The following is a 230,686-nucleotide window of genomic DNA, read 5'->3' as shown; positions in this document are numbered from 1 at the left end:
AGCGGTATAACACCCAAACTCAGCTTTATCGTCAACAGAGTTTACTTGAATCAATGAGTAAGCAAGGAAAAATTGGCGCATGGGAAGTGGATTTAACGCTACAAACTATTTATTGGTCAGATGAAGTTAAAGCAATTCATGATGTTGAGAATAACTACGAACCGGTGCTTAGTGAAGCCCTCGATTTTTATAAACAAGGTGAAAACCGCGATAAAATTATTGAACTGTTTGATTTGGCAGTAAGTGAGGGGAAGGCATGGGAAGCAGAGCTTGTTATTGTAACTGCAAAAGGGAAAGAGTTATGGGTTAAATCGATGGGCCAAGCTGACTTTCAAGATGGTAAGTGCGTACGCATTTATGGCTCTTTTCAGGACATAAATGATTATAAAGCAATGCAACTTGAGCGTGAAAAAGCCAGTCGTTATAACAAGCATTTGGCTAGTTTAACGGTTTCTCCTGAAGTGCTTTCGGGGGATTTTGAGCAAGTAAAAGATATTATTGCGCAATCGATGACTGAGTTGTTAGGTGTTGATCGTGCATCAGTATGGATTTTTGATGCAGCAGCGCAAGAAATGCATTGCTATAGCTTATACGTTAAAGAGCAAGGCTACATTAAGCAACCAGTAGTGCTTAAAATTGTTGATTATCCAAATTACTATCGTTATATGTTTGAGCAAGGCGTTATTGCGGCGGTTGATGTTAATAAGCATCCCGCTATATATGAGATGATTGAAGGCTATACAAAACCCCTTGGTATAACCTCAATGTTGGATGCAGTTATATCAACAGGTGAAGGGATTTTAGGGGTACTTTGTGCTGAGCAAGTCGGCACTCATCGGGTTTGGAGTCAACAAGAAGAAACCTATTTACGCTCTTTGGCAACATTAGTTGGTAGTGTGATTATAGCCCAGCGCCGTAAAAAAACCGCAGAAGAGTTAAAATTTGCGCTGATAAAATCTAACGATGCAGCAACGGCAAAAAGTCAGTTTTTAGCTACTATGAGTCATGAGATACGTACTCCGATGAATGGCGTGCTTGGCATGCTTGAGTTGATCCAACTAGAGCCGCTGAGTAAACCTGTTGAAACCAAAGTGGGTATTGCAAAAAATAGCGCCCATTCATTATTGTCAGTTATTAACGATATTCTTGACTTTTCAAAGATTGAAGCCGGTAAAATTGAGCTGGAAACTATTAACTTTAATGCTCGTGACTTAATTGGTGAAATTGCTGAATCACAAGCGTTAAAAGCACAAGAGAAGGATTTAGAAATAATTCTCGACCTTGTAGCTATTAATCCATCAGAGCTTAAAGGTGATCCTGGGCGAATTCGTCAAGTGCTAACTAATTTACTCAGTAATGCAGTTAAGTTTACAGCTCACGGCGATATTATTATTAGTGCAAATATGAGTGAGACTGCTGATAACTTTCTACTTTCATTAAAAGTAAAAGATTCTGGCATCGGCATAGATAAAACCAAGCAAAGCCAATTGTTTAGCCCTTTTTCGCAAGTTGATGCGTCTACAACCCGCGAGTACGGAGGCTCAGGTTTAGGGTTAGCCATTTCTAAGCAGCTATGTGAAATTATGGGGGGAACAGTCACACTTCAAAGTGAAGTGGGCGTTGGTAGTGAGTTTACAGCCACCTTTATGCTCGAAGCAGGAAGTGAGCAAGAGCGTAGTATTCCTAAGGCCGATATGAGTAAACTAACGGTGTTGGTGGTTGATGATAATGAAACGAATCGTATTGTGATTAGTCAACAATTACAACATTGGGGGGCAAAAGTTGAGCTTGCCTGTGATGGCTATACAGCTATTAGTTTATGTAATGCACGAGTTGCGGCGGGGCAGCCGCTTTATGATATTGCGGTGCTAGATATGCAAATGCCACAAATGGATGGCATAACTTTATGTAGAAAACTTAAAAGTAACCCGCAGCTACATGCAATGCCTTTAGTTATGATGACCAGTATCGCTGGCATGGAAGGCGCGCAGCGATATAGCGATGCAGGTTTTCAAGCTTACTTTGCAAAACCAATAACGACAGCCGATCTTATTTCAGCTTTAGCTGTTATTACAGCTAAAAGTGAGAAAGATGAACTGCCCCTTGTTACATCAAGTTATATCTCGTCACTGCGTTCGAATAATAAAAATAAAAAACTATTGTTAGTGGAAGATAACCCGATAAATCAGCAGGTTTCAACGCTTATGTTAGCTAAATTGGACTACCAAGTGACGCTTGCAGAAAATGGTCAGCGAGCAATTGAAATATTAAAAGAAAGTGAAAAGGGTGAGTTTTATTTAGTCTTGATGGATTGTCAAATGCCTATTATGGATGGTTTTGATGCGACCCGTGCAATTCGTCAAGGTCGAGCGGGCGCTGAACATCAAGATATTACTATTATTGCATTAACGGCCAATGCAATGGATGAAGATAAAGAGCAGTGTTTAGCGGCTGGTATGAACGATTACCTATCTAAACCTATTCAACTACAAATACTTAAAGATAAATTAGAACAATATTAGGATAAAACCAAGACATTATGACTCATAACACCTTAACCATAAGAGATGCATGCCCATCGGACGCTGCTACTATTTTGCATTTTATTACCGAACTTGCGATTTATGAAAAACAGCCCGATGCTGTTAAAACTAACGAACAAGCCATTTTAAAAACCCTCTTTAGTGAAGGGGCAACCGCTCATAGTTTGCTTTGTTTAGAAGGTGACAAGCCTGTTGGTTTTGCAGTTTACTTTTATAACTATTCCACTTGGCTGGGTAAAAATGGGCTGTACTTAGAAGATTTATATGTTAGCCCAGACAGCCGTGGTAAAGGGGCGGGTAAAGCAATTATGACTCACCTTGCGCAGCAAGCAATAGCTAAAGACTGCGGTCGTTTTGAATGGGTGGTACTTGATTGGAACCAGACTGCTATCGATTTTTACAACAGTATGGGCGCTGAACCACAAGATGAGTGGATTATCTATCGGTTAACCGGGCAGGCATTGGTAGATTTATCCAAAAGGTAGTATAAATAAAAATCATTTTCATTTAAGTTGTATGGAGTGTAAGTTTAATACTCTCATTTTCAGTGCAGGTGGTTTGATGATGTCTACTCAAGTAAAAGAATTCATGCCTATAATGGTTGAGCAGGCATTAAGCCCGTGGCAATCTAATATCATAGCGGGTAACTATGCATTCGAGCGCGGTGCGTTACTTGAAGCGCGTGATAAGTACACTACGGCATATACTCATGCTGCCCATTTACTAAATCAATTTAGGCAAACAAAAGCCAGCCAATCTACACTCAAAGCAATTGAGTATTGCTGTCCGGCACTAGTTGTCGCAGCTCATAACTTAGCTGATACTTACCGAGCAATGAGGCAAGCAGATCATGCTTGCCAGTGGTTATGTGATATCCATGTCACATTTAGCCAGCTTCTTCTGCATCCTAGTAATAATGTGCGAGCCGTGGTGATCCACCATCATCATAGAACCTATTCTGAATTGGTGCAGTTTGCGAAATTACATAACCATAATCCAAAACTGATAGAACAGATTAACCATACATTGAGTTATACCCCTGACTGCAGTGCAACTTTACACTGAGAATCCAATAGCTAGAAGGAGCAACTATGGCTTTTACCTTACCTGCGTTATCGTATGAATACGATGCGCTGGAACCACACATTGATACTAAAACGATGCAAATTCATCATACTCTACATCACCAAACGTATGTTAATAAAGCAAATGCAGCTTTAAAGAATACGGAGTATGAAAATACCGATGTGCATGAATTACTTGCCAATATTGCATCATTGCCAGAGGCGCTACAAAAAGCAGTGCAAGAACACGGCGGAGGACATGCGAACCATTCATTATTTTGGACGATTATGGGTCCAGAGGGAGGTTGTCAACCAAAAGGCGTTCTGCTTAGTGCAATTACTGAACAGCTCGGTGGTTTTGAATCTTTTAAAGATGCTTTTACGGCCGCCGCCTTAAGCCGCTTTGGTAGTGGGTGGGCATGGCTGAGTGTGACTAAAGATAATAAGTTAGTGGTTGAAAGCAGTTTAAATCAAGATAGTCCATTAATGCACGGGAATACCCCTATTCTTGGGTTGGATGTGTGGGAGCATGCTTATTATTTAAAGTACCAAAATCGTCGCCCAGAATATATAGCGGCTTTTTATAATGTTATAAACTGGGATGAAGTTGAGCGTCGATATTTACAGGTACTCACTGAATAATTGTTGAGTGCCGAATATGGCTAGTAAAATAACTTTTTTCACGTAATCTTATGCATAGTTATTCTAATTATGAGTAAGTTATGGATATTAGTCTTTGGCAACACGCCCGCCAAAGCAGGGATTATCGCTTTGATGGGCTGTTCTTTGTTGGAGTAAAAAGTACCGGTATTTATTGCCGGCCCATTTGCCCTGCGGTCACAGCCAAAGAGCACAATGTAACCTATTATCAATATGCACATAGTGCAGCCCAAGCAGGGTTTAGGCCTTGTATTCGTTGTCGTCCAGATAGTGCGCCGGGAAGTAGCGCCTGGCAAGGTGTTAAAACGACCGCTCTTCGTGCAAAGCAACTTATAGACAGCAATTTAACCGAGCCGCAAAGTGCTTCGCAGTTAGCGCAGCGCCTTGGTATTAGTAGTCGTTATTTACGCCGCTTGTTTAGTCAGCATTTTGGAATTTCAGTTACCCAGTATCGGCTATTTTCGCAGTGCCATTTTGCTAAAAAACTATTACAAGAAACAACGTTACCGATATCGCAAATTGCTTTTTCATCAGGTTTCAAAAGTATCCGCCGCTTTAACGATGCCTTTTTACAGCAACTTCATATTTGCCCAACTAAAATGCGTTTGATGCATAAAAGTGACACTTCAACATTAACGCTTAAACTGCCTTTTAGGCCGCCATATAACTGGCATGCACTACATCAGTTTTTAGCGCGTAGGCTTATTTCTCCTATGGAATGGTTAACGGAAAGTAGCTACGGTCGCAGCTTTAATAATGATTACTGCAAAGGGCAGTTTACCGCGACATTTATTGAAGATAAGCATCACTTTTTAGTTTCCATTAATATTGATGACCCACTTTTTTTACAGCCTATTTTAGTACAAATACGACGAGTACTTGATTTAGATGCAGATACCAACTTAATAGAGCAACACTTAGAACAGTCTACGCAAAAAGCTATTATATTAACTAAAGGTTTGCGCCTACCGGGGATTTGGTCAAGTTTTGAAGCGGGGGTTCGTGCTGTTCTTGGTCAGCAAGTCAGCGTCACTGCGGCACATAACCTAGTGGGGCAATTAGTTAACGAATTAGGAGAATGCGATAAAGGACGGGTCTATTTTCCCACTCCACAAATTATTGCTAAGAACGAGCTTACCTTTTTTAAAATGCCCCAAGCGCGTAAAAATGCACTACGAAACCTGTCCCAATATGTTATGGACAACCCAGGTTGCGAGCAGCTTGATAACTGGCTTGAACTAAAAGGCATTGGCCCTTGGACGGTAAATTATGCAAAGCTTCGCGGGCAAAGTCAGCCAGATATATTACTTGCAGGCGACTTGGGGGTGAAAAAAGCACAAATGCAGGCAGCCCAGTTCAACAGTGATAGCTGCAGGCCTTTTCGTTCATACTTAACATTTCAATTATGGCAGCAATTATTATGAAGGTACTACAAACCCAGCTCTCAAGTCCGATTGGTAATATTATTATTCAAGCGAACGATGAAGGTATTAGTTATGTCGGTTTTTATCCACCGAAAAACTATCCAGAATTTCCATTAACACAGATTAAAAATAAGCATGTTCTTACCTGTGTTAAGCAATTAAGTGAGTATTTTGTAGGTACACGGCAAGTATTTTCTATAACTTTAGCAACCCAAGGTACACCATTTCAACACGCTGTATGGCAAGCATTATTAAGTGTTCCTTTTGGGATCACTAAAACTTATGGTGATATTGCTACGTCCTTAAGTAACCCTAAAGCAGTGCGTGCCGTTGGGGCCGCCAATGGCAAAAATCCAATTAGTATTATTGTGCCATGCCATCGTATTATTGGTGCTGATGGCAAGCTAACTGGATATGCCGGAGGTTTAGAGCGCAAACACTGGTTACTTGAGCATGAAGGGATCATCTAAAAGTTTTGGTGGTGCCTAAAAAATTTATTTTTAAGTCTACACTTTACAGTCCCGCACTTAAGGATTGAGGCTAAATTAAAAAAATAAAAGCGTTAGTCAAACGGGCGCCGAGCAGTGATATTCGTTACTTGGTGTAATTTGCTATCTACAGTAGTCATTGCTAAGCCAACAAGTTTGGAAAACTTTAAGTAAGTAAGATAATGCTAAATTGCATGCTGAACACCTTAATAAAATGAATCAAGTAGCCAGTATTGGTGGTTATTAAGGTACACTCTCAAGGAAGGATATTTATTGCGGGTAAAAGGGTGATGTTCAATCAAGATTGAGGTAGCATTAGCGCACTTTTTCAGGGTAGGCACTTTCATGGCTCAGCTGTATTTTTATTATTCTGCGATGAATGCAGGAAAATCAACCACTTTGTTGCAATCTGCATTTAATTACCGCGAACGCGGCATGGAACCTATTATATTAACTGCTGCTATCGACGATAGATCTGGTATAGGTACGGTTTCATCGCGAATTGGCTTGCAGGCTCAAGCGCATATTTTCGATGCCGACAAAGATGTATTTGAGCTTGTTAAGACGCTAAATCAGGAGCAAAAGCGACATTGTGTACTCGTTGATGAATGTCAGTTTTTGTCCAAAAAACAAGTAATGCAATTAACCGATGTGGTGGATGAACTGCGTATTCCGGTATTATGCTATGGCTTGCGTAATGACTTTAGAGGCGAACTGTTTAGCGGCTCACACTACTTATTAGCTTGGGCTGATAAGCTGATTGAGCTTAAAACAGTGTGTCATTGCGGTCGTAAAGCCAACCATGTACTGCGTACAGATGAGCTAGGCAATGCTATTTCCGATGGTAATCAAGTTGAGATTGGCGGCAATGATCGCTATGTGTCAGTTTGCCGCAAACATTATAAAGCCGCGTTAAACCTCTGTCGCTAATGCTTTTATAAAGCTATTTATGTCTTCTTTAGTAATATCTAAATGGGTTACTAAACGAAGTGGTTTGTCCGGTGAAAGCAGTATGTTTTGTTTTATTAAATTGTTACAAATAGTTTTTAAATCAATGCATTGATCTACATCCGCGAACACAATATTGGTTTCTACGCGAGCTAGGTCAACATTAAACCCCGCTATGGTATTTAACTGACTTGCAAGGTACGAGGCGTTGCGATGATCATCGTTTAAGCGGCTTACATTATGTTCCAGCGCAAATTGTCCTGCAGCGGCTAACATGCCGGCTTGGCGCATACCGCCACCAAGCACTTTACGCCAACGCCGGGCTTTATTTATAAGTGCTTCACTACCAAGTAACACAGAGCCAACCGGTGCACCAAGCCCTTTTGATAAGCAGATCGAAACAGAGTCAAAGCAATTAGTGATTTGAGTTATATCAACCTTTAACTTTACTGCTGCGTTATATGCACGTGCGCCGTCAAGGTGCAGTGCTAACTGATGTTCATCAACAAACTTTCGTGCTGCTTTTAAATAGCTCAGAGGAAGCACTTGGCCGCCAATAGTATTTTCAAGGCTTAGCAGTTTAGTTTTAGCAAAGTGGAAGTCATCTGATTTAATCGCTGCTTTTACTTTTTCTAAGCACAGCGTGCCGTCAGTTTCGTTTTCAATTGGCTGAGGCTGAATTGAACCAAGCACCGCCGCTCCACCGCCTTCAAACTTATAGTTGTGGGCGCGTTGCCCACAAATATACTCATCGCCTCGTTCGCAATGAGCCATTAAAGCAAGTAAGTTAGCTTGTGTGCCGGAACTGCAAAATAATGCAGCCGCAAAACCGTGTCGCTTGGCTGCAAACTGTTCTAGGGCATTAACACTTGTATCGTCGCCGTAAACATCGTCTCCAACAGGGGCACTAAACATAATATTACGCATTTGTGTTGAAGGTTGAGTAACAGTATCCGAGCGAAAATCAATCATTATTACCTCTTATTCAAATCTCTTATAAATTTATCATACAAAATCTTGGCTAATTTCCTGACGAGTGGCTTCATCAAAGTAACTCCAGGCAATAAAGCGACTCACTTTAACGCCTTGCGCCATTTCAATCACTTTTACTGTTGCCACAGGGAGCTTTTTGAGTGCTACTCGTAGTGCATTAATAGTTTCTTTTTTTGATACTAACGAGGTAAACCAGATGCATTGCTCAGAAAATTGCTCGCTTTGCTCAATCATATTAGTAATAAACTGTTGCTCACCACCTTCGCACCAAAGCTCATTATGTTGGCCACCAAAATTAAGTGTTGATTTTGGCTTAACACCCAGCTTGTGCCATTTTCTTTCGCTACTCTGTGTTGCTGCTGCTGCACTGGCGTGAAAAGGCGGGTTACATAAAGTTAGATGAAATAAGTCTTTATCGTTAATTATACCCGTGAAAATATGTTCAGGATTTTTTTGCTGCCTGATGGTTATTTTACGTTGGTTAAGTTGCGCTAGCTGTTTTGCCATTTTGATAGATACGGGGTCTATATCAGAGCCAGCAAATTGCCACTGGTATTCAAAGCTTCCAGTGAGCGGATAAACTAAGTTTGCACCAGTGCCAATATCGAGTACTTTTATCTGTTTACCGGTAGGGATAACGCCATTGTTATCATCAGCTAACAGATCGGCTAAGTAGTGAATGTAGTCAACACGCCCTGGAATAGGTGGGCATAAATAGCCTTCAGGGATATCCCAAAAATCAACATTATAGTAGCTTTTTAGCAGTGCTTGATTAAGCATTTTAACTGCTTTGGCATCACTAAAATCAATACTAGTATCGCCTGCTTTATTAACGAGTAACCACTTCGCTAGCTCGGGAAGCTGTTTAACTAAATAAGAAAAATCATAGCCATTTAAATGGCGATTTCGAGGATGCATTGCAGGCGCTGATGAGGTCATTGACGTAACACTGAAAAATAAAAAACAATGATAGCAAAAAATAGTCGTTGGTATGTAGGGTTCTTTTCCAATAAAGTTAAATGAATCTACCGTGCGTAGGTAGTTTCTTGCTTATTATCAATTTTACTTATGCAAAATAAAGCGTATGTAAAAATAGCCCAACACTGGTAGGATGAGATTGATCTGACAATAATAAGGTGGTTTATGACTGTTTCTCAGCAATCTGTATTTATCAGGCTCGATGAAGGGCAAACGTTACATTTACGACGGATAGTTGGTGATAACACAAGTGGCCCTGCGGTACTTTTTTTACATGGTGCGGTGGAAAACGGGAAAATATTCTACACCGAGAGTAATAAAGGCTTAGCCCCATTTTTAGCTGAGCACGGTTATATTTGCTACGTGGCGGACTTACGTGGCCGCGGGCAGAGTAAACCCGCTATTTCAAAACATACTAAATAACCTGAGATCTGTTTAAGCGATAACTAATGCATTGAGCTCTACGTCAGTTAAATTAAGGTGTGGCTTATTTTCTTTTAAGCAATAAGCCACCAATCCAGCCACTAAATTCAACATAAAACCGTTCATACTCCGATGTCTCGAATGTTCAATGAAGGATATGTTCTTGAGTTGGTCATTAATTGTCTCGATTATAAAGCGCTTTGAAAGCATCGCTCTATCCCATAGTGACATCGCTTTTGCCTTCATATTTTTGCGAACAGTCGTAATAAGCTTTACACCTTTATCAAGTAAGTCCGTTTCTAAAGCTTTACTTAAATATCCTTTGTCACCATACAGTTTATCTGTCAGGCAGCTCGCTAATTCACGCACTGGCTGCGTATCATGCACATTACCTGTTGTCACTTTTGCAGCAACAATCTCACCATGATGATTAACAATTAAATGCAGTTTGAAGCCATAAAACCAACCCATCGTTCCTTTGCCTCGCTGGGCTATTCCATCAAAGGTTTTATGCCTAGGAATACGAATATTATGGCACACCTTGATACATGTAGAGTCAATGAATTCAACACCTGTGGGTTTACCTTTAAGTGAAGTAAAATAGGCACACATCGGCACAAGTACCCTCGGCATAACGGCTAAAAATCGCGTGTAACTGAGCAAGTTAGGAAATTCACTTTTGTACATAAGTGAAACATAGCCAAGATAGTAATTTTTAAAATCACGGTGATGCGACATATGGAAACTAATGACAATAGTCATAATTTCACTGGTCGTCATACGTCCTGCTCGCTGACGTTTTTGGGTACCATCTTCGAGTAATTGTTTTTCCCATTGAGGTATAAATACTTTGCAAAAATCATCGACATCGCAAAACAATTCAACTAATTTAATCATGCCTGTTCCTTGTCTATCCAATCGTTCTTGGTCGAAAGATCGGATCTCGGAACAGGCATTTAGTTCAATTTCTTAAACGAGATTCAGGTTAAATACGGGCAAACAGAATCGATAGTTGAAGATATACCTGCTTTCATTAACAAGATTACCGAGTTGGAAAATAGGCCTGCTAAGTACTGGGTTGCTCATTCGTGGGGCGGTGTGTTGATGAATAGCGCGTTCGCGCGTTTTCCACAGTATATTGATGATGTTAATGCGTGTGTTTACTTTGGTAGCAAACGTTCTTTGTATAACCACCATCCTAAAAAGTACCTGCAAGGCAATCTCATTTGGTACATGCTTGCACCGCTGTTAGCTAAAAAATATGGGTTTCTACCGGCAAAGAAGCTTAAGTGGGGCAGTGATGATGAAAGTATAAAGTCGCATTTTCAAAGTATGCAATGGGCTAAACGAAAACCTTGGGTGGATAGCGATGATGGTTTTAATTACACCAAAGCACTTAGTCAACTTACGTTACCGCCCACTTTACATATTGCCGGTGTGCGCGATAAAGCCTTAGCGCAGCCTATTGATATTGAAAAGTTTATGAATGAATCAGGGCAAGGTATACAAACCATGAATATTTATGGTCGAAAACAAGGCCATAAATTTGATTACGACCACATAAATATGCTGACCCATCCAAAAGCAAGGGATGACCAATTTATAGATTTGCTTAATTGGTTTGAGACTCATTCAGCAATGAATTAATGGTTGCTCCAAAGCGCTTCCATTTATCTACCGCTTTATTATTAATAGGCTCACGTACAGCTGCTTTACTTAATGTGCTAACCCCTTTTTTTGAATTATAAAAATTGAGCATTTCAGCATTGTACTCAGCCCCTAAGAACGTAAGTAGCTTGGTTAGTTCATCTTTTGGGGCGTCTACCAGCTGCTCATACTGTAGTGTGAAAATGCTTTTATCTAGATGCGTACGCCAGTGCGCCATCAGCATTTGTGCTAAGTCGTAATAATATTTAAATTCACTTATTGAGCAAAAATAAGGCTCATTTTCAGCAAAATAATTACTATATACTGACCAAGCGATGGCCTTGAATTCGCGATCCATATAAATAAATTTTGCATCAGGAAATAATACGTAAATTAACCCTAGAGTTTGATAATTAGCGGGTAGCTTATTAATCATATAAGGGCGAATAGTGGTTGGTTTTGTTAGTTGCTGTATATAAATATCTCGGGCTTTTTTGATCAGCGGTTGCGTTAATTTTGCCAAGCATGCAGGGTATGGTATTTGTGTTTGTTGCTCTATAAATGCCACTACCTTACTGCTAATACTGTTATCTTCTCCAAGGCTGGCAAAATCATCGTGGTTTAACAGCATTTGTTCGATGAGGGTGGAACCACTACGCGGCATACCGATAATAAAAACGGGGGTAATTGTTTCTTTAATGCGAGGGGTTGCTTGGTTTAAAAAGTCGCTACCGTTAGTATCAATAATTTTCTGATAAAAAGGAGCAAGTTCTGCAGTATTTAATTGGCTGAGTTGTAGCTGTAATTTATTGGCCAGTTTATAATAATTTTCCGCTTGGTCAATATCGTTAAGTTGGTCATAGCTTTTTGCTAAGGCGTAATAGCAAACCATTTTTAAATGTAAGTTATTAGTTTGGGTTAATAGGTGGTGCAAGTCGCTTATGTAGTTATGTTCTTTATCAAATCGACCAAGCTGTACAAGTTCAAATAAAAGGTACGCAGTGACCGGGTATAATCCCAAGGTAAGCGCATGCGAAAAAGTGGCTTGGGCTTTGTCTAACTCACCATATGTTAAATAATGTTGAGCTAAATAGTAATGAGGCTCGGGATTATGTTTGGCAAGGCTTTTGGCATATTTTAAAACAGTTAATGCATCCGTGGGGGAGTCAACACCATTAAACGCATCCGCTAAGGCATATAGTGGCTCCAGCATTTGCGGGAGTCGTTCACAAGCTCGTTGAAGTAAATAAACCGCAGCATCAAAGCGCTCCACCCTAAGTGCTATCCGCCCTAAACCAAATAGTGCTTCACCACTTTGTGGATTGGCATCAAGTAAGGCTTTAAAATTGAACTCTGCTTCTTTTAGTTTGTTATCAGCAAGCAGTTGATTGGCTTTTTTTAGTAGCATACGTCACTGTATTTTATTATTTTAATTACTTTTACTATAAAACGAAAAAAGCGAAATGTGAAAGTGTTACTTTCTACATTTCGCTTAGTTTTCGAATTTACGATTGTTTAAAGTTATTTAAAACGAGTAGGTTGCTTTTACGTAGTAGAAACCACCGTTAATACCATAAGGTGAAGTTTCGTAGTATTTACCACCGAAGCTGTCGCTTGGGATGCCTGCTGAATCTTCAAAATCAAGTGGTTCTGCATCTTGATCCAGTAGATTTTGTGCACCAACAGAAAAGCTAATTGAATCGTTTAAGAAATATGTCACTTCTGCGTCTAATGTTACAGCAGCATCAGCCATTTTAGCCGTATCATCAAAATCAACGTGCACACCTTGATATTCGCCAAAGTAGTTTAAGCGGGTAAATGCAGAAAAGCTATCCCATTGTTGTGCCCAACTCAGCGTACCACGATGATTAGGTAAGTCATTTTCTAAACGACTTACTTTAAACGGGCCGGTAATATCGGTTGAGCGAGTAACTTCGGTTTCATTCCAGTTATAAGCAAAGCTAAAGGTTGAGCTACCACCGAGTAAATCGGTTGCGTAGTTAGCTACAAAATCAACACCTTGAGTGGTGGTATCAAAATCATTAGTAAAAAAGCTTACTTGCGCTAAGTTTTGTACATTGGATACACCTGAGTCTTCAAGGGTGTCTTTATCATCTTGGCTTAGTGTAATTTTTTCTGATTGACTAATACGATCATCAACCTGAATATTATAATAATCAAGAGTTAAGAATATATCGCCAAGCGTATATACAGCACCAAAGGTATAGCTTTGTGATTCTTCTGGTTCAAGCTCTGTGCCACCTAGTTGGATCGCAATTGGGTTAGTAGGTGGTAATAGTGCTGAATCAACCAAAATACCACTACTTAAGTTAGTTTGTACGTTACTTACATTAGCTTGGCCAACAGTTGGTGCACGGAAACCCGTACTAATTGAGCCGCGTACATTTAGGTCTTCAGTTAAATAGTATTGACCCATAAGCTTGTAGTTAACAGTTGAACCAAATGTATCGTAATCTTCATAGCGAAGTGCAAGGCCCATTAAGAAGTCTTCAGTAAAGGGCGCTTCAATATCGACATAGGCCGCGTAGTTACGACGAGTATATTCACCAGCATCTGACGGTTTAAAGCCAGGGAAGCCGTTTGAGCCAATGCTAAAACCTTGATCTGTTAATGGCCCGGCTATAAATGCTGATTCATCACCTGAGGTTACAGTAAACGTTTCTTCATGCCATTCAAGACCACCGGCTACGTTTACTTCATAAGCGAGACCAAAGTCATAGGCTTTACTTAGGTCAAAGTTAAAGTTTTTCTCAAGTTGTGAGTATTTACCTGGGCTAAAGTCACGAGGGCTTTCAGGCCCAAGTGATGAATTTAAAGTGTCATAAATGAAATAGCGTGATTCATTAAGCCCAACGGTACCGCTTAAGTCGTAGTAAACGCCTTCCAGGAAGCCACCGGTGAATTCACCTTTAGTTCCCATAGTAAGTGATGTATCAGTAATGTTACCACCAAAGTTAGGAGTAAAGCCGCCTGGTAGAGTCTCATTAAATGCAAAGCAATCTGGATTATTAGCAACTTGGTTAATATAATCGGGGTTTTCTAAAACGTTGTCACCAATAGCAATATTGGTCGGGCAGTTGCCACTCATATCACCAGTTAAATCACCAACTAACAGTGTCTCGCCGCCATCATTTGAATATACACCTGGGCGAGTGTGCGGATTACGGTAATAGAAACCACCGCGAACGTCTCGCTCTGAGTAGTTACCAAACATATAAAACTCAGAGTCATCAGTTAATGCTAAACCGACATTACCAAAAATTGAGATGTCGTCATCAACATCAGGTGCGCCCCATACTTGAGCAATGGGTGCAATATCTGGAACACCTGCGGTTTCAAGTGCTGCAGCGTCTGAGCGCTGTACTGAGCGACTTGTTGCATCTGCTGTTTTGTATTGAAAGCTTAAGTTAGCAAAGCCGTTATCTGTAAAAGGTAAACCGATGTTACCTGAAATCTGTGTAGTATCGCCGTCGCCCTCGTAGTATTCACCTTGACGTACTTCTAATGTACCGCCCTCGGAGGCGTCTTTAAGTACAAAGTTCATAACACCCGCAATCGCGTCAGAGCCATATTGTGCGGCTGCACCATCACGCAGAACTTCAACTTGCTTAAGGGCGATACTTGGAATAACCGAGATATCAGCACCTTGTGCACCATCATTAATCCCGCCACCTAAAAAGGCAATAACCGATGCACGGTGACGGCGCTTGCCATTTAAAAGCACTAATGTATTGTCTGATGGTAAACCACGCAAATTTGCAGGGCGCACAAGAGAGGCCGCATCACTAATGGGCATTTGGTGCACATTTAAAGATGGAATAGCACCTTTTAATAGTTCTAGCATATCGGTGTTGCCCGATTTAGCCAGCTCCTCGCCGCCTATGATATCAATAGGTACGGGTGAATCCCCAATTGAGCGAGGTGCAGAGCGCGTACCAACAACGGCTATTTTTTCTACATTTTTGTTAACTGTTGTGGTTTCGCTTTCTTCGTCTGCTGCAAATACTGAGCCTGACATAAATAAGCCGGCGGTGGTGCTTGCCAACGCAAATTTAATTGCTTGGTTGAGCTTGTTGCTTTGTAGTTTCATTCTGACTTTCCCCAGTTAGAATTAATATATTTTTGCTTGTATATGACGCGACAACTGATGTAAAAGGTTGTCACGTTAATCTTTTACATCAGCTTGTTAAAATAATATGCAAATTGTTAATGAGCGGTGTTTTTTTTGAAATTAATATAGAGGAAAATCAAATTTGCTAGTACACAACTGATGACTAGCGTTTTTTTATAAGAGAACATTAAATAAAATAAAAGTCAGGCTATTTAGATGTTTAAGAAGAGAATATTTTAGTTAAAAAAATTTAAATTGGATGGTTATATGAGCTTAATACGAGCATATTAGATATATACTCAAGCGACTTATATAAATTTACTTTAACTCATTTATTGGTCGGTATGATAATTACTAATGCTGCAAATTTTCGCGGGTTTGTCTCATATATATGGGCAGCAATTTCATTCGCGCATAGAGATTAAATTTTAGCGGGCAGAGTAAGTATATTGAGGATAAGGTAAATTCTGCTTTGTGAACCTAGATGGCTGTGTGAAAATAGTATTATGCGATTATATAAAGTGATACATAGAGCGCCTTTTCGGGTTGCAAAGATCAGTAGCAAGCGCCAACAATTGCGCTTTAAGCGTGCTATGGTCGCATTAAAAATCGCCCTTGCTCAAGAGAAGAAAGAAACCCGAGAAATGCTGTCAATTTATCGCCGCTATACGCAAGGCACTTCATCTAAGCAAGAGTTACAGATTGCGAATGAACAATTTGTTGATATTTTAAAAGGCTTAGGTCTGGGTGTCTTTGCCGTTTTACCGTTTGCACCAGTAACCATTCCTTTAGTTGTAAAATTGGGTAAATGGGTAGGGGTGGATGTATTACCCAGTTCGTTCAATATTAATAAACCACTTAAAGAAATTGACCGTCAAGTTGCAGAGGAAGATAAAAAAGACAACTCCTCAGATCAGTAAACTATAATCTAAACTATCTTAAGCAGGACCTAAACAAAGCCAAACTATACCTTTTAGTAATGGTTATTGTTATGCTAGTGACTCATTCTACTTTAATAAGAGTCATTTAATGAGTGCATTGATCTGTAATACATCTGCTGGAATTCCATTATCTTTTATCGTTAAGAGTGAGCAAGCTCAGTGGCAAGCGCAGCAGAGTGATTTTTTACGAAACTGGCTGGACAATACTGATTTTAAAACGTCAGGTTTATCATTAGTTGCGAACTCTCAAACTGGAGAGCTTGAACACGTATACTGTTTAGTTAATAGTTTGGACGATTTTTGGTTAGCAGGCGATTTAGCCACAAAACTACCTGCTGGGTGTTATCAAGTTCAAGAGTGCGAGCAGCAGCTTGAACAAATCGCGCTGGGCTTTATGCTCGGTGGTTATGAATTCAGTGAATATAAAGCAACAGTTGCTGGTAAAGCACAGCTTGCAATTAGTGATAAAACCTTATTTAACAAGCTAACGCAGCAAGCGAATGCGATTAACCTAGTTCGTGACTTAGTTAATACGCCGGCAGCTGACATGATGCCTCAACATTTATCGCAAGTCATGAGTGACTTAGCAGACACGTTTGATGGTGAGTTTAGTGAATGGGTTGGCGATGAGCTGTTAGAGCAAAATTACCCTACGATTCATATGGTCGGTCGTGCCAGTGAAAATAAGCCACGTTTACTCGATTTACGTTGGGGCGCACCAGATGCTCCGCAAATAACTTTAGTGGGTAAAGGTGTTTGTTTTGACTCAGGTGGTCTTGATTTAAAACCAAGTTCTGGCATGCGTAATATGAAAAAAGACATGGGCGGCGCGGCGCACGTGATTGGTTTAGCACAGCTCATTATGGCTGCTAATTTACCTATTCGCCTGCGAGTACTCGTTCCTGCGGTTGAAAACGCGGTTTCACGCAACGCATTTCGTCCAGGGGATGTGATAAAAACTCGTAAAGGCATTATGGTCGAAATAGACAATACCGATGCTGAAGGGCGTTTAGTATTGTGTGATGCACTAAGCGAAGCACAAAACGATGATCCACAACTTATTATTGATTTTGCGACGCTCACTGGAGCTTGCCGTGTGGCATTAGGAACTGAACTACCTGGGTTTTTCTCAACCGACCGTAATGTGGCTAATGGTATTTTTGATGCAGGTAATCAAGTAAGCGACCCTGTATGGCAGTTACCGTTATTTGAGCAATATAAAAACTTATTAAAAAGTGATGTGGCTGATATGGCAAACTGTGCAAGCACCCCTTTAGGCGGTGCAATTACTGCAGCACTTTACTTAAAAGAGTTTGTCGAGCCAACAACACCATGGGTACATTTTGATGTTATGGCTTGGAATACGCGTGCTTTACCTGGGCGCCCTGTTGGTGGTGAAGCGCTAGGTATTCGAGCGGTATTTGACTATTTACAAAATCGTTTTTAATTAACGGCTTTAGTTTTAAGCCCAAGTTATTTAAAAAGGCTTTATGAATATGTAGTAAATCATCGGGAGCGGCGAAAAAACGTTTCCCGATGATTTTATCTTCTTATATTCTGATTTATTCCACCTTCAGCCATTTACTTTATAAGTGCGCTTTAGGAGATAAATAACCAGTAATAGTATTGCTATTGTTATATAAATAAGTAATAAAAGGTGCTTAACCTGTACCTTTACACGCCGCCACAGCTGGTGCAACAAGCTCAAGGCCCGTTTTATCACAAGGCGGTAAGACGGCATCACTTGTATTAATAGGAGTAATACGCTCCCCCCATTTAATATAGCTGGCAGCCCATGTTAAACCTGCACCAAATGCAGCTGACATAATGTTCGCATGGGGCTTTATTAAGCCTTGCTCTACGGCTTCACAAAGTGCAATAGCGATAGTGGCCGCTGAGGTATTACCATAATCAGCAATATTAACCATCACTTTTTCATCTGGCACTTTTAAGCGTTGTTGAATCGCTTGAATAATACGTAAGTTAGCTTGATGAGGAACTAGTACATCGATTTCATCTAAACTTAAATTTGCTTGTTTTAGTACATCATCAGAGGCTTCGCTCATACCTTTAACGGCTCGTTTAAATATCTCACGACCCTCAAATAATAAATCAGAGGGCCCTGCTGGTGCGTATTTGTCGATATCACTGCCAAAGTTAGTAATATGCAGAATATCACGTTCTTCGCTATCACAGCCCGTTTTAGTCGCCAATAAACCCGCTGGTGTATCTGCGGCTTCAAGTACCACAGCGCCACCGCCATCACCAAATAAAACGGCGCTGTCGCGGCGGTCCCAATTGATATACCAAGTCATTCTTTCTGCTGCAATAACAACTGCTTTTTTTATCATGCCTGCGTTAATTTGTGCGGTGGCTGCTTGTAGTGCGTATAAAAAACCAGAGCACGCAGCGTTAGTATCCATTGCAGCCGCGCCTGTTGCGCCGATATTTTTTTGCACCAGTGATGCGGTATTTGCCACCATGGTCGAAGGTGAACAAGTAGCAAGCAATACTAAGTCTATGTCTTTGCCCTCAATACCCGCACAAGCTAGCGCGTGTTTTGCAGCGACTGTGGCAAGTTCTGCGGTACTTACATGGCTAACTCTTCGAGCTTTGATCCCTGTGCGAGAGGTGATCCATTCGTCATTAGTGTCTACTAACTGGCTGATCTCATCGTTGGTAATACGAGCTGGTGGAATGCATTTACCCCAACCTGTTATGTGTGCGTATGACATAGTGTGTTCTCTTTAAAGTGGTCTGACATCTGTCGCTAATATGTTGAGTTATACCAAAAATAGCCAACAAAAACTAGTTTGTAGAAACGCTTACATCGTAATTAATGGTAATTACCTGCAAGTTGTTTAGTCAATGGTAGTAGATAAAAGGGCTGAGCATGAAGCTTAATGTAATTATAATCGTATTATTAATTGGCATATTACGCGCAGCTCAATTAGCTAAGGCCGATCAAACTTGAGTTATTTCTGTCGGTAAGTTGCTTACGGGTAAATACTTAACTTTTAAAAAAAACAACAGACAATTATATCTACAATCTATACTAGATGCGGGGTTACTTAAGTGCGTGATCTTGGCTTTTGCTACAGCATGAGATGATATTGCGTTTGGCACTGATTCTGGGGCACCTCCGCATGGTTTAAATGCAGATGAATTTTTGTTTCTAAGAAAATATGGTAAAAGTACTAACCAAGCAGATATTATCAGCGTTAATGGCTTCTCACTTGGTAATATCAACGAACTAAAAAATGTGCCGTTTGTAATGAAAACAGGGCAAGTCTATAAGCGTTAAACCCGGAGATACTATGAGTAGCAAAATAAAGGCATCGTTATTTAATCACCTTGTCGATGCGCAAAGGCAATTGCTTGAGCCTGAGGTAAGACAATCCACCCAAGCACTGGATGATTTACTTGATGATGATTTTATTGAGATTACAGCAAATGGTACATCGTTTAATAAGTTTCAAGTACTGACCCGTTTACCGACCGAAGTTGTCCCCCAGTTTTATAATCAGCATTTTAAAGGGCGAATGCTTAGCGAAACGATTGCTCAGTTAAGTTATCAAGCGGCTTTTAGGCGTTCTGCATGGGCCGAATTTAATTATTCAGTACGTATGTCGCTTTGGCGATTTGATGGAAAAAAGTGGAAAGTGGTATTTCATCAAGGCACGATATGCGAACAGTTTGCCATTTCAATGGATGATGATTAAGCGTTCAATATAGCGTATTATAACGTCACTTATGAACTTTTTATAATTTAGCTATGGCGTTTTTAATGCAGGCCGACCCTGCGATCAGTCGTTTATTGATGCTTAGAAGTGGCGCGATAGCCGTGCAATTTTTCGCGGTACTTGCGGTGTATTTGTTACTTGACCGGCAAATTCATCTATTACCCTTATTAGGTGTGATTGGTGTTGAGTCATTATTTCAGGTCGGTAGTATTTTTGCATATCGAAATGTTAGCCAAGCAAAGCCAATAGGCATGTTGTTACAACTGAGTGCCGATGTACTTTTTTTAGCCTTGTTGTTGTCACTAAGTGGCGGGGCTACGAATGCATTCGTGTCATTATTGTTATTGCCGATTATGATTGCAGCAGTTACGGTTAACAGCAAAGGCCTAGCTTATATAGCGATACTTGCTATTGTAGCTTACACTTTATTGTTATTTAAAATGCCGCATCATGCTATGCATCAAACGGACATGGCGAGTCATTTTGTGGGTATGTGGGTTAATTTTGTGGTTAGTGCCATTGTAATCGCGCTGGTTATTGGCACCATGAACCGCGCGTTATATCACCGTGAACGCGCTATTTCAAAAGCCCGTGAGGCTCAATTACGTAATGAACAGTTAGTTACCTTAGATGGCGCCGCAGCACAAATTACTCATCAATTAGCAACGCCAATTGCAAACTTACAATTACTATTTGAAGAATTAGTAGAAGACGCCCCTGATAACCTGACAGTAAAAGAAATGGCTCAACCACTTAAGCAATGTGCAGCTCAACTAGCTGGCTTTAGAAAGCTGTCTGAAAGTCTGCGGGTACAAAGTGACATTGCATCTATGAGCTTACATGAACTACAGCAACAAATTAGCGACAGCATGTTGTTACAGTATCCAAGCCAAACACTAACGTGGCTAACTGAAGCCCCTCATTATAAAGTGTATAGCGATCCTATGTTGCTGCCTGCTATTTTGAACTTGCTGCAAAATGCCGCGATGGCCAACAAAAAAGCGGATAAAAATTCTATTGAGTTAAGTTGGGACAGTATTTCTGAAAAGTCATCCAATATTCCTTCAACAGTGAGTTTATTAATTCGCGATTTTGGAATGGGATTTTCTGAGCAGCAACTGAGCCAGTTAGGTGGTCAGCTAATGCCCAGTGATAATGGGATGGGGCTTGCTGTTCTTTTATCAAATGTGACTTTTGAGCGTCTAAAAGGATCGCTTACTTTATTTAACCATAAAGAAGTTGGGGCGCTTGCTAAAGTGAAATTAGTAATTGTAGAGGACGATAATTCGTAATGAATGAAATGAAGTTACTTTTCATCGAAGATGACATCAATCTTGCTGCTACCTTATCTCGGCGTTTAACCAAGTTAGGGTATGAATGTAAAGTGGCTCATAATTGCACTGATGCGCTTGATATAGCGAATGCATTTTTACCCTCACATGTACTGTTGGATATGAAACTTGATCAAGATAATGGTTTAACGCTTATCGCACCTTTACGCCGCTGTCTTTTTGGGGCGCAAATAGTATTACTTACAGGCTTTGCAAGTATTGCTAGTGCAGTCGAGGCAATGCGCTTAGGAGCAGATGACTATCTTACTAAACCTGTTGATATGGCGTCATTGAGCCAAGCTTTGACGGGCGTCAAAAGTAGTTCAGTACCGACTCAAATGATACAAAATAAAGTAATGTCGCCAGAACGATTAGAGTGGGAACATATCCAGCAGGTACTACAAAGTAACCACGGTAATATTTCTGTTACTGCTCGGAAATTAAATATGCATCGACGTACGCTACAACGTAAATTGCAAAAAAAGCCAGTGCAGCAATAACGCCTGTTATTAGTTTTCCTTCGGCTTTTGTAGTCAAACGCACAAGTAGGGCACCTTAAAGCGCTATCGGTTAGTTTATCTAAGTAAACCTATAAGGGTCATTTACAGTGACTTCGAGAATCTAATTTATTATGTAGAATCGTACTTATTGATTCATCTACGCTTGATCTTTTAGCAGTATTTTTTGCAGCTCTTTCTTTTTTTGCTTGGTTTATGTTGGGTAGCAACTGCATTTAGGAGCGTTACGTTTTTGAGCACCCGCAATTGAACCTGTTTTTAGTCAACGCGGGTAATCATATTTTATAATTTACGCTAATGGGGCTGGTATTGGGGTTGTGGCCTTAAGTTTGTTACCATAATAAGTGTTTTAAACTTTTAAGTGGTTATATTTTATGGCAAAACCCAATAAAAAGGGGCCAACTAAAACTGTTGATATATTTTGCGGGCAATGCAAAACTCAACTTTTTAAATATCGTAAAGGTGGCAAAGGTGCCTTGGTAAAATGCTTTATTGAGCGAATTAGCCAAGACTTTACAACTGAAATAGGCATATGCCCAAAGTGTACACGCCCTTTTGCTCGCCAAACTATGATCCGCGGTACCCCGGCTCTTAAAATTATCGGTGGTAAAGTAACTCATAAGTAGCGGACATTTATCCTCGTTTTGCCTTCCTAAATTGCTAGAATCTGCGGCTTGCTGTTTCAATGATTGAAAACAACCCTCCCCATGGAGTGGGCCAGTATTGTGGGTTTACAAATACAATTGAAATAAATGGATAAGGGAACCCTTCGTGATTGCACTTTTGTTTGATATTATTGGTATGACTGGTACTTTTTTAGTGGTTGGCGCATTTTTTATGCTGCAACTAGGTAAAGCTAATGCCACCAGTTTGCTATACAACATGATGAATTTAATTGGTGCCATACTATTGCTTATTAGCCTTTGTTACAATTTTAACTTAGCAAGCTTTGTAATTGAAATATTTTGGATTGCAGCGTCAATTATTGGGCTCTTCAACTATATTCAAAATAAGCGCCGAGCGGCAGCGTTACAGGTTTAATGCTCACTATTTTTTATAATATAAAAAATAGTGACGTGAATTTAATCATGGCGGCAAAATGTGCCGTCATTTAATTTAGTTACATCATCCCCCAAATCTCAATTCCACTTTTATGCGAGTTTAAAGCTTCGCAAGCACTATTATATAACGATAAAATAAATCAACAGAGACTAGTTATGCTCTTTAAGTGGTAACAGATGTACTCAGACAAAGCTTAATAGTTTAAGTTAGTCCTTTTATTGCTGCCTTTAAAAAACAAAGTTATAGTGGTATTACTTTCATTTATTTATGAGCTTACCTTTGTCATCTACATTCTTACCAGATATTACCGTTACGCAGCTAGGTTCTGAGTTCGAGGCATTGCAGCAACGTTTTATGGCCGAACCTTATTTGCCAATTTCAGAACGCATTGCGTTGTTAACATTACTTAAGCGTAAGTTATTGGTATTAGAAACTGAGCTTGTGGCTGCCAGCTCAAAAGATTTTGGCTACCGAACTGAGTTTGACACAGTGATGGGGGACTTATTACCGACCATAAAAGCTATTTCACATACCCTAAAACATTTAGACAAATGGGCTAAAGACTCGCCACGTCGTGCGGGGTTTAGTTTGGCACCTTCAAAAGTCTCGGTTAGTTATCAACCCAAGGGGGTGGTAGGTATTATTGCCCCATGGAACTATCCTATTCAACTTGCACTTGTGCCACTTATTACTGCACTAGCTGCCGGTAATCGTATTATGCTAAAACTCAGTGAGTTCACCCATTATACCAATCAAGTACTTAAGCGTATTTTTACTGACGAGTTAGATGAGCATTGCAGCATCATTGAAGGTGGGGCTCATACAGCAGAGCAATTTAGTCAATTACCATTCGGTCATTTATTTTTTACTGGTTCTACGGTAGTGGGCCGCCATGTAATGGCCGCGGCAAGTTCAAACTTAACCCCTGTCACGCTTGAGCTTGGTGGAAAATCACCTGTTATTGTTACTAAAGATGCAGATATAAACCAAGCTGCGAAAGCTATTTTGTTCGGCAAAATGGCAAACGCAGGACAAATATGCGTCGCGCCTGATTATGTATTAGTTGATGAAGCGATGTACCAGCCACTGCTGGATGCGTTGATTAGCCTTTATAAAAAATATTATGGTCAAGGTGTAGAAGGAAAAAACCTCAGCTCGATATTAAATGATAAACACTTTAAACGACTACAAAACTTGCTTGATGATGCTAAAGAGCAAGGTGCAGAAATTATCAATCCGCTGTTAACTAATCAACAAGATACGGACAAGCATCGCTTGGGCTTACATTTGGTGACACAATGTAGCGAGCAAATGAAAATAATGCATGAAGAAATTTTTGGTCCATTATTGGTGATTAAGCAATACCAAGCACTGACTCAAGCAATTGATTATATAAAAGCCAAGCCGCATCCTTTAGCGCTTTATGTAATGAGTCATGATGAAAAAACCAATCAACTTATTAAACAGCAAACCCAAAGCGGCACACTAACTGTTAATGATGTTTTGATGCAGGTAACTGCCGAAGATGTCCCTTTTGGTGGAATTGGCGAGTCAGGTATGGGTAATTACCACGGTAAAGAGGGTTTTATAACTTTTAGTCATGCGCGAAACATGCTTACTTCGGGGCGCTTCAACCCACGATTAACTTTACTATTAAAAAAAAGCAAACTATTAATGCGTGTTTTAAAGTGGTTATATTTAAAGTAAGGTTGCACACATTTTTTATAGGCTTTATGCTTAAATCGTTTCAGGATACGAGTGTCGTTGGAATTAAAGCGGTTTAGGCAAGACATTGATAACCAGTAATAACAGTCCTATTGTTTAAAAAATAACACATTATAAGTCGCTTTAAATCAACTCGTTGGTCATTCTAGGGGCACACTTACTCTCTGGGCTGTTACTTCTTAACAGGGGGCTTTCATCGTGGCAAGCAAAGTAACGCCTTGATATTAAATTAAGCCCCTGCGAAGTGCTGAATTCTGCACTTGAGGTGGTTTGGCTATAATACTAAAACATGCGGTTTTCACCTGCGTATAAGCCAGCTTGAATTTTTTCGTATAGGGCATCGGCTTTTTCTTTGGCGGCTACGACTTCAGCTGGCATTAATTTTTGCTCATCAAGTTTGCGACTGTGGCTTGCTTGCATATTGCCGTTATATTCAGCGATGGTATTCCAAATATATGATTTTTCGATATTCTTTTGAACGCCTTGGCCTTCAAAGTACATCAGTGCCATATTAAATTGGGCAAGGGTGTAGTTATTGCCTGCAGCTTTTTCGTACCATTGCATCGCTTCTTTGTAATCTTGTGTTACGCCAGTACCATTGGCGTACATTACACCTAAATTAAATTGTGCAGCTGGTAAATTTTTTGCAGCCGCTTTTTTATAAAGTGATACGGCCATTTGTTTATCAAGTTTAACGCCTTTACCTTCTTCATAAAGCACAGCAAGGGCAAACATTGAATCAGGGTGGTTTTTTTTAACTGCTTGCTGATAAAGCGCCGCAGCCTTTTTGTAATTACGAGTGACACCATGCCCTCCTTCATACATCTGTGCTAGTTCGTAAATACCTGGTGCAAAACCATTATCTGCAAGGTAATTAAACTCTGTAAGAGCTTCTTCAAAGCGACCTTCGTTGGCGGCTAATATGCCTTCTTCTAGGCCTGCGTGAGCGACACCTGAGAAACTTAGTGCGCTAAGCATTAAAATAATTGGTAATTTAGGCTGCCACATGACACTGCCTCCAGATAATTTATAACAGTTTAATTCTAGCTCTAAGTAAGGAAAGTTCCAACTTACAGCTAAGAATAAGAATAATACGAATAAGATACAGATATTGAAGAATAATTTAAAGCAATAAAAAAAGCCCCAGCGGGGCTTTTTGGTTCATATCAACCGTCACCGATATGAGCAATGTAGCAAGTAGCGTGATTTTATATAAAAACTGAGTCGAATAAGCTTTTATTCAAGCATCACGTGCTTGATCAAAACGAGATTAAAAGTCCAGCATCCTTACTGGCATTCTTCCCTAGGGTACTGAGGTCGGTTTACTGTATTGGCAATGCAATAAGTGTTTAACTATCTCGCTTTGATACGAACGATTATCACTTAAGTTTATTTATGTGTCAACAAGTAAATGATAATTATTATTGTTTATGTGTTTTATTTTTACTTAATGATTTACAGTATTAGCTAAGTTGATTATCTTAAAGATTATCTTAATCACATAAGCTTTAAAAATGTTATTTAAAAATAGTAAGTTAAATATAAAAAAATATGTGGTAGGCAGCTTGCTCTTATTACTCAGCGGGTGCTCTGCAAGTTTTACTTACAATAACGTTGGCTGGCTGTCATCGTTTTGGATTGATGATTATGTTGATTTGAATAAACAGCAAAGTAAAACGGTTAAAGCGGTTATTAAAAAAACGCGTAACTGGCATCGAAAAACACAGTTACCACTTTATAAACAAGATCTTATAAATCTACAGCAGTTGTTATTAAAAGGCCCGGAACAGGGAGAATTAATTACTCATTTTGAACAAGCTAAGCAGCACTGGCAGGTATTGGTCGCGCATGTAAATGATGATCTAATCGACATTGCGATAACCCTTGATGAGTCACAAAAAAATACATTTACTCAAGCCATTGCAGAGCAAATGGACGAACAACTTGAAGAGTTTAACGAACAAACCACCCAACAGCGCCGCGAAGAGCGTTTAAAAGAACAACTTGAAAGATATGAAGATTGGCTTGGCAAACTGACAAGCGCGCAAGTTGAACTAATCACTAATGCTAATGCGCAATTTAACTCTACTTTTTTACTATGGCATAGCTACAAGCAAGCACGGCTTGATAAACTCAAACAAGTTTTTACCAAATCAGCTATTGATGATGACAAGTTTTATAAACAGCTTGCACATATCATCCTTGAGCGTGAGGCATTCATGAGTCCAAAATTAGTTGAGCTTGATAAACAAAACTTAGCTCGTTACGCTGGTTTGCTGGTTGCATTAAGATCAACCCTGAGTGATAAGCAGATTAATCAGGCAAATGAAAAATTTGCTGAAATGATTAAAGAAATAGATGACTTGATGAATAACTAAGCGAATATTTAATCGTGTAACTTGTAGTACTAAAGTGTTTGTGTATAAAATGCTCTGGTTTTTTCTTATTAAGTAAAAAGATGGATATTACAGCGTTAAACAGCACCTTTATTTTACGTGGTAAAGTACTCAAATGGATGTGTATATGCTTAGGTACGCTTGGGTTCACTTTTGCCGTTTTCAATTTATTTTATAATAACTTTATATTGCTAGGAAATTTAGAGCTACTTTTTGCAAGCTATTGTTTTTATATATATTTGTATAGCCGTAAGTCAGTTTATAAAGTGTGGCAGCCACTCAGTATCTGCATATTTATTACTTTACTTATTGTCATTGGCTGCTACTTTTCCAGTATAGCAAATGGGTTGTTTGTGTGGACCCTCGCATTACCTATTTTATATTACTTATTGTTAGGTAGGTGTTTAGGCTTTGCTCTGTCTTTGTTACTTATTGTTATACAAGGCATCATTTTTGCCGCTAAAGCAGAATGGTCTTTATACCAGGTGCTTAACCTCACCCTTAATATGACACTGTGTTACATTAGCATTTGGGCCGTTGCTCATGTTTTTGAAGCAACCCGCGCTGAGTACTCAAAACGCTTAGAAAGCCTTGCTATGCTTGATCCTCTTACCAATATTGGTAATCGCTTAGCAATGAATTATTATTTTGCTACGCAGCTTGATGATAAAAGTAAATTATATACCTTATTAATGGATTTAGATTACTTTAAGAGTGTTAACGACGAGTATGGTCACGAAGTTGGTGATAAGGTATTGATTGAAGTAGCCAATAGATTACAAGGTTTAATAAATAAAGGGAGAATATTTCGTATTGGTGGGGAGGAATTTGCTCTGCTTATTAATGCGAAAAGTGACACTCAAGCTCACGAGATAGCACAAAAAATCAGGTGTTCTTTTGCGAATGAAGCAATCAATATTGCAGATAAAAAAATTACAGTAACAACCAGTATTGGAATGGTAAGTTACCAATATGGGCAAACCTTAGCGCAAACAATTAAAGCTGCAGATGGGCTACTTTATCAAGCAAAAAACAATGGTAGAAACCAAGTTGTAAATTCGTCAATCTAAAAGCCTTTAGTTAGCTTCATTTAAGTACTCAGCAGTTCGCAGGTTAATCGCTTGCCAGTTTAATGACAGCGTAGTAACTAGTCCTTCGTACCCATCCTCAACGAGTGGTGTTGTCTCATTAAAATAATGAAGTGTTTGTAAAGAGCGGCCTTGCTCTGGTGTTGTTTGGTAAAGCCGCCATAAACCTGCAATTATTGCATTGCCTTTATTATCACCATTAAACTGATGTAGTTCATACTCTAACTCGTAATAGCTTTGTTGTTCTTTATCAGTAACAACGGGTAACCCTTTAACTACCATCCAATCGGGCAGGGCTGTAAATAAACTATAGTGGGCACTGGCGCTAAGCATTTTATCAGGCGCTTCACTCCATAAATGGTAGTTAGCTGCGTTGACTTGATTATTTTCCATTTTAATAGCAATACCACGGTTATTGAGCGCACCTCGTAAGTCGACGGTACTGAGTCGTAGTTGGTAACGTGTATCTTCAGCGCTGCGGCTCGCTGTACTAATAGGTTGTTCGAATTGGTAATACTCAATCGGGGCATTAAGTGATTGACTACACGCCGTTAATAAAACTAAGCTACTTATGATAACGAGCTTGATACTTGAAAATATAGCCATTATTGTTTCCTCGGGGTTGGATCAGCAGGCAGCGATTTGTCAAAAATAAACATGTTAGGTTGCTCGTTTAAGCCGCGACTAAGCGGTTGTAGCTCTTCACTCAAGCGTTTAAATTCAGAAAGCGTTTGTTGTAATTGGTGGTGAAACTGCGAACCTTGTTGGTAACTTGCCATGGTTTTTTCAAATTGCTTCATGGTGACATCAAATTGCTGCATGCTTTTTGTCATTTCAGCAAAGTTACGATTAATATCGCCGGGTAAGTTTTGAGTATCTTGTTGACTAAGGAGCTCTCGCATTTCGTTTGCCAAAGCTTGGTAGTCGGTGAAGGTGTCTTGCATCTGCGATAAGCTATCTTCAACTTTTAAATTATTCACTTTATTTAATACATCAGAAACTTGGTCGGCAAGTACGGTAATACCACTTGAAACACTAGGAAATACGTCATATTTCGCAAGTGTTGATATGCGAGCAGGCTTTGCATCGGGATAAATATCAAGATCAACATACACAGCGCCGGTTAATAGATTACCGGGTTTGAGTGATGCGCGCAGACCATTTTTAACCCTACCGTCAATGCTGTTTTGCCAAAATTCACGAGCTGATTCACTATCGTGATAAATACGGCCATATTCTATTTTAATTAACGCAGGCACAGCGGTGTTGTCAGTGCGAAAATGCGCTGGTTTACCATCAATGATCACATTCGCCGGGGCTTCAACTACAGTGCCGACTCGCATGCCACGATACTCAACCGGTGCTCCGGGGCGCAGGCCACGAATTGACTGTTCAAACTCAACAATATAGTGATCAAAATCCAAGAACCGCTCTTCTAGGGCATCTTTATAGCTACTGCTAAGTGAAAAGCTATGGCCGTCTTCAGCGATATCGCCGGGAGCTTGTTGTTTAGGAAGTCCTACCGAAATTCCACCTTTAAGTAATTGGCTTAACGAACCAGTATTGACGTTAATACCATCTGCAGATAAGTCAATTTCAACACCTTCATTGACCCAAAATATAGAGTTTAATGTAATCAAGTTTTGATACGGCTCTTTAATAAAAACACCGTATTTCATTGCTTGGTTTTTCCAGTCAAATGTTGAAGTTTCAATTTGACCAATTTTATAATTCTTAAAGTAAATACCGGTACTTACATCCATTACTTCAGCATTATAGCTAAGCAAACTAAAACGACCGCCTTTAACGTCTTTAGCAATTAAAGCAGGTTCATCTTGTAACTCAAATTTTTCGGTTGTTTTTTTGCTTTCACCAGGTGAAAACTCTAAGTATACCCCTGATAAAAGTGTACTCATGCCGCTGATGCCGGTTTCGTCAATACGAGGTTTAACGACCCAAATTTTGGCATCACTGGTTAGTAAATCATCGTAGTTTTTATCTATTTGTGCGCGAGCTATAACACTGTTATTTTTATCGGATAAGCGCACAAGATCAACTTGACCTATTTTAACACTACGCACTTTTATCTCAGTTTTACCCGCTACAATTCCATCAGCATGAGGCATTTTGATATAGATAGTAGCCCCTTTATTTATTTGATGTTGGTATAGCATCCAAGCACCAACAAGTAGGGCAATAAATGGAATGAGCCAAATTGCAGAAATGGAGGCTTCTTTTTTTACTTGAGCTGTTGCAGTCATGCGAGTGTCTCTGTTTGTTTTTTCTTTGGTGAATCCCACAATAAGCGAGGATCAAATGCATGGGCTGCCATCATTTGACATAAAACCATTGCTGTAAAAAATAATGTGCCGATACCAGGGGTTATCGACATTAAGTTACCTAGTTGCACTAAGGCTACTAAAATTGCCACCACAAATACATCGATCATTGACCATTTACCTATAAACTCGGTTAATTGATATACCCGAGTGTAGATTTTACTTTGCTGTGAAGCTGGTTTTGATACCACCGCGCATAAAAAGCTTAATACTAATGCTTTAGCTAAAGGCACCACAACGCTTGCTAAAAAGATAATTATTGCAATAGGGTACGAACCTGAATGCCAAAGCATAATAACTCCCCCTATTAAAGTAGACGCAGATTCATCACCTAAATTAGTGGTATGCATAATAGGAAATATATTGGCAGGGATATAACAGGCAACAGAGGTAATAAGCCAAGCCGTCGCTTTTTGTATGCTGTGAGGGTTGCGTACATGAGTTTGGCTATGACAGCGTGAACATTTAGTGCCTTCACACAGCTGATGGCAAACATGGCAAGCGCGCAAGTAACAGTCTATAGCACGATAAAGACCAGATGTATTCTGTATTTTTTTTATCGGTTCAATCTGCTCCCATAACCTAGGCCGGTTTAAATGGGCTAGTGCGGCAATATAAAATATTACAAAAGCAACATATGCCCAAAAGCTAATGCCAAAGCTAATATCAGCTAAAGACATAACTTTAACCATGCTGACTAATACACCGATCAGAAAAATTTCCGACATGATCCAAGGTTCAAGCGCCAGAGTGAACTTTAATAACCTGCGTGAAACAGGCCGAGGGAGTGTTTTTAACATGCCTAAATGCAGTGGTAATATTAATAGAAGCAGTGTCATAGGTAGACCAATAATACTGATGTCGATAAATAAACCAAGTAAGTCACTATCGTAATTAAAAAGAATTTTTGCTGCATCAGGCAAGGTAATTGTTTGTGTTATGCCATTACTACTAAATGAAATAAACGGGTAAAACATACTGCTGACAAGCATCAGTAATGCGCTTAGGCTAAACGCTACAATACGTTGATCGTAATCGACATCTGCAGAGCAAACTTTGCTATGACAATGAGGGCAGACAGCCATTTTTTTTGCCAAAATACGCGGTATATCGATAATTAAATCGCAACTAGGGCAGGCAGTTTGCAAACGGTATTCCCAGTAAGAAACAATAGTAAATGAAGTTTGCATCAAATATTATATAAATACAAATATGAAATGGACATTCCTGAAGCGGTTAGTTCTTTATTGCCTCTTTATCTATTGAACGATAGCGGCACTGGGCTTGTAGTTTTGAATATTTAAACCACCGCTATTTTTTCTAAAGATTCGAGCGCTGTTTTTTTAACCGTAAGGTGCTATCAGAAGAGTTTGATCTCGGTTTAACACACATTATCAATAATGGTGAATACACCAAAGCTATGGCATTTGGCGAGAGTGAATTGAAGCTTAAACCTGTAATAAACAAACCTTTAATAAAAAGTTCCGTAAAACAATCACGTTAACTAAACACAGCCACAGTCTGGCGGGTAAGTGCAATAAGTTGTCCTGATTGTGACCAAATAGCGCCATCTTCTAAACCATATCCACCTTGGCTGTGATGGGTAATTGCTTCAAAACCTAGCCATTGCTTTGACTCAAGCGTAGGTAACTGTACAAACTCTAAGTACCACGACATGCTACTGGCAGGCGCAGGTTGTTTAAACATTTGTAATAAAGTAGGAGGCCAAGCATCTGTTAATGCAATGATATGTGCTTCAGTGATTGCCGCTGGTTGATGATTAAACTTCATCCAACCACCAAGGTGAGAGGTCTCAGCTCCAGTAAATGGCATCGAGCCTTGCTCTGGGCACAGTGATACGTGCTGAAAAAACGCAGGCATAATGCCTTCTTTATAAGGTAGTGTATGACTTTCATCTACAGGTTTTAGGGTCATTTTCTTAGTCACTGGAACTGAAATATTCGATTCTCTTTGCTTACCAAAGCAGGCTTGAACAATCACACAGACTTGATCATTTTGGATCGCTTTGACTAATACTTGAGTGCTATTTTCACCTTCTCGTAACACTTCAACATTAATAGTAAAGTCAGTATCTGCTAATAAAGGCCCGACAAAGTTAGTGCTTATAGAAAGTAAACGACGGCTTTGATCTACCTGTTGACGAACCGCTTGATACAATAATGCAGCTGATAACCCCCCAAAAGCTGTTCTGCCCTGGCACCAATTAGCTGGAAATTGCATAGACGTTGATGACGATTCTGGTGATAATTTGCCTATTTGTGCTGCTCGTTCTAGTAATTGTTCAAAGTGCATAACACTTCCTTTTAAAGTATTTGTGTTTTTATAGCACACAAAATCTTGTCAGACCAGTTGTCGGCGGAGACAAAAACAGGCTAAAAACTGGCAATCCACATACTTTGTAAGGCTATTTGCAAAATAAATTACAAAAAATGCCTTTTTTTTTATTTTTACAGTTGAATTCAGTATCTGGCATCCCTATTAACTAGTCATCGAACGTAATAATGAATTTGAAGTTGGAGAATATTCATGGGTAGAATTATTGGAATTGACTTAGGTACTACTAACTCTTGTGTAGCAGTACTAGACGGTGATAAAGCACGCGTAATTGAAAACGCGGAAGGCGATCGCACAACACCATCGATCATTGCGTATACGCAAGACGGTGAAACCTTAGTTGGTCAGCCGGCTAAACGACAAGCAGTGACAAACCCAACTAATACAGTATATGCAATTAAGCGTTTAATTGGTCGTCGTTTTGAGGACGAAGAAGTACAACGCGATATCGGCATCATGCCATTTCAAATTATCAAAGCTGACAATGGTGATGCTTGGGTAGAAGCCGGCGGTGAAAAACGCGCAGCTCCTCAAGTTTCAGCTGAAATTTTGAAAAAAATGAAAAAGACTGCCGAAGATTTCTTAGGCGAAGAAGTAACAGCAGCAGTAATCACTGTTCCTGCTTACTTTAATGATTCACAACGTCAAGCAACTAAAGATGCTGGCCGTATTGCAGGTCTTGAAGTTAAACGTATCATCAATGAGCCTACTGCCGCTGCACTTGCTTACGGTATGGACAAAAACAAAGGTGAAAACGTTGTTGCAGTATACGACTTAGGTGGCGGTACTTTCGATTTATCAATCATTGAAATTGATGAAGTAGAAGGCGAGCATACATTTGAAGTACTTGCGACTAACGGTGATACACACTTAGGTGGTGAAGATTTCGATAACCGCGTTATCAACTACCTAGTAGCTGAATTCAAAAAAGACCAAGGAATTGATTTAAAAACTGATCCTTTGGCGATGCAGCGTGTTAAAGAAGCTGCTGAAAAAGCTAAAATTGAATTATCATCAGCGCAATCTACAGAAGTTAATCTTCCATATGTAACGGCTGATGCTAGTGGTCCTAAGCACATGAACGTGAAACTAACACGTGCCAAGCTAGAGTCGCTAGTTGAAGACTTAGTAACTAAGTCAATTGAACCACTTAAGCGTGCACTTGCTGATGCTGATTTATCAGTAAATGATATCAACGACATTATTCTAGTGGGTGGTCAAACACGTATGCCACTAGTACAGAAAACGGTTGCTGATTTCTTTGGTAAAGACCCACGTAAAGACGTTAACCCTGATGAAGCTGTTGCAGTAGGCGCGGCAATTCAAGGTGGTGTATTAGCTGGTGACGTAAATGATGTATTATTACTAGACGTTTCTCCGTTATCACTAGGTATCGAGACTATGGGCTCGGTAATGACAGCACTAATTGAGAAGAATACGACGATTCCTACTAAGAAATCGCAAACTTTCTCAACAGCAGAAGATAACCAATCTGCAGTAACAATTCATGTGTTACAAGGTGAGCGTAAACGTTCAAGCGATAACAAGTCTCTAGGTCAATTTAACCTAGAAGGCATTCGTCCTGCACAACGTGGTACTCCACAAATCGAAGTAACATTTGATGTTGATGCGGATGGTATCTTACATGTATCTGCTAAAGATAAAGATACAGGTAAAGAGCAAAAAATCACGATTCAAGCATCTTCAGGTCTAAGCGATGATGAAGTTGAAAAAATGGTTCGTGACGCAGAAGCACATGCTGAAGACGATAAGAAATTTGAAGAGCTAGTAGCTGCTCGTAACCAAGGTGATGCAATGGTTCACGGCACGCGTAAGCAAATCGAAGAAGCGGGCGATGCGTTACCAAGTGAAGACAAAGAAGCGATTGAAGCGGCTGTTGTTGACCTAGAAGCAGCAATTAAAGACGGCGATAAAGAAGAAATCGAAGCGAAAACACAAGCGCTTGCTGAGAAATCTCAAAAGCTAATGGAAATTGCGCAAGCGAAAGCCCAACAAAGCGAAGGCGACGCGGGTGCAGAGCAACAAGAATCAGCTAAGCAAGATGATGATGTTGTAGATGCAGAGTTCGAAGAAGTAAAAGACGACAAGTAATTGTTGTTACCGCTTCTGCCTAGCTTAAATTATGGTGCGAGCCACGGATTTAAGTTAGGATGAATGATTGAGGCGCGTAAGCTAATAGCTTGACGCGCCTTTTGCATGTATATAGATGGTAAATTGGTATAAGTCGATATCATTTATCGGTTTATCAAACAGCGATATGAATGAGTAAAATCAATCATGCTGTAGCAAGAAAAGAGTAGTGTGATAGATATGTCAAAAAGCGATTATTATGAAGTTCTCGGCGTAAGCAAAGATGCGAGTGAACGAGACATCAAAAAAGCGTATAAACGCTTAGCGATGAAATATCATCCAGACCGTACCGCGGGTGATAAAGATCTTGAAACAAAATTCAAGGAAGTAAAAGACGCATACGAAGTACTTACCGATCCGCAAAAACGCCAAATGTATGACCAATACGGCCATGCAGCATTTGATCAAAATGGCGGTGGCGGCCATGGTGGTTTTGGCGGCGGTGGCCAAGGTGACTTTGGTGACATCTTTGGTGACGTGTTCGGTGATATATTTGGCGGCGGTGGTGGTCGACGTCAGTCTCGACAACAACGTGGTGCTGATTTACGCTACAACATGGACTTAAGCTTAGAAGATGCTGTTCGTGGTAAAGAGACTGAAATTAAAGTACCTACTTGGGTTGGTTGTGAACCATGTGATGGTAGCGGTGCTAAAGCAGGCTCTAAACCTAAAACATGTACTACGTGTCACGGTGCTGGCCAAGTGCAAATGCGCCAAGGTTTTTTTGCTGTACAACAAACTTGTCCAACCTGTCAGGGGACCGGTCAAATTATCTCTGATCCATGTAATAATTGCCATGGTCAAGGGCGTGTTGAGAAAACTAAAATTCTATCGGTTAAAATTCCAGCTGGAGTTGATACTGGTGACCGTATTCGTTTATCGGGTGAAGGTGAAGCCGGTATGCATGGCGCACCGGCTGGAGATTTGTACGTGCAAGTCTCTGTGCGCGAGCATCGTATCTTTGAGCGAGATGGTAATAACTTATATTGTGAAGTACCGATTGGCTTTACTACCGCAGCGTTAGGGGGAGAAATTGAAGTACCAACCCTTGATGGCCGTGCTAAGTTAAAGATCCCAACTGAAAGTCAAACCGGTAAAATGTTCCGTATGCGTGGTAAAGGCGTTAAGTCTGTACGCAGTGGTGCCGTTGGTGATTTGATTTGTAAAGTGGTGATTGAAACACCGGTTAACTTAAATGAGCGCCAGCGTGAGCTACTTGAAGAGCTTGAAGTTAGCATGGGTAAGGATGGCTCTAAAAACCGTCCAAAAGAAAAAGGCTTTTTTGATGGTGTAAAAAAGTTCTTTGATGACCTAACTAAGTAACGTTTTAGTTATGTTCAAAAAATGGTGCCAATTGGCACCATTTTTTATATTTAGTGCTGTTTTAGTGATCAAAGAACAATGAGTATTGTCAGCTTTGTATGACACAAATATGCTCAAAGTTTCTGAATATACAGATTACTTCTGCTCAGGTTATTTAAAACCTGATACTAATCTTATTAAATGGCAGTGGTGCATTAGCTCAAATATTTCGCTAATTGTTAAACATTTATCAATTTGGCTCTGCGTAATTGTTAATATCAAAGCGAATACTGTGGCTTGGTTATTTTCTTTTACATACTTATCGATATGATAATTAGTCTCACTTGCATGATTGAATAATCGGCGTAAAATCAGTGCCATTGATGTATTTAATAAATGAGATGGCATGTTAACGCTCGACAAATTAGTAATTGGCCAACATGGCTCTGTGGTAAGTATTGATCCCGATGCGAGTTTGTTACGTCAAAAGTTACTTGCTATGGGTTTAACGCCGGGTGCCCCGGTACATGTATTACGCTTTTCTCCTTTTGGCGATCCTATGATTGTTAAAGTTCGTGGCACTGTCCTGAGTCTTCGCAAAGCTGAAGCAAAATCAATTAATTTGGAACTCGCAGTATGAATCCAAACATTGCCGTAATCGGCAACCCCAACTGTGGTAAAACAACACTCTTCAATGCTTTAACTGGTAGCAAACAAAAAGTAGGTAATTGGTCAGGTGTGACTATCGACAAAAAAATTGGTCAATTTAAAGTGGGCGATCAAAGTGTTGATTTAGTGGATTTACCAGGCACTTATTCTTTGGATGTTAATGCACAAACACCTTTAGATGAAAAAATTGCCCGTGATTATGCACTTAGTGGTGAATCACAACTGATCATTAATATTATTGACGCATCAAATCTAGAGCGTAACTTATATCTCACAGCGCAGTTACTGGAGATGAAAGTACCACTGGTAGTCGTATTAAACATGGTAGATGTGGCAAAGCGAAATGGTTTAACAACCGATCCTAAAGCACTTGAAAAACGCCTTGGATGCCCTGTAGTTGCACTCAGTGCGAATAATAAAAAAGACATTAGCGCCTTAAAAGATTGTATTGCGCAAGGCCTAAAATTTAAGAAAATATCATCACAGCAACCTAACTATGATAAAAAAATAACCCAAGCGGTAGATAACATCACTGCCAGCTTAGCAGAGCATAGCGAACCTTTAAATAACGTTGATAGTCAGTGGCTTGCACTGAGGTTACTAGAGCAAGACGAAAGCTGTTTTGGTTATGCTGATCAACATACGTTATTAGTGGCAAAAACAGAGTTTTCACAATTTGCGGATCAACATGAACTCGATGTATTGTTTGCAAATGGCCGTTATGAATTTGCCAACCAACTTGCCGAGTTGACTCAAAACAGCAAAGGGATCGCCAGTGAAACCATTAGCGATAAAATTGATGCTATAGTGATCAACCGCTTTTTAGGCATTCCAATTTTCCTTGGTATTATGTATTTAATGTTCACCATTGCGGTCAATGTTGGTGGTGCGTTTATAGATTTTTTTGATATCGGTGTAGGCGCCATTTTAGTTGACGGCTTTGGCCAGTTATTAACATCATTAGGCTCTCCTGATTGGCTACGCGCCTTACTTGCCGACGGTTTAGGCGGTGGTATTCAACTTGTAGCTACCTTTATTCCTGTTATTGGATTTTTATACTTCTGTTTAGCTTTTATTGAAGACTCAGGCTACATGGCGCGAGCAGCATTTATTATGGATAGGTTAATGCGCGCCATTGGCTTACCGGGTAAAGCGTTTGTGCCTTTAATTGTTGGTTTTGGTTGTAATGTACCGTCAGTAATGGCAACGCGCACCTTAGAAACTCATAAAGACCGTTTACTGACTATTGCTATGTCACCATTTATGTCATGTGGCGCACGTTTGAGCGTGTATGCGTTGTTTGTGGCGGCATTTTTTACAACCAATGGCCAAAACTTAGTATTCGCCTTGTATATCTTGGGTATCGTAATGGCGGTATTAACAGGCTTAGTGCTGAAAAATACTTTGTTTACACCTACTTTAACACCGTTTATTTTAGAGTTACCTGCTTATCATATGCCAACTGCAAAAGGTGTACTCTATAAAGCCTGGGAGCGATTAAAAAGCTTTTGTTTACGCGCGGGTAAAACAATTATTATGGTGTTTGTAATTTTAAAAATATTAAGCTCAATTGGTACCGATTTTACCTTTGGCAATGATAATACAGATAAATCAATGCTCAGCGAAATTTCTAAAATTGCAACGCCCGCTTTTTCGCCAATTGGGGTAGAGCAAGACAACTGGCCTGCAACCGTGGGTATCTTTACGGGTGTATTTGCTAAAGAAGCAGTGGTGGGTACATTAGACAGCTTATATTCAAATCTAGATGGTGCAACCTCTGCGAATAATGAGAAGGTTAATGTACTCAACAAAGTCGGTGAAGCATTTGCTAGTGTGCCTGCTAATCTAACCGATGTGTTTACTAATTTACTTGATCCCCTAGGTTTAAATGTTACTAATGTGAGTGACCAAACTAGTGCTGCGGCTGATCAAGAAGTCAATATTTCTACCTTTACTACCATGGAAAACCTATTTAGTAGTCAGTTGGCTGCCTTTAGTTATTTAGTCTTTGTTCTATTATACACACCGTGCGTGGCGGTAATGGGTGCAATGTACCGTGAAGCAGGGATGAAATGGATGCTATTCGTGGCTACGTGGTCAACAGGCCTTGCTTATATTACCGCTTCAGTGGTTTATCAAGTTGGTAACTTTAAGCAATCACCTATGTTCTCAGCATTTTGGCTACTTGGTTGTGCTGTGGTGGTTGCCTTAGCAATTAGCACAATGCGCATTTATGGCAAAAAAATGGCTGCAAAGAGTCGTTTGATCCCTGTTGTTAATATTATTTAGCGAATACCTTTAATTGTTAAAAAGAGTACTCTGGTACTCTTTTTTTTGTTTGCCCAGCGAAGCTGGCAAACCCGATAGGCTGAAAGATGCCTTATCACCCTGACTAAGGGGAAGATAATCTGAATGGCAAGGGCGTCACTGGCCAACGGTGGGGTCTGAAGGAAGCCATAAGAAGTTAGAGGTACACAACTAACCGTAACCTGTTTCGGCAGTATTGGTGGGTCAGCGTGCAAAATAGCGCAACGCCCTATACTTAGTCAGACCAATACTGTGCTTGAGGGTGGGATTTCTAACAGGGAGCCAGTGCAGTAACTGGGGAAGCCTGGCATCTAAACTTAATGAGAGTAAGTGGCCTAAATTCAAGGTGAAAGCCAAGATTTAGTGTCGGTGTGAGGTGGCAGATGAACCCGTAGTAGTGAGTAAGGCTAGGCCGATGAAAGCCAGTAATGGTGTGGAGGGGAAAACCAAGCCGACCATCAACATTATGTTTGATGGGGTCAACTTTAGCCAAAAGCTTTAATTGATTGCGAAGGGGGGAAGTATTCTTTAAGCGTATGAAAGACGGGAACTTTTGTTTATCGGCTCACAAGTATTTCGACGGAAATAGCCAAAATATGACGGCCAAACAGGAATGTAGACGCTGAGAATTGAAGGGCGAGCAATGGAGTAATGACTGACCACTTAGGCAGATTGCCAAAAAAGGCTAGCACACCTAATGTCATCATGAAGAATCAGCGATAAGTAGAGTGACACGAGCAGACATACCGCAAGCAAAGGCAGAAAATGACAGTTTACTACAGCTTGTACGGACAATTATTAGACATTAATAACCTGTACAAGGGATTCAAAAAAGTGAAAGCAGCTAAAGGAGCGGCCGGAATAGATAGGCAGACCGTAGGCGCATTCGCCCTGAATTTAGAAGCAAACTTAAAACAACTGCAACTTGAGCTGCAAACCAAGCAATATAGGGCACAACCTGTCAAACGGGTGGAAATACCCAAAGATGATGGCGGTGTCAGAATGCTAGGTATCCCCGCAGTTCGAGACCGAATAGTGCAACAAACACTATTGAACATACTCCAACCGATATTCGACATCGACTTTCACCCATCGAGTTATGGGTATAGGCCGAAACGAAGCTGTCATGACGCTATCAGTAAAGCAAGTGTATTTATCCGTAAATACCATCGCGACTGGGTCGTAGACATGGATTTGTCGAAGTGTTTTGACCTGCTTGATCATGCTTTGATAATTAGGAGTGTTAGACGCAAAGTGACGGACGGTAGTATTTTAAAACTGATTAATCAGTTCTTAAAAAGCGGAGTAATGATAGGTGAACACTGGGAGGCTAGTACGATAGGAAGCCCACAAGGTGGCGTAATTAGCCCGTTATTGGCCAATATCTACCTAGATGCTTTCGATCAAGAAATGAAAAAGCGTAATCACCGAATAGTGAGGTATGCAGATGATATCTTGATTTTGTGCAGCACAGAAAAAGCAGCGCAAGAAGCACTTAAGGCATCCACCCAGATACTAGAGCGAGACTTGAAATTAACCGTGAACCAAAATAAAACCCATATTGCTCATAGCAGCAAAGGAGTGAAGTTTTTGGGAGTAGAGATAGGTAGCCAGTGGACACGGATACAAGCATCAAAACTCATCGGGTTTAAACAAAAAGTGAAGCAATTAACAAAACGTAACGGCGGCATAAATTTAGCAGAAGTAATAAAACGGCTAAATCCAGTTGTGCGCGGTTTTGTAAATTATTTTAGTATAGCCAATTGTAAACGAGAGCTAAAAGCCTTGGCAGGTTGGATCAGACGAAGACTAAGGGCAATACAGCTGAGGTTGTGGAAGAAGCCATCAAGGCTACATCGACGACTAAAGCAGTTAGGAAAAAAGCCACCGTTTAAGTTCATTAAGATGAACTCGTGGCGTAACTCACTAAGCCCTTTATCTTGTGTATCGATGCCAAACCAATGGTTTGAGGAGCTTGGTTTATATCCAATAGAAAAAGTGAATACGGGATGGCTTGCTTTATCGGCGTTTAGGAAATAAGTTGATAAAATGTGAAGGGTACAGGAGCCGTATACGAGGTCCGTACGTACGGTTCTGTGAGAGGGATGAGGCATAAGCCTCACCCTACTCGATGCTAGTTTAAAACTGCTAATAATTAATTGGGGAGCGCTAAGTATGACACCGGCAACACAGCTTTTAAAAAAACATCAAGCGAGCTTTGAATTACTCAGCTATGAGCATGACGCCAATGCGAAAAGTTTTGGTTTAGAGGCTGTTGAGAAACTGGATTTGCCCGCAGAGCAAGTGTTTAAAACCTTAGTGCTTGAAACGAACGCGCAGCAGTTAATAGTGGCAGTCATTCCGGTGACAAGGCAAGTTAATATGAAGTTATTAGCAAAAGCGTGCGGCGCTAAGAAAGTACAAATGGCAGCAGCACAAAAAGTAGAAAATAGCACCGGTTATATTCTCGGTGGTGTGAGCCCGCTTGGACAAAAAAAGCGTCTAACGACTTATCTTCATAAAAGTGCGGCAGAATTTACGACAATTTACGTCAGTGCGGGCAAGCGTGGTCTCGAAATATCCTTGCGTCCTACGGATCTCGTTTCGTTGTGTAATGCTAAACTCGCTGAGTTTTAGGCGAAAAAATACCTCTTTAGATTAAATTTCATGCTTTATACGCTAATTCAGCGTACATATGTAATCTTTTTTATTCAATGGCTTAACTATCCCAACAAAAAGTAAATTGAAAAAATGTTAAAAAAACTGGTTGGACCAATTGATCTATTGTTCATTTTATGACGTAATGTAGGTATTATTGTCTGGTCGGATGAGTTGATTATGAGTTTACGTACAAAATTAAAAAAAGTTTTACCAAGTATTTCTATCACTGAACAAGAAGCCCTTGATGCGGGTGATGTGTGGTTAGAAGGCTCTATTTACCAAGGTAAGCCTGATTTCAACGCACTTCGCGCAGTCCCTGCTGCTGTATTAAGCGCAGATGAACAAGCATTTATCGACGGCCCATTACAAGAGCTATTGGGTATGATAGACGAAACTGAAATTCAAAACGGTATTCACTTACCTGAATACATTTTAGATTTTCTGAAAAAAGAACGTTTTTTTTCATTGATTATCCCTAAATCGTTTGGTGGTCTAGAATTTAGCCCATATGCAAATTCAACTATTGTTGGCACAATCGCAACTAAAAGTTCTGCGGTTGCGGTAACTGTAATGGTGCCTAACTCATTAGGTCCGGGTGAGTTACTACTGCACTTTGGTACTAAAGAGCAGCAAGCACATTATTTACCACGCCTAGCCAATGGCCGTGACATTCCATGTTTTGCACTCACTAGCCCAGAAGCAGGCTCTGATGCAGGTGGCATTCCAGATTTAGGCACAGTGACTAAAGGCATGTACAACGGCGAAGAAGTACTTGGTCTTGAGATCACTTGGGACAAGCGTTATATCACCCTTGCGCCAATTGCCACCGTGCTTGGTTTAGCATTTAAAGTGGTGGATCCAAATGGCTTGCTAGGTGGTAAAGAAAACCTCGGTATTACGTGTGCACTTATTCCAAAAGAGCACCCAGGTGTTGAACTTGGTAATCGCCATGATCCAATGGGTATTCGTTTTTACAACGGTACTACGCGTGGCAACAAAGTATTTGTACCAATGGACTTCATTATTGGTGGTCAAAAGAACATCGGTCGTGGCTGGCAAATGCTGGTTAGCTGTTTAGGCGCTGGCCGTGGTATTTCATTACCTGCATTAGGTGTTAGTTCATCGCAAGTGGCATTTAAAAGCGCTGCTGAATATGCAGCAGTTCGTGAACAATTTGGTTTGGCTATAGGTCAGTTTGAAGGTATTCAAGAAAAACTCGCTGATATTGCAGGTAAAACATACCTACAAGAAGCAATGCGTGTACTTACAACCGAAGGTTTAGGCATGGGCTTAAAGCCATCGGTTGTGACTGCAATTGCAAAATATCACATGACTGAAATTGGTCGCGACGTGCTTGACTCAGCAATGGATATTCAAGCTGGTAAAGCAATTCAGAACGGCCCGCAAAATACGTTAGCAAGCGGCTATGTTGCACAGCCAATTGCCATCACCGTTGAAGGTGCCAACATTCTTACACGTAACTTGATGATCTTTGGCCAAGGTGTAATGCGTTGTCACCCGTATTTACAATCGATGGTTGAATCTATCCATAGTGAAGATAAAAATGCGGATAAAGAATTTAACCGTATTTTACGCAAAACAGTCGGTTATAGCGTAGCAAATAGCTTACGCGCATTTCGCTTAGGCGTTCTACCATTTACCGCAGGCGCAGAATCATCATTTCCAGAAGTACGCGAGTATGAAAAAGCAGCACACAAACTATCTGCAAAATTAGCAGTATACGCTGACTTCTCTTTACTGGTACTAGGCGGCAAACTTAAGCAAGCAGAAATGCTATCAGCCCGTTTAGGCGATGTAATGAGCTTTTTATATGCTGCTATGGCATCAATTAAATATTATGAGCAAAAAGTGGCAAGCAGTGAACGCGAGCAAGCCGCGCCGTATTTCCATTACGCAACCCGTTTTGCACTTCAAAGCGCTGAAGAAGCATTACATAAGTTTTTAGATAATTTCCCAGCTAGTGGCACACGTAAGTTTATGCGTTTTATTACTATGAACTACTCAACTAAAATGCCAAAAATTAGCGATGACTTAATTCGCGAATTAGCTACACAAGCGCAACTTGATACGGCATTTAAAAAGCAAATTACCCATTTAGTTAAACCTATTGAGGGGGATGGCCATTACATTAACGAACAAGCATATAAAGCAAAAATGGAGTGTTTAGATTTACTTGCGAAGGTTAAAAAAGCCTTGCGTAGTAAAGCTATCAAACCAGGTGTACGTTTTGCTACTACGCTAGATAATGCTTTGGTTGGTAATATTATTACCGAAAAAGAGTACGCAAAACTAATTGATTACAACATCAAACGTGAACGCGCTATTCGTGTAGATGAGTTTGATTTTGATATGAACTTACTTGACGAAAACGCACAGCCAGTGAATCCACTGAAGAGTGTTGTTAATCAGTAATATTTAACTTAATTCAACAATGTAAGCGCCCAGCAGTTCGGGCGCTTTTTTCTTGTCAATAAAAGGCGTGTATCACTTACTTTTGGAAAGCTCGTGACGATTAACAGTTTGTATAGCAACCGATGTATTTTTGGTTTACCTAGGAATTTCGTGCCCTAATAATGCTACGCGTTTGAACTTATAGGCACTCATAACATGCTTTTATGAGATGCTGCATACGTTTGCCACAAATGCTTCTATCATGCTTATCTGGTCGATGAAAACTTTCAGTAACATAAGCAAACGAAAGTTTGTTGTCGGGATCTGAAAAACCAACAGATCCGCCCATCCCCATATGGCCAAAATTGTTTTTATTTGGACCAAATGAGCAAAACTCAGGTGAATTAAGCATAAAGCCAGCCGCCATCCTCCAATGAGTTTTTGATGCTTTTTCAATACCAGAAAAAATGCATTCTTTAAGCGTATTAACCTGGCACTTAGGTAGCAAGGTTTGGTTTTTTAATTGTCCATCATTGGCCAAAAAGGCATAAAGTTTCGCCATCCCTTGAGCCGTAGAGTAACCATTTACTGCTGGGATGCTAGACGTAGCCCAAGCATGTGAGTTGGGGTGGTAATCTTTATTACAGGGGCGGAAAAATTGGCATTGCCAAAATGGCAGTTTGGGCAACCACTTACTAAAAAAAGTTAATTTCGAAGGAGTAAAGTCAGGGTAATCCCGTATAGTTCTGTATATTATCCCTTGGCGTTGAGCTAAACCTGATTCTATACCAAATGGTTCTGCAATGTTTTCATAAAAAAACTGTGATGGTGATATACCGCTTACTCTATAAACCAACTCTCCTAATATATGGCCATAGGTTAAGGCATGGTAGGCAATTTCTTGCCCAGGCTTAAAAATAGACTGCGCGTTTTGTATGTTTTTTATGCTTTGTTGCCAATTGAATATATCCCCATCTTTACCATTAAAATGACACGGTAAACCTGCTGTGTGCGCTAATACCATTTTAATGGTGATAGTTTCCTTACTATTTTTAGCAAATTCAGGCCAATATTGGGAAACAGGCGCATCAATATCTAGTTGTTTACGCGCAGCAAGAATATGAATACACGTTGCTAGAAAAGCTTTTGAACATGACATAATAGGTACGTAATCATTTTTGTTCCAGTCAGGAGAGTTCATTTGTTTGGCATTTGCGTATAGGTGAGCAACTTTGTTTCCTCTATGATAAACACAAACAGCTGCTCCAGTCTCATTCAGTTGATTGAAAATATCTAAAAAAGCACTTTTTAAAGAGTTAAACTGTGGCGAAGTAAAACCTTGTAAGTTAATAGTATTACCCATGAGTAACTCCATTTAAAATTGGAAGCTAAGTGTTAGACCGAGCTGCTTAGGTTTAATATAGCTGGCGAGCTGTCCACCAGGCATACTGATCATGAATTGTTGAGCACGTTTATCAGTAATATTTTTACCCCATAATGAAAGCTTCCAATTCTGCTCATAACTAAATGTCAGGTTGGCATCATATTGATTATAACTGGGTTGGTGATAATTCCCGGCAAAATCTAGTGGCATTTCCCCTACATGTAACCATACAAAGGAAATATCAAATAGCATTGAATCAGATATCACCTGTGTAAAATTAAGGGTGTTGTTTATATTTTGAGTTGGGGTATAAGGTACAGAGTCGTTTACTTGAATACCAGTTTTATTGGAACCGCAAGCATCGCAATCTTGTATGTGTGCATTATGCTTACCCGCGGTAATTTGCCAAGTTAATTGCTCTGTTAAATTACTAAACCAAATAAAATCAAATCCTTGGCTTTGAACTTTATCGACTTCTATGACTTCACTAATACCATAAGGTGAAAGTTCAAAATGTTGGTAGCCATCTACGGTTGTATTAAACCAGGTGATTTCAAAATGTGAATTTAATGAATGTAAGTCTGCTTTATAACCAAACTCGTAATTTGAACTTAACTCTGGTTGGTAGTTAGTTCCAGTGCCGGTACGAGATAATGTCGTTACATCGATGCTTTCATTAAGCCAGCTACTACCCGCGCTTAAATATCCTTCACCATAACTAAAATAGATATGTTGATGATCAGTGAGTTGGTAATTAAGCGCGGCTTTAGATAAAAAACGAGAGTCTGATTGACTGTGTAAACCTTGAGTTTTGACACTGGGAGTGGCTATCGCAGGGTTTTCATATTCGGTTATGGCAGTAATATCCTCTTTAAAGTAACGTGTACCAAATTGTAGAACAGTATGATCGAATAACTGCCAGTTAACATCAAAGTAGGCTAGTGATGTCGTTCTTTCAATATCCGCCAACACAGATGTTATTAGTAAAGGGTATTTATTTTGTCCTTTTTGAATATTATTATTAAAACTTAACCCAAAAATCCAATTTTGTTTTTCAGAGAGTATACTTGCAGTTATCTCTTGATAAGCATCTTTTTCATTTATGTTTGTTAAATATTTTCCGTATGGTAACGATGAAAAATCAGCATCAAATTGCGCAGCTGATTCTGTTTGCGTGTAACTGGATATGCTTTTTACAGAATAGTTATCTTGTTCCCAGCCAATTGTTAAAGCCCATTGTTTTTGTTGTTGTTCGAAGCTGTTTTCTTCATCTAGCTCAATAGTCAGATCACTACCATCTTTTAAAGGGCGCTCACTACTAATGTACGGGGCTAAGCCATTATTCTTTTCTAGTTGTGAATAAATCAGCGAAGCAGATAGTTCATCATTAATAAAATTTAGTTTTGCATAAGCTTCATATTCGTCGATTGGATCAACATAGTTATCTAATAATGAGTTATAGACAGTGCCTTCTTGTTGTGTAGCAACCCCACCAAAACTGACAGATAGATATTTATCAGATATTAAAGTATCGAGATTAAATTTAAGCTGTTTATGATCTAACTCTGCTTGACTAAGTGATATATTTAATTGCGTGTCGTCAATAAGTTGTTTAGTGTTTATGAGTATGATGCCATCACGGGTGTTTTTGCCAAAATAATTACCTTGAGGGCCTTTTATAAATTCAACAGTATCAATGTTATATAGAGGAATGTTTAGTCCATATAAGCTCGAATGTGGCACGCCATCAATGTAAACATTTAACGTTGGTTGTTCGTAATTTCTAGGTAAACCTCTTACTTGAAAATAACTGTAGTCACCTGTTAATGCTTGCATATTAAAATTAGGCACTAGCTTTATTAACTCGTCAAGAGAGTCTACATTTAGTTTTGATATGTCATCAGCGTTGAATACATGTACATTTGAAGAAACATCCAATGAACCTTTAACTATTCTTTCTGCACGAACTTCGATCTTTTCAATGGTTTTTCCTTGGGCAAAATTACCAATAACTAGTGTACAAAATGTAAACTTTACGAACGCTTGCATGGGGAGTTTATACATAACTATCCTTATAATTTAAATACCCACATATTAAATACGAATACTTATTGTTTTCATATGTCAGCTAGATCTAAAATGGGACTTTTGTTATCAAAATATGGATTTTAAGCAGGGTTTAAATGCAATATACACAGATTGACATAAATGAATTGCTCAGTAGCTTTGAACCAGTACAAATCGCTGAGCAGCAATTAACTAATGAAAGTGACTACCAATTCCCTCTAGCAGCTTCTTTAGGGGAAGGGGTCAGCTATGGTTTTGATTTTGGTGAAGGTAATACACTACAAATTGGCAGTTTTAATTTTCTAAAGGCAACACATTTTAGTAATGGCAAGGGACCACTATGCGGTGCTATATTTATACTTGAAGGGGAAATAGAAATAGAAATTACGGGTTATAAAAAAGTAAAGCTCATACAAAACCAAGCATGCTTATTTTTTTTGAATGAAACTACCTGCCATTGCTACTATCCAAAGGGGAAAGTTAAACTGATTAATTACTCACTTAACTTTACTGTTATGATGGAGCTTGCAAATCAGTATGAAAATGAGCTTTTTCCAAGTAAGCTTATCAGTAAACCTAAGAATGCTAGTAATTGTTTGATACCTATATCAATTACACCATCAATGTCTGCCAATTTAACTCAAATCTACCAATGCCAGTTGCCAAAAGCCTCTAGGCATCTGTTAATAAATGCGAAAATGCTGGAGTTGATTACGTTACTGTTCTCGAGTATCGATCAATTAACAAAGCAGTGGCCAGATATAAAAAAAGCAGATCTGAATGCTATTTTTTTAAGCGCCAATATATTGAACAAGAGTTTAGCCAATGCGCCGACAATCATTGAGTTATCAAGAATAGTAGGCATTAATGATAATAAGTTAAAGCGCTTATTTAAACGTGTTTATGGAAAAACAATATATAGTTATTTACAAGAGCAGAGATTGAATAAGGCACATCAACTTCTTGGTTCTGCAGATATTACGGTTGGAGATGTTGCTGATAAAGTAGGAATTAAACATAAAGGAAGTTTTGCAAAACAATTCAAAGAGAAATTTGGTGTGAATCCCAGTACTATTAAAATAGATTATAACGGTACTAGTAGCTAGAGTTAGTCACTGCACAATTTATATTATGCAGTGTTTAAAGTAACTTTAAGCTACATGCTCTTTTTGTTCAGAGTCAACTAGCTCATCATTTTGTGATATTTGCGTGGTACTGTCAGCGGCAGTAGGTGTGATTTTGGGTAATGGATTACGCGAGCCAACGGCCTCACTAATTGAGTTGAATCCATCTGCTTTTAACAAGGATACTAAGCCACGATTGATCTCATTAATATTTTGCGGGCCATCGAAAATTAGGGTTGAAATCATGTGTAGAAGACTCGCACCTGAAGTGATTTTCTCGTAAGCATCATGGGCTGTGGTTAGACACCCACAACTTAGTTGGTGTTATCAGTTTACCTTTTCATTTCATAATCGCATGGAGTGTCATTGTATTTGCATTTCATGATGTGTTGTACGATGGGCTAAGCCTTGTGTATAGCGACCAACCTATGTTTAATCGTGGTGCAAACTCTGCAGTAGAATACAAGCTAGATCAACTGCCTTCTGTCCAGTCACACCTTAATAAAATAGAGCAACTGGCTGATGGTTATCGGGTTGAATCCATTGAATATTCAGGCTTAACATCTTCACGTCCTTCATTGGGTGTAACCCTAATGAACGAACATACCATGATGCGTAATAATTCAGGTGATTATATATACATGAACCCCTATACATTTGAAGTAAGGGCCAGCAGCTTAGCAATGAACGACGAGCAGTATTATGTGCCTTATGTTGCTAGTTTTTTCTCCTTGCATTTTGGCGGCATTGGAGGCGATTTAGGTCGCTGGATTTATTTTATAATGGGTTTGTTAGGAGCGTTTTTATTTTATAGTGGTAATTTACTCTGGCTAGAAAAAAGAAGACAGAAACAAGGAGAGCAAACTAAAGCAAATAAATTCATGGCAAACCTAACTGTTGGAGTCTGTTTAGGGTCTATCTTTGGTGTTGTGGTGGCTATTTTATCCAGTAAATGGCTATATCTTATTAATATATCAATTAACGAGAGTTACCTGACGTGTTATTACATCGTTTTTTTTGGTTCGCTAATTTATAGTTTTGTGCGAGGTGCAGCTAAAAGTGCCATTGACTTACAAAAAGCATTATTTGCAGCTTGTATATGTATTCCTGTCACATCTTTACTGTTGTTAGTAATACCGAACGAACAAGATTGGGCTTACCGTCACTTTAGCAATTTTAGCTTAGACATTGTTGCATTTATATTTGCAATGATTTTTTTATTCGGCGCAGTTAAAACTAAACACCGTGCTTATTTTGGGGAGCGAAATAGTATCTGGGCATTATAAGTCAGTTATAGCATACGCAAAATAATTGTTGCAATCTCAACTTTTATAGGGGGTTATGTTAAATAACCCCTTCTTCGGGCATTTGTTATGAGACTACTTAAGCTATTTTTAAATATAGCTATTAAAACAATAGGTTGTGGCGATTTGTAGTTGCACTTAAAGAAGTGAAGTGTTAATCTAAGTGCAAATTGTTTTTATTTAACTTGAGAGTCCATGTTTAATCCAACCATTTCAAGCATATCTATTGCGATTACATTAGCAATATCAAATGTAACGTATGCAAGTGAGCAAGACGCAGAAGAAGCAAATATCGAAAAAATTTCGGTGTTAGGGCAACGATTAGAATACAACACCAGCGCTACAGGCTTAATGCTTTCAGTGCAACAAACTCCTCAGTCTATCTCTGTAATTGATGCGCAAGCAATTCAAGACTTTGCACTAGATAATGTTGCAGATGTCGTGGGAATGGCTGCGGGGATCAATGTTCAAAAAGCAGAAACCAGCCGTTTTTTCTTTAGCGCACGTGGTAATCCCGTTACCAATTTTCAGTAACGAATAAACAAGACACCCATCATAAATTTTGCACTTTTCGAAGTTAATGGCTAGCCTTTGTTTAGTGCAAAAAATAAGCAGGGTGTCTTATGGCAATCGCAAGAAAGCGTCAAGTAAGTTTGGTTGATACAAAGTATTATCACTGTATTTCACGTTGCGTGCGTCGTGCTTTTTTGTGTGGTGAAGACCACTTTACAGGTCAATCTTATGAGCACCGACGAGGCTGGGTTGAAGATAGGTTGCTCGCATTAGCAAAAATATTTTGTATTGATGTATGTGCTTATGCTGTAATGAGTAATCATACCCATTTAGTACTCTATGTTGATGATAAAAAAGCAAATAGGCTAAATGATAAAGCGATTATTATCCGTTGGCATAAACTCTGTAAAGGCACCGTATTTACGCAAAAATACATACAGGGTGAAAAGCTAAGTAAAGTTGAACTTATCTTTTTTAATCAAACAGTAAAGCAATACCGAGAGCGCCTATCAAGTATCAGCTGGTTTATGCGGCTATTAAATGAAGACATTGCCCGCAAAGCAAATAAAGAAGATAACTGTACAGGACGCTTCTGGGAAGGACGATTTAAGTCTCAAGCGCTTTTGGATGAAGCCGCACTTGCAGCCTGCATGGCGTATGTAGATTTAAATCCCATTAGAGCTAAAATAGCTAAAACGCCTGAGGGATCAGACCATACCAGCATCAAACAACGCTTAACACACGCAAAAAAAGGCAAGCAACCAAAACAATTACTGCGCTTTGCAGGCATGCCACGTCAGATAATGCCAAAAGGATTACCGTTTGAGCTTAGCACGTACCTTGAACTTGTTGAATTAACAGGACGTTGTATACGAGAAGACAAGCGCGGGTATATTGAAAGTACGCACTTGCCTTTACTAGAAAGGGTGAATATATCTCCAGAAAACTGGTTAAAACTTACCACACAATTTACACGCATGTTTCATGGTGCAGTAGGCAGGCCGAACTCACAAGCAAGTTACTGTGAAAACTTAAACCTAAAACGGCGAGCGAATATCAGTAACTGCGAAAAGCTACTGGCATAAAATTTAAACTACTCAGTAAACATTAAAACTGCATAATGCCGCTATTTTCATGGCTGTTATTTGAGTTTTATTATGAAATGCCTTTTTAAAACTTAATTTAGCTTTACAGTATTAAGAAAGGATATGTTCAAGGGCTAAATTTAATTTTATGTAATACAAGCCCGATAGATAAATTAAAATGGGTGTCATTAAAAAAAGAAAGGTATTTTATTAAAGGCGCCTGCTAATGTTAAACTACAAAAAATTTAATCACTTAGTATAGCTATGGCATTTTACCTTCCTTTATTACAACCTCATTTTAAGCAAATTGACGTTGGCGATACGCTAACATCGGTTTGGAGTGGGTGTGGCAGTATTGTCGAGTGTATACTTGATGATGAGCCATGTGTTGTTAAGGCTATTAAAATACCAAGCTACATAAACCATCCTAAAATAAAGCAAAGCGAATTTGCGCTAAAAAGAAAGCAGTATTCTTATAGCGTTGAATATAACTTTTATAAACGTTACAGCACGTTTTTACCCAGTACAGCAAAAAGTATTGAATGTATAAGTGCAATTAATAAAGACGATGAATATGCATTGGTGTTTAAAAACTTTAGCCAACATGGATTTACTCAAGCTAGCAATTACCATTTAAAAGCAATATTAGAGTGGCTGGCAAATTTTCATGCATATAATTTAAATAAGCCCGCTGATGGCTTATGGCAACAGGGTAACTATTGGCATTTAAGCACTCGCCCAGATGAGTTTAATAAACTAAATGAAAACCCTGATAAAAAGTCCGATATTAAAAGCGCTGCACATAAAATAGATAAAATGTTACAAACATCACACTACAAAACGCTGATTCATGGCGATGCTAAACTTGCCAATTTTGCTGCAAGTGAGCAAAGCGAAATATTAGGGTATGACTTTCAATATGTAGGTGCTGGGGTAGGGGTTATAGATGTAATGTACTTTATGACCAGTTGCTTTAATGATGACCAGCTGCATGATCACGCAGATGAATATTTAGCTTATTATTTTACGCATTTAAAAAGTGCGCTGACAATTTATCAGCCAACTATTAATGCTGATGATGTTACTACTCAGTGGCAAAAATTATGGCCTTTAGCATGGGCTGACTTTTACCGTTTTTTGGCGGGGTGGAGCCCTACACATAAAAAAATAAATACCTATATGCTTAACCTTTACAATGAGTCGCTAAATAATTTAGGTGCTAAGGAAGAATAATGGAAAAGAAAATTCGGTTTGGTATGATCGGCTGCGGCGCCGTAACAGAAATCAAAAGTGGGCCTGCTTATCAAAATACGCAAGGTATTGAGCTTGTTGGCGTGACTCGGCGTGACTTAACCAAAGCTCATGAATATGCCCACCGCCACAATGTAAAGCAGGTTTTTGCAAGCGCCAGCGATTTAATAAATAGCGCAGATATAGACGCTGTTTATATTGCCACGCCACCTGATAGTCATTTAGCGCTTGCACTACAAGTCGCTGCTGCCGGCAAGCCATGTTGTATTGAAAAGCCGCTTGCACCAACTTTATTAGAGTCTCAACAGATAGTGGATGCTTTTAAAGCCGCTAGTGTGCCGTTGTTTGTTGCTTATTATCGGCGCTCATTACCCCGGTTTAATAAAATAAAGCAGCTGATCGATAAAGGAGCGATAGGGCAAGTTAGGCATGTCAGTTGGCACTTAAGTAAACCGCCTAGCGAGCTTGATTTGTCAGAGGAATATAACTGGCGTACCGATAGTAACATTGCCCGTGGCGGTTACTTTGATGATTTAGCCAGCCATGGCTTAGATTTAATAGCATACTTGTTGGGTGAATATAAGTATGTGCAAGGATTTGCCACAAACCAACAGGGACTGTACACGGCTTTTGATGCTGTAACAGCTAGCTGGCTTCATCACAATGGTGTAACAGGCAGCGCAAGTTGGAATTTTGCAAGTCGAAGTCGTCATGATCACGTTACGGTTTATGGTAGCAAAGGTGAGCTTAGCTTTAGTATTTTTGACGAGCAGGCTATTACACTTAACAATGAGCAAGGAAAGGAACAATTTATTATTGAAAACCCTAAACATATTCAGCAATATCATGTTGAAAATATGGCGCATAGTTTATTGAATGTAAGCGAGCATCCTTCAACGGGTGAGTCGGCATTACATACTAGTTGGGTTATGGAACAAATTTTAATCGATACAGTAGCTAGTCATCAGAAAACTTAGCTAAAGATAAGGTTAAGTATGCGATTTTCAGCTAAAATAAGCGCAGTTTATTTTTAGTAGGTTCTTTTTATGTCTATACATGTGATTACTCATCCTTTGGTTCAACACAAACTAGCTTTAATGCGCGAGCATGGTATTAGTACTAAAAGCTTTCGCGAGCTATCTTCAGAAGTAGGCACTTTGCTTACTTATGAAGCCACTAAAAACTTACCACTAGAAAATGTACCAATTACTGGTTGGGATGGCGCAGACTTAACGGTTGAGCATATTAAAGGTAAAAAAATTACTGTAGTTCCTATTCTTCGCGCAGGGTTAGGAATGATGGATGGCGTAATGCAATTATTACCTGCGGCTAAAGTGAGTGTTGTTGGTCTGCAACGCAACGAAGAAACATTAGAGCCAATCCCCTATTTTGAAAAGCTGGTAGGTAAAATAGACGAGCGTTTAAGTCTAGTTATTGACCCAATGCTGGCAACCGGTGGGTCGATGATTGCTACAATCGATATGCTAAAAAAAGCAGGCTGTAAAGAGATTAAAATTATTGTGTTAGTTGCTGCGCCAGAAGGAGTGGAAAAAACGCTCAAGGCTCATCCTGATGTCGAAATATTCACCGCTTCACTCGATAGCCATCTTGATGAAAAGGGTTATATTATTCCGGGCCTCGGCGACGCTGGTGACAAAATATTTGGTACAGTGTAGATACCCTGTGAGTGAACCAACCTTTTCAATCAAAACCGTATTAACCGGGGCACAAATGTTATTTGTAGCCTTTGGTGCGCTAGTATTAGTTCCTTTATTGACTGGCCTCGACCCTAATGTTGCACTGTTTACCGCTGGTGTCGGTACGCTTTTATTTCATATAGTGACCAAAGGCCAAGTACCCATATTTTTAGCATCTTCATTTGCCTTTATTGCCCCTATTACCGCCTCAGTACAGCTTTTTGGTGTGCCAGCGACGATGGGTGGTTTAATGGTGGCAGGTGGAGCGTATGTCTTATTAAGCATACTGGTTAAAGTGAAGGGGGTTGCAATACTGCATAAGATACTACCGCCTATAGTAGTAGGCCCTGTGATCATGGTGATTGGCCTCGCACTTGCACCCGTTGCAGTTAATATGGCAATGGGTAAAAGTGGCGATGGTGCCATTCAGTTAATTCCTTATGGGCAAGCGATTGGTGTTTCTATATTTTCTTTATTGGTGACGCTTATTTTTGCCGTATGGGGGAAGGGGGTATTCAAGCTTATCCCTATTTTAGCGGGGGTTGTTGCAGGTTACAGTGCGTCATTATTTTTAGGAATTGTAGATTTTACTGTCGTTAATAATAGCCGTTGGCTTGCCGTGCCAGCGTTTACGTGGCCTGAATTTAAATGGCAAGCTGTGCTATTTATGCTCCCCGTTGCGATAGCGCCGGCCATTGAACACATTGGCGACATGATGGCGATAAGCCAAGTAACCGGTAAAGATTACCTTAAAAAGCCGGGCTTACATCGGACTTTGTTGGGTGATGGTTTAGCAACTACCACTGCGTCTTTATTTGGTGGGCCGCCCAATACTACGTATTCAGAGGTTACTGGTGCGGTCATGCTAACACGTAATTTTAATCCTAAAGTGATGATTTGGACTGCCATTATTGCGATTACTTTAGCCTTTGTAGCTAAAATGGGCGCTGGCTTACAAACCATTCCTGTACCCGTGATGGGCGGAATTATGATTTTGCTGTTTGGTTCTATTGCAGTCGTTGGGTTAAATGCATTGGTAAAGTCAGGTGACGATTTAACCGAACCACGTAACTTAAGTATCGTGGCACTTATTTTAGTGTGTGGTATTGGTGGTATGCATATTGGTGGCGGTGAGTTTAGCCTGCAAGGCGTAAGTTTATGTGCAGTTTTAGGGATTGTACTAAATTTAGTGTTGCCTAAGGTTGAACAAGAACCAACATAGTGCACTGAACTGTTAATCCATTGCACCAAATTAGCGCATTTAACATGCGCTTTTTTGTTTGCCCAGCGAAGCTGGCAAACCCGATAGGCTGAAAGATGCCTTATCACCCTGACTAAGGGGAAGATAATCTGAATGGCAAGGGCGTCACTGGCCAACGGTGGGGTCTGAAGGAAGCCATAAGAAGTTAGAGGTACACAACTAACCGTAACCTGTTTCGGCAGTATTGGTGGGTCAGCGTGCAAAATAGCGCAACGCCCTATACTTAGTCAGACCAATACTGTGCTTGAGGGTGGGATTTCTAACAGGGAGCCAGTGCAGTAACTGGGGAAGCCTGGCATCTAAACTTAATGAGAGTAAGTGGCCTAAATTCAAGGTGAAAGCCAAGATTTAGTGTCGGTGTGAGGTGGCAGATGAACCCGTAGTAGTGAGTAAGGCTAGGCCGATGAAAGCCAGTAATGGTGTGGAGGGGAAAACCAAGCCGACCATCAACATTATGTTTGATGGGGTCAACTTTAGCCAAAAGCTTTAATTGATTGCGAAGGGGGGAAGTATTCTTTAAGCGTATGAAAGACGGGAACTTTTGTTTATCGGCTCACAAGTATTTCGACGGAAATAGCCAAAATATGACGGCCAAACAGGAATGTAGACGCTGAGAATTGAAGGGCGAGCAATGGAGTAATGACTGACCACTTAGGCAGATTGCCAAAAAAGGCTAGCACACCTAATGTCATCATGAAGAATCAGCGATAAGTAGAGTGACACGAGCAGACATACCGCAAGCAAAGGCAGAAAATGACAGTTTACTACAGCTTGTACGGACAATTATTAGACATTAATAACCTGTACAAGGGATTCAAAAAAGTGAAAGCAGCTAAAGGAGCGGCCGGAATAGATAGGCAGACCGTAGGCGCATTCGCCCTGAATTTAGAAGCAAACTTAAAACAACTGCAACTTGAGCTGCAAACCAAGCAATATAGGGCACAACCTGTCAAACGGGTGGAAATACCCAAAGATGATGGCGGTGTCAGAATGCTAGGTATCCCCGCAGTTCGAGACCGAATAGTGCAACAAACACTATTGAACATACTCCAACCGATATTCGACATCGACTTTCACCCATCGAGTTATGGGTATAGGCCGAAACGAAGCTGTCATGACGCTATCAGTAAAGCAAGTGTATTTATCCGTAAATACCATCGCGACTGGGTCGTAGACATGGATTTGTCGAAGTGTTTTGACCTGCTTGATCATGCTTTGATAATTAGGAGTGTTAGACGCAAAGTGACGGACGGTAGTATTTTAAAACTGATTAATCAGTTCTTAAAAAGCGGAGTAATGATAGGTGAACACTGGGAGGCTAGTACGATAGGAAGCCCACAAGGTGGCGTAATTAGCCCGTTATTGGCCAATATCTACCTAGATGCTTTCGATCAAGAAATGAAAAAGCGTAATCACCGAATAGTGAGGTATGCAGATGATATCTTGATTTTGTGCAGCACAGAAAAAGCAGCGCAAGAAGCACTTAAGGCATCCACCCAGATACTAGAGCGAGACTTGAAATTAACCGTGAACCAAAATAAAACCCATATTGCTCATAGCAGCAAAGGAGTGAAGTTTTTGGGAGTAGAGATAGGTAGCCAGTGGACACGGATACAAGCATCAAAACTCATCGGGTTTAAACAAAAAGTGAAGCAATTAACAAAACGTAACGGCGGCATAAATTTAGCAGAAGTAATAAAACGGCTAAATCCAGTTGTGCGCGGTTTTGTAAATTATTTTAGTATAGCCAATTGTAAACGAGAGCTAAAAGCCTTGGCAGGTTGGATCAGACGAAGACTAAGGGCAATACAGCTGAGGTTGTGGAAGAAGCCATCAAGGCTACATCGACGACTAAAACAGTTAGGAAAAAAGCCACCGTTTAAGTTCATTAAGATGAACTCGTGGCGTAACTCACTAAGCCCTTTATCTTGTGTATCGATGCCAAACCAATGGTTTGAGGAGCTTGGTTTATATCCAATAGAAAAAGTGAATACGGGATGGCTTGCTTTATCGGCGTTTAGGAAATAAGTTGATAAAATGTGAAGGGTACAGGAGCCGTATACGAGGTCCGTACGTACGGTTCTGTGAGAGGGATGAGGCATAAGCCTCACCCTACTCGATTTTAACTTAATAAAAAATAAAGAAAATAAAAGTTGGCTTAGTAACTGCACTATATTTAACCATAGCGTGTCATTCTTTTTGCAAGAGGTCCAACATTGTGGATATTACCCCATTTTTAGCAAAACATAATTTACCGCTTAAATATCAGTACTTAAGTGAGCAATATTTCATTCCTTTAGGGTATGATATTTTGGCAGCAAAAGTTCCCGGCAAAGCCATGTTAGTTGCTGTAAATGGCACTCAGGGATCAGGTAAAACCACCCTTGCTGATTTTTTAATGACATGGGTGAACGAAAATACAGAATTTAATAGTATTGCACTGTCAATTGATGACTTTTACTTACCTGCGATTAAACGCCAGCAATTAGCAAAAGATGTTCACCCGTTGTTTGCAACAAGGGGCGTTCCAGGCACCCACGATACATCATTAATGCAGCAAACTTTAAGCGATTTATTAGCAGGAAAAACACAGGTACCGTTACCTAAGTTTAATAAGCAAACTGATGATCCATTTGCACTTAGTGATTGGGATAATAACCAAGCGCCAGTTGATATTATTTTTTTTGAAGGCTGGTGCGTAGGCAGTAAGCCACAGCAGCCTTATCAGTTACAACAACCTATTAATCAGTTAGAGCAGGAAGAAGACAATCAAGGTATTTGGCGACGTTGTGTAAATAGTTGTTTAGCGAATGAATATCAAACTGTATTTGCTCTTATTGATTACACCGTAATGCTTAAAGCCCCATCGTTTGAAAGTGTCTTCGCATGGCGTTTAGAGCAAGAACAAAAGTTAATAGCTAAAAACGGGGTAGGCAAGGGGACATTTACAGAACCGCAATTAGCACGATTTATTGCCCACTTTGAGCGTATAACTCGAGAAAATCTAGAAACCGTTAGCCAACATGCTGAAGCGCTGCTCATACTTGATGAACAACGTGATATTACTAATATGCGGTTTTTGGCAGGTGAAATAAGCCAACCGCTTATATTTACCGATTTAGATGGCACTTTACTTGATCATGACAGCTACCAATGTGAAGTAATAAAGCCCTTTTTAGCTGAGCTTAGTTTACATGGTATTAATGTTATTTTTAATACTAGTAAAACATTTGCAGAGGTTAAATCAATTCAGCAGTTTTTATCTCATCAGCAACCTTTTATTGTTGAAAATGGCGCCGCAGTTTACATTCCAAAAAATTACTTTGCTGTTAAGCCTATTGGTTGTGACGAATATGAAGGATATTGGCGCTATGCTTTAGCCCCAAATAATCAGCGTTTGCATACTGATTTGACTCAATACGGCGCTAAATTTAAAGACTGTTACCAGCTTTTTAGTCAGCTAGATACCGCAGAAGTGAGCGCCTTAACCGGACTTAATATAGAACAAAGTGAATTGGCGTTGTTACGTCAATATTCTGACCCAATTCATTTTATTGGCTCAGCTTTGCAGCAACAGGCTTTTGTAGATTTACTTAAATCTTTAAGTTATGACGTTCTTATCGGTGGGCGCTTTATCCATGCAACAAAAGGAAATAATAAAGGTAAAGCACAGTGCTGGTTACTTAACCAGTTTAAACAAGCGTTTAGTCATTCATTTACAGTAATTGCATTAGGCGACAGCCACAATGATGTGGCGATGCTAAAAAAGGCTGATATTGCAATTCTTATCAATAATCCTAGTAGTAAAGTGCAATCTAAAATAAAACAAAAAACATGGAAAATAAGTGATAAACCAGCCCCTGCAGGCTGGGTTCAAGAGGTAGCGGCATTAACCGTGATCAAATCGTATTTAGCAGCTAAACAGGAGCAACCTCATGGCTGACTTTTATCAAAATGGCATTATAACTACACTACATAATATCGCGGACAGACCTGTAGAAGAACTTGAGCGGGAGTTACAGGCATTTTCAAAAGAACGTCCTATGGGGCTGATTTTGCCATCTTTATATAGTGAGCTTGAAGGGCCAGCACTTAAAAATATTATTAGCGAATTACAGCATGTGCCTTATCTATCACAAATAACTATTGGTCTAGACCGTGCTGATGAAAGTCAATATCGCAATGCATTAGCGTTTTTTAAAGAACTTGGCCAACACCACAGAGTACTTTGGAATGACGGGCCACGGCTACAAGCCCTAGATAGAGAACTACAAAAATTGGGTGTTGCGCCTTGTGAGCTTGGTAAAGGGCGTAATGTTTGGTATTGCATGGGTTATAAGCTCGCAACAGCAAAGGTTGAATCCATAGCGCTGCATGATTGTGATATCTTAACCTACGATCGTGGTTTATTAGCACGACTTATTTACCCGGTAGCGCATCCGCGTTTTAACTATGAGTTTTGTAAAGGGTTCTACCCACGTACTGCCGAAGGGAAAATTAATGGCCGAGTTTCACGCTTACTCGTTACGCCTTTATTGCGCTCATTTAAAACCATATTGGGTAGCAGTGACTACCTTGAATATATGGATTCATTTCGTTACCCGCTGGCAGGAGAGTTTTCATTTCGTCGTGATGTACTCAATGATATTCGTATTCCTAGTGATTGGGGGTTAGAAATTGGTGTGTTATCAGAAATGTATAGAAACTATTCTCATAACCGCTTATGCCAGGTCGATATTGCAGATAACTACGACCATAAACACCAAGTGCTATCGCTTGATAATCAAGCTGCGGGGCTTTCAAAAATGTCGATTGATATCACCAAAGCATTGTTTAGGAAGTTAGCCACTCAAGGGGTGACTTTTACCAGCGAAACGATTCGTTCACTTAAAGCAACATACTATCGTATTGCTCTGGACTTTATTGAAACGTACCACAACGATGCTGTGATGAATGGTCTAACTTTGGATATTCACCATGAAGAAAAAGCGGTGGAAATGTTTGCACAAAACATTATGAATGCGGGAGAGCATTTTTTACAACACCCTATGGAAGCACCTTTTGTTCCTAGTTGGAATCGTGTTGCCTCAGCTATGCCCGATGTATTCTCACGGTTAGAAGAAGCAGTAGAGCTTGATAATAAAGAATTTTCATAAGAAATAAGAGGTAGGGCAATGAGTAAAGCGCTATTTGAACAACGGGTTGAACAACATTTACAAAGCATATACGAAGGTGTTGATCTGTGTATGAGCATCGATGCTCTAGCAAGTATGTTGATCACTACAATGGTCAAAGATGATCCTGTGCGAGACCCGACACCTCATAAAAATAGATGGGATCAGCAAGATGTAATTCTTATAGCTTACGGTGATTCAATCATGCGCTATACTGAAGCAGCGCAAGCCGTGGCCGTTCCCAGTGAGCCCCCGTTACATACATTACATCGATTCATAAAAAATCAATGTGCGGGAACGATCAACTCACTACATATCTTACCGTTCTATCCATACAGCTCTGATGAGGGCTTTTCGGTGATGAACTACGTGCAAGTCAACGAAGCATTAGGAAGTTGGGAAGACATTCAAGGTATTGCTAAAGATGTGAATTTAATGGCTGATTTAGTGATTAATCATTGCTCTAGCCGCAGTCAGTGGTTTGAAAACTTTATTCATGGCAAGGAACCTGGGGTAAGCTATTTTAAAACAGCCAGTTTGACTGATGATGTATCTGCTGTCGTGCGGCCAAGGACATCTCCTTTATTGAATACAGTGCAAACCGCACTGGGGGAGCGGCATGTTTGGTGTACTTTCAGCCCCGATCAAGTAGATTTAGATTTTGCTAACCCATTAGTACTTAACGAGTTTGTAGGTATTATCCGACATTATTTAGATAATGGGGTGAAAATATTTCGTCTTGATGCTGTGGCTTTTTTATGGAAGGAGCTAACCACTTCTTGTATAAATTTACCGCAAACTCATGAAGTAATTAGATTATTACGTACCTTAATAGAGCATGTTGAGCCAAGTGTAATCATTATCACAGAAACAAATATCCCTAACCGTGAAAATTTATCATACTTTGGTAACGCTAACGAAGCACATTGTATTTATAACTTTTCACTGCCCCCACTGCTTTTACATACCTTACTTAGTGGTGATGCTACCGCGTTAAAGCATTGGATGATGAGTATGCCTCCGGCGCAAAATGGCACTGCCTACTTTAATTTCATTGCTTCACACGATGGTATTGGCTTGCGGCCTGTGGAAGGGTTACTTGACCAGATTCAGATTGGTAAAATGGTCGAAACTACAGCAGGTTTTGGTGGCAAAGTATCAATGCGCACCGCGCCTGATGGTACTAATAGCCCTTATGAGCTTAATATTGCACTTTATGATGCGCTACAAGGCACTCATAAAGGAGTTGATAAATGGGGGCATGCTCGTTTTATATGTGCTCATGCGATTATGTTTGCGCTAGAAGGGATCCCGGGCTTATATATTCATAGTTTACTTGGCACAACAAATGATTATGCTCGATTTGACAATAGCCAACATAACCGGGCAATTAACCGACACCGCTGGCAAGAGTCAGAAATATTAGCAAAGCTTGCTGATGAAAAAAGCCATCATAATCAAGTGTGTCATGATATTAAAAACCTAATAGCAATACGTAAAAAGCAGCCTGCTTTTCACCCCAATGCAACTCAATATACCTTACAGCTTGGTACACACTTGTTTGGTTTTTGGCGACAAAGTATTAATCGAGAACAAAGTATTTTTTGTATTTATAATATTAGTGACCAGCAACAAGTCATTGCATTAGCAGATTTAAACTTGATAGAAACAGAGTGTTGGATGAATTTACTGACAAACACCCCTATTGACGAACAAAACCTAAATATTGAACTTAGTCCCTACCAAGTTATTTGGTTGAGTAACAGATAGATGTTAGCTGTTGCGTTATTTGACTTTAAAGCCGCTGTAAAGCCCCTTTACAGCTTTGTGGGTAACTGCTTATTGATGAGAGATACAAATTTGTTTAGATAAGGTATAATCTGCGCTCATTTTCAGTAGGGTATATTATGAGATTGTTGTTATTTATTAGTTTACTAGTTTTTAGTAGCGCTGCGTTTTCAAATCAACCTCTTGACTTAGAAGTCAACATGAAAAATATGGGCCTTGCCTATAAGCAAAGTGTAGAAGCGACTAATATTGAGGATTTTAACCGCGCTATTGATGAATTTATTCATTTGGTAGAACGTAGTAAAACAGCAAAGTTTAGTCGCTATGAAACCGAGTCATTACAAGGGTTAGATAAGGTTATTAATAAGGCACAGCTAGCGAAGGAGTTAGCAAACGACAAAGGACCTAGCGCCGCAAAAGGCGTGCTAAAGTCGATTGATGGCTTAAGAAAAAAATACCACAAACTTCATGAACCACCAGGTTTTTGGGAGCTATTGTTTGGTGGTTAAATTAGTACAGTATAGCGTGCAACTATCTTATAGAAGCACGCTTGATATATAAAATTACCTTCCTTTCTTTTTCATACCTTGTACTGCTTTAAAACGTGGGTTGTCTTTACAAATTACAAAAATACGACCTTTACGCTTGACTGTTTGACAGCCAGGGCGTCTTTTAGCACTTTTAAGTGAGCTCAATACCTTCATTATTTGCTAGCAAGGTTTTTAAAGCGGCGGTTAAAGGCTGCAACACGGCCATCACTTGCCACTGTTTTTTGTTTTCCGGTATAAAATGGGTGTGAATCGCTTGACACATCTATTGGAACATATGGGTAGGTTTTACCTTCAAACTCAACAGTTCTGTTTGTTTTAATGGTTGAACCAATAATAAAGTAACTGTCGGCAGCGGTGTCGTGAAAAGCAACGGTTTGGTAATCAGGGTGAATATTGGGTTTCATGTTAGACTCTTTGCTATGTGATAGTATAACTTTAATTTATAGTAAATAAGAATTGTTTGCAAATGGTTTAGGTTAAAAAATTCATCATTGAGTGTAATTTGTACTAATCAATCAAAAGATAAGCAGTCAGTTTAAAAAAACTAGCTATTGGCATTTAGCCTGTTATAAATAAGAGAGAGTTGTATAAAAGGAGCTAAGTTTGAGATGAGCGAACAGACACAAGAAACTATTGATGAGCAAATAGACCAAGATGTTATGGATACTTTACGTAGTAAAGATCACAGCACACTAGCGAAACAAATCGACCCACTTAGTTGTACTCATAATGACATTGTTGAACTGCTCGCACATTACATCGCATTAAGTGAACAAGATAATGATGAATTATTTGATAATTGGTTCGATAACTTGAGTAAAGAACAACACACCGTATTAAAAACTTTTGAAGTTTATCGCGGCCAATATGAACATCTAGATTAATGACTTTAGCTTATTAAGCGATTATTTATTTGTGCTGACTTGAATCTCAAAGATTTGACCACAGACAATAGATACACACCTTAATTAAGGAGAAGTTATGCCACAACATGTTATTGAAATGCCAGATTTGGGTATAGGTACGTTTCGCTTAGAAGGTAAATCAGCTTATAATTCCGTGAGTATGGCTTTAGATGTTGGTTTTCGACATATCGATACTGCGCAAATTTACGGTAATGAAAAGCAAGTTGGTCAAGCAATTAAAGACAGTAATGTTCCCCGTAGCGAGCTTTTTATCACCACCAAAGTGTGGAATGATAAATTAAATGAATCAAGCTTTATTGATAGTGTTAAAGAAAGTCTTGATAAGCTGCAAGTTGAACAGGTTGATTTACTATTGATCCACTGGCCTTCTCCAGCAAACGGTGAGCCAATGAGTGAATACCTAACCCAGTTGAAAAAGGCCAAAGAGCTCGGCTTAACCAAACATATTGGTGTATCAAACTTTACTATTGCTAACTTAACTGAGGCGATGCAAACACTTGATAGCCGAGAAATATTCACAAACCAAATTGAAGTTCACCCATATTTAACTAATACCAAGCTACGTGCTTTTTGCCAGCAGCATGATATTCATGTCACAGCTTATATGCCATTTGTAGTTGGAAAAGTATTAAACGATGAGGTGATACTCGATATAGCCAAAAAGCATAATGCTTCAGCTGCGCAAGTGACGCTGGCTTGGATTAATGCTAACGGCATGACCACAATTCCATCATCCACAAAGCGTAAAAACCTAGAAGATAACTTTGATGATTCAGTAAAACTCGATGCTGATGATATCGATCGCATTAATGGCCTTGATTGTGGCGATAGACAAGCAACGCCTGACTTTGCACCGCAGTGGGATGAATAGCCCCTGCATGATGCAACCCTTATAGACTCGAAGCGCAAGTTGATCTTGCGCTTTTTTGTATATATTACAATAGCAGCCTAGAAAACATGATTCTGCGATTTTTTATTTCTATTTTATATTGGTCGACGCTTAATAAGCATAATTTGCGTTAAGCTAGAGTGATGAGGTGTAAATTTAGTTTTTATTTAAATTCTGCATTCGGATAATAAGTGGGTTGGGTACAGTTATATAATATTGATATACAAAAAGCAGCTGACTTTTACCACGTTGGCTTTTGATTACATTATTAAACCTCTTTCAGGCAATGCAAAGCATTAGTACATCAACTTTATATACGTTGGTTTGTTGATATCTTTTATCTAAGAGTCAAGAGGGGGATGTCTATGAATAACTTCGTACGGTTAACAATTAAGCCGCAAGTAGGGCTTTGTTAATCATTAAAACGTTATATTTATTGTATTAGTTACTGACTCATTATGTTGTGATATTTGCAATAAAATCTTAAAAGGCATTTACATGGAAGAACCAAACTATACTTCAGGCAAAGGAAAGAACTCAGTTGTTCCACCGCAAATTAAAGGGTGGAATTGGGGGGCCTGTTTATTAAATTGGATTTGGGGGTTAGGTAACAATACGTTTATTGCATTACTTATGTTTGTTCCTATTGTTAACGTGGTGATGTTCTTTATGCTGGGCGCTAAAGGTAATGAATGGGCATGGAAAAATAATATATGGAGAGATGTTGAGCATTTTAAAAAGGTGCAAAAAAAATGGCGTAACGCAAGTTTTGCATTATTAATAATTGTCGCTCTACCGCTTATTACGACATTGTCATACAACTATATTTCTAATATGTACAAGATGGATGCTTTTAAGCAATCTTATAATGTTCTTGGAAAGAATCCAAATGTAATTAAAATCACAGGGCCAAGGCTTGAAGTTGCATTAACTCATATTCTTGATGACTATCAACATACTGATACGCCTGGTGAAAGGGCATTTTTTTATTATGCCTCTGGCTTTAAAGGTAGTGTGCAGGTACAAGTTATTGTGAGGAACGAGTTTTTTGGTTGGTCATTACAGCGAGTTATAGTCAAAGATAGTGACTCACCAACCGTTATAAATGTACTAGACAAAAGTGAGTAAAGGGCATTTTGGTAAAGTAGCCGTTCAATATGTCTAACGTCACGGGTGAATACTTATTTGGGTTTTATAGGGTTTATAAGCATATATTTAGTCGTTAGTGTTGCTCCTAATAACGCATTGATATTATAGCAATTGTTAACTATTAAGCTGACATTGGACGGTACTTACTATGCAGCAAAAAAATTACATTTCTGAGCAAGGAAAAACTCTGCAGTCCCACCATTAAAGAAATTTTTGTTCAAGGCAGGGGCCTTTAGATATTATTATTGTCTTAAATACAAAAGAATGAAACTTGGGTGTGCTTATTTTTTGAGATTGAACAGGTTTTAACCTTAAAAAGTCAATACGCTCTAAGCTATCTAATTGATTAAGCGCTAAAAATAGATCAGCAATTAAATTTAAAAGTGCATTAAGTAAAATAACGTAATTATTTTTTTAGCTACAGCTATTAAGTGAAGAATCGTATCGTAAGTTAAGTGGCTTCTTTATACAGTTTACGGACAATTCTTTATTCGCTACTATTGGCCCATATTAGAATACAAAGTCTTTTAGGTCTTTTTTATATGGAAGAACAACACTATATTTCAGGTGAAGGTAAAAATTCAACAATACCACCGCAAATTAAAGGGTGGAACTGGGGAGCATGTTTATTAAATTGGATTTGGGGAGTGGGTAACAACACATATATCGCGTTACTTATACTTATACCCTTTGTAAATTTAGTGATGTTTTTTATACTTGGTTTTAAAGGAAATGAATGGGCGTGGCGAAATAACAAATGGCAAAGTGTCGAACATTTTCAAAGAATCCAAAAAATGTGGCGTAATACAGGATTAATTCTATTTGTTGTTATCATGCCTTTACTTTTTGTTGGGGTTTTTAGTATTGTTGGTAGCGCGCTCAAAGGAGAGGCGTTTGATCAATCGGTGGCTATTGTATCTAAAAATGAACAGGTTATTGAGCTTGTAGGTCAGCCAATTGAAGTCGATTTCTTCGTTACTGGTGATATTCAAACATCAGGCTCACAAGGTGATATCGCGCTGCAGTACTCAATTAGCGGCCCAAAGGGTGACGCTGACATCTACTTAGAAGCTTACAAAGATCACACTTGGAAAATATACAGTCTCTATGCTTATAGTAAAGACAACAACAAAGAGATAAATCTTTTAAGGTCAGCACAATAGCTTTAGATTATACAAAGCGATATTGTTGAATGATTTTTAAATCTTTATTTAGAAAATGAGGCTAATCTAGCCTCATTTTTATATAGGTATCGCTGCTTCTTATTCCTATGTCTCTTCTTAATTGGTACTACTTAATCGATAAGTCATACTTTAGTAAAGCCGCATTAATACAGCGGGCACGCAATGTCTGTTTTTTCATGGTCTGCGCCATAGCTTAGCGCTGTTAAGTAGTTCCATTGCTTGGGGCAAGGTGGTGCGCTTATCTTGGCTCAAATGAGTTTTGGTTATAAGTTCAGTTATATAGTCAACAATAAGGCATGCAATATCAACGTTTGTGGCACAAATAGCGCATGTTTTTAAATAATTATTTTTATACGCAGCCTAGAATAAGTTAAACAAGTAAGTCTTATTACCACAATTTAAACTCCTCTTATTTATCAATTTTTAAGTTGAACTTTAAAAAGTGCCTTTTTAGTCGAGCAATAAGCGTAAAATCACTGTCAGTAATATTCCGTGTAGCGCGCTTTTAGCACACCCCCCATAGATTGCAACGACAGATAAGCCACGTTTTATTAAAGCCTAAATTGGAGTGTTAATTAAGCAATTATTTTTCGGGGGGATTACCATTTGATTTCTAAAAGGCGAAGTTTCCCCTCACCGTTACATTTACAAAGCATTGAAAAATTTATCTCAAATCTAGACAGACAGTCACCGATTAAAAAATGGGGAACTGTCAGATCAAGTCTGAACTAGTACATTTATATACAACTAGATGTTGATTAAAATCACTTTACGGATAAATCATATTTACTGACTACGTCGTCAATATAGCGATGCCGTAGGGTGTTCTTTCCTTCGTGGCCGGTGCCATGGCTTAGTGCGCGGTTAATCAGTTTTAATGCTTTATGTAGTGCTTGACGCTCTTCTTGGTCGAGCCCGATTTTGGTTCTTAGTTCTGTGATGTCGTCAATGAGAAGTTTGGCTATATCAAGTTGGACTATCTCTTCTATTAAGCCATTTTGGGTCAATACGCCATACTTGCTACACAAAAATTGTTGCCACACTTGTTGTAAGTGCTCCTCAATCTCACTGCCAAATAGATCTTCACTTATGGCAAAGCCTTGTTGTGTTAGCTTCGTAAGCTGAGAGCTATAGTGCTGAGCAAAATAGTTAAATGCTTGGCTTGAAGAGTCAACTTTATGCTTAAGTAGGTGCTGCCCCCAATTAACGCTGCCTCGTGGGTAATAATCATCATACTCTTCACACTGATATATGCCTGAGTAAGAGCTGCACTCAAGCTGACTTTGAATACAATAACTGGGTTTTGGAAATAAACTACTTTGTTGCCAGTGTAAAAGCGTTTCCTCATCTATAGCTAATGCATGGCAAAGCTCTTCTGCGGTGTAAAAGTAGGTAGCTAAAAATTTAGATAAACGCATAATGACTCAACTCACATAAAGCACTGTTAATTTATACAGTTGTTTATTTTGGACTAAGTATACTTTTTTCTCAAGTTTTTTATTTATTGCGTGTCAATACTCCCAAAATATCAACGTTTGTGGTACAAATAACGCATGTTTTTTAAAGAATAATTTTTTTATGCGCAGCCTAGAACAAATTAAACAAGCAAGTCTTATTACCGCAATTAAAACCCCTTACTTATCAACGGGTGAAATTGACCTTGCAACCTATGACTTTTTAGTCGAGCAGCAAATAGCCAGTGGTGTTGACGGTATTGTCGTGGGCGGAACCACAGGCGAAGGCCAGTTAATGAGCTGGGAAGAACACCTAATGCTGATAGCGCACAGTGTTAATAAATATTCAGATAAATTAGTGATTGTTGGCAATACTGGTAGTAACAACACGCGTGAAGCGATTAAAGCTACCGAGTATGGTTTTGCCAGTGGTATGGATGCAGCGTTGCAAATCAACCCTTATTATGGACGTACATCTATTGCTGGCGTGAAAGAGCACTTTAAGCGCCTATTAGCAATTGGCCCAGCATTTATCTACAATGTAGCAGGGCGTACAGGGCAAGATTTAACCCCTGATATTATTGAGCCGCTAGCAGAGCACGAAAATTTCATTGGCGTTAAAGAGTGCGGTGATAATGAACGTATCAAACATTATGAGCAGCAGGGTATTGCTTGCTGGTCAGGCAATGACGACGAAGCGCATGATGCACGTCATAAATACAATGCGCATGGCGTTATCTCGGTCACTTCTAACTTAATTCCTGGGTTATATCGTCAATTAATGGACACCCAAAATGATCAGCTAAACGCGTCATTACAGCCATTAATGAACTGGTTATTTTGCGAGCCTAACCCGATAGCAATTAATACCGCGTTAATAATGACCGGCGCTGTTAAATCGGTATTTAGGCTCCCTTATGTACCGCTTAGCGACGAGCAACAAGCGAAAGGCTTAGAATTAATTAATGAGCTGTCGTTAACAGACATAGTAGGTGGCACAGCGAGTGTGCTAAATAATGACTATGAACTTATCAGCTAGCTGATAATATCTAGCAGATAATCTTATACTGATAAAGTCACCGGTGGGTGACTTTTTTGTTTGGCAGATCCAAATTGTTAAACGATAGCCGCTTGTAATAACTTACTAAGTTTGGCTTCTTGCTCTGCAACCTCTTCAAGCTTGGTAGCTATATCGTCAAGGGTGACATCGCTTCGCTTTTTACAGTATTTAACGGCTTGCATAGCAAACTCACGCCATAAATCACCTACTTGCGTTGTATGCTGCGCACACTCTTTCAAAGCCGGTGTGTTAGTTTCCTCGCTTGCTTGCTCTAAAAAACTGGCATACATAAACCTAAACCCAGCACCACCCGTGCCTATTTCTTCTTGCATGCGGACAATATGGGCTAAGTAAAGGCGTGCATACTTAGGTGATTTTTTATCAAGTTGGCGTATTTGCTTTGCCATATGGCGGATGCCTTTTAAACCAAAATAAGGCAATACTAAACCATTCATCATTTTAGCTGTTTTTTTAATCGCAGGCTTAATTACTTGCGCTAAGTTTGTTTGTGGTGGTACTGAGCGAATAACGTACATTAAGCCTTTTGCTGCTAAGGCGCCTTTTGCAAAACGAGCATTTTTTAAATCATCGTACGGACAAGTAACAGGGTGTTCAAATACTGGATCGCTAATTAAGTAATCCCCTTGTGCCGTTTTACCGTAAACAATGAGGTTATGGGCATTAAAATGAAAACGCATATCTTCAGGAAAATACGGTAACCAATACACAGAGCTTTGCAAGCCAACCAAATTACCTTTGGCAAGTTCGTCATCAAGCGCGCGCATACCGGCATCTGGATTTGAAAATTTACGGCTTTGCAGTTCAATATTGAGCTTTTTGCAGACCTTTTTAATAATGGTTTTTGGTGGCATACGGTAAGCGATTAATGGCATTCCATTTATTTTTACAAACGGTAAATAAGCAAAAGTAAGGGCTGAGGCAAGGCCGAATGCCATCGGCTCACTCATCGGGATACCTTTACTTTGTAATAAAGTGGCTATTACACCAGTTTCACAATGTGAAGATTGTTGATGGTTTATGGCTAAAATAATGTCTGGCATGAAAGGTTCGTTATTTTGAAGGCAATGAAAAAAGTGCGTCACGACTCATTTTGAGTGCGTCGCAATATCGGTTAATTTTTTTATCGGATAATCTATTAAAGATCGCTGGACGTAAATGGCGTTTGACTTGCCACTGAAAAAAGCCACTGGCACCAGCAAGTGTGGGAATATCAAAACGCCGAGCTAACATATGGTAGGCCAATGGTGATACTTCACCAAGTAGTGCTTGTTCAAGCGCCTCGTTGGCTTGTTGGTTTAAATCGTCAACAGCTAACTGGGTTGCAAAACTTTCGACATCCCATCCTGATGACTTTACGCCTTGGTAATGGCCGCTGTCATCAACGGCATACACAAGCTTGTTTTGGCCTTGGTAACTTTTACTATTATCTTGCGGTACTTCTTGTTTTTTCATAGCGTACTCAGGCTATTTGCCAACGACAGATAACTGCATAAAGGCACTTGAAAATCGTCCGCTTTCGGGTACGTAACACAGTAATTTTTGGCCATCGGTTAATTTCCCCGATTTAAATAACTCATCAAGCATAATGAAGATAGAAGCGGAGCCGGTATTGCCTTTTTCAGTTAAGTTGGTAAACCATCTCTCAAATGGTATTTCAAAGTCGATGTTACTTAAACCTTCAAATAACCGTTCCCGAAAATACCCAGACGAATAATGAGGTAAAAAGAAATCATAATCGCTGGGGGTAATGTCACGTTTTTTTATTATTTTACTCAGAGCATCTTCAACTGTGTATTTAACAATATTCTCGTTAAGCAGCTTTACGTCTTGCTTTACTGATAAGATTGATTGTTGTTCGCGCGTTTGTGAGTCATAGCGTGTCCAACTTTTTAGCTCGCCATCAATTTTTTCAGCGCCAGCATACATACAGGCTTCTAGTTGATCAGCATAGGAAGTAATGTCTATCCAATCAATGCTTAAAGACAGGCCCGTTTCATTGGCTTTATTACTTAATAACGCAGCGCCAGCACCATCTGAAAGCATCCAACGTAGGAAGTCTTTCTCAAAAGCAATCTCGGGTTTTTGGTTTAGCATTTCTACTTTGTGTTCGCTTTCAGCACTAAAGTTGCGTGAATGCATAACGTTTGACGCAAGCTCACTGGCAACCACCGCGCTGTGCTGACTTTCGCCTGCTTTAACATTTAAGTAAGCGTACTTAAGCGCGGTCATACCGCATAAGCAAATACCTGCGGTTGATATTACTTCAAGGCTGGGGTTTTTAAGTTCGCCATGAACCATTACACCGTGATTAGGCATAATTTGATCAGCCATAGATGTGCTTGCCACCAAACAGTCTAATTGACTTAGCTGCGTGCTATTTGCAGTAAATAAGCCACGCACAGCATCAGCAGCTAATGAAGCGTTCGTGTAATTATACTCGCCAGTCTGTGGATCAATTGCGTAGTAACGGTTCTTAATTTGGTTACTACGCAATATGACAGGCTTTGCTCGAGAGCGTTGCCCACCAACTTCACCTAGTACGACTTCCATTTCTTTATTACTTACAGGGTTGTTAGGTAGCACAGCATGTAAGTTGTTTATGTATACAGCATTTTCCATAACGTAAAACTACTCTCCAGATGGCTCAGCAAAATAAGCTTTTTGCTTAGCTATTCTTTTTTTAGTTAAGGGGGCAATCAATTTTTTTATTATCGCAGTAATAGGTACCACGGTAATAATTAAGGTCAGCAAAAATAGCACATAGAGCAATAGCCCACAACTACGGCGTGTAGAATGTATTGGGCCAAGTGTGGTGAGGATTTTACTCCAAATCCTAAAGCTATGTTGGCCAACCCGTTCGCTTGCAATAAACTTTTCATTTATCTTCACAGCCCCTAGTCCCTTCAATACAGATTGCTGTAAGGTTTGTGACGGCTGTAAATCCATGAGTGCTTTTTTTATTGCAATACCAAAGCGACTGGCTGCTTTTATTTCATGATCTGCGACACCCGCTGCAGGCACCCATGAGACGGGTTTCTTTTTACCAGAAAACATCCAAAGCGGAGTCGCTAAAAAGCTGAAACCGGTACCACATTCATCACTGAGTACCACATTATCAATCAATTTAGCATTAACGTTTTTCAGCAATCGTTTCATTTTTTCTTGCGCGCTTAGCCACATACCACGACAACCTATGACAGTAATAACAGGTTTATTATTGAGTAGCTTAGTTGCTTGTTCAGATTGCATGAACGAAGATATGGGTAATGAAGGAGATAAAAACCAAACTTGATAAGTTAAGATGATTAAGTCGTAATCGTCATGGGTTGTTTTTACAAGATCCATTGGTTGCGGCGTCATTTTTACGCATTCGGGGAAAATATGGAAAAAGGTTAAAAACGGCCACGGAAATGGGTATGGTTCACTCGGTTTTAAATTTAGATAATCAACCGTAATATCACCCTGCGCTTGCAGCGGCGCAACAATTGAATTTGCAATTTTAGTGAGTTGACCCGTTTGTGAATAATGAATAACCAGGACTTTGCGCATCCTTTACCTTTTCTAACTTCCTAAAAGTCCGCTATTATACCTCTATTTCAGCACTCAAACCATTAACGAAGGAGTAGATTATGAAAAAAAGAGTGATACTTACAGCAGTACTGTTATTTCACAGCTGTCTAAGCGCTGCGGGGGCTACTGAAACGCTAAATATATCGTTTGCTAAATTTAAACAGGTTGAAGGCGTTTTACACTTTCAGGTACTTGATTGTGCAAATGCTCAGCTGAAGTGGGAACAATTACCAGTACTGACAGTTAAGCAAGTTGATATAACAGAAAATGTGGTACGTCAGAGTGTGAGCAATCTATCTCAAGGAACTTATTGTGTACGTTTTTTTCAAGACTTAAATGGTAATGGAGCATTAGATTTAGCTGCTAATACAGTACCTAAAGAGCCCGTTGGCTTTTCAAATAACCCTAACTTAATGTTTGGTCAACCAGCGCCAGAAGATAGTGTGTTTGAGTTGGTTGATAGTATGGATATTAAAATAAAAGTGAATAATAAAAAACGCCGTTGATAAGTTTATACCTGATAAATATAACGGCGCTATGAATTTTTATAGTTTTATAAAAACTGTTTTTTAACTTTTGCTAGATCAACATTACCTGACTGGTAATAAGGACCCTTACCGTCTATTTCATCTGGGCAATGTTTACGCACTGCACGAATGGGGCTATTTTCTTCGGCATCTTCAATTAATGTTTTATAACGGCCGTTTTTATCTGTTGCTAGCCCCTTACAAATCCAAGCCAAGGTGTCATATTTATGCTGTTCTTTGGTTTTGTAATTTTGCGCAAAATATTCGGCAAGTGTATCGCCAATTTGCTGAGTTGGGATTCCACTTGATGTTGTTTTTTGCGCAATTAATTTGATTTCAATTAAGTTGCCACTCGCAATATCATATAAGTCTTTATCGTTACCGCTAAGTGCTGGTGCATTAGATGAATTAGTGCCTTTTAGGCTTACTAAATCAATTGCTCCAGGGACGTATTGGGCTTGTTGTGTTGAAGGAAGTTGTTTTAATGATTTTTTAGCATACTTACGAATTTTTTTATGGGCATCACTTTCTACAATTGTTGATAATAACTCGCGATAGCGAGCGCTGCCAGTTTCTCCTAATGCACGACATGCCCAAGCAATCGTGTCTAGCTTATAATCAGGTGCATTTTGGTAATTTTGAACAACATACTCAGCAACAAGATCTAATACTTCTGAGTTTGATGTGTTATTTGCCACAATAGATTGAGCCGCTTTTTTTATTTCACTGATGTTGCCCGATGCAAGTCGGTCGTAATCACGTTGTTCAGGTGTAGTAAGTGCAAATGCAGAACTTGAAAGAGCCATTAGGCTGATGCCTAGAATTAATGGTTTGAGTGAGTACATAATCATTCCTTGTATAATTTTAAAAGTAGCGAATATTTTTAATTAAAACATTTTGTTATCAAATATTTCACTAATCATAGTACCGTGCCGGTTAGACAACAAGCACAAATTGTTTAACTTTGTTCATAAGAAAAGCTAAATGCGCATATCATGCAAAAGCCCCGCTAAAAACGCACGGTAAGCTTTGCAGTCATAATTAAAGCTTGCTACTCTAGCGCGGTTTTGTTCACTGTTTTGTTGCTTGTATGTCATTTAGTCGGTTGTTTACCTCTTTTAATCTAGGCTCTACTACACTTAAAAACCGTGTGGTGATGGGTTCTATGCATACAAACTTAGAAGAGTTACCCCAAGGTTTTGAGCGTTTAGCCGCATTTTATGGCGAGCGCGCAAAAGGTCAAGTGGGGTTGATTATTACCGGCGGAATATCGCCAAACGCAGAAGGTATTTTGGCACCTAACCGAAGTGTTCTTGATTCTCAGCGTGGTGTAGAACAACATAAACTTATTACTGGTGAAGTAAAAAAACACGGCGCTAAAATTTGCATGCAAATATTGCATGCAGGGCGTTATGGTTTTCATCGTGATCAAGTCGCCCCCTCTGCTATACAAGCGCCAATCAGCCCTTATACACCAAAAGAGTTAACCGCAGAGCAAATTGAAAAACAAATTACTGATTTTGTTAAGTGTGCCCGCCTTGCTAAGCAAGCAGGGTACGATGGTGTTGAAATTATGGGGTCAGAAGGTTATTTAATAAACCAGTTTATAGTCAAAGCCACCAATAAACGCGCTGATGAGTGGGGGGGATGCTATGAAAACCGTATCCGTTTTGCAATAGAAATTGTGAAGCAGGTACGTCTGGCTCTTGGCGTTGATTTTATTTTAATATTTAGATTATCGTTACTCGATTTAGTCGCTGATGGCAGTACCTTTGATGAAGTACTTCAATTGGCACATGGCCTTGAAAAAGCGGGCGTGGATATGCTTAATTCAGGTATTGGCTGGCATGAGTCGCGTATTCCTACAATTGCTACCAGTGTGCCAAGAGCCTTGTTTTCATCATTAAGTCAACGCTTAAAAGCGGCAGTTTCGGTGCCTGTTATAACGAGTAATCGCATAAATACACCTGAGGTTGCTGAGCAGCTATTAAAAGATGAGCATGCTGACTTTATTTCTATGGCTCGGCCATTTTTAGCTGATAGTCAATTTGCTGCTAAAGCACTATCAAATAGCAGCGAGCAAATAAATACGTGTATCGCTTGTAACCAAGCCTGCTTAGACAATATTTTTGTAAATCTACCGGCCTCGTGTATCGTTAATCCGCGGGCTTGCAATGAAACATTAATGCCAAGGCTTAGCGCAAACAGTGTAAAAAACATCGCGATAGTTGGCGGTGGCGCAGCAGGTATGGCATGTGCAATTTATGCCGCTGAGCGAGGCCACTTAGTTACTTTGTTTGAAAAGAGTGGTCAATTAGGCGGGCAGTTGTTGTTAGCTGCAAATGTACCGGGTAAGGAAGAGTTTAAAGAAACACTGCGTTATTTTAATAGCCGGTTGGTAAGTCTTGATGTATGTATAAAGCTGCAAACAAATACAAATATAGCTGCGTTAACTCAATTTGATCACTGCATTATTGCCACAGGCGTGAAAGGCATAACCCCTGATATAAATGGTGTTGAACGGACGAATGTAGTTGGTTATCAACAAGTATTAAATGGTGACGTATCAATTGATGGTACAGTTGCCATAATTGGCGCTGGTGGTATTGGTTTTGATGTTGCAACATTTATAACGAATGACAAAGCACAACAAAATCAGCAACAAAAAAGAAACAGTGTGAATGATACTTTTACAGACCAGTGGGGAATCGACTTAAGCGCGTCAGTCCCTGGTGGGGTGAAAGCTAAAGCTGTGAAAGCTGTTACAAACGAAGTCTATTTGTTACAACGCAAGCTGCGTAAACACGGCGCTGATTTGGGTAAAACTACAGGTTGGATACACCGCGAACATTTAAAACATCAAGCGGTGAAAATGTTGTCTGCTGTCAACTATCAAAAAATAGACGAGCAAGGTTTACATATAAAGGTGCGAGATAGACCTAAGCTGCTAGATGTAAATCATATTGTTATTTGTAGTGGCCAACAGTCAGTAATGCCAGATTATCATCAGCAAATTACTGAATTATCAATACCTGTGAGTTATATTGGTGGCGCGTTGAATGCAGAAAAGCTAAATTTACAGCGTGCTATAGGTGAGGCATTTACCCTTGCTCAGAACTTATAGGCTAACGATGACTATAACAAGGAAGATATCAATGAGGCAGGCAGTATTATGGCGACAGTAGCTTCAGTTATGCTGGCACTTGAGCAAGTCTGTTTTGGCTATAAAAATAGCCAAAACTTGAATATAGATACAGTGTCGCTAACTTTGAAAAAAGGCAGCTGTACAGCTATTTTAGGGCCTAATGGTGCAGGTAAATCAACACTTATTTCTTTAATGACAGGTTTACTTGAGCCACAAGCAGGGCGCCTAGCCTACCCTTCTTACCCATTACTTACGACAAAACAAGCTATCGCACAAAAAGTGGCGTTAGTGCCGCAAGACTTCGCTTTTTATAATGAACTGAGTGTTTACGATAATTTAGCTTTTTTTGTGTCAATTAGTGAAAAAAATCGCCGATTGCATAGCCAGTATATTGATTCTGCAATAAGTTCATGCAGCCTTGAAACGGTAGCGAATAAAAGGGCTGGAACGTTATCGGGTGGCTTTAAACGTCGTTTAAATATTGCAATAGCGCTGAGTAAACAGCCTGACATTATCTTTTTAGATGAACCTACGGTTGGCATTGATCCCCTTTCAAGGGATGCTATTATCGCCTTATTACTTGAGCTTAAATGCCAAGGTAAAACCTTAGTGTATACCTCTCACTTATTACACGAAGTTGGGCAGTTATGTGACGATGTATTATTTTTACGTAATGGTAAAGTCGTTGCCAATGAACAAATTAAAAAAACGTCCTTATCGCTAAGTTTCATCACGTTTAATAAGTTATCAGCAAATCAAACGGCACTTTTTGGTGAGCAACTTGATAGCTTGTCAATTAACGCCTTGGCACAGAATCAGTATCAAATAACTGTCAGTGATAGCATGCAACTGAGCGTTCTGTTTTCAGCACTTAGTCAACTAAGCCATGAAATTAAAGAACTTAGGTTTTCAGACAGCCATATTGAGCAACTTTATCGCTCGTTGTTTCTGGAGCTGGAATGTTAATTCACACCCTTAAAAAAGAAGCACGTTTAATTGCCAATGACCTGCATAGCTTAGCTGTACTGTTATTGATGCCAGTAGTATTTATGGTGATCATGACGATGGCAAGTAGCCAATCACAGCAAACTATCCAGGAAAATTTACAGCTTACAATTAAAGGGATGAATCATAGTGAGCACAGCCAAGTTATTGCTAAATTACTGCAGGCTCAAGGCTTTAGTATAAGCAACCAAACGCACCTTGATGAGCCAACCAGCAGCTTAACGATCACCCCACATTTTGATCAGCAAGTTTTAATGCGACAAGGCACTAGTCAGTTACAGCTTATTATTAATGATGAACTTGCCCCGCAAACACGACTACTGATGCGTGAAAAAATAAAAGCTAGTTTGGCGCAACTAAAGTTGTATTTATACATGCTAGATACCGGAGATTTAGATGCCGATTTAGTACTGGATGAACAAATAAAATTAGTTACTGCGGCATCCGATGTTGATTATTTACTTGCCAAAGCACCTGAAAAAGCATTACACAATCCTGCGCTTAATAGTGTGCCTGCATGGTGGGTATTTGGTATTTACTTTATTGTATTACCTATTTCACTTACTTTCATTAATGAGCGCAATAATGGCACGTTAGTACGGCTTAAAACATACCCTATTAGTATGGCGCGTTACTTTTATAATAAAGCCTGCGCTTACGTGTTAGTTAGTTTACTACAAACAGGTTTGCTAGCATTGATTGGCTGTATAGTTATACCTTATTGTTTAGACTTACCTTTATTGCCACTACATAGTTTGCCTTATAGCCTATTTACTTTTATTACAGTGAGTTTTGCTGCCATTGCATTTGCATTATTATTGGCAAGTTTAGTGTCAAGCTACGAGCAAGCAATTGTTGTGGGTGGAGGAGTAAATATTATTTTAGCTGCGTTGAGCGGTTTTATGGTGCCTCTTGAAATTATGCCCGCTAACTTGGCTATTCTTGCTGAAGGTTCGCCTATGTATTGGTCTGCACAGTTATTAAGGCAATTGATGAATGAATCTATTGAACACAGCTTTTGGCAACATAGCGCATTACTATGGGGATTTTCATTGTTATGTTTTGCTGCCGCATTATGGACATTTAATAAAAAAATGAGGAATTTGACATGGAGCTAGCCGAAATGAAATTACAATTAAAGCAGCTGATTATCACTGAGTGTGACAAAGAAGATGATTTTGCACCAGAAGACATTATTGACTCAGAGCCATTATTTGGTAGTAAATCAAGAATCAATTTAGACTCACTGGATGCATTACAATTGTCATTAGTTTTAAAAGAGCATTTTGGCATTAAGGTCGAAGGCTCTAAAGAAACGCGTAAACACTTACAATCAATTGATACAATTGTTGATTTTATCGTTAATGAGCGAGCTAAGTAATGACGTTACGGGATGTATATTTAAATGCCAGTGAAGTCATGTGCGCACCTTTAGCCATCAGCAAAAACAACCATGTGATGACTGCTGAGGGCGATTCTGTAACGTTTAAATCATTCCAAGACGATATTGACAGTAGTAACTTTTCTGGCATTTTAGATTATTTTGATGCTTTATTACTGCCGCTTTTTAATAAACTGCAATTAACTGAGGCAGAACGTGCACAAACAAATCTTTTTCTCGGATCTACATCATTAGATATTAGTGCTGTTGATGTCGGTGAAGAGAATGAGTTATGGCTCTCAACTACAGACAAAATTAGTGAAGCTTTGGTTGAGCGTTATGGTTTGAATGAGCTGGAATTTACTTTTAGCACCGCTTGTACTGCCAGTGCTAATGCATGTTTATATGCCACACGTTTAATAGCCCAAAACAAAATAAACAACGCGTTGGTGATTGGCTGTGAATTTTATAACCCTCTGACTGTTGAGGGGTTTAAATCGCTCGACTTAATTAGCCAAAAAGGACTTACAGCATTTGCTAAACAGCGTTCTGGCTTGGTGCTTGGCGAAGGGCTTGCAGCATTATACTTATCAGCTTCAGCACAAACGCAATGCCAATTAAAAATACTCGGCGGGGCATCCGCATGTGATACATATAGCTTAACAATGACACAAGAAGATGGCAGTCATATTGCAAAAGTGATTACGGATGCATTATTACAAACAAAGATCACAGTCGAGCAGATAGACTTAATTAAGGTTCACGGCACAGCGACACTTGGTAATGATGATGCAGAGTGTAATGCATTACGAACTTTATTTTCTGAAAAAAAACCACCCATTATTGCTTTCAAACCATTTACCGGGCATACGCTTGGTGCATGTGGTGCAATTGAAATTGCATTGTTTGCTCAGTGCTTAGAACAAAAAAATTATGTATTGCCTGAGTACACTAAAAATAGTGATGAGTTAATGTGGCCGTTTTATCAAAAAAGTGATTTCACAGACGTTGATACACTTTTGTTCAATTACTTTGGGTTTGGCGGTAACAATGCTGCGTTAGTGTTGCAGCGTTATAAGGGGTTATAAATGAAAGAGCTTGCAAGTAGTTTAGTAAGTATTGATAAGTCCCAAGATATAAAAAGCCTTAGGCTCCTTATAAAACAAGAAACGGCTTTACCCGTTCGTAGAATGGATACCTTTACATTAATTGCTTTATTGGCCGTGTATAGAGCGAAGGGAAATTTAACATTAAGTAAGTCTTGCGGTTTATATAGCTGCGCTGATTATTTTTCAAGTGAGCTTATGCAGTCAATGCTAATTGATGTAAAAAATAAAAACGCTATTAAGCCACTTAGTTTTGTAGCAAGTGTTGGCAATGCTGCTAATTACTATCTTGCAAGTGCTTATTCAATTACGGGTCCAAATGTATTTTTAGGTAGTAGTAAAGACGCAATGACGAAAAACCAGTTCTTAGCACAAACTGATATGGACGCAGAAATCGTCGATCAAGCAATCATGTTGGAGTGGCAAGAAGATGCAAAAAAGCGTCAATGTAAGGTTAAAATAATAGCAAGTGATGGTTTTTTCAGCGAACGTGGGGGCAAGTGAGGGTTTTTCTTGAATCAACACAAGCTCAACTGTAGAATTTAGTTTCTTTTTGTCATCACCTTTGTAATAAGGATTATTACGTTGAAATTTGTCATAAAACAATGCATCGCTTGGGGCGACGAAAAGTCAAGTCCTGAAGATTGGCAAGCATTTTCAAAAACGGGTGATTTAGAACCTAAAACGTTAACACTTCCTGAATTAAAGCAAGTTCCTGCGATGCAGCGTAGGCGCTTAAGTCCTTTTGCAAAATTAACATTACACTGCGCGTTAGGGGCTAGTGAACCTTTTCAAGGCAATATTCCGAGTGTATTTTCCTCCCGCCATGGCGATTTACATAAAACCAGTAAACTTATTGCTGATGTAGCCAGTGAAGACGCATTATCTCCTACACACTTTGGTTTGTCAGTTCATAATGCAGTGGGTGGGTTATTTAGTATTTATACCGGAAATAAAGCGCCCTTATCGGCTGTTTCTGCAGGTGAAGATAGCTTTTTTATGGGGCTAATTGATGCAGTATCTAAACTGTATTCTTATGGCTATCAACGAATTCTTTATGTATATAGCGACCAAGCCGTTCCTGAGCAATATCAAAAATATGTACAGCAAACTGCTGATAACGTGGCCGTTGGGTTATTGATAGAAGCAAGTAACGCTGAAGAAAGTAACTATAGTGTAGATTTTAAAAGCCACACACAACAAAAAGAGTCTGAAAATTCTCGACTACAGGCGTTGGATTTTCTAGCTTTTTACTTTTCCAATCATGAACAATTAAATACCGCTTCTAAGCGATATCAATGGCAGCTTACACGCACATGAAATCGCAGTTCATAAAAGTATATCGGGTTATTGCTACGGGAAGTGCTTTTGCATTATTTAGTGGCGGCGGTTTAGTGCTATCTATCTTGGTTTTTTCAATACAACGTTTACTTTATCGCGATATTAATCAACGAAACCAAGCTGCTCGCACGGCTGTACATTATTCATTTAAATTTTTTGTTGGCTATATGCGTTTGGTTGGAATATTACGCTTGGATATAGATAAGCTTGATACCATTAAACGTGCTAAAGGGCAGCTAATTATTGCCAATCACCCGTCATTAATTGATGTTGTGGTACTTATATCGATAGTGCGCAATGCAGATTGTGTGGTGAAAGCTGATTTGTGGAAAAACCCGTTTTTAAAAGGGGTTGTGAAAGCCACGGGTTATATTAATAATGACGCCGATCCTGATTACTTTTTAGGTCAGTGTCGACAAAGTTTTGCACGTGGGAGTAACTTAATTGTTTTTCCTGAAGGCACAAGAACGAAACCCGCAACAGCATTAAAGTTTAAACGTGGCGCTGCAAATATCGCACTTCGGACAGAGGTTGATATGTTGCCGGTATTAATTGATGTAAACCCCGTCACTTTAACCAAAGGACAAAAGTGGTATCAGGTGACTGACAGACGCTTTACCTTTAAAATGCGGGTTTTGCCTGTTTACTTGATCGAGCCTTACTTACAAGGTGAACAAATTACTAATACAGTTAGGCAACTTACGCGGGACTTACAAGCTTATTTTAACGAGGAAAAATTGAAATATGAGTGATCTAAGCACAGAAGTAAAACAACTAATTATTGAAACATTAGATTTAGAAGATATTGAGCCTAGCGATATAAACGATGACGAGGCGCTGTTTGTTGATGGCTTAGGGCTTGACTCAATTGATGCGCTAGAGCTGGGTGTTGCTATCAAAAAAGCGTATGACGTAAAAATTGATGGAGATACCGATGACAGTAAAAAGCACTTTTATTCGGTCAAAACCTTGTGTGACTTTATAGCCTCAACACGGGCATAATTTTTTGCAGTAACAGCTGCATTGTTTGGAAGCAACTATGAGTAATGAAAACATGAATAACGGTGATAAAATTTTTGCAATGTTAAGCGAAATTCTGCAAGAATATTTTGAAATAGATGCCGCCGATATTACCCGAACAGCAAGTTTATATGAAGACTTAGACTTAGACAGCATTGATGCAGTAGATCTAGTGGTTAAGTTACGTGAACAAACGGGTAAAAAAATCGAACCAAACGACTTTAAACAAGTTAGAACAGTTCAAGATGTAATTGATGCCGTTGAAAAGTTAATGACAGCTGACGGTTAATGAATAAAGCGTTGCTTGCAGGATTACTTTTAGCATATCCATTTGCAGTGTACTTTGGTTTGCAATTCAGTGATCCCGCACTTGTAGGTGGTGTATTTGCGCTTGTTATCGTTGTGCGATACTGGTTAGTTAAAGATAATAAAGCGGCCATACCCCATGTTAAAATAGTGACAGCGTGTGGTTTTAGCTTATTACTTTTTGCAACATTTGCAAACTCTGCATTAGCATTAAAGTTTTATCCAGTGGTTATCAATAGCTGCTTTTTAGTGGTGTTTTTATATTCACTTTATCGTCCTCCTAGTGTCGTAGAGATCATTGCGAGTCGGTTTGAGAACCTTGATGAAAATGGTAAACGTTATACTCGAACAGTGACAAAAGTTTGGTGTGGTTTTTTTGTACTAAATGGTTTGATCGCAACGGCAACGGTATTTCACCCAAACCCAACAGTATGGTTAACTTATAATGGCCTAGTATCATATTTACTGATGGGGTTATTAATGGCTGTAGAACTAATAATCAGAAAATGGCAAAAGGCAAAAAATAAACCCCATGAAATGGCCGATAAATAATACTTTTTTTTACTGCGAAAATCATGACTATGTTTTATGGCAACAGCAAGTTGTTGCTCATGCACGTGTTTTTGAGGCTCATAACGAAAAAACATGGTTACTATTTGATGTTGATACTTACCAATTTAGCGTATTGTTTTTTGCGTTATTAGTTGCTAAAAAATCAATAGTGCTACCACAAAATGGTCAACCAGAGCAGTTAGCGCAGTGTCTCGAATATGCCGATGCATTTACCGGAGACGCGAAACTGATGCAGGCACAGGTGACGTACACTCCATCATTAAAGGAAGTGACCGACACTGAGCTAGATATTGATGAAAAAACAGCGATACGGTTTTTTACCTCAGGCTCTTCGGGCAGCCCAAAAGCAATAGATAAGACATTTGAGCAACTACTGTTAGAAATTATCGCTCTTGAAGCGCAATTTAGTGAACAAGTAAGTGACTCTGTCTTTGTTGCTACCGTTTCCCATCAACATATCTATGGTATTTTATATACGGTGCTTTGGCCTTTATATGCAGGCCATGATGTATGTTTAAAGAGCTTTGATTACCCAGAAAATTTACTCCATTTTGTGCAGAACAATAGCAGTAAAAAGAATAATGAAAAATATACTTTGATTAGCAGCCCTGCGTACTATCACCGTTTAGTACAAGATAATGTGTTAGTTGAAGTTAAAGATAAATTGCATGCTTTTTTTTCATCAGGCGGGCCATTGCAGAGCTTTGCAGCTGAATTGTTAACAGCGCAGTTTGGAGATGCACCTATTGAGGTGTTAGGTAGTACAGAAACTGGCGGTATCGCATGGCGAAAGCAAAATAATAGTTCAGTATGGCAGGTGTTTTCTACAATTAAATTAAAGCTTGATGAGTTACAACGACTGATAATCTCATCGCCTTATGTGGCTAATGGTGATTGGTATCAAACTGATGATCGTGCCGAGTTAATAGGTGTTGGGGAGTTTAATTTATTAGGCCGTGCTGATCGCATTGTCAAAATTGAAGAAAAACGCTGTTCATTGGATGAAATTACGCAGCGTATAAATCAGCATGCTTGGGTTGCTGATTGCTATGTACTTTTACTTAATAATATTAATAAGCGCGCAGAAACAGCCGCTGTGTTAGTTCTTAGTGAAGCGGGCAGGAAATCACTAACTAGGCTTGGAAAATTTAAGTTTTCACAAGCATTAAAAGGCCATCTAAAGACATTTTTTGAACCCTTAGTGATACCCAGAAAGTATCGTTATTTAGACCAGTTACCTTACAACACACAAGGTAAACTTAATAAAGCGCAATTGGAGGCGATGTTTGACTGATTTTGTATATAAGCCGGCTTGTGATGTAGTTGAACAAAGTCCTGAGCATGTGGTATTAAATTTAACGATCCCTGAAAATTTATATTATTTTCAAGGCCACTTCCCACAAGCTGCAATTTTACCTGGAGTTGTGCAACTTGATTGGGTGATGTTTTACCTAAATGAATATTTACATGTCGACTGTAAAAAAGTGGTCTCAGTTGATGCGTTAAAATTTCAAATTATTGTGCGGCCTAATTACGAAATTCAATTACAACTCAAAAAAGTTAAAACGAATAAATATAGCTTTAGCTATAGCTCCTCACATGGTCAGCATGCATCAGGTAAAGTGGTTTTCGAAGATGAATAAGAGCCAGTATTGATGACTGATATATATGGGTTTGTGATCCCCAATTATAATCACCATTTAGTGATCCATGACACCATTGCAGCACTGGTTGATTTTAACTTGCCAATAATTTTAGTCGACGATGGTAGTAATCAACAAACCCAAGATGTGCTTGCACAAATCGATAGTGAATTTAAACAAGTTACGTTGGTACGCCGTACTGAAAATGGCGGTAAAGGTGCTGCAGTTCAAACAGGTCTGAGTTATGCCCACCAAGCTGGTTGGACGCATGCTATTCAAGTGGATGCTGATGGCCAACATGACTTGAACGATGTTGAGCAGTTAATAACTTGTTCTAAACAAGCACCTAAAGCACTTGTTAGCGGCCAGCCTATCTACGATGAGACTATTTCAAAAGGGCGCTATTACGGACGGTTTATTACTCATTTTTGGGTTTATATTGAAACATTATCATTACAGCTAAAAGATACCATGTGTGGCTTTAGGGTTTATCCGTTAGCAGCCTACGCAAAACTGATGAAAACGAATACGCTCGGTAAAAAAATGGATTTTGATATTGAGGTTATGGTGAAAATATTTTGGCAAGGTACGCCGGTTGAGTTCATTAAAACCAAAGTTCATTACCCTGAAAATGGCGTGTCACACTTTAATGTTTGGGATGATAATGTGTTAATTTCCAAAATGCATACACGTTTAGTATTTGGTATGTTATGTCGTTTACCGCGCCTACTTTTTAATAAATTCAAATAGGACTATTACGTGTCACAAAAAAACGCTTCTGGGGAAAACAATACAGATAAAAGCGCTGCAGATAACCCTTTTCATTGGTCACAGTTAAAAGAACGTGGCTCAATATTTGGTATTGAAATACTGGTCTTTATTTATAAAGTATTTGGTAAGTGGTTGTTTAAAATAGTACTAACGCCCGTTTTGTTTTATTTTTATGTTTCAGGGCGATTATCACGCCAAGCTATTTGGCACTACTTGGATAATCTCAATACAAGTATGGGTGAAAGTAAACGCACCGGGTGGGCTAAGTTTAAACAAGGATTTAAACTGTATTTCTCATTTGGTATGGCTATTTTAGATAAGTTTGATGCATGGCTTGGCAAAGTAAATATTAAAGATATTGAAATAGCTACACCTGAAGGTTACCAAGAGTTAGCACAAGCTAAAGGCGCTATTATTTTTAGTGCCCATTTAGGAAATATGGAGGTTTGTCGCGCTATTTTTAGTATGGGCGATAATAAGCGACCATTAAATGTAATTACTTATAATGAACATACTCCATCATTTAATAATTTTTTAAAAAAAGTAAATCAAGAGGCTGTGGTAAATTTCATTCATATTAATAACTTTGGCCCGGATGATACGATTAAGTTAAAACAGAAAATTGATGATGGTGAAACCGTTGTTATATTTGCAGATAGGACCTCCGTTAATAACCCTAATAGTGTACACCAAGTCCCATTTTTAGGTGAAGATGCAGCGTTTGGTAAAGGGCCTTTTGCACTTGCAACGATAATGGAATGTCCGGTATTTTTAATGTTTTGTCTTAATGAGCAGGGACGTTATAAAACCTACATCGAAAAGTTTGCAGATCCTATCAAAGTTAGTCGCAAAGAACGCAAAGCGCACTTTCAAGCTATGGCAACGAGGTTTGCACAGCGGCTAGAGTTTTATTGTAAGAAAGCACCGTATCAATGGTACAATTTTTTTAATTTTTGGCAAAAAGCCACCGACAAAGATTCTAAGCCTAGCTAAATATCTGGAGAAGCAGTAAATGGACAATAATAATTTAAATCATCTATTATTTGGCGCAGGCCGTATAACAATTGAAGATATAATCAGTGTTGTAAAAGAAAACCGCTCGGTCGCTTTATCTGGCGATGACCATTTTGCTGAAAAAATTGATTCAGCGGTGGCATTTTTAGATAAGTTATTAGCAGATGAAGGCCATATTTATGGTGTAACTACTGGTTATGGCGACTCGTGCACTGTAGAAATTCCGCTTGCGCTTGTTAATGAGTTGCCAATGCATTTAACTCGTTTTCATGGTTGTGGTTTGGGCGACTTTTTCACGCCTGAACAGGGTAAGCTTATTTTAGCTAGCCGCTTAGCCTCGCTGTCTCAAGGCTATTCTGGTGTTAGCTGGGATCTCCTTAAACTACTTGTCGAAATGATTAACCGCGATATTGTTCCTGTGATACCACAAGAAGGTTCGGTTGGTGCAAGTGGCGATTTAACACCGCTTTCGTATGTTGCGGGTAGTTTAATTGGTGAACGCGATACCTATTATAAAGATAAAATCGTTAACTCATTAGCTGCGTTTAAAGCCGAAGGGTTAGAGCCAATTACGTTGCGCCCAAAAGAGGGCCTTGCCATTATGAATGGTACCGCGGTTATGACTGCACTTGCATGCCAAGCTTATGATCGTAGCGAGTATGCGAGTCGTTTAATGACCCGTATTACTGCCCTTGCGAGTATTGCTCTTAAAGGAAACAGTAATCACTTTGATGACATTTTATTCAGTGTTAAGCCGCATCAGGGCCAGCAAAATGTGGCTAAGCGTATTCAAACAGATTTAAATCACGTTGAACATCCTCGTAACTCACACCGTTTACAAGATCGTTATTCAATTCGCTGTGCGCCGCACGTTATTGGGGTATTAGAAGATAGTCTACCGTGGCTTCGTAGTATGATTGAAAATGAACTTAATAGCGCGAACGATAATCCTATTATCGATGGCGTTGGCGAACATGTACTACATGGTGGCCATTTTTACGGTGGCCATATTGCTATGGCGATGGATTCGATGAAAAACTGTGTTGCTAATTTAGCTGATCTTGCTGATCGTCAAATTGCGACCATGGTTGATGTTAAAATGAACCATGGATTACCTTCGAATCTAAGTGCAGCATCAAGGGAACGTAGCTTTATTAATCATGGCTTTAAAGCGATTCAAATAGGCTGTTCTGCATGGACCGCGGAGGCATTGAAATTAACAATGCCTGCAAGCGTATTTTCGCGTTCAACCGAGTGTCATAACCAAGATAAAGTGAGTATGGGCACTATTGCAGCGCGTGATTGTTTACGTATTTTGCAGTTAACTGAGCAAGTGTTAGCGGCAACGCTATTAGCAGCAGTACAAGGTGTTCGTATTCGCATACTTAACAATGAAATTGATGAATCGGCTCTGAACCCTGAAATCAAGGCGATGATTGATGATGTAGCAAGCTTCTTTGATTTATTAGAAGAAGATCGCCCAACTGATAAGCTATTACGTCAAACAATTGAGTATATTCAAGCTCAACGTTGGACACTTTATCAATAAGGTAAAAGGTTAATATGAAAAAATCCACCGCGATAGTGAGTGCAGCCGTTGATATGGTCGTGCCATTTTATGATGTCGATCCAATGCGTATTGTCTGGCATGGTAACTATGTAAAATACATAGAAGACGCCCGCTGTGCGCTGTTTGATAAGATTGGCTATAACTATAATGCGATGGAAAAATCTGGTTATATGTGGCCGATTGTCGATATGCGCTTAAAGTATGTAGCATCGGCTGTGTTTGGCTCATGTATTCGTATTCATGCAGATTTAGTTGAATATGAAACCCGTATAAAAATTGATTATCGTATAGAGTGTCTTGATACTCATAAAGTGTTAACCAAAGCGTACACAATTCAAGTTGCTTTGAATATTCCAGATCAAGAATTACAGTTTGAGTCACCAGCTATTTTTACTAACAAAGTCCTTACGTATGTTGAATAGACTTGTTGTAATACTATTCGGTGCAAGTACGCTTTTAAGTGCGGGTTTATCTGCGAATGATTTTAGTCAATTTCAGATAAACCAAGGCAAAGGTGAGTTTAGCCAAGCCAAGCATTTTAAATTTTTAAAACGTGAAATTAAATCACAAGGGCATTTTGTGATTTATAAACAGCAGGTTTATTGGCACACCAGATTACCTGTTAGTAGTGAATTATTACTGCTACCCAGCGCGATTTATCGTCGTTCAGATCCCGAAAAAAGCTATCAAGTATTGACTAAAGACAAGCAAATTAATCAATTACTGGCTAAGCTATTGAGTGGTCAAATTGATGAGTCTGACTGGGACGTTACGACGTTAAATGCTCACTGCTATAAGTTGATCCCGTTGTTATCTGACGTCGCGTTACTTTTTGCAAGCGTTGAGTTGTGCGCTGAAGACGAAGTAAGTCGAAGCATTGTGATAACCGATCAGCAAAATAATGAAACACACATTACTATGCAGGTAATTAGCAAGGAGCTAAGTCAAAGTGACATGGATGCCGTTAAGCTCCCGCGCTAAATTATTTTTATGGTGCGCGCAATTACTCGCTTTATTAGCTGGTTTGAGTTATTTGTGGCTTTTTAAGTCATTTTCAATTATTGCCGACATAAATCAAATTTTTAAAGTTGAACAAGATACAGAAACTCGCTTAGTTACGGAGCAAGTTGAGCAAAGACAGTTGCGCCAACATGTGTTATTGGTGGGGCATCAAGATCGCACTACTGCTATTAAATATGCAGATAAAGCGGCGCAAACGCTCGAAAGTATTAATGGTATCAACGTAAAGGTACACTTTGACTCACTCCCAAAGCTTGGGTCAATTGTAGGGGATTATCTTGATTATCAACACGCATTTATCAGCCCACAATATCAGCAGCTATTAAAAACAAAAAATACTGATGAAATTTTTAAATACCAATTTAGCTTACTTAATGAAATTGGCTCACCTTGGGTTTCCGCCACATTGGAGGCGGATAAAAGCTTAGCGCTGGCTGATTATTTTAATCAACAAACGCTACCCACCTCTAATTTAAAAAATCATAATGGTTACCTCGTTGCAGAATACAATAATAAAGCTGGTCAACATATGCAGTATGTGCTGGTTAACTTTATAAGTAATGGCACAGGTCTTGATTTAAATGTAGCCAAAAAAATTGCCGATAAGGTCACTGAACTTAAACATAACTCTTTCCAAGAAGGCGCGGGGATTGATTACTTAGCAACAGGGGCTGCTTTTTTTACTGCAAATGCCAGTGCGAGTGCTGAATCTGAGATGGCATTATTTGGTGGTATTTCAGTGATTGCTACTTTGCTATTGATTCTAATGATTTATCGCAGTGCTTTAAGCGTTATATGTACTTTATTTGTGATTTCAATAAGCATGTTATACGGTTACACCGCGCTGCGACTTTTCTTTACTGAAGTTAATATTTTGACCTTGGTTTTTGCCGTAACATTAATTGGCATTGCCGCAGATTATAGCTTTCATGCCTTAAGTGAACTGCGTTTTAGTCGCGTTGACAAAGTCAACCCTTTGAAAAATATTCGCAGCTCATTACTACTTGGTTTTGTGACTACTACTGCGGGTTACTTTATTTTGGCTCTCACACCACTGGCGCTATTTAAGCAAATAGCCGTGTTCACGATGGCCGGCTTACTGGGTGCATTATTGACCGTATTACTGGTTTATCCTAGTTTAGCGGCTTTAATTATTAAAAAGCCAAGTACGATGCCTTCATTTATTAAAACTCTTAATCAATACCAGCAACTCTTTATGAAAAAAAGGTTGAGTGCAAAGTGGCAAGTTGGTTTTGTGGCGATATTGTTAGCAGGCTTAAGTTTGGTAAACAATGTTGATGATCCACGTCAGTTTTACCAAACGTCAGATGATTTAATTGCACAACAACATCAAATTACCGAAGTACTTAATACTGAGTGGGATAGCCCTTACTTGCTTGTGTCAGGGCAGAGTGAACAACAGGTTCTCGAAAATATGGAACAATTATTACCTAAGCTCGAGCAATTAATAAAAACTAATACCATTGAAGCTTATTCTAGTATCAGCCAATGGTTACCTTCACTTTCAGCTCAAAAGTATTCTCAAAAAATTATAAGCAACGCACAAGACAACGGTTTGTTTGAACAGTTAAATGCAGTACTTGGTGGTGCGCAGTCAAACTCCCATCAAACTGATTATAAGCAAATAAATTTTTCAATGTGGCAAAAAACTAAAGTAGCCCCACTATTTACTAACCAATGGCTGCAGGTTAATAACCGCTTTTATAGTATTATAAAGTTACAAAATATAACAAATACAGCATCTCTTAAAAGTATCTCAAATGACTACAAAGAGGTTGTTTTTGTTGATAAAGTAGCCGAGGTTAGTGAGCAAATAGGGCAGTTTAGACAGCATTTAACGTTTATTTATATTTTAGCATTGGCAGCAGCCATGTTGGTATTTTGGCTACGTTATGGGTTTGTTAGCGCCAGTATAGCGATAAGTAGGCCTATTATCGCTATTGTAGTCGCCCTTGCTTTGAGTGCTGGATTTTTTGGCAGCTTAACCGTTTTTAACTATGTTGCGGGAATCCTTATTCTTGCTCTTGGTTTAGATTACTGTGTATTTTATGCAGAGCATGGTAATTGCAAAAAAATAACACTCACTACACTCGTTTCAGCACTTAGCTCGTTGTTTGTGTTTGCTATTTTAATTGCTAGTTCAACGCCAGCGGTGCGTCAATTTGGTTTTACCGTGTTTATCGGTGTGGTGGTGGTGTTTATTGTTGCGCCACGTCTTACTTTGGTATCTAAAAGGAACATTTCATGACATCAACTGATTTTGATGTAACTATCATTGGTGCAGGGCCTTCAGGCTCAGTAGCCGCTTGTTTATTAATGCAGCAAGGGTTAAGCGTTTGTCTCGTTGAGCAAGCTGAGTTTCCTCGCTTTTCAATTGGTGAAAGTTTATTACCTCAGTCAATGGATTACTTACGCCAAGCTAATATGCTTGATGTTTTACTAGAAAACGCACAGCAACTTGGTTTTCAATTTAAAGATGGTGCTGCTTTTTATCGTAGCGGCCACCATACTAACTTTAACTTTGAAGAAAAGTTCAGTGAAGGCCCAGGAACTACTTATCAGGTAAAACGTGCTGGCTTTGATAATTTATTGGCACAGGAAGCAATTAAGCAAGGAGCGGTGATCCGATTTGCTCATCAAGTAACAAACTTCAAAGTAATTGAAGATGTCACCCATCTTGATGTTACCGACATAAAAACTCAGCAAAAAAGTACTATAACAGCAAAATTTACCTTAGATGGAAGTGGATTTGGCCGTGTACTGCCACGTTTACTTGACCTCGAAGAGCCCAGTGAGTTAACCCCACGTAAAGCCTTATTTACTCATTTTAAAGACAATATTGATAGCAGTAAGTTTGATCGTAATAAGATATTGATCACCGTTCATCCACAGATCCCCGATGTATGGTATTGGGCTATTCCATTTAGCGATAGTACAATCAGTGTGGGTGTTATTGGGGAAATCGCGCAAATTGAAAGACCAGATCAAAGTCTTGAGCAAACACTTGTTAACTTTATCAACGAAGATGATAATTTATCTGCGCTACTAGCGGACGCTGAAATTATTGCGCCGGTGCGAACCATTGGTGGTTATTCTGCAAACGTAAAAACTCTTCATGGTGATAGGTTTGCTCTATTGGGTAATGCTGGTGAGTTTCTTGACCCAGTATTTTCATCAGGCGTTACAATAGCACTAAAGTCAGCGGTAGAAGCTTCTGAACTAGTCGTAAAAGAGCTTAATGGCCAACAAGTTGATTGGCAAAATGAGTACGAAATACCACTACGTGAAGGAATAAACGTATTTAAGTACTTTGTAAACTCTTGGTATGACACAAGCTTACAGTCAGTTATTTTCTTTTCTGATGGTCAACCAGATGTAAAAGCAATGGTTTGTTCAATACTTGCAGGTTATGCGTGGGATAAAACGAATCCGTTTGTTAAAAATACAAAGCGGGGGTTGCGTATTCTGGAACAAATTTGTGAACCAGAAAACACTCGTAGCGTTAGTTAATAATGTTATTTGCTAATTCCAAAAAAATTACTTTTTTACTTTTTGCGGCTCTAGTATTAAGTGCGTGCCAATCAGTAACGAAGGAGCCAAAAACAGCTGCGCTCTTTAATTTAATGCCAGTGCCTGAACGATTCGATGAAGGTGGCTGGCTCGAAAAGTTTCAGTTTTCAGGCGTAGTAGATCAATCAATGTTGGTGTCGACAGAGTTTTCAGCACCGATGATTAAAGTTGCCGCATTAACGTTTGAAGGTGTTCCCTTGACGCAGTTGCAGTTTGATACGCAAACCCAGCAATTAACGACGACAAATACGTTAGGAATAGATTTTGATGGCAAAAAAATTATTTATGATATGCAAAGTGCATTTTGGCCATTAGCACAACTTGAAGCGAATATGTTTGTAAATACTCACGTTACAGAGCAGGTAAATGGACAGCACCGAACTCGGCAGTTTTTCCGTAATGAGACATTAGTACGGGAAATAACGTATAATGGTGCATTAACTCAAGTAACAGAGTTTGAACAAAATTACCGTTTAAAAATAGAACGATTAGAAGAATATTAATATGCAACAACCGCTATTTATTAGCCATTACGCCATGGTCAACCCTTTAGGGGGCGACAATAAAACAATAAAACGTAACCTGTTAGCAGGTAACCAAGATGGCATTGTTATAAATCATAGTTTGCTAAATGAAGGGCCTATATACGTTGGTGCTGTGCAATCGCCGCTGCCTTTGCTGGATGAGTATGCGCTTGAGTTCCAAACACGTAATAATCAACTGGCAGCATGTGCTCTTGAGCAGTTAAAAGTTCCCGTCGCTGAGTTAAAGCAGCAATATGGTGCAAGTCGTATCGCTGTGATTGTTGGTACCAGTACCTCTGGAATCGCTCAGGGTGAGCAGGCCATGGCTGTACAGCAACAGCAGGGAGACTTTCCAAGCGAGTACCATTACCAACAACAAGAGATGGATAATTTATCACAGTTTATTCGTACTGCACTTGATTTAGAAGGACCTGCCTTAACGTTATCAACGGCATGCTCATCTAGCGCCAAAGCCTTCGCTACGGCACAAGAAATGATTGCAGCTGGGCTTGCTGATGCAGCGATTGTCGGTGGTGTAGATAGTTTGTGTGGCATGACGGTTAATGGTTTTTCGGCGTTAGCGTCAACATCATCAGCAATAAGTAATCCATCCAGTCGTAATCGAGATGGCATCAATTTGGGTGAAGCAGCCGCTTTGTGTATAGTGCAAAAACACGGAGCTGTGAAGCTTTTAGGTGTAGGTGAATCAAGCGATGCTCACCATATGTCGGCGCCGCACCCTCAAGGTGAAGGTGCTGTTGTTGCAATGCGTCAAGCATTAGCGCGAGCAGGGTATCAAGCAAGTGATGTTGATTATGTAAATTTACACGGTACAGCCACACCCAAAAATGATGAAATGGAAGCTATTGCTCTGGCGGAAGTATTTGGTACCGATACACCTTGTAGCTCATCAAAAGGTATGATTGGCCATACACTAGGCGCTGCTGGTGCGACTGAAATTGGTTTATGCTGGTTGTTACTTGGTGGACATGATTACGCCCCACATGTTTGGGATGGTGAAGCTGATGCTGCATTACCCACAATTAACTTAGTTCCGATAGGTACTAAGAAAAACACAAAAATTAACACGTGTTTGTCAAACTCATTTGCTTTTGGCGGCAACAACGTTAGTGTATTAATCGGATTATAAGATATGTCTGTGTACCCAATTGAAACTATTCTACCTCATACTGCACCCATGATTTTAATCGATAGCTTAGATAGTTACGATGAAAATAATGGTTGTTGCTCAGTAACTATTTCACCACAGAGCAACTTTTATGACGCTGATACTAAAAGCGTGCCAAGCTATGTTGGTATTGAATATATGGCACAAACCATTGCCGCGTACGCCAATGCAAATCACATTGATAGCGGTGCCAAAGTAGAAATTGGTTTTTTAGTTAGTAGTCGTAAATATAAAATGTACAACAACGAATTTTTATTGAACAGTAAACTAACCATAAAAGTAGAAAAGCTTTATAGCGAAGCAAATGGCTTAAGTGCATTCGGTTGCGTAATTCAACAAGCCGATAAAATTTTAGTTGAAGCTAAAATAAATGTATTTCAACCTGAAAACCCAGAACAATTTTTAGCGGAGCAAATGTAATGTCAAAACGTGTATTAGTAACCGGTTCAAGTAAAGGGCTCGGAAAAGCAGTTGCTTTGCAGTTAGCAAAAGATGGTTTTGATATCAGTTTACATTGTCGCTCAGGTTTAGAAGCTGCTCAGCAAGTACAACAAGAAATAGCGGCTCTAGGTGTTAATGTTGATATTTTACAATTTGATGTTGCTGATAGAGCCAGCGCTAAAGCTATTTTAGATGAATACGTTGAGAATAACGGTGCTTTTTATGGGGTTGTTTGTAATGCTGGCATTACAGCAGACACAGCCTTTCCTGCGATGACTGATGATGAGTGGGACAGTGTCATTCATACCAATTTAGATGGTTTTTATAATGTACTCCACCCACTTGTTATGCCTATGGTACGTACTCGTAAAGGTGGTCGAATAGTTGCCATGTCGTCTGTTTCTGGCGTGGCGGGCAATCGCGGACAAGTCAATTATAGCGCATCTAAAGCTGGCGTAATTGGCGCATCAAAAGCACTTGCTGTTGAGCTTGCTAAACGAAAAATCACGGTAAATTGTGTTGCGCCAGGTTTAATAGATACCGGTATGACTGATGATCTACCTATTGCAGAAATGACTAAAATGATCCCTGCTAACCGAATGGGTAACGCAGAAGAGGTTGCTGCTGCAGTGGCTTTTTTAATGTCTGATGGTGCCAGTTATATCACGCGACAGGTCCTACAAGTTAATGGTGGGATGGCTTAATGAAACGTGTAGTTGTAACGGGTATGGCGTCAATCACTGCATTAGGCGACAATTGGGCCGATTTTAAATCGGCATTAATAAAAGGTGAAAACGCCGTCAAACGCATGCAAAACTGGGAATACATTGATAACTTAAATACTAATCTTGGAGCCCCAGTTGATAACTTTAGCCGTCCTGCACATTACTCGCGTAAAAAAGTGCGTTCAATGGGACGAGTGTCTATGATGTCTACGGTTGCCACAGAGCAAGCGCTTGAGCAAGCGTCTCTTTTAGAACACCCCGCATTAACTGACGGCACAACAGGGGTGTCTTATGGTTCATCAATTGGTTCAACAGAGCCGTTAGTATCATTTGGACGGATGATGGATTCAGGCTCCATGAATGGCGTGACAGCAACTAGTTATATTCAAATGATGGCCCATACAGCTCCTGTAAATGTAGGTGTTTTCTTTGGCTTAAAAGGACGTGTTATCACAACTAGTTCTGCGTGTACGTCAGGTTCGCAAGGTATTGGCTATGCATATGAAGCAATTAAGTTCAGTCGTCAAAAGTTGATGGTTGCAGGAGGCGCCGAAGAGCTATGTGTTACTGAAGCCGCTGTATTTGATACACTATATGCAACGAGCACACAAAATGACACGCCTAAAAAAACACCTCGTCCATTTGATAAAAGCCGCGATGGGTTAGTTATTGGCGAGGGGGCAGGCACTTTAATTTTAGAAGAATATGAACACGCTAAAGCACGCGGTGCAACGATCTTGGCTGAAGTTGTAGGTTTTGGTTGTAATTCTGATGGTCAACATGTTACACAACCTACTTCGGCGACCATGCAGGTAGCGATTGAAATGGCATTGCAAGATGCTAACTTATCGGCAGATCAAATTGGTTATGTAAATGCTCATGGCACCTCAACGGATCGTGGCGATATTGCTGAATCACATGCAACGTATAATGCACTAGGTGCAAAACCAATCAGTTCTCTAAAAAGCTACTTAGGTCACACCTTAGGTGCGTGCGGTGCAATTGAAGCATGGGCAAGTATAAATATGATGAACGATAACTGGTTTGCACCCACTATTAATCTGACAGATATTGACAGTGACTGTGCCCCACTTGATTACATCACAGAGCAAGGACGTGAAATCAGTACTAATTATGTGATGAGTAATAATTTTGCTTTTGGTGGCATTAATACTTCGCTTATTTTTAAGCGCTATCAGGGTGAATAAAATATATTGGGTATTCACTTTGCTCATTTTTAGCTGCGCGAGCACCTTTGCGGCATCTAAATTGGAAGTTGGTGGTGGTGTGTTCATGGCTGATATTCCGCATTATTTAGGCGCAGAGCAAAGTGAACAATACATCTTACCCATGCCCTATATTCGCTATCAAAGTGATGAACTAGATATAGACCGAAATAGCTTTACGGGTTATTTATGGCAAAGCAATAATTTACATTTAGATATATCAGCAGGGGCTAGTTTAGCGGTCGATAGTAAAGATAACCGTGCCCGCCAGGGAATGGATGACTTAGATTGGGTATTTGAATTAGGACCTTCACTAAATTATTACTTTTTAGGGTCACCTAAAACGGCAAAGCACTTTTATGTTGGCTTATTTACCCGAAAAGCCATAGCAACTGATTTTGGCTCAGTGACTAATGCAGGTTGGCGATATGGTCCAAATATTTACTTTGAAGCGCCGCTCATCAGCCATGAAAAATATCAATTAACCACAAGCATAAGCATAAATGCAAATTTTGCCGATAGCCGCTATTTGAATTATTATTATGGTATAACGCAGATAAATAGCAGTGAAATACGTAGTGAATTTAGTAGCAGATCGGGGTATTCAGGTTCGGACTTATCTATAGGTCTAAACCTTGATAGCAAAAAGTATTGGTTAGGTGGTTTTATTAAATATCACCACTTAGCAGATAGTAAACAGCAACATAGCCCATTGGTTAAACAAAACAGCAATGTGTCGTTAGGCCTTGGTGTTGCTTGGAAATTTTATACACAACAAGGAAATTAACATGAAATTTATTACGAGCTTACTTTTAGTCATAGCAACACTAACAGTAACCGCGGTTGAAGCGCGCGATGATATTGGTAAATACCCAATTCAGTCATTACTTGAAACAACGAAAGCAAAAAATGCGTTATTGGATATTCCTTTGTATTTTGCTGATCAAACTTACTCTGCTCATAGTAGTAAATATGGTGAAGTGATCACTAATAAAAAAACCAACGCATTTAATAAAAGTGATCAAGAAGCATGTGAGTGGGTGATGCTAAGCGCGTTAAAAGCGCTGCAGGAGCGCGCAGTTAAAGAAGGTATGAATGCAGTTGTAAATATTCAGTCTTATTATAAAAAACGTGAGTTTGTTAGTAGCACCGAATATGAGTGTGGTGCAGGGATGCTGATGGCAGGCGTTGCATTAAAAGGCACTTTAGTGAAATTATAACTAACCCTTTACTAGTTGATGCTGTATAATTTGCGACCCTTGATTATGTGGCCTAAGGTTATACAGCATGAATTTTAAATCTTTTAGTTTTGCCCCTGAACTTATCCAGGCGTTAGATGAACTTAACTATCACACCCTTACGCCCATTCAACGCGGTGCAATTCCTGCCGTTCGTAAAGGCAAAGATGTACTTGCTAGTGCACAAACAGGTACTGGCAAAACCGCGGCGTTTTCGTTACCGCTTATTCAAAAGCTTTCAGAAGTAACGCATACAGCTACTAATGCTCCACGTGCATTAATATTGGCACCTACTCGCGAATTAGCGGAGCAAATTGCTAATAACGTTAAAGATTACGCTAAGTATACAGAACTTAAAACTGTGTGTTTATTTGGTGGTGTAAGTCTAGCAGGCCAAGAAAATGGCTTAAAAGAAGGTGTTGATATTGTCGTTGCTACGCCTGGGCGTTTACTTGATCATATTCGTTTAGGTAACTTAAGCCTTGCTCAGGTTGCACACTTAGTGCTTGATGAAGCTGACCGTATGCTTGATATGGGCTTTATCACAGATATGCAAAGTGTAATAAAAAGTTGTGCACAAGAGCGTCAAATATTATTATTCTCGGCGACTTTCCCATCAGCAATAAAACAGTTTGCAAGCAAAGTATTAAAGCAGCCTGAAATCGTGCGTGTTGACCAAACTAACAGTACTGCCGCGACTGTGAATCACGTAGTTTATCCTGTGGAAGCACGCCGTAAACAAGAGTTATTATCTGAGCTTGTAGGTAAAAAAAATTGGCAGCAAGTGCTAGTGTTTGTAAACATGAAAGAAACCGCCGATGAGCTAGTAAAAGAGCTAAACCTTGATGGTATTCCTGCCGGTGTTTGCCATGGCGATAAAACTCAAGGTAATCGTCGCCGCGCATTAAGTGATTTTAAAGCGGGTAAAGTACGTGTGTTAGTGGCAACTGAAGTTGCAGCCCGCGGTATTGATATCGATGACTTACCACGTGTTGTTAATATTGATTTACCATGGCTTGCTGAAGATTACGTACACCGTATTGGTCGTACTGGCCGTGCAGGTAAACAAGGCCAAGCAATTTCATTTGTAAGCCGCGAAGAAGAAAACATGTTATTTGAAATTGAAACTTTAATTGGCCAAAAAATTAAGCGTGAATATTTGCCAGGTTATGAAGTGAGTAATCGTGAAGTATTGATTGATAAAATCGGTAAAAAACCGTCACACTTACGCCGTAGTCACTCTAATAAGCCTTCTGGTCAAGCAACGGGTGAAGCGCGAGCTAAAAATCGCTCACGTATTTCTAATGTGCGTAAATCGCTAAAAGGCGAAAAGTTAACGTTAAAGAAATAACGACCTGATACTATTTTATAAGCCCACTAAGCGGGCTTTTTAATGCCTGATTGATTTGTTTAGCATACGTATAAGCATGTTGCTCTTTGTTGGGTGCCGCTAATATGCTCAACCCCACCGGTAAACCATTTACTTCACCAAGCGGCAAAGTTATATGGGTAGTGCCTGCAATCGCAGATAGTGTGCTGCTAGTACTGCCTTTAAGTTTATCGTCATTGATCAAATCTGTTTTCCAAGCTTCAGATGTGCTTGGGGCAATGAGGACATCAATATTAGTATAGGCTTTATTAAGCATTGTTAGCGCTAATTGTTTATAGCGTGACTTAGCTTTTAGGTATTTATTCTTATCAGCGTTAAGGCGTATTGCCTCTGACTGAATAAGAATGTCTTGGCCAAAATGTGGCATAACCTGTTGCTTATACTTGTCATTAAAAGCTATAAGCTCTGCTAAATTTGTTACTTTTACTCCGGTAGGCGTATTGTTTAAATAGGCATTTATATCTGCTTTAAATTCATACAAAAGCACAAAGTATTCATCAATAAATAAGGTATTTAGATCACCCTCAATACTAACAGGGGTTATTGTATGGCCTGCGCGCTTTAGTGTTTTGAGTTGGCGCTGAAATAACTGCTGAGTTTCGATAGTAAAACGATCAGGGGCTAAAACGCCAATACGTAGCTTGTTTTTGGCCTCAATCGTTTTATTGCTGAGCTTATAGTCTTTTGTAGTTGCATCTTTTTTATCTATGCCTTGAATAACTTCAAGTGTAGCTAAAGCATCTTCTAAACTATGTGCCATTGGGCCTATCGTGTCTTGACTCTTAGAAAGTGGTACTATGCCTTCGCGCGATACTTGCCCCATACTAGGTTTTATCGCATAAACTCCGTTTACAGATGCAGGGCAGATGATTGACCCATCAGTTTCTGTGCCGAGAGTGACTGTAGCAAAGTTAAGTGCTAGGGCTACCGCAGAGCCTGCACTTGAACCACACGGATTGCGACTGCTATCGATCGCATTATTGGTTTGTCCTGCAATACTACTCCAGCCAGGTGACGAATAAGACGAACGAAAATTTGCCCATTCACTTAAGTTCGTTTTACCTAAAATAATCGCACCGGCTTCACGTAGCTTTTTAACCACGGTAGCATCTCTATTGGTGATATTATTTTTAAGGGCGAGGGAACCTGCGGTAGTCGCAACGGGGCCAATCGTTTCAATATTGTCTTTTAATAACACGGTTATACCATGTAGAGGTCCAGCCCACTTTCCTTGAGTTTGCAGGTCATCATGTTGTTTAGCTTGTTTAAGTGCTGAGGGGTCGATGGCAATAACAGCGTTATACTGCGGGTTTAATTGTTTTATATTTGCTATATGCGCTTTAGTTAATTGAACCGCAGTTAACGAACCATCTTTGTACTGTTGTTGAATATCAGCGATAGTGGTTGGCAGTGGTTGCGCCATTGCATTGAACTGTGTGCAAGCTAATACCAGTAGATAAAGAATGTGAGCAAGAGTACGGGTTATTTTTATCATTGTTATCTATCACTTTTGCTAATTAATGTAGTATAAAAAAGCCCCATAATATAATGAAGTGACCCCATAAAGTTGGACTCATTTCTAAGCGGCAGCCAAGGCCTGATTTCGATATTGTATCGGACTCAGGCCTTTTAGTTTCAGCTTAATACGCTCATTGTTATAATAGTGGATATATTCTTTGATGTTTTCAATGAGTTCATTCGCGTCCTTGAACGTTTCGTTGTGATACATCTCGCTTTTCAGTATGGCAAAGAAATTTTCAGCAACAGCGTTATCTAAACAGTTTCCTTTTCTAGACATACTTTGTTTTAACCCTTTTTCTTTAAGGTGCTTTTGATATTGCTTGTTTTGATATTGCCATCCTTGGTCTGAGTGTACTATCGGCTTCTCGTTCGGCTTCAACTTAGCCGTTGCGGTTTTAAGCATGTCAGTTACCAAGGGAAGCGCAACGGATTTTCTTACTTCGTAACTGATTATCTCTTGGTTGAATAAGTCAATCATAGGCGATAGATATACCTTCTCATTATCCACTTTAAACTCCGTCACATCCGTTACCCATTTTTGATTAGGCTTCTGCGCAGTAAACTCGCGGTTAAGCGTATTTTCTGCGATTTTACCCACTTCACCTTTGTAAGATTTATAGCGCTTAGGCCTTACTTTTGACTTAAGGCCTAACTCATTCATTAGACGTTGAACGCGCTTATGATTAACGAGTACCCCCATTTTTCTTAGGGCACTCGTAATTCTGCGATAGCCATATCGCCCTTTATGCGTGTGATAGATATCACGTATTTTTACGAGTAAATCACTGTTGGCGCAGGGCTGCTCACATGTAGTTCGATGATAATAGTAGACACTCTTCGCCAACCCCGTGGCCTTTAATAGATGTCGTAAGCTATGTTTTGCCTTGAACTCTTCGACGACTATCGTCTTGTCTTTGCTTTTTTCTTTCTGGCTTGAGCCAAGGCTTCTAACTTTTTTAGCACATCATTCTCTGCTCGTAAGTATGCTAACTCTTCTCGTAACTCCTCCTCAGTCATTTGCTCTACTGGTTTTGATGAAGAAGAATTATTTGTCATGGTTGGCCTACCTTTTTTCTGTGGTTGGAGACGGGATATACCATCGCGAGCATAAAGCTTTTGCCATTGAAAAAGAATACCTGGGGACGATAAATCGAAGAACGCACTGGTATAGCTGAGTGACCAACTGTTAGCTGCCATCGATTTTAACACTTCTATCTTAAATGCTTGAGAATAAGGTTTGTGAACAGACCTGAAGCTTTCAGCGCCATGAATTCGATAAACAGCGGTCCAATATCGGACCTGCCTTTGTGTAACATTAAATCTATTACCTATCGCCGGAGAGCTTTCAGATAAAGCGAACTCAGCTACTTTGAGCTTAAAAGCTCGATGATGTTTGGACATAAAAAGACCCCCAGTAATTGGACTGTCCAACTATTGGGGGTCACTTCATAATATGAGGCTTTTTTATATAACGTTAATTAACCTGAATCTCGTTTAAGAAATTGAACTAAATGCCTGTTCCGAGATCCGATCTTTCGACCAAGAACGATTGGATAGACAAGGAACAGGCATGATTAAATTAGTTGAATTGTTTTGCGATGTCGATGATTTTTGCAAAGTATTTATACCTCAATGGGAAAAACAATTACTCGAAGATGGTACCCAAAAACGTCAGCGAGCAGGACGTATGACGACCAGTGAAATTATGACTATTGTCATTAGTTTCCATATGTCGCATCACCGTGATTTTAAAAATTACTATCTTGGCTATGTTTCACTTATGTACAAAAGTGAATTTCCTAACTTGCTCAGTTACACGCGATTTTTAGCCGTTATGCCGAGGGTACTTGTGCCGATGTGTGCCTATTTTACTTCACTTAAAGGTAAACCCACAGGTGTTGAATTCATTGACTCTACATGTATCAAGGTGTGCCATAATATTCGTATTCCTAGGCATAAAACCTTTGATGGAATAGCCCAGCGAGGCAAAGGAACGATGGGTTGGTTTTATGGCTTCAAACTGCATTTAATTGTTAATCATCATGGTGAGATTGTTGCTGCAAAAGTGACAACAGGTAATGTGCATGATACGCAGCCAGTGCGTGAATTAGCGAGCTGCCTGACAGATAAACTGTATGGTGACAAAGGATATTTAAGTAAAGCTTTAGAAACGGACTTACTTGATAAAGGTGTAAAGCTTATTACGACTGTTCGCAAAAATATGAAGGCAAAAGCGATGTCACTATGGGATAGAGCGATGCTTTCAAAGCGCTTTATAATCGAGACAATTAATGACCAACTCAAGAACATATCCTTCATTGAACATTCGAGACATCGGAGTATGAACGGTTTTATGTTGAATTTAGTGGCTGGATTGGTGGCTTATTGCTTAAAAGAAAATAAGCCACACCTTAATTTAACTGACGTAGAGCTCAATGCATTAGTTATCGCTTAAACAGATCTCAGGTTAATTATCTACTCTTTTCAATCATGGACAAAGCTAGTGCTTCCGCGGCTTTTATGCCATCAATCCCAGCAGATAAAATGCCACCTGCGTAACCCGCGCCTTCACCTGCAGGGTATAAACCTTGAGTGTTAATGCTTTGCATACTCTTATCGCGCTTGATACAAATAGGTGATGAAGTACGGGTTTCTACTCCAGTTAATAAACCATCGTTAGTTGAAAAACCGCGGATTTTTTTATTAAACGCAGGGATTGCTTCACGGATTGCGTCAATAGCAAAACGTGGTAATACTTTCGATAAATCCGTTAATTTAATGCCTGGCGTGTATGACGGTTTTACATCACCTAATTCACTCGAATCTTTACCCTTTAAGAAGTCACCGATAAGCTGCGCAGGTGCGTCGTAATTACTACCGCCAAGTGCGTAGGCCTGCTCTTCTAATTTACGTTGTAACTCTATACCAGCAAGTGGATCACCAGGGAAATCTTCATCAGGGGAAATCCCTACCACAATCGCGCTGTTGGCGTTACGTTCACTACGTGAGTACTGGCTCATTCCATTGGTTACTACTCGGCCTTCTTCAGATGTGGCTGCTACGACAGTACCGCCTGGACACATACAAAAACTGTAAACTGTACGGCCGTTATCACAATGATGAGCGAGTTTATAATCGGCAGAGCCTAGAATCGGGTTACCCGTATTAGGCCCAAAACGACATTCATCAATCATTGATTGTTTGTGTTCAATTCTAAAACCAACAGAAAATGGTTTTGCTTCTACATAAATACCCTTGTTGTGAACCATTTGGAATGTATCACGGGCGCTGTGGCCAACTGCTAATATTACGTGTTTGGTATTGAGCTGCTCACCGCTAGAAAGCTGTAACCCTGTAACTTGACCATTTTCAAGTAAAATATCGTCAACTCGAGTGCTAAAACGGATTTCACCACCGAGCTCTACAATATGCGCACGCATTTTCTCAATCATGGTCACTAGTTTAAAAGTGCCAATGTGGGGTTTACTTACATAGCGAATTTCATCAGGAGCACCTGCTTTAACAAACTCTGTGATCACTTTACGACCATAGTGCTTGGGATCTTTGACTTGGCTGTATAGTTTTCCGTCGGAGAAAGTACCCGCACCACCTTCTCCAAACTGCACGTTAGATTCGGTGTTTAAGGCGCGTTTACGCCAAAAACCAAAGGTATCTTTAGTGCGCTCGCGCACTTCTTTACCGCGCTCTAATATAATGGGATTAAACCCCATTTGAGCAAGTACAAGCCCTGCAAATAACCCACACGGACCAAAGCCAATAACCACTGGGCGTTCTGTTAAGTTTATAGGTGCTTGGCCGACAAATTTATAACTTGTATCTGGTGCGAGTTTGACGTGTTGATCTGTACTAAACTGAACAAGTAATGCGGCTTCATTATCAATTTCAATATCTAAGGTATAAATAAGTAATATGGCCGTTTTTTTACGGGCATCGTAACCACGTTTAAAGATATTAAAGCTATGTAGTTGTGTTTTTTCTACTCCTAACTTACTGATTATAGCTTGTTCAAGTGCTTGTTCATCATGATCAAGAGGAAGCTTTATTTCTGTTAAACGTATCATAGTGGGATCTCAATTAAGTGTCTTAGCGAATAATTAATTAAATCGCTCACAAGATTGAGCATATTACGTTAAATTAAGCTGTGATGGCAGTGATTATTTATTGTATTTTTGTGGCGGTTGGGTATTATTCGCCTTCGTTTACTTCGTAATTTTGAGCATATAAAAAAATGGCTTTTGTCGTTACTGAAAACTGTATTAAATGTAAGTACACCGATTGTGTAGCTGTTTGCCCAACCGATGCGTTTTACGAAGGCCCCAACTTTTTGGCAATTAGTCCTATCGATTGTATTGATTGTGGTTTATGTGTACCCGAATGCCCTGCAGAAGCGATTTATCAAGAAGGTGAATTGCCTGATGGGCAAAAAAACTTTACTGAATTAAACGCAGAGCTAGCATTACTTTGGCCGCGGATCACGCAAATAAAACTAGCCCCAATAGATGCCGACAGCTGGAATGGTGTTGCTAATAAACTAAAACTAATTGAAATTTAAGTAATCCCTGCCTTATTTAAGTTGTTTTAAATGTAATCTAATTAAACGATTAATTATTTTAAAATTAATCGTGACATTAATCTTCGTCCTAATTACACCTAAATTCGGATAATAAGTGCAATTTCTCAGATTAGATGGCCAGCTGTTATAATTCGGCCATTTTCTCGCCAAAGGAAATTGCTTTAATGAAATATAAACAGCTGACACAAGAAGAAAGATACCAGATTTACGCGTTAATAAAAGCAGGAAATAACCAAAAGCAGATAGCTGAAGAACTAACTCGTTCACCGTCATCTATTTCTAGAGAGCTAAAACGCAATAAAGGACTTAAAGGCTATCGGCCTAACCAAGCCAATAACTTTGCTGAACAAAGACGTAAGTCATCTTTCAAAGCAAGTAAGTTAACAGAGGACGTCACTCACTGGATTAATAAATTGTTGCATGACGGACTTTCCCCTGAGCAAGTGGCAGGCCGCTTAGCTTTAGAGAAACAGGTCGTTTTACATCATGAAACAATTTATCAATATATTTACAGAGACAAGGCTCGTGGTGGCAAGCTACATAAGACACTCACTCGTGCATGTAAAAAGTATAAAAAACGCTATGGAAGCTATGATAAACGTGGACAGATAGTTAATCGAGTCAGCATTGATGAACGCCCAAGTATTGTGGATTCAAAGTCTAGGATTGGTGATTGGGAGGGCGATACAGTGATAGGTAAAGGGCGTAAAAATGCGCTTGTCACAATGGTTGAACGTAAAACGTTATATACAGTCGTTCACAGAATTGAAAGCAAGCATGCGAAAATAACAGCCGATGCGCTGATCACGTGTATGACACCATATAAAGGTAAGGTTATTACCGTGACGTTAGATAATGGAAAAGAGTTTGCTCACCATGAGCATGTTGCACAAAAATTAGAAGCTGATGTGTATTTCGCTCATCCCTATTCATCATGGGAGCGGGGCATAAATGAGAATACCAACGGCTTACTTAGACGCTTCTTCCCCAAGGGAACTGACTTTATGGCGCTAAGTGAAGCAGAGATACAGGCGGCAGTTGATAAGCTCAACCATCGGCCAAGAAAAACAAGAGGGTATAAAACCCCTCATGAATTATTTACGGGGCAATCAGAAGTTCTGGTGGCTGCATAATGATTGCACTTAATACTTGAATTCAAGACATCTAAATTTTGCGTTAGTCCTAAATTAACGGCAAACGTATTATCTAATGAGATTCTTTTATAAAACCCATATTATTAACTAACTATGGCGATACATGTGATGGCTTTAAGCATAAAGCTGAAGGGTGAGGGTGAATGGACATAAATCAGATAAAGTATATTGTTAAGCGTGAAAGAGTCGTATTAAATAGAGTAAGCGTATTTGTGTTACGTTTTGAGATGTTAAAAATGAGCACCCTCTAGGCGGGCGCTCAAATTTATAATGATATATTTAAGGTGTATAATAAATCGGCGAACCGGGGCCTACTGGGAAGCCAAATACGAAAACCCATAAATAAAAGAGCACCACCCAGCCTACAAAAAAGATCATACTGTATGGCAGCATAGTCGCGACTAAGGTACCAATGCCCATATTCTTTTTATACTTTGTTGCAACAGCGAGTATAAGTCCAAAATAACTCATCATTGGGGTGATAAGGTTCGTTACTGAATCACCAATACGATAAGCTGCTTGAATAGTTTCTGGTGCATAACCAATTAGCATGAGCATAGGAACGAAAATAGGTGCAGTCACTGCCCATTGTGCTGATGACGATCCTAAACTTAGGTTTACTAAGGCACACATTATTATAAACAGTACAAATACCTCAGGCCCTGTTAGGTTTAGAGCTTGTAAAAGTGCCGCGCCATTAATTGCTAATATAGTGCCTAAATTGGTCCTTGAATTCAAGTATTAAGTGCAATCATTATGCAGCCACCAGAACTTCTGATTGCCCCGTAAATAATTCATGAGGGGTTTTATACCCTCTTGTTTTTCTTGGCCGATGGTTGAGCTTATCAACTGCCGCCTGTATCTCTGCTTCACTTAGCGCCATAAAGTCAGTTCCCTTGGGGAAGAAGCGTCTAAGTAAGCCGTTGGTATTCTCATTTATGCCCCGCTCCCATGATGAATAGGGATGAGCGAAATACACATCAGCTTCTAATTTTTGTGCAACATGCTCATGGTGAGCAAACTCTTTTCCATTATCTAACGTCACGGTAATAACCTTACCTTTATATGGTGTCATACACGTGATCAGCGCATCGGCTGTTATTTTCGCATGCTTGCTTTCAATTCTGTGAACGACTGTATATAACGTTTTACGTTCAACCATTGTGACAAGCGCATTTTTACGCCCTTTACCTATCACTGTATCGCCCTCCCAATCACCAATCCTAGACTTTGAATCCACAATACTTGGGCGTTCATCAATGCTGACTCGATTAACTATCTGTCCACGTTTATCATAGCTTCCATAGCGTTTTTTATACTTTTTACATGCACGAGTGAGTGTCTTATGTAGCTTGCCACCACGAGCCTTGTCTCTGTAAATATATTGATAAATTGTTTCATGATGTAAAACGACCTGTTTCTCTAAAGCTAAGCGGCCTGCCACTTGCTCAGGGGAAAGTCCGTCATGCAACAATTTATTAATCCAGTGAGTGACGTCCTCTGTTAACTTACTTGCTTTGAAAGATGACTTACGTCTTTGTTCAGCAAAGTTATTGGCTTGGTTAGGCCGATAGCCTTTAAGTCCTTTATTGCGTTTTAGCTCTCTAGAAATAGATGACGGTGAACGAGTTAGTTCTTCAGCTATCTGCTTTTGGTTATTTCCTGCTTTTATTAACGCGTAAATCTGGTATCTTTCTTCTTGTGTCAGCTGTTTATATTTCATTAAAGCAATTTCCTTTGGCGAGAAAATGGCCGAATTATAACAGCTGGCCATCTAATCTGAGAAATTGCACTTATTATCCGAATTTAGGGTCCACTTAAAAAATGCTACAAACTGCGCTGCAAAAAATACCAGTACAATATATAAGCCCATTGAGCTCATACTTTTACTCATTGCATTTATTACATCTTTATCATTTTTCATCGTGCCGACTACTCGACCATAAACAAAACCAGGAATACCAAAAGTAACAAATATAAATACCACAATTCCTTTAAGAAAAGGGGAGTGGGCTACTAAGCCTGTTTCTGGGTTACGTAAAATGCCATCATCAGGAACGATGGTCCACGCCAGTAATAATGAAACGATTAATAACGATAAACCTGCCCATTTTAAGCCTGATTTTTCTTTACTTGTTAATCCGCTTATATCGTTGTTAGGTAAATCATTACTGGCTTCATCAGGGTTATATTTTCCTAATCGTGGCTCAACTATTTTTTCTGTTACTAAGGTGCCAAGTACTGCAATGAGTAACACTGATATCATCATAAAATACCAGTTGGCTTCTGCACCGACTTGGTAGTTAGGATCGATCATTTGTGCTGCGGGTGTGGTGATACCAGCAAGTAGTGGGTCAATTGTGCCTAACAGTAAGTTTGCACTATAGCCGCCTGAAACCCCGGCAAAAGCAGCGGCTAAACCAGCAAGTGGGTGACGACCAAGGCTGTGGAATATCATTGCAGCTAGGGGGATCATATCTAGCGTCAATTAACTTGGCCGGTTCCGCGTCAATTATCTTGGCCGGTTGACACCGAATTTTATTTGCTCTTATTGAGCGCTGTTTTGCGTCGGTAACTTTCACCTTCGCAATGAATAATCGTTGCATGATGAACCAAGCGATCTATTGCCGCTACAGTCATCGTTGAATCATCAAATAGTTCATCCCATTGTTCGAATGATTTGTTTGATGTGATGATCATGCTGTGTCGCTCATAGCGATGGGCTATCAATTCAAACAGCACGCTCGTTTCCTGTTCCGTTTTTCGTACGTAACCAACGTCATCAACGATTAATAAGCTGTATTTATCGAGCTTTACAAGTTCGTCTTGCAAGCGTAAATGTCGCTTTGCTTGCTGGAGTTGTTGAACAATCGCTGACGCGGCAACAAACTTAACTTTATGGCCCTGCTCGATAAGGCCATAACCGATACTACTGGCGATATGCGTTTTACCAAGACCACTGGCGCCAAATAGCAATATATTGCCACCGTGCTTCAACCAATCCGGCTGATTTATTAAATCAGCAACAAGGGGCTTACTAACCCCATCAACAAGGGTAAAGTCGAAGCTGCTAAGGTGTTTACCCACGGGCAATTTTGCATCTTTTAAAAGCCGCTGAAGGCGTTTATCATCGCGTGTCGCAAGTTCAATATGGCACAGCTCAGATAAGTATTGCTGTGGGCTCCATTGTTCTTCTATCGCTTTTTTGCCCAGGGTATTCCACTGTTGAAGCATGGTGCTAAGCTTTAATTGTTTCAGCATTAAAGGTAACGAGGCCGTGAAGTTATCCATGTAGACCTCCCGGTATCATGCTGCTATAAGCGCTCAAGCTGTGTTGCTTTATTGTTATTGTGGGTATGTTTGATGCAATCACTAAAAATTGCGCTTCACATTCTCGGATGGCCGGTAATTGTCGCTGAGTAATTGACGCTGCTACAAATCGTCCTAATTGACGTTCGCACCCACTTTGTTTTGCTAAATGGAGCAGTTTTACCATGTAATAGCTCGCTTCATCCGCTAAAAGGTGGGCATTAACGTATTCCCAAATAGCTTTGTAATTGTCGCTTGGAAGTAAGTCGTCACGTAGTTGTGAGTAGCGAAATGCCAATGGTTTTTTAACCAGTGCGTCAATAACATGCAAGTAACTAATATTACGTGCACGGCATCCTTTAGAAGCATAGACACGCGCTAACGTTTGAACTAAATCGCTGCCATAGTGCAGCTCTAAACGGTTGTCATATAAACGAACCAGTAATCGGCTACCAATAAGGCGTGACGGGACGCTATAGGTAACACGTTTCAATGAAATAGTACTCGTACGTGACACCGTTAGATAATGCTCGGTGTAATTGACGCTCATCGTCCGTGGTAAAGCATGTAATTGTCGCTGCTCTACTGCGTATTTATCACTTACACGGCGATTACGGCGAGCTACAATGTCGGCAACAAACGATTCATAGACTTCTCTTGTCTGAAAGTCATAACTACCACGGATTTTTAATGCTTGCTCCAGTTGCGATTTAAGATGCCCATGAGGGCTCTCAATAGCCCCATTTTCATGCGCAATACCGCGGTTATTGCGGGTCGCTTTAAAGCCATAATGGGTGACTAATTCATTAAAGCGCTCTGTAAAATCGTTATCATTAGTGTGATTACGATAGGCGGCACTCAGACTGTCTGTACGCACTTCTTTAGGCACACCGCCGGCTGCTTTAAATGCGTTTTGCACGCCATCAGAAAAAGCAGCAAAGCTTTCACCGCCGTAGATCACTTGGGCGTAAGCCCAGCCACTGGCGGGCATACGATAATGAAACAACATATGCTTTAAGGGTTCACTAGCAATGGTAACGGGTGACTTCACATGTGTAAAATCACACATACCTAATAGGCCATACTCGTGTGTTTGCAGGAATACGACCTCTTTACTTGAGCCATACAGTGCCCGCCATTTATGAATTCGACGCTCTAATGTACGCCGTGAGCTAGGGTTAAATTTGTCGGTGTGAAACTCGCAAAGGTGATCAAAAATTCCCACCGGAGTTAACGTTGCATCACCTTGAAGTAGAGGGACAACAATACTGTCCCAGATAGACTCAAGTGGATCTATACGCGTTCGCCATTGGCGTTTATTAGACAATGGCTGCTCATCCAGTTTATCAATGCGCCTTGCTGAACGTTCTGAAATACCTGCTTTCGCAGCCGCGATAACTTGGCTATTACGTTTTCTATGTTTCATATAAATAGTGACCTGCTGATCAGTGATTCGTGTTCCCGGCACAGTGAACTCCTCCGTTCTGCTGTACCGAACCTTATCAGATCAACCGGCCAAGATAATTGTCGCTAGACCGGCCACCGTAATTGTCGCTTAATAGGGATCAACACGACATAACCCAGCTCAGATGCTGTATTTGATAAAATGGCGGCAAATACCACCATAAAAGTAACTAAGCGTTTAGATGCCCCCATTACCATACCGCGCATGGCTGCTGATAATAGCCCTGAATGTTCAGCCACACTAACGCCAAGTAATGCAACTAACACAGTGCCAAGCGGTGCAAATCCTGTAAAGTTAGTAACTAAGCCTGTGACTATTTTTTGTAAGCCTTCAGCGCTTAATAAACTGACTACTTCAATTACACCATCAGGGTCGCGACCGGCGGCTCCTTCTGGGCGGGGATCTATAGCACTCAAACCCATCCAGTCAGCGAAACCACTAAATAAAACGATTGCTATGCAAAATAGTGCGAACAGCGTGATCGGATGGGGGAGCATATTCCCTAAAAACTCAACTGTAGCTAAAAATCGATTAAACCAACCACTACTTTGTTGTTCACTATTATTAGCTGAGCCTTGTGATTTTGACATACTATTCTCTATAATTTAAAAACCGACAATAAAGTATCATTATAAAGAGCATATTTCATGGGGTGGGCTTTAAAATAAATTAGTAATGTAACTAATTTATTACACGCTTATAGCGTCTAATAGTAATTTGATTAAAACAGTGGGTTAAATAACTCAATTACAAGTTACTTATAGTCAACAGTATAAATGAAGATAGCAATTGTAAGAATTGCGATAGGTCATATTTCGCACTTATTAGTGCGCTATATTCCTGTTGTAATAATAGAGCACTAACTTAATATGGTAGGGGCAATAAAAAACGGCCCTCTCTTTTGAAAGCCGTTATTTTCTATACTAGGTTAAGTTTTGGCTAAATGATGTTTAGTTTATTAAGGGCACTTTTTCAAGTTCTAAAGAAACAAAAAGCTGTTTACTATAAGTATTCTAGTGTTTTACTTAGGCTTGGTCTTTATTCTTATAGTGTTTATAAGGCTTCGCTTGCGATGTTACTAAGTTTTTTTAGAAAGTCGTCTTTGTGCTTTTCATGTTCATAATCAAGATGGTAAGTATTATGAAAGCCAAAACGCAGTACGACCCCACTGCCTTGCAAATAAACGGTGTACCCATCAACGTCTGAGTAAGCAGTGACTCCTTGATAATGCTTTCCCTCGGGGGTCTGCTCACCTTGTTGTATCACACGTTCATAAACAGCTAAAATTTGCTTATTATCAATTTCGTTTTTCATAATTTATCCTCGACCTTTCCTTACGTGTAAACGTGTAGAACAGTTTAACTTAAAATGTCGTTTTTATCATGGTGGTGCTTGAAAACTGATTAAACAAAATCGCGCAGGGTGGTTAATAAGTTAACACTTAAAACGCCTATCGAAGGCAAAATATTTTATTTTGATTGCTTAAGGTATTTAGAGGGATTGATTATACGCACTAGTGAGTTTTATTAGCTAAAATGCAACTTAAGACTTTTCAAAGTAAGCCCTAAGTTGCATGCTCAGTTTTGTTGTAGCAGAAATTAGCGAGCGTTGGTACTTTCAAAAATTTTGTCAGCAGATGCGGCCACAAAACCTGTGTAAATTTCACCATCAGGTTTATTGTAACGAAGTGCAAACTCGTAAAAGCAGCTTGGTACGGTCATTTTGCCATCGTTAAATGTAACTGCAAAGTCATCAGCAAGGGTTGATGATTGCTCAAGTAAGACTTCAGGTGAGCCTTTTACTTCACCACCTGATGTATTTAATTGAAATCCTGCATCTTTAAGCACTTGGTTCACCTCTTCGATATTTTCGAATTTAGCAAGCTCATTAATGTTTACAGTAAAGTGATTTGCACGATAACCCCACGCAGACATCCAAGCCGCGTATTCACTTTCGGCGAGTAGCTTCTTATACGTATCAGAACTTACTTGCCAGTGTGTTCCTGAATATAAAAAGTTATCAGCAGTTACGGCGTCTTCATCAATGCTTGCGACCATATCATTAACGATACTTTGTAATTCGGTTGAACACTTTTCTACGAGTAGCTCTGAGATAAATACTTTTGGTTGTGTGGTATCTGGATGCTCGTAATGCTTAGCGTAGAGTTTTTTTGCTTCAAAATGATATTCACCACACTCTTTATAACCGACGGCTAAAAAATGAGCTGCTAGTTTTTCAAGACCAATTTTTTCATGGTTAAAAGTACGTAGCGCAATGTGATCGTTTATTACGCCGTCTTTTTGCGTCGAGCCTAATAATTCATGAACCTTTACAGCCGAAGGCGTTACTTCAAGGTAATTTTGCCATAAATTGTCAAATAGTGTGTTTATATCGGTATGCATGTTTAATTCCTTAATATAAGGCTGCTAACACAGCCAATTAATTATTCAATAATTAAGCCCGGTGCAAGCTTTTCAGGCAAGTTAACTTTGTTAGCTTCAACAGAAGCAACGGGGTAAGCGCAGTAATCAGCAGCATAGTAGGCGCTGGCTCTATGGTTACCACTGGCACCAATACCGCCAAATGGAGCTGCACTTGAAGCACCAGTAATAGGGCGGTTCCAGTTAACAATACCGGCACGAATGCGCTTTAAAAAGTGGTCATAATCTTCGCTTTTGTCACTTAACAAACCTGCAGATAAACCAAATGAAGTGTTGTTTGCTTCATCAATGGCATTATCAAAGTCAGTGTAACGATAGACCTTAATTAATGGGCCAAAGTGCTCTTCATCAGGCATATGGGTGACATTGGTAACATCAATGATGCCTGGGCTGACGAAGCCGGTGTTTGCTTTTAAGTGTTTAAGTTCGACCAGCGATTGTGCACCTAGATCAAGCAGCTGCTGCTGTGCTGCAACCATGCCAAGTGCCGCTTTAGTACTTATCATTGCGCCCATAAATGGTTGCTCTGATGCGAAGCTGTCGTCTACTTTAATGTTTTTAGTCGCACTAATGAGCTTTTCTAAAATAGCATCGCCATTTTCTGACTTTTCAATAAACACGCGGCGTGCACAGGTGCAACGTTGGCCTGAAGTAATAAAGCCTGACTGAATTATATCGTGCACTGCAGCACTAATATCAGCAACACCTTTGATTACTAACGGGTTATTACCCCCCATTTCTAGAGCCAAAATTTTACCTGGGTGACCGGCAAATTGTTTATGCAATAAGTGCCCTGTATTTGAACTGCCAGTAAAAAATAGTCCGTCAATGTCTTGATGGCTAGCAAGCGCTTTCCCCGTTTCTACTTCACCTTGAACAAGGTTAATAACACCGGCAGGTAGACCCGCTTTTAACCAAAGAGCTAAAGTATATTCAGCAACATGCGGGGTGAGTTCTGATGGTTTAAATACCACGGTATTTCCCGCTAAAATTGCTGGCACAATATGACCGTTTGGTAAGTGACCCGGAAAGTTATAAGGACCAAAAATAGCAACTACACCATGGGGTTTATGGCGAATAAACGCTTTAGCACCAGGCATAGGATTTTCGGTGATGCCTGTGCGCTCATTATGTGCTTTAATCGAAATAGCTACTTTACCTGTCATAGCACCGACTTCGGTGCGGGTTTCCCAAATTGGCTTACCCGTTTCACTAGCGATAATGCTGGCAAATTCTTCGCTATTTTCTTTTAACTGACTAACAAAATTTTCAAGCACCGCAATACGCTCTTCAATTGGCGATTCTGCCCATGCAGTTTGTGCTTGTCGAGCTGACTCTATAGCTGTACCAACTTGTTCTGGGCTCGCAGTCTTACCTTGCCATACAATTTCGTTATTACTTGGGTTAAGTGAGCTAAAATCATGGCCAAGACCTGCTTGCCAAAGATTATTGATTAACTGTTTACCTTGATTTTCTACTGTCATTATAAATTCCTAACGTGGTGGTTACAGACGGAAGAACCGCGCTGCATCCCCTTGTTTTAATTTAAGTGCATCGGCTACATCTTTACTGATTATCAACGTATGTTTAGCATGGTTGTAGTGTGCATGCTTAGTAAAGGTGGCTCTAAAGTCATTTACGCCTTGATTACAAATAGCCAAGGTGTCTGAACTTTGCTGGTTGATATGATCAAGTTCACCGATGGTGATTGGACATACTAGCGATTCGCGAACGCTGCGAATATTTCCCAGTTTTGCTTCAACGGTAGGGCCTGCGTCAAATAAATCCACATAACCGCGATGCTCAAAGCCTTCTTTTTCAAGTAGTTTAAGAGCTGGCTTGGTTTTATCATGTACCTTACCAATTACCGCTTGAGCTTTTTTACTTAGCAAGTTGGCATAAATGGGGTATTTAGGCATCAGTTCGCTGATAAATACTTTATCGCCCAAGCCAACTAAGTGATCTGCTTGTGGGAATTCAATACTAAAAAAGTGTTCTTCAAGCCATTGCCAAAAAGGTGAATGGCCATTGTCGTCACTCACACCACGCATTTCAGCAATAATCGTATCGGCAAATCGCTCGCTGTGCTGCGCCATAAATAAAAAACGTGAGCGTGATAAAAAACGACCAGCTAGTCCTTTGCGGCTTTCTTCGCGTAAAAAGAGTGTGCAAATTTCCGAGCAACCAGTGTAGTCATTACACATGCTGAGGATATCAACGGTGTTATAGACATTCAAAGTCGGTGAATGATGTACTGTTTTACCTAAATGATAATGGTATAAAGGCACGTTCATACCTACGGCTGCCTCAATGGCAGTTGTACCGACTATTTTTCCGGTTTTACTATCTTCTAAAACAAATAAATAGGTTTCATCTTGTGGCTGATTAATGTCTTTTGCGAAGCTTCTTTCTGCACGCTCAATTTTCTGAAGCAATAAAGCATCATTCACAGGTAACGAGGTAAAACCATGACCTGATTCGATGGCTATTTGCTTAAGTGAAGCAAAGTCATTCGCGGTAATAGGACGTAATACTTGCATTTAATTATTTACTCCACTGGCGTACTGGTCGCACGCCATAAAGGGTTTAACCATTAACGACATCAGCGACTGCCTTTTCAAAGCGCGCTAGTCCTTCTGTAATATCACCATGTGGAATAACTAATGAAGGAGTGAAGCGAATTACATTTGTGCCGGCAACTAAACTCATTAAACCATGCTTAATGCCTGCAACTAAGAAATCTCGTGCACGACCATTGTATTTGTCGTTTAGTACAGCACCTAGTAATAGGCCTTTACCACGGATTTCACTAAATACGTTGTATTTTTCATTAATTGCAGCAAAACTATCGCGAAATAGTTGTTCACGCTCTTTAACGCCCGCAAGTACCTCTGGAGTATTAACGGTATCAAACGCCGCTTCTGCTACAGCACATGCTAGCGGGTTGCCGCCATATGTAGAACCATGTGTGCCTATTTTTAGATGTGAGGCTATCTCTGTAGTGGTGATCATTGCGCCAATAGGAAATCCGCCGCCAAGCGCTTTTGCGGTTGTTAAAATATCAGGTGTTACGCCTAATTCTTCATACGCGTAAAGTGAACCTGTACGACCTACACCGGTTTGTACTTCATCAAAAATGAGGAGCGCGTTATGTTTATCGCAAAGATCGCGTACACCTTTAATAAAATCACTTTGTGGTGAAATAATACCGCCTTCACCTTGGAGTGGTTCCATCATTACGGCACAAGTTTTATCGCTGATAAGCGCTTCAAATGCCGCAAGATCATTATAATCACAATGGTCGATAGCTTGTGGCTTAGGGCCAAAACCGTCTGAGTAAGCTGCTTGACCACCAACCGTTACAGTAAAAAAGGTACGGCCATGAAAACCTTTATTAAAGGCAATAATTTGGCTTTTATCTTCGCTATGGTTATCAATAGCAAAACGACGAGCTAATTTTAATGCTGCTTCGTTTGCTTCAGCCCCTGAGTTTGCAAAGTATACTTTGTTAGCGAATGTGGCATCAGTCATTTTTTTAGCTAAACGTAGTGCTGGCTCATTAGTCATTACATTTGATAGGTGCCAAATTTTTTCACCTTGCTCTTTCAATGCACCAACCAGTGCCGGGTGGCAATGGCCTAAACAGTTAACCGCAATACCACCTGCAAAGTCGATGAACTCTTTATCATTTTGATCCCATACGCGTGAGCCTTGACCTCGAACTGGGATCACTTCAGAAGGATTATAGTTTGGTACCATTACGTCGTTGAATAATTCTCTTGTTACTTGCATTGTTAACACCTAAATTTAATGAATATGAAAATAATAAAATTGCAAAATATTGCTTATTGAGAGATGCAATTTACTGATTTGAAAATTATTATTATTAATTACCCCCATTATCAGAGTTATGAGTGTAAATTTGTAGTGCTATTTTGTGAAAAATGACTAGAATAAAAGTCATATTGACTAGGTGGATTAGCAAAATGATAACTGAACAAGACGAAAAACTACTTTCTATACTGCGTACAAATGCGCGAGCCAGTGTTTCTGACTTAGCAAGAGCGCTTAACTTATCACGTTCAACGGTACAAAGCAGAATGCTTAAGCTTGAGGAATCAGGGGTTATTAAAGGCTATAGTGTTGATTATGGTGATGCCTATTTAAGCGCGATGGTGTCGGCGCATGTATCAATTAAGGTTGAACAAAAGTTGACCACTAAAACCAATGTAGAACTCAAACAAATTGATGCTATTTCTCAGCTTTATGCAATCAGTGGTGAGTTTGATTTAATTGCCGTAGTGCAGGCACAAAATCTAGAGCAGTTGAGCCATTTATTAGATGATATAGGTAACTTAGATGGGGTAGAGCGTACTACTTCCTCTGTGATTTTAGAGACCAAATTTAAACGTTAAAAGAGCTTTGTTGACAGCTTCTCCTTATTTTTACTAGTTTATTAAGGTTGCCTTTTCATTACGTTTAATGGATTGTATTACAAAAGTTGAAATAATTAATTAGGAACAATTTATGATTGAAAAATTACCGCAAAGTGATGGTGCTGTTATTGGTGTTGAAGTGTCGGGTAGTATTTCAGCAGCTGAAGAGGCACAGTGGGTTAAATATTTTGACGAGCTAATCGCAGAGCATGGGACCATAAATATTTTAGTTGTACTAGATGGTAAATTAAATATGGGTTTGGATGTCGCTTATGATGATTTAAAATGGACATTTAAACACTTAAAAAATATGAATAAGTTAGCAATTGTATCGCAAAGTAAAGTACTTGATTTGCTTGTCACACTCGATAGTCCTTTTGGGAAGTTAGTGGGTATTTCGGAGAAGCATTTTAAGTTAAATGAGCTAGAGAATGCATGGAGTTGGGTGAGAGAATAACTTAAGGAGCGCTTTATGCTCGATTTATCAGTTTTAACCTCTTTTTTTGGCTGGATGTCAGTAATAAATATTGTTTTTTTGGGGCTAGCTGGGAGCTTACTTATAGTACTAAATAAAAGTATAAGTAAATTGCACCGCAATATGTTTGGTATTACAGACTCAGATGTAAGAAAAGCTTATTTTAATTATCTGGCCAACTATAAAATTTTTGTATTTGTTTTTAACTTAGTACCATATATCACTTTAAAGATAATTAATTAGTTTCATCCAATGTTTAAGTGTACCTATTAGTTTTATGTTAACTATGTGGTACTTTTCGGATGATGGTTTTTTCAACTTCATCGAGTTTTATAACATAGGCGTTGCCGCCAATACCTTTAAACTCTTCATCAGTAAAGATAATTGTGTTGTCATCATAAAACGTAATAGCTTCTTTTTGAGTAACAATACCTAAATCTATGTGTGACACATCGGCTGAGAAAAACGCATCACCTTTGAAGTTTTCAAATAGCCAAATGCTAGTTGAATCAAGTAGTACTAGTTTTTTTCGATCGGGACTGAGCGCTGCTGAGGTGATCCAACAGAGTTTTTCTAGTGTGGTGCAAGTTTTAAATGAATCAACTAGTTCAGCGTCAAAGTTTGCTGCATGGTCACCTACTTTGTAAACATTAGTGATACCATTGAATGGCTTAGTGCGGTTCTTAGTAAATAAATATAGATTGCGACCAAAGGCTACGAAAGCCTCTAAATCAAAGTTGCGCTTGTCAGGCTCAACAGGGCTGCCATCAAGCTCAGGATAAGTAAATTTGATGATTTCCGCTTCAGTCGTATTACTTTTTATATCAATAGGATTTTCTATTTTATAAATAGTTAACCATTTACGTTCTTGTTTATTATTACCAAAATCCCCTAAAAAGAAATGGCCAAAATCGTTTTGGGTCATGTCTTCCCAATCAATATTCTTAGCATTAGAAACTAAAATTTCTTTTGATATTTGACCTTTATCGTCCAAACGATATAGTTTTGGATCATTGCCACCATCATTAATAGCCCAAAGATGGTTAAACTTATCAAGTTCAATGCCTGAGATTTCTTTTAGTTTGGGGGCAACCGACAGTTGTTTTTTACTGTAAAGAGTATAAATTGATTTGTCAACAGTAATTGAGCAAGTAATGATCAGTAAAACAATAAAGGTATATGCACTTTTTTTTAGCATGAATCTGCAATATAAATTTAATATGTTGTTATTATTACTTAAATTCCTCGCTATTGCTATACTCAGGGTGGTGTTTTCTATCAAACTGCCAGATTCCAGTGCCCGTTGCTGCGATGTTATTTACATTTCCTTGTAGTACCTTACAACCAACATTTACAGAAGATTCAGGGCGGCTGACTAAGTAGCCTTGTACGCTAGTAATCCCCATTTTTTTTACTAATTCAAACTGTGCGAGCTCCTCAACACCTTCAGCAACAATTTTTAAGCCTAACTGATTCCCAAGCTCACTTATTGAGTTGAGTATTTTATGATACTTTGGATTTTCGTTAGCTTGTTTTATAAACAAGCGATCAACTTTTATTACATCAATAGGTAAGTCAGCCAAAGTGCTAAGAGAACTAAAGCCTGTGCCAAAGTCATCAATTGCGATAGTAACACCTTCAGCTCTGAGCTTTTCTAGCTCATCAATAATATTGTCGCTTGCGGTTATTAAAGTCGACTCGGTAATTTCCAGCATCAAAGAATGTGCAGGTAAGCCGGTTTTTTTTAGTTTACTCATAATCCACTGGAAAATAGGGCGGTGTTTTAGTTGAATACCGGAGACGTTAACGGATATTCTAACCTTACGCATACCTGCATTATGCCATGCCGACATTTGGCGGCATGACTCAAGCATTATCCAATCACCTAGTTCCAAAATTAAATTGGATTCTTCAGCGATAGGGATAAATTCATCCGGTGATATTAACCCTTCAATAGGGTGCTCCCAACGTGCTAGTGCTTCAAAATAGTCGATAGCGCAGTCTTCAACGTGAACAATAGGTTGAAATGATAGGTGGAGACTTTGGCATGCAGTAGCAAGTCTAAGCTCTTCAAGTAAGTAATGATAGCGACGCATTTGATTACCCATCTCGGGTGAATAAACTTTGAATATCCCCCGACCATCGGTTTTAGCGCGGTACATTGCCACATCAGCCATTTGCAGCAGTGCTTGCGGAGTAGCTGCACTATCAGGGTATGTCGCAATACCGACACTGGCGCTAATTTTAATTAGTTTATTACCAAGAATAAAGTCGCGTTCTATTTCACTTAACACATTCTGGGCAATATCAAGGGTTTTATTAGGGTTATCGATAGTTTCAATAAATAAAGAAAACTCGTCACCACCAAGGCGCGCTAGATTTTGCTCAAGTAAGATATTTGGATTAATATCACTGAGTTTGTGGTGACGTAAAACCCCTGCTAAACGCTCCGCTACTTGAATTAATACTTCATCACCGAAGCTGTGCCCGAATGAATCGTTAACTTGTTTAAAGCCGTCTAAATCAATAAACAGTAAAGCACAATGTTTCTTTTCTAACTCAGCATTGGCTAGCTGTCGCTCGAGATGTTCAATATAAGCATGGCGGTCAATTAATCGTGTTAGTTTATCTTGGCTAATGCTGGTTTGCGCTTTGCGAGTGTAATTAACTATGTGTTTATTTAACTCATTAACCATATGATTTAAATTAGTAATACTATCAGTATTAGCTAACTTGGGCAGGGTGATATTGAGTTTACTTAATAAGGACTCTATATCCGTTGAAAGGCTATTGATAGCACGATAATTTTGGTGTGTTTTACGCTTAACAGAGACCAACCAAGTACATAGTAAACCAACTAAAATGAGTAAAATCATATTTGCGGGTGAGAACAAGGTTAGTTTGACCAAAGTAGATGCTTTTGCAGCTATATAATTGTCTTCTGTAGATCTAACTGCTAAGTAGGCGCCAGTCTTTTTTTCTATCAGAAAGTGGCCACTTAAAATAGGGTTATACCAAGGCGGGGATCGTAATACAGTGCCTTCAACAGGAAATTCTATTAGTTCAATGGAAGGCTGTTTTGAATCAACCGTATTAATTTGTTTGGTTAATAAAACATTAAGGCCGTAGCAAAAAATGATAATGCCTATCAAAATGATACTCAATGATCGGAAAAGTGTTTTCATGTAATAAACCAGTTAGTTGCCGTTTATAATTTTCACTAGGCATGGCAAATTTCAATAGTATATAGTGTGTAAGTACAGCAAACAAAACATTTTTTTAACAAGTATCTTAAGTATGTAATGGAATCACTTGGGCTTGAGTATAAATAAGGGCCGTATAGACTTATTACTCCACTTAGATTTACTTTTCAGGGAATTACAACTCGATTTTAGGGGAATATATCATTTAGGTTAGGTACCTCAATATCGACATCAAATGAACTCAGAAGCTCGTATACATATAGTTGTGAAGTGAGGCAAAATGTCATTAGTAAGATTCATCAAATAAGATAATGCAAGAAGTAAAAAGCACTCCAATAAGATAGTTTTTTCGGACAAACCTAGCTGTAATGAAACGATAGGAAGTGCAAATAAATACAGCTAAAGCCTATGAATAATAAAACTGATGGGTACTAGAGCAAGTGGTTTTATTTATGAACTCCCTAGCGATTCACTTTCTTCTGTTTATAAAAGTGCGTTAAACTGGTGCCATGTTTATTAATTGATTTAACTAAGTAATGCGTAATTATAATATGGATGTTATTCGAGGCATAGCAGTGCTTGGTTTAATGTATATGAATATCCTGCATTTTGGTGTTTTTGAGTTGGGTTATGTTGGCTTGGCTACCCCACCTACTTCAGATAAATGGTTACATTGGATAAGTCTAACTTTTATGGATGGCCGATTTCGCAGCTTATTTTGCTTATTGTTTGGTGCCGGGCTTTATATTTCTTTCCAAAAGTACCAATCTTTTACGCTGCAAAAAAGTCGACTTTTTTGGCTAGGAATTTTTGGGCTTTTGCACGGCTTTTTATTGTGGGCTGGCGATATTTTATTTATGTATGCAGTCAGTGGCTGGTTTTGCCTGCGGTATTTAGAAGTAGATGACCAAACATTAATTGAACGCATTAAAGCTTTTTTAAGTATATCGGCGTTAGTTACGTTTATAGCCATGATGGGACCAGAAAATGAGCTTTTTTATCGAGATTCAGAAGCTTTTTTAAGTATATATAATGAAAGTTTTAACAATTTAAATGGCCACTTTTTTAACAATACGATTAACTTTTTAATTATGTTGTTTGCATTACCCATCATTATTCTTTGGCAAACGGCAGGGTTGATGCTGATTGGCATGGTGCTTTATAAACGTAAGGTGTTTGAGCGGGGCTTAAGCCAACCGTATTTACTTTGGGTAAGCCTTGTAGCTGCGAGCTTTACAACGTTTAGACTTATCATTTCGGGCTTAAATAATCAGTGGGCATTTTCCTTGCGAGAACCGGTGAATTTTTTTGCTGCGGCTTGTGTAGCGATTTTATACATTCATATATTAGTGCGAATATGCGTAAACCGCCAAGCAGTTTTAGTGTCATTACAACGCGTTGGTCGTCTTGCTTTTAGTTGTTATATTTTACAAACGTTGATTATGCTTTTGTTGTTCAAATGGCTATTTTCTGAGTGGATCATTACTTTTAATCGTGTAGATTACTTTTTAGTGGCTACTATCGGCGTGATAGTGCAACTGATTGGTTGCCATATTTATTTGCGCTACTTTAACCAAGGCCCACTTGAATGGTGTTGGCGTAAATTAGTACGAGCTTAATTTCATCCCTTCACATTTTTTTGTTAATACTTATTGGCGTGAATAGTTCTAAATTGTCATAAAAATTTTTAATTGAGGGCGCATTATAAATCTCAGTAGTTTAAACTAACGCCTTTTAGAATTAATGTTGAAACTAGCCATGACAGACTTAAAGCGATTAAATAAATTTATTAGCGATACTGGTTTTTGTTCTAGACGCGAAGCGGATAAATATATTGAAAATGGTCGTGTAACGGTTAATGGCATTCGCCCTGAAATGGGTGTGAAAGTAACTGATTCTGACCATGTGTTAATTGATGGTCGGCCACTAAAAGCGGTGCCTAAACGCGCTTATATCGCATATAACAAGCCAATTGGTATAACGTGTACGACAGAACGAAAAATCCAAAGTAATATTGTTAAAGCAGTCAACTACCCAGATCGTATTTTCCCCATTGGTCGCTTAGACCGTCCTTCTGAAGGGCTAATATTTTTAACCAATGAAGGTGATATTGTTAATAAAATATTGCGAGCTGGAAATAACCACGAAAAAGAATATGTAGTGACCGTTGATAAGCCTCTTAATCGCCAGTTTGTTAATAAAATGGCGGGTGGTTTGCCGATTTTAGACACGGTTACTAAAAAGTGTAAAGTGACTCAAACGGCTCCTCAGCAATTCACCATTGTGCTGACTCAAGGGTTAAATCGTCAAATTCGCAGAATGTGCGAATACCTAGGTTATGAAGTCGTCACTCTTAAACGTACACGCATTATGAACGTTACGCTTAAAGGTTTAAAAGTGGGGCAATGGCGTCACTTAACTGCTCAAGAAATGGCTGTGATAAATGATTCAATTACTGATTCAGGTAAAACAGAAGAACACTCAGTTGATGAGAGCAAGCAGCTATTAAATAACCCGGTAAAACAACCGACAAAAGGTAAAAAGCGTGACTTTCAACAGCATGTTAAAAAGGGGCGTTTTGAGGCAAAAAAAGAGGACCCAAATAGTAGCCGTCGTCGTAGTACCAAACGCACAGGTACATTGAGCTTAAAAAAGTGATTTTCAGCTTGTTTTTATATGCAGCTTCAGCAGTATTCTTTATAAGGGATCGTGCTAGTTATCGTAAATTTACCAGCTAATTATAAATAGATCATTATTAACCCTTAACAAAGTTATTAAGCGTTTAAAATATAAAACAGTAAGCTGATACCCGGTAAGTGTTTAGCTGTATTAAAGTAAATTATACAGCAGGGGATTTAGTTACTTAAAACGATTACTCTAAATCCAAGCAATTTTAAACCGAATTTGGTCTCCCTAATGAAAAACCAGGTAGCATAATATTTAATCAAGGAGCACTCATTGAGCTCCTTGATAATATATAACTTTAATTACTTTGCTTTTTTTGCACGTCAATCTTAAACAGTACGGTGTAAAGCACGGGTACGACAATTAATGTAAGTACCGTGGCGAAGCCTAAACCAAACATAATAGTCACCGCCATTGATTGAAAGAACACATCAAATAGTAGTGGGATCATGCCTAAAATAGTGGTGATTGCCGCCATACCCACTGGGCGTACACGGCTTATACCAGAGTCAAGTACGGCATTAAACGGCTCTTTACCACTTTTTAGTTCAATGTTTATTTGGTCAACTAATACAATACCATTTTTAATCAGCATACCACTTAAGCTTAATAACCCTAGCAGTGCCATAAAGCTAAATGCGGCATTCATTAATAATAATCCTGCCGTAACGCCGATGATCGCAAGCGGTACAGTTGCCCAAATGACTAAGGGTTGTTTTACGGAGTTAAACAGTAATACGGTAATTATGAACATAGCTAAATAGCCAAGAGGTAATGAGCCAAAAATAGCTTTTTGTGCTTTATGTGATGATTCAAATTCGCCGCCCCATTGTAGCTCGTAACCATGGGGAAGTTTGATTGCTTCAATATCATCACGAATGCGGGCAAATAGTTTTGCTGGGGTTTCATCACCTATAACATCATGATCAGCCATAACGGTAATGGTGCGTTTGCGGTCACGGCGCATTATTAGGCTATCTTCCCACTCTACTACAAAATCATCTACTACTTGAGTTATTGGCACAAATAGATCGAGTACTGGGCTGTAAATTTGTAGGTCGCGTAGGCTTTCTGCATTAAGACGCTCCTCAGCAGGAGAGCGGGCTATAATAGGTAAAAGCTGGGTGCCATCTTTATAAGTACCCACTTTTTTTCCTGATAAACTAGTTAGTAATAACTGATCAAGATCCGTTTTACTAATCCCTAAACGTCGTGCTTTTTGTTCATTAAATTGTGGGCGAATAAGTTTAGAGCGCACACGCCAATCATCACGTACATTAAATGCACCAGAATCTTTACTGAGAATATCTTTGGCTTGTTTTGCAAGTTGGCGAAGAACAATAGGATCTGCGCCTGAAAAACGAGCTTCAATTTTAGCATCCGTTGAGGGGCCAATTTCCATACGCTTTATTTTCAGTTTTGCATCAAGTACATGGCTGTTCTCATACTCACGTACTTTGGCTATCATAGAAGTTACAGCGTTGCGATCTTTTACTCGTATGATTAACTGCCCATACGCCGGATATGATTTTTCGGGGGCATATGTCAACATAAAACGGGGAGCGCCTTGGCCAACGGTTGAGGTTATTTCTTTTACTAGTGGATCTTTTTGCAAAAATGTTTCAAGTTTAGCAACACCATCTAGCGTGGTATGAATATCAGCGCCTTGTACGTGCCAATAATCCACATAGAACATCGGGGTGTTGGACGCAGGAAAAAATGATTGTTTGATGAATTTAAAGCCAAATACAGAGCTTGCCAGCAATACGACCATTAGCACTAATGTAGTTTTACGAAAACGCAGCGCACTAGCTAGTAAGCTTTTATAAATGTTAAAAATAGCACCTTGGTATGGGTCGTCATCGCGGCCTTGTTCATTCAGCTCAGATTGTTTAAACATCAAGTCAGCAAAAAATGGGGTCAGTGTTATTGCTATAATCCAGCTTAATAATAACGATATAAACAGTACCCAAAATAAGCTGCCAGCAAACTCGCCACTGGCATCAGAGCTTAAACCAATAGGCGCAAAAGCAGTAATAGCAATAACTGTTGCCCCTAATAGCGGCCACTTAGTTTGTTCTACAATGTTAACGGCGGCTTTAATTTTGCTTTGACCACGCTTTAAATTTATTAAAATGCCTTCGGTGACCACAATGGCGTTATCAACTAACATACCTAAAGCAATGATTAGCGCCCCTAAGGAAATTCGCTGTAAATCAATGGCAAACAGCTTCATAAATATAAACGTACCTAATACGGTCAGTAACAAAATGGCACCAATTAATACTCCACTTTTAAAGCCCATAAATACTAATAGCACGATTATTACAATGGCCACCGCTTCAAGTAAGCTAACAATAAATCCACTCACGGACTTTTCAACTTCATTAGGCTGATTATAAACGGTGTTTATTTTCATGCCATGCGGACGCTGATACTCCATAGAAGCTAGGTGTGCTTCTATGTTTTTACCGACATCAACAACATTAACACCGCTACTAAATGATATGCCGACAAGTAGCGCTTGTTGTTGGTTAAAACGTATGACATTACTGGGTACTTCTGCGTATTCGCGATAAACCGTTGCTACATCACCTAAATAAATCAGTTCATTAGCGCCGGACTTGGAAATAAGTAAATTTTCGAGTTCTTTTACATCGTTAAATTCACCGGTTGGGTGCAGACGAATAGACTCATCACCTACACGCACTTTCCCGGCATTTGATACGGTATTTTGAGATTGCAGTAATTGATAAATATGGTTAGGTGCAATCCCTAACTGGGCAAGTTTTCGGGTGGATATTTCAACCATAACTTGTGCTTGTTGTTCGCCGGCTATAACGACTTTACTCACGCCATCAACTAATACTAGTTCACGTTTTAAAAAATCAACGTAATCTTTTAACTGATCATACGAATAGCCATCGCCAGTTACCGCATATGTAACGCCGTATACATCACCAAAATCATCCATAACTTGACTTGGGTAAACACCGCTGGGTAATGATGAGGCCTCATCATTAATTTTTCGGCGTAACTCATCCCAAATTTGGCGTAAGTCTTGTTTGCGGTAATTGCTTTTCATCTCGACGGTAATTTGTGACTTACCGGGCGAGGAAATGCTAGTAACATAATCAACATACGGCAGCTGCTGTATGGCATTTTCGATGGGGAAGGTGACTTCTTCTTCCACTTGCTGAGGTGATGCGCCTGGATACAGGGTGATCACCATAGCTTTTTTTAGTGTAAATTCAGGATCTTCGAGTTGTCCTAAACCTAAGTAAGAAACCACACCGCCAATTAATAGAAGCAGTGCGGCCATCCAACTGATGACCTTTCTTTTTATAGCCAGTTCAGCAATGGTCATATTATAAGCCTCGCTCTTTTTGCCAAGGGCGAACTTCCATGCCTTCTTTTAGGGAGTGCACACCGGCTGCAACGACGGTTTGGCCTTTTTTGATCCCCGTAATAACTTCAATGCCATTACGGTGTAGTTGACCTACTTCGACTGCTTGTTTGGTCACTTTTCCAGTGCCGGTATCGTATAACCATACATAGCTGTTGTTATCGGTTGGTTCTGTCGGTACTGAGAATACCGCTTCAACGGGCAGTAATGCATAATTTGATTGTGAGTGAGTAATTTTACTTAAATCAATATCAACGCGACCGGTCATACCAGCGAGTAGGTTAAAATCTTCAGGCACAGGCAGTGAAAAAACAACCTTATAAGAGAGCGTAATAGGGTCTGCTTGAGTGTCAAACTCTTTAATATTCAATGTGTAGCTTTTTTGAGGAAAGCCATCAAATACCACAGTTGGTTGATAGTTTACGTCTTTATCAATACGGGCAATGAGTTTTTCAGGTACTTGGATGACGACATCCATTAAATCTCGGGTTTCAAGGCGTAATATATCTTGTTTAGCTTGAACACTTTCAAAGTTTTTAACAAATACTTTTGCTACTGTACCTGAAAATGGTGCGCGTAGTTCACTGTTATTTAAATTAGTTTTTGCAATTTTTAAAGCTGACTCTGCTACTTGCTTATTAGCCAATGCTTGGTCGAGTTCTGATTGACTTGTAATTGATTTATTGTATAACTTTTGTATACGCTTAAGCTGTGAATTAGCCAGTTCGAAACGTGCTTTGCGCTCATCATATTGCAACTGAAAATCTTCAGGGTCTAATTTGGCAAGCAATTGGTTTTTTTCAACATGTTGACCGGCTAACGCTGGAAATTTAATTAACTCACCGCTAACTCTAAATGCAATATATGAGCCTTGGTTAGCAACCACCTCTGCAGGGAAACTCCGAATGCTTACATCAGAATCACTGCCAATTTCAAATAGCTTTACAGGGCGTACATCTTGTTGTTCTGCTTCTTTTGATGGCTGTTCTTTACAAGCTAGTAAAGTTAGCATTAGTGCTGAAAGTAGTAATACTTGCACTTGTTTCATGGTCTTCTCCGCGGCAATGAAGCAATTAATTAGATGCAGCTTACGCTGCTAAGATATAAAATAAAAATTATTAAATTTTAAAAACATAATAAATTAAATTTATATAGTGGTGATGAATGAAATTGAATCATTTAGTTATATTAGATGCAATTGTACAGAATAATAGTTTAAGTGCTGCTGCAGATAAACTGCATAAAAGCCAGCCTGCACTGACTATTGCTATTAAAAATTTAGAGTCTGAATTGGGCTTTGCATTACTAGATCGCAGTCAGTATCGGCTAACACTCACAGAAAAAGGGCGAATATTCTACCGTGAGGCTAAATTACTTTTATCGGCCAATAGTGAACTGTCTTTACTCGCAAAAGAGCTTGCTCTAGGAAATGAAGCACAGTACAAAATTTGTTATGAGCAACTTTGTCATGTTAGCGATTACAATGAGGTGATAAGTCGCACTTTTAAACAATTCCCAAGTACTGAATTTAGCGTTACTAGTGGAAAGCGCTTTGTATCTTTAGAACAAGTAAATAAAGGCGAAGCTGATTTAGGTATTGGTCCATGGTTTGATTTATTTCACGCGACAGGAGATCTTGAAAGTTTACCAATAGGGCAGTTTGATATAGGTTTGGTTAGTGCGCCTGACATTGTGCCTGCAACAGTTAGTTATGCTGAGCTACAAAACTACCCATGTTTGGCGATGTTTGAAAGTGACTTAAGTTTTGATAGCGATCGGCTGTCGTATTCAAAAGGCACAGCGGTGATGAAAATAGATGATATTGCGAGTTTAAAGTCATTTTTGTTATCAGGTGCGGGTTGGGCAATGATAAGCTTGGCCCACTGCCAACAAGAGATTGCCAATGGTCAATTGCAGCATATTAAAATAAGCGATAGAGAACACCAATTTGGCGCGCAAATTCGGGTTTTTCGTAATCACTCAGTTCACCATGGTCCTGTAGCTAGGACTGTTTGGGCGCAGTTTAAACAGTTAAGTGAAGCATTCAAAGTGAGCAATATTAATGCATGAAGCAATTGATAAATTAAGCGAACATGCCATACAACAGGTAACAAAAGAGCAAGCTATTTACACTGTTATTGCCCATATACCCAAAGGTAAAGTGGCAAATTATGGGCAAGTTGCACGCTTAGCGGGTTATGCGAGCAATGCTCGGCTTGTCGGTCGTTTATTAAAAATAATGCCGAATGACTCAACTATTCCTTGGCATCGAGTTGTTAATAGCCAAGGTAAGTTGTCGTTCGAAATAGACAGTGATAAATACCAGCAGCAGCGGGAAAAGTTGATTGCTGAAGGCGTGCTGTTTAAAAAAGATAAAATTAATATGCGTCAATATCGCTGGCAATAAACAGTAATGACTAAGTTCTAACTAAAAGACATACTGGCGAATGGATATAAAATGGCAAAAACAACCCATTAGTACAAATATATGCCATACCGCATGACTGTAATGGCGTGTTTTAGCACTGTAAAAAAACGTTCCTACGCTGTATGCAATACCGCCTGCTAATAACCACCACAACGCATTGGGCTCTACGTGTGTATAAAGCGGGTATACCAGTGCTAGCGCAAACCAACCCATTAATAAATACGTAGCTAAAGATACTTTTTTATTGCCATTTTTAACTAACAACTTATACATTACGCCCCCTAATGCCAGCGTCCAAATAAAGACCAGTGCACCAATAGCCCAAGGGCCAGACAATGAAATAATTAAATAAGGGGTGTAAGTGCCTGCAATTAAAATATAAATTGCACAGTGATCGCACTTTTTATAAATTGCCCTAAGACTCGCACGCGTACTAGAATGATATAAAGTTGACGCACTAAATAGCAATAAAATACTCGAACCGTATATAACTGCACTCGCAAGTGCGAAACCAGTATTTGCTTTAGTGGTTAGGTCCCATAATACATAAAATGCAAATAACACCCCAAAGCCATGAGTAATAACATTAAGTTGCTCTTCTTGTCGGGAGTAATCAAGCTCGACTGACATTTAAGTTTTCCAAATACTTCATCGTTTAATATGGTTCAGTGTACAAGTGTACGCTGAAATTATCAACGCTGTTTTTGTTACTAAAAAATGGTCAATTATATAATTTTAAACTGATTAAATTAATCACATTAGAACATAGGCTTAAAATCAAAATATTGCTTGGCACAAACTTTGAGTAAGTATTTAAGTAATAGCGAGTAACTGACTTTTTGAGATAAATAACTCCGTTTCATAAAGTACCAAAAAAAGCAGTAATAAAGAACTTTGTGTTATATGTTGATCGACTTGATTGCTGCTGCCGTAACCTACTGCAGAGTTAATTAATGGGTGGTGTGTCAGAAAGTATGCTGAAGAAATAAAGGAGGGTGACAGCCAAAGCAAGATGATATATTTGAGGTTATGAAGACACAAATAGATATCAGCTGCCCCGACTGTCACAGTCCCAGTTTAAAGAAAAACGGCATAAAAAGCTATGGCAAGCAGAACTACCAATGCAAGGACTGCAAACGTCAATTCATTGGTGACCATGCCTTAACTTATAAGGGCTGTCACTCTAAAATAGAAGACATCATACGGCTAATGACGGTGAGAGGTTGCGGTGTTAGAGACATAGCTATTATAGCCTCAGTCAGTATCGGTAAAGTATTGGGCACCATAGGCTCATCTGTTTATAAGATCGCGCCTAAGAAGCGCTACTATGAACGCTTAGAGGTTGATGAGTTCTGGACTTACGTGTATCGCAAGAAGCGTAAAGTCTGGCTCATCTACGCTTATGACCGTGCTACTAATGAGATTGTCGCTTATGTCTGGGGCAAACGTGACTTAAAAACAGCTAAGAAGCTAAGAGCACGTTTAAAGCAACTTAAAGTAAGCTATGGCTCTATCAGTATGGACAACTGGGATAGCTTTAAAACCGCCTTTAAAGGTGATCACAAACAGGTTGGCAAACAGCATACCATAGGTATAGAGGGTAATAACTGTCGCCTTAGACACCGATTAAGACGAGCGGTTAGAAAGACTTGTTGCTTCTCAAAAAAGCTTGATAATCATTTTAAAGTGTTTGATTTGGTGTTCTTTTACATCAATTATGGCTACGTCTGATGCCAGCATACTTTTTAGAACACCACCAATTAATGATGTAGGCTTTATGAAACGTGCAATTTTTCCAGTGCCAGTGTTTATATTACCAGGAGGGTATACCCGACTGAGAATTTTTGAGCAGCGGTATTTATCAATGGTTAAGCAATCACTGCGTGAAAATACCGGTTTTGTATTGTGTGCATACCAGCATGAAACGGTTCAAAACATCAGCAATACAGGGTGTTTGGTCAATATTATAGATTTTGATCTGGATAAAAATGGCCAACTATTGATTGATATAAATGCAGAGTCTAGCGTGGCAATCAGCGATGTATACCAAGACGAAAGTGAGCTGAGGCAAGGGCGTGTTGAGTATGTGTTACTGCCAGATTGGTACACTAAAACCCCTATTAGTGATGCTGATAAATTATTAAGCACTAAACTCAGTGATATGTTTTCCAGTAATCTTGAACTTACTGAGCTTTATAAAGAGACTCAGTTTGACAATATAGCTTGGGTTGCAGCTCGTTGGCTTGAGATTTTACCTATTTCTATTGAGAAAAAACAGCAACTTGCATTTAAATCAAACTTTGAAAACTTACTGAACTTCCTCCATACTTTAGTTAATAACGAACTTACTAATTAAGTTTGATCTTTTCTGTTTAGTACAACGTATGTAATACAATGATGGAAAAAGGATAAATTATGATGGTAAGTCAACAACTTCATTCGGGTTGTAAACCTAACAAAGGTAATTACACTGCCATGCCAGAAACGCCGAGCAAAGAGCTTGCTGAGGCATTATTTGCCGTTGCGAATAGCCGTGATAAACGTGCATTTGCGTTTTTATTCGAATATTTCTCACCGAGAATTAAACGTTTCGGAATTAAACAATTTAATAACGAAACACAAGCTATGGAACTTGTGCAAGAAACGCTCACCTCAGTATGGCGTAAGGCACACTTATACAATTATGAGAAAGGTGCAGCAACGACATGGACATATACGGTAATGCGTAATGCGTCTTTTGATATGCTTAGAAAGATGAAGAGCAACAAAGAAGACAATTTGAGCGAAGACATTTGGCCGTTAGTAGACGAAGCCGCAGCAGAGCATCATCAGTTTTCTGATCATTTAGAAGATAAACAAATTAAACGCTATCTAGATAAGTTACCACAAGCACAGCGTGATGTGGTGCGAGGCGTTTATTTTCAAGATATGTCGCAAGAACAACTTGCAGAACAGCTTGATATTCCCGTAGGCACAGTGAAGTCTCGTCTTCGCCTTGCCTTGCAGAAGTTACGCAATGAAATGGGGGATAGCCATGATTAAGCACCATCCAAACAACGAGTTATTAGTAAAATACAGTGCTGGAGAATTACCAGTAACGTTGAGTCTCGCTGTAGCTATACATGTTGATATGTGTCCAGTTTGTCAGAATAAAGTAGCTGAGATCGAGGCACTAAATGCATATAAAGCTTTTACTGAAATTGATGAACTTACAGGTGAAAACTCGATTCAGAGCTCAAGTGCAAGCTTCAATCAAGGCGACCTTGGAGCTAAAAGCAATGACCTTATTGATTTTGCGATGCTCAGCGCTATTACTGAAGATGAAAGTATTGATGAAGTTTATCAGCAGCCACCAGTGACAGTGCAAGTTCAACAAAAAAATTACACTTTACCCCGTGCTCTGACTCGTTTAGGACATAGTAAATTTTTACAAATCGGAAAATTGTCTCGTTCTCGTATTGACCTTGATGATGGCCCATTAAGAGCTAGTATGTTGCACATTGATAGCGATGGCGAAATTCCTGAGCACACCCACACGGGTTTCGAAGTCACCTTATTACTCGATGGTGAGTTTAGCGACCAGTTCGGTCACTACGTCCCTGGTGACTTTATGATGCTTGATGGTACTCATCAACATTCACCACAAACAAAAAATGGTTGCTTATGCTTTACCGTGGTCAGTAGTGCACTACACTTTAATAAAGGGCTAAGTAAATTGCTCAATCCTATCGGTAACCTCATTTACTAGGAATATTATGCAACAGTCGAGTATTAAAATTGGTATTAGTGCATGCCTTGCTGGTGAAAAAGTGCGCTTTGATAGCGGCCATAAAAAGTCTAACTTTTGTATGGACGAATTGGCAAAACATGTTGATTACAAGAGGTTTTGTCCTGAAGTGGCTGTAGGGCTTCCCATTCCAAGGCCAACTATTAGGCAGGTAAAAGTGGGTGATACAATTAAAGTGTGCCGGCCCGATGGCACCGGTGATGTTGGCCCTAAGCTAACCGAGTACGGAAAAAAAATTGCTACAGAGCAGACACGTGAACTCAGTGGCTTTGTTTTTTGTGCTAAAAGCCCAAGTTGCGGCATGGAACGTATTAAAATATACAATGAAGCTGGTACGGGTAATACCTCAGAAGGTGTGGGTTTTTTTGCTGAACAAATAATGGCACATAACCCATTATTACCTTGTGAAGAAAATGGCCGATTAAACGATATGCACTTACGTGAAAATTTTGTAATGCGCGTATTTGCCTACAAGCATTGGCAAGACTTAATATTAGAGCCGCTTACGGTACATCGACTAACGCAATTCCACGCGCGTTATAAATACTTGCTGATGGCACATAATTATCAGGCATACCGTAAGCTGGGTAATTTATTAGGTACTTACGAAAGTGATGATATCACTAGCCTAGCAGATGAATATATCAGCGGCTTGATGAGTGCCCTTAAAAAGCCCGCATCTCGTAAAAATCACAGCAACACATTAATGCACTTACAGGGCTACTTTAAAAAAGACCTGTCAAAAGTTGAAAAACAAGAATTGCGTGATGCCATTGACGAATATCGCGAAGGGTTATTGCCGCTTTATGTGCCTTTAACCTTGTTAAAACATCATTTAAAAGTCCACCCAAACGAATACTTAGCTAAGCAAGTGTACTTTGACCCTTACCCTAACGAACTAAAACTACGCTACGGAATTTAATGAAAACGGTATTTTGGTTTAGGCGCGATCTGCGCCTTTTTAACAACATCGCTTTATATCAAGCAATAGAAAGTGGCTGTAAAGACGCGATTTTTTTTATAACTGCCAAGCAGTGGCTACAACACCATGTTGCTGATATACAGATCGATTTATTAAAACGTCGCTTAGTGTTTCTTGGTAAGTTACTTGCTGAAAATGGTATTCAATTATATATTATTGACGCTAGCGATTATAGTGGTTCGTGCCAAGCATTGATTGATTTTTGCAAACAACATAAAACTGAACATGTTTACGCAAATAAAGAATATGAAGTTAATGAAGTCGCACGTGATGCGCAGTTTTTAACACTTGCAGATGAACACAATATACACGTGTATTTATTTGATGGTGATGTAATTGCAAGGCCGGGTACTGTCGTGACTCACAGTGGTGAAATGTATAAAGTGTTTACGCCGTTTAAAAATGCGTGGCTTAAACAGTATCAAGATACGCACTTTTATTTTCAGGCCCCGCCAGAGTTCCCGAGTGCAGTTACTTGGCAAGCTCCAAGTTTACTTGATACAAACAGCAGCTCAGAAAAATGGCCGGTTGATGATGAAACTCTAAGCCACGTTATTGAGCGGTTTATTGATACTAAATTGGGAAACTATAAAGAAACGCGAGATCTCCCAGCCATAAAGGGCACCTCTGGATTAAGCCCTTATTTAGCACTGGGGATTGTTAGTGTGCAACAATTATTGGCATGCATTCAACTTGTTCATATCGATGTACTAAAGAGCGCTAAAAGCAATCTGTTTACTTGGGTTAACGAGTTGATTTGGCGTGAGTTTTATCGCCATTTAATCGTTGCGTATCCTAAGCTATGTAAAGGCTTTAATTTTAATGAAAAATACAACGGTCTTAATTGGCGTGATGATAAAGACGATTTTAAAGCGTGGTGTGAGGGTAAAACAGGCTACCCATTAGTTGATGCAGCTATGCGCCAATTACTTGAAACAGGCTGGATGCACAATCGGTTAAGAATGGTTGTAGCAAGCTTTTTAACAAAGCATTTATTAATTGATTGGCGCAAAGGCGAGCAGTTTTTTATTGAGCATCTTATTGATGGTGACTTAGCGTCTAACAATGGTGGTTGGCAATGGGCGGCGAGCACAGGCTGTGATGCCCAGCCTTACTTTCGAATATTTAATCCTATAACGCAAAGCGAGCGATTTGATCCTAAAGGGGAGTTTATTCGTAAGTATATTCCAGAGCTTGCTGATATTCCCGACAAAAAAATTCACTTCCCGCATGATTATCTTTCTAAAAGTGAGTCGGTTAAAAATAATTATTGGCCAGCCATTGTTGATCATAAAGCGGCTCGTCAAAGAGCGCTTGATACGTTTAAAGCTCATTAAAGGGATTTTGAAGGGGGTTATATGCATGATGTAGACAAGTTTATTGCTATTTATCAGCAGCTAAATAAACGTAATTTAGCGCTGTTGGATGATATTTATCATTCAGATATACGTTTTACAGATCCTTTGCATGAGGTAAAAGGGCTTGCAAACTTACATGTCTATTTTGCTAATTTATATAGTAATGTTACTGAATGTCACTTTGATATAGCAGACAGCTTTACCAGTGATGACCACGCCTTTGTTTATTGGACTATGGTTTATCGTCACCCGAAACTTGCAGGGCATAAAAAAATAGTAGTAAACGGACATAGCCATCTTGTTTTTGAAAAGAGTAAAATTATTAGCCACCGCGACTATTTCGATGTTGGCTCGCTTTTATATCGCCATATACCAGTACTTGGTTCGATTGTTAAACTTATTGATAAAAGGGCAGCACAATAATGATTACACTTATTACAGGAGCAACGTCAGGCATAGGAGAGGAACTTGCAAAAAAATATGCGGCAATGGGCGATACAGTTATAGCTTGTGGCCGTAATCAAGACAAGCTTTATGAACTTTCACAAGTAGATAACATAGAAGCATGTCAATTTGATGCCACTAATTTACAAGCTATTAAAAGTGGAACCGTTGCCTACACTCAGTTTGACCGCGTTATTTTAAATGCTGGTAATTGTGAGTATATCGATGATGCTCGCAATTTTGATAGCAGCTTGTTTAGCCGTGTAGTTACGACTAATTTGTTAAGTATGGGTTATTGCTTAGAGGCTTTCTTACCTAAAATAAAGCCGGGAGGCCAATTAGTATTGGTCAGCTCAAGTGTCACTTATTTGCCATTGCCTCGCTCTGAGGCGTATGGCGCTTCAAAAGCAGGCGTCGATTATTTAGCTAAAAGCTTAGCAATTGATTTAACCGACGTGGATGTAAGTTTAGTTCATCCCGGGTTTGTTAAGACTCCCCTTACAGAAAAAAATGATTTCCCAATGCCAATGGCGGTGAGCGCGGAAAAAGCGGCTGACTACATTATTAAAGGGGTGGCAAAGCGGCGTAAAGAAGTGCATTTTCCGTATCGCTTTACCCTTATTTTAAAATGTTTACGTGTGCTTCCATTACCATTATGGTTGAAGCTTGCAAAAGGATTATCTCGTTGAAAAAAATAGCCATTATTGGCTCAGGCATTTCTGGACTGAGCTGTGCACAACTATTACACAAACATTATGATGTGACCGTCTTTGAAAAAAATAACTATATTGGCGGTCATACCGCAACGGTTGATGTTGAGGTGGCGGGTATCAATTACGCCTTAGATACCGGGTTTATAGTATTTAACGACCGTACTTACCCTTATTTTGAAAAGTTATTGCAGCGTATTGGCGTTGAGCGACAGCCCACTGAAATGAGTTTTAGTGTGCATAATGAGCAAACGGGGTTTGAGTATAACGGCCATACATTTGCAAGTTTATTTGCTCAAAAACGTAATATATTTCGTCCTCGTTTTTGGCGTTTACTCAGTGACATTATGCGTTTTAATAAGTTGTGTAAATCGCTTCACAGTGAAGATAATTTTCAGCCAGGAGAGACTCTAGGGCAATTACTCGATAGTCATAATTTTAATGATTTTTTCCGTTATCATTATATTTTACCTATGGGCGCTGCTATTTGGTCTACCAGCATTAAAGAGGTGAGTAACGTCGGCGTTGAGTTTTTTGTTAAGTTTTTCTTTAATCATGGTTTGTTAGATGTCACTAATCGCCCACAATGGTATGTCATTCCGGGGGGGTCTCGTGAATATATAGCACCACTGATTAAAGGCTTTGCTGATAAAATTAAGCTCAACAGCTCAATTAAATCAATTGCCCGTAGCGAAGAGCGCGTTACTATCTCTTTTGATGACAATAAGGTAGAGCAGTTTGATAAAGTTATTTTTGCTTGTCATTCAGATCAAGCGCTTGAGCTATTAGATAATCCAACTGAAGATGAAAGCGCTATATTGGGCGGCATCCCTAAAGTATCCCCAAAATTAGCCTTTATATATCAATGAACTAATAGTGTTAAAAAATATGGGTAGTGAGGGAACATTCATGGTGTTTTGTGATCTTATGAATCGCTTAAAAACAACAGAACTAAACACCATGAATGCGTCTACTATTTTGCACAATATGCTCCGCGCTGTCACCCCTAACTCTATTCATAAAGCCAGATTTAATACTCTAGTCGCTGCCGTTAAATCTCTTTTGCACTGTCAGCAATGCACCTTGACATCTATTGGTCGCAATTTGGATTCAAAAACAACTGAAAAACATGATATTAAGCGTATTGATCGACTACTCAATAACCACGAGCTTTTGCGTGAATCGACATCGGTTTATGTTCGCTTAAGCCGTTTTGTGGTCACTGAAAAGCATCCCGTCATATTGGTTGATTGGAGTCATGCAGATACACAAACCAAATACTGTATTCTGCGTGCTAGCATTGTCAGTGAAGGTCGCTCTTTGACCTTATACCAGGAAAGTGCATTCAGCTTTCAATATCATTGCCCAAAAGTACAAAAACGGTTCTTGAAGATGCTCAAACTGATCTTGCCGAGTGATTGTCGGCCCGTTATTGTTACGGATGCGGGCTTTAAAGTTCCTTGGCTCAAAGCCGTGCGAAACAATGACTGGCATTATATTAGCCGAGTTCGAGGTACGGCACACTTGAAAACGCAGGGCAGCGATGAGTTTGTTCCATGCCAGTCACTATTCAAGAGCAATCAACGTAAGAGCCAGTATCTTGGCGCGACCGAGCTGACCAAAAGTGCAAAATATCAAACGCATGCAGTGTTGGTTGGCAAGGGACATAAGTTATTAAAAAGAGATAAAGAACGCGGTTATAAAGAGCCTTGGCTACTCGTTTCTTCACTTCCAAAAAGGCACCATTTTCTCGAAAAAGTGCTCAAGCTATATGGTATGAGAATGCAGATAGAGGCAGGGTTTCGAGATCAAAAAAGTGTTAGATTCGGCTTAGGCTCAGATCTGCACAGAACGAACAAACTCAATCGATTAGACATACTTTTACTGCTCGCAACTCTGGTTCATTGGTTCTCAATGATGCTGGGGGCAGTGATAGACAAAGCAGGAAAGACAGGCGCTTTTCAAGCTAATTCAACCAAAAAAAGACGAGTAGTGTCATGGGCATTTGTTGGGCTGCGATACTTCAAAAAACAGTCCATTAAACTGCGACGGCGAGATTATTTGGAAGGGCTAGCCTATTTCGTACAGGTGGTAGTGAAACTCGATTGGAAAAATATGGATGTGAGTGATGTAATTGAAACTTAATGATTATTTCTGGGGATCCCTTAGGCGGCATCCCCTATACTGAAAACTCAGTAATTCTACATACTGACACCGCTCTTTTACCAAAACGAAAAGCCGCTTGGGCCAGCTGGAATTACCTTTTAAATGAAAGTACTGATAAAGCGGCGGTGGTAACTTATCAAATGAACATACTGCAAGGTATTAAAAGTGATACGCAGTTTTGTGTCACGTTAAACCACCAGACTGGTATTGATAAAAGTAAAATATTGCGTGAATTTACTTATCATCATCCGGTATTTAATAAATCTTCTATTGCAGCGCAACAGCAAAAACAGCAGATTGATGGCGTTAATAATAGCTATTTTTGCGGTGCGTATTGGTATAACGGCTTTCACGAAGATGGCGTAAGAAGCGCTGTTGATGTTGTGCGTCAACTTGGAGTTGAGTTTGACTAGCTCGATTTATATCGGCGACATAAAACATCGTCGGTTTGCGGTTAAATCACATCAGTTTAAATATCCACTTTATATGATGTGGATTAACCTTAAGCAAACTGAAGCTTTAAATGGTATCCATAAAAAACTCGGTACTGTTGGCTTTAAAGTACTTAAATTTAACCAAGCCGATTATATAAACACTCAAGGTGATACTGACAAGTCCCTAGCTCAGCGTGCGTTTAATAAAATAGCAGAACTAGGTGTCACTGAGGCTTTTAGTGATGTTTATATGCTTGGTCAACTACGCTGTTTAGGTGTGTATTTTAGCCCAGTCAATTTTTATTTTTATAAAAGCCTGCAAGGTCAATTTACCCACATGGTGGCGGAGGTTAGCAACACCCCTTGGAATGAGCGGCATTACTATTTAGTTCCCCTTGAAAAAAAAGTGAACTTTAAGAAAGACTTTTCCGTATCACCCTTTATGAACCTTGATATGGACTATCATTGGAGTGTAAGAATTAATTCTGATAACACCATGATACATATTGAGAACAAAAAAGATGACCAATTACTTTTTGACGCAACTTTAAGGTTGCAGCGACGTGATCTTAATAAAGAAAATATAACGCAGTTATTAAAGCAGTTCCCTGCAATGACGTGGAGTATTTTCAAAGGCATTTATTTACATGCCTTCAAACTGTTTTGTAAACGCGTGCCGTTTATTGGTCATTCAGGCAAGAGTGGTTAATTAGTTTTAGATTAGCGCTAAAAATTTTAGGTGATGTAATGGAAAAAGTGTCCAATTTAACAGGTGAACAACCAAATAGTTGGTTTATAAAAATATATAAAAAGCTAGTTTTTGGCGCCTTTAATAGCTTGAAAACAGGTCATGTTTGTTTAGCTGAAGGAAATGAGGAACACCTCTTTGGAGATCGTAGTAGTAAGTTATCTGTCAAATTAACGGTAAATAACCCTGCAATGTATAAATCGTTTGCGCTTAGCGGCAGTGTTGGCGCTGGAGAGTCTTACTTTTTAGGTTATTGGGACTGCGATAAGCTAACCGAACTGATTGAAATATTTGCAATTAACCAAACTGAGCTTGATGCTTTTGAGAAAAAGTTCGCTTTTTTTAGCAACCTTTACTTTCGTTTTAACCATTTAAAAAATAGTAATTCTGAGTCGGGCTCAAAGAAAAATATCGTCGCGCATTATGATTTAGGAAACGATCTTTACTCATCATTTTTAAGCGATGAAATGCTTTATTCTAGTGCTGTTTACCCATCAAAAGAAGCGACTCTTGAACAAGCTCAAAGCCATAAGCTTGACTTAATTTGCCAACAGGTTGACTTAAAGCCTGGCGAGAGCGTTATAGAAATTGGTACTGGCTGGGGGGCATTCGCTATTCATGCGGCAACTCATTATGGCTGTCATGTAACCACGACCACTATTTCCGATGAGCAATACGACTATGTTGCGAGCAAAATAGCGACTCTTGGTTTGTCTGATAAAATTACTTTGCTTAAACAAGACTACCGTTTGCTTACGGGACGCTTTGACAAGTTAGTTTCAATTGAAATGATTGAAGCTGTAGGGCATGAGTTCTTACCGGGCTTTTTCAAAAAGTGTAATGACTTATTGCACCAACATGGCGCGATGCTTATTCAAGCTATTACCATTAGTGATCAACGCTATAAACACTATCTAAAGAATTCTGATTTTATCCAACAGTATATTTTTCCTGGAGGGTGTTTACCTTGTATTGACGAAATGAATAAGCAAGTTAAAGAGCAGTCAGATATGGTGGTGCACAGCATTAAAGATATTGGCGTGCATTATGCGCGTACGCTTGCTGATTGGCGCACTCGGTTTATAGCCAACTGGCCTGAGATTGATAAAGTAAAATTTGATCAGCAATTTTATCGCTTATGGTTATTTTACCTAGCTTACTGTGAGGGCGCGTTTAGAACGCGTGTAACAAGTACAGTACATATGGTTGCGCGTAAGCCGCGCTTTAGCCATTGTGGTGATGATATTGCACTCGCTTATTAATTTTATTTTATTTCAAGCAGTGTGGTTTATAGCCTTGCTGTTTGAGCGGGATTCATTGCTACCTAATCTACTTTTAATCGTGCTAATGATTTACTTGTCAAAGCAAAAAAAGCAAGACGGTTTGCTCGTTGTGATTGGTTTAACAATAGCGCTCAGCTTTGAGTATGTGATGGTGCAATTAGGTTTACTAACTTTTAAAGTTGCGCCATTTCCACTTTGGTTGGCTTTACTTTGGTGTGGATTGCTACTTTGTTTAAATACTTCGATGCAATTTTTGAATCGTTTGCCTTGGTATTTTTCAATTTTATTGTGTGCGATGTTTGCACCGGCAAGTTATTTGGCGGCGGCACGTTTTGAGGTGCTCATTGTTCCATTACCTGCTTGGCAGTTTTGGCTTATTTATGGGTTAGCGTGGTCTGTGATGTTCAATGGTATTATGCAGCTTAACCATAAAATTTCTGCTTACTTGACGCGCACTATCTAGAGCTAGCTGCTTATCGGCATTTAATTAACTTAATCTAAAGGATAGTGCCATGAAATACGTAATAACCTCCTGTTTAGTAGCCTTAGCCTTATTGTGCTCTAGCAACTCTTTTGCTGCTGATTTTAAAGCGGTTGGCGAAGCTCGATTGGAATATTTGTTTTGGGATGTTTATGACGCCAAACTTGCCACACCGACTGGACAATATAAGTTTGGCGACCACCCAGCAAAGCTCACCTTAACGTATCTGCGCGACTTTACCGCGAAAGACATTATCAAAGCCACTAACGAGCAATGGCTTCATTTAGGAAAAGATACAATTGTTGGTAAATATGACAGCCAGCTTAAGCAGTTTTGGCCCGACATAAAAAAAGGCCAATCTTTGGCGTTTATAACGGACGACAGCGGCAAGGGCACTTTTTACTTTAACGATGAGAAACTAGGTCAAGTTGATGGGGAGGGCTTTGCTGATGACTTTTTAGCTATTTGGCTTTCAAGTGGTACATCAGAGCCAACAATGAGAAAGCAGTTAATTGGTCAATAATTGTAGGGCAATAGTTAACTTTAGCCGCTCATGTCACAACTTCTTCGCAATAATAGGAAATTAATATGAAATACTTCACTATGTTACTCTCTGTCAGTTTGTTGTTACTGCTGACAAGCTGCACAGCACCAAAAGTTGAGCATTATGAAGGCAGCGAACCTGTATTTAATTTTAAACAGTTCTTTAACGGCAAACTCAAAGCGTACGGGGTTGTGCAAGATTATAAAGGTGAATTAACCCGTAAGCTTGTTGTTGAGCTAAGCGCGAGCTGGCAAGGCAATACAGGGACTATAGAAGAAGACTTTACTTATGATGATGGTGAAACACAGCGAAGAGTTTGGGAGATCACCTTAAATGAAGATAATACCTTAACGGGGACAGCTGGTGATGTAATAGGAACTGCTAAAGGTTCAAGCAATGGCAGTGTATTTCAGTGGGGGTACACGGTCGAATTACCTTACGATGGCGATACTATTGAAGCGCGTTTTGATGATTGGATGTACTTGGTAACACAATCACGCTTGATAAACCGCACGTCAACTGTTAAGTTTGGCGTCGAGGTCGGGGAAGTGACCTTAGTTATCGAGAAGCTTGAATAATTGTTTACCGCTATATAACTTGAAATCACCGCGATTGTTCAGGTAAGTTTAAGTTTATGACGGTATTTTACTGAAAATTATTTATAATTTACTCATTTTTTAAGAATTTACGCAAAAATTGCAATTTGCTGTTGCCAATACTTAAAAAATGCATAAAGATAGGTTTTGCGAAGGCAAAATAATAACGAATAGGAATTTACAAATGAATAAAGCTCAATTAGTTGAAAAAATCGCGACGGATGCAGAAATCTCTAAAGCAGCAGCAACCCGCGCTCTTGATGCATTCACAGGCGCAGTAACTACCTCTTTAAAAGAAGGTAATTCAGTCGCGTTAGTTGGTTTTGGTACTTTCTCAGTTAAAGAACGTGCTGCACGTACTGGCCGTAACCCACAAACTGGTGCAGAAATTCAAATCTCAGCAGCAACTATCCCAAGCTTTAAAGCGGGTAAAGGTCTTAAAGACCAAGTTAATCCTTAATAAGTTTTTACTTATTAATAAAAAAGGGCTTGTTAGCCCTTTTTTTGTGTTTGGTGAACAGGGGAGATTTTAAGCTTTGAGTGCTTTATCACCACGGCCAATGCCTACAGCACCTGAACGCACGACTTCCACAATATCGCTTTCATGGCGCAGAGTATCTAAAAACGATTCTATTTTTTCAGTGCTAGAGACAAGCTGCAGCGAGTAGGTGTTACGACCCATATCAAGTATCGCGCCCTGGAAAACATCAACCACACGAGTAACCGCAGCACGGGTAGCTTCATCTTGGGCAAATACTTTAACTAACAGTAATTCGCGCTCGATATGACTCACTTCAGTTAAGTCGATAATTTTTAGCACATCGACTAGTTTATTCACTTGTTTGGTTATTTGTTCAACGATACGGTCATCACCCATGGTGGTGATGGTAATACGCGACAATGATTTATCGTCAGTAGTGCCAACGGTTAAACTGTCGATATTATAAGAACGCTGTGAAAATAAACCCACTATGCGTGATAAAGAACCCGGTTCATTTTCAAGTAAAATAGATAATATACGTCGCATTATGCTTTCACTCCTTTACGTAACCACATCTCATCAATGCCGCCAAGCTTAATTTGCATTGGATAAACATGTTCTTTTTCATCAACACAAATATCTAAAAATACTAATCGGTCGTTTATTGTCATGGCTTTATCAATCGCTGGCTGTAACTCATCTAGGGTATTAACGCGTATACCAACATGACCGTAGCTTTGTGCCAGCTTAACAAAGTCAGGTAATGATTCCATATAAGAAGATGAATGACGGCCGCTGTACATCATATCTTGCCACTGGCGCACCATCCCTAGTGAGCGGTTATTAAGTGAAACTACTTTGACTGCCAAGTTATACTGTAGGCAGGTTGATAACTCTTGAATATTCATCTGAATAGAGCCATCACCGGTTACACAAATAGATTCTTTAGCAGGAAAGGCTAATTTGACCCCCATTGCGGCGGGTAACCCAAAACCCATGGTGCCAAGACCACCAGAATTTATCCATTGGCGTGGGTTTTTAAACGGGTAATACTGCGCCGCAAACATCTGATGTTGGCCTACATCAGAACTGATATAAGCATCACCATCGGTGGCTTTATAAATAGCTTCGATTACTGCCTGAGGTTTGATCTTATCGCCTTCGCTGCTATAGCTTAAGCACTTTTGTTCACGCCAGCTGATAATTTGACGCCACCAATCTTCTTGTGCGCTACGATCAATGTTAATTGGACTTTTATCAATTGCAGTTTGTAATTGCTCAAGCACGGTGGCTAAGCAGCCAACGACAGGAATATGCGCTTTAATAGTTTTTGAAATTGACGTTGGGTCAACATCAACGTGTACAATCGTGGCATTAGGGCAGAATTTTTCAACATTATTGGTAACACGATCATCAAATCGCGCCCCTAAAGCAAGTATTACATCGGCATTCGCCATGGACTTGTTAGCCTCTAAACTGCCGTGCATGCCAAGCATACCGATAAAGTTAGGATGTACTCCTGAAATACCGCCTAAGCCCATTAGGGTATTAGTAATTGGCGCATTAAGTGACTCTACTAAATGGGTAAGCTGCTCAGATGTATTTGAAATAATAATCCCGCCACCTGAGTAAATAACTAATTTTTTCGCTTCTAAAATAGCTGTTACCGCTTTACGAATCTGCTTTGGGTGGCCTTTGGTGTTCGGGTTGTAGGTTCTTAGCTCTGTTGTCGCTGGAAATTCAAAGTCAAATTTTAGCGCAGGGTTTAGCATGTCTTTTGGTAGTTCAACTACAACCGGACCAGGACGACCTGTGCTTGCGATATAAAAAGCTTTAGCCATAATGCTGGGAATATCTTTCGCGCTGCGACAATTAAAGCTGTGTTTTACTATTGGCCGTGAGCAACCAACAATATCGGTTTCTTGGAATGCGTCATCACCAATTAAGCTCGTCGGGACTTGGCCTGATAGCACCACCATCGGGATTGAGTCCATATAGGCTGTAGCAATACCCGTTACGCAGTTGGTCGCACCAGGGCCTGAAGTGGCAAGTACTACCCCAACGTTACCGGTTGCACGGGCATACCCATCGGCCATGTGAGTGGCAGCTTGTTCGTGGCGTACTAAAATATGTTCAACATCGTTTTGTTGAAAAAGTGCGTCATATAAATCAAGGACCGAGCCACCGGGGTAGCCGAATATATATTTAACCTGTAGTTCTTTAAGGGCGCGAACTACTAGTTCGGAGCCGTTATATTGTTGTTTAGTCATCCTCATTCCTCTGCGTGCCACGTAGTACATTTTTAATGCATAAAAAAACCCCCGATATTGGCGGGGGTTTTTTTAAAAGCTAAATCTCACCTTTCAATAACTCCCCGTTAGTCTTATCACTAAGACCACTACGAGTACATTGACTAGGTAAGTTGAGTGTTTCATATGTGCTTTTATTCTCAAAAATTGAATTAATATTAGAAATTGCCACAGTAAAACATGCAGCAATAAATAATTTATTTTATAACTGTATTTTTAAGGGTTTTACTAACTAATGTCAACCGTTCTGAGTTTTAATTTGCATTAAAATTCTATAAAAATAGTTTTATGTTATAACTTTTAATAGATAAGTGATGTATAAGCGCGTTAATTAAAGAAATTATGTCTATTTCACAAATTAATATTGAGTATACTCATGGTGATTCTTAGCTGCTTTTGAATGCATCATGAAGAAGATGATTAAACGGTTGGAATGAATTCTGAAATCAGAGATTACTGAGCCATTAACAATTAGTGAGATTAAGTTTGCTTGCTTTGATGAAAGCAGGAGCAGGTAAATATAGTTATGTGTGGGGTTGTGGTAATGTTGAAATATCTAATCTCATAGGTAGTTATGATCCGGTGAGTACTTATATTTCATGGCTATTTTTTAGGTTAAACTAGTTTATAAACGTTGCTAATTAAGGTTGTAGTTTTTAACATAAAAACCAGTTTAGTGAACTGGTTTTTATTTATTATATACACAAAAACATTCATAGTTTAAGTGGCTTAGGGATTGATATTTCTATAAACGATCGATAACGGCTTGAGTAAAGTCAGTTGTGCCGTGGCTGCCGCCTAAGTCTCGTGTTGTGCGGTCGCCTGATTTAATAACATCGGCAACAGCGCTACGAATACGCTCAGCAGTTTCGCCCATTTCTAAATGCTCTAGCATTTGAATTGACGCTAAAATAACAGAGGTTGGATTTGCAAGGTTTTTACCTGCAATATCAGGAGCACTACCGTGAACTGCTTCAAAAATAGCTGCATCCTCACCAATGTTAGCGCCTGGCGCCATACCTAAACCACCAACAAGACCAGCACATAAGTCAGATAAAATGTCACCAAATAAGTTTGTAGTAACAATGACATCAAACTCATCAGGAGTCATGACTAGCTTCATACAAGTTGCATCAACAATCATTTCTGTTGATTCAATTTCTGGGTAACGTTCAGCAACTTCACGAGCTACTTTTAAGAATAAACCAGAAGTTGACTTTAAGATGTTGGCTTTATGGACAGCTGTTACCTTCTTGCGCCCTTCACGAACAGCAAGTTCGTAGGCGAAAGTAATAATTTTCTCAGCGCCTTCGCGTGTGATCATCGACATTGCTTGTGCTTCGTTGCCATCTTCAGAAACAACCTGACCAAGACCAGAATACATACCTTGGGTATTCTCACGGACAGTAATGATGTCAATATCATCGTAACGCGCTTTAGTACCAACGAAAGATTTTACCGGACGAACGTTAGCGTATAAACCGAACTGTTTACGTAAAGTAACGTTAATTGAAGTAAAGCCTTCACCAACAGGGGTCGTTAATGGGCCTTTTAAAGCAATTTTATTGCGAGCAATAGTATCAATAGTGGCTTGTGGTAATAACTCACCCGTTTTTTCAAGAGCAGCAAGGCCTGCATCCACGAATTCGTAGTCAAAATTGCAGCCTGCAGCTTTAAGAATTTCAAGTGCGGAGTCGATAATACTTGGGCCAATGCCGTCGCCTTTGAGCACTGTGATGGTTTGTGTAGCCATTAACTTTTCCTATAACGAGTTGGATAGATAAGCACGTAAATATCACATATTGCACTATGTGAACGCTTGTTAGGGCTTTACGTGAATTGAGCCTGAAAATTCAAGCGGCTTTTATAGCAATTTATTCATCATTTTTCCAGTAAAAACCACGATAGTTGCGTTATTTGTCGCTAAATTATTCAACTTGGTAACCTTTATATAGTTTTAGATTATAAACGTATTTATAAGCTAATTATATAAGACCATGTGTTTATACCAAGCCAGAACTGAGCTGACTAGTATATAAACTAACTGCTGTTTTTGCTTAAATTCAGAGTTGATAAGCGCTTGTGCATACGAACTATCAAGGAGTAATATTCCACTAAATATAAAGAGTTTTATTTTCAACTAAGCTGTTGGTTTATTTTTAGTTTGTTACTTTTGTGGTGTAACGTCATCCATCGATACACTAAACCTTAAGGTTGCTTGTTAAAGGCATCATAGGCACTTGGGCCCCATAAAATGAGTTCCCCGTCTTTGAACAATAAGCCCGTACATTCATCAATAGTAGTAATACCGTCTGATTTAACATGTTGTGTACGATAAAAGATAATCTGCAAAGCGCTGTCTTTGTTTCTTTTAGCATAGGTTAAATCTGGACTGCCTAAATAGTCGAGCACTGAGTCTAACTCGACAGGCTGTTCAATGGATAACTTTGCGATGTAACGTTTATTAAAAGCTTCTCTGTCTTGCCATATCATCGCTTGTGGATCGTCTTTATAAAAAGTGATCACTAATATGGCGATAAGTGCATAAACACCTAAGCCTAAAACAATATAACGAAAAACCTTTTTAAACATCTTACACTCACAAAATATAACTTAAAACTAGTATACGCCACATGAAAATTCAGGGCTACTAGAATACGATTAACTCAGTCGTAATTGCTTTAGACTGAAACCTAGCTTTATATCAGTTCGTAACGTAACAAGATGTTTTGATACTATGTAGTTATCCATGCCGATAGATAGCTTATCTTTTACGCTTTGCGTTAAGTTTTCATCATTAAGCGCATGCGTTATATCTACATAATTATTAATTATTTGTTGAGCAGTTTTGTTACCAATACCTTTTACACCGGGTATATCGTTGGTTTTATCACCGGCAAGTGCCCAAAAATCGATTAAGCGATGCTGCTCTACAGCAAACTTGCTGTTGATATCTCGGCTATCAAGATAGCATCTTTTAAAGTAATCGTAGACCGATATATATTCATTTAAACTCGGTAAAAACCCTTTATCTGTTGACACAATAATGCTCTTTACCTGGTTCTTTGCAGCTTTGTGAGCAAGAGTCGCAATGACGTCATCGGCTTCATCGTGTGCTGGCGCAAATACGGTGATCCCCATTTCTTCAATTGCGCTTTTAAATACAGTTAAGTTATCTTTTAAAAGATCAGGCATGGGAGCACGGGAGCTTTTGTACTCACTATAAAAGTGATGACGCCAGCTTTTATCGCCATCAAAAACTGCAACGCCATGACTTGCTTGGCTAACATTTATTAGTTTCCTACATGCTTGAGCCACACGTTCACTACATTGAGCAAGCATTGCTTGGTCACTGGGGTGATTTTGGTTACTATCAACTGCATAGATACGCCGAATTAAATTCAGCGCATCTATTAAAAGTAAAGTGGTAGTCACAATAACCCTTAAGCTTTTATCTCATAACAAGGAATATATTTACTTCCCGGTAATTTCATACGCCCTTGCTCTACAAAGGCGCGTAATAGTTTATCCATATTTTGCATTAAATCAGGTTCACCACTTAATACAAAGCGACCGTGTTCTTTAATAGCTTGAATGCCTTCATCTTTTACATTACCTGCCACAATGCCAGAAAATGCTCGACGTAAATGAGCCGCCAACTGTTGTTTTGGTTGATCAAGGTGCAAGTCTAAGCTTGCCATGTTTTCATGAGTTGGTGCGAATGGTTGCTGAAAATCGTTATCAATTTTAAGAGTCCAATTGAAATAATAAGCATCGCCTTGGCTTTTACGATAATCGCGCACATTGTTCATTGCTGATTTTAATTTAATGCCCACTAAAGCCGGATCATCAATAATAACTTCAAACTTTGCCAATGCTTCTTTACCAAGGGTAAGCTCAACAAATTTACACAGCTCAATAAAGTAATCTTCGCTTTCTTTAGGTCCTGTAAGAATAACAGGTAGGCACTGCTTTTGATTATCTGGGTGTAATAAAATTCCTAATAAATATAGAAGTTCTTCAGCTGTTCCTGCGCCACCTGGAAAAATTATAATAGCATGGGCTGTACGGATAAAGGCTTCAAGGCGCTTTTCAATATCGGGTAAAATAACCAACTCATTTACTATGGGGTTCGGTGGCTCAGCGGCAATAATACTTGGTTCAGTTAACCCTAAGTAGCGGTTGTTTGTATTACGTTGCTTTGCATGGCCGATGGTGGCGCCTTTCATTGGGCCTTTCATTGCACCAGGGCCACACCCAGTACATATATTTAAACCACGTAGACCTAGCTCGTAGCCGACTTGCTTAGTGTATTTGTATTCAACCTCATTGATAGAATGCCCACCCCAGCAGACGATCATAGTCGGCTCGCTATGGACTTTAAGAGAGCCGGCATTTCTAAGCATATCAAAAACCATGTGGGTAATGGCTTTTTGCTCGGTGAGATCTTTTTCATATTTTTGGCAAATAAATAAAATATCACGAATAACTGAAAATATATGTTCGTGAATACCAGTAATTATTTCGCCATCAACAAAGGCGGTTGCTGGTGGGTTGGCAAGCTCTATTTTAATACCGCGTTCACGGCTAACTACACGAATATCAAAGTCTTCATATTTGTTATAGATTTCAAGGCTAGAATCTGTATGACTGCCAACATTAAGAACTGCTAAAACGCAGTTTCTAAATAGCTTATAGCGTTCGCTGGTAGAAGATTGTTCTAATAAATCAACTTCTAATTGTGATAGTAAATCAAGTACGCCTGTTGGGTTTAACTGTATTAACATAAGCATTCTCCTTGCTTAAAGCAGTAGGGGGAAGGTGCATTTTTGAGTAACTTATCAATTAAAGCAAAGGCAATCACGTCCTATTTTCTTTGCTGTATAAAGCGCGTCATCAGCACGGTCAAAAGCCTGTAGCGGCGTGTCGCCTTTTTTAAATTGTGTTGCATTAAGCGAAACAGTAATTTGCACTTGGGTATCTTTAAATTTAAAAGGAGTATTTTTAATCCCCTTACAAAGTTTTTCAAGTGTGATGCTGGCGCTATCTAGTATTATACCTGGCATCAGTAAAACAAATTATTCGCCGCCATAACGAGCAATAAAGTTAGATTGACAAACCGCGTGTTGTAATACTTTGGCAATCACTTGCAAAGTTTTATAACCCGCGCTGTGACTATATTTATCGTTAATCAACTTAAAGTGATCAACATTAATTACGAGCAGCTTAACATCTGATTCTTGTACATTAAACAAATGAAACTCATGGTGAAAGCGTCCATTAAATGCTGCGCAATTGGGCTGTTTAGGTAATCCATCTAGCATATTTTTAAAGCGTTGTTCGTTTAAGCTTTCGACCCGCTGGCTAATGTCGTCAAAGGTTCTTATTAGTGCTTGTCTATCTTATTGCGCTAAGCGTTGTTTTTCAATTAAATCTTGATTTAACGGTTTTAGTTCGTTATCAACTAAACCTTTTAATGATGAAATTGTGGTCGCGCTATGAGTTGGTGCAGTCAGCTTTTATATTTTTATTTTCTATGCGTTTATTAGGTTTATCAAATTCCTGGCCTGTTGATTCGTAATGCTTATTAGTGGCAATTATAGAATTATTTAACTCTTAGATAGTTTGATTTAATTAACCTAAAAGGCTTTGAGCTGATTGACGTTCTATACATAGATTTTTAGTAATGATTCGAATAATCTCAACAGCAAAACCAAGCAAAGCATTAATTGGGTCATTTTCTGTATTATTATTCCTAACTACTTTTATTTCATCTGAGGCTTTATCTTTTAAAGTAAGCTCAATTGCCAGATTAAGTTGCTCATTAGCGATACCCGCAAAGTTCAAAACTTACTATTTAGTTGGGTTTTTTATTCATTGAGCTGATGTGTTCTGCTATTTATCGCTTTTAATTCACATTCAATACCATCATTGTTAGTCTTTAATTAATCATTTTTAAATAATAAAAAGCGTGTTTATGAAAAAGTTATTAGCCCTGTCGGTATTGGCTGCCTTCTCTTCGAGTGTATTTGCTGATGTAAATTATTCATTATCAGTGTCACAGCCAGAGCACCACCTAGGCGATGTAAATGTTGAATTTCCTGAAACTGCGCAAGCTCATCTTGATGTAAAATTACCTGCTTGGCGAACAGGTCGTTACGAAATGTTAAACTTAGCAAATGGTGTGCGTTATTTTGCGGCCAAAGATGAAGACGGCAAAGCTTTAAAATGGGAAAAAATAGACGCCAGTACGTGGCGTATTCATTTAGATGAGCCGACCGAAGTGAGCGTTGATTATCAAGTTTATGCTAACGAACTAGGTAAGAGAGCTCGCCATATTGATGACAGTCACGCCTTTATTGACGCTTCTGGATTTTTTATGTTTAGTGAGTCTTTTAGACAAGAACCAGTGACAGTTAATTTAGACGTACCTAAAGAATGGCGCTCTGTATCAGGTATGGATAATGCCGCTTCAAAGCACAGTTTTAAAGCCGCAGATTACGATATTCTAGTCGATTCCCCTATTGAAACGGGAATAAACGAACTTCATAAGTTTACGGTTGACGGTCGAGAGTATGAGTTGGTTATTTGGGGGGATGGAAACTATGATGTAGAAAAAGTCCTAACTGACCTTAAAAAGCTAGTCACTACCGGTAATGTAATTTGGGATGATTATCCATATGAGCGTTATGTCTTTATGGTACATGCAACGTCAGGAGCAGGTGGGGCAACGGAGCATATAAACTCGACCATTATACAACGGCCAAGAGATCGTTTTGGATCGCGTGAAGACCATTTAGCCTTTATCAGCACCGCTGCCCATGAATTTATTCATACTTGGAATGTAAAAGCATATCGTCCAAAAGGTTTAACACCTTATGATTACACGCATATGAATTACTCAAAATTACTGTGGATTGCTGAAGGCTCAACTAGCTATTTTGAAGATCACCTTATGGTGCGCTCAGGGATTGAAACTACAGATGAGTTTTTTAAAGTATTAAGCAAAACCATCAACCGTCACTTACAAACCCCTGGCCGTGAAGTACAAAGCGCTACTGCAACCAGCTTCGATAAGTGGATAGGTCAAGGCGGCGACCATGCACGAAATTACAGTACTAATATTTACTCTGAAGGCTCATTGATTTCAATGGCTTTGGATATAAACCTATTATCACAAAGTAATGGTCAGCAAAGTTATCGTGACGTACATCGTGCACTTTATAATACGCATAAACTACCTAAAGGCTTTACTGCTGAAAATGTAAAAAGCATCCTAAATGATTTAACAGGGCGTGATTATAGCGATTGGTGGGCAAGCAATGTTGATGCACCAGCCAATATCGATTTTGATCTATTACTTAATAAAGTTGGGTTAGTTTTTGAACGCCCAAGTGATGCTAAATATAAAGCCAGTATTGATGCGACTGCAAAAAATAGTGGTGGATTATTAACACTTTCTTATGTTCGTCGTGGCGGTGCAGCATGGCAAGCAGGCTTAACAAGTGAAGATAAAGTTATCGCATTTAATAAAAAGCATGTAGGTAAAGATCTAACTGCAAGCCTTGAAACTTTTAAAGCAGGTGATGAGGTTACTGTTGACTTTATACGCCGAGATGCACTTCAACAAACTACGCTAACGCTTTCTGAAGATTTTGATAAGCCTAAAAAAGTAGTGGCAAATAAAGCTGCAACAGAGCAGCAAATGGCGTTATTTAAAGCGTGGATGGGTGTTGAGCATCCAAATTTAACTAAATAGAATTTAACCTGATTTAAAAGGAGCTTCGCCTCCTTTTTTATTAAGTGGTTGTGCACACAAAGTATTATCCTCTCACTTAAGTAACACCTCATCTTTTGCTGCTATTTTTAAACAACAACGACATATATTAAGTTACTGAGTATTTATTAATGCTTTGATTAGCGACCTTGGTTACTAAAAAGCCGATATTAAATGTCAGTATGAAGCCGTTATGGGATTAAAATACCATTTATATTTTACTATTAGATGACGAGAACATTTTTTTACAATTTAACAGCATAGTTAAATCGAATAGACAATACGCTTGTGTTAACTTCATTATTATTAAAGGATAAAAGAAAAGTATATGAAATATTTTTTAGCATGTTTATTGAATTTAACAGCATTGATCAGTGTATCTGCTTTTGCAAATACAGGCGAAGATGAACGAGGTGAGATCCGAAAGCGAATTGAGCCAAAAGGGTTGTTATATGGTTTTGGGCTTGGTATCAATCAAGAGCTTTACAAGGGTTATGATCGCCGTGTTATCCCGTTGCCTATTATAGGTTACAGAGGTGAACGATTTTCAGCACTCGGCCCTTTTATTAGTTATGATTTAATACAAAAAGAAGGTTTCAAGCTTGCCATACAAGCCGCACCAAGGTTTCAAGGTTTTGACAGTAACGATAGTGATATATTTGAAGGTATGGACGAAAGGAAATTCTCCTTTGATGGTGGCTTTGGACTAACTTATCAAAAAAGTAACTGGAAAGTGAATTTGTCATCAATGTTTGACATATTAAACAGATCTGACGGTTATGAGATAAAATCATCAATTGGACGTGCTTTTAAGCAAGGCCCAATCTTTATTGAGCCGACCATAGGTGTCAGTTATTTAGATGCGAATCATGTAAATTATTATTATGGTGTTGGTGCGCATGAAGTCGGTGACTTTCGTCCTGCTTATGAAGCTGATAGTGCTATAAATACTAAGATTGGATTATCAATTGGCACACCAATATTTCTTGGTGGATTTACACGCTTGAATCTTGACTACACAATGCATGGTTCGAGCATTAGTGACAGTCCTTTGGTTGATAGCGATACAAGTTTTTCGCTTAGTTTAATTTACTCACGTTTTTTCTAGGTATTAAATATGTTGCTACGAATTAGCATATTTTAATGCAAGTTACATTTGTGTATTAACTCACGGCGTATACAGCTGAGAATTTATGGCGATATGTAACGACTTTCGTTCTTGCTTGTTAGCCTTAACTTTTTACTTATTGATATTATAGGAAATACATTTACCTTACCTAGTATGTCTTGAACTATGCATGTTTCAAGTTAGTGATGTTTATGAAGCAAATGGAGTTGTTGGTATGAATAAAAAATATAATAAAATTAAACGCTTACATGGGATGTCAGGGTGTTTAATTGCGATGCTCATGTTAACAGCATGCTCTATGTTTACTCTAGAAGATGAATTAGAACGTGCTAAAAATAACCAATTTGTCATTAAGGCATACATTGAGCCGGCTGAATCTTTAGGCAGTTCTCATTTAATCATTTCAGTTTTTAAAAAAGATAGAGATGATAATGCAGAATTTTTTGCTTATCGCACAGCAGCGCCAGGCCAAAATGTCTATTTTGTTGTTCCACAAGGTGATTACGATTTAATTGCTTTTGAAGATGCGAATCAAGACTATAAATATCAACTAGGAGAAAAGACAGCGATCGCAACGACAGTCAAGCTTGATAAACTGCCCCAAGGCGATGTTGCCGATAATAGTTATTCTAGCCGCCTTGCAGCAGAAAAGCTGAAACTCACTAGCACAACACTGCCAACCCAATACCAGCTTGATTTAACAATAGAAAATATAAAAACAACTAGCTTGTTGCCTAAACACAACTATTTAGAGGTTGTTACACTTGATGATGCAAGATTTAGTAATGAAAACGCATATAAAGGAATGTGGGAACCGTATAGCTTTTCACAAGATATTGGTTCAGGTACATATTTATTAAATAAATGGGACAATAAGAAAATCCCCTTAGTGCTAGTGCATGGGATCAATAGCTCACCCGCTATTTGGCGTCAATTTATAGCCAGTATTGATCAAGAAAAGTATCAAATTATTCTACACCACTACCCAAGCGCAAATTCACTGTCTGTATCTGCTTATTATTTAGGCGAGGCTTTAATTGATATAAAGCAACGAAGTGGAGATAACAATATAGTGATTATAGCGCATAGTATGGGCGGGCTAGTCTCACGCGGTGCAATACAATTTTTAGCTTATAAGAATCACCCCAACTTTATTGATTTGTTTATCACTCTCTCAACTCCATGGGGAGGAGATAATGCTGCCCATTTCGCTGTAGAAAATGCGAGTGTCGTTGCTCCTGTTTGGCGAGATCTGGATCCACAAAGCCAATATTTATCACGTATTTACGAGCATGAAATGGCGCAAGGACTTTCCCATATTTTGCTTGCAAGCTATGCAGGGGATAAAATGATCATCTCTGAAAAAAATGATGGGGCGGTAACATTAAAAAGCCAGCTGTTTTATGAAGCCCAATTAGAAGCTGAACAAGTCTATATGATTGATGCAACGCATGTCGGAATTTTAACAGACGAGCATACAAAAAAAATTATAAAAAAATATCTAACCCACTAATTTTATTATTTAAAAACCTTATTAGTGGTTAATCAAACTGCGTAGGCACTTAGTCGCATTGATAATCGTGTATAAACAAGGGATCAGAACGGGTTAATTATCCGTACGCGGTGTTGCTAATATTCGTTTTTTTTCGCTATCAGATAAAATAATCCAATCAAAAATCTCTTCACTGGTACGCCCGCAGCCGGTGCAATAACCTTTTAAACGATGGCATTGGCCTATACAATCTGTTTTATACTCATGCTCATTTTTTTTACTCGGCTTTGTAACCATATTAGTACGACTCGCTGTACATTTATAAATTCCTGAGGTCTACTAGTTAAAGGTTTTATACTAAGGATAACCAATGAGAATATTATTAATAGTTTGCTTGGGCTTATTAACAAGCATTACACAAGCCAAGGATTATAGCAGTTTCTATAAAAACTCGATCAATCGGTAGTGGTTATTTACGCTGATACAAACTTACAGCGTATACAAAATGATAAAGCGATTAATACCACCGCGAGTAGTTTAGGAACGGGCACGATTATTAACGACGAAGGGCTTATTCTAACTGCAGCCCATGTTGTCGATAACGCTGATGAGCTAACTATTGATGTGCCTAAACGTGGCCACTTCCAAGCAAAAGTATTAGCCAGTTATGCGCCAGCTGATATCGCTTTAATCAAGCTTATTAGTCATGAAGGTGATTTTAAAGCCGTACAAATTGCTGATTCAGATAAAACGAGTATCGGTGAAGAGGTATTTATTATTGGTACCCCCTATGGTTTGAGTCACACGCTTACCGTTGGCCATTTAAGCGGTAGGCGCATTCACCCAAGTAACAATGATATTAAGCTTGAGTTTTTACAAACAGATGCGGCGATCAATCAAGGCAATTCAGGCGGTCCAATGTTTAACCAGCAAGGAGAGCTTGTGGGAGTGGTTAGCTATATTCAAACTAAACTGGACACTCACTCTAATTCAACAAGCAAAGCTCTGTCACTAGATTTATTTTTTTAGACTAATAATTGATTTTTTACGACTGCGTTACTTCATTTCATCCAGTTAATAAGTAATTATCACTATTAAACTCAAATTTCACGCATAGAAATAACTGCATAATTGCGTTTCAAGTTTTCGACTAAGTAATTTAAGTTTTATGCTAATAGCTTTTCACAATTACTTATATTGGCTCGCCGTTTTCTGTTTAAGTTCTCACAATAACTTACTTGTGATGACGGCCGGCCAACTGCACCATGAAATACGCGCGTGAATTGTGTGGTGAGCTTTAACCAATTTTCTGGGGATATATTGAGTCTTTCAAGTATAGGAAGGTGGTTGTTGTCAATACAGCCGCGTTTGTCTTCCCGCATTATTCGTCCTGTTAGATCAACAAGATCAAGATACGATTTAAGTTCAAACGGTAGCCCTTTTGGCATAATTTGACGTGGCATACCTGCAAAGCGTAATAGCTGTTTAGGTTGCTTACTTATCGTTGCACTGTCTATTCTTTTTTGTACGCTGGTGTGGTCAGACTCTTCTGGTGTTTTGGCCATTTTAGCTCTAATCGGGTTTAAATCCACATACGCCATACACGCTGCAAGTGCTGCTTCATCTAACAAAGCTTGTGATTTAAAGCGACCCTCCCAGAACCGACCTGTACACTTATCTTCTTTGTTTGCTCTTCGTGCAATGTCTTCATTTAACAAACGCATAAACCAGCTTATACTGGATAACCGCTCTCGATATTGTTTCACTGTTTGATTAAAAAAGATACGTTCTGCCTTACTTAACTTTTCACCTTGTATGTATTTTTGCGTGAGTAAAGTGCCTTTACACAGTTTATGCCAACGAATAACAATTGCTTTGTCATTTAATCGATTCACTTTTTTGTCATCAACGTACAGGACTAAATGCGTGTGGTTACTCATTACTGCATAAGCACACACGTCAATACAAAACACCTTGGCAAGCATAAGTAACTTTTCTTCAACCCAGCCTCTGCGATGCGCGTAAGACTTACCTGTAAAACGGTCTTCGCCACATAAGAATGCACGGCGCACACAACGTGAAATACAGTGATAATATTTTGTATCAACCAAGCTTATTTGTCGTTTTCTTGCGACTGCCATAATACACCCCGGCTATTTTTTAAACTAACTAAAACTTAGCCTTTAATTTCATAAAATACAAAATTAAAATGGGTGTCTAGTTTATTCCAATTTCATAAAATACAAAATTAAAATGGGTGTCTAGTTTATTCCGTGTCAGCGCGGGTTTATTATTAATGAATGCAGCATTTAGCTTTATGGCTCTGCTTGGCTTACTGAGCCTAAGCGGCATGCTGATAAAAAATGGCATTGTGTTAGTCGATCAAATAAACCTCGAACTCAGTGAAGGCAAAGACCCCTATCAAGCTGTATTTGATTCCGGTGTAAGCCGTGTCCGGCCTGTGGCAATGGCTGCAATCACTACTATTTTAGGCATGATCCCACTGTTATTTGATGTGTTCTTCCAGTCAATGGCGGTCACCATCATGTTTGGTTTAGGCTTTGCCACCATACTCACGTTAATCGTGGTGCCAGTGCTTTATACGGTACTATTTAGAATTGAAGTGCCAAAAAACAGCTAACAAAAAAGGCCAAATAATTTACATTACTTGGCCTTTATCAAAGTTTATCTAGTTACTTTGATACTACACATAATTTGCATAGCTAAGAATCTAAAAGTTACCAGCAACAAACAAAAAGGCAAGAAGAAAGACCTGACCCGATTCTTTGATGCTATTCTTTGCTGACCCTATTCTTTGAACATGGTGACCAAACTTCAAGCACTCTTTGTCCCAGTAATGTGATGAGCATGCTTAAAGCCATGATCTATTTTAGATATTAATAACTCGCGTTCCCTGATGGAAATTTTTCAGCTAATAGAACCAAAGAATTTATCAACCCTTCTTGATAAACATTTTTATTTAATAAAATGGAATATGATTTACTATCAGTTACCCATGATAAAGAGGTTTCTGCGTTACCATGTTCATCTTGCTTTACAATAATGATACCAGGATTACCATTGATATGAATATTAATAGCATCTCTGTCCATTATCACGCCACTACTTTCATCTGAAAAATCCCATTCATCAATAATCAAAATACCAAACTCTGGATTTTTTACAATTCGAGTCAGAGAGTCCCAACCCTTACCTTTAATAAAGTTACCACTAGAGGACTCTAAAACCAAACTCTTTTCACTAGTAATGATCGAGGTTAAGTCTGCCTTTTTGAATGAGTTAACATTTGATATTTTATTTGGAACTATAGCTGATAAAGTTGCTCTATCCGATAAAGCTTGTTTTAAAAGCAGGCTTCTCATTTTAGAAATTTTAAAGTCAGAATCATGCTGAATATATTCAGCAATTAATTTGTTAAAATCCCTAATTTCTGAAGAGTCGACTTCAACATAACCAAAGTTATTCGTACTCTCGATAGCATTCAAATAAGACTTACTTTCATTTTTATTAGCTATACTCATTTCCTCTTTTGAAAATGAGTATATGGAAACACCATTGGGTTCATTTATTGATTTCTGGCTCTTTTCATTTAGGAAAGGGTTATTCTCATCTACAATAATTGGTGGTTCAGCAAAAGTGAGTCCACTACTAATAAATAAGCCACTAAAAACAATATTTCTTATTGAAGTATTCATTTACTATTTTTCCTTTTAAAATTCACTTAAATTGCAATCAATCGCGTAAGAATTCTTGTAGTGGTACTGACCTGGTGATTTACCCCACCAATGCTTGCCTCTGACTTCGTATTTTCCGGTTAAGCCTAAAGCACCATGACTATCAGATGCAATGGAGTGCCATTGAACTTCCCAGTTATCTCCTGCAATTAAATTATGAGCACTATCTCGATTTTCACCAAATCTTAAATGCCATGAACTAGTTGCTCTAGAGGATTGAGGCCAGCCCCAAGTAAGGCTTTCCCAACCAACTTCAGCAATGGGAACATAGCAATTAGAACGACTAAAGGCAGATACAGCAGCTTGAGATGGAACGGCATAAATTCCCACAAGAAAAAGTGGAAATAAAAATTTTTTATTAAATTTCATTAAAACTCCTTTTAAATTAATCAACCTAAAGTATACATAAAAGGAACTATCCAGCAACAAAAAATTAAAACAAGAGATCGTAAAATAAGCAATTGAACATTTTTAATATCAATGATATGTTTTAAAAGTCGGTACGATTTATGTTACTCAACACTTTCATACAATACCGAAAGGATATATATAAAATATAAAACACAAAAAGGTATCTAGCGTCAATTAACTTGGCCGGTTCCGCGTCAATTATCTTGGCCGGTTGACACCGAATTTTATTTGCTCTTATTGAGCGCTGTTTTGCGTCGGTAACTTTCACCTTCGCAATGAATAATCGTTGCATGATGAACCAAGCGATCTATTGCCGCTACAGTCATCGTTGAATCATCAAATAGTTCATCCCATTGTTCGAATGATTTGTTTGATGTGATGATCATGCTGTGTCGCTCATAGCGATGGGCTATCAATTCAAACAGCACGCTCGTTTCCTGTTCCGTTTTTCGTACGTAACCAACGTCATCAACGATTAATAAGCTGTATTTATCGAGCTTTACAAGTTCGTCTTGCAAGCGTAAATGTCGCTTTGCTTGCTGGAGTTGTTGAACAATCGCTGACGCGGCAACAAACTTAACTTTATGGCCCTGCTCGATAAGGCCATAACCGATACTACTGGCGATATGCGTTTTACCAAGACCACTGGCGCCAAATAGCAATATATTGCCACCGTGCTTCAACCAATCCGGCTGATTTATTAAATCAGCAACAAGGGGCTTACTAACCCCATCAACAAGGGTAAAGTCGAAGCTGCTAAGGTGTTTACCCACGGGCAATTTTGCATCTTTTAAAAGCCGCTGAAGGCGTTTATCATCGCGTGTCGCAAGTTCAATATGGCACAGCTCAGATAAGTATTGCTGTGGGCTCCATTGTTCTTCTATCGCTTTTTTGCCCAGGGTATTCCACTGTTGAAGCATGGTGCTAAGCTTTAATTGTTTCAGCATTAAAGGTAACGAGGCCGTGAAGTTATCCATGTAGACCTCCCGGTATCATGCTGCTATAAGCGCTCAAGCTGTGTTGCTTTATTGTTATTGTGGGTATGTTTGATGCAATCACTAAAAATTGCGCTTCACATTCTCGGATGGCCGGTAATTGTCGCTGAGTAATTGACGCTGCTACAAATCGTCCTAATTGACGTTCGCACCCACTTTGTTTTGCTAAATGGAGCAGTTTTACCATGTAATAGCTCGCTTCATCCGCTAAAAGGTGGGCATTAACGTATTCCCAAATAGCTTTGTAATTGTCGCTTGGAAGTAAGTCGTCACGTAGTTGTGAGTAGCGAAATGCCAATGGTTTTTTAACCAGTGCGTCAATAACATGCAAGTAACTAATATTACGTGCACGGCATCCTTTAGAAGCATAGACACGCGCTAACGTTTGAACTAAATCGCTGCCATAGTGCAGCTCTAAACGGTTGTCATATAAACGAACCAGTAATCGGCTACCAATAAGGCGTGACGGGACGCTATAGGTAACACGTTTCAATGAAATAGTACTCGTACGTGACACCGTTAGATAATGCTCGGTGTAATTGACGCTCATCGTCCGTGGTAAAGCATGTAATTGTCGCTGCTCTACTGCGTATTTATCACTTACACGGCGATTACGGCGAGCTACAATGTCGGCAACAAACGATTCATAGACTTCTCTTGTCTGAAAGTCATAACTACCACGGATTTTTAATGCTTGCTCCAGTTGCGATTTAAGATGCCCATGAGGGCTCTCAATAGCCCCATTTTCATGCGCAATACCGCGGTTATTGCGGGTCGCTTTAAAGCCATAATGGGTGACTAATTCATTAAAGCGCTCTGTAAAATCGTTATCATTAGTGTGATTACGATAGGCGGCACTCAGACTGTCTGTACGCACTTCTTTAGGCACACCGCCGGCTGCTTTAAATGCGTTTTGCACGCCATCAGAAAAAGCAGCAAAGCTTTCACCGCCGTAGATCACTTGGGCGTAAGCCCAGCCACTGGCGGGCATACGATAATGAAACAACATATGCTTTAAGGGTTCACTAGCAATGGTAACGGGTGACTTCACATGTGTAAAATCACACATACCTAATAGGCCATACTCGTGTGTTTGCAGGAATACGACCTCTTTACTTGAGCCATACAGTGCCCGCCATTTATGAATTCGACGCTCTAATGTACGCCGTGAGCTAGGGTTAAATTTGTCGGTGTGAAACTCGCAAAGGTGATCAAAAATTCCCACCGGAGTTAACGTTGCATCACCTTGAAGTAGAGGGACAACAATACTGTCCCAGATAGACTCAAGTGGATCTATACGCGTTCGCCATTGGCGTTTATTAGACAATGGCTGCTCATCCAGTTTATCAATGCGCCTTGCTGAACGTTCTGAAATACCTGCTTTCGCAGCCGCGATAACTTGGCTATTACGTTTTCTATGTTTCATATAAATAGTGACCTGCTGATCAGTGATTCGTGTTCCCGGCACAGTGAACTCCTCCGTTCTGCTGTACCGAACCTTATCAGATCAACCGGCCAAGATAATTGTCGCTAGACCGGCCACCGTAATTGTCGCTTAATAAAAAGGATTACCAATGAAATATAAAACGGTTTACCTCGCATTATTATTATCTACATCAAGCTCATTTGCAGCAGATGTATTAATGAAAGAAAAAGCAATCTTTGTTGACCAGTTCGCTATTACTCCATATACGGAATCATCAAGTAATATAGAAAAAACTAATGTTAAACGTGAAGCTTTAAGTACAATATCAACTACTCCTGATGGCAGCCAATATATCAACTTAGCGACAGACGAAGATTTACGTATTTTTAAATCTGCGTTAGATAAAGTGCGTACTTCAGCTTTAACTGAACAAGAGCTATCTGCTTTAGTGGGCTATATGCCAGGCAGCCCAGTAGAGGAAAATGAAATCACGCCTTCTAATGTACATGGTTCTGATGGGCGAACTAGAGTCCAATATACGACAGTCAGCCCTTATAGAAATATTGGTAGAATTAGTTCTGGGTGTACTGGTGTATTGGTTGGTCCAAAGCACGTTTTAACAGCAGGCCACTGTATAGCACCAGGAAACGGAACATGGATAAACAACTTAACCTTTAGCGCTGGGCAGAATGGATACTCAAAACCATTTGGTACACAGAGCTATACTAGAGTGCTTACAACTCCAGGTTGGTTTTACGATAGTGACCCAAGTTTAGATTATGGAATGATTATCCTTAAATCAGCCCCTCACAATGGTTGGAATGGTTATGGGATATACGCTGGTAATGGTACGTATACAGTAACAGGTTACCCAAGCGATAAACCGTTTGGGCAAATGTGGGGAATGTCAGGCAGAACGACTTCCGATACTAGCCATATATACTATTCGTTAGACACGTATGGCGGACAAAGTGGTAGTGGTATTATGGATTCAGGTAATAATGTAAGAGGTATTCATGCCTATGGTAGTGCCAACCAAAATTTCGGAACAAAAATAGATTTAACAATTTTCAATAAAATCAAAGAGTGGGTTGCAAGTTACTAGCTTTAACGACTCTATAAATTATAAGACTGGATTACCTTTATCCAGTCTATTTTCAGATAATAAACTAGACAGCCACCTTAATAAACTAGGCCACCTTAATAAACTAGACAGCCATCTTATTGAGTAAATAACACCCTAATAAACTAGATAGCCACCTTGTTGAGTAAATAAGACTGCGCTACTAAGCTTACTCTTTTGGGCTAAAACTTATCTCTTTATCGATTATCACTTGCACATCTTGCATTAAGCGAGCATTTATCACTATTAAGCCTACATTACACGCATAAATATAACTGCAAGATTGCAGTTATAGTGTAAGCGTCTAGCTAACGACACCTAGCTTTGCTTAATGTTCCAAGGTAGCAGTGGCTCAAGGTTATCTGGCTGCTCAGCAATGCGCTGTAAGCAAGTAGAGATATAGTCATGCACTACAAGGTCATTGGCCTTTGCGGTTTCAACAAGACTATAAAGTATGGCGCTGGCATGTGCACCATTGCAGGTATTTGAGAACAACCAGTTTTTTCGCCCTATTACGAACGGTTTTATAGCTCGCTCTGCACGGTTATTGTCAATACTGAGCCTGCCATCATCAAGGTAGCGCCGAAATTTCTCAAACTGATTTATCGCATAGGTAATTGCTTCACCTAGCGCCATTTTAGGTGGGATTTTATCTTTATGCTTGAGTAACCATTGATACAATTCATCAACGATTGGTTTGGCTTTTCTCTGCCTTATCTTGAATTTTTCATCATGCGATTTATCTTTGATGGCTTGCTCAATACCGTAGAGCTTGCGAATAAGGTTAAGTGCTACATCCGCTTTAACGGTTTTTTTATTATTGCCTTTAGCCTTGATGAATTTACGGCGTATATGCGCTAGACATGCAACCAGTGTTGCCTTCGTTTGCTCGTAAGCCTTGTAGCCGTCAACGTGCATGTAGCCTTCGTAACTATCAAGGAAATCAACCGCACATTGGCCTGCGCGACTGTTATGGTAATCAAACAGGACAATATTAGTGCCTTTACCTGGTTTATCATCGCCGCAACAATACAGCCACATATAGCTGGTTGCTTTATCTGCATTAATGACGTTTAACGGGGTTTCATCGCCGTGAATAACCGGTTGAGATAGCAACACGTCTTTTAAGCGTTGATACAGAGGGGACAACAGGTCTGCGCAGCGCAACATCCAGCTCGACATGGTTTGTCTGCTCAACTCAATACCAATATCGCCTAACATGGTTTCTTGGCGATAAAGTGGTAAGCCAAACTGGTATTTACACATGATTATTTGGCTCAGCAAGCTGGGCGTTGCGATGCTTTTGGGAATGGCTGTTGCGGGCATGAGGGCGGTTTTTACCACACTTTCAATGCCTTCACGCTCACAGTGACGGCACGTATATTTAGGGCGAATGGTTTTGATGACTTTGATATGCGCTGGCACAAACTCGAGTGCTTCACTGCTGCTTTCACCCATTTTGTGAAGGGGGCTTTGACAGCAATCACACATTTTGTCATCCTCTTCGAGGTCAACAACCACCTCAATTCGCGGCAACTGCGCTGGCAGTGGCCGGCGTTTCGGTTTGGCTTTTTCTTTCTTTACTGAGGCCGATGTGGCCAATAGCGCTTTATCATGTTCATCGAGAATATCTTCTGCTTCATTGAATACTTCGCCTGCACCCGGCATCTTTTCAGATTTTTTGGCGTACTCTTTGGCTAATTTCGCGTTATAAGCTTGTAGCAATTCGTGAATTTGCGCGTCTTTTTCAGCTAACTTTTCATCCATATGCTGTTGCAACTCAAGCAACATGCGCTTGAGTTGTTCTGGGTCGTCAGGAAGTGAGTGTGCATCAATTTTCATGTTCGCAATTTAACAGAATTTGACGGTGTTTTCTTGCTTGACGCAAAGATAAAACAGACGGTGTGGCAACGATCATTTACTGCCAATATGATCGATTAGATCATCGATTTATACCGCAACTCTTCATGACCAAGCACATCATATCCCGACAACAACCAATCCAGTTGCTCTGGACTGAGCTCAAATTCTTGCAGACTGGCTTTGGTTGGCCATTTGAACGTTTGCTTTTGTCGAGTAGCCAGACCCGATTACTCGAGCCCAGCCCTCTAAGAACGGTACGTGCGAGTTTCCCCGCATACCGCTCAAGTCGTTATAACGCCATGTAGGATGGCGCAGCAGTATTTTGACTCCTATGAATGCTGTTATGGCAATAAGGATGAACAACCACGGTATTACTCGCTTTATTATCACCACCTAAGTATAAAGGTACTAGGCGGTGAATATTCCAACCAGTTTTAGCCGTTATTTTTTCTTTGCAATACAAACACTCACCATTTTGACGTGATAATAATCTATGCAGACGTTCTTTGTTGCGAGAATTTACTAACACATCAAGCCGAGATTCAAAGTAAGTTTCATGTGTCGGATCGTAAGGGTTTGCATCGGAATTGATCTTTGGATGTCGCACAATCGGCATTGCTGCTAACCGAAATAAGCCTATTTGTTTATCACCGGTGCAGAATGTCCAATTACGCGGCCCAACAGAGTGGAAGTATCTAGCCCTAATCCAGTATTTTCCTTTTCTAGGATGTCTACGACATGCCCATTTCCAGAGTAGCAACCATATATCAGAGTCAATCTTGCAAAATACTTCCTTTGCGACACTGTGTCGGTGATAATTGCACCAACCTCTTAATATTGGATTAAGCTGAAAGATTAGCCTGTCTTGTCGACTAGAGCGATATTTGGTGATCGTAAGTCTCAACTTATTCATCAGATGTAGAACGCTTTTGCTACTGGGTTTGACCAATAATTTGCCATTATACTTTCTGAGATTTTGACCAAGAAAATCAAAACCCTCTGATATATGCCTAACGTGCGTTTTTTCTGGCGATAATGCCAAACCACGTTGGGACATAAATTCATTAATACAAGGCAATATTGTATCTACCAAAAACGCTTGAGAATGAGCCGTTACAACAAAATCATCGGCATATCTGATTACAGAGACTCTCTTAACATTAGAACGAATTTCACGGTGCTTACCTCTTTTAACACCAGAAGCTTCTTCAATTGTTCCTTGCAGTTGATTCAATACCATATTCATTAACGTCGGCGAGATTATTCCTCCTTGCGGTGTTCCTGCAAGTGTTGGATATACCTTACCAGACTCCATAAAGCCAGCATTCAGCCACTGTGAAAGGATTGGTTTGTCGATGTTTAAGTGCTTTAGCATCCACTCATGGCTGATATTATCGAAGCAACCTTTAATGTCCGCATCAAGCACCCATTCTCCCGCACGTTTGCGACACAATACTTTGAAGCATTGTTCGATCGCATCAGCACAAGACCTTTGTTTTCGAAAACCAAAAGAATTGCCGTCACTGTTTGTCTCCACTTCTGGCTCAACGGCTAGCAAATATAGTGCTTGCATCCCACGATCCAGCATTGTGGGGATACCGAGAGGTCTTTTCTGCCCATTCGACTTTGGAATAAAGACTCGCCTTAATGGACTTGCCTTGTATCCAGAGCGTTTGAGCGATGAGATTGCTCGCCATTTTTTAGTAGCACTTTGCCATGTTTCGCCATCAACACCAGACGTTTTACGCCCTTTGTTCTCCGTTACTTGTTTAACCGCAAGGGCTTTCGCATAAAAGGAATGAGTCAATAACCATTGCAGGCTTTTAACTTTCCCTTTTCTCCCTTGCTTTACTGCTTTCACAATACGCGCTTGCAATGATCCTACGTAGCGCTTTGCAGCCTTCCAATCGATGTTAGACCAGCATTGCGCTTCGTTTATAGGTGCACATTGTTCATAAGAGCAATTCATTTGCATTCCTAAGCTAAAATCTTATTACAAATTTCTTGTGATTAACCACTCGATGGAAGTGGGCTATGCTTTCGCATGATGTCACGTTCAATACATCTATCTTTGCCATTACAGCAAGGCATTCGCTTTCTCCATCGTCCTTTACCCGCATGCCCGTCATTCATTCTTACGAAGAAACTACCTCAACGAGGGAGCATACGGGCTTACCAAGTTCCGCTTTATTCACATAATGGGTTAGTGTCAGTCAATCCGCCGGGGGCACATTAAATTGCGTAACATGAGACTAGAGCATGTTAACTTGTCCACCACACCTTTTGGTTCAAGCTTGTCAGCATCTTTAGCTTGTTTACAATGACGACAGTTACAACTGTTCAGTTAATTACACATACCATTAATTCCTAGGGCCCAACCGCATGATGCTTGCAGTTTGTTCAACATCACTATTGAACTTAAGGCTACATTGTCTTTCGAGCTTCACACCCCACCATTGCTAGTGACGCATATCGAAATAGGAAACCTTCGGCAATACGAAGGGTTGAATCAAAGTTCAACAGTAAACAAAGCGACTTCTTGTCGCACCTAATCGCTTGTACCACAAAGCAAACCCCGTTTTATCCCAGTAAACCAGCTTGAGTTTATCCTTCGCTTTGTTGCAAAATAAAAATAAAGCGCCAGTATAGGCATCACGTTCAAGCTCACCCTCAACGATTGCGACCAGACCATCAATGGATTTTCGAAAATCCACGGCATCGCGATAGAGGTAAATATGATCGGGTTCAACGAACATTTTCATTAGGCAAGCTCGCGTAACAGTTGACTCAGATAAGTGGCAGGCATTGTGGATGGCAAGCTGACTTTCACGTTACCGATAGCAAGAATGATCGGCTGTTGCTGTTCAGTGGGATCAACGTGTTTAGTGACTTTTGCGCGAACAAAACTACCAGATGCAGCAGTAAGCTTACTTCGTGCCGCATAAAAGCTTGTTTTTGATAAAACATGTTGCTGGCAAAACTCAGTAATAGTTAAATCGCTGGCTTGTTGTTCTTCGATAATGTTGCGCCACTGCTCAAGGCTACGCATTTTTCTCATGGCTATCTCCTAATTGAAATTCAGAAATAGTTTAATCGGTTTGACGAGTTACTGGCAGGTGCACTTTGCTAGACGCTTACAAGTAATTGGCTAACTTACATAAGTACACCAGCGATGGCACAACCACCACTTAAATCGCCCGGTTATGGGGCACAGTGGTGGCTTTATAATGAGCGTTTTCCGCAGTTACCTAATGACACCATTGCTGCACGGGGTAATCGTGGTCAATATTTGGTTATTATTCCGAGTAAACAATTGATCATAGTTAGGCGAGGTTACGATCTTGCTGGCCAACAAGGGTTTAGTGAACATGATTTTACCCGTGATGTACTTGCAGCATTAGATGATAAAGCTTGAGCTACAATTTAGTAGCTAAAAAATACTTAGCGCGGCACCAGGGCCGCGCAAAATATTATTTATGACGACCTTGCAGACACGCAACCACGTCTTTTAATTCTAAGCCTTGGCGCTGTAGTAACACGATTAGGTGATATAGCAAATCAGCAGATTCATTAGTCAACTCTTCGTTATCGTGTTTCATCGCAGCTAGGGCAACCTCAACACCTTCTTCACCGACTTTTTGACAGCTACGGCTTAAGTCTTTCGCAAACAAAGAAGCAGTGTAGCTTTGTTCTGGATCGTCGTTTTTACGTTCAATAATCACCTGTTCAAGTTGGGCTAAGAAGCTTAAGGCAGGTTTTGCAGCATCACCAAAGCAACTTTGTGTGCCCAAGTGACACGTTGGCCCAAGTGGATTGGCAAGCACTAAAATTGAGTCATAGTCACAATCTGTATGTACTGACACCACTTCTAAGTAATTCTCAGAGGTTTCACCTTTGGTCCATAAACGATTTTTTGAACGGGAGTAAAAGGTCACTTTTTGCTTTTCGAAGGTGACTTCAAGTGATTCTTGGTTCATAAAACCTTGCATTAAAATAACGCCGGTTCGGGCATCTTGCACGATAGCTGGGATCAATTCGCTTTTTGCAAAATCAACTTGGGTCAGGTTTTGTTTGGTTAGTTGCATAGTCGCGCCGCCACTTGGTTATCGGTTAAATATTGTTTTAATTCGCCAATGTTGATCACATTTTTATGAAATACGCTGGCTGCGAGTGCACCATCAACGTGGCTTTGTTTAAAAACATCGACAAAATCTTGCATGGTGCCAGCACCACCTGAGGCAATAAGGGGAATATCACACAAAGCACGCATTTTAGATAGCTGTTGGTTATCGTAACCATTACGCACACCATCTTGGTTCATGCAGTTGAGTACGATTTCTCCTGCACCTAAGTCTTGCACTCGCTTTACCCACTCTTCGGTTTTATAACGGGTGCGGCTTGATGCATTCGGATCGCCAGTAAGCTGATAAACTAGGTATTCACCAGTTGTTTCATCATAAAAGCTATCAATACCGACCACTACACATTGCTTACCAAACTCATCATGTAGCTCTTTAATAAGCTCAGGACGCGCAATCGCAGGGCTGTTAATACTGATTTTATCCGCACCACGCTCAAGTACGCGCGCTGCATCAGCAACTGATTTAATTCCACCGGCAACACAAAATGGAATATCAATATGACGGGCAATGCTCTCAACCCAATTTACATCGAGTAGGCGTTTTTCAACGCTTGCGCTAATTTCATAAAAAACCAATTCGTCTGCGCCAGCTTCACTGTAAGCTTGCGCAAGCGTTAAAATATCACCAACGATTTCGTGACCTTTAAATTTTACGCCTTTCACTACTTGGCCGTCTTTGACATCTAAGCATGGGATTATACGTTTTGATAACATGCTAACGCCTCCTCAACATTAAATGCGCCATCAAGCAGTGACTTACCTAAAATAACGCCGCCAACGCCCAGCTCTTTAAGCTTTTTAATGTCATCAAGTGAGCTTACGCCACCAGATGCTTGCACTTTAATGTCGCCATTATGATTCGCTAAATCTTGGTACAGAGCGAAAGAGGGGCCGGTCATGGTGCCATCTTTACTGATGTCCGTACATAGAAAATCAATCACGCCCAATGCCACATAAAAATCGACTAATTCAAATAAGCCAAACTCAGACTCACTTAACCAACCGTGGGTAGCAGGGGCCCAGCCGCTTGTGGTTTTATTAACATCTAGGGCGATTACAAAGTGCTTGGCACCGAATTTTTCAATCCAGCTTTTTACTTCATCGCGTTTTTCAACCGCCATAGAGCCAATTACTACTTGGTTAGCACCGGCTTTAAGCCAGTCGCTTACGTCTTGCTCAGTACGAATACCGCCACCGACTTGATAGGGTACATTAAGTGCTTTGGTGGCCGCTTGAATGTGTTGCCATTGCTTTTTGCTTGGATCGCGGGCACCTTCTAAATCAACCAAGTGCAATTTACCTGCGCCGCTTTGTGCATACTCTTGTAATCGTGCACCAAGTTCAAAGGGATAAAACTGCGCTGTGTCGTACTTACCTTGGTATAAACGTACGATTTGATTTTGTAATACATCTAATGCTGGAATAATCACGTTGAATTCTCTTTATTAATAGTTGATTAAACTTGCCAGTCTAAAAAGTTTTGTAATAACCGTGTGCCGACTTTAGCACTACGCTCCGGGTGAAATTGCATACCTGCGTAGTTGTCGTTGGCAACAATTGCTGAAAAGGTTTGCCCGTATTCGCCACTCACAAGGGTGGCATCATTTACGGTATGAGCAAAGCTATGCACAAAATACACTTGGTCATTGACATCAAGGCCTTTAGTGAGCGCATGCGCACGGTTAACGTTCAGGTTATTCCAGCCCATGTGCGGCGAGGTTAAATTGCCAACATCCAGCGCTTTAACTTGTCCTGGGATTTTACCTAGGCATTGTATATTCCCTTGCGCGTTTCCTTCTTCGGTACTTTCGCACAAAAGCTGCATACCTAAGCAAATTCCCATAAGCGGGCGCTGGTACTCATTAATGGCCTCCTGCCAGCCACCTTCAACTAAGCGCTTCATGGCAACTGATGCGTGCCCAACGCCAGGTAAAATTGCGCGTTCAAAGTTTTTAAGTTGCTCTGGTGAGGTAATAACCTCAGGTGTTTCGCCCAGACGTTCAAACGCAAAACGAACTGAATTTATATTAGCGCACCCAGTATTAATTATAGCAATCATAAGCATCCCTTAGAACTAGCCGTTTGTTGGCTTGCATCCGCTGCGACGGCCATACGTAAAGCGCGAGAAAAGGCTTTAAATAAACCCTCTACTTGGTGATGGCAATTACCATCACTTACCGATAATATGAGGCTGATTGCAGCGTTGTCACTCAAGCTTTTGAAAAAGTGTTCAACCATTTGTACGTCTAGGTCACCGGCTTTTTCACGGCTAAAGTTAGCATTAAGAACGAAAGAGGCCCGCCCTGATAAGTCAATTTGCGCTTCGGCTTTACATTCATCCATCGGCAGGGCAAATCCGTAGCGAGCTATTTGCGATTTAGTCCCAAGCGCTTCTTTTAGAGCTAGGCCAAGTGCGATGCCAATATCTTCTACTAAATGGTGCTCATCGATATGTAAATCGCCACAGGCTTGAATATCAAGACCTATATTGGCATGGGTGCGTATTTGATCAAGCATATGATCAAAAAAGCCAAGGCCGGTGCTTATCTCACCGTTTTTGGTTTGATCTAAATTAACTTTTACATCAATTTGGGTTTCTTTGGTATTTCGGGTAATACGGCCTTTACGGTCGGCAGTGGTAAGCTTGGTGACAATTGCGTTCCAATCACCTTCATACAAGATCCCTTCGCAACATAAATTTTGTGCAAGGCCAATATCAGTGTGGCGGTCGCCAATTACAAACGAGCGGCCTAAGTCCACGTTACCAGAGCGCATAAGCTCAGTGAGTAAGCCTGTTTTAGGTTTACGGCAATCACAGTTCTGTTCATCAAAGTGCGGGCAAATTAATACGTCATCAAACTTAATGCCTTGGCTTGATAAAATATTCATCATTTTATCTTGGGCAATATCAAAGTCGGCTGTTGGAAAACTGTCAGTACCTAGTCCATCTTGATTGGACACCATGACTAAACGATAGCCAGCACCTTGTAATTGTAATAGTGCAGGGATCACGTTTGGTAAAAACTCTAATTTTTCTAGACTGTCGACTTGTTTGTCTGTAACGGGTTCAGCGATGATGGTGCCGTCACGGTCGATAAATAAATATGGGTTGCTCATGATATTTCCTGCTGTTTATGCGTGGTTGATTGGTCTAAGTCATCCAACCATATTTTTACTTGTTCTAATTCTTGTTCGCTACCAATTGAAATTCGCAGCCAATCGTTTTCACCGTATAGGGTAAATGCACGCATTACTAGGCCTTGCTTAAGGGCAATATTAAAACTGTTTTTGTTAGTTAGTTTTAGCGTTACAAAGTTACCTTCACCGCTCAATACCTTTAATACCGCAGATGACGATTCCAGCCATTGCTTTAGCTTTTCTTTTAAGGCATTTAAAATGGCCACTTGGCGGCGCATTGAGGTGATAGCATCAGGGCTTAGAGCGCTCGCTGCAATACTTGCAACTACGGTAGATACCGGATACGGCGCAATCACTTTTCGGATTGGTGCAAGTACCGACGACTGTGCAAGCGTAAAGCCTGTACGCAGGCCAGCTAACGCAAAGGCTTTAGATAGTGTGCGTAGTACTACAATATTGGCAAATTCATTTATGAGTGCACTTGCGCTTTGCTCTGGGCAAAATTCAATATAAGCTTCATCAACAATAACCAATGCTTTACCGGCAAGGGCTGTGGCGATTGCTTTGATTTTATCAAGTGGTGTTAAGCTGCCAGTTGGGTTATTTGGGTTGCAAATAAACACGAGCTTGCTGTGACCCACTGCTGTAATAATTTCATCAACCGAGCCATCAATTAACAGTGCTTGGCTTAAATCATTAATTGCCACGTTGTGGGTATCCGCTGTGACTTTATACATACCGTAGGTCGGTAAAAATAATGCAATGCTGTCTGAAGTAGGCTGACAATAAGTGCGTACTAGTAGCTCAATTCCTTCATCAGCGCCGCGAGTCATTAATATTTGATCTGCGGTTAAGCCAGCATAGTCAGCATAACGGTTGATCACGCTAAAAGGCTGCGGATCAGGGTAGCGATTTAAATCAGCAACACTGATATCGAGGCTTTTAACGTACGGGCTTTCGTTGGCGTTTAACCACGTTGTGCCGGTGAGTTTTTCGCTTTTGGCAGAGCTATACGCTGCTAGTGCATTGATATTAGCAGGTAATAATGGGTTATTGCTCATTGTTCATTGCCTCTAAACGTATTTTTACGGCATTTGCGTGGGCATCAAGTCCTTCCGCTTCCGCAAGTGGTAATATTGCTTTTGATAAGTTCTTCAAACCATTCTGAGTAATGGTTTGCACTGTATAAGTACGGAAAAAATCAAGTAAGTTTAAGCTTGAGTAAGTTGCGCTGTAACCATAAGTAGGTAAAACATGGTTGGTACCCGAAGCATAATCACCAGCAGATTCAGGTGTGTAATCGCCTACAAATACCGAGCCGGCATTTTTTACTTTGCCTAAATAAGGGTTGGCATCTGCAAGTTGCAGTATTAAGTGTTCAGGACCGTATTGCGCCGAGACGTCAAATGCTTGATCAATTGAGTTAACCAAAATTAATGATGAATTAGCCAGTGCTTTTGCAGCAATATCTTGGCGATTTAGTTTAGCAAGTTGGCGCTCAATAGCTTGTTCAGTACGCGTAATGATAAGTTCACTATTACTTAGTAATATCACTTGCGAATCGCCGCCATGCTCAGCTTGTGATAGTAAATCAGCTGCAATAAACTCTGGTTTTGCACGTTCATCGGCTATTACTAATACCTCTGATGGGCCTGCAGGCATATCAATGGCCATACCAGGAACTGTTTGTGCAACGAGTTGCTTAGCCATAGTGACAAAGCTATTACCAGGACCAAAGATTTTATTAACCTTGGGTATTAAATCTGTACCATAAGCCATTGCGGCGATGGCACCTGCGCCGCCACTTTCTACAATTGTTTTGATACCGCATAGTTTAGCCGCATATAAAATTGCTGGATCAATAGGTAAATCGCCTTGTACAGGCGTTGCTAGAACGACTGTGCTTGCACCACTTAGCTGTGCAAGGACTCCTTGCATAATGACTGATGAGGGCAACGGAGCACTACCACCGGGTACATAAATACCAACCGCTTCAATAGCTTGATACTTAAGCTCGCAGAGCACACCTGGCTGAGTTGATAGCTTAATGTCTTTAGGTAACTGTGCTTGGTGAAAGCGTTTTACATTAGCGTAGGCTGTATCGATAGCATACTTAAGTTCGTTACTGAGTTGTTGCTCAGCATTATTAATCTCATTAGTTGGCACTAATAAACGTGGGTTTTCGCGGTTATCATATTGCTTAGCCATATCGAGTAAGGCGCTATCGCCTTGCTCTTTTACATTTGCCATAATCATTTGGCAAATCTCTTTTACTTCTTGACTGGCACTGACAGCAGGGCGCATTAGCGCCGCTGCTTGTGCGTCTGTGGAAGCCTCATTCCAGCGCAACATCAAATTACTCCATCATTTTTTCAATTGGCATCACCAGGATAGAGTTTGCGCCTAACGCTTTTAATTGCTCCATCGTTTCCCAAAATAAAGTTTCACTGCTGACCATGTGAAGGGCTACATATTCATCAGAGCCTGCAAGATCTAATACAGTAGGTTGGCCTGAACCGGGTAAAATATCGCAAATTTCATCAAGCTTATCTTTTGGCGCGTGAAGCATAATATACTTGCTTTCTTTGGCTTGCTTAACACCACGTAAGCGCGGCATAAGCTTGTTTATAAGGGCTAATTTATCAGTATCTTGCAAGTCTTTATTTTGAATTAGACAAGCGTTTGACTCTAAAATAGTATCACCTTGCATAAGGCCGTTAGCTTCAAGAGTGGCACCAGTTGAAACTAAATCACAAATGGCATCAGCAAGTCCTGCGCGCGGAGCAACTTCTACAGAGCCTGTAAGCATTACAGTGCTTGCATTTATGCCTTCGCGTTTTAGGTATTGACTTAAAATTTCAGGGTAGGTGGTGGCAATACGTTTACCTTCAAACCAGCTTTTTTCTTGTTTGCCAAGCTCTGATGGCCATGCAAGTGCTAAACGACAAAAGCCAAAATCAAGTTTGGATAGCTTAGTAACTTCGCTTGGTACGCCTTGGCGCTCACGTTCTGCTTGTACTTCGACAAGTACATTTTCGCCAACGATACCTAAGTCACACACACCGTCCATTACAAGACCTGGAATATCGTCATCGCGCACACGCAAAACATCAATGGGCATATTGGTCGAGTGGGCGATTAAGCGCTGCTCGCGTAAGTTAAGTTTCACACCTAATTGTTTTAATAAATCTTGGCAATCTTTAGAAAGGCGGCCACCTTTTTGGATGGCGATACGTAGACGGTTGCTATTACTCATTTTATTCATTTTCCTTTAATTTAAAAACTAAAAACCCCGAGGGAACCTCAGGGCGAAAATGAATCATTATGAATTGATTCGCCAGAGGTTCCTTTTAGGAATAACCTCTCAGCGAAAGACCTGACAGGTTATTCCGGTGAATGGTGATGATGTACTGTTGTCAGGTTTAAGCGCATTTTAGATCCTATTTTGCTCACCGCTATTTAGTTAGCGTTAAGCGTTAATGTGTTTCAATAAATTTCGTACTTATAAAAACATAAACAACCTTGCTTAGGCAAGTTTTTTTTCGCTTAATTAAAGTATATATTATAACTGTCGATAATATTTAGAGTAAATTGCTAATTTTAACTGTTTTAATGTCTATTCTGTAGCCTAACCAATTATAACCGGTAAATTTAGCTAGCTTTTATATTTTTATAAGGAGGTTTTTATGGATATGATGATCCCTTATTTTAGGCGGATAACACATTTTACCATTGAGCCTAAACGTGTGTTCCATAGTGCTGGTATGCAAAGTGGCTCGGCAGCTAAAAAAGTAGAGCAAGAAAACAAAAAAAAGCGTGAGTTACAAAAAAGCAAAAGCTTACGAACCAAGAAGAACAAACTAAAAAAACAACTGATCCAGATGGTGAAAGCCTACACTTAGATACATGGGCATAATATTTCTTAGTAAAATAAAAAATATAAAAAAAAAGACCCTAAAAGGGCCTTCTTATCAAAGTTTTTAGTTTATTTTTGGTTTTTACCTTTAACAATGTAAAAGCTAAATATAGCAAGTACGCATACTTGGGCTATCGCACCTTGCCAAGTCGATTTTATACCAAGCCATGTAATATCAAAACTAACAGGTAATGATGTAATACTGATTATATCGGCTTCTTGCAGTGCTATAACAGCTTTGCCCATAAGCACAAATGCAAGTGCAAACAATAAGTAAGTGGTAATTGCAAAAAACTTCGTAACAGGTAATTTAATAGAATATTTAATTAACCCCCACGTGATAATAGCCAATATTGCTATGCCTATAGTAAAGCCTGATGCAATAGATGAGTACTGGCTAGGCGAGCTTTGTGTTAATAGTGATTGATAAAACAATACTGTTTCAAACACTTCACGGTATACGGCAATAAACGAAAGCCCTGCTAATCCCCATAAAGTGCCTGATTCGAGGCGCTTGTTTACATTGTCTTGTATGTATTTTTGCCATTGCTTTGCACTTGTTTTATTGTGCATCCATACACCAACATAAAGTAAAGTGACTGCTGCGAATAATGCTCCAGCGCCTTCCATTACTTCGCGACTGGCGCCGCTTATTTCAATTAATGTTTGTGCTGCAGCCCATGTTAAACCACCGGCAATGAGTGCTGTTATCCAACCTACATGTATATATTTAAGCGCATCCTTGCGTTTAGTTTTAATAAGCACAGTCATAAGCGCAATAATAACTAATAATGCTTCTAACCCTTCACGTAACAATATAACTAAACTGGCTGAAAGCAGCGCACCGTCAGTTAGCTTGGTCTTGCTTAACATGCCATCAGCTATTGCGAGTTGGGAAAGAGCGGCATTTATTTTCTCGGCAACAATGGCGGTATCTTTTTCGTTTTTTAATGTTTGTCGTAGATCCATCAGTTGTACTTCGATATTTTTACGCAGTGCTTCGTCGTAAGCATTTAAGTTGTTCTCAATAAGCTCAAAACCATCTAGGTAGGCGCTAATAGCTAAATCACTCGCTTGTGAGTAATTCCCTTTCGCATGGGCTGCTTGGGCAGCAAGCAACTGTGTGCGAGTGACGGTAATAGAATCTTTTCTGCCGGTGAATAATTGCTCTGGATTACCACGTAGCCACTGTACATAATGTGCTTGAGTGGCATTTTTACCGGCTGATAGTTGCGCAGGGTTAAGGTTTATAATTTGTGAAGCTGTAATATCCTGCTTCGCACCTTGTGGTTTTTGAATATCTTTGAATGCCAAACTACCTACATAAAAAGCCAAAGACCAACGTTGCTGTTCGCTAAGCTGTGTAAAAGCAACCATGGGGGTATCGTTGATACCGCTTGATACTGCATCAAATAACCCCATCAATGACCGATTAGTTGCTCTGTCTGCATCAGTAAAATCAGTAGGTTTAGGGGTTAAATTTTTAGCAAGTGGTCCGTTTCCTTGCCCGCTTAGGCCATGGCACGTAGAGCAGTTTTGAGAAAAAAGAGCTTTTGTTTGCTTAACAGGTAGTAACGATGCTGGCAAAGATAGTTGCGGCATAAAGATAAGTAATGATTCACGCAGTGCAGAGCTTGCAATACGCACATCTTCAACACTTGCTTTATTAGCAATGGCTGTATATAAGGCTTTTGCTTGTACTTTTACTGTATCGAATTCATTTGTTTGGCTTGAGAGTTGATCCGCTTGTTCAATAATGACATGTGAAAACTCAGTCATTTCTTGATATTCGTCTGAATCAAGTATTTCACCATTGCCTACAGCAGCAACGTAATCAACACCGATGTACTCAGCCAGTTGTGCAATTTGCTTTATTTTTGTTTGTTGAATAGGGGAGGCAGAAATGCTAAAGCTTGCAATCAACATAATAAAAAACACAAAGATGAAATTAAACTGACGCTTGCTTACAGATACAAAGTTAAAAAATACATGAGAATTATTAATGGACATTGAAAAGCCCTGCAAAGGAAAAGTAAAAAATTATAATTGTTTTCATTTGCATTTCAAGCATATTAAAGCAAAGCGAAGGAATTGGTGAAAAACATAACAATGAGTAAAATATTTAAAATGTTTTTGCAGCATTTAAGTAACAACTAATGAAGTTAAAGCCTGGCTTCATTAGTTATTACTTAAACTCTAATTATTGAGTCTGCTCTACTGACTTGATACTGCTTTGAATGAGCGGTGAAATAGTTAAGCCCTGCACAATAATGGAAAATATAACCACCACATAAGTAATAATAACGAGTAGGTTATGTAAATCTGAGCCACCAATCATAACTTCACCGTGTGGGATTGCTGCAGCCATGGCTAATGCAAGACCACCGCGTAAGCCACCCCAGGTTAAAATTTTAACACTGTGCTTGTCGTAAGTTTTAAATTTTTTAAAAAATATAAAAGGTGTCCCTATGCTAATGAATCGTGCCAATAACACCACTGGTATCATCAACAGACCTAAGCCAATTTCACTAAGCGTGACTGGCATTGTGACGATAAGCATACCAATTATTAAAAATAGTAGGGCATTTAAAAAGCTGTCAGTTGCATGCCAAAAGTCTTTAACATAACGGGTGTCATCAGGCCCTGTACGTTCGGTGGCCTTGGTGCGGGTAATATTACCTAGTAATATACCACTAGTAACCATCGCAAGCGCCCCTGAAATATCCCACATATTGGCAGCGGCAAACCCTGCCGTTGGAATCGTTAAAGTGAGCAACAGGCGAATATTTTTATCTCGGCAATTAATAACCAAATAATGGCCAATCATTGCAATCACTAAACCAAATGCGATGCCGCCTACAGCATCAACAAGAAATAATTCAGCCACATCTTTGACGTTCGCTTGCGTGCCATAAAATGCCACCGAAAATATAGTGGTGAATATCACTAAGCCTATTCCGTCGTTAAATAATGACTCTCCCTCTACTTGTACTGAGATTCCTTCAGGAGCGTTCATTTGTTTTATTATAGCAAGCACTGCTATAGGATCTGTTGGGCTTATTAGCGCTCCAAACAGCAAGCAATATATAAACGGCACCGGCCAGCCTAAAAGTGCGAATAAATAAAAACTCAAATAACCAACGATAAAAGTAGATGCGAGGGTCGAAAATAAAACCATCGCGGTGATTTCAAAGCGTTGTTTTCGAAGTGCAGCTAAGTTAATTTCAAGGGCGCCTGCAAACAGTAAAAAGCCAAGCATACCTTTGAGAAGTAACTGATTAAAGTTGATACCCGATACAATATTGGTCATATCAAGTGCTGTCTTATCTCCGAGCAGTTTTACACTAAGAATTAATACTAACGAAATAACCACCGAGCCTGTTGTTATCGCAATGGTTGTTTGCATTTTTAGGATAAATTGATTCGCAAAAGCTATAAAAATAGCTAAAGCTGATAAAAAACAAATGAGATACCAAGCATTCATTGTTTGACCTTAATTTGTATCGGGTGCGTAAGAAGAGGTAAGTTTACGGCTGCGTATGTTACTCCTGTAAATTTTACTTGTCACAGGCTATCTGCATATTTTATTAGATTATAAATCGACAGCATTTTATCTTTACTTGCTCTGAACTCATCGGTTACGTAAAATCCCGCTATAATTTTTTAGTAGTGACAGTGTTTATCAAACAACTTTTTAGTGACGCAGGGCCGCTTGCGCTTTCGTTAGATGGCTATACGCCAAGACAACCCCAAATTGATATGGCGGTTGCAGTTAATGATGCGCTTAAAAATAGCCAGCAGTTGGTGGTTGAAGCTGGAACTGGCACCGGTAAAACCTATGCTTATTTGGCTCCTGCGCTAAAATCAAAGGGTAAAACGGTTATTTCTACCGGCTCAAAGGCACTACAAGAACAATTATTCCACCGCGACTTACCCCAACTAGTTAATGCACTAAAAGCCACCAAGAAAGTGGCTTTATTAAAAGGGCGTAGCAATTACTTATGTACTTATCGATTAAGCCAACATGTTGCACATGTGCCCACTGATGACTCAGACGTAATGCATCAACTTGCCATGGTTGCCAAGTTTGCCAGCGAAACCCGCTCTGGTGATTTATCCGACTGTATTGGTATTGAAGAAGACGCCAAAGTATTGCCTTATGTCAGCTCAACCACAGATAATTGTTTAGGGAAAGAATGCCCTGATTTTCAAGATTGTTATATTCGTAAAGCGCGTTTAAATGCCGCAGAAGCAGATATAGTGGTGATCAATCATCATTTATTCTTTGCAGATATGGCGGTTAAAGAATCTGGTTTTGCTGAACTGATGCCCACTAGTGATGCGTATATTTTTGATGAAGCTCATCAACTCAGTGAAATTGCGAGCGACTATTTTGGTGAGAGTATAAGTACCAAAAAGCTGGTGGATTTAATTAATGATTTACGCGCAATATATCGCGCTGATATTCCCGATATGCTCCAACTAGGTAAAACACTTAATAAGTTGGAAACCAGTGTCGCTGATTTACGCTTACAATTTGGCGTTGATGGCAGTCGTGGTGATTGGCGAGAAAAGCTTGCCGATAAAGCAATATGCGCGGCGCTTCACCGGGTGATTAGTGATTTGGACTTTTTATATCAAGTACTAAAGCTCTGCTTAGACCGTACAGATAAAATTGAGCACCCTTTTGAGCGCACGCTTGCCTTTAAAGGGCAATTAGAACGTGTATTTGATACCGCACAAACGGGATTTAGTTATTGGTACGAGACGACCAGGCGATACTTAACAGTGAATATTACGCCACTAAATGTATCAGCAAAATTTGCGCAAATGATGAAAGACAGTGGTGCAGGTTTTGTTTTTACATCTGCCACCTTGTCTGTTGATAACGATCTTGCTCACTTCAATGCAAGCCTTGGTTTAACACCGAGTAAAAGTATGATTGTTGACAGTCCATTTGACTATGAAAAACAAGCATTATTGTGTTTACCCCGTTACTTACCTGAGTCACATGGTGCAACTATGCCTCATGCTATTATTAAGCTGACGCTTGATTTAATAAAAGCGGCTAAAGGGCGCTGTTTTGTGCTATTTACAAGCTACCGGATGATGCATTTAGTGGCTGAGGGGTTAACCACTCAGATAGACTACCCAGTCTATATGCAAGGACAAATGTCTAAGCGTATTATACTTGAAAAATTTACCCGCCATGGCAATGCCGTATTATTGGGAACGGCCTCTTTTTGGGAGGGTGTAGATGTTAGAGGCAGCACGCTCAGCTGTGTTATTATTGATAAACTGCCTTTCGCCGCGCCGGATGACCCATTATTACAGGCAAAAATGCAAGATTGCCAGCGACAAGGTAAAGACCCATTTGCACATATTCAGTTGCCGCAAGCAGTTATAGCGCTTAAACAAGGAGTGGGGCGACTTATTCGAGATAGCAAAGACAAAGGTGTATTGGTGATTTGTGACAATCGTTTAGTCACACGCCAATACGGCCAAGTATTTTTAAAGAGTTTACCTCCTATGCAGCGAACCAGAAATTTAGCATTGGCAACTCAATTTTTAGAACAGATCAATTAGGTAATTAAGTAATGATAAAAAATAATATATTGGCGATCGATGCTTCAACTGAAGCTTTGTCTTTAGCGCTTCATTATCAGGGCCAATCATTTTTTCATTTTGAAGAATGCCCACAACAACACAGCCAAAAGATTTTACCTTTAATTGATGAATTGCTAAGTAAAGCGCAGTGTAAACTTGTTGATTTAGACGTTATCGGCTTTGGTCAAGGGCCGGGCAGCTTCACGGGTGTGCGAATAAGTGTTGCTATAGCACAAGGCCTAGCATACGCGACTAAACTTCCGTTGGTCGGTGTTTCTACTTTACAAATGTTAGCAACTCAAGCCAATCAGCAAACCGGTGCCAATGACGTTTTGTCGGCGATAGATGCAAGAATGGGAGAAATATACTTTGCTCATTATGAAAAAAACGAGCAGGGGATCATGGCGTTAGTCTCAGCTGAGCAAGTCATAAAGCCTGAATTACTTACCTTACCAAGTATAACTGCCACGGCGGTTGGTACGGGTTGGCAAACGTACCCTGACAGTGTAGCTAATATTAAAAGTATCACTTGTGAGCAAAGTATTACCCTCCCTGACGCGCGATACATGCTTGGCATAGTACAACATGCATTTACTTGCGGTGATACGGTTGATGCAGCAAATGCACAGCCTAAATACGTACGCGACACGGTAACTTGGAAAAAACTACCTGGTAAAGAGTAGCTATTTTTTATTGTAAAAAGTGGTTTGCATGCTCATAGTTTTTGTTTCATAATTAACCTAATTGCATTAATAGGATAGTCTGTGACTTTACCAATAGGTTCAGGTTTTTATTCTGCGGGTATACCCACAAATCGTGTCGCTAAACACAACCTTAGCGATGCGTTAACTAATGCGCCTGAAAAAGTTACACCTAATTCTGCTTCTAAAGAATATGTTAAATCGTCTCAATCAGGTGTTGAGCTTGCTAAACAGTTGAGCTTGCACTCCTCCAAAACCTATCAAAATACTATTTACGATCAGCCCTCAGCACGCATCAGTAAAGCAATTTCGACTTATACAGAGTTTGCCAATCTTGAGCGAAGAGCCGATGTACAGTCGCTTATTGGTGTTGATATTTACGCATAAAATCAGCATTTAAATACTTTTGTCTAATATGTCCAACTTTTAGTTGTATAGTTCCCTCAATTAGGTATTGTAAATAAAAAAATAATAAATAAGACTGTGAAAATTCCTCAACTATTTGATTTATTCAATAAAGGCGCGGTTAGGCTGTCGTCAAATACACTGATTTTATCCTTACGTGAAGGGTATATTGCTTTAATCCCTTTTTTTATTGTCGCTTCGGTCATTACGCTGTTGAATCAATGGTTTAATATTGCGGATAAAGGTGGCAACCATAACTTTTTGAATAGTTTTAACTTATTAGTGTGGGCGCTTTTTCCGCTGATCACGCTCATTTCGTTTAGCTACTATTTATCCAAAAACCTTAAGCTGCATACTATTGCAGGCCCAGTTTTAGTGATCACCTGTTTTTGCGCCACTACAGGTTATGTTTATTCAGATCAAACAGGGATTCATATAGATAATAAGGCGGGGGTACTATATAGCATTTTAATGCCTATTTTCTGCTGTTATTTATTGCATATATTTAGTGAGATCAAAGCTCTTAAGTTAGTCGCTATTAGCTCTATTAGTTTGTTTTTACGAAAGCATTTAAATTTAATTTTTCCGTATCTTATTGTCAGTTCAATTACATTATTAGTTATTCCCTATATTAGTGAGTTTGGCCGTTATTTAGCGCATACGTTTGCTGCTTTATTTACTGAACAGGCGAGCACGTTTGATAAGCTGAGTTTGCAGATGATCAGTGCTCACATACTCTGGTTTTTTGGCGTCCATGGCGATAATACTTACCATATACTTGCGCCCGCTAGTTTTACTGAATATGAAGTCTTAGCTGGGCTGTCAAGTTATCACTTTTTTAGTGTGTTTGTGTTATTAGGTGGCACAGGTTGTTTATGGGGACTTATTATCGCGTGCTGTTTTTTAAAAGAGGCTGAGCACGAGCGTAGCATTGCTAAAATTTCAGCACCGCTGGCTGTTTTTAACATCAGTGAAGTGATGATCTATGCCTTACCCATTGTATTTAATCCTTATTTCTTAATACCATTTTTACTTTCACCGATCTTAAATGGGTTTATTTCGTACCAATTAATTGAACATGGCTATATTGTCATTTCCAACAGTGGTGAGATCCCATGGTTCACGCCGGTTATTTTAAGCGGTTGGATGATCACTCATAGTATCAGTGGTGTATTGTTACAAATTGCTCTAATTGCACTCAACGTTTTGGTATATTACCCTTTCGTATTAGCAAATAAACGACACAATATTACTGGTAAAGCGCTTGATATGTTGATAAAAAGATACGGCGCAGGACGTAGAATCGAAGAGCATGCAGAGCACGCTTTTGCAATTTCACATTCAACGCAACATATTAAACAAAATAGCCTTAAAGATGTGACTGATGCATTAAATAAAGGAGCTTTAGCGCTTTATTATCAACCTAAAATAGACCCGCATACACAACAAGTGATCGGCTTTGAGGCTCTACTAAGGCTCATTCATAAAAATGGTAAGGTAGATGGCCCTTGGTTTTTAGCAATCCTTGAACAGCATAACCTAATGCACATTATAGACACCTTTGTGATTGATCAGTTAGAGGTTGATTTGGCGCATTTTGCGAAGCTCGATTTACACCCAAACATCAGTTTTAATATTTCACCACAAAACTTATTAGCTGGTGGTTACAAGCGTATTATTAACGCGTTTTCGCGCTTTCCTGATCAAGTAGAAGTTGAAATACTTGAATCAAGCTATATTGAGGATTTTGATGCCACTATTGCCATGGTTGATAAGCTCAATAGCCATAAAATTAATTGTGCAATGGATGATTTTGGCACAGGCTACTCGTGTTTATCAGTACTGTCTAAATTAAATATCAATACAATTAAGCTTGATCGCAGTTTGCTACCAGAAGTGGGTAATAGCAAAGCGGCATTACTGTATCAACAACTAGCGAGTATCTGTGCGCAATTAGGCTTTGAAATAGTAGCTGAAGGGGTTGAAAGTGAGTTACACGAAGAGGTTGTAAAAAAAGCCCAGATACACTCTGCACAGGGCTTTTTATATAATAAAGCATTACCGTTTGAGACTGCTTTGTCTCAATTGACCAGTAAAACTTAACGCTTTTGAATATAATCGATTAGTTTATTGGCAATATCAGTATTATTCTGTGAGCCAACAAACTCACTGCTTTTAGCACCATACGCAAAAACCTGTACATCAATTGCGGTATGACCACCGGTTGTCCAACCGGTAAAGCTTGCACGGCTAATAATATCCTTGATGGCAATCTCAAGGGCATCTTCACCCATCTTTTTGGCTTGCTCAAGTTTAATTTTGTTTTCAGCACTGTAATCAATACTGGTGTATTCATTCCACACTGCAGCCATATCATCTGATGCTAATAATAACGTTGTTAGTTTACCGGCCGTTGCTTTAACACCCTTAATTACATCTGTTTGCCACTTATATTGGCCATTAGCACCCAGTGTTAAGCCTCCAGTAGAGTGATCGGCTGTAACCACTAGTAATGTATTAGGGTTATTATCAACATACGCTTTTACCAGCTCAATAGATTTGGCAAAGTCATCCATTTCAGCCATTGCACAAGCAATATCGTTGGCATGGCCGCACCAGTCGATTTGGCTGCCTTCGATCATCGCAAAAAAGCCAGTTTGCTTATTTTTATCCAACAGTGATAATGCTTTGTCAGTCATGTCAGCGAGGCGGGTAGGGTTTTCATCAAGTGCATAAGGTAAGCCTACCGGAGCATACAAACCAATGGCAGGGATTTGTGTTATATCTTTGAGGGCCTTTATATTGTCACTGTACTGATAGCCTGCTTGTTTAAACTCAGCAACTAAATTGCGATCATCGCGAATGTAGTACTTTGTACCGCCACCAAGCATTAAGTCGACAGGTAATTTTCCTGCAATTTTATTATCAATGTAATCATCGGCAATTTCGTCATAATTACGGCGGGACTCATTGTGTGAAGCGAAGCTGGCCGGTGTAGCATGGTTAATTTGTGAGGTCGCAACCAATGCGGTGATCATGCCTTTTTCTTTTGCTATTTCTAACATCGTTTTTAAAGGTTTTTTATCTGTATCGACCGCAATGGCACCATTATAACTCTTATGCCCTGAACTAAGCGCTGTGGCGCCTGCTGCGCTGTCCGTAACGTAAGTATGATCGTCTGGGTAAGTGTGTGCCATGCCCGTTAGCATGGTATCAAATACTGTATTTTCAATTTCTTTCGTATTAGGATCGTCTTTAAAATAACGATATGCCGTCGTATAAGCAGGGCCCATACCATCACCAATCATATAAATAATATTTTTTGGTGCGGACTCAGCGAACGTAGTTGTTGAACATAATAGCGCTAATAGGCTTAATTGTTTTTTCATCTTTGTACCCTCTTTGTATAGTGGTGTTATTGTATACCCCCTGTATGATAAATAAATGACTTTTTCGTTAGAAATACACAAAACATAGAGGAGTGGCTGCTTGCAATCTTTTTCAGTACAAACAGCGGGCCTAACCTTACAAGGGCTGACCTTTGGAAGTAGTAATGAAATTGTAATTGCATTACATGGCTGGCTCGACAACTGCCATAGTTTCATCCCGTTACTAAAAGATAAGCCCCTACAGCAAAAGTGGTATTGTGTTGATTTCCCCGGTCATGGTAAATCTGACTGGCGAAGCCCTGATGCACATTATTACTTTATTGATTATGTAGACGATATTTATAATTTAATAGAGTCACTTAACTATAAAAAGGTACATCTAGTAGGGCATTCAATGGGCGCAATGGCGGCAGGGTTATTTGCCAGTTGTTTCCCTGAAAAGGTAAAGTCAGTCACCCTTATCGAAGCGGGTGGGATGGTTACAACACCAGAATCAGAGGTAGTTGAGCAGCTTCGTAAGGCAATTCTTAACCGTAATAAAGCGAATCTAAAATCTCCTCGCCACTACACAGACCAACAAAGTATAGTTAGGGCTAGAGCATTAGTTAGCGATTTACCCATTGAATTAGTTGAGTTGCTGATGAAAAGAAATAGCATAAAAACTGACTCAGGTTGGCAAATAAGCTGCGATCCCAAACTAAAAATACATTCTGGTTTTCGTTTCGATGAAGCGCAGTGTATCACTGCTATAAAAAATTTAACGGTGCCAACTCAAGTTATTTTAGGTCAGCAGGGTTATTTATTTGTTCGCCAAAACTTGGATAGATATGCTATACATTACAAACAATTAAAAATTGTAGAAATAGCGGGTGGGCATCATTGCCATATGCAAAGCCCTGATGCATGTTTAGAGCATATTCATGCATTTATACTGCAAAATAGCTCAAGTTAATTGTATATTTGTGTTAAATGTGGGAATATTTGCCTAATTAGAGTATTTGCTCAATTGATAATGTGCTTTAATTTTGCAGAATTAAGGTGGAATAAAAATAAATTATAATACAGGAGCTAAGAGTGGAAAAAATCTGGCTTAAGCGCTACCCAGAGGGTATGCCTGAAACAATCGATCCTGAGCACTACAATTCGTTACTCGAAGTGTTTGAGAAAAGCTTTAATGATTACAAAAATTTACCTGCATTTACAAATATGGGAAAAATCCTAACTTATGATGAAGTCGATACGGCAACTAAACGTGTTGCGAGTTACCTTCAAAATGATCTAGGGCTTAAAAAAGGCGACAAAGTTGCCGTGATGATGCCTAATTTGTTGCAAACTCCTGTCTCTATTTTAGGCATTTTGCGCGCGGGTTGTGTAGTGGTGAATGTTAACCCTCTTTATACTGTGCGTGAGCTTGAACATCAGCTCAATGACTCTGAAGCATCAACTATCTTTATTTTAGCTAACTTTGCTGACACCCTAGAAAAAGCATTACCTAAAACCAATATTAAAAATATTGTGGTTACACAAGTAGGTGACATGGTTGGGGGGGTTAAAAAGCATCTCGTCAATTTTGTTGTAAAGTACATTAAAAAAATGGTGCCAGCTTATAACTTACCGAATCCAATCAAATTTAGTGAAATATTAGCCGCTAATGAAAACGGCTACACTAAACCTGAAATTAACTTAACTGATCTGGCTTTTTTACAATACACAGGAGGGACAACCGGTGTATCTAAAGGGGCAATGCTTTCTCACGGTAATATGGTCGGTAACCTTGAACAGGTCTCCGGCTGTTTAGATAATGTACTCGAGCGCGGTAAAGAAGTGGTTGTTACAGCGTTGCCGCTTTATCATATATTTGCACTCACGGCTAATTGCCTAACATTTATGAAGTACGGCGGCCTTAATTTATTAATTACGAATCCGCGTGATATGCCGGGGTTTGTTAAAGAGTTAAGTCAGCATAATTTCACTGCTGTTACTGGTGTAAATACCTTGTTTAATGGGTTATTAAATACACCAGGGTTTGCTGAACTTGATTTTAGTCATCTTAAATTGTCTTTAGGTGGCGGTATGGCTGTACAACGACCGGTTGCTGAAAAGTGGCATAAAACAACTCAAACAAAATTAATGGAAGGCTACGGTTTAACAGAATGTTCGCCACTGGTCACTATTAGCCCGTATGACTTAGAAGCCTATAATGGTTCTATTGGTTTAGCTGCACCTAGCACCGAACTGAAATTAATGCTAGAAAATGGTGAAGAAGCGGCAAAAGGTGAACCAGGAGAGCTTTGGGTCAAAGGCCCACAAGTTATGGTTGGTTATTATAACCGTCCTGATGCAACTGCCGAATGTTTACAAGATGGCTGGTTTGCCACTGGCGATATCGCCACTTATGACGATGAAGGTTTCTTTTATATTGTCGACCGTAAAAAAGACATGATTATTGTGTCTGGCTTTAATGTATTCCCAAATGAGATTGAAGAAGTAGTTGCCATGCACGACGACGTGCTAGAAGTAGCCGCAATTGGTGTTCCTCATGATATCAGCGGTGAACAAGTTAAAGTTTTTGTTGTGAAAAAAGACAAATCTTTAACTGAACAAGATATAATAAAGCACTGTCGTGATAATTTGACTAATTATAAGGTACCTAAACTGGTTGAGTTTAGGGATGAGTTACCAAAAACTAATGTTGGTAAAATTCTCAGAAGAGCCTTAAAGGACGAAACAAAATAAGAAAAGCCGGCAATAGCCGGTTTTTTTATGAGGAGTGTAAGTGCAATATCAAGTAATCGAAACGCAAAGCCAACTTAATGAGTTTGTTGAGCAAATTAAAAATAAACCGATACTGGCAATCGACACTGAGTTTATGCGTCGGCGTACCTTATTTCCTGAAGTCGCATTAATTCAAGTTTATGATGGTGAGCATTTAGCGCTTATCGATCCACTTGCAGATCTTTTATTAAGCGACTTTTGGCAAGCTCTCAAAAACCCCGATACGCTAAAAATACTTCACTCACCTTCAGAAGACATCGAAGTATTTCAAAAATGTGCGGGTTTTGTACCTACCCCATTATTTGATACACAGTTTGCGCTACAAGTACTTGGCCATGGCAACTGTATGGGCTTTGCTCATATGGTAAAAGCATTACTAAATATTGAAATAGATAAAAGTGAATCTCGTACTAATTGGTTGCAGCGACCACTGACTCCTAAGCAGCTTGACTATGCCGCGGCTGATGTATTTCACTTACTGCCGTGTTACACCCTTATAAGTGAGAAAATTCAACAAGCAGGTTTTTTTGATATAGTTATTAATGAGAGCGAACTCATTGCTAAAAAACGCGCCTATCAAATACCTCATAAACTACTTTATAAAGATATAAAAAATGCATGGCAGTTAAGCCCTTATGATTTAGCGGTACTTAAAGAGCTTGCTGCGTGGCGAAAAGAAAAAGCGATTCGTAAAAATTTAGCCTTAAACTTTGTGTTAAAAGAGCACAATATGGTTGAAATAGCGAAGCGAAAACCCTCAAGTTTAAATGCTATGCGTCAAATTCCAGATGTAGAGGCCATAGAAGTTAACCGCTCAGGCGTTGAGATTTTAAAATGTATTGTCGCTGCTCAAGAGCTTGCACCTAGTGAACACCCTGAGCAGTTAAAGCGCCTTATTGATTTTCCAGGCTATAAAAAAGTGGCGAAAGAGATTAAACAAAAAGTTACTAAAGTAGCTAAAGAGCAGGGGATCCCAGAGGATGTACTTGCGTCTAAAAAGCAGATAAACCAATTGATAAGCTGGAACTGGAAACTAAGCTTTGATCAGCGTATGCAAACTCTTAAGCCTGATTTACTGAGTTCATGGCGATATGCTTATCTAAAAATAGCACTACAGGAGTGGGATGTGTAATTAACTTGAACTCGGTTGTCTCAGCCGAGTTCTTAGCTTTATTATTTATTCATAGCAGCAAGAATATTATCTAAATTAGCTTTTGATTTTGCAACACTTTGTAAAGGTGTAAGTCCTTGAGGGTACTCTTCTTGTTCAATCACGAGCCACTCAACCCCTCCGTCAATCAGCAAAGACTTGATTATTGTTTGCCAAGGATAATCATTTTCACCAAATATTGGACTTAAACCACCTCCTTCGTGAGTCCGTACTTTTAAATGTGTTGTTATTGTTCTACCAGGATATTTAGTTATGTAGTAAAGAGGGTCTTTGCCTGCATAATAGACCCAACCAATATCCAGTTGTAGTGGTAGATTTTTAGGGGTATTGCTAGCAATAGTGTCCCAGTATGTAGCTTCGTTAAAACTCTCGAACTCTCGGTTATGATTATGAAAACAGATAGACATGTCATATTTTTGAGCTACCTCATTAACTTTGGTTAATTGTTGTGTTAATAATTTTATGCCTTTTGGATGCCAGGCACGTTCATCCCAAGGAACAAATAACATATCTATGCCAAGTGTTTTATAAAACAATAGCGTATCAGTTATCGTTTCCTCAGTTAGTGCATCAAAGCCAATATGAGCACTGCTTGCTACTAAGTTTAGGCTTGCAAGTTTTGCTTTTAAGCTGCTTGGATTATCTGAGTATGGGCCAAAATCACCCGCAAATTCTACGCCGCTAAACCCCATATCAGCTAATGATGCAATAGTGCCATCAAAATCTTGCTTCAATGCGTCTTTCACAGACCAAAGCTGAACACTCACTGGTAAAGTATTATTTTTAGCCTGCAGCGGCATAGACTGTAAAAGGCTTATAATCAATAAACCTATGCAGTAATAAACGAAAAAAAACTTTTTATTAATCATTATAAAACACCTATAAATAAGCAGGGAACATTCCCAGCTTTGGTCTGGGTTAACTAAAAAACGGAAGTTACACTTGTATCTTTAATCTGTATAAGCATATTCAGCTAAGCCTAACTCTGCTAGTACGCTATCTAAATGTGCTTTTGCTTCATTTGAGGGGCCCGGGTAATCACCTGCAATAGGTACGTTGCCAAGATACCCAATATCTTTACAGCCTTCAGGGGTGCAAAAGAAGGCTGCCAGTACTAACTCTTTAAAGCGATTAAACGCTTTGCTAATACGTTGGAATTGTTCTGGCGTGGTGCTATTTAAATAGGCTATGTCATCAAGTATAGCGTGTTGCTGTGCGGTATTAAGGTTTGAGTAGGGGTTATCAAAACGGATCTTTGATTCATCATCAATCCAAGCGAGAGCATGCAAAATAGTAACGCGATCCTTTTGTTGTACGTTATATGGCGCACTCACCCATTCATCAATAACACTGGGGACCTTAAGTTGTGATGCACTGGGAGTATTGCCCTCTTTTGGTATCAAATGATCACATAATATAGCAACTAAATTTAGCTGTGCTTGAGTTAACGTTAATGGCCAAGGTGATGTTGGAGGAATAAGCAAGTTTGGATCTGTTCCATACCCTTTTTCGCTAATAGGGGCAATTTCAATATCTGGCCAATGCCCTGAACTTGTCGGCGTATCATCAAGCATCTTAGTGCAACCGGCCGTTAAACCGATAGTTGAACCTGCAGCAAGTAGACCTAGCCATTTAAGAGATTCGCGGCGTGTCATGCCTGAAATATACTTATATGAATCCATGCGATCGTTAGTATTCATTAGATTGCTCCTTGATCAATTTGTTTTGCGAGCCAAGTTGAATTACGCATTGCTAATGTCATGATGGTTAGCGTGCAATTCTTATGAGGGTTCGATGCAAATACACCGGCATCCATGACAAATAGGTTATTGCAATCCCACGTTTGTCCCCATTGATTGGTTACGGAATCAGCAGGATCACTGCCCATTCGTGTTGTGCCAACTTCATGTATGATTTCGCCGCCTTTAGAAATAGCCTGTTCAGCCGAAGGAAGTTTATCGATTTTTGCACCCATATTTTCTAAAATTTGCTTCGCTGTTTTTAAACCGTGTTCGATTTGTTTAAGTTCCCGATCGGACCATTTAAAGTGAAACTTAGGAACTGGAATCCCCCATTTATCTTTTACGCTTTCGTTAATTTCCATGTAAGAGTCTTTATTTGGTAACATTTCGCCACGTAGGGCAAAGCCAATATATGAACCATAGGCGTCTCGAATCTGTTGCTTTAATTGACCACCATAGCCTTGCGTATTACCCAATACCCCAGCCCCAGGCTGATTAAAACCACTACCTATTTCAAAGTGGTAACCCCGTGGAAAGTCCAACTCGCCTTTTGCTTGTGCTTTATGCCCCCACCAAGGGATAAACAAATGGTTAGCTGTGTGACCATCTTCGTTATAACGCGGGCGGCCTTCTAAAGCGGGTATTTGTGCTCCTAGCCATGCGCCCGTTGAATCCATAAGGTTACGACCTACTTGATCACTTGAATTTGCAAGGCCTTTAGGGTGTTTTTTATGCTTTGAATTTAATAGGATCCGCGCTGATTCACAGGCACTGGCAGCAAGAATTACAACGTCGGCATCAATCGTGTGCTGCTGCGCTGATTTTTTATCAATGTAGCTAACGCCAGTGACTTTGCCGTCATCGTTCACTGCTACAGATTTAACCATTGCATCAGTTATTACTTCTAAATTGCCAGTTGCTTTTGCCATTGGTAATAATGAGGTTGTTGTTTGAAAGGCTGCTCCAATAGAGCAACCGGAGCCACAAGGAGTTGCATAAAAGCACGCCATTCTGTCATCTTTAGGTCGTGTTAATACCGCTCGGTGCATAGGCACAGCAGTAATACCGAGCTTTTTAGCTGATGCTGCAAGCAGTAGCTCAGGAACCCGTGGTTTTGGCGGTGGCTGTAATACACCTTCAGGTGAAGGTGGCATGTCGTCTAAGCCGGTATTGGTGCCACAAATACCCACTAATTCTTCTGTAATGTCATACCATGGTGCTATGTCTTCGTAAATAAATGGCCAATCTGCGCCGTGTCCGTCTTGGCTCTTACCTTTAAAGTCATGTTCACTAAACCTAAGAGAATAGCGGCCCCAGTGATTTGTACGGCCACCCAACATACGTGCACGCCACCACATAAAATCAGAGTCTTTTGCATTGGTATAGGGTTCATCAGGTACTTGCCAACCACCATCGATTGTAGCGTCATAAAAGCCGAAGTTTTTATCTTTGGTGCTGGTACCCATTAAGGGGGCTTCACTGTTACGGCGAAACATTGGGCTTTCTTTCTTAGGGTCATAATCGCGACCAGCTTCAAGCAACAGCACCTTATGGCCTAATTTTGTTAGTGTGTATGCAGCCATTGCACCGCCAGCCCCTGAGCCGACGACGAGTACTTTGTGATTGAATTTTGACATTGTTATAACTCCTTGATTTTTATATTTTTGAACCAAACTTTGTCGCCATGATCTTGCAGGCCAATATGACCTTTCTCAGAGTTAGCAAAGTTAGACCAAGTTGCAAACTTGCTGTTGTTAACTAAAGTATTCCAAGAGCTACTTCCTACAACCATACTGACGGTACTGACACCGTTTTGCCAAACCTGCAAATGATTATTCAGCATTTTTATACGCACCGTATTCCATTGCATCGCTGGTTTATGTGCAGCAAGGGGAGCTGCAAGTAAATCATAAATTGAGCCCGCCAAATGAGAATCAATTTCAGTATCAGCGTGACGTTCATTATCTATAATTTGTACTTCAGGAGCGTGTGAGTAAATATATTTTCCTAATTCATCAGCGAGGATAAAAATGCCGCTATTACCGACCTCACTGATTTTCCAGTCAATCTTTAAATCAAAATTTTGATAAGGTTTTTTGGTTAAAATATCCCCGCCGCCTTTAGTGAGCAGCATAGCATCATCCTCTATAATCCATTTAGAGCTGAGGGTTTGACTTTTGAAGTTACGCCATTGCGACATATCTTGACCATTAAATAATAACTGCCATCCTGCCTGTTGTTCTTCTTTAGAAAGCTGGTTATCAATATTTTTAGCAAATGCAGTACTGGTGAAAGCGAGTGCAATTGACAATAGTGAAAGTGATTTAAGCATAAAGTACCCTTTTATTTTGTGTGCTAAGTATTGCTATTAAACGTATTTTTGAACGCTTTTATTTTTTGTTATAAAAAAATGAAGACCGATAAATACGACAATAAGTACAACCGGAAAGAGTAATAAGTTTTGTAAAAGAGTTTGCCCTGCAACAACCTCTATTTCTTCAGGCGTGATGTTTTGGGTTTGTGCTTGTGTTTTTGCGCTATCTATCCAGTTACCGATTACTGGATTCCATAAACTCATTGCAAACATGCCTGCACCGCCAATTAATGACATACCTAGGGCACCTGTTTTAGGTGTGTATTCAGCAACACACCCGATCATCGTTGGCCAAAAGTAGGTAACACCGATAGCAAATAATGCTGCGGCAAAATAAATAGCACTACCTTGTGCTTGGCTCATCATATATATTCCAATCGTTGAAAATATTGCTGACCCTAGTAATACGCCTGAAGGGCTAAAACGATGAACTATAGGCCCTGCGAAGAAGCGCCCTAATGCCATAAGGCCAGTAATAAGCGCTAAAATAACCATAGGTGAGGCACCTGATGAACCTAAAATTTGTTCAATCCATTGTTGAGTACCAAATTCAGTCACTGCGGTTAAAGTCATGCAAATAACTAAGAATAAATACAAAGGTGACAGCAGGTTTTTTAAGTTACTGCTGGTGGAATTTTGCTGTGGATTAAATTTAGGAAATTGTGCCGTAAGCATCATTGCGCCATATATGGCCGTAGGTATTAAAATTAACGCTACTTGCCACTGCCAATTAAACGCTGCTGATGTCATCGCATTTGAAGCTAAAGCGCCAATAACAATACCACCAGGAAACCACACATGAAAACGGTTTAACATGGTCGTTGTATTATTAGGATACATTTGTGCAATTAGAGGATTACACCCAGCTTCTACAGAGCCATTAGCAAAACCAATCAAAAATGTTGATATAAGTAGGGCCCAAAAGCCCTCAGCAGATATTGTTAATAAAAGGCCTGCTAAATGGCAAAAAAATGCCAGTGCTACTAATTTTTTAGCACCGATAGCATTGTATATAATGCCCCCAAGCATAGTCGCAATCGGAAAGCCTAAAAATGCCATTGCGTTGACCCAGCCAAGCTGTGTACCAGTTAGGCCAAATTGTTCGCCAAGTTGGCTTAAAATACCGGCACGAATCGCAAATGTCATCGATGTAACAATTAATGCAATACAACATAAACGAAAAATGAGGCTGTGATTATTATTTTTATTCATTGTGTGTGATCCTATTTATTTAATACCTAATATCCGCTTATTTCGCTGGGTATCGGTGGCCATTGCACTAAAATCATCAAATGCTTTAGCTGTGGGTGTTATCAAGTGTTGTTGTATGAACGGCGCGCCTTCTTTAGCCCCTTGCTCAGAATCTTTTATACAACACTCCCACTCCAATACAGCCCAGCCATCAAAACCATATTGGGTTAACTTACTAAATATGTTCTTAAAGTCGATTTGGCCATCTCCTAATGAGCGAAAACGGCCAGGGCGCTCTTGCCAGTTTTGGTAGCCTCCATAAATCCCACTTTTACCGTTTGCATTAAATTCAGCATCCTTAACGTGAAAGGCTTTAATGTGCGTGTGATAAATATCAATGAAAGCAAGGTAATCAAGTTGCTGTAACACAAAGTGACTCGGATCGTAGAGAATATTTACTCGTGGGTGATTATTCGTTGCACCTAAAAAGCGTTCAAAAGTGACACCGTCATGTAAATCTTCACCAGGGTGAAGCTCGTAGCAAACATCGACTCCCATTTCATCAAAATAGTCGAGGATAGGTAACCAACGTGCTGCAAGCTCTGCGAAACCTTCTTCAATTAAGCCTTGAGGGCGTTGCGGCCATGGGTAGAAGGTTTGCCATAACAACGCACCTGAAAATGTAACATGTGTTTTAAGACCAAGATTACAACTTGCTTTAGCAGCGAGCATCAACTGATCATGTGCCCATTGCGTGCGGTTTTTTGGGTCCCCGCGAAGGTGCTCTGGAGCAAAATTATCAAACATTTCATCATAAGCAGGATGTACAGCAACTAGCTGACCTTGTAAATGTGTAGACAGTTCTGAAATAGTAAGCCCTACTTGTTCAATAATGCCAGTTACTTCATCACAATAATCTTGGCTTTGAGCCGCTTTTTCTAAGTCGAATATCTCTGGGTTAGATGTAGGCATCTGAATGGCTTTATAGCCTAAACTTGCCGCCCATTTACAAATGTCTTCTAAATTATTAAACGGTGCTTGATCGCTAATAAATTGTGCTAAAAATATTGCTGGACCTTTTATTTGTTTCATAGATGATTATCCAATTTTAAATGTGTGCCATTTACTGTCTTTAGCTGATGCTGCTACAGCATTTTCGATAAATGCCATGCCTCTAATTGCTTGCTTAATACCAGGTACATCAAATTGTTCATTGGTAGCTATTTCGGCTAATCTTTTTGCTTTGATCTGTTTTGCAAAATTAACATATATATTGGCAAAAGCTTCTAGGTAGCCTTCTGGATGACCTGCTGGTGTCCTTAGGGCATTTTGTGCTGCGGTGCTTTTTAGTGATATACCAGAGCGTAGTAATACGCTTGGCGCATTGTGGCTTTTAAGCCATAAGCTATTTGGCTCCATTTGATTCCATTCGATGCTAGCTTTATCCCCATAAATACGAAGGTTTAAATTATTCTCTTCGCCAAGTGCTATTTGGCTGGCAAGTAATACACCTTTAGCTTGATTATTAAATCGAAGTAGTACAGTTCCATCATCATCGAGTGTTCTGCCGGGTAGTACATGGTTTAAGTCAGCGCATAACGAGGTAATTTCTAATCCACTTACATATTCAACTAAGTTTGCAGCATGCACACCAATATCTGCGATACAGCAGCTGATGCCCGCTTTCTCAGGATCTAAACGCCATTTAGCTTGTTTACCTTGTTCGTCCTCATTGGTCGCAAGCCAACCTTGACTGTATTCAACAACTACTTTACGAATATTGCCAAGTTCGCCTTTTGTAATTCTATGTCGAGCTTCTTTTACCATAGGATAACCAGTATAGGTATGAGTCAACCCATATAAGCACTGAGTTTGGTTTAATGTCTGCTCCAAAATCAGTGCTTCTTGCAAATTGAGAGTTGCGGGTTTGTCTGAAAGGACGTGAAAACCTGATTCTATTGCGAGTTTCGCGATAGAAAAATGCAAATGATTGGGTGTAACTATAACAACAAAATCTATACGTTTATCTTCAGGAAGTTTTGCTTCTTCTATAAACATTTGCTGGTAACTATCATAGTTCCTTGTTCGTTCAATACCCAGTATCTCTGCAGTTGTTTTGCTGCGCATAGGATCTGAACTAAATGAACCGGCAACTAAATCTATAAGGCCATCTAAACGTGCAGCAATTCGGTGAATTGCACCAATAAATGCCCCCTCTGCACCACCGACCATTCCCATACGTACTTTTGTGTTATTCATCAAGCACTCCATTTAAATAGTCATTTATTCAATTTGTTTAATATCTTGTTACTGATAATAATCAATGAATACTAGTAGGGGTAATAAAAATTCGGTTGACAATAAAACAAATTCGGCGTTTTATGATATTTCTTATCAACATATGTTTTGGAATATATTATTTTGGATATACATCAAATTATAGATAAAGCAGGTGTAAATCAATTAATTTCTGCGTTTGACTTATTACATGAAACTTTGTTTTGGGTTAAAGATGATAAAAGTCGTATTTTGTACGCAAATCAACATTTTATAGAACATAAAGGTTATATGTCGTTTGACCAAATAGCCTTCAAAACTGATTATGATTTCTCACCTAAACACTTAGCTTTTCAATATGTAAATGATGATAGACGTGTCATGAATGGTTATGTCGTTACGGACAGGTTAGAACTTAATAAAACATCAAATGGTGAATTAGCATGGTTTTCCACTTCGAAAAAAGCGATTTTTACAGATGAGGGACAAATACTGGGTACTTATGGAATTACACGCCATTTACAAAAAACATCGAAAGCTTTATCAAATGTAAGGGCCATTGAAGAACCGGTTAATTTCATAAGAAAATATTACTACCGTAACATCAGCATCGAAGAGCTAGCCGAACTGGCACATTTATCAGTGAGTGCTTTGGAGCGTCGCTTTAAGAAGCATTTAGCTAAAACACCTAACCAGTTTATTAATGAGATTCGACTAGAAAATGCACGCAGGTTATTAGTTGAAACCAGCTTACCTATTTCACAAATAGCTTATCAATGTGGCTTTGCTGAGCCTAGTTATTTTAGTAAACAGTTTAGGCGCTTATTTGGTGAAATACCTTCACATATGCGAGATAATATTGATAACTAACTATTGTCTCGTTTAGCAAGTTTAAGTTCTACATGCACAGGCAATATTGTGCCAAGCAGGTATATTGTTGAGTATCATGAGGTAGCCTTAAACTGATTTTATGTCGCTTATTAAAGTGATGCTGTAAAACCATAAACTCACTAGTTGTTTGATATGTCTTGAGGTGAAAGAAGTTGACTGGTTAAATATAGAGACTGCTCGTGGACGAGTTTCCATTTTGAATGTTGATGTAACAAATCGTGCGAAAAAGTGGACTTTTAATTAATTGCACCTGCACAAACCTCGGGCCTAAAATAATAATAGCGCCATTGTTATCAACAGGTGTGTCATCAAGCTAAGTGGTCAGTTGTAACTGCTATTGCTTTTTGGGCTGCATCAACTATTGATTGTTGCGATAGAGTTACCTACGTTGCTATATTTTCGACTCCACTAACAGCCTCAACTAATTGCTATCCTTGGGCATCATCAAAGCGTACATGGTGTTTTGCTCCGTTGCCATTGATACCTAAATACAAGTTTAATCATATTAAAGTCGCTCACAAGATGAGTTGTGTCCACTGATGTAACTCTTACATGCTCATTTAACACAGCAGAATTAGTATGAAGTGAACTTAATTTTTAATTAATAAATAGATCATAGTTCTGAAGTATTTTTTGGGTGACACCGCCGTTAGCCCCCTAATTGAGCATTCTTTTAAGTAAAGGCACATCCGCACTAAAATCATTTACGATTGGTCTTATCATTATTAATAACTCACTCTTACTAGGAATTATTTAGCGTAGTTGCTAATTGCAGTATCTAGTGGAGTTGGCTTATATTGATGCATTGAAGCACTTAATTAGATTTTGTTTTCTCCTGCAATAAATTCATTTTTTACATTACCAATCAAATTAGTTTAATTAACATCGCATAAACAAAGTTCTAGTTTTTATCCATAGTCACTTTCCAGGAAACAAGCCCAGCTAATGTCGATAAAATATTCCATAACGTTTAATATAAAAAAATACATAAGTATGTTGTTTTATTTCAACGCTTTAAGTTAGTAATAAATTAACTAGTCAAAAAAAATCACATGTATTAATAGTGTTTTTTTGACGAGCGAAACTGTTGGTTAGTTATTTGTAAAAATAAATTTAAAAAGTTTTACGCCGATTTTGTCCTAGTCGCAACCGAAATTATATTATCACTTTTTTTAACAGGACCCTATTCTGGAAATGAATCTTAACAAGGTATTAACTATAGACTAAAGCTTGCTGGTTAATATTAACATTAGTTTTTTTATATTTATCAACAAAATAATACTAACAACACACACAAAGATTGGAGATGGACATGGTTAATAATAGTAGCAATGGAGCCTGGCTTTGCACTAATTTTAAAAAAACAGCACTATGTATTGCGTTGCTATCATCATGCAACATAGCACACGCTCAAGATGACGACTCTGAATTTGAGGTCATTGAAGTACGAGGTATTCGCTCTTCAGCGGCACAAAATCTAGCTATAAAAAGATTATCAACCGCTAATGTTGATGCGATTACAGCCGAGGATATAGGTAAATTCCCAGATAAAAATGTAGCCGATTCCTTACAACGTGTACCAGGTGTATTGATAGATCGAGATGGTGGTGAAGGCAGTCGGGTGAGTATTCGTGGTACTTCGCCTGATTGGACTTTAACGCAGCTCAATGGTAATTACTTGGCGTCATCTGGCACGGGTGTCCCAACGCGAAGTTTTAACTATGCTTTGTTACCTTCAAGTATGATTAGCAGTGTTGAAGTATACAAAAGTGCTGAAGCACGTATTGATGAAGGCGGAATTGGTGGAACCGTGATTTTAAATACTCGTAAACCGTTAGAAATGGAAGCTAACTCTGGCGCTTTAAGTGTAGAAGCAACTTATGATGACGTTTCAGAAGATCTACAACCGCAACTTAATGTACTTTATTCGTGGAAAAATGAAGATGAAAAGTTTGGTATCTTAGCTGGAATAAGTCGGCAAGATAGAACAGTAACGACAGTTTCTAACAATGCAATGCACTGGCGATATCATTCTGATACTGATGATTCAGCCGAAAGGCCTGCCATTGTAGACCAAGCAACAGGTGAAGTTTATAACAATGTTTGGGCTCCTCGAGCTATGAACGCAGTCAATTCAACAGAAGATAGAAACCGAGAAGGGTATCAAGTTGCCATACAATGGATGCCAACTGAAAATTTAGACCTTAACTTTAATTATTTTGGTGCTAAATTAAGTTATGACTCTGCCGAGCAAAGCGTACTCTTTGCTGAGTGGAACGATAATCATAACCCTTATTTTGGTGTTGAATTAGATGGTGATACTGTTGTTGCTTATGGTTTTGGGGATAATGGCTTACTCAATGAAAATAATTGGGGCGATGCGGATGTAAATAACGGGGTTGCTATAAGACGAGGTTTACTTTCGCCTCAGCTTACGGGCCGCGAGCGACTAGGAGAATCAAAATCAGACTCGTTTGATTTTGATGGTACTTATTATGGTAATAACTTCACACTTTCATTTCAAGTTGGTCATACGGAAGCAATAGGCGCACGGCTAGCGCATTTTAATCCCAGACTCTAGCAGGGTTGAGCGGTAATCATCGTCTAGCCCTGCCATTTTCTTTTTCCTCGCCATACTTGCTGACTTAGATGCATCTTGTTTAAAAAGCGCCATGGCTATCTTTCGCATTACATTAAACATTAATGGCCCTTGAAGTTTGCGTATTCTCGATTCATCTTCTCTGAAGTTCATATCAAGCATCCAATGCATGCTTTCAACCTGCCAGTGACTGCGTACTGCATTGAGTGCTTGCGCTGCATTTAAGTCTAATGAACTTATATACCAGCGTGTTTCAGTGGTATCCGACCCTGCCGACTTATCATGAACTTCAGCCCTGACCTTAATAATACTCGTTAAGCCAGGCCAACGATAATCCTTGCCTAGCCAGCTTTTATCTATAAGTAACTGCTGGCATGTACGTGTTTCAACACGCCCATGTCCTGAGCTTATTTCGGTATGTTCATCACAATTATGCTTAGTTAACCTTTCACGCTCGCACTTGTGCCACCACGCTTCTAGTTCCTTTTGCATGCCTGAATGATTACCTTTAAGTGCAAGAATATAATCTGCTTTTTGTTGGATGATTTGTTTTGCTATTTCTTGTTGGCATCCCATCGCATCTAACGTAATGATACTGTTTTCAATATCGAGCAGGGTGAGTAATTCTGGTATTGCGGTGATTTCATTTGTTTTATTATCAACAGCCGTCTGCCCAAGCACTAACTGGTGTTGGCAACTCCATGCACTGACCGTGTGTAAGGCACTTTTTCTGTCTTTTGTGGTAAATGAACGCCGTGCGGTTTTGCCATCGATAGCGATGATATCTGCACCTGTAGTTTCAATCAGTGATGATATCCAAGATTGAAATGCCCTTTCTATTTCATTTGCTTTTAACCGACACATGACGCGAGCAATCGTGTCATGTTTTGGAATTCCTGCGTTGAACGTGCCGTATTTTTTTAACCAATCAAGCTTTAGGTGCCCAAAGTCTTCAATATCTTCCCATCCTTCTGCACCAGAGAGTACAGCGCTAATAGCAAGGAGAAGAATATCGATAAGTTCATGCTTTTTACAACGTTCAATGCGAGGATCTGTAATTGAATTAAAATGTTTCAGAAAAGTAGTGCTCATATTTATGCGACCAAGTAATTATTATGCCTTGATCTGATCACTACTTGCTCTATAAGTTCAATTTATAATGATCTTGCCGTGGCAATAGGCGGCACTGCTAAAGAAACATACGCGAACATAGATGCTCGAAAAGGCTCCGTAAACAGCTGGTTATGGAATATTCAAGATGGCAAGCCTCAGTATGATGTATCAACGGATTTAGCATCAGATAAACAAGCTTACCAATATTATGATTGGTTTGATTCATATTCATCGGAAAATGAAGACTCAGAAGATTACATACAATCTGACTTAAAAATTGAATTTGATGGAGACTTTTTTACCAGCTTTTATGTGGGTGCTAAATACCGGCAACATGAAATTAAAGGTATCAGGAATGACTTTCGTTGGGATGATGACATTCCAGATAATGGGGGTTACAGAGGTTATCTGCCGGGAACAGAGTGGTTCCATAACCCGGATTTTCACCCAGATGCTGAAACATTAGTTAGTGATACTGTTATTGATAATAGTGCCGGTAATACGGGGGCATTCGATTTCTTAGCATTTGATTTTGCAGCGCTAGATCAATATCTTAAAAGTAATTTTAGCGCGACCGTGGTACCTACTTTATCAGGTACTTACACTTTAGAAGAGAATATTTGGTCTGTTTATGCTCAAAGTAATTTTCAGTGGCAAGCATTACGCGGTAATTTTGGCGTACGTTATGTTAATACTGAACTAAGTACTTTAACGTATGACGATGTTGTTGGCCAAGATGACGATGATACTGAGCCGAATGAACGTACAAGTGATGATGGTGAATGGTTGCCAAGTCTAAATTTAGCGTGGGATGTGAATGACGACGTAGTGGTGCGCTTTGCTGCGGCTAGAGCCATGTCACGTGTTAGTTATTCTGATCTTAGTCAAGCTGAGTCGTATGGTCCTCCAGTTAATATTAATTCACCTGACTCATGGACAGGCAGGGGCACGGGTACATCTGTAAACACTGGCTTAGACCCAATGTTATCAGATCAAGTTGATTTAGGAATAGAATGGTATTACGCAGGTGGATCAGCTTTAGGCGCTACTCTATTTAATAAAGACATTTCAAATTTACCTATTTCATCGTTGGAAATTGTCGAGCGAGAACATGATTGCTGTAACGGCCCAATTGAAGTAGAAATGAATACAAAAGTGGGCGGTGGTGAAGCTGAATCTACCGGGGTAGAGTTATTTTTTCAGCATTCGTTTGAAAGTGGCTTTGGTTTGTTAGCCAATTATACATTTACTGATACAAGCACTAGTGAGGTCTCTACTGAAGGTATTAAAACAGCAGCTGAGATCCCAGGAACCGCTAAACATCAATATAATCTGTCAGTTTACTTTGAGAACGATGATTTTAGTGTTCGGGCTTCTTATAACTGGAAAGATGATCGCGCAAATGGGATCCACAAAGGGTATAATATGTATACTAAAGACTATGGACAGTTAGATATTAATGCGGCTTATAATTTAACTGAACAACTGTCATTAACAGCCTCTGTGGTTAACTTAACAGAGGAAGTTGAAGAAGGTTATTGGAAACAAGAAAACAGATTTACTTATAACGAATATACCGGCAGGCGCTTTTATCTAGGCGCTAACTATAATTTCTGATCCATAGTTAACATTATTGATAAAATAACTCATAGGTGAAAAACCCAGCAACTTTTGTTGGGTTTTTTATTGCAATAAATGTTATAACATTGTTTAAGGTGCATTTAGTTGTGCTGAGAGGGCTTTAAAGTTACCAATCACTCCTCGTGTATCTATTTCACTTTTATATTGGTTAGTTGCTGACGACCGCTAGATTAATTAAAAGTCCGACTGCAGTACTTCATGAATGCACTTTCGTCTTCAGTTGTTTGCACTGAACCACCTTCGTTAAATACTTCTTGAGCTATAGGGATATTGATCTTTGCAGATACTTATAAGTAACCAAGTTGAGTTAAAAACATACGCATAGCAACCACGATTCGTATTCCGGCCCATTGGCTTACTGAATAGGTATAATTGCGTTTGGCTTGTTAGAAGTGATTAGCTAGAAAAGTGATTTAAAAGGTTAGCAAAAGCAAGACTCATAGAGTGGTTACAGTCGAGCTCACATAACATAACCATCCGCTGATATTTTTCTGCAAGGGCGTTGAGTGGTTCGTGGGCTTTCCCTTTAGCAAATTGCGGTTTGCAAACCGAATCTAACGAATAGCCTAATGGGTCAATTAATTCAAACTGATTTACGGAACAATGTTTTGTAAATAACTAAGAGTTAATTTTGCGATGCGTAAGGCTAACCTTTTAGATCTTGGTGGAGTGCTATCGCCTACTGTGCCTAAAACTTCATCCTTGATACTCTTATTCATTGTTTTAAAAACCAAAAGCGCTTTCATTGCTTAGTAGTAAATAGTTTAATCTTACATTGGGTGAATTACCTTAAATACACCTAACAAAAGTACTAGATTCCAAACTTTGCGGGTTTATTTTTCATCCAACGTGCCTCACTTCTTATGAAGTAGAACTGAACTAGCAAAACCTTCTGATATACTATAACATAACCTAAGATGTTTAACTAAAGAGATCAAAAATGAGTAAGAAACTGCCCGTCACAGTTTTATCTGGTTTTCTTGGCGCTGGTAAAACTACCGTTTTAAGTCATATTCTTAATAATCGTGAAAATAAAAAAGTAGCTGTTATCGTCAATGATATGAGTGACATTAATATCGATGCTGCCACTATAAAAAATGAGGTATCACTAAATCGCAGTAATGAAAAATTGGTTGAGTTGAGTAACGGATGTATTTGTTGTACTTTGCGAGAGGACTTACTCGTAGAGGTTACGAAACTTGCGAAAGAAGATCAGTTTGATTATTTAGTAATTGAATCTACAGGTATTTCAGAACCGCTGCCCGTTGCCGAAACTTTCACTTTTGCAGATGAAAATGATATTTCTTTGTCAGATATAGCTAGATTAGACTCAATGGTTACAATCGTTGATGCCGTAAACTTCTTACATGATTATGACAAAGCCGATTATCTACAAGAGGTGGGTGAGTCATTAGGTGAAGAGGATGAGCGAAGTGTCACCGACTTATTGGTTGATCAGGTTGAATTTGCCGATATCATTTTGATCAGCAAAACTGACCTAGTAAGCAAAGAGCAAATTGCTAATTTAACAGCTATTTTAAAAACGCTGAATACCCAAGCCAAAATCATCCCTATATCGGCAGGCAATGTAGTAATAGATGAAATCCTAGATACCGGTTTATTTAACTTTACCAAAGCGCAGCAAGCGCCGGGGTGGCTTAAGGAAATACGTGGTGAGCATATTCCAGAAACTCAGGAATATGGGATAAGTAGTTTTAATTATATTGCGCATCGTCCTTTTGATCCTAACAAGTTCTATCAATTTCTGCATAACACTGAACAGTATGGCAAGTTATTACGGTCTAAAGGTTACTTTTGGTTGGCAACGCGTCCTGAATTTTGCGGGCAATGGAATCAAGCTGGTGGTATCGCCGATCATGGTTTTGCGGGTATGTTTTATAAATCTCTACCTAAAACTGAGTGGCCAATAGATGAAGAAGCTTTGGCGGAAATTAACAGTAAATGGCAAGAACCATTTGGCGATATGCGTCAAGAGCTGGTTTTTATAGGACAATCTCTAAACCAAGAAGCGATGACCGTAGCACTGGATGCTTGTCTACTCAGTGATGACTTATTACTTCAAGGTAAAGAAAGGTGGAGGTCCCTTAAGGATCCATTTCCAGTTTGGGAGGAAAGTTTATGAGTTCACTGGCTAAAGCCATAGAAATAGAAGAGGTACTTTATCGTCGTGCATCATTAGACACTGACCCGAATATATTTACTGATATTTATCGCTCAGATGTAAATATCGTTATTTGGCAACGACAAATTGATAAAATGTTATCCGAAGCAGTAGATGAGCTTATTAGTACTGATAATATTAAGCCTGTAGAAATAGCGGTTTCACCAGAGCATACGCATGATGAACTGTGCCGTCTTTTGGGTGGGTCAAGTGCGGCCATTACATTGAGTAAAGACATTGCTTTACTTGTTGATATGTTTTGTTGTCTGTTTGATTTAAAGCGCGCGGGACTACGCTTAACAATGCTTGATAAAGCCATGTGCCCTCGTTTTCATGTTGATAAGATACCATGTAGACTAGTTTCCACTTATCAAGGGGTTACAACGCAGTGGCTGGCACATGACAAGGTAGATCGCACTAAGCTAGGTGCTGGAAATAACGGCAAGACTGATGAAGATTCTGGTCTATTTGAGCACCTTGAAGATATACAACAACTTAATCAAGGTGATGTAGCACTTTTAAAAGGTGAAAACTGGCAAGATGATAACCAAGGAGCAGGCTTAGTGCATCGCTCTCCTTCAGTTGAGCAAGGAGCAAAGCGTTTATTGCTTACGCTTGATTTCATGTAAATTTGTCAAAGTGAAATTATAGTAAAAGGGCGCTCACAGCGCCCTTTAATAACTTAAGTGAGGTTACTTTTTTTCTTCGTCAGGTAATGTGACGTTAAGCTCAAGCACTGCTAAGTCGTCTTCATTTTGATCAAACTGAACTTGTACCGCATCAGTATTAACATTCACATATTTGCGTATAACAGCAAGAATATCTTGTTTTAATTGTGGTAAGTAATCGGGTGTACCACGTTGTGAACGTTCGTGCGCAACAATTATTTGCAATCGCTCTTTTGCCAGTGACGCACTGTTTTTCTTTTCTGAGCGGAAATAGTCAAGTAGTGACATATTAACCTCCAAAAATCCGTTTGAACAAGCCTTTTTTCTCAACATCTAAAAAGCGAAAATCAACGGTTTCACCTAATAAACGACTAATTGCATCAGCATATGCTTGGCCAGCATCAGACTCATTATCTAAAATCACAGGTTGGCCTGAATTTGAAGCACTTAACACTGCTTGTGACTCGGGTATAACACCTAAAAGCGGAATAGATAAAATATCTTGTACATCTTCAACTGACAGCATTTCACCTCTAAGTACACGATCAGGGTTATAACGCGTTAATAGTAAATGTTCTTTAATATCTTCTAAGCCTTCTTCAGCACGTTTTGATTTACTGTGCAATATACCTAAAATTCTATCAGAGTCACGTACCGAGGATACCTCAGGGTTTGTGGTCACAATGGCTTCATCTGCAAAGTACATTGCCATCATAGCGCCTGCTTCAATACCCGCTGGTGAATCGCAAACAATATAGTCAAAATCTTTTTTTAATTCATTTAAAACGCGCTCGACACCATCACGGGTAAGGGCATCTTTATCACGCGTTTGTGAAGCGGGTAATAAAAATAGCTTTTCAACTCGCTTGTCTTTTATCAGCGCCTGATTAAGGTTAGCATCGCCATTTATAACATTTACAAAATCATAGACAACTCGGCGTTCGCAGCCCATGATCAAGTCAAGGTTACGTAAACCAATATCAAAATCAATAATAACCGTTTTATAGCCTTTTAGCGCTAAACCTGTACCAATAGCAGCACTTGATGTTGTTTTACCAACACCGCCTTTACCCGAAGTAACGACAATTATTTTTGCCATAAGATTTATCCTTTAACCAAAGCTGAAATTTCTAATGAATTATTTTTTTGTTTAATTTGTACTGTATTGCCCCAGTATTCACCTTGTAATGAATCACTAAGCCAGTAATTACCATTGATTGAGACCAGTTCAGCTTCTAATTTTTGGCAAAATACATGCGCCTCATCATAGCCTTGTGCTCCCGCAATAGCGCGTCCGCGTAATGTGCCGTAAATATGCACATTACCATCACTTATCACTTCGGCGCCGTGACTTACGGCACCAATAACAATTAAGTCACGATCTTTAGCATACACTTGCTGACCTGAACGCACGGTGCCATTTATAACTTGTGCAGGTAAATGTATGTTTTTTTCAACAATCGATGTATTAGGTTGTTTAACGTTGTCCACTTTTACGTCTTGCGCATAGTTAAGAACAGATAAACCAGCTGCTTTTGCGTTGTTATGTTGTGTATCATCACCATTACAAACCCCAACAGGGTTAAATGCGAGGCTGCTTAACATCGTTTTCAATTGTGCAAAGTCAAATTTAGTGTGCTGTACATCAGCTAAGTTTATAACAATAGGAGCCCCGGCAAAAAACTTAGGTGCTTGGGCTATTTTTTCATCTAGTTGTTTCGAAAGAAGGGCCGTATCATCGCTCATCAAATGAAGCACTGATAATGTAAATAGATTCCCTTTTAACTCAAAAATTTGTTCTGACATAAGTACTCAATTCAATTCGCTGATCATAAATTTTTTAATATAAACGCAGCATGAACAGCGCCTTAATTGTAAAAATCTAATCTAATTCTGCTAACTTATTATAACTCTCATGTTATAGTGTGCTGCACTGTTTCGCAAGATTTTATAGGCTCATAATGCTTACTGCGGTATATAAAAGTAAGAAAAAATCAGATACTTTTCTTTATGTTGAAAAAAGAGATGATTTTAGTAAGGTTCCGGAACCTTTAATGGCGATGTTTGGTCAACCTCAGTATGTGATGATTATAAATCTCGCTAAACGTGAAAAACTCGGTGGTTCTTCCCTTAGTTTAGTAAAACAAGCGTTAACTGATGATGGCTTTTATCTTCAGTTACCTCCGCCAAAAGAAAATTTACTCTCTGAGTTACGTAAAAGAAATGGAGTTGATAGTGACTAAATTAGCATTCAAAAAACTGGCAATACTTTTATGTAGTGCCTGTATAAGTACATCGGCGCTGGCCAATACGAAAGCGCAATTTAACGAGTACGTCAATAACCTCAAACTCGAAGCAAAACAGAAAGGGTATGATGAGAAATTAATAAACGATGCATTTCAAAAAGTAGAATTTAAAGAGAAAGTGATATCAGCTGATAAAAGTCAGCCTGAAGTTAAAGAGACTCTCGAAACCTATTTACCTAAGCGTGTACCGCAGTGGAAAGTTGACCGTGCACGTAAGTTGTATAAAGAAAACCAGCAATTGTTAGATCAAGTAGCCAAAGAGTTTGGGGTGCAAGCACGTTTTATTGTTGCACTGTGGGGGCTTGAAAGTAATTTTGGTAAAATTCAAGGCGGTCATAACGTGATCGAGTCTGTGGTGACTCTTGCTTTTGATGGACGCCGAGAAACAATGTATAAAAAGCAATTATGGGCAGCGCTTGATATATTAAAAGAGGGCCATATCACGCTTGATAAATTTAAAGGCTCTTGGGCGGGCGCAATGGGGCAAACCCAGTTTATGCCGACCTCTTTTAATGCCTATGCGATTGATTATGATAATGATGGTCGTAAAGATATTTGGACAACAGAGGCTGATGCGTTTGCATCAATAGCTAACTATCTTAAGCAAGCTGGATGGGATGATAACTTAACTTGGGGTCGTCAAGTTCAATTACCAGACAACTTTGATAATACAAATATTCTCAAGCGTGGTACCAGGACTCGCACCCAATGGTTAGAATACTGGCGTGATTCTCAACGTAGCTTAGCTGATTGGCAGGCTCTTGGCGTGCGTAAAATGGATAATGCTGATTTACCTAATGTTGACGTAACTGCAGCAATGGTGATGCCTGATGATATTAATGGCCGTATGTATTTAGCTTATGACAACTATAAAGCGCTAATGCATTGGAATCGTTCATATTACTTTGCGACTAGTGTCGGTTATTTATCTGACCGAATTGGTTATCCGGCCATATAATAAGTATAAACTATAAAGCCGCATTTTATGCGGCTTTATTTTGATAAATCACTTTCGTGTTTATTTTTTCATTATTTTATCTTTAAAGTCGAGTACTTTGCCAATTCCTGAGCCTAACTTCATCAAGCTTTGTAATTGCTCTGGACTGAGTCGTTGCAACTCAGCTGACCACTTAGTAACAGTTTCTAATAAATCATGGACTTCTTGCATTTGTTGTTGTGCAAAACGTTCATCGTCGTTATTAGCTTCTTCTAGAATATTGTCGCGTAGTAAGCTTAAAGTCGGATCAATTTCGCGTTTTTTACGCTCTTCAAATACTTTATTGGCCATATCCCAAATACTGCCGGCAGGGGCATAATATTCCTTCCTGTCACCTGGAATATGTTGTACTTTAATTAATCGCCATGACTGTAACTCTTTAATGCCCATACTGACATTTCCACGAGAAATACTTAGTGTGTCGGCAATTTCATTGGCCGTCATAGGTTCTTTGGTGATGATCAATAAACCGCACATCTGTCCTATTGTGCGGTTAAAGCCCCAACGGCTGCCCATTTCACCGCAGTGCATAACAAAGGCAAAGTTTTTTTCAGATAAAGTCATGGCTTTTCAAGTTTCAATAAATTATGAAATTAATGCTAGCATGCTGAACGGGTATAGCAAGTGTTAGCTTCGCATGTGTTTATTAATATCAACCTGATTATTATTTATCTATTAAGCATGATTGAAATTAAGAAGCATATTGTTAAATTTTACTAAGCGGTAATCGCTAAAAGTAGTTAGACAGCGGCACTCAAAAAAACACACTAATAAGTTTTTTTTTGCACTAAGCGTAATAAACTACGTATTTATTAGGCTAAGTAACAGAATTTTTTATGATCCTTCTGATGCAGCTTAACTTATGTCTATTCCAATGATCACAGAGTCGCTTTTTGGCACTCAGATAATTTTACTGATTCATTATCCTCTTTTGTGGTTTTTTCTTAGCAACTAGCTCGCCTTACTATTTCAATATTTTATCTTTACAGTTGAGCTTTTTGCTAATTCCTAACCGTAACTCTAAGAAGCTTTGTCACTGTTTTGTAGGGGCTTGTATGTAGTAATAAATCATAAACCTATTTCATTTGCTTCTTATCTATTAATGAGTAGCATTTAAAGTTGATGCTACTCAGCTGATTCATTTGTAAATAGCTTAAGCTAATACTTGGCCATTACAATGTATAGCTAAAGGTGAGTTTTGCATTTCGTTTTTCTCCAGGCATTCCACCTAAAAACATCGCTTTAGAGTAATACTCTTTATTATAAAGATTATTTAGGTTTCTTTAGCAACGCTGTTTTGCTATCTAAAACTGCGGGTAGCTTAATGTATTGCCCATCTTTTTTATAACAGAGCGTTTCATCAAACTCTACTTGTGTGATAATGCCAATTATCAATTGCACATTTGTAATGTACTTTGTGATGCATTTTTTACCAGATCCATATCAACCATTGCTTTAGCGCTGAGGTATGTCGTTGTTTAGATATTAATGACGCAATAACAGTGTTGAGATAGAGATATAAAGTGTTTGTTATTCTTTTTCCACACTCCAACAGTCGAAAATTAATACAACAGGCACAAATAACAAGTAAATAAATAACGATAGATGGCATAGTAACCATACATATTTTGTAGGATGAAATAACGGATGAAATTATTAAAAGCTGCACTGATCAGTAGTGCTATAGTGTTTACATTAAGTGGTTGTTCGCAACAGAATGATTCAGTAATGTCCGATACAAAAAACACAAAAAAACCGGCTACCAGCAAACAAGAGCTTAGTGCTGCGCAGACTCTCTCAGAGTTAGTCGCTCAATATTTTGAAGATTCTTTAACATTCAGGCCTATTAATGCGACTTACATCGGCAGAAGTGAATTTAATGATCAATTCATCGCACCTATAAATAAAAGTAATCGTGACAAAAAACATGCTTTTATCAAAGAGTATCAAGCTAAACTTGCCGCAATTGACAAGTCAGCACTTACTGGGCAAGCATTACTTAATTATGAAATTTTAGCCCGTGACTTATCTCTGACGTTAGAGGCTGAGCAGTTCCCAAGTTATTTATTACCAATAAATCAAATGGGGGGAGCACAAAATACTTTTGCCGGGTTAGGCTCTGGGCAAAGTGCACAGCCTTTTAAAACAGTGACGGACTATAAAGCGTTTATTAAACGTGCTGACGGGTTTATTGCTTGGTTAACAAGTGTAGAGCAAGCTATGCGTGAAGGCATTAAAGAGCATGTTGTATTACCTAAACCTCTTGCTGAAAAATTACTGCCTCAGTTTCAAGCTCACATTGTTACTAAACCTGAAGATTCACTTTTTTGGGGACCCATTAAACAGTTACCTGACAGTTTTACTGAACATCAAAAGGCTGATATTACGGCGCAATACAGTAAAATGATAACTAAAAAGTTAGTTCCGGCATATCAACAGATGGCTGACTTTTTAGCCAATGAATATATACCAAACAGTCGTAATACAATCGGCTATTCAGATTTACCAGATGGTAAAGCGTGGTACGAATATCAAATTAAAGAACACACGACGCTTGATTTATCTGCTAATGAAATTCATCAAATTGGTTTAAAGGAAGTTTCTCGTATTTTAGAGCAAATGAAAGACGTGAAAAGTACGGTTGGTTTTGATGGTACGCTTAATGAGTTTTTTACTCACCTTCGCGAATCTGATGAGTTTTACTACGAAACACCGCAAGCGTTGATCAAAGCATACGAAGACGTAAAAAATAAAATTGATGCTAAAATCCCGGCTCTTTTCGATGTATTTCCTAAAGCAGATTACGTTGTTAAACCGGTAGAGGAGTTCCGTGCTGAATCTGCCGCTGGCGCTTCTTATCAAGCCCCTGCACCTGATGGTTCTCGTCCAGGTATATTTTATATAAATACCTTTAATTTAAAAGCTCAGCCCAAATTTTTACTCGAGACATTGTCTATTCATGAAGCGGCTCCGGGGCATCATTTTCAAATAGCGCTTCAACAAGAAATTAAAGATTTACCATTATTTAGAAAGTTTGGCGGATACACCGTTTTTGCTGAAGGTTGGGCGCTTTACGCTGAAAGTCTGGGTAAAGAAATGGGTTTATTTACTGACCCATATATGTGGTATGGCCGCTTATCAGATGAGCAACTTAGAGCCATGCGGTTAGTACTTGATACAGGCTTTCATGCTAAAGGTTGGACACGCCAGCAGGGTATTGATTATATGCTGGATAACTCATCAATGGCGGAGTCTGATATTATTGCTGAAGTTGAAAGGTATATTGCATGGCCAGGCCAAGCCTTATCGTACAAGTTAGGTCAGTTTAAGATTCAAGAGTTACGTGATTACGCTAAAAATAAATTAGGGTCTAACTTTGATATTAAAGCGTTCCATACTCAAATTTTAATTGATGGCGCATTACCTATGCCTATCTTAGAAGAAAAAATTAAACGTTGGGTTAATACACAACTATGATAATTACACGTGCAAAGTGTGTTTGTACTTTGCGCGTTTAGTTCTGCTGAGTTAAAATGCGCGCTTGATGGGGCGGTTAGGTTAAGCAGTAATGACAAATAATAAATTTTGGCTTGAGAAATCACTTGGGCAAATGTCACAAAGTGAATGGGAAGCTGTTTGTGACGGTTGTGGTAAATGTTGTTTAAATACATTTATTGATAGCGAAGATGAAGATGAATTTAATGCCACCGATCAGCTTCGCGAAGGTGAAGAGTTACTATTTACTAATATTGTGTGCCAATACTTAGACAACCAAACTTGCGGATGTAGTGAATACGAAAACCGACAAACGTTAGTACCTTCATGCGTAAAACTCACCAAAGAAAATCTTAAAGATGTTTTTTTTATGCCGCAAAGCTGCAGTTATCGCCGTCTATATGAAGGGAGAGGGCTAGCGTCTTGGCATCCATTAAATAATGATGGAAGTAAAGCTTTAATGCATGAGCTGGGTATTTCAGTGCGTGATAAAACAGTAAAAGATTGCGATATAGAACTTGATGACTTCGATTTATATGTTACTGATTGGCCTAAAAGAGATATTGATTAATGAGTATTGCTAAAGCCAGTATTGGTTTGCTTAACCCTAAGAGTCCAACTAATGTGGGGGGCGTGTTACGTGCAGCAGGTTGTTATAACGCCCATCAAGTCTTTTTTACTGGGATGCGTTACCTTAATGCGAAAAAGTTTCATACCGACACCAAAAATGTACTTGAACGTATCCCTTTAGTCGGTTGTGATAATCTTTGTGATGTAAAACCAATAGGTGCTAAAGTTGTCGTTATTGAATTAATTGAAGGCGCGACTCCTTTACCTGATTTCAAGCATCCAGAAAATGCATTTTATATTTTTGGCCCTGAGGATGGTTCAATTAGTAAAGAAATTTTAGCTTGGTGTGATGAGGTTGTTTATATCCCCACAATTGGCTGCATGAACCTAGCTGCAACGTGTAATGTCGTATTATACGACCGTCAAGCAAAACTTGGTGGGGTGCACGCAAATGACGAGACTATCATTAATAGTCGCGATACGAATAACAAACTAAAATGGCATGCTACTCCAGCTAAGTAGGCTTTAATTTAACGCCTATCGGTTTTTAGTTGAACCTGCTTTTATATTTAGCAAAAATAACCAAGTCTGTTGGGTTATTAATATCAATTCAACAGAGCTAAAATTTGTTTGCAAGAGACCAGGATATAGATAAGGGCGTTGATTATAATTCTTAAGGTAAGCAAAGTTTAATCTTAAATCGCCAACAGCTAATAATTATTCTTTTTAATAAGTATGTTCAATTCGAGTGTAAGCCCCTATTTTCCTCATTAGCGTTTTAAATATAGTGGCTAGCTATTGCAAAATTTTGGCGTATCACAGCCCGTTTTTTCATCGTTAGTGGCTTCGGTTTTTTATATTGTCGTAATGTAGTAGTGATGTTCTAAACCCCGGCTGCATTATTGACTATATAATAGTTAATGCTGCAATTGGAACGGCCAGAATAAAACATTGTGATCTTTTTTTCTCAGTGTGTAGAATCAGCTCTAACATTGTTACTGGAGTGAAAACTACGTGAGTGAAATTAATAAAAATCAGTCATATGCGACCAAAGATCCGCATCAAAATAATAATTACCGGCTTGCGCTTACAGCAATGACGACATTGTTCTTTTTATGGGGTTTTATCACGGTTTTAAACGATGTGCTGATCCCTCGCCTCAAAGGTGTGTTTGACCTTAGCTACACTGAAGCCATGATGATTCAGTTTTGCTTCTTCGGTGCTTATTTTATTGTTTCTTTACCTGCGGGAATATTAGTTAAAAGGTGGGGTTATAAAAATGGCGTACTGAGCGGCCTTATTGTTGCTTCACTCGGTTGTACATTGTTTTATCCTGCGGTGGTGATTCATGAGTATTGGTTGTTTTTAAGTGCACTTTTTGTATTGGCTGCAGGTGTCACTATACTGCAAGTCTCTGCTAACCCGTATGTTGCAGCTCTTGGCCCTGAAAAAACAGCATCTTCACGCCTTAACCTTGCACAAGCATTAAATTCATTAGGAACAACTGTCGGGCCGTATGTGGGCGGGATTTTGTTCTTTGGCGCTGCGGGTTCATTGACCGCAAACGCGGCAACGGCCGAGTCGGTTAAAGTGCCTTATTTAATGCTTGCTGGCGCGTTGATGACAATCGCTATTATTTTTGCTTTTTTTAAATTACCTCAAATTGCTGCCCACAATGGTTCTGAAGCTGACCATGCAAATATGGGCTCATTAATAAAGGCTCCGCATTTAATTATGGGTGTGATTGGTATATTTTGCTATGTGGGCGCTGAGGTTTCGATTGGTAGTTTCTTAGTTAATTATTTCGGTGAAGCGCATATTGCAGGTCTTCAAGAGCATGCTGCTGCAAAATTAATAGCCTATTACTGGGGTGGAGCAATGGTAGGGCGATTCATAGGCTCTGTGGTTTTACAAAAAATTGCTCCGTCAAAAGCTATTACTTTTAATGCTTTTGCTGCTATTGCGCTTTTATTAGTAACCATATTTACCGAAGGTAATATCGCACTGTATTCTGTACTTGCAATTGGTTTATTTAACTCAATTTTATTCCCAACTATATTTTCAGTGGCGATTGAAGGGTTGGGGTCACTAACTAGTAAAGGCTCAGGTTGGCTTTGTTTAGCGATTGTTGGTGGTGCGTTAGTGCCATTACTACAAGGTGTGGTGGCAGATACAGTTAATATTCAACAAAGCTTTTTTGTGCCTGTTATTTGTTATGTGTTTATTGCTTGGTACGGCTTAAATGTTGTACGACTTGCCAGTAAATGGCAAAAAGCTAATTAACGTATACTCAAGTTACCTCTGCACGGGGGAGCGTTCTTTAAAGCCACATAATTAAGATCGAAGCGCATAGTTTTCTATGCGCTTTTTCTTGTGCCGCTGTGCTATAAAAGCGTTACAGTAATGATTTTTTCAGTGTTACTTCCAAAATATTAAATGAACATGTTGCTAACAACCAAATTACTTATGATGCTCGAACTGACTATTTGATGTAGAATTATTAAAGTGGTACTCAATTCAGCTTGTCTGTAATTTGAAATGATTAAATAAGCTCGTCAATATTTATATCAACAAAAAGTAGCTCAATGTAATTTGTAAAGTAATGATTAAGGGATAATATAATGTCTAAAGCAAGGTTAATCTATGTTTACGACCCTATGTGTAGTTGGTGTTGGGGGTATAAAAACACCTGGAAAAAACTAGAAGAAAAACTAGCAGGGCTTGTTAAAGTTGATTATCGCGTGGGTGGCTTAGCCTCTGATAGCGTTGAGCCTATGGCATTATCAATGCAACAGTTTTTACAACAAACTTGGCGGCGTATTGCAGCACAAACTGGTGCGCAATTTAATTTTGACTTTTGGCATCAGTGTCAGCCTAAACGCTCTACTTATCCTGCTTGTCGGGCGATGTTGGTTGCTAGACTGTTCAATAATGAGCGAGCCATGCTAGAAACAATACAAAATGGTTATTATTTAAATGCAAAAAATCCTTCCGAGATAACAACACTTGCTGATTTTGCAACGTCCATCAATATACCTAAAGATGAATTTATTCGCTTGATACAAAGCGAGGAAATTGAACAACAGCTACAAAGCGAGCTTAATTTTGTTCATCAACTTCCTATTCAAGGCTTTCCTTCATTAGTGCTTGAAATTGATCAGCAATACTTTGCTATTGCTATTGATTACCAGAGTGAGAAAACTACCTACCAACAAATTCTTAATAATCTCAACAAGTAATAAGTCACATACCTTATATAAAGCGGTTTATTAAGACACTTTTACTGCAATAGCATGGCAACTGTCATATTTTCGTCTTTTTAGCGCAACATTGTTGTCACAGAACCCCGTTACACTTTCGCTCAATGATAAAAAGCAACTAGCAAATTCGCTAATTAACTAGTAAAGGTGTATGCGATGAAAGGCGTTAAACCATTGATCTTAGCTGGTGTTGTAGCCATAAGTGCGACAGCGCAAGCAAATGATTTAGACAATGTTATTGATAATAGCAGTGAGATTAATAAATCAGCTCTACAATCACAAAAAAAAATAGATAAGATTGCAGATTCAATTCAAGGGCGTTTACAGCAGTTTAAAACTCTCAACAAAGAAATTGACGGTTTAACAGTTTATAACGCACAGCTGACTAAGCAGATTAATAATCAATTAAGTGAAATGGAATCATTGAACCTATCAATGGATCAAGTTTCGATTATTGAACGTCAGATAACCCCTCTAATGCTACGTATGATCACCGGCCTTGAGCAATTTGTAGCACTTGATGTGCCGTTTTTATCAGCTGAGCGTAAAAAACGTGTGAGCTCTTTAAAAACTATGATGGATCGTGCAGATATAAATTCAAGTGAAAAGTTCCGCCGTGTGCTGGAGGCTTATCAGGTTGAAGTTGATTACGGGCGCACTATCGAAGCGTATACCGCTTTATTGGATGTTGATGGGAAGGAGCGTGAAGTTGACTTTTTACGTATTGGACGCCTAGAGCTTATTTATCTGACGCGCGATGGCAAAAAAGCAGGGAGCTGGAATAAAGATTCGAAGTCGTTCGTAGCATTACCTGATTCAACGATTAGTCAGATTAATAAAGGTTTACGTATTGCACGTAAGCAACTCGCCCCGGATATGTTAACTCTTCCAGTACACGCTGCAGAATAAGAGGCCAGAATGAAACTTTTTACTAAAATCACTCAGATTACCATATTGGCATCAACCCTTGGCTTCGTGGGTAATGTAGCCGCTGAAGAAATGAACTTAGACTCGCTATTAAGAACCTTAGAAGAGGGTAAAAAGCAGCAATCAGCACAAAATAAACAGCGTGAACAAGCGTTTGCCGCTCGTGAAGGTGAGCAAGTACAAATGCTTAAGGATACGCAAGAAAACCGTAACCAAATGTTAGTTGAATCTGAGCGCCTTGAAACTGAGTTTGAACAAAATGAAATAAAACTGGCAAATCTAACTGACACATTATCTAAAAGAATGGGCTCTCTTAAAGAGTTATTCGGTGTGCTACAGCAAGTAGCGGGTGACTCAAGTAATAAATTTGCCACTTCTGTAGTATCTGCACAAATCCCTGGTCGTGGTCAGTTTATGGATGAGCTTGCTCAAAAAATGGGGGCAACATCAAAGCTTGCATCAATTGAAGATATTGAAAAAGTGTGGTTTGAGTTACAACGTGAAATGACCGAACAAGGTAAAGTTGCTCGTTTTATGACTGATGTGATTGGTGAGGGCGGTAATAAAACACAGCAAGAAGTTCTACGTGTAGGTGCATTTAACCTTATTTCACAAGGTAAGTATTTAGAGTACACGCCATCAACAAATACCATAAGCCAATTAACCCGTCAGCCAAGTAGTCGCTTAACAGCTACAGCCGATAAGTTACAAAAAGCAAATGATGGTACGGTCCAGTTTGCCTTAGACCCGACAGGTGGCTCTATCTTAGGTTTATTAGTGCAAGCTCCAGGGACTTCTGAACAAGTTCATCAGGGTGGCGCTGTAGGCTATGTGATTTTGGGTGTGGGTTTACTGGCACTACTGATTGCTATTGAACGTTTTGTCTCGTTAATGCTGATGGGTGGAAAAATTCGTCGCCAACTTAAAGATGATGTAGCACGAGATGACAATCCTCTTGGACGCGTGATGAAAGTAAAAGATCAATATCCAGATGTAGCCTATGACACATTAGAACTCAAATTAAGCGAAGCAATTTTACGTGAAATGCCAACAATAACCCGTAACTTAACTCTTATTAAAATTATCTCAGTGGTTGCGCCATTACTCGGCTTACTCGGTACTGTGACGGGGATGATCAACACTTTCCAAGCGATAACACTTTTTGGTACAGGCGACCCTAAGCTGATGGCTGGGGGGATTTCTCAAGCGCTTGTTACTACGGTATTAGGTTTAGTTGTGGCAATTCCGACGGTATTTTTATACACCATTTTAAATACTCGGTCTAAAAACTTACTGCTTATTTTACAAGAACAAAGCGCTGGTATCATTGCTGAACGAAGTGAAAAAGGAGCTTAAGCCATGGTGCTATTGATTGATTCAATCAATGCTATCCGTGATTTTCTCGACACTGGTGGCCAAGTATTATTGGTCATCGCAGTGTTAATTTTCGCGATGTGGTTATTGATACTCGAGCGATTTATTTATTTTTTTAACGGTTATCATCGTTATAAAAAAACCATAAAAAGTAACTGGTTAAATAGAGGCGAGCGCAACAGTTGGAATGCTGAACAAATTCGCCAAGCCAATATTTCACGTGCGAGTATAAAGCTCAATACTAATTTAGCTCTAATTAATGTGATGGTTGCGCTTTGTCCGCTACTTGGTTTATTAGGCACCGTAACTGGAATGATAGAAGTATTTGATGTGATGGCAATAACGGGTACAGGAAGTGCACGTTCTATGGCATCTGGTGTATCAAAAGCCACTATCCCAACAATGGCTGGCATGGTTGGGGCGTTATCTGGGGTGTTTGCTTCAACGTACTTACAACGTAAAGCTAAGCGTGAAGCTGCCTTACTTGAAGATAGCATGGTCTTAGATCACTAAAATAAACAATTTAATAGATGAGTGATGTGCTCACTCATCTTAGGAGAACAAAATGAGAGCCCCATTAGGAAACCTTTTTCAAGAAGAGGAAGCCGAAGAAATTAACATGACACCGATGCTAGATGTGGTGTTTATTATGCTGATTTTCTTTATTGTTACCGCGACTTTCGTAAAAGAAGCGGGTATTGATGTTAATCGTCCAGAAGCTGCAACTTCTGTTAAAAAAGAACGTGCCAACATTTTAGTTGCTATTTCAGACGATGGTGAAATATGGATTAATAAACGCCAAATTGATGTACGTGCAGTACAAGCAAATATAGAGCGTTTAAAAGCAGAGAATCCACAAGGTAGTGTAGTGATCCAAGCGGATAAAAAATCCACTACAGATACTCTAATTAAAGTGATGGATGCAGCACGTGCCGCCGGGGTGTTTGATGTGTCAATAGCGGCACAAGAAGCCTAAGGAAACGCTAATGCGTTATTTAGTAGCATTAATTATTGCTGGTGTTGTTACCTTTTTACTTTTTTTAGGTATGCAAGCACTTATTTCCAGTGATGACGGCGCTATGACAGAACCAGCAAAAGGTACTGTGCTTGATTTTGTACGTCTTGAAAAAGAAGAAACGATACAAAAGAAAGAGCGTAAACCACAAAAACCACCAACACCAAAAGAACCGCCTCCACCAATGGAGTCACCACAAACACAAAATAGCGATCCGAATGCGAGTAATGCTAACTTTGATTTTGGTGCAAATGTAGACGCTGAAGTGAGCTTGGCAGGTGGGTTAGCCCTTGACTCAAGTGATGGCGAGTATTTACCAATCGTAAAAGTAGCACCTGTTTATCCACGGCGTGCGCTTACACGGGGTATAGAAGGCTATGTGATAGTTGAGTTTACGGTAACAAAACAAGGTACAGTAAAAGATCCTAAAGTGGTGAGAGCTGAGCCTGAATCACTCTTTGATCGCGCAGCTATGGATGCCGCACTTAAGTTTAAATATAAACCGCGTGTTGTTAATGGTGAAGCCGTTGAAGTCGCGGGTGTACAGAATAAAATTTCTTTTCAAATTAATGGTTAAGAGTTACGAGGCGATTATGAAATTATTAAAAACGGCTGTTATTTGCTCTATAGTATTAACATCAAGTGTCGTATTACCTTCAGTGATAAGTTTAGTACCCGGTGCGAATGTAGCTAAAGTATTTGCTGAAGAGCAACAAACAGTACGTGTCCCTGCGCTACGTGAAAAGGTATACAGTCAGTTAGCTCGGGCACAAAAGTTAGCGGATGATGGCGATGTTAAAGCAGGTTTAGCAGCGCTTGATTCAATCAATGAGCGTTCATCAAGTATGAACGACTATGAAATTGCAATGATGCATAACTTCTATGGTTTTATTTACTACAACGAAAACGACTTACCTAAAGCTATAGAGTCATTCGAAAATGTAGTGGGTGTTGATGCAATCCCTGAAACATTACGTTTAAGTACAACCTTTAGCCTAGCACAACTTGCTATGGCTAACGGTGATTATGACAAAGTTATAAAGTACTTAGCGCAGTGGGATAAAATTAATACCAAACCTAAAACTGATGCTTATTACGTATTAAAATCGCAAGCTTATTATCAGAAAAAAGAGTACCAGCAAGGGGTTGATAATATTAACCAAGCAATTGCCCAAGCGGACCGCGAAGGCAGAGTACCAAAAGAAAACTGGTTAGTATTGCAGCGAGCTATGTACTACTCACTTAATCAACCAAAAGAAGTAGTTAAAGTTTTAGAACGCATGGTTAAGTTGTTTAATAAACCAGAGTACTGGGTGCAACTTAGTGGTATGTATGGTGAAACAGGTCAAGAAGAAAGGCAATTAGCTGTACTTGAAGCGGCTTACCAACAAGGCTTTTTAAAGAGTAAGTCTGACCTTAACCAGCTATCGCAGGTTTATCTATTTAATGGTTTAGCATTTAAAGCAGCCTCTGTTATGGAGCAAGGTATCGATAGTGGTGTAATAGAAGATACGGCGAAAAACTATGCCTTTATTGCAGAAGCGATGGTACAAGCAAAAGAAGATTCAAAGTCGATTGTTTATTTTACCAAAGCTGCTGAGGAGTCAAATCATGGTAAATTTGAACAGCGTTTAGCCGAGATTTATGTAAACCTTGAAAAGTATGATGAGGCCGCTGATGCCGCCCGTAAAGCACTCAATAAAGGCTCGTTAGAGTTTGAGTCAAATGCATATGTTGCTCTGGGTATGGCGCAGTACAATTTACAAAATTTTGATGCTTCAATTTTAGCTTTTGAACAGGCGGAGAAACATAAAAAATCACAGCGTTTAGCGAGCCAATGGATAAAATACGTTAAGCGAGAAAAGATACACGCAGAAGTACTTCGAACGGCTGTGCTTTAATAAATTTAAATTAATTAAATTATAGTCACTATTTCTAATCGCAACACCAAAACCGCCTTCGGGCGGTTTTTTTGTTTGCCCAGCGAAGCTGGCAAACCCGATAGGCTGAAAGATGCCTTATCACCCTGACTAAGGGGAAGATAATCTGAATGGCAAGGGCGTCACTGGCCAACGGTGGGGTCTGAAGGAAGCCATAAGAAGTTAGAGGTACACAACTAACCGTAACCTGTTTCGGCAGTATTGGTGGGTCAGCGTGCAAAATAGCGCAACGCCCTATACTTAGTCAGACCAATACTGTGCTTGAGGGTGGGATTTCTAACAGGGAGCCAGTGCAGTAACTGGGGAAGCCTGGCATCTAAACTTAATGAGAGTAAGTGGCCTAAATTCAAGGTGAAAGCCAAGATTTAGTGTCGGTGTGAGGTGGCAGATGAACCCGTAGTAGTGAGTAAGGCTAGGCCGATGAAAGCCAGTAATGGTGTGGAGGGGAAAACCAAGCCGACCATCAACATTATGTTTGATGGGGTCAACTTTAGCCAAAAGCTTTAATTGATTGCGAAGGGGGGAAGTATTCTTTAAGCGTATGAAAGACGGGAACTTTTGTTTATCGGCTCACAAGTATTTCGACGGAAATAGCCAAAATATGACGGCCAAACAGGAATGTAGACGCTGAGAATTGAAGGGCGAGCAATGGAGTAATGACTGACCACTTAGGCAGATTGCCAAAAAAGGCTAGCACACCTAATGTCATCATGAAGAATCAGCGATAAGTAGAGTGACACGAGCAGACATACCGCAAGCAAAGGCAGAAAATGACAGTTTACTACAGCTTGTACGGACAATTATTAGACATTAATAACCTGTACAAGGGATTCAAAAAAGTGAAAGCAGCTAAAGGAGCGGCCGGAATAGATAGGCAGACCGTAGGCGCATTCGCCCTGAATTTAGAAGCAAACTTAAAACAACTGCAACTTGAGCTGCAAACCAAGCAATATAGGGCACAACCTGTCAAACGGGTGGAAATACCCAAAGATGATGGCGGTGTCAGAATGCTAGGTATCCCCGCAGTTCGAGACCGAATAGTGCAACAAACACTATTGAACATACTCCAACCGATATTCGACATCGACTTTCACCCATCGAGTTATGGGTATAGGCCGAAACGAAGCTGTCATGACGCTATCAGTAAAGCAAGTGTATTTATCCGTAAATACCATCGCGACTGGGTCGTAGACATGGATTTGTCGAAGTGTTTTGACCTGCTTGATCATGCTTTGATAATTAGGAGTGTTAGACGCAAAGTGACGGACGGTAGTATTTTAAAACTGATTAATCAGTTCTTAAAAAGCGGAGTAATGATAGGTGAACACTGGGAGGCTAGTACGATAGGAAGCCCACAAGGTGGCGTAATTAGCCCGTTATTGGCCAATATCTACCTAGATGCTTTCGATCAAGAAATGAAAAAGCGTAATCACCGAATAGTGAGGTATGCAGATGATATCTTGATTTTGTGCAGCACAGAAAAAGCAGCGCAAGAAGCACTTAAGGCATCCACCCAGATACTAGAGCGAGACTTGAAATTAACCGTGAACCAAAATAAAACCCATATTGCTCATAGCAGCAAAGGAGTGAAGTTTTTGGGAGTAGAGATAGGTAGCCAGTGGACACGGATACAAGCATCAAAACTCATCGGGTTTAAACAAAAAGTGAAGCAATTAACAAAACGTAACGGCGGCATAAATTTAGCAGAAGTAATAAAACGGCTAAATCCAGTTGTGCGCGGTTTTGTAAATTATTTTAGTATAGCCAATTGTAAACGAGAGCTAAAAGCCTTGGCAGGTTGGATCAGACGAAGACTAAGGGCAATACAGCTGAGGTTGTGGAAGAAGCCATCAAGGCTACATCGACGACTAAAGCAGTTAGGAAAAAAGCCACCGTTTAAGTTCATTAAGATGAACTCGTGGCGTAACTCACTAAGCCCTTTATCTTGTGTATCGATGCCAAACCAATGGTTTGAGGAGCTTGGTTTATATCCAATAGAAAAAGTGAATACGGGATGGCTTGCTTTATCGGCGTTTAGGAAATAAGTTGATAAAATGTGAAGGGTACAGGAGCCGTATACGAGGTCCGTACGTACGGTTCTGTGAGAGGGATGAGGCATAAGCCTCACCCTACTCGATATATTTAAAACAAGTTAAGTCATTGTAATTTAGTGTTTTTTATTGTCATTTTTAGTTTATGAAAATGTAATCTTTCTGTCATGTAGCTTCCGTATTGTGGACGCAATCGAACTCAAGTGACATTAAACAATTTGAATAGTTCATTAATTAGTTTTTTAAAGTGACTTGAGTTTATGTATTACCAAAATAATTAAATATCTAAAACCTTAATGGAGCGAACAATGAAAATTTCTGACTTATTCAAGGTCAGCCTTGTGGCAACTGCAATAACTTTAGCTGGCTGTGGCGGCGGTGATATTAATATTAATGTTGATGAGACAGTAGAAAATCCTACCGATCCTACAGACCCAACTACACCCCCCGTTACTGAAGACCTTCCAGGTGAATATAGTCAAAGTTTATCAACGGAAATTTCAGCAGCACTAGGACGTGATGTAACTGTTCAGGTGTTATCTGGCGAAATATCAGAAGATACTACTTTATCAACCGATGCTTTTTGGGCGTTAGATGGTGCTGTTTTTGTCGGTGGCGATAAAGAAAATAGTGCAACATTAGCTGTTGAGCCAGGTGCGGTTATTTTTGGTGCAAGTGGATCTGATTACATGGTTGTAAGCCGAGATTCAAAAATTGAAGCTTCAGGTACTGAAACTGACCCAATTATTTTGACTTCTAAGCAAGATGTGCTTGGTGAAGATACTGGTGCAGGTCAGTGGGGGGGGTTGGTACTTTTAGGTAATGGTATTTCAAATAAATGCCCGGCAGAAGGTGATTGTTCACTTCAGGTTGAAGGCGTTGAAGAAGGTTTTTATGGTGGTATTGATAATGAAGATAATTCAGGTACTTTAAAATATGTAGTTGTTAAAAATGCGGGTTTTGAAGTTGCACCAGATAACGAATTAAACGGTATTACATTTGGTGCAGTTGGTTCTGGCACAACGGTTGAATACGTACAAGTACACAATAATTCAGACGATGGTGTGGAATTTTTTGGTGGAGCGGTAAACGCTAAACACCTAGTATTAACAAGCATTGATGACGACAGCGTTGACTGGGATCATGGCTACCAAGGTAAAATGCAATATGTATATATTGAGCAAGATGCCGATTCAACAGATCTTGAATTCAAGTATTAAGTGCAATCATTATGCAGCCACCAGAACTTCTGATTGCCCCGTAAATAATTCATGAGGGGTTTTATACCCTCTTGTTTTTCTTGGCCGATGGTTGAGCTTATCAACTGCCGCCTGTATCTCTGCTTCACTTAGCGCCATAAAGTCAGTTCCCTTGGGGAAGAAGCGTCTAAGTAAGCCGTTGGTATTCTCATTTATGCCCCGCTCCCATGATGAATAGGGATGAGCGAAATACACATCAGCTTCTAATTTTTGTGCAACATGCTCATGGTGAGCAAACTCTTTTCCATTATCTAACGTCACGGTAATAACCTTACCTTTATATGGTGTCATACACGTGATCAGCGCATCGGCTGTTATTTTCGCATGCTTGCTTTCAATTCTGTGAACGACTGTATATAACGTTTTACGTTCAACCATTGTGACAAGCGCATTTTTACGCCCTTTACCTATCACTGTATCGCCCTCCCAATCACCAATCCTAGACTTTGAATCCACAATACTTGGGCGTTCATCAATGCTGACTCGATTAACTATCTGTCCACGTTTATCATAGCTTCCATAGCGTTTTTTATACTTTTTACATGCACGAGTGAGTGTCTTATGTAGCTTGCCACCACGAGCCTTGTCTCTGTAAATATATTGATAAATTGTTTCATGATGTAAAACGACCTGTTTCTCTAAAGCTAAGCGGCCTGCCACTTGCTCAGGGGAAAGTCCGTCATGCAACAATTTATTAATCCAGTGAGTGACGTCCTCTGTTAACTTACTTGCTTTGAAAGATGACTTACGTCTTTGTTCAGCAAAGTTATTGGCTTGGTTAGGCCGATAGCCTTTAAGTCCTTTATTGCGTTTTAGCTCTCTAGAAATAGATGACGGTGAACGAGTTAGTTCTTCAGCTATCTGCTTTTGGTTATTTCCTGCTTTTATTAACGCGTAAATCTGGTATCTTTCTTCTTGTGTCAGCTGTTTATATTTCATTAAAGCAATTTCCTTTGGCGAGAAAATGGCCGAATTATAACAGCTGGCCATCTAATCTGAGAAATTGCACTTATTATCCGAATTTAGGGATGCTAACCGCGGTATCGAAGCTGATAACGATGGTTCAAACCCAAGTGCAGAACCAAAATCATTACCTATCATTTCTAACTTAACAACTATCGGTAATAACTTTGAGGGTGAAGATTCAGCTGAAGGTATTTACTTACGTGAAGGCACAGGCTTACACCTATATAACTCAATCATCACAGGTACAAGTGAGATGGGTGAGTGTTTAGAGATTGAAGGTGCTGACGATGGTGCTAGCGTAACTGTTGCCAATGCAAACGACGGTACTATCTTAATGCAAAACACATACATGTCTTGTACTAATGGTGAAAACTTTAAAGATCCAGTTGATAGTTCTGGTAACTCATTACTTGACCTTATGACTTGGTTTTCAGACCAACAAAACAACGTAATTGATGACAAGCCAATGTTAGGTGCCAACGGTCAACCAGTTGCTGGTTCTCCACTATTAGGTGCAGGCCAAGATGTTGCAAATACGGTTAATGCTTTTTTTGATACGGTTGACTTTGTTGGTGCACTTAATGACACCGATGATTGGCGTGAAGGCTGGGCATTTGGTTTTGGTGGCGGCGAAGTATCGGCACCTGTTGAAGTGGCTGGTTGCCCTACTGGAACATCTTCAATCGCGCCTGCTGA

General features: G+C 39.4%; 210 protein-coding genes and 12 pseudogenes (2 of these 222 running past the window's edge). 137 read left to right on the top strand and 85 right to left on the bottom strand.

Going from position 1 to position 230,686, the window contains the following annotated elements; all coding sequences use genetic code 11:
- The 7 genes and pseudogenes from ACT3S9_RS18460 to ACT3S9_RS18430 form a co-directional block, all read left to right on the top strand.
- Positions 1-2,522: pseudogene (locus ACT3S9_RS18460) on the top strand (response regulator) (its annotated part extends 547 nt beyond the left edge of the window); the annotation flags it as partial.
- Between the two features lie 17 nt (positions 2,523-2,539).
- Complete coding sequence (locus tag ACT3S9_RS18455) at positions 2,540-3,028, top strand: GNAT family N-acetyltransferase (RefSeq protein WP_441836107.1); 489 nt, start codon at positions 2,540-2,542, stop codon at positions 3,026-3,028.
- Between the two features lie 76 nt (positions 3,029-3,104).
- Complete coding sequence (locus tag ACT3S9_RS18450; protein WP_441836106.1) at positions 3,105-3,608, top strand: hypothetical protein; 504 nt, start codon at positions 3,105-3,107, stop codon at positions 3,606-3,608.
- A 26-nt stretch (positions 3,609-3,634) separates the two neighbouring features.
- Positions 3,635-4,249, top strand: coding sequence for a superoxide dismutase (locus tag ACT3S9_RS18445; RefSeq protein WP_441836105.1), 615 nt, complete (start codon positions 3,635-3,637; stop codon positions 4,247-4,249).
- An 80-nt stretch (positions 4,250-4,329) separates the two neighbouring features.
- Positions 4,330-5,691: a DNA-3-methyladenine glycosylase 2 family protein gene (locus ACT3S9_RS18440; protein ID WP_441836104.1), complete on the top strand. Its 1,362-nt coding sequence runs from the start codon at positions 4,330-4,332 to the stop codon at positions 5,689-5,691.
- Positions 5,673-6,161, top strand: a complete 489-nt coding sequence (locus tag ACT3S9_RS18435) for a methylated-DNA--[protein]-cysteine S-methyltransferase (RefSeq protein WP_444751143.1) — start codon at positions 5,673-5,675, stop codon at positions 6,159-6,161. Before ACT3S9_RS18440 ends, ACT3S9_RS18435 begins: the two co-directional genes overlap by 19 nt.
- A gap of 363 nt (positions 6,162-6,524) precedes the next feature.
- Positions 6,525-7,109, top strand: a complete 585-nt coding sequence (locus tag ACT3S9_RS18430; protein WP_441836102.1) for a thymidine kinase — start codon at positions 6,525-6,527, stop codon at positions 7,107-7,109.
- Here ACT3S9_RS18430 and ltaE read toward each other — a convergent pair.
- A complete protein-coding gene (ltaE, locus tag ACT3S9_RS18425; protein WP_441836101.1) occupies positions 7,092-8,099 on the bottom strand; it encodes a low-specificity L-threonine aldolase in 1,008 nt (335 codons plus the stop codon). The genes ACT3S9_RS18430 and ltaE overlap by 18 nt on opposite strands.
- 33 nt (positions 8,100-8,132) lie before the next feature.
- The gene (gene rlmF, locus ACT3S9_RS18420) at positions 8,133-9,059 is read right to left on the bottom strand and encodes a 23S rRNA (adenine(1618)-N(6))-methyltransferase RlmF (protein WP_441836100.1); all 927 of its coding nucleotides are present in this window, start codon (positions 9,057-9,059) and stop codon (positions 8,133-8,135) included.
- Positions 9,060-9,263: 204 nt separating this feature from the next.
- On the opposite strand from rlmF, the pseudogene ACT3S9_RS18415 reads away from it, so the two are divergent.
- Positions 9,264-9,518, top strand: a pseudogene (locus ACT3S9_RS18415) (alpha/beta fold hydrolase); the annotation flags it as partial.
- Between the two features lie 15 nt (positions 9,519-9,533).
- On the opposite strand, the gene ACT3S9_RS18410 reads toward ACT3S9_RS18415, so the two are convergent.
- Complete coding sequence (locus ACT3S9_RS18410; RefSeq protein ID WP_193039152.1) at positions 9,534-10,418, bottom strand: IS982 family transposase; 885 nt, start codon at positions 10,416-10,418, stop codon at positions 9,534-9,536.
- Between the two features lie 90 nt (positions 10,419-10,508).
- On the opposite strand from ACT3S9_RS18410, the pseudogene ACT3S9_RS18405 reads away from it, so the two are divergent.
- Positions 10,509-11,168: pseudogene (locus ACT3S9_RS18405) on the top strand (alpha/beta fold hydrolase); the annotation flags it as partial.
- Here ACT3S9_RS18405 and ACT3S9_RS18400 read toward each other — a convergent pair.
- Both ACT3S9_RS18400 and ACT3S9_RS18395 read right to left on the bottom strand, forming a co-directional pair.
- Entirely contained in the window at positions 11,134-12,576 is a 1,443-nt protein-coding gene (locus ACT3S9_RS18400; RefSeq protein ID WP_441835289.1) for a sulfotransferase, read from the bottom strand. The pseudogene ACT3S9_RS18405 and the gene ACT3S9_RS18400 sit on opposite strands and share 35 nt — an antisense overlap.
- Positions 12,577-12,693: 117 nt before the next feature.
- Complete coding sequence (locus ACT3S9_RS18395) at positions 12,694-15,279, bottom strand: TonB-dependent receptor plug domain-containing protein (protein WP_441835288.1); 2,586 nt, start codon at positions 15,277-15,279, stop codon at positions 12,694-12,696.
- A 527-nt stretch (positions 15,280-15,806) separates the two neighbouring features.
- Between ACT3S9_RS18395 and ACT3S9_RS18390 the strand changes: the two genes are divergently transcribed.
- Together ACT3S9_RS18390 and ACT3S9_RS18385 are read left to right on the top strand one after the other, a co-directional pair.
- Positions 15,807-16,220: a hypothetical protein gene (locus tag ACT3S9_RS18390; RefSeq protein WP_441835287.1), complete on the top strand. Its 414-nt coding sequence runs from the start codon at positions 15,807-15,809 to the stop codon at positions 16,218-16,220.
- A gap of 109 nt (positions 16,221-16,329) precedes the next feature.
- On the top strand, positions 16,330-17,688 hold the full coding sequence (locus ACT3S9_RS18385; protein WP_441835286.1) for a leucyl aminopeptidase family protein: 1,359 nt from the start codon (positions 16,330-16,332) through the stop codon (positions 17,686-17,688).
- A gap of 214 nt (positions 17,689-17,902) precedes the next feature.
- Here the strand turns inward: ACT3S9_RS18385 and ACT3S9_RS18380 are convergent, their stop codons facing one another.
- Positions 17,903-18,976 carry a ketoacyl-ACP synthase III gene (locus tag ACT3S9_RS18380; protein WP_441835285.1) on the bottom strand — a complete coding sequence of 358 codons (1,074 nt, stop codon included), beginning with the start codon at positions 18,974-18,976 and terminating at the stop codon, positions 17,903-17,905.
- Between the two features lie 434 nt (positions 18,977-19,410).
- Here ACT3S9_RS18380 and ACT3S9_RS18375 point away from each other — a divergent pair, with 434 nt between their 5' ends.
- The 7 genes from ACT3S9_RS18375 to ACT3S9_RS18345 all read left to right on the top strand — a co-directional run bounded on the left by ACT3S9_RS18375 (position 19,411) and on the right by ACT3S9_RS18345 (position 24,602).
- On the top strand, positions 19,411-19,545 hold the full coding sequence (locus ACT3S9_RS18375) for a hypothetical protein (protein WP_441835284.1): 135 nt from the start codon (positions 19,411-19,413) through the stop codon (positions 19,543-19,545).
- A gap of 13 nt (positions 19,546-19,558) precedes the next feature.
- Positions 19,559-19,963: a DUF4440 domain-containing protein gene (locus ACT3S9_RS18370; RefSeq protein WP_441835283.1), complete on the top strand. Its 405-nt coding sequence runs from the start codon at positions 19,559-19,561 to the stop codon at positions 19,961-19,963.
- A gap of 65 nt (positions 19,964-20,028) precedes the next feature.
- Entirely contained in the window at positions 20,029-21,276 is a 1,248-nt protein-coding gene (locus ACT3S9_RS18365; protein ID WP_441835282.1) for a sensor histidine kinase, read from the top strand.
- A gap of 8 nt (positions 21,277-21,284) precedes the next feature.
- Positions 21,285-21,815 (top strand): response regulator transcription factor, encoded by a 531-nt coding sequence (locus ACT3S9_RS18360; RefSeq protein WP_441992858.1) that lies wholly within the window; start codon positions 21,285-21,287, stop codon positions 21,813-21,815.
- Positions 21,816-22,207: 392 nt separating this feature from the next.
- A complete protein-coding gene (locus ACT3S9_RS18355) occupies positions 22,208-22,459 on the top strand; it encodes a hypothetical protein (protein WP_441835281.1) in 252 nt (83 codons plus the stop codon).
- Positions 22,460-22,604: 145 nt separating this feature from the next.
- On the top strand, positions 22,605-22,874 hold the full coding sequence (locus ACT3S9_RS18350; protein WP_441835280.1) for a CBU_0592 family membrane protein: 270 nt from the start codon (positions 22,605-22,607) through the stop codon (positions 22,872-22,874).
- 288 nt (positions 22,875-23,162) lie between these two features.
- Entirely contained in the window at positions 23,163-24,602 is a 1,440-nt protein-coding gene (locus ACT3S9_RS18345; RefSeq protein WP_441835279.1) for a coniferyl aldehyde dehydrogenase, read from the top strand.
- Positions 24,603-24,902: 300 nt separating this feature from the next.
- Here the strand turns inward: ACT3S9_RS18345 and ACT3S9_RS18340 are convergent, their stop codons facing one another.
- Positions 24,903-25,628 carry a tetratricopeptide repeat protein gene (locus ACT3S9_RS18340; RefSeq protein ID WP_441835278.1) on the bottom strand — a complete coding sequence of 242 codons (726 nt, stop codon included), beginning with the start codon at positions 25,626-25,628 and terminating at the stop codon, positions 24,903-24,905.
- A 506-nt stretch (positions 25,629-26,134) separates the two neighbouring features.
- Between ACT3S9_RS18340 and ACT3S9_RS18335 the strand changes: the two genes are divergently transcribed.
- Positions 26,135-26,998 (top strand): DUF6279 family lipoprotein, encoded by an 864-nt coding sequence (locus ACT3S9_RS18335; RefSeq protein ID WP_441835277.1) that lies wholly within the window; start codon positions 26,135-26,137, stop codon positions 26,996-26,998.
- Between the two features lie 80 nt (positions 26,999-27,078).
- Positions 27,079-28,086: a GGDEF domain-containing protein gene (locus ACT3S9_RS18330; protein ID WP_441835275.1), complete on the top strand. Its 1,008-nt coding sequence runs from the start codon at positions 27,079-27,081 to the stop codon at positions 28,084-28,086.
- Positions 28,087-28,092: 6 nt separating this feature from the next.
- On the opposite strand, the gene ACT3S9_RS18325 is transcribed toward ACT3S9_RS18330, so the two are convergent.
- The 4 genes from ACT3S9_RS18325 to ACT3S9_RS18310 all read right to left on the bottom strand — a co-directional run bounded on the left by ACT3S9_RS18325 (position 28,093) and on the right by ACT3S9_RS18310 (position 32,756).
- Positions 28,093-28,710 carry a PqiC family protein gene (locus tag ACT3S9_RS18325; RefSeq protein ID WP_441835274.1) on the bottom strand — a complete coding sequence of 206 codons (618 nt, stop codon included), beginning with the start codon at positions 28,708-28,710 and terminating at the stop codon, positions 28,093-28,095.
- Positions 28,710-30,365 carry an intermembrane transport protein PqiB gene (gene pqiB, locus ACT3S9_RS18320; RefSeq protein WP_441835273.1) on the bottom strand — a complete coding sequence of 552 codons (1,656 nt, stop codon included), beginning with the start codon at positions 30,363-30,365 and terminating at the stop codon, positions 28,710-28,712. The genes ACT3S9_RS18325 and pqiB overlap by 1 nt, the downstream gene beginning before the upstream one ends.
- Complete coding sequence (locus ACT3S9_RS18315; RefSeq protein WP_441835290.1) at positions 30,362-31,591, bottom strand: PqiA/YebS family transporter subunit; 1,230 nt, start codon at positions 31,589-31,591, stop codon at positions 30,362-30,364. The genes pqiB and ACT3S9_RS18315 overlap by 4 nt, the downstream gene beginning before the upstream one ends.
- 352 nt (positions 31,592-31,943) lie before the next feature.
- Positions 31,944-32,756, bottom strand: coding sequence for an acyl-CoA thioesterase (locus ACT3S9_RS18310; RefSeq protein WP_441836342.1), 813 nt, complete (start codon positions 32,754-32,756; stop codon positions 31,944-31,946).
- 234 nt (positions 32,757-32,990) lie between these two features.
- On the opposite strand from ACT3S9_RS18310, the gene dnaK reads away from it, so the two are divergent.
- Positions 32,991-34,910, top strand: coding sequence for a molecular chaperone DnaK (gene dnaK, locus ACT3S9_RS18305; RefSeq protein ID WP_441836341.1), 1,920 nt, complete (start codon positions 32,991-32,993; stop codon positions 34,908-34,910).
- 219 nt (positions 34,911-35,129) lie between these two features.
- A complete protein-coding gene (gene dnaJ, locus ACT3S9_RS18300) occupies positions 35,130-36,272 on the top strand; it encodes a molecular chaperone DnaJ (protein ID WP_441836340.1) in 1,143 nt (380 codons plus the stop codon).
- A gap of 150 nt (positions 36,273-36,422) precedes the next feature.
- Here the strand turns inward: dnaJ and ACT3S9_RS18295 are convergent, their stop codons facing one another.
- Positions 36,423-36,659, bottom strand: a complete 237-nt coding sequence (locus ACT3S9_RS18295; RefSeq protein ID WP_444511401.1) for a hypothetical protein — start codon at positions 36,657-36,659, stop codon at positions 36,423-36,425.
- Here ACT3S9_RS18295 and ACT3S9_RS18290 point away from each other — a divergent pair.
- The 5 genes from ACT3S9_RS18290 to ACT3S9_RS18270 all read left to right on the top strand — a co-directional run bounded on the left by ACT3S9_RS18290 (position 36,658) and on the right by ACT3S9_RS18270 (position 44,321).
- Positions 36,658-36,891, top strand: coding sequence for a FeoA family protein (locus ACT3S9_RS18290; RefSeq protein ID WP_192541244.1), 234 nt, complete (start codon positions 36,658-36,660; stop codon positions 36,889-36,891). The two genes, ACT3S9_RS18295 and ACT3S9_RS18290, sit on opposite strands and share 2 nt — an antisense overlap.
- Positions 36,888-39,209: a Fe(2+) transporter permease subunit FeoB gene (gene feoB / locus ACT3S9_RS18285; protein WP_192541245.1), complete on the top strand. Its 2,322-nt coding sequence runs from the start codon at positions 36,888-36,890 to the stop codon at positions 39,207-39,209. The genes ACT3S9_RS18290 and feoB overlap by 4 nt, the downstream gene beginning before the upstream one ends.
- Before the next feature lie 783 nt (positions 39,210-39,992).
- A complete protein-coding gene (ltrA, locus tag ACT3S9_RS18280; RefSeq protein WP_086960535.1) occupies positions 39,993-41,267 on the top strand; it encodes a group II intron reverse transcriptase/maturase in 1,275 nt (424 codons plus the stop codon).
- 135 nt (positions 41,268-41,402) lie between these two features.
- Positions 41,403-41,864, top strand: coding sequence for a Cys-tRNA(Pro) deacylase (ybaK, locus tag ACT3S9_RS18275; protein WP_192541246.1), 462 nt, complete (start codon positions 41,403-41,405; stop codon positions 41,862-41,864).
- A 201-nt stretch (positions 41,865-42,065) separates the two neighbouring features.
- The gene (locus ACT3S9_RS18270) at positions 42,066-44,321 is read left to right on the top strand and encodes an acyl-CoA dehydrogenase (protein ID WP_192541247.1); all 2,256 of its coding nucleotides are present in this window, start codon (positions 42,066-42,068) and stop codon (positions 44,319-44,321) included.
- Positions 44,322-44,499: 178 nt separating this feature from the next.
- Here ACT3S9_RS18270 and ACT3S9_RS18265 read toward each other — a convergent pair whose 3' ends face one another.
- On the bottom strand, positions 44,500-45,663 hold the full coding sequence (locus ACT3S9_RS18265; RefSeq protein ID WP_192541248.1) for a serine hydrolase domain-containing protein: 1,164 nt from the start codon (positions 45,661-45,663) through the stop codon (positions 44,500-44,502).
- Positions 45,664-45,675: 12 nt separating this feature from the next.
- The gene (locus ACT3S9_RS18260; RefSeq protein WP_192541249.1) at positions 45,676-47,748 is read right to left on the bottom strand and encodes a TonB-dependent receptor; all 2,073 of its coding nucleotides are present in this window, start codon (positions 47,746-47,748) and stop codon (positions 45,676-45,678) included.
- Between the two features lie 119 nt (positions 47,749-47,867).
- Between ACT3S9_RS18260 and ACT3S9_RS18255 the strand changes: the two genes are divergently transcribed.
- A complete protein-coding gene (locus ACT3S9_RS18255; RefSeq protein ID WP_192541250.1) occupies positions 47,868-48,857 on the top strand; it encodes a helix-turn-helix domain-containing protein in 990 nt (329 codons plus the stop codon).
- 45 nt (positions 48,858-48,902) lie between these two features.
- On the opposite strand, the gene ACT3S9_RS18250 is transcribed toward ACT3S9_RS18255, so the two are convergent.
- Complete coding sequence (locus tag ACT3S9_RS18250; protein ID WP_318782647.1) at positions 48,903-49,148, bottom strand: hypothetical protein; 246 nt, start codon at positions 49,146-49,148, stop codon at positions 48,903-48,905.
- Positions 49,149-49,168: 20 nt separating this feature from the next.
- On the opposite strand from ACT3S9_RS18250, the gene ACT3S9_RS18245 reads away from it, so the two are divergent.
- The 12 genes from ACT3S9_RS18245 (at position 49,169) to ACT3S9_RS18190 (ending at position 63,457) form a co-directional block, all read left to right on the top strand.
- Positions 49,169-50,161, top strand: coding sequence for a PepSY-associated TM helix domain-containing protein (locus ACT3S9_RS18245; RefSeq protein ID WP_192541254.1), 993 nt, complete (start codon positions 49,169-49,171; stop codon positions 50,159-50,161).
- 213 nt (positions 50,162-50,374) lie between these two features.
- The gene (locus tag ACT3S9_RS18240) at positions 50,375-50,713 is read left to right on the top strand and encodes a TonB-dependent receptor plug domain-containing protein (RefSeq protein ID WP_441830533.1); all 339 of its coding nucleotides are present in this window, start codon (positions 50,375-50,377) and stop codon (positions 50,711-50,713) included.
- 89 nt (positions 50,714-50,802) lie between these two features.
- Complete coding sequence (locus tag ACT3S9_RS18235) at positions 50,803-51,777, top strand: transposase (protein WP_441835251.1); 975 nt, start codon at positions 50,803-50,805, stop codon at positions 51,775-51,777.
- A gap of 264 nt (positions 51,778-52,041) precedes the next feature.
- Positions 52,042-53,010, top strand: coding sequence for a kinase (locus ACT3S9_RS18230; protein ID WP_441831227.1), 969 nt, complete (start codon positions 52,042-52,044; stop codon positions 53,008-53,010).
- Positions 53,010-54,005 (top strand): Gfo/Idh/MocA family protein, encoded by a 996-nt coding sequence (locus ACT3S9_RS18225; protein WP_441831228.1) that lies wholly within the window; start codon positions 53,010-53,012, stop codon positions 54,003-54,005. The genes ACT3S9_RS18230 and ACT3S9_RS18225 overlap by 1 nt, the downstream gene beginning before the upstream one ends.
- 69 nt (positions 54,006-54,074) lie before the next feature.
- Positions 54,075-54,704 carry a uracil phosphoribosyltransferase gene (gene upp / locus ACT3S9_RS18220; protein ID WP_441831229.1) on the top strand — a complete coding sequence of 210 codons (630 nt, stop codon included), beginning with the start codon at positions 54,075-54,077 and terminating at the stop codon, positions 54,702-54,704.
- A 7-nt stretch (positions 54,705-54,711) separates the two neighbouring features.
- Entirely contained in the window at positions 54,712-55,947 is a 1,236-nt protein-coding gene (locus ACT3S9_RS18215; protein WP_441831230.1) for a uracil-xanthine permease family protein, read from the top strand.
- Positions 55,948-56,739: 792 nt separating this feature from the next.
- Positions 56,740-58,014, top strand: a complete 1,275-nt coding sequence (gene ltrA / locus ACT3S9_RS18210; RefSeq protein ID WP_086960535.1) for a group II intron reverse transcriptase/maturase — start codon at positions 56,740-56,742, stop codon at positions 58,012-58,014.
- A gap of 190 nt (positions 58,015-58,204) precedes the next feature.
- Positions 58,205-59,929 (top strand): HAD-IIB family hydrolase, encoded by a 1,725-nt coding sequence (locus ACT3S9_RS18205; RefSeq protein WP_441831231.1) that lies wholly within the window; start codon positions 58,205-58,207, stop codon positions 59,927-59,929.
- Positions 59,922-61,142 (top strand): glycosyl transferase, encoded by a 1,221-nt coding sequence (locus tag ACT3S9_RS18200; protein WP_441831232.1) that lies wholly within the window; start codon positions 59,922-59,924, stop codon positions 61,140-61,142. The genes ACT3S9_RS18205 and ACT3S9_RS18200 overlap by 8 nt, the downstream gene beginning before the upstream one ends.
- An 18-nt stretch (positions 61,143-61,160) precedes the next feature.
- Positions 61,161-62,930, top strand: coding sequence for a sugar phosphorylase (locus ACT3S9_RS18195; protein WP_441835250.1), 1,770 nt, complete (start codon positions 61,161-61,163; stop codon positions 62,928-62,930).
- A 137-nt stretch (positions 62,931-63,067) separates the two neighbouring features.
- A complete protein-coding gene (locus tag ACT3S9_RS18190) occupies positions 63,068-63,457 on the top strand; it encodes a cytochrome b562 (RefSeq protein ID WP_441835249.1) in 390 nt (129 codons plus the stop codon).
- A gap of 54 nt (positions 63,458-63,511) precedes the next feature.
- On the opposite strand, the gene ykgO is transcribed toward ACT3S9_RS18190, so the two are convergent.
- Positions 63,512-63,652 carry a type B 50S ribosomal protein L36 gene (gene ykgO / locus ACT3S9_RS18185; RefSeq protein WP_441835248.1) on the bottom strand — a complete coding sequence of 47 codons (141 nt, stop codon included), beginning with the start codon at positions 63,650-63,652 and terminating at the stop codon, positions 63,512-63,514.
- Positions 63,652-63,903, bottom strand: coding sequence for a type B 50S ribosomal protein L31 (locus tag ACT3S9_RS18180; RefSeq protein ID WP_441835247.1), 252 nt, complete (start codon positions 63,901-63,903; stop codon positions 63,652-63,654). The genes ykgO and ACT3S9_RS18180 overlap by 1 nt, the downstream gene beginning before the upstream one ends.
- 204 nt (positions 63,904-64,107) lie before the next feature.
- Here ACT3S9_RS18180 and ACT3S9_RS18175 point away from each other — a divergent pair, with 204 nt between their 5' ends.
- The 4 genes from ACT3S9_RS18175 (at position 64,108) to ACT3S9_RS18160 (ending at position 67,626) form a co-directional block, all read left to right on the top strand.
- Entirely contained in the window at positions 64,108-64,383 is a 276-nt protein-coding gene (locus ACT3S9_RS18175) for a hypothetical protein (RefSeq protein ID WP_441835246.1), read from the top strand.
- A 97-nt stretch (positions 64,384-64,480) separates the two neighbouring features.
- Entirely contained in the window at positions 64,481-65,296 is an 816-nt protein-coding gene (gene dkgB / locus ACT3S9_RS18170) for a 2,5-didehydrogluconate reductase DkgB (protein ID WP_441835245.1), read from the top strand.
- Positions 65,297-65,812: 516 nt separating this feature from the next.
- Positions 65,813-66,442 carry a cytochrome c oxidase assembly factor Coa1 family protein gene (locus ACT3S9_RS18165; RefSeq protein ID WP_441836664.1) on the top strand — a complete coding sequence of 210 codons (630 nt, stop codon included), beginning with the start codon at positions 65,813-65,815 and terminating at the stop codon, positions 66,440-66,442.
- Between the two features lie 563 nt (positions 66,443-67,005).
- Positions 67,006-67,626, top strand: a complete 621-nt coding sequence (locus ACT3S9_RS18160; protein ID WP_441836665.1) for a cytochrome c oxidase assembly factor Coa1 family protein — start codon at positions 67,006-67,008, stop codon at positions 67,624-67,626.
- Between the two features lie 785 nt (positions 67,627-68,411).
- Here the strand turns inward: ACT3S9_RS18160 and ACT3S9_RS18155 are convergent.
- A complete protein-coding gene (locus tag ACT3S9_RS18155) occupies positions 68,412-69,065 on the bottom strand; it encodes a DUF6058 family natural product biosynthesis protein (protein WP_441992734.1) in 654 nt (217 codons plus the stop codon).
- 160 nt (positions 69,066-69,225) lie between these two features.
- Between ACT3S9_RS18155 and dapA the strand changes: the two genes are divergently transcribed.
- On the top strand, positions 69,226-70,140 hold the full coding sequence (gene dapA / locus ACT3S9_RS18150) for a 4-hydroxy-tetrahydrodipicolinate synthase (RefSeq protein WP_441992733.1): 915 nt from the start codon (positions 69,226-69,228) through the stop codon (positions 70,138-70,140).
- A 77-nt stretch (positions 70,141-70,217) separates the two neighbouring features.
- On the opposite strand, the gene ACT3S9_RS18145 is transcribed toward dapA, so the two are convergent.
- Genes ACT3S9_RS18145 through ACT3S9_RS18130 form a run of 4 tightly spaced genes read right to left on the bottom strand, consistent with a single transcriptional unit; the run spans position 70,218 to position 73,731 of the window.
- Positions 70,218-71,222 carry a BtrH N-terminal domain-containing protein gene (locus ACT3S9_RS18145; protein ID WP_441834551.1) on the bottom strand — a complete coding sequence of 335 codons (1,005 nt, stop codon included), beginning with the start codon at positions 71,220-71,222 and terminating at the stop codon, positions 70,218-70,220.
- 10 nt (positions 71,223-71,232) lie between these two features.
- Positions 71,233-71,634, bottom strand: a complete 402-nt coding sequence (locus tag ACT3S9_RS18140) for a hypothetical protein (RefSeq protein ID WP_441834552.1) — start codon at positions 71,632-71,634, stop codon at positions 71,233-71,235.
- 12 nt (positions 71,635-71,646) lie between these two features.
- Positions 71,647-72,801, bottom strand: a complete 1,155-nt coding sequence (locus ACT3S9_RS18135) for a beta-ketoacyl-ACP synthase III (protein ID WP_441834553.1) — start codon at positions 72,799-72,801, stop codon at positions 71,647-71,649.
- 9 nt (positions 72,802-72,810) lie between these two features.
- Positions 72,811-73,731, bottom strand: coding sequence for a dialkylrecorsinol condensing enzyme (locus ACT3S9_RS18130; protein WP_441834554.1), 921 nt, complete (start codon positions 73,729-73,731; stop codon positions 72,811-72,813).
- Positions 73,732-73,811: 80 nt separating this feature from the next.
- Between ACT3S9_RS18130 and ACT3S9_RS18125 the strand changes: the two genes are divergently transcribed.
- Entirely contained in the window at positions 73,812-74,258 is a 447-nt protein-coding gene (locus ACT3S9_RS18125; protein ID WP_441834555.1) for a DUF2141 domain-containing protein, read from the top strand.
- 47 nt (positions 74,259-74,305) lie between these two features.
- Here ACT3S9_RS18125 and ACT3S9_RS18120 read toward each other — a convergent pair whose 3' ends face one another.
- The gene (locus tag ACT3S9_RS18120; protein WP_441834556.1) at positions 74,306-75,124 is read right to left on the bottom strand and encodes a hypothetical protein; all 819 of its coding nucleotides are present in this window, start codon (positions 75,122-75,124) and stop codon (positions 74,306-74,308) included.
- 245 nt (positions 75,125-75,369) lie between these two features.
- Between ACT3S9_RS18120 and ACT3S9_RS18115 the strand changes: the two genes are divergently transcribed.
- The 28 genes from ACT3S9_RS18115 to ACT3S9_RS17980 all read left to right on the top strand — a co-directional run bounded on the left by ACT3S9_RS18115 (position 75,370) and on the right by ACT3S9_RS17980 (position 100,459).
- On the top strand, positions 75,370-77,403 hold the full coding sequence (locus tag ACT3S9_RS18115) for an oxidoreductase (protein WP_441834557.1): 2,034 nt from the start codon (positions 75,370-75,372) through the stop codon (positions 77,401-77,403).
- Between the two features lie 48 nt (positions 77,404-77,451).
- On the top strand, positions 77,452-78,390 hold the full coding sequence (locus ACT3S9_RS18110; protein WP_441834558.1) for an ABC transporter ATP-binding protein: 939 nt from the start codon (positions 77,452-77,454) through the stop codon (positions 78,388-78,390).
- Entirely contained in the window at positions 78,384-79,547 is a 1,164-nt protein-coding gene (locus ACT3S9_RS18105) for an ABC transporter permease (RefSeq protein WP_441992732.1), read from the top strand. Before ACT3S9_RS18110 ends, ACT3S9_RS18105 begins: the two co-directional genes overlap by 7 nt.
- A complete protein-coding gene (locus ACT3S9_RS18100; RefSeq protein WP_441834560.1) occupies positions 79,538-79,810 on the top strand; it encodes an acyl carrier protein in 273 nt (90 codons plus the stop codon). Before ACT3S9_RS18105 ends, ACT3S9_RS18100 begins: the two co-directional genes overlap by 10 nt.
- Positions 79,810-80,898, top strand: coding sequence for a beta-ketoacyl synthase N-terminal-like domain-containing protein (locus ACT3S9_RS18095; protein ID WP_441834561.1), 1,089 nt, complete (start codon positions 79,810-79,812; stop codon positions 80,896-80,898). The genes ACT3S9_RS18100 and ACT3S9_RS18095 overlap by 1 nt, the downstream gene beginning before the upstream one ends.
- A complete protein-coding gene (locus ACT3S9_RS18090) occupies positions 80,899-81,420 on the top strand; it encodes a hypothetical protein (protein WP_441834562.1) in 522 nt (173 codons plus the stop codon).
- An 81-nt stretch (positions 81,421-81,501) separates the two neighbouring features.
- A complete protein-coding gene (locus ACT3S9_RS18085; RefSeq protein WP_441834563.1) occupies positions 81,502-82,236 on the top strand; it encodes a beta-ketoacyl synthase chain length factor in 735 nt (244 codons plus the stop codon).
- The gene (locus ACT3S9_RS18080; protein ID WP_441834564.1) at positions 82,233-83,009 is read left to right on the top strand and encodes a lysophospholipid acyltransferase family protein; all 777 of its coding nucleotides are present in this window, start codon (positions 82,233-82,235) and stop codon (positions 83,007-83,009) included. The genes ACT3S9_RS18085 and ACT3S9_RS18080 overlap by 4 nt, the downstream gene beginning before the upstream one ends.
- Positions 83,002-83,259, top strand: a complete 258-nt coding sequence (locus ACT3S9_RS18075; protein WP_441834565.1) for a phosphopantetheine-binding protein — start codon at positions 83,002-83,004, stop codon at positions 83,257-83,259. Before ACT3S9_RS18080 ends, ACT3S9_RS18075 begins: the two co-directional genes overlap by 8 nt.
- Positions 83,260-83,311: 52 nt before the next feature.
- On the top strand, positions 83,312-83,566 hold the full coding sequence (locus tag ACT3S9_RS18070; RefSeq protein ID WP_441834585.1) for an acyl carrier protein: 255 nt from the start codon (positions 83,312-83,314) through the stop codon (positions 83,564-83,566).
- The gene (locus tag ACT3S9_RS18065; RefSeq protein WP_441834566.1) at positions 83,566-84,135 is read left to right on the top strand and encodes a hypothetical protein; all 570 of its coding nucleotides are present in this window, start codon (positions 83,566-83,568) and stop codon (positions 84,133-84,135) included. Before ACT3S9_RS18070 ends, ACT3S9_RS18065 begins: the two co-directional genes overlap by 1 nt.
- Complete coding sequence (locus tag ACT3S9_RS18060) at positions 84,116-85,450, top strand: AMP-binding protein (RefSeq protein ID WP_441834567.1); 1,335 nt, start codon at positions 84,116-84,118, stop codon at positions 85,448-85,450. The genes ACT3S9_RS18065 and ACT3S9_RS18060 overlap by 20 nt, the downstream gene beginning before the upstream one ends.
- On the top strand, positions 85,443-85,799 hold the full coding sequence (locus ACT3S9_RS18055) for an ApeI family dehydratase (protein WP_441834568.1): 357 nt from the start codon (positions 85,443-85,445) through the stop codon (positions 85,797-85,799). Before ACT3S9_RS18060 ends, ACT3S9_RS18055 begins: the two co-directional genes overlap by 8 nt.
- 12 nt (positions 85,800-85,811) lie before the next feature.
- On the top strand, positions 85,812-86,549 hold the full coding sequence (locus tag ACT3S9_RS18050) for a glycosyltransferase family 2 protein (protein WP_441834569.1): 738 nt from the start codon (positions 85,812-85,814) through the stop codon (positions 86,547-86,549).
- Positions 86,550-86,558: 9 nt separating this feature from the next.
- Positions 86,559-87,563, top strand: a complete 1,005-nt coding sequence (locus ACT3S9_RS18045) for an LpxL/LpxP family acyltransferase (protein WP_441834570.1) — start codon at positions 86,559-86,561, stop codon at positions 87,561-87,563.
- 19 nt (positions 87,564-87,582) lie between these two features.
- Positions 87,583-89,133: an HAL/PAL/TAL family ammonia-lyase gene (locus ACT3S9_RS18040; RefSeq protein WP_441834571.1), complete on the top strand. Its 1,551-nt coding sequence runs from the start codon at positions 87,583-87,585 to the stop codon at positions 89,131-89,133.
- Between the two features lie 14 nt (positions 89,134-89,147).
- On the top strand, positions 89,148-89,576 hold the full coding sequence (locus ACT3S9_RS18035; protein WP_441834572.1) for an acyl-CoA thioesterase: 429 nt from the start codon (positions 89,148-89,150) through the stop codon (positions 89,574-89,576).
- Complete coding sequence (locus ACT3S9_RS18030; RefSeq protein WP_441834573.1) at positions 89,566-90,135, top strand: hypothetical protein; 570 nt, start codon at positions 89,566-89,568, stop codon at positions 90,133-90,135. Before ACT3S9_RS18035 ends, ACT3S9_RS18030 begins: the two co-directional genes overlap by 11 nt.
- Positions 90,113-92,443, top strand: a complete 2,331-nt coding sequence (locus tag ACT3S9_RS18025; RefSeq protein WP_441834574.1) for an MMPL family transporter — start codon at positions 90,113-90,115, stop codon at positions 92,441-92,443. The genes ACT3S9_RS18030 and ACT3S9_RS18025 overlap by 23 nt, the downstream gene beginning before the upstream one ends.
- Positions 92,440-93,705 (top strand): NAD(P)/FAD-dependent oxidoreductase, encoded by a 1,266-nt coding sequence (locus ACT3S9_RS18020; RefSeq protein WP_441834575.1) that lies wholly within the window; start codon positions 92,440-92,442, stop codon positions 93,703-93,705. The genes ACT3S9_RS18025 and ACT3S9_RS18020 overlap by 4 nt, the downstream gene beginning before the upstream one ends.
- Positions 93,706-93,818: 113 nt before the next feature.
- A complete protein-coding gene (locus tag ACT3S9_RS18015; protein WP_444751142.1) occupies positions 93,819-94,268 on the top strand; it encodes a DUF3261 domain-containing protein in 450 nt (149 codons plus the stop codon).
- 1 nt (position 94,269) lies between these two features.
- Positions 94,270-95,439, top strand: a complete 1,170-nt coding sequence (locus ACT3S9_RS18010) for a beta-ketoacyl-[acyl-carrier-protein] synthase family protein (RefSeq protein WP_441834577.1) — start codon at positions 94,270-94,272, stop codon at positions 95,437-95,439.
- A gap of 3 nt (positions 95,440-95,442) precedes the next feature.
- Positions 95,443-95,898 (top strand): ApeP family dehydratase, encoded by a 456-nt coding sequence (locus tag ACT3S9_RS18005; RefSeq protein ID WP_441834578.1) that lies wholly within the window; start codon positions 95,443-95,445, stop codon positions 95,896-95,898.
- The gene (fabG, locus tag ACT3S9_RS18000) at positions 95,898-96,623 is read left to right on the top strand and encodes a 3-oxoacyl-ACP reductase FabG (protein ID WP_441834579.1); all 726 of its coding nucleotides are present in this window, start codon (positions 95,898-95,900) and stop codon (positions 96,621-96,623) included. The genes ACT3S9_RS18005 and fabG overlap by 1 nt, the downstream gene beginning before the upstream one ends.
- The gene (locus tag ACT3S9_RS17995) at positions 96,623-97,852 is read left to right on the top strand and encodes a beta-ketoacyl-ACP synthase (protein WP_441834580.1); all 1,230 of its coding nucleotides are present in this window, start codon (positions 96,623-96,625) and stop codon (positions 97,850-97,852) included. The genes fabG and ACT3S9_RS17995 overlap by 1 nt, the downstream gene beginning before the upstream one ends.
- Positions 97,845-98,657 carry a MipA/OmpV family protein gene (locus ACT3S9_RS17990; RefSeq protein WP_441834581.1) on the top strand — a complete coding sequence of 271 codons (813 nt, stop codon included), beginning with the start codon at positions 97,845-97,847 and terminating at the stop codon, positions 98,655-98,657. Before ACT3S9_RS17995 ends, ACT3S9_RS17990 begins: the two co-directional genes overlap by 8 nt.
- A gap of 1 nt (position 98,658) precedes the next feature.
- Positions 98,659-99,090, top strand: a complete 432-nt coding sequence (locus tag ACT3S9_RS17985; protein WP_441834582.1) for an excinuclease ABC subunit A — start codon at positions 98,659-98,661, stop codon at positions 99,088-99,090.
- A 67-nt stretch (positions 99,091-99,157) separates the two neighbouring features.
- Entirely contained in the window at positions 99,158-100,459 is a 1,302-nt protein-coding gene (locus ACT3S9_RS17980) for a DEAD/DEAH box helicase (RefSeq protein ID WP_441834583.1), read from the top strand.
- 10 nt (positions 100,460-100,469) lie between these two features.
- Here ACT3S9_RS17980 and ACT3S9_RS17975 read toward each other — a convergent pair whose 3' ends face one another.
- The 3 genes from ACT3S9_RS17975 to ACT3S9_RS17965 all read right to left on the bottom strand — a co-directional run bounded on the left by ACT3S9_RS17975 (position 100,470) and on the right by ACT3S9_RS17965 (position 103,420).
- Entirely contained in the window at positions 100,470-101,993 is a 1,524-nt protein-coding gene (locus ACT3S9_RS17975) for an amidase family protein (protein WP_441834584.1), read from the bottom strand.
- A gap of 84 nt (positions 101,994-102,077) precedes the next feature.
- Complete coding sequence (locus ACT3S9_RS17970) at positions 102,078-102,923, bottom strand: IS3 family transposase (RefSeq protein WP_444511517.1); 846 nt, start codon at positions 102,921-102,923, stop codon at positions 102,078-102,080.
- Positions 102,920-103,420 (bottom strand): transposase, encoded by a 501-nt coding sequence (locus ACT3S9_RS17965; RefSeq protein ID WP_444750572.1) that lies wholly within the window; start codon positions 103,418-103,420, stop codon positions 102,920-102,922. Before ACT3S9_RS17965 ends, ACT3S9_RS17970 begins: the two co-directional genes overlap by 4 nt.
- 169 nt (positions 103,421-103,589) lie before the next feature.
- Here ACT3S9_RS17965 and ACT3S9_RS17960 point away from each other — a divergent pair, with 169 nt between their 5' ends.
- Complete coding sequence (locus ACT3S9_RS17960) at positions 103,590-104,474, top strand: IS982 family transposase (RefSeq protein WP_193039152.1); 885 nt, start codon at positions 103,590-103,592, stop codon at positions 104,472-104,474.
- 16 nt (positions 104,475-104,490) lie between these two features.
- Here ACT3S9_RS17960 and ACT3S9_RS17955 read toward each other — a convergent pair whose 3' ends face one another.
- Positions 104,491-106,101, bottom strand: coding sequence for an NAD(P)/FAD-dependent oxidoreductase (locus ACT3S9_RS17955; protein WP_441836621.1), 1,611 nt, complete (start codon positions 106,099-106,101; stop codon positions 104,491-104,493).
- Positions 106,102-106,268: 167 nt separating this feature from the next.
- Between ACT3S9_RS17955 and fdxA the strand changes: the two genes are divergently transcribed.
- Together fdxA and ACT3S9_RS17945 are read left to right on the top strand one after the other, a co-directional pair.
- Complete coding sequence (gene fdxA / locus ACT3S9_RS17950; RefSeq protein WP_441836622.1) at positions 106,269-106,592, top strand: ferredoxin FdxA; 324 nt, start codon at positions 106,269-106,271, stop codon at positions 106,590-106,592.
- Positions 106,593-106,777: 185 nt separating this feature from the next.
- Entirely contained in the window at positions 106,778-107,746 is a 969-nt protein-coding gene (locus ACT3S9_RS17945; protein WP_086959932.1) for an IS30 family transposase, read from the top strand.
- Between the two features lie 300 nt (positions 107,747-108,046).
- On the opposite strand, the pseudogene ACT3S9_RS17940 reads toward ACT3S9_RS17945, so the two are convergent.
- From ACT3S9_RS17940 to ACT3S9_RS17890, 11 genes and pseudogenes are all read right to left on the bottom strand, one after another.
- Positions 108,047-108,493: pseudogene (locus ACT3S9_RS17940) on the bottom strand (AbgT family transporter); the annotation flags it as partial.
- A gap of 28 nt (positions 108,494-108,521) precedes the next feature.
- The gene (locus tag ACT3S9_RS17935) at positions 108,522-109,490 is read right to left on the bottom strand and encodes an IS30 family transposase (protein ID WP_086959932.1); all 969 of its coding nucleotides are present in this window, start codon (positions 109,488-109,490) and stop codon (positions 108,522-108,524) included.
- An 87-nt stretch (positions 109,491-109,577) separates the two neighbouring features.
- A pseudogene (locus ACT3S9_RS17930) lies at positions 109,578-110,243 on the bottom strand (AbgT family transporter); the annotation flags it as partial.
- Positions 110,244-110,305: 62 nt separating this feature from the next.
- Positions 110,306-111,058, bottom strand: coding sequence for an IS21-like element helper ATPase IstB (istB, locus tag ACT3S9_RS17925; protein ID WP_208835222.1), 753 nt, complete (start codon positions 111,056-111,058; stop codon positions 110,306-110,308).
- Entirely contained in the window at positions 111,051-112,544 is a 1,494-nt protein-coding gene (gene istA, locus ACT3S9_RS17920; protein ID WP_443490040.1) for an IS21 family transposase, read from the bottom strand. Before istA (ACT3S9_RS17920) ends, istB (ACT3S9_RS17925) begins: the two co-directional genes overlap by 8 nt.
- An 89-nt stretch (positions 112,545-112,633) precedes the next feature.
- A pseudogene (locus tag ACT3S9_RS17915) lies at positions 112,634-113,131 on the bottom strand (AbgT family transporter); the annotation flags it as partial.
- Positions 113,132-113,594: 463 nt separating this feature from the next.
- Positions 113,595-113,855, bottom strand: coding sequence for a DUF3081 domain-containing protein (locus tag ACT3S9_RS17910; RefSeq protein WP_441835505.1), 261 nt, complete (start codon positions 113,853-113,855; stop codon positions 113,595-113,597).
- Between the two features lie 284 nt (positions 113,856-114,139).
- The gene (locus ACT3S9_RS17905; protein ID WP_441835506.1) at positions 114,140-114,943 is read right to left on the bottom strand and encodes a DUF1338 domain-containing protein; all 804 of its coding nucleotides are present in this window, start codon (positions 114,941-114,943) and stop codon (positions 114,140-114,142) included.
- Positions 114,944-114,984: 41 nt separating this feature from the next.
- Complete coding sequence (astD, locus tag ACT3S9_RS17900) at positions 114,985-116,466, bottom strand: succinylglutamate-semialdehyde dehydrogenase (RefSeq protein ID WP_441835507.1); 1,482 nt, start codon at positions 116,464-116,466, stop codon at positions 114,985-114,987.
- 21 nt (positions 116,467-116,487) lie between these two features.
- On the bottom strand, positions 116,488-117,522 hold the full coding sequence (gene astA, locus ACT3S9_RS17895; RefSeq protein WP_441835508.1) for an arginine N-succinyltransferase: 1,035 nt from the start codon (positions 117,520-117,522) through the stop codon (positions 116,488-116,490).
- 46 nt (positions 117,523-117,568) lie between these two features.
- Complete coding sequence (locus ACT3S9_RS17890; protein WP_441835509.1) at positions 117,569-118,774, bottom strand: aspartate aminotransferase family protein; 1,206 nt, start codon at positions 118,772-118,774, stop codon at positions 117,569-117,571.
- 194 nt (positions 118,775-118,968) lie between these two features.
- Between ACT3S9_RS17890 and ACT3S9_RS17885 the strand changes: the two genes are divergently transcribed.
- The 3 genes from ACT3S9_RS17885 to ACT3S9_RS17875 all read left to right on the top strand — a co-directional run bounded on the left by ACT3S9_RS17885 (position 118,969) and on the right by ACT3S9_RS17875 (position 120,136).
- Positions 118,969-119,397 carry an Lrp/AsnC family transcriptional regulator gene (locus tag ACT3S9_RS17885; RefSeq protein ID WP_441835511.1) on the top strand — a complete coding sequence of 143 codons (429 nt, stop codon included), beginning with the start codon at positions 118,969-118,971 and terminating at the stop codon, positions 119,395-119,397.
- 112 nt (positions 119,398-119,509) lie between these two features.
- Entirely contained in the window at positions 119,510-119,875 is a 366-nt protein-coding gene (locus tag ACT3S9_RS17880) for an STAS/SEC14 domain-containing protein (RefSeq protein ID WP_441835512.1), read from the top strand.
- 15 nt (positions 119,876-119,890) lie between these two features.
- Entirely contained in the window at positions 119,891-120,136 is a 246-nt protein-coding gene (locus ACT3S9_RS17875) for a DUF6868 family protein (protein ID WP_441835513.1), read from the top strand.
- Positions 120,137-120,173: 37 nt separating this feature from the next.
- Here ACT3S9_RS17875 and ACT3S9_RS17870 read toward each other — a convergent pair whose 3' ends face one another.
- Together ACT3S9_RS17870 and ACT3S9_RS17865 are read right to left on the bottom strand one after the other, a co-directional pair.
- The gene (locus ACT3S9_RS17870; RefSeq protein ID WP_441835514.1) at positions 120,174-121,091 is read right to left on the bottom strand and encodes a hypothetical protein; all 918 of its coding nucleotides are present in this window, start codon (positions 121,089-121,091) and stop codon (positions 120,174-120,176) included.
- A gap of 34 nt (positions 121,092-121,125) precedes the next feature.
- Positions 121,126-123,078, bottom strand: a complete 1,953-nt coding sequence (locus tag ACT3S9_RS17865; protein WP_441835515.1) for a putative bifunctional diguanylate cyclase/phosphodiesterase — start codon at positions 123,076-123,078, stop codon at positions 121,126-121,128.
- A 554-nt stretch (positions 123,079-123,632) separates the two neighbouring features.
- Between ACT3S9_RS17865 and ACT3S9_RS17860 the strand changes: the two genes are divergently transcribed.
- Both ACT3S9_RS17860 and rluF read left to right on the top strand, forming a co-directional pair.
- The gene (locus ACT3S9_RS17860) at positions 123,633-124,715 is read left to right on the top strand and encodes a DUF418 domain-containing protein (RefSeq protein ID WP_441835516.1); all 1,083 of its coding nucleotides are present in this window, start codon (positions 123,633-123,635) and stop codon (positions 124,713-124,715) included.
- Positions 124,716-124,854: 139 nt separating this feature from the next.
- Positions 124,855-125,754, top strand: a complete 900-nt coding sequence (gene rluF / locus ACT3S9_RS17855; protein WP_441835517.1) for a 23S rRNA pseudouridine(2604) synthase RluF — start codon at positions 124,855-124,857, stop codon at positions 125,752-125,754.
- 325 nt (positions 125,755-126,079) lie between these two features.
- On the opposite strand, the gene ACT3S9_RS17850 is transcribed toward rluF, so the two are convergent.
- Both ACT3S9_RS17850 and ACT3S9_RS17845 read right to left on the bottom strand, forming a co-directional pair.
- Positions 126,080-129,148 carry an efflux RND transporter permease subunit gene (locus ACT3S9_RS17850; protein WP_441835518.1) on the bottom strand — a complete coding sequence of 1,023 codons (3,069 nt, stop codon included), beginning with the start codon at positions 129,146-129,148 and terminating at the stop codon, positions 126,080-126,082.
- 1 nt (position 129,149) lies between these two features.
- The gene (locus ACT3S9_RS17845) at positions 129,150-130,235 is read right to left on the bottom strand and encodes an efflux RND transporter periplasmic adaptor subunit (protein WP_441835519.1); all 1,086 of its coding nucleotides are present in this window, start codon (positions 130,233-130,235) and stop codon (positions 129,150-129,152) included.
- 116 nt (positions 130,236-130,351) lie between these two features.
- Here ACT3S9_RS17845 and ACT3S9_RS17840 point away from each other — a divergent pair, with 116 nt between their 5' ends.
- Both ACT3S9_RS17840 and ACT3S9_RS17835 read left to right on the top strand, forming a co-directional pair.
- A complete protein-coding gene (locus tag ACT3S9_RS17840) occupies positions 130,352-131,257 on the top strand; it encodes a LysR family transcriptional regulator (protein ID WP_441835520.1) in 906 nt (301 codons plus the stop codon).
- A complete protein-coding gene (locus tag ACT3S9_RS17835; RefSeq protein ID WP_441835521.1) occupies positions 131,250-131,594 on the top strand; it encodes an MGMT family protein in 345 nt (114 codons plus the stop codon). The genes ACT3S9_RS17840 and ACT3S9_RS17835 overlap by 8 nt, the downstream gene beginning before the upstream one ends.
- Positions 131,595-131,615: 21 nt before the next feature.
- Here ACT3S9_RS17835 and trhA read toward each other — a convergent pair whose 3' ends face one another.
- A complete protein-coding gene (gene trhA, locus ACT3S9_RS17830) occupies positions 131,616-132,245 on the bottom strand; it encodes a PAQR family membrane homeostasis protein TrhA (protein WP_441835522.1) in 630 nt (209 codons plus the stop codon).
- A gap of 399 nt (positions 132,246-132,644) precedes the next feature.
- Between trhA and ACT3S9_RS17825 the strand changes: the two genes are divergently transcribed.
- From ACT3S9_RS17825 to ACT3S9_RS17745, 17 genes and pseudogenes are all read left to right on the top strand, one after another.
- Positions 132,645-133,346, top strand: a complete 702-nt coding sequence (locus ACT3S9_RS17825) for an IS1 family transposase (RefSeq protein WP_443489204.1) — start codon at positions 132,645-132,647, stop codon at positions 133,344-133,346.
- 46 nt (positions 133,347-133,392) lie between these two features.
- Positions 133,393-133,971, top strand: coding sequence for an LON peptidase substrate-binding domain-containing protein (locus ACT3S9_RS17820; protein WP_441994824.1), 579 nt, complete (start codon positions 133,393-133,395; stop codon positions 133,969-133,971).
- Positions 133,972-134,033: 62 nt separating this feature from the next.
- Positions 134,034-134,657: a sigma-70 family RNA polymerase sigma factor gene (locus ACT3S9_RS17815; RefSeq protein WP_441993501.1), complete on the top strand. Its 624-nt coding sequence runs from the start codon at positions 134,034-134,036 to the stop codon at positions 134,655-134,657.
- On the top strand, positions 134,650-135,363 hold the full coding sequence (locus ACT3S9_RS17810) for a ChrR family anti-sigma-E factor (protein WP_441993496.1): 714 nt from the start codon (positions 134,650-134,652) through the stop codon (positions 135,361-135,363). The genes ACT3S9_RS17815 and ACT3S9_RS17810 overlap by 8 nt, the downstream gene beginning before the upstream one ends.
- A 7-nt stretch (positions 135,364-135,370) precedes the next feature.
- Complete coding sequence (locus tag ACT3S9_RS17805; RefSeq protein ID WP_441993498.1) at positions 135,371-136,324, top strand: YbgA family protein; 954 nt, start codon at positions 135,371-135,373, stop codon at positions 136,322-136,324.
- Positions 136,324-137,721 (top strand): deoxyribodipyrimidine photo-lyase, encoded by a 1,398-nt coding sequence (phrB, locus tag ACT3S9_RS17800; RefSeq protein ID WP_441836572.1) that lies wholly within the window; start codon positions 136,324-136,326, stop codon positions 137,719-137,721. Before ACT3S9_RS17805 ends, phrB begins: the two co-directional genes overlap by 1 nt.
- A 21-nt stretch (positions 137,722-137,742) precedes the next feature.
- On the top strand, positions 137,743-138,165 hold the full coding sequence (locus ACT3S9_RS17795; protein WP_441836571.1) for a nuclear transport factor 2 family protein: 423 nt from the start codon (positions 137,743-137,745) through the stop codon (positions 138,163-138,165).
- Complete coding sequence (locus tag ACT3S9_RS17790; RefSeq protein WP_441836570.1) at positions 138,165-138,875, top strand: SDR family NAD(P)-dependent oxidoreductase; 711 nt, start codon at positions 138,165-138,167, stop codon at positions 138,873-138,875. The genes ACT3S9_RS17795 and ACT3S9_RS17790 overlap by 1 nt, the downstream gene beginning before the upstream one ends.
- Positions 138,872-139,729, top strand: a pseudogene (locus tag ACT3S9_RS17785) (NAD(P)/FAD-dependent oxidoreductase); the annotation flags it as partial. The gene ACT3S9_RS17790 and the pseudogene ACT3S9_RS17785, both read left to right, overlap by 4 nt.
- Positions 139,730-139,823: 94 nt before the next feature.
- Complete coding sequence (locus ACT3S9_RS17780) at positions 139,824-141,041, top strand: IS4 family transposase (protein WP_444750800.1); 1,218 nt, start codon at positions 139,824-139,826, stop codon at positions 141,039-141,041.
- A 20-nt stretch (positions 141,042-141,061) separates the two neighbouring features.
- Positions 141,062-141,475: pseudogene (locus ACT3S9_RS17775) on the top strand (FAD-dependent oxidoreductase); the annotation flags it as partial.
- On the top strand, positions 141,468-142,205 hold the full coding sequence (locus ACT3S9_RS17770; protein WP_441836366.1) for a DUF1365 domain-containing protein: 738 nt from the start codon (positions 141,468-141,470) through the stop codon (positions 142,203-142,205). The pseudogene ACT3S9_RS17775 and the gene ACT3S9_RS17770, both read left to right, overlap by 8 nt.
- A gap of 38 nt (positions 142,206-142,243) precedes the next feature.
- On the top strand, positions 142,244-143,506 hold the full coding sequence (locus ACT3S9_RS17765; RefSeq protein ID WP_441836367.1) for a class I SAM-dependent methyltransferase: 1,263 nt from the start codon (positions 142,244-142,246) through the stop codon (positions 143,504-143,506).
- Positions 143,484-143,990 carry a DUF2878 domain-containing protein gene (locus tag ACT3S9_RS17760; RefSeq protein ID WP_441836372.1) on the top strand — a complete coding sequence of 169 codons (507 nt, stop codon included), beginning with the start codon at positions 143,484-143,486 and terminating at the stop codon, positions 143,988-143,990. Before ACT3S9_RS17765 ends, ACT3S9_RS17760 begins: the two co-directional genes overlap by 23 nt.
- Positions 143,991-144,039: 49 nt before the next feature.
- Positions 144,040-144,531, top strand: coding sequence for a chalcone isomerase family protein (locus tag ACT3S9_RS17755; protein WP_441836368.1), 492 nt, complete (start codon positions 144,040-144,042; stop codon positions 144,529-144,531).
- Between the two features lie 65 nt (positions 144,532-144,596).
- Positions 144,597-145,130, top strand: coding sequence for a DUF3833 domain-containing protein (locus ACT3S9_RS17750; protein ID WP_441836369.1), 534 nt, complete (start codon positions 144,597-144,599; stop codon positions 145,128-145,130).
- 202 nt (positions 145,131-145,332) lie between these two features.
- Entirely contained in the window at positions 145,333-145,608 is a 276-nt protein-coding gene (locus ACT3S9_RS17745) for an HU family DNA-binding protein (RefSeq protein ID WP_058559313.1), read from the top strand.
- Between the two features lie 69 nt (positions 145,609-145,677).
- Here ACT3S9_RS17745 and ilvN read toward each other — a convergent pair whose 3' ends face one another.
- The 8 genes and pseudogenes from ilvN to ACT3S9_RS17705 form a co-directional block, all read right to left on the bottom strand.
- Complete coding sequence (ilvN, locus tag ACT3S9_RS17740; RefSeq protein WP_441836370.1) at positions 145,678-146,175, bottom strand: acetolactate synthase small subunit; 498 nt, start codon at positions 146,173-146,175, stop codon at positions 145,678-145,680.
- Positions 146,175-147,899: an acetolactate synthase 3 large subunit gene (locus ACT3S9_RS17735; RefSeq protein WP_441836371.1), complete on the bottom strand. Its 1,725-nt coding sequence runs from the start codon at positions 147,897-147,899 to the stop codon at positions 146,175-146,177. Before ACT3S9_RS17735 ends, ilvN begins: the two co-directional genes overlap by 1 nt.
- A 784-nt stretch (positions 147,900-148,683) precedes the next feature.
- On the bottom strand, positions 148,684-149,691 hold the full coding sequence (locus ACT3S9_RS17730; protein ID WP_441835886.1) for an isocitrate dehydrogenase: 1,008 nt from the start codon (positions 149,689-149,691) through the stop codon (positions 148,684-148,686).
- 455 nt (positions 149,692-150,146) lie between these two features.
- Positions 150,147-150,530, bottom strand: coding sequence for a DUF3192 domain-containing protein (locus tag ACT3S9_RS17725; protein WP_441835885.1), 384 nt, complete (start codon positions 150,528-150,530; stop codon positions 150,147-150,149).
- Between the two features lie 69 nt (positions 150,531-150,599).
- The gene (xni, locus tag ACT3S9_RS17720; protein WP_441835884.1) at positions 150,600-151,373 is read right to left on the bottom strand and encodes a flap endonuclease Xni; all 774 of its coding nucleotides are present in this window, start codon (positions 151,371-151,373) and stop codon (positions 150,600-150,602) included.
- 8 nt (positions 151,374-151,381) lie between these two features.
- Positions 151,382-152,725, bottom strand: a complete 1,344-nt coding sequence (gene ppnN, locus ACT3S9_RS17715) for a nucleotide 5'-monophosphate nucleosidase PpnN (RefSeq protein WP_441835883.1) — start codon at positions 152,723-152,725, stop codon at positions 151,382-151,384.
- A gap of 54 nt (positions 152,726-152,779) precedes the next feature.
- Positions 152,780-153,262: pseudogene (locus ACT3S9_RS17710) on the bottom strand (GGDEF domain-containing protein).
- A gap of 310 nt (positions 153,263-153,572) precedes the next feature.
- Positions 153,573-153,785 (bottom strand): hypothetical protein, encoded by a 213-nt coding sequence (locus tag ACT3S9_RS17705; RefSeq protein ID WP_441835882.1) that lies wholly within the window; start codon positions 153,783-153,785, stop codon positions 153,573-153,575.
- Between the two features lie 130 nt (positions 153,786-153,915).
- On the opposite strand from ACT3S9_RS17705, the gene ACT3S9_RS17700 reads away from it, so the two are divergent.
- From ACT3S9_RS17700 to ACT3S9_RS17690, 3 genes are all read left to right on the top strand, one after another.
- Positions 153,916-155,697, top strand: coding sequence for a M61 family metallopeptidase (locus tag ACT3S9_RS17700; RefSeq protein ID WP_441835881.1), 1,782 nt, complete (start codon positions 153,916-153,918; stop codon positions 155,695-155,697).
- A gap of 346 nt (positions 155,698-156,043) precedes the next feature.
- A complete protein-coding gene (locus ACT3S9_RS17695) occupies positions 156,044-156,823 on the top strand; it encodes a MipA/OmpV family protein (protein ID WP_441835880.1) in 780 nt (259 codons plus the stop codon).
- 190 nt (positions 156,824-157,013) lie between these two features.
- On the top strand, positions 157,014-158,357 hold the full coding sequence (locus ACT3S9_RS17690) for an esterase/lipase family protein (RefSeq protein WP_441835879.1): 1,344 nt from the start codon (positions 157,014-157,016) through the stop codon (positions 158,355-158,357).
- A 93-nt stretch (positions 158,358-158,450) separates the two neighbouring features.
- Here the strand turns inward: ACT3S9_RS17690 and ACT3S9_RS17685 are convergent, their stop codons facing one another.
- Positions 158,451-158,633: a DUF1289 domain-containing protein gene (locus ACT3S9_RS17685; protein WP_441835878.1), complete on the bottom strand. Its 183-nt coding sequence runs from the start codon at positions 158,631-158,633 to the stop codon at positions 158,451-158,453.
- Positions 158,634-158,801: 168 nt separating this feature from the next.
- Here ACT3S9_RS17685 and ACT3S9_RS17680 point away from each other — a divergent pair, with 168 nt between their 5' ends.
- Positions 158,802-159,365: a S1C family serine protease gene (locus ACT3S9_RS17680; protein ID WP_441835877.1), complete on the top strand. Its 564-nt coding sequence runs from the start codon at positions 158,802-158,804 to the stop codon at positions 159,363-159,365.
- Positions 159,366-159,502: 137 nt separating this feature from the next.
- On the opposite strand, the gene ACT3S9_RS17675 is transcribed toward ACT3S9_RS17680, so the two are convergent.
- On the bottom strand, positions 159,503-160,477 hold the full coding sequence (locus ACT3S9_RS17675; protein ID WP_192543131.1) for a transposase: 975 nt from the start codon (positions 160,475-160,477) through the stop codon (positions 159,503-159,505).
- 122 nt (positions 160,478-160,599) lie between these two features.
- Between ACT3S9_RS17675 and ACT3S9_RS17670 the strand changes: the two are divergent.
- A pseudogene (locus ACT3S9_RS17670) lies at positions 160,600-160,977 on the top strand (efflux RND transporter permease subunit); the annotation flags it as partial.
- A gap of 256 nt (positions 160,978-161,233) precedes the next feature.
- On the opposite strand, the gene ACT3S9_RS17665 reads toward ACT3S9_RS17670, so the two are convergent.
- The 4 genes from ACT3S9_RS17665 to istA (ACT3S9_RS17650) all read right to left on the bottom strand — a co-directional run bounded on the left by ACT3S9_RS17665 (position 161,234) and on the right by istA (ACT3S9_RS17650) (position 164,965).
- Positions 161,234-162,052 carry a hypothetical protein gene (locus tag ACT3S9_RS17665; RefSeq protein WP_192543132.1) on the bottom strand — a complete coding sequence of 273 codons (819 nt, stop codon included), beginning with the start codon at positions 162,050-162,052 and terminating at the stop codon, positions 161,234-161,236.
- A gap of 15 nt (positions 162,053-162,067) precedes the next feature.
- The gene (locus tag ACT3S9_RS17660; RefSeq protein WP_192543133.1) at positions 162,068-162,460 is read right to left on the bottom strand and encodes a hypothetical protein; all 393 of its coding nucleotides are present in this window, start codon (positions 162,458-162,460) and stop codon (positions 162,068-162,070) included.
- A gap of 266 nt (positions 162,461-162,726) precedes the next feature.
- Positions 162,727-163,479 carry an IS21-like element helper ATPase IstB gene (gene istB, locus ACT3S9_RS17655; protein WP_208835222.1) on the bottom strand — a complete coding sequence of 251 codons (753 nt, stop codon included), beginning with the start codon at positions 163,477-163,479 and terminating at the stop codon, positions 162,727-162,729.
- Positions 163,472-164,965: an IS21 family transposase gene (gene istA, locus ACT3S9_RS17650; RefSeq protein ID WP_443490040.1), complete on the bottom strand. Its 1,494-nt coding sequence runs from the start codon at positions 164,963-164,965 to the stop codon at positions 163,472-163,474. Before istA (ACT3S9_RS17650) ends, istB (ACT3S9_RS17655) begins: the two co-directional genes overlap by 8 nt.
- Positions 164,966-165,071: 106 nt before the next feature.
- On the opposite strand from istA (ACT3S9_RS17650), the gene ACT3S9_RS17645 reads away from it, so the two are divergent.
- The gene (locus tag ACT3S9_RS17645) at positions 165,072-166,028 is read left to right on the top strand and encodes a trypsin-like serine peptidase (RefSeq protein WP_192543134.1); all 957 of its coding nucleotides are present in this window, start codon (positions 165,072-165,074) and stop codon (positions 166,026-166,028) included.
- A 336-nt stretch (positions 166,029-166,364) separates the two neighbouring features.
- On the opposite strand, the gene tnpC is transcribed toward ACT3S9_RS17645, so the two are convergent.
- The 4 genes from tnpC to tnpA all read right to left on the bottom strand — a co-directional run bounded on the left by tnpC (position 166,365) and on the right by tnpA (position 170,967).
- Positions 166,365-167,888, bottom strand: coding sequence for an IS66 family transposase (gene tnpC, locus ACT3S9_RS17640; RefSeq protein WP_441836641.1), 1,524 nt, complete (start codon positions 167,886-167,888; stop codon positions 166,365-166,367).
- A gap of 310 nt (positions 167,889-168,198) precedes the next feature.
- Positions 168,199-169,878 carry a group II intron reverse transcriptase/maturase gene (gene ltrA / locus ACT3S9_RS17635; RefSeq protein ID WP_193051351.1) on the bottom strand — a complete coding sequence of 560 codons (1,680 nt, stop codon included), beginning with the start codon at positions 169,876-169,878 and terminating at the stop codon, positions 168,199-168,201.
- Between the two features lie 547 nt (positions 169,879-170,425).
- Positions 170,426-170,671, bottom strand: coding sequence for an IS66 family insertion sequence element accessory protein TnpB (tnpB, locus tag ACT3S9_RS17630; RefSeq protein WP_441835489.1), 246 nt, complete (start codon positions 170,669-170,671; stop codon positions 170,426-170,428).
- Entirely contained in the window at positions 170,671-170,967 is a 297-nt protein-coding gene (gene tnpA / locus ACT3S9_RS17625; protein WP_441835490.1) for an IS66 family insertion sequence element accessory protein TnpA, read from the bottom strand. Before tnpA ends, tnpB begins: the two co-directional genes overlap by 1 nt.
- A 114-nt stretch (positions 170,968-171,081) precedes the next feature.
- Here tnpA and ACT3S9_RS17620 point away from each other — a divergent pair, with 114 nt between their 5' ends.
- Positions 171,082-171,324 (top strand): hypothetical protein, encoded by a 243-nt coding sequence (locus ACT3S9_RS17620; protein ID WP_225736651.1) that lies wholly within the window; start codon positions 171,082-171,084, stop codon positions 171,322-171,324.
- A 55-nt stretch (positions 171,325-171,379) separates the two neighbouring features.
- Here ACT3S9_RS17620 and hisIE read toward each other — a convergent pair whose 3' ends face one another.
- The 8 genes from hisIE to hisG are packed head-to-tail and all read right to left on the bottom strand — an operon-like array spanning position 171,380 to position 178,444.
- On the bottom strand, positions 171,380-171,994 hold the full coding sequence (gene hisIE, locus ACT3S9_RS17615) for a bifunctional phosphoribosyl-AMP cyclohydrolase/phosphoribosyl-ATP diphosphatase HisIE (protein WP_192542085.1): 615 nt from the start codon (positions 171,992-171,994) through the stop codon (positions 171,380-171,382).
- Positions 171,985-172,764: an imidazole glycerol phosphate synthase subunit HisF gene (hisF, locus tag ACT3S9_RS17610; RefSeq protein WP_064664967.1), complete on the bottom strand. Its 780-nt coding sequence runs from the start codon at positions 172,762-172,764 to the stop codon at positions 171,985-171,987. The genes hisIE and hisF overlap by 10 nt, the downstream gene beginning before the upstream one ends.
- On the bottom strand, positions 172,746-173,480 hold the full coding sequence (locus tag ACT3S9_RS17605; RefSeq protein WP_392344816.1) for a 1-(5-phosphoribosyl)-5-[(5-phosphoribosylamino)methylideneamino] imidazole-4-carboxamide isomerase: 735 nt from the start codon (positions 173,478-173,480) through the stop codon (positions 172,746-172,748). Before ACT3S9_RS17605 ends, hisF begins: the two co-directional genes overlap by 19 nt.
- A gap of 26 nt (positions 173,481-173,506) precedes the next feature.
- Positions 173,507-174,109, bottom strand: a complete 603-nt coding sequence (gene hisH / locus ACT3S9_RS17600; RefSeq protein WP_441835491.1) for an imidazole glycerol phosphate synthase subunit HisH — start codon at positions 174,107-174,109, stop codon at positions 173,507-173,509.
- On the bottom strand, positions 174,106-175,167 hold the full coding sequence (gene hisB / locus ACT3S9_RS17595; RefSeq protein WP_441835492.1) for a bifunctional histidinol-phosphatase/imidazoleglycerol-phosphate dehydratase HisB: 1,062 nt from the start codon (positions 175,165-175,167) through the stop codon (positions 174,106-174,108). The genes hisH and hisB overlap by 4 nt, the downstream gene beginning before the upstream one ends.
- Positions 175,164-176,249, bottom strand: coding sequence for a histidinol-phosphate transaminase (hisC, locus tag ACT3S9_RS17590; protein ID WP_441835493.1), 1,086 nt, complete (start codon positions 176,247-176,249; stop codon positions 175,164-175,166). The genes hisB and hisC overlap by 4 nt, the downstream gene beginning before the upstream one ends.
- A complete protein-coding gene (gene hisD / locus ACT3S9_RS17585) occupies positions 176,239-177,540 on the bottom strand; it encodes a histidinol dehydrogenase (protein ID WP_441835494.1) in 1,302 nt (433 codons plus the stop codon). The genes hisC and hisD overlap by 11 nt, the downstream gene beginning before the upstream one ends.
- A 4-nt stretch (positions 177,541-177,544) precedes the next feature.
- On the bottom strand, positions 177,545-178,444 hold the full coding sequence (gene hisG / locus ACT3S9_RS17580; protein WP_441835495.1) for an ATP phosphoribosyltransferase: 900 nt from the start codon (positions 178,442-178,444) through the stop codon (positions 177,545-177,547).
- A 430-nt stretch (positions 178,445-178,874) separates the two neighbouring features.
- Here hisG and ACT3S9_RS17575 point away from each other — a divergent pair, with 430 nt between their 5' ends.
- Positions 178,875-179,090, top strand: a complete 216-nt coding sequence (locus tag ACT3S9_RS17575; protein ID WP_441835496.1) for a hypothetical protein — start codon at positions 178,875-178,877, stop codon at positions 179,088-179,090.
- A gap of 83 nt (positions 179,091-179,173) precedes the next feature.
- On the opposite strand, the gene ACT3S9_RS17570 is transcribed toward ACT3S9_RS17575, so the two are convergent.
- Together ACT3S9_RS17570 and ACT3S9_RS17565 are read right to left on the bottom strand one after the other, a co-directional pair.
- Entirely contained in the window at positions 179,174-181,030 is a 1,857-nt protein-coding gene (locus ACT3S9_RS17570) for an FTR1 family protein (protein ID WP_441835504.1), read from the bottom strand.
- A gap of 274 nt (positions 181,031-181,304) precedes the next feature.
- Positions 181,305-182,588, bottom strand: coding sequence for a cation:proton antiporter (locus tag ACT3S9_RS17565; protein WP_441835497.1), 1,284 nt, complete (start codon positions 182,586-182,588; stop codon positions 181,305-181,307).
- Between the two features lie 185 nt (positions 182,589-182,773).
- On the opposite strand from ACT3S9_RS17565, the gene ACT3S9_RS17560 reads away from it, so the two are divergent.
- The 4 genes from ACT3S9_RS17560 (at position 182,774) to ACT3S9_RS17545 (ending at position 187,920) form a co-directional block, all read left to right on the top strand.
- A complete protein-coding gene (locus ACT3S9_RS17560; RefSeq protein WP_441835498.1) occupies positions 182,774-184,690 on the top strand; it encodes an ATP-dependent DNA helicase in 1,917 nt (638 codons plus the stop codon).
- Between the two features lie 11 nt (positions 184,691-184,701).
- Positions 184,702-185,394, top strand: coding sequence for a tRNA (adenosine(37)-N6)-threonylcarbamoyltransferase complex dimerization subunit type 1 TsaB (gene tsaB, locus ACT3S9_RS17555; RefSeq protein ID WP_441835499.1), 693 nt, complete (start codon positions 184,702-184,704; stop codon positions 185,392-185,394).
- Positions 185,395-185,475: 81 nt separating this feature from the next.
- Positions 185,476-185,799 carry a hypothetical protein gene (locus tag ACT3S9_RS17550; protein ID WP_441835500.1) on the top strand — a complete coding sequence of 108 codons (324 nt, stop codon included), beginning with the start codon at positions 185,476-185,478 and terminating at the stop codon, positions 185,797-185,799.
- A 96-nt stretch (positions 185,800-185,895) separates the two neighbouring features.
- Positions 185,896-187,920, top strand: coding sequence for an EAL domain-containing protein (locus tag ACT3S9_RS17545; RefSeq protein ID WP_441835501.1), 2,025 nt, complete (start codon positions 185,896-185,898; stop codon positions 187,918-187,920).
- Here the strand turns inward: ACT3S9_RS17545 and ACT3S9_RS17540 are convergent.
- Positions 187,917-189,206 (bottom strand): alkaline phosphatase, encoded by a 1,290-nt coding sequence (locus ACT3S9_RS17540; RefSeq protein ID WP_441835502.1) that lies wholly within the window; start codon positions 189,204-189,206, stop codon positions 187,917-187,919. The two genes, ACT3S9_RS17545 and ACT3S9_RS17540, sit on opposite strands and share 4 nt — an antisense overlap.
- A gap of 100 nt (positions 189,207-189,306) precedes the next feature.
- On the opposite strand from ACT3S9_RS17540, the gene ACT3S9_RS17535 reads away from it, so the two are divergent.
- The 3 genes from ACT3S9_RS17535 to rnd all read left to right on the top strand — a co-directional run bounded on the left by ACT3S9_RS17535 (position 189,307) and on the right by rnd (position 193,113).
- Positions 189,307-190,158 carry an alpha/beta fold hydrolase gene (locus ACT3S9_RS17535; RefSeq protein WP_441835503.1) on the top strand — a complete coding sequence of 284 codons (852 nt, stop codon included), beginning with the start codon at positions 189,307-189,309 and terminating at the stop codon, positions 190,156-190,158.
- A gap of 122 nt (positions 190,159-190,280) precedes the next feature.
- Positions 190,281-191,942, top strand: a complete 1,662-nt coding sequence (gene fadD / locus ACT3S9_RS17530; protein ID WP_441992887.1) for a long-chain-fatty-acid--CoA ligase FadD — start codon at positions 190,281-190,283, stop codon at positions 191,940-191,942.
- A 40-nt stretch (positions 191,943-191,982) separates the two neighbouring features.
- Complete coding sequence (gene rnd / locus ACT3S9_RS17525; RefSeq protein WP_441835786.1) at positions 191,983-193,113, top strand: ribonuclease D; 1,131 nt, start codon at positions 191,983-191,985, stop codon at positions 193,111-193,113.
- 41 nt (positions 193,114-193,154) lie between these two features.
- On the opposite strand, the gene ACT3S9_RS17520 is transcribed toward rnd, so the two are convergent.
- The 7 genes from ACT3S9_RS17520 to ACT3S9_RS17490 all read right to left on the bottom strand — a co-directional run bounded on the left by ACT3S9_RS17520 (position 193,155) and on the right by ACT3S9_RS17490 (position 200,718).
- Complete coding sequence (locus ACT3S9_RS17520; protein ID WP_441835785.1) at positions 193,155-194,021, bottom strand: sugar phosphate isomerase/epimerase family protein; 867 nt, start codon at positions 194,019-194,021, stop codon at positions 193,155-193,157.
- An 81-nt stretch (positions 194,022-194,102) separates the two neighbouring features.
- Positions 194,103-194,852 (bottom strand): gluconate 2-dehydrogenase subunit 3 family protein, encoded by a 750-nt coding sequence (locus ACT3S9_RS17515; RefSeq protein ID WP_441835784.1) that lies wholly within the window; start codon positions 194,850-194,852, stop codon positions 194,103-194,105.
- Positions 194,852-196,531: a GMC family oxidoreductase gene (locus tag ACT3S9_RS17510; protein ID WP_441835783.1), complete on the bottom strand. Its 1,680-nt coding sequence runs from the start codon at positions 196,529-196,531 to the stop codon at positions 194,852-194,854. Before ACT3S9_RS17510 ends, ACT3S9_RS17515 begins: the two co-directional genes overlap by 1 nt.
- 2 nt (positions 196,532-196,533) lie before the next feature.
- Positions 196,534-197,226 (bottom strand): 3-keto-disaccharide hydrolase, encoded by a 693-nt coding sequence (locus ACT3S9_RS17505; RefSeq protein ID WP_441835782.1) that lies wholly within the window; start codon positions 197,224-197,226, stop codon positions 196,534-196,536.
- 36 nt (positions 197,227-197,262) lie between these two features.
- Entirely contained in the window at positions 197,263-198,480 is a 1,218-nt protein-coding gene (locus tag ACT3S9_RS17500) for an MFS transporter (RefSeq protein WP_441835781.1), read from the bottom strand.
- A gap of 15 nt (positions 198,481-198,495) precedes the next feature.
- Positions 198,496-199,551, bottom strand: coding sequence for a sugar phosphate isomerase/epimerase family protein (locus ACT3S9_RS17495; RefSeq protein WP_441835780.1), 1,056 nt, complete (start codon positions 199,549-199,551; stop codon positions 198,496-198,498).
- A 6-nt stretch (positions 199,552-199,557) separates the two neighbouring features.
- Complete coding sequence (locus ACT3S9_RS17490; RefSeq protein WP_441835779.1) at positions 199,558-200,718, bottom strand: Gfo/Idh/MocA family protein; 1,161 nt, start codon at positions 200,716-200,718, stop codon at positions 199,558-199,560.
- A 147-nt stretch (positions 200,719-200,865) separates the two neighbouring features.
- Between ACT3S9_RS17490 and ACT3S9_RS17485 the strand changes: the two genes are divergently transcribed.
- Positions 200,866-201,606: a helix-turn-helix domain-containing protein gene (locus ACT3S9_RS17485; protein ID WP_444751141.1), complete on the top strand. Its 741-nt coding sequence runs from the start codon at positions 200,866-200,868 to the stop codon at positions 201,604-201,606.
- 1,333 nt (positions 201,607-202,939) lie between these two features.
- Complete coding sequence (locus ACT3S9_RS17480) at positions 202,940-204,208, top strand: TonB-dependent receptor (RefSeq protein WP_441835777.1); 1,269 nt, start codon at positions 202,940-202,942, stop codon at positions 204,206-204,208.
- On the opposite strand, the gene ACT3S9_RS17475 is transcribed toward ACT3S9_RS17480, so the two are convergent.
- On the bottom strand, positions 204,182-205,318 hold the full coding sequence (locus tag ACT3S9_RS17475) for an ISAs1 family transposase (protein WP_008466968.1): 1,137 nt from the start codon (positions 205,316-205,318) through the stop codon (positions 204,182-204,184). The genes ACT3S9_RS17480 and ACT3S9_RS17475 overlap by 27 nt on opposite strands.
- A 78-nt stretch (positions 205,319-205,396) precedes the next feature.
- On the opposite strand from ACT3S9_RS17475, the gene ACT3S9_RS17470 reads away from it, so the two are divergent.
- From ACT3S9_RS17470 to ACT3S9_RS17460, 3 genes are all read left to right on the top strand, one after another.
- Positions 205,397-206,956, top strand: a complete 1,560-nt coding sequence (locus tag ACT3S9_RS17470; protein WP_444751140.1) for a TonB-dependent receptor — start codon at positions 205,397-205,399, stop codon at positions 206,954-206,956.
- A 964-nt stretch (positions 206,957-207,920) separates the two neighbouring features.
- Positions 207,921-209,123, top strand: a complete 1,203-nt coding sequence (gene zigA / locus ACT3S9_RS17465) for a zinc metallochaperone GTPase ZigA (RefSeq protein WP_441835453.1) — start codon at positions 207,921-207,923, stop codon at positions 209,121-209,123.
- Entirely contained in the window at positions 209,120-209,791 is a 672-nt protein-coding gene (locus tag ACT3S9_RS17460) for a DUF1826 domain-containing protein (RefSeq protein ID WP_441835454.1), read from the top strand. Before zigA ends, ACT3S9_RS17460 begins: the two co-directional genes overlap by 4 nt.
- Positions 209,792-209,854: 63 nt before the next feature.
- Here ACT3S9_RS17460 and minE read toward each other — a convergent pair whose 3' ends face one another.
- The 3 genes from minE to minC are packed head-to-tail and all read right to left on the bottom strand — an operon-like array spanning position 209,855 to position 211,636.
- Positions 209,855-210,118, bottom strand: a complete 264-nt coding sequence (gene minE, locus ACT3S9_RS17455) for a cell division topological specificity factor MinE (RefSeq protein ID WP_441835455.1) — start codon at positions 210,116-210,118, stop codon at positions 209,855-209,857.
- Position 210,119: 1 nt separating this feature from the next.
- Positions 210,120-210,929 carry a septum site-determining protein MinD gene (gene minD / locus ACT3S9_RS17450; RefSeq protein ID WP_441835456.1) on the bottom strand — a complete coding sequence of 270 codons (810 nt, stop codon included), beginning with the start codon at positions 210,927-210,929 and terminating at the stop codon, positions 210,120-210,122.
- Positions 210,930-210,934: 5 nt separating this feature from the next.
- The gene (minC, locus tag ACT3S9_RS17445) at positions 210,935-211,636 is read right to left on the bottom strand and encodes a septum site-determining protein MinC (RefSeq protein WP_441835457.1); all 702 of its coding nucleotides are present in this window, start codon (positions 211,634-211,636) and stop codon (positions 210,935-210,937) included.
- A gap of 155 nt (positions 211,637-211,791) precedes the next feature.
- Between minC and ACT3S9_RS17440 the strand changes: the two genes are divergently transcribed.
- Complete coding sequence (locus ACT3S9_RS17440; protein ID WP_441835458.1) at positions 211,792-212,073, top strand: YcgL domain-containing protein; 282 nt, start codon at positions 211,792-211,794, stop codon at positions 212,071-212,073.
- On the top strand, positions 212,054-213,094 hold the full coding sequence (locus tag ACT3S9_RS17435) for a lytic murein transglycosylase (RefSeq protein ID WP_441835459.1): 1,041 nt from the start codon (positions 212,054-212,056) through the stop codon (positions 213,092-213,094). Before ACT3S9_RS17440 ends, ACT3S9_RS17435 begins: the two co-directional genes overlap by 20 nt.
- 60 nt (positions 213,095-213,154) lie before the next feature.
- On the opposite strand, the gene ACT3S9_RS17430 is transcribed toward ACT3S9_RS17435, so the two are convergent.
- The gene (locus ACT3S9_RS17430) at positions 213,155-213,697 is read right to left on the bottom strand and encodes a GbsR/MarR family transcriptional regulator (protein ID WP_441835460.1); all 543 of its coding nucleotides are present in this window, start codon (positions 213,695-213,697) and stop codon (positions 213,155-213,157) included.
- Between the two features lie 1,083 nt (positions 213,698-214,780).
- Here ACT3S9_RS17430 and ACT3S9_RS17425 point away from each other — a divergent pair.
- From ACT3S9_RS17425 to ACT3S9_RS17365, 13 genes and pseudogenes are all read left to right on the top strand, one after another.
- Positions 214,781-216,610, top strand: coding sequence for a DUF885 domain-containing protein (locus ACT3S9_RS17425; protein ID WP_441835461.1), 1,830 nt, complete (start codon positions 214,781-214,783; stop codon positions 216,608-216,610).
- Between the two features lie 91 nt (positions 216,611-216,701).
- A complete protein-coding gene (locus ACT3S9_RS17420) occupies positions 216,702-217,199 on the top strand; it encodes a YcgN family cysteine cluster protein (RefSeq protein ID WP_441835462.1) in 498 nt (165 codons plus the stop codon).
- Positions 217,199-217,720: an RNA methyltransferase gene (locus ACT3S9_RS17415; protein WP_441835463.1), complete on the top strand. Its 522-nt coding sequence runs from the start codon at positions 217,199-217,201 to the stop codon at positions 217,718-217,720. Before ACT3S9_RS17420 ends, ACT3S9_RS17415 begins: the two co-directional genes overlap by 1 nt.
- 492 nt (positions 217,721-218,212) lie before the next feature.
- Positions 218,213-219,481 carry a sugar MFS transporter gene (locus ACT3S9_RS17410; RefSeq protein ID WP_441835464.1) on the top strand — a complete coding sequence of 423 codons (1,269 nt, stop codon included), beginning with the start codon at positions 218,213-218,215 and terminating at the stop codon, positions 219,479-219,481.
- Between the two features lie 338 nt (positions 219,482-219,819).
- Positions 219,820-220,437, top strand: coding sequence for a DsbA family protein (locus ACT3S9_RS17405; RefSeq protein ID WP_441835465.1), 618 nt, complete (start codon positions 219,820-219,822; stop codon positions 220,435-220,437).
- 177 nt (positions 220,438-220,614) lie between these two features.
- Positions 220,615-221,367, top strand: a complete 753-nt coding sequence (locus ACT3S9_RS17400) for a DUF3450 domain-containing protein (RefSeq protein ID WP_441835466.1) — start codon at positions 220,615-220,617, stop codon at positions 221,365-221,367.
- A gap of 9 nt (positions 221,368-221,376) precedes the next feature.
- Positions 221,377-222,741: a MotA/TolQ/ExbB proton channel family protein gene (locus tag ACT3S9_RS17395; RefSeq protein ID WP_441835467.1), complete on the top strand. Its 1,365-nt coding sequence runs from the start codon at positions 221,377-221,379 to the stop codon at positions 222,739-222,741.
- Between the two features lie 3 nt (positions 222,742-222,744).
- Entirely contained in the window at positions 222,745-223,272 is a 528-nt protein-coding gene (locus ACT3S9_RS17390; protein WP_441835468.1) for a MotA/TolQ/ExbB proton channel family protein, read from the top strand.
- Between the two features lie 52 nt (positions 223,273-223,324).
- Positions 223,325-223,735, top strand: coding sequence for an ExbD/TolR family protein (locus tag ACT3S9_RS17385; protein WP_441835469.1), 411 nt, complete (start codon positions 223,325-223,327; stop codon positions 223,733-223,735).
- 10 nt (positions 223,736-223,745) lie between these two features.
- Positions 223,746-224,351, top strand: coding sequence for an energy transducer TonB (locus ACT3S9_RS17380; RefSeq protein ID WP_441835470.1), 606 nt, complete (start codon positions 223,746-223,748; stop codon positions 224,349-224,351).
- A 16-nt stretch (positions 224,352-224,367) separates the two neighbouring features.
- A complete protein-coding gene (locus tag ACT3S9_RS17375; RefSeq protein ID WP_441835471.1) occupies positions 224,368-225,675 on the top strand; it encodes a tetratricopeptide repeat protein in 1,308 nt (435 codons plus the stop codon).
- Between the two features lie 809 nt (positions 225,676-226,484).
- Positions 226,485-227,759 (top strand): group II intron reverse transcriptase/maturase, encoded by a 1,275-nt coding sequence (gene ltrA / locus ACT3S9_RS17370; protein ID WP_086960535.1) that lies wholly within the window; start codon positions 226,485-226,487, stop codon positions 227,757-227,759.
- 314 nt (positions 227,760-228,073) lie between these two features.
- Positions 228,074-228,967: pseudogene (locus tag ACT3S9_RS17365) on the top strand (hypothetical protein); the annotation flags it as partial.
- A 27-nt stretch (positions 228,968-228,994) separates the two neighbouring features.
- On the opposite strand, the gene ACT3S9_RS17360 reads toward ACT3S9_RS17365, so the two are convergent.
- Positions 228,995-229,963 carry an IS30 family transposase gene (locus tag ACT3S9_RS17360; RefSeq protein ID WP_086959932.1) on the bottom strand — a complete coding sequence of 323 codons (969 nt, stop codon included), beginning with the start codon at positions 229,961-229,963 and terminating at the stop codon, positions 228,995-228,997.
- 88 nt (positions 229,964-230,051) lie between these two features.
- Between ACT3S9_RS17360 and ACT3S9_RS17355 the strand changes: the two are divergent.
- A pseudogene (locus ACT3S9_RS17355) lies at positions 230,052-230,686 on the top strand (hypothetical protein) (its annotated part continues 1,216 nt past the right edge of the window); the annotation flags it as partial.

The organism is Pseudoalteromonas sp. AOP31-A2-14, assembly GCF_052378035.1.
In the GTDB taxonomy this organism is placed as follows: domain Bacteria; phylum Pseudomonadota; class Gammaproteobacteria; order Enterobacterales; family Alteromonadaceae; genus Pseudoalteromonas.
The sequence above is the reverse complement of the archived record's forward strand: the minus strand, read 5'-3'. Positions and strand labels throughout refer to the sequence as shown.

What these genes read in the sequence shown, in the direction of transcription:
- ACT3S9_RS18455 (WP_441836107.1), top strand. Translation starts at nt 2,540, where the DNA reads ATGACTCATAACACCTTAACCATAAGAGATGCATGCCCATCGGACGCT.
- ACT3S9_RS18450 (WP_441836106.1), top strand. Translation starts at nt 3,105, where the DNA reads ATGATGTCTACTCAAGTAAAAGAATTCATGCCTATAATGGTTGAGCAG.
- ACT3S9_RS18445 (WP_441836105.1), top strand. Translation starts at nt 3,635, where the DNA reads ATGGCTTTTACCTTACCTGCGTTATCGTATGAATACGATGCGCTGGAA.
- ACT3S9_RS18440 (WP_441836104.1), top strand. Translation starts at nt 4,330, where the DNA reads ATGGATATTAGTCTTTGGCAACACGCCCGCCAAAGCAGGGATTATCGC.
- ACT3S9_RS18435 (WP_444751143.1), top strand. Translation starts at nt 5,673, where the DNA reads ATGGCAGCAATTATTATGAAGGTACTACAAACCCAGCTCTCAAGTCCG.
- ACT3S9_RS18430 (WP_441836102.1), top strand. Translation starts at nt 6,525, where the DNA reads ATGGCTCAGCTGTATTTTTATTATTCTGCGATGAATGCAGGAAAATCA.
- ltaE (WP_441836101.1), bottom strand. Translation starts at nt 8,099, where the DNA reads ATGATTGATTTTCGCTCGGATACTGTTACTCAACCTTCAACACAAATG.
- rlmF (WP_441836100.1), bottom strand. Translation starts at nt 9,059, where the DNA reads ATGACCTCATCAGCGCCTGCAATGCATCCTCGAAATCGCCATTTAAAT.
- ACT3S9_RS18410 (WP_193039152.1), bottom strand. Translation starts at nt 10,418, where the DNA reads ATGATTAAATTAGTTGAATTGTTTTGCGATGTCGATGATTTTTGCAAA.
- ACT3S9_RS18400 (WP_441835289.1), bottom strand. Translation starts at nt 12,576, where the DNA reads ATGCTACTAAAAAAAGCCAATCAACTGCTTGCTGATAACAAACTAAAA.
- ACT3S9_RS18395 (WP_441835288.1), bottom strand. Translation starts at nt 15,279, where the DNA reads ATGAAACTACAAAGCAACAAGCTCAACCAAGCAATTAAATTTGCGTTG.
- ACT3S9_RS18390 (WP_441835287.1), top strand. Translation starts at nt 15,807, where the DNA reads ATGCGATTATATAAAGTGATACATAGAGCGCCTTTTCGGGTTGCAAAG.
- ACT3S9_RS18385 (WP_441835286.1), top strand. Translation starts at nt 16,330, where the DNA reads ATGAGTGCATTGATCTGTAATACATCTGCTGGAATTCCATTATCTTTT.
- ACT3S9_RS18380 (WP_441835285.1), bottom strand. Translation starts at nt 18,976, where the DNA reads ATGTCATACGCACACATAACAGGTTGGGGTAAATGCATTCCACCAGCT.
- ACT3S9_RS18370 (WP_441835283.1), top strand. Translation starts at nt 19,559, where the DNA reads ATGAGTAGCAAAATAAAGGCATCGTTATTTAATCACCTTGTCGATGCG.
- ACT3S9_RS18365 (WP_441835282.1), top strand. Translation starts at nt 20,029, where the DNA reads ATGCAGGCCGACCCTGCGATCAGTCGTTTATTGATGCTTAGAAGTGGC.
- ACT3S9_RS18360 (WP_441992858.1), top strand. Translation starts at nt 21,285, where the DNA reads ATGAAGTTACTTTTCATCGAAGATGACATCAATCTTGCTGCTACCTTA.
- ACT3S9_RS18355 (WP_441835281.1), top strand. Translation starts at nt 22,208, where the DNA reads ATGGCAAAACCCAATAAAAAGGGGCCAACTAAAACTGTTGATATATTT.
- ACT3S9_RS18345 (WP_441835279.1), top strand. Translation starts at nt 23,163, where the DNA reads ATGAGCTTACCTTTGTCATCTACATTCTTACCAGATATTACCGTTACG.
- ACT3S9_RS18340 (WP_441835278.1), bottom strand. Translation starts at nt 25,628, where the DNA reads ATGTGGCAGCCTAAATTACCAATTATTTTAATGCTTAGCGCACTAAGT.
- ACT3S9_RS18335 (WP_441835277.1), top strand. Translation starts at nt 26,135, where the DNA reads ATGTTATTTAAAAATAGTAAGTTAAATATAAAAAAATATGTGGTAGGC.
- ACT3S9_RS18330 (WP_441835275.1), top strand. Translation starts at nt 27,079, where the DNA reads ATGGATATTACAGCGTTAAACAGCACCTTTATTTTACGTGGTAAAGTA.
- ACT3S9_RS18325 (WP_441835274.1), bottom strand. Translation starts at nt 28,710, where the DNA reads ATGGCTATATTTTCAAGTATCAAGCTCGTTATCATAAGTAGCTTAGTT.
- pqiB (WP_441835273.1), bottom strand. Translation starts at nt 30,365, where the DNA reads ATGACTGCAACAGCTCAAGTAAAAAAAGAAGCCTCCATTTCTGCAATT.
- ACT3S9_RS18310 (WP_441836342.1), bottom strand. Translation starts at nt 32,756, where the DNA reads ATGCACTTTGAACAATTACTAGAACGAGCAGCACAAATAGGCAAATTA.
- dnaK (WP_441836341.1), top strand. Translation starts at nt 32,991, where the DNA reads ATGGGTAGAATTATTGGAATTGACTTAGGTACTACTAACTCTTGTGTA.
- dnaJ (WP_441836340.1), top strand. Translation starts at nt 35,130, where the DNA reads ATGTCAAAAAGCGATTATTATGAAGTTCTCGGCGTAAGCAAAGATGCG.
- ACT3S9_RS18290 (WP_192541244.1), top strand. Translation starts at nt 36,658, where the DNA reads ATGTTAACGCTCGACAAATTAGTAATTGGCCAACATGGCTCTGTGGTA.
- ACT3S9_RS18295 (WP_444511401.1), bottom strand. Translation starts at nt 36,659, where the DNA reads ATGCCATCTCATTTATTAAATACATCAATGGCACTGATTTTACGCCGA.
- feoB (WP_192541245.1), top strand. Translation starts at nt 36,888, where the DNA reads ATGAATCCAAACATTGCCGTAATCGGCAACCCCAACTGTGGTAAAACA.
- ltrA (WP_086960535.1), top strand. Translation starts at nt 39,993, where the DNA reads ATGACAGTTTACTACAGCTTGTACGGACAATTATTAGACATTAATAAC.
- ybaK (WP_192541246.1), top strand. Translation starts at nt 41,403, where the DNA reads ATGACACCGGCAACACAGCTTTTAAAAAAACATCAAGCGAGCTTTGAA.
- ACT3S9_RS18270 (WP_192541247.1), top strand. Translation starts at nt 42,066, where the DNA reads ATGAGTTTACGTACAAAATTAAAAAAAGTTTTACCAAGTATTTCTATC.
- ACT3S9_RS18265 (WP_192541248.1), bottom strand. Translation starts at nt 45,663, where the DNA reads ATGGGTAATACTATTAACTTACAAGGTTTTACTTCGCCACAGTTTAAC.
- ACT3S9_RS18260 (WP_192541249.1), bottom strand. Translation starts at nt 47,748, where the DNA reads ATGTATAAACTCCCCATGCAAGCGTTCGTAAAGTTTACATTTTGTACA.
- ACT3S9_RS18255 (WP_192541250.1), top strand. Translation starts at nt 47,868, where the DNA reads ATGCAATATACACAGATTGACATAAATGAATTGCTCAGTAGCTTTGAA.
- ACT3S9_RS18240 (WP_441830533.1), top strand. Translation starts at nt 50,375, where the DNA reads ATGTTTAATCCAACCATTTCAAGCATATCTATTGCGATTACATTAGCA.
- ACT3S9_RS18235 (WP_441835251.1), top strand. Translation starts at nt 50,803, where the DNA reads ATGGCAATCGCAAGAAAGCGTCAAGTAAGTTTGGTTGATACAAAGTAT.
- ACT3S9_RS18230 (WP_441831227.1), top strand. Translation starts at nt 52,042, where the DNA reads ATGGCATTTTACCTTCCTTTATTACAACCTCATTTTAAGCAAATTGAC.
- ACT3S9_RS18225 (WP_441831228.1), top strand. Translation starts at nt 53,010, where the DNA reads ATGGAAAAGAAAATTCGGTTTGGTATGATCGGCTGCGGCGCCGTAACA.
- upp (WP_441831229.1), top strand. Translation starts at nt 54,075, where the DNA reads ATGTCTATACATGTGATTACTCATCCTTTGGTTCAACACAAACTAGCT.
- ltrA (WP_086960535.1), top strand. Translation starts at nt 56,740, where the DNA reads ATGACAGTTTACTACAGCTTGTACGGACAATTATTAGACATTAATAAC.
- ACT3S9_RS18200 (WP_441831232.1), top strand. Translation starts at nt 59,922, where the DNA reads ATGGCTGACTTTTATCAAAATGGCATTATAACTACACTACATAATATC.
- ACT3S9_RS18195 (WP_441835250.1), top strand. Translation starts at nt 61,161, where the DNA reads ATGAGTAAAGCGCTATTTGAACAACGGGTTGAACAACATTTACAAAGC.
- ACT3S9_RS18190 (WP_441835249.1), top strand. Translation starts at nt 63,068, where the DNA reads ATGAGATTGTTGTTATTTATTAGTTTACTAGTTTTTAGTAGCGCTGCG.
- ykgO (WP_441835248.1), bottom strand. Translation starts at nt 63,652, where the DNA reads ATGAAGGTATTGAGCTCACTTAAAAGTGCTAAAAGACGCCCTGGCTGT.
- ACT3S9_RS18180 (WP_441835247.1), bottom strand. Translation starts at nt 63,903, where the DNA reads ATGAAACCCAATATTCACCCTGATTACCAAACCGTTGCTTTTCACGAC.
- ACT3S9_RS18175 (WP_441835246.1), top strand. Translation starts at nt 64,108, where the DNA reads ATGAGCGAACAGACACAAGAAACTATTGATGAGCAAATAGACCAAGAT.
- dkgB (WP_441835245.1), top strand. Translation starts at nt 64,481, where the DNA reads ATGCCACAACATGTTATTGAAATGCCAGATTTGGGTATAGGTACGTTT.
- ACT3S9_RS18165 (WP_441836664.1), top strand. Translation starts at nt 65,813, where the DNA reads ATGGAAGAACCAAACTATACTTCAGGCAAAGGAAAGAACTCAGTTGTT.
- ACT3S9_RS18160 (WP_441836665.1), top strand. Translation starts at nt 67,006, where the DNA reads ATGGAAGAACAACACTATATTTCAGGTGAAGGTAAAAATTCAACAATA.
- ACT3S9_RS18155 (WP_441992734.1), bottom strand. Translation starts at nt 69,065, where the DNA reads ATGCGTTTATCTAAATTTTTAGCTACCTACTTTTACACCGCAGAAGAG.
- dapA (WP_441992733.1), top strand. Translation starts at nt 69,226, where the DNA reads ATGCGCAGCCTAGAACAAATTAAACAAGCAAGTCTTATTACCGCAATT.
- ACT3S9_RS18145 (WP_441834551.1), bottom strand. Translation starts at nt 71,222, where the DNA reads ATGCCAGACATTATTTTAGCCATAAACCATCAACAATCTTCACATTGT.
- ACT3S9_RS18140 (WP_441834552.1), bottom strand. Translation starts at nt 71,634, where the DNA reads ATGAAAAAACAAGAAGTACCGCAAGATAATAGTAAAAGTTACCAAGGC.
- ACT3S9_RS18135 (WP_441834553.1), bottom strand. Translation starts at nt 72,801, where the DNA reads ATGGAAAATGCTGTATACATAAACAACTTACATGCTGTGCTACCTAAC.
- ACT3S9_RS18130 (WP_441834554.1), bottom strand. Translation starts at nt 73,731, where the DNA reads ATGCGCAAAGTCCTGGTTATTCATTATTCACAAACGGGTCAACTCACT.
- ACT3S9_RS18125 (WP_441834555.1), top strand. Translation starts at nt 73,812, where the DNA reads ATGAAAAAAAGAGTGATACTTACAGCAGTACTGTTATTTCACAGCTGT.
- ACT3S9_RS18120 (WP_441834556.1), bottom strand. Translation starts at nt 75,124, where the DNA reads ATGTACTCACTCAAACCATTAATTCTAGGCATCAGCCTAATGGCTCTT.
- ACT3S9_RS18115 (WP_441834557.1), top strand. Translation starts at nt 75,370, where the DNA reads ATGTCATTTAGTCGGTTGTTTACCTCTTTTAATCTAGGCTCTACTACA.
- ACT3S9_RS18110 (WP_441834558.1), top strand. Translation starts at nt 77,452, where the DNA reads ATGGCGACAGTAGCTTCAGTTATGCTGGCACTTGAGCAAGTCTGTTTT.
- ACT3S9_RS18105 (WP_441992732.1), top strand. Translation starts at nt 78,384, where the DNA reads ATGTTAATTCACACCCTTAAAAAAGAAGCACGTTTAATTGCCAATGAC.
- ACT3S9_RS18100 (WP_441834560.1), top strand. Translation starts at nt 79,538, where the DNA reads ATGGAGCTAGCCGAAATGAAATTACAATTAAAGCAGCTGATTATCACT.
- ACT3S9_RS18095 (WP_441834561.1), top strand. Translation starts at nt 79,810, where the DNA reads ATGACGTTACGGGATGTATATTTAAATGCCAGTGAAGTCATGTGCGCA.
- ACT3S9_RS18090 (WP_441834562.1), top strand. Translation starts at nt 80,899, where the DNA reads ATGAAAGAGCTTGCAAGTAGTTTAGTAAGTATTGATAAGTCCCAAGAT.
- ACT3S9_RS18080 (WP_441834564.1), top strand. Translation starts at nt 82,233, where the DNA reads ATGAAATCGCAGTTCATAAAAGTATATCGGGTTATTGCTACGGGAAGT.
- ACT3S9_RS18075 (WP_441834565.1), top strand. Translation starts at nt 83,002, where the DNA reads ATGAGTGATCTAAGCACAGAAGTAAAACAACTAATTATTGAAACATTA.
- ACT3S9_RS18070 (WP_441834585.1), top strand. Translation starts at nt 83,312, where the DNA reads ATGAATAACGGTGATAAAATTTTTGCAATGTTAAGCGAAATTCTGCAA.
- ACT3S9_RS18065 (WP_441834566.1), top strand. Translation starts at nt 83,566, where the DNA reads ATGAATAAAGCGTTGCTTGCAGGATTACTTTTAGCATATCCATTTGCA.
- ACT3S9_RS18060 (WP_441834567.1), top strand. Translation starts at nt 84,116, where the DNA reads ATGAAATGGCCGATAAATAATACTTTTTTTTACTGCGAAAATCATGAC.
- ACT3S9_RS18050 (WP_441834569.1), top strand. Translation starts at nt 85,812, where the DNA reads ATGACTGATATATATGGGTTTGTGATCCCCAATTATAATCACCATTTA.
- ACT3S9_RS18040 (WP_441834571.1), top strand. Translation starts at nt 87,583, where the DNA reads ATGGACAATAATAATTTAAATCATCTATTATTTGGCGCAGGCCGTATA.
- ACT3S9_RS18035 (WP_441834572.1), top strand. Translation starts at nt 89,148, where the DNA reads ATGAAAAAATCCACCGCGATAGTGAGTGCAGCCGTTGATATGGTCGTG.
- ACT3S9_RS18030 (WP_441834573.1), top strand. Translation starts at nt 89,566, where the DNA reads ATGTTGAATAGACTTGTTGTAATACTATTCGGTGCAAGTACGCTTTTA.
- ACT3S9_RS18025 (WP_441834574.1), top strand. Translation starts at nt 90,113, where the DNA reads ATGCCGTTAAGCTCCCGCGCTAAATTATTTTTATGGTGCGCGCAATTA.
- ACT3S9_RS18020 (WP_441834575.1), top strand. Translation starts at nt 92,440, where the DNA reads ATGACATCAACTGATTTTGATGTAACTATCATTGGTGCAGGGCCTTCA.
- ACT3S9_RS18015 (WP_444751142.1), top strand. Translation starts at nt 93,819, where the DNA reads ATGCCAGTGCCTGAACGATTCGATGAAGGTGGCTGGCTCGAAAAGTTT.
- ACT3S9_RS18010 (WP_441834577.1), top strand. Translation starts at nt 94,270, where the DNA reads ATGCAACAACCGCTATTTATTAGCCATTACGCCATGGTCAACCCTTTA.
- ACT3S9_RS18005 (WP_441834578.1), top strand. Translation starts at nt 95,443, where the DNA reads ATGTCTGTGTACCCAATTGAAACTATTCTACCTCATACTGCACCCATG.
- fabG (WP_441834579.1), top strand. Translation starts at nt 95,898, where the DNA reads ATGTCAAAACGTGTATTAGTAACCGGTTCAAGTAAAGGGCTCGGAAAA.
- ACT3S9_RS17995 (WP_441834580.1), top strand. Translation starts at nt 96,623, where the DNA reads ATGAAACGTGTAGTTGTAACGGGTATGGCGTCAATCACTGCATTAGGC.
- ACT3S9_RS17985 (WP_441834582.1), top strand. Translation starts at nt 98,659, where the DNA reads ATGAAATTTATTACGAGCTTACTTTTAGTCATAGCAACACTAACAGTA.
- ACT3S9_RS17980 (WP_441834583.1), top strand. Translation starts at nt 99,158, where the DNA reads ATGAATTTTAAATCTTTTAGTTTTGCCCCTGAACTTATCCAGGCGTTA.
- ACT3S9_RS17975 (WP_441834584.1), bottom strand. Translation starts at nt 101,993, where the DNA reads ATGATAAAAATAACCCGTACTCTTGCTCACATTCTTTATCTACTGGTA.
- ACT3S9_RS17965 (WP_444750572.1), bottom strand. Translation starts at nt 103,420, where the DNA reads ATGTCCAAACATCATCGAGCTTTTAAGCTCAAAGTAGCTGAGTTCGCT.
- ACT3S9_RS17960 (WP_193039152.1), top strand. Translation starts at nt 103,590, where the DNA reads ATGATTAAATTAGTTGAATTGTTTTGCGATGTCGATGATTTTTGCAAA.
- ACT3S9_RS17955 (WP_441836621.1), bottom strand. Translation starts at nt 106,101, where the DNA reads ATGATACGTTTAACAGAAATAAAGCTTCCTCTTGATCATGATGAACAA.
- fdxA (WP_441836622.1), top strand. Translation starts at nt 106,269, where the DNA reads ATGGCTTTTGTCGTTACTGAAAACTGTATTAAATGTAAGTACACCGAT.
- ACT3S9_RS17945 (WP_086959932.1), top strand. Translation starts at nt 106,778, where the DNA reads ATGAAATATAAACAGCTGACACAAGAAGAAAGATACCAGATTTACGCG.
- ACT3S9_RS17935 (WP_086959932.1), bottom strand. Translation starts at nt 109,490, where the DNA reads ATGAAATATAAACAGCTGACACAAGAAGAAAGATACCAGATTTACGCG.
- istB (WP_208835222.1), bottom strand. Translation starts at nt 111,058, where the DNA reads ATGGATAACTTCACGGCCTCGTTACCTTTAATGCTGAAACAATTAAAG.
- ACT3S9_RS17910 (WP_441835505.1), bottom strand. Translation starts at nt 113,855, where the DNA reads ATGAAAAACGAAATTGATAATAAGCAAATTTTAGCTGTTTATGAACGT.
- ACT3S9_RS17905 (WP_441835506.1), bottom strand. Translation starts at nt 114,943, where the DNA reads ATGCATACCGATATAAACACACTATTTGACAATTTATGGCAAAATTAC.
- astD (WP_441835507.1), bottom strand. Translation starts at nt 116,466, where the DNA reads ATGACAGTAGAAAATCAAGGTAAACAGTTAATCAATAATCTTTGGCAA.
- astA (WP_441835508.1), bottom strand. Translation starts at nt 117,522, where the DNA reads ATGCAAGTATTACGTCCTATTACCGCGAATGACTTTGCTTCACTTAAG.
- ACT3S9_RS17890 (WP_441835509.1), bottom strand. Translation starts at nt 118,774, where the DNA reads ATGCAAGTAACAAGAGAATTATTCAACGACGTAATGGTACCAAACTAT.
- ACT3S9_RS17885 (WP_441835511.1), top strand. Translation starts at nt 118,969, where the DNA reads ATGATAACTGAACAAGACGAAAAACTACTTTCTATACTGCGTACAAAT.
- ACT3S9_RS17880 (WP_441835512.1), top strand. Translation starts at nt 119,510, where the DNA reads ATGATTGAAAAATTACCGCAAAGTGATGGTGCTGTTATTGGTGTTGAA.
- ACT3S9_RS17875 (WP_441835513.1), top strand. Translation starts at nt 119,891, where the DNA reads ATGCTCGATTTATCAGTTTTAACCTCTTTTTTTGGCTGGATGTCAGTA.
- ACT3S9_RS17870 (WP_441835514.1), bottom strand. Translation starts at nt 121,091, where the DNA reads ATGCTAAAAAAAAGTGCATATACCTTTATTGTTTTACTGATCATTACT.
- ACT3S9_RS17865 (WP_441835515.1), bottom strand. Translation starts at nt 123,078, where the DNA reads ATGAAAACACTTTTCCGATCATTGAGTATCATTTTGATAGGCATTATC.
- ACT3S9_RS17860 (WP_441835516.1), top strand. Translation starts at nt 123,633, where the DNA reads ATGCGTAATTATAATATGGATGTTATTCGAGGCATAGCAGTGCTTGGT.
- rluF (WP_441835517.1), top strand. Translation starts at nt 124,855, where the DNA reads ATGACAGACTTAAAGCGATTAAATAAATTTATTAGCGATACTGGTTTT.
- ACT3S9_RS17850 (WP_441835518.1), bottom strand. Translation starts at nt 129,148, where the DNA reads ATGACCATTGCTGAACTGGCTATAAAAAGAAAGGTCATCAGTTGGATG.
- ACT3S9_RS17845 (WP_441835519.1), bottom strand. Translation starts at nt 130,235, where the DNA reads ATGAAACAAGTGCAAGTATTACTACTTTCAGCACTAATGCTAACTTTA.
- ACT3S9_RS17840 (WP_441835520.1), top strand. Translation starts at nt 130,352, where the DNA reads ATGAAATTGAATCATTTAGTTATATTAGATGCAATTGTACAGAATAAT.
- ACT3S9_RS17835 (WP_441835521.1), top strand. Translation starts at nt 131,250, where the DNA reads ATGCATGAAGCAATTGATAAATTAAGCGAACATGCCATACAACAGGTA.
- trhA (WP_441835522.1), bottom strand. Translation starts at nt 132,245, where the DNA reads ATGTCAGTCGAGCTTGATTACTCCCGACAAGAAGAGCAACTTAATGTT.
- ACT3S9_RS17825 (WP_443489204.1), top strand. Translation starts at nt 132,645, where the DNA reads ATGAAGACACAAATAGATATCAGCTGCCCCGACTGTCACAGTCCCAGT.
- ACT3S9_RS17820 (WP_441994824.1), top strand. Translation starts at nt 133,393, where the DNA reads ATGAAACGTGCAATTTTTCCAGTGCCAGTGTTTATATTACCAGGAGGG.
- ACT3S9_RS17815 (WP_441993501.1), top strand. Translation starts at nt 134,034, where the DNA reads ATGGTAAGTCAACAACTTCATTCGGGTTGTAAACCTAACAAAGGTAAT.
- ACT3S9_RS17810 (WP_441993496.1), top strand. Translation starts at nt 134,650, where the DNA reads ATGATTAAGCACCATCCAAACAACGAGTTATTAGTAAAATACAGTGCT.
- ACT3S9_RS17805 (WP_441993498.1), top strand. Translation starts at nt 135,371, where the DNA reads ATGCAACAGTCGAGTATTAAAATTGGTATTAGTGCATGCCTTGCTGGT.
- phrB (WP_441836572.1), top strand. Translation starts at nt 136,324, where the DNA reads ATGAAAACGGTATTTTGGTTTAGGCGCGATCTGCGCCTTTTTAACAAC.
- ACT3S9_RS17795 (WP_441836571.1), top strand. Translation starts at nt 137,743, where the DNA reads ATGCATGATGTAGACAAGTTTATTGCTATTTATCAGCAGCTAAATAAA.
- ACT3S9_RS17790 (WP_441836570.1), top strand. Translation starts at nt 138,165, where the DNA reads ATGATTACACTTATTACAGGAGCAACGTCAGGCATAGGAGAGGAACTT.
- ACT3S9_RS17780 (WP_444750800.1), top strand. Translation starts at nt 139,824, where the DNA reads ATGAATCGCTTAAAAACAACAGAACTAAACACCATGAATGCGTCTACT.
- ACT3S9_RS17765 (WP_441836367.1), top strand. Translation starts at nt 142,244, where the DNA reads ATGGAAAAAGTGTCCAATTTAACAGGTGAACAACCAAATAGTTGGTTT.
- ACT3S9_RS17760 (WP_441836372.1), top strand. Translation starts at nt 143,484, where the DNA reads ATGATATTGCACTCGCTTATTAATTTTATTTTATTTCAAGCAGTGTGG.
- ACT3S9_RS17755 (WP_441836368.1), top strand. Translation starts at nt 144,040, where the DNA reads ATGAAATACGTAATAACCTCCTGTTTAGTAGCCTTAGCCTTATTGTGC.
- ACT3S9_RS17750 (WP_441836369.1), top strand. Translation starts at nt 144,597, where the DNA reads ATGAAATACTTCACTATGTTACTCTCTGTCAGTTTGTTGTTACTGCTG.
- ACT3S9_RS17745 (WP_058559313.1), top strand. Translation starts at nt 145,333, where the DNA reads ATGAATAAAGCTCAATTAGTTGAAAAAATCGCGACGGATGCAGAAATC.
- ilvN (WP_441836370.1), bottom strand. Translation starts at nt 146,175, where the DNA reads ATGCGACGTATATTATCTATTTTACTTGAAAATGAACCGGGTTCTTTA.
- ACT3S9_RS17735 (WP_441836371.1), bottom strand. Translation starts at nt 147,899, where the DNA reads ATGACTAAACAACAATATAACGGCTCCGAACTAGTAGTTCGCGCCCTT.
- ACT3S9_RS17730 (WP_441835886.1), bottom strand. Translation starts at nt 149,691, where the DNA reads ATGGCTACACAAACCATCACAGTGCTCAAAGGCGACGGCATTGGCCCA.
- ACT3S9_RS17725 (WP_441835885.1), bottom strand. Translation starts at nt 150,530, where the DNA reads ATGTTTAAAAAGGTTTTTCGTTATATTGTTTTAGGCTTAGGTGTTTAT.
- ppnN (WP_441835883.1), bottom strand. Translation starts at nt 152,725, where the DNA reads ATGTTAATACAGTTAAACCCAACAGGCGTACTTGATTTACTATCACAA.
- ACT3S9_RS17700 (WP_441835881.1), top strand. Translation starts at nt 153,916, where the DNA reads ATGAAAAAGTTATTAGCCCTGTCGGTATTGGCTGCCTTCTCTTCGAGT.
- ACT3S9_RS17695 (WP_441835880.1), top strand. Translation starts at nt 156,044, where the DNA reads ATGAAATATTTTTTAGCATGTTTATTGAATTTAACAGCATTGATCAGT.
- ACT3S9_RS17690 (WP_441835879.1), top strand. Translation starts at nt 157,014, where the DNA reads ATGTTTCAAGTTAGTGATGTTTATGAAGCAAATGGAGTTGTTGGTATG.
- ACT3S9_RS17685 (WP_441835878.1), bottom strand. Translation starts at nt 158,633, where the DNA reads ATGGTTACAAAGCCGAGTAAAAAAAATGAGCATGAGTATAAAACAGAT.
- ACT3S9_RS17675 (WP_192543131.1), bottom strand. Translation starts at nt 160,477, where the DNA reads ATGGCAGTCGCAAGAAAACGACAAATAAGCTTGGTTGATACAAAATAT.
- ACT3S9_RS17665 (WP_192543132.1), bottom strand. Translation starts at nt 162,052, where the DNA reads ATGAATACTTCAATAAGAAATATTGTTTTTAGTGGCTTATTTATTAGT.
- ACT3S9_RS17660 (WP_192543133.1), bottom strand. Translation starts at nt 162,460, where the DNA reads ATGAAATTTAATAAAAAATTTTTATTTCCACTTTTTCTTGTGGGAATT.
- istB (WP_208835222.1), bottom strand. Translation starts at nt 163,479, where the DNA reads ATGGATAACTTCACGGCCTCGTTACCTTTAATGCTGAAACAATTAAAG.
- ACT3S9_RS17645 (WP_192543134.1), top strand. Translation starts at nt 165,072, where the DNA reads ATGAAATATAAAACGGTTTACCTCGCATTATTATTATCTACATCAAGC.
- tnpC (WP_441836641.1), bottom strand. Translation starts at nt 167,888, where the DNA reads ATGAAAATTGATGCACACTCACTTCCTGACGACCCAGAACAACTCAAG.
- ltrA (WP_193051351.1), bottom strand. Translation starts at nt 169,878, where the DNA reads ATGAATTGCTCTTATGAACAATGTGCACCTATAAACGAAGCGCAATGC.
- tnpB (WP_441835489.1), bottom strand. Translation starts at nt 170,671, where the DNA reads ATGAAAATGTTCGTTGAACCCGATCATATTTACCTCTATCGCGATGCC.
- tnpA (WP_441835490.1), bottom strand. Translation starts at nt 170,967, where the DNA reads ATGAGAAAAATGCGTAGCCTTGAGCAGTGGCGCAACATTATCGAAGAA.
- ACT3S9_RS17620 (WP_225736651.1), top strand. Translation starts at nt 171,082, where the DNA reads ATGGCACAACCACCACTTAAATCGCCCGGTTATGGGGCACAGTGGTGG.
- hisIE (WP_192542085.1), bottom strand. Translation starts at nt 171,994, where the DNA reads ATGCAACTAACCAAACAAAACCTGACCCAAGTTGATTTTGCAAAAAGC.
- hisF (WP_064664967.1), bottom strand. Translation starts at nt 172,764, where the DNA reads ATGTTATCAAAACGTATAATCCCATGCTTAGATGTCAAAGACGGCCAA.
- hisH (WP_441835491.1), bottom strand. Translation starts at nt 174,109, where the DNA reads ATGATTGCTATAATTAATACTGGGTGCGCTAATATAAATTCAGTTCGT.
- hisB (WP_441835492.1), bottom strand. Translation starts at nt 175,167, where the DNA reads ATGAGCAACCCATATTTATTTATCGACCGTGACGGCACCATCATCGCT.
- hisC (WP_441835493.1), bottom strand. Translation starts at nt 176,249, where the DNA reads ATGAGCAATAACCCATTATTACCTGCTAATATCAATGCACTAGCAGCG.
- hisD (WP_441835494.1), bottom strand. Translation starts at nt 177,540, where the DNA reads ATGTTGCGCTGGAATGAGGCTTCCACAGACGCACAAGCAGCGGCGCTA.
- hisG (WP_441835495.1), bottom strand. Translation starts at nt 178,444, where the DNA reads ATGAGTAATAGCAACCGTCTACGTATCGCCATCCAAAAAGGTGGCCGC.
- ACT3S9_RS17575 (WP_441835496.1), top strand. Translation starts at nt 178,875, where the DNA reads ATGGATATGATGATCCCTTATTTTAGGCGGATAACACATTTTACCATT.
- ACT3S9_RS17570 (WP_441835504.1), bottom strand. Translation starts at nt 181,030, where the DNA reads ATGTTGATTGCAAGCTTTAGCATTTCTGCCTCCCCTATTCAACAAACA.
- ACT3S9_RS17565 (WP_441835497.1), bottom strand. Translation starts at nt 182,588, where the DNA reads ATGAATGCTTGGTATCTCATTTGTTTTTTATCAGCTTTAGCTATTTTT.
- tsaB (WP_441835499.1), top strand. Translation starts at nt 184,702, where the DNA reads ATGATAAAAAATAATATATTGGCGATCGATGCTTCAACTGAAGCTTTG.
- ACT3S9_RS17540 (WP_441835502.1), bottom strand. Translation starts at nt 189,206, where the DNA reads ATGAAAAAACAATTAAGCCTATTAGCGCTATTATGTTCAACAACTACG.
- ACT3S9_RS17520 (WP_441835785.1), bottom strand. Translation starts at nt 194,021, where the DNA reads ATGATTAATAAAAAGTTTTTTTTCGTTTATTACTGCATAGGTTTATTG.
- ACT3S9_RS17515 (WP_441835784.1), bottom strand. Translation starts at nt 194,852, where the DNA reads ATGAATACTAACGATCGCATGGATTCATATAAGTATATTTCAGGCATG.
- ACT3S9_RS17510 (WP_441835783.1), bottom strand. Translation starts at nt 196,531, where the DNA reads ATGTCAAAATTCAATCACAAAGTACTCGTCGTCGGCTCAGGGGCTGGC.
- ACT3S9_RS17505 (WP_441835782.1), bottom strand. Translation starts at nt 197,226, where the DNA reads ATGCTTAAATCACTTTCACTATTGTCAATTGCACTCGCTTTCACCAGT.
- ACT3S9_RS17500 (WP_441835781.1), bottom strand. Translation starts at nt 198,480, where the DNA reads ATGAATAAAAATAATAATCACAGCCTCATTTTTCGTTTATGTTGTATT.
- ACT3S9_RS17495 (WP_441835780.1), bottom strand. Translation starts at nt 199,551, where the DNA reads ATGAAACAAATAAAAGGTCCAGCAATATTTTTAGCACAATTTATTAGC.
- ACT3S9_RS17490 (WP_441835779.1), bottom strand. Translation starts at nt 200,718, where the DNA reads ATGAATAACACAAAAGTACGTATGGGAATGGTCGGTGGTGCAGAGGGG.
- ACT3S9_RS17480 (WP_441835777.1), top strand. Translation starts at nt 202,940, where the DNA reads ATGGTTAATAATAGTAGCAATGGAGCCTGGCTTTGCACTAATTTTAAA.
- ACT3S9_RS17475 (WP_008466968.1), bottom strand. Translation starts at nt 205,318, where the DNA reads ATGAGCACTACTTTTCTGAAACATTTTAATTCAATTACAGATCCTCGC.
- zigA (WP_441835453.1), top strand. Translation starts at nt 207,921, where the DNA reads ATGAGTAAGAAACTGCCCGTCACAGTTTTATCTGGTTTTCTTGGCGCT.
- ACT3S9_RS17460 (WP_441835454.1), top strand. Translation starts at nt 209,120, where the DNA reads ATGAGTTCACTGGCTAAAGCCATAGAAATAGAAGAGGTACTTTATCGT.
- minE (WP_441835455.1), bottom strand. Translation starts at nt 210,118, where the DNA reads ATGTCACTACTTGACTATTTCCGCTCAGAAAAGAAAAACAGTGCGTCA.
- minD (WP_441835456.1), bottom strand. Translation starts at nt 210,929, where the DNA reads ATGGCAAAAATAATTGTCGTTACTTCGGGTAAAGGCGGTGTTGGTAAA.
- minC (WP_441835457.1), bottom strand. Translation starts at nt 211,636, where the DNA reads ATGTCAGAACAAATTTTTGAGTTAAAAGGGAATCTATTTACATTATCA.
- ACT3S9_RS17440 (WP_441835458.1), top strand. Translation starts at nt 211,792, where the DNA reads ATGCTTACTGCGGTATATAAAAGTAAGAAAAAATCAGATACTTTTCTT.
- ACT3S9_RS17435 (WP_441835459.1), top strand. Translation starts at nt 212,054, where the DNA reads ATGGAGTTGATAGTGACTAAATTAGCATTCAAAAAACTGGCAATACTT.
- ACT3S9_RS17430 (WP_441835460.1), bottom strand. Translation starts at nt 213,697, where the DNA reads ATGACTTTATCTGAAAAAAACTTTGCCTTTGTTATGCACTGCGGTGAA.
- ACT3S9_RS17425 (WP_441835461.1), top strand. Translation starts at nt 214,781, where the DNA reads ATGAAATTATTAAAAGCTGCACTGATCAGTAGTGCTATAGTGTTTACA.
- ACT3S9_RS17420 (WP_441835462.1), top strand. Translation starts at nt 216,702, where the DNA reads ATGACAAATAATAAATTTTGGCTTGAGAAATCACTTGGGCAAATGTCA.
- ACT3S9_RS17415 (WP_441835463.1), top strand. Translation starts at nt 217,199, where the DNA reads ATGAGTATTGCTAAAGCCAGTATTGGTTTGCTTAACCCTAAGAGTCCA.
- ACT3S9_RS17405 (WP_441835465.1), top strand. Translation starts at nt 219,820, where the DNA reads ATGTCTAAAGCAAGGTTAATCTATGTTTACGACCCTATGTGTAGTTGG.
- ACT3S9_RS17400 (WP_441835466.1), top strand. Translation starts at nt 220,615, where the DNA reads ATGAAAGGCGTTAAACCATTGATCTTAGCTGGTGTTGTAGCCATAAGT.
- ACT3S9_RS17395 (WP_441835467.1), top strand. Translation starts at nt 221,377, where the DNA reads ATGAAACTTTTTACTAAAATCACTCAGATTACCATATTGGCATCAACC.
- ACT3S9_RS17390 (WP_441835468.1), top strand. Translation starts at nt 222,745, where the DNA reads ATGGTGCTATTGATTGATTCAATCAATGCTATCCGTGATTTTCTCGAC.
- ACT3S9_RS17385 (WP_441835469.1), top strand. Translation starts at nt 223,325, where the DNA reads ATGAGAGCCCCATTAGGAAACCTTTTTCAAGAAGAGGAAGCCGAAGAA.
- ACT3S9_RS17380 (WP_441835470.1), top strand. Translation starts at nt 223,746, where the DNA reads ATGCGTTATTTAGTAGCATTAATTATTGCTGGTGTTGTTACCTTTTTA.
- ACT3S9_RS17375 (WP_441835471.1), top strand. Translation starts at nt 224,368, where the DNA reads ATGAAATTATTAAAAACGGCTGTTATTTGCTCTATAGTATTAACATCA.
- ltrA (WP_086960535.1), top strand. Translation starts at nt 226,485, where the DNA reads ATGACAGTTTACTACAGCTTGTACGGACAATTATTAGACATTAATAAC.
- ACT3S9_RS17360 (WP_086959932.1), bottom strand. Translation starts at nt 229,963, where the DNA reads ATGAAATATAAACAGCTGACACAAGAAGAAAGATACCAGATTTACGCG.